The following is a 169903-nucleotide window of genomic DNA, read 5'->3' as shown; positions in this document are numbered from 1 at the left end:
GCCCGGACTTAAATCCTATAGAAAAAATGTGGTCACGAGTAAAAATGATTCGCAATAAATTTAGAGTTAAAGATATTGATAAATTGTTTAAAGATTACTGTAATGATTTATTTAGTATTTAGCTATATTTAGCCCGTTATGGTGGAGAAGAATTTGCGATTCTACTTACTGATGTACCTGTCCAGGCAGCATTTCAATCTCTGGAAAAAGTCTTAATCAAGATTCGCGAACAGCAATTTGAACATTTAAATCGCACAGATGATAAATCCTATGTCACGGTCAGTATGGGCATTTCCTGGATGGATCAAACACATCCATATCCAGATATTCATGCACTGATGAAAGCGGCAGATGTACAGTTATATGCGGCTAAGCAGGCAGGGCGAGATCAACTTAAAATGACATAAAAAAGTTTTAATTTTAAAAAGCGTATTTATATAAATGATAATTTTCTTCATTTTCCGATTGAGGATTCGGTGAGAAAAATCCATTTTTTTGATAATAACTTAAAGCCGTTTGAGTCGATTGGACTTTAATTTTATGGATATTTTTACGCACTAAGGATTTGTGCATCTGATCAAAAAGCTGGGTGCCAAAGCCGAGTCGCTGGAAACGTGCAGCCACATAGTGCATCAGGATTTCTCCAGTGTCACTGACCAGCAAAAAGCCGACAATCTGATCATTCAAAATATACACCCAACAGTCGTTATAAAGCATTTCCACAATCAACTGGGCATGATTAAACTGTTCCAGCCAGCGCTGGATCACGCTGTCTTCACGTTGATGATCCAAAATACAGGATTGAATACTGTCGTGGATGACCTGAATTATTTGAGGTATATCTTGAATCTTCCCTTCACGAATCATAATTTTATTCATTTACTCGACCATAAAGAGGGACCTTTTATTTGAAGGAAAATGCTCAAAAAAACAAATACCAATCATGTAGCTTTTTGAGTGCATTTGCTAAAGAATCCAGAGTTGATGATCGATTCTGTAGTGATTTGTCTGATTTATTTATCTTGATCAATATTGGCCTTCTGGTTTAATTCTAATTTTTAACAAGATTCTAGATTTTCATTTCAAATTAAATACTGGGAAATAAGACTCAACCGAAGAAAAAATCCGAAAAGATCTAAAAAAAACCCCTCATGTTTGCTGTACAAAAAATAGACTTGTGTTAAGTTGAAAGAAGATCGCCAAATCAAGAATTGGCAGACCGTGATAAAAATAAAATTAACCACACGAGATGATCAATGATTCTTAAATTCCTGATTTTTTCATGTCTAGCCCTGATACTTTATGCGATGTGGTTTATCGGCATGAAAATCTATAAAACCCAGCGCTATGTAAAGAGTAAACGTGTCGAAAAAAAGGGTCCGATTTCCAGCAGTACTGAAGAGAGTCAACCTGAGTCTCAGGAAACCTTGCACGTGGTCGATGCCTATGAGCTGGAACTGTTTGATGACGTGGCGCAATTATTTTTCCAGCATCAGGTTCAGATTCAGGACCGCAATGAAGCAGAGCAGTTACAGCAGGAACTGCTCCGTAAGATGCCGATGCATACCGGTACACAAATCCGTCAGATGGATTTAGGCGAATGGTCAATTTTTTGGAATTTTTATGACCAGTCACTGGAGTATTATGTCGGCCGTTATGGAGTATTTTATGCCCATGTCGACCGTTTCGGCGAGGAACACCGTCAGGAAATCCGAACCAATGTTCAACAGGCACGTTATGCTTAAGTAGCTAAATGCTTAAATACTCTAGAGACTGAGATCAAGCTGCATATTTGAGTTGATGCAATTCGCTGAACTTGGCGAGCACTTCATCCCAGAGCTGTTCTGCGCCCTGACGGAAATAGCCCATATGTCCCATATGCTTGATTCCATAATCAGCTGCCTGAATATTGATATAATGCAACGGAGCCTGACGATAATGTTGCATAAAAGCCTGTCTGGATTCAGGTAAGGCCCAGGCATCATCAAGCGCGGCTACGGCATAAATAGGTGTTTTTACCGCGGCATAATGGGTATGCAGGTCTTTCAATTCAGGATCGGCAAAGAAATAGGTCGGATTTTTACACCATTTTCGCCACTGACGATAAACATCACGTGGCAAGTCAGCGCCCATATTTAAACGGCTCCATGGCAAATAGCCTGTCACTGCCACCATCGGTGGAAAAACAATATTCCAGATTACCTGAACCTTGATTCTTTCAGTTAAAGGCATATAACCATGCCAGCCAGCACCAGTGCCAAAGCAGTACATTGCTTCAATACGATCATGATATTTGCTTAATCCCAAAGCCTGTCCGCCATAGGAATGGCCAATCATATAAATATCCAGACCGGTTTGGCTGAGATAATCAATCGCAGCGCTGAGATCATATTGTCCCCAGTCCAGATAGGACATCTTAAAATTCTTTAACCGTTTAGGTGCAGAATCAGCCACCCCGCGATAATCAAAAGTCAGTACCTGAAAACCTGCATGTGCTGCATAATCGGCAAAGCGCCGGTAAAAAGCTTGGGGAACACCTGTCGCACAGGCGATGACAATATTGGCTTTGGCATATTCACTGCGGTAAAGCTTGCCGGTTAAGGTATAGCCATCTTCTGCCAGAAACTGCACGGTTTCAACCTGAACTTTTCCTTGTTGCATACTGGATATCCTTATACGTGGATTGAATCAGGGGAGGTGAATCTATATTATTTTTAATCTGATCTAAGCCATGATGTCAAAACTCACGAGTCGTAAATGACATCTATGCTTACCTATATGGCATGTAATCGCCTCATACAAAAGGAAGGGCTGCCTCATGCTGATTGATTTTCATCAGGCACAATTACAGAAATTTATGGCTTTAGCGACTCAGGTTGAAGCTGAACCGGAACACTATTTACAGTTTGATTCCGTTTCTGATTTTTATAAGGCCAGCTGGTTAAAGAAATTTCCTGCGGGTACGGTCTGGTATGCTTCCGGCCTAGATGATGGGGCAGAAGAATTTCATGCGGTCATTGAGTATCGTGAAGTTCAGCTTTTACTCAGCTGTGGACCCTGTATATCTGCAAAAATTGCCTGGAAACATTGACCTCAATGCCAATTTTTCTCAATAAAAAAATAATGACAGCCGATGTAAAATTGACTTAAATAGCTTATCTTCTCTGTCAGATGATTCATTTGACTTAATTTGAGTCCATAACCCCTAATAAAAATAAGGAAAATAGATATGGCCCACCAGTTTACCGTAAATGCAATTATTCGCGGTGTTTCGATTGATGAGTTTAAACGTCTGGCAAATGACATCAGTTTGCATGAAGCGGTTTGTCATCGGATCCCTGCTCAAAATATGGAAATTCTGGTTTCAGAAAAGCAGGGACACCTGTATACCCTGAAACGTGCCTACAATCTGGATGTCAAAATCCCAGATATTGCCAAAAAACTGCTAAAAGATGCATTTCGCTTGCAACGTACCGATGTCAGCAATTTAGAAGAAATGACTTCTGTTGTGGAACTAGGTGCCAATCTGCCAATTGAAGCCAAATGTCAGCGTGCCGTTACAGGTGATGAACAGCAGATCCAGTTCCAGTTAAACTGGACGGTGAATGTGAAAGTGCCTTTGGTCGGTGGCATGCTGGAAAAACATGCCGAAGGTGAAATCCGTAAGTTCAGTGAAATCGAGATCAGCATCGTGGAAGATGAGCTACGCAAGAATCTGACAGCTTAAGCTCGTATTTTTACGATTAGAAAAAGAGCCTTTGAGTCAGGCTCTTTTTTATTTTAGGCTGTTTTTTCAAATTTGCTGCGGTAAAGCAGGGCAGTAAATAGCGTCACTAGACAAACGGTCCAGATATAGTACAGGGCACCAATATTGCTATATAGGCTCAACCATTGTACCAGTGGCAAGGTGATTCCACCTGCAATCGCATAGGCCAGATTATAGGAAAATGAAATTCCGCTGAAACGGATTTGTGCCGGGAACATTTTCACCATGCTATAGGACACCATGCCCACGGTTCCTGAGCTTAGACCGAGCAACATGTAAAGCATGAACACCGTTGACGCTTCAACATGACCCAGACTGTGATAAAAAATCCCGGCCATTGCCGCGACAAAAATAGAGCCAAGTAAAATGACCTTGCCTGCACCGAAACGGTCAGCCAGTACACCAGCGATAATGCAGCCGAGCATTTGCATTAGGATTGCAGCACTTTGCATCTTGAATGCATCAGCACGTTCGAAGCCAAAACTGGCCACCAGTAAATTCGGCATCGCCAGAATTAACACTACTACACAGCCGGTCAGGAACCAGGTAAATAACATCCCAATGCCTACAGCAGTTTTGTGGCTTAATAGTACCTGTTTGACTGGTAATTCTTTCGCCAGTTCTTTTTTCGCCTGCATGGCTTTAAAGACTGGAGTTTCTTTCAAATAACTGCGCAGGTACAGTGCCACAAAACCGAAAATCCCACCCAGAATGAAAGGAACGCGCCAAGCCCAGTCTTTGATTTCCGCTTCAGTGAACTGAAGTGAAATAAATAGCGACATTAGGGCACCAAGTAGAATCCCGAGCGATAGGCCGGCAGTCAGCAAACCATTGGCAATCCCAATTCGGCGTTCTGGCACATGCTCTGACACAAAGGTCCAGGCAGCCGGAATTTCACCGCCAATCGCAATACCTTGAATAACACGCATCAATAGCAGCAGTAATGGTGCAGCATAACCAATACTTTCAAAGGTTGGCATGATCCCGATCATGAGGGTCGGTAGCGCCATCAGCAAGATGGATAGACTGAATAGACGTTTACGACCGATCAGATCCCCAAAATGTGCCATCACCACACCACCGAGTGGGCGGAAGAAATAGCCTGCGGCAAAGATGCCATAGGTATTCAGCATGGCCCAAAATGGACTCAGGGTACTTGGAAAGAACAGTTCGGAAATTAGTTTGGCGTAGAACACATAAATGACAAAATCATAGAATTCCAGTGCGCCACCTAGGGACGATAGTCCGAGGGTGCGTTTATCAGCACGGCTCAGATAGGGTTGTGCATTCATGTGGTCGTTCCATTATTTAATATCCATGACTTGATTGCTGATTTTAAAGAAGGGTTATTTTCTTGAATAATCAATCTTTCTTTGTTTAATCTAAACTAAAAGTTATTAAAATTTAAATGAATAAAATTATTTGGAATGTTTTGATTAATTATTTTCCTTTCAGGTGAAGTCTTTAAGGCAACCATAAGCTGGATTTCGACATATTACTTAAAACCCAGCTTATCTTTTTTAAGGATATTTATTCATTTTAGTATGATGTTCATTCTGTAATTTTCTCTCTAAGATAGAGTTAAATGAAAAAAATACAGGATAGCGCGATGACAAATACCTTGGCGGTGGCACAGCAAGGTGAGGCCATTTTAACCCTAATTGCCAGTCCGGTCACACAGGCTGAATTTGACAGTGACTGGTTGCGGCAATTTAACAGCGCCTTGATGGAGACCATGCAACAACGTCAGGGCGTGGGGATTGCAGCACCGCAAGTTTATGTGTCTAAACGCATTATTATTGTCGCGTCACGGCCGAATTTACGTTATCCAGATGCGCCGTATATGGAAGCCGTGACTATGATCAATCCGGAGATTATCAGTGCTTCTAATACGCAAGTCTTGGGTGAGGAAGGCTGTTTAAGTGTGCCCGAGCAAAGAGGGAGGGTAGCTCGAGCAGAAGAGGTTGAGGTGCGTTATTTTACGTTAGAGGGAAATGAAATGGTTCAAGTGTTCAAAGGCTTTCCGGCACGAATTGTACAGCACGAAATTGACCACCTGAATGGAATTCTATTTGTAGAGAAGCTTGCAGAAGCATAATTACTTGGTCTGAATTGCAGTGCCATAAGCAAAGACTTCAACCATACCGCCTTGCATGCCAAGTTCAGTCGTACTGAGGCGGATTCCCATAATCTGGTCAGCGCCCATTTTTTCTGCTTCCAGTTTTAACCGTACTATAGCTTCACGTCGTGCCCGTTCAACGACACTCTCATAACTGGTTAAACGGCCACCTAACATGTTTTGCACATTGGCAATCGCATATTTAAAGTAATCATGTGAAATGACCACATTGCTGCTGATCATATGGCCGGGGAATGTAGATTCGTTAAAACGGCTATTATTGACCCGGATATAAGCTAAACGCTGTTCCTGCTCATCCAGATATTGCAGATGCTTGCGCTCGTTATAGCGACCAAAACCGAAACCCACGCTGAACAGAATGGCAAAAATGACAATCTGTATAATCAATCCGTCCATGCATTAGTTCGCCTGTGGAAATGGATCAGGTAGTTTAGGTATGACCGGATCAACGATGACTGCAGTGCCATACACAAACAGTTCAGAAGCACCTTGGGCAATATTTGAGGTAGAAAAACGAATACCCACAATCGCATTGGCACCCATACTGCGGGCTTTTTCAATCATCCGGTTCATAGCTTCCTGACGGGATTCTTCCAGTAATTCGGTATAAGCGGTCAACTCACCACCGACAATATTTTTTAGACCGGCCAGAAAATCACGTCCAACATGCTTACTGCGCACAGTACTGCCATAGACCACATCGATTTGCTGGCGAATAGTATGTCCCGGTACAGATTCCAGATTGCTGAGTAACATTCATATCCCTAAATTAGAAAAAATACTTTGATTATTATTACACTAGGACTTACGCATTGACGGATTCAAAAAAGTATTAAAATGCTTTATAAAGTATCTGTGATCAGACGAATTAAACATGCTTCTACAGCAACTTGTACATTACCCATTTATATGGGCTTTCTCATGACAGAACCGAACTCTATTAGCTGCACACAACTTGCCGAGACTTATAATATCTCGCATGATAGTGTAAATCGTTTTCTAGAGCGTGAAGACTATACACCTCACGACCTATATCAAGAATCAATTCAACATATTGATAATAATAAACTTATAGTCAGTATTGATGATACTGTTTTAGATAAACCATATAGTCAACATATGGACTTGGTTAGCTATTTTTGGTCAGGCAAACACCACCGATCCGTCAAGGGTATTAATCTCATTACCTTGTATGCGACAGATCAAAATGGTCAAAATATTCCAATTAATTTCCGAATTTATGACAAATCTGAAAGTAAAACCAAGAATGATTACTTTATGGATATGTTAAGTGAAGTACTCAATTGGGGTGCAAAGATTCAATTTATTACAGGTGATAGTTGGTATTCATCGACTGGAAATCTAAAAACCATAAGAAAATATGGTATTCGATTTATGTTTGGTATCGACTGTAACCGTAAGGTTTCCCCAGACAAAGGACAATGGTTTCAACTGCGTTTATTGCCAGATTTCCATCAGGGTCAAGTGGTCTGGCTCAAAGATTTTGGCTTTGTACAATTATTTAAGACTCAGTTAAAAGAACAGCAGAGGTTTTATATTGTGCATCAAGATGAAGATGATTTATTGTCCTTTGAAGGTTTTCATGAATTACATTCAAGTCATTGGAAAATAGAGCAATATCACCGGGTGATTAAACAGGTTTGTCATATTGAAAAGTTTCAAGTAAGACGATCTAAACTGATTTTAAATCATATTTTTTCAGCCTTGATGGCCTACGTTGAGATACAAAAGAACCAGTTTGAGCGGATCTTTGAAAATATATATCGTTGGCAGAAGAAATTATTTAGACCAATTATCAAAAACTTCATTGATAACTTTATTCTCGATAAAAATCATCTGCTACCACAGAGAATCTATAAATAATAGTGCGTAAGTCCTATACACTTAAAATAGATAGTTTAGTCATTATAAATTTCTTCAGATGACTCAGGCAGCTGGGGTAAATACTTTGTTTGGATCACCCCTTGAGCTGACCAATAGGGAAGTTCAAGTTCAGTAATACCTTCTGCATAAGAAGCCAATTCATACAATGGATAGACAAATACAATTCCATTGGCATTGAAATAGAAATTATCACTTACTTCAAATGCATTTTGCTCAATATGATGTTGTTCAAGCCACTCACGATTATGTTCGTAAAGTTCAGTTTTGAGTTTTTCTTTGCTTGCAGGTGCCAAAATATCATTCAGGCTTAAACGCTGCTTGGTATTGAGATCAAAAATAACGTAGTCACTATGATGCATACCATGTGCAGCGCCTGCTGGGTAATATTCGGAAAAGTATGTAAAGTTTGCGATATTGTAATGCTAACCGATATAACGTACAGCAGTGGTACTGTAGTTGGTTGATGGTATTTCAGGATCAAGAGTGACCTCTACAGCAGGTGATTTGTCGAAAGCTTCAGCATGGTCTTTTTGTAAACGCTCCAAAAAATATTGGTTTAACCAATTTACATTCGTTTTCACTGTTTGCAGATGATATTTAGTGCAACTGGCAAACTCATCCTCACTGGCTGGATGGCATACTTCATTTTTACTGAGCTGTACACGTTCAGTTTTAGCCTTAATCAACGGTAAGCTTTCTTTTTCAGCGACGGTTTCCGCTGTTGGTTCAGGTTTTGAATCTACTGTATTTTTTTGTTGGCATGCGGTTAAGAAAATTGAACTTACCAAGGCAGATAACAATATTTTTTTCATCGATTTACATTTTATAAAGTGTTAAGTCTCATCCAATTGAGTATACAGATTTCTTGATTCAATAAAATATATCGGCTATTGGACCAACGTATAAAAAAAGCCCACCGAAGTGAGCTTTTCTGAAAAAGAGATTAAGCTTATTTTGCCTGTTCGGCACGACGCTGTTCGGTCACAGACGGGCGATACGGTACGGTGTCTGAAGTGTTAACTTTCAAACCACCACCAAGACTCTTGTACAGCTCAACCTGGCTGTTCAGATTCGCCTGTTCAAGTAATAACAAACCTTGTTCTGCTGCATATGAAGCACGTTGTGCATCCAGTACAGTCAGATAGCTGTCAATACCGGCACGGAAACGTGCTAGAGACAGGCGGTAAGTCGTGTTGGTCGCATCAACCAGACGGCGTTGAGCAGCAATACGGTCACCAATATTCTGACGTACCGCCAGGGCATCATTCACTTCACGGAATGCAGTTTGAATGGATTTTTCATAATCTGACAGCGCAATTTGCTGATCTGTTTCAGAAATACGAATATTGGCCTGACGTGTACCCCAATCGAAAATTGGAATATCCAGACTTGGGCCTACAGACCACGCAAAACTGCCAGATTTGAACAGATCACCCAGATCCGCAGATGCAAAACCTGCAGAACCCGTCAGACTGATGGTTGGGTACAGACGTGCACGGGCAGCCCCAATATTGGCACCTGCCGCAGACAGACGGTATTCAGCTGCACGTACATCCGGACGGTTAATCAGCAGGTCACTTGGTAAGCCTGCACCTAGGGCCGCATTAGAGGTAATGCGGGTAACACGTTGTGCCGGTAACAGGTTGGCCGGTACGGGTTGACCTACAAGTAGATTTAGCAGGTTTTGTGCCTGAGCCACCTGGGTGCGATAGTTGGCAACATCATTACGTGCAGTTTCAACAGAAATCTGTGCCTGACGTACTGGAAGTTCGCTATCGATCCCCACATCAAAACGTTTCTTGTTTAGGTTATAGGATTCAAGCTGGGCTTTCAGTGTTTGCTCAGCCAGTGCCAGATTGGCATTGGCAAATGAGTAACTGAGCCATGCTTGGGCTACCTGACCGATCAGGGAAATCTGAGTCGCATCACGCGCACTTTGAGTCGCCAGATAAGTATCTAAAGCATTGTCACGCAAGCTACGCACACGACCCCAGAAATCTAGCTCAAATGCAGTTACGCCTAGACCGACATTATAAGTCGTCACAGCGCCACGGCTTTGCGGGTTGTTACTGCCAGTATCCTGACGTAACACGCTGCCGCTCGCACCAATGGTTGGCAGACGGTCATTTTCAGAAATCTGATAAGCCTGTTGGGCACGCTGAATGTTTAATGCGGCAGTACGCAAATCACGGTTATTGGTCAATGCCAAGTCCAGTACCTGTAACAGGCGCTGGTCAGCAAAGAATTCTTTATAACCCTGTTCTGCTACAGAAGTACCTGAAGCATTGGTATAACTGCTTGGGATATTTGCCTCTGCAACGGGCTCTGGGCCACGCATGCTTTGACATGCAGTCAAAGCAAGCGCGAGGGCAGATACCGCAATGCTACGACCTGTAATAGACCATATATTTTGCATTACGACTAGTACTCCTGATTTTGTTGTTTTGGTTTGTATTTAAAGATACTTCGAATCCACACGTAGAATACAGGAATAAAGAAGATACCTAAAAGCGTCGAACTGATTACACCACCGAGGACACCGTAACCGACAGAGTGCTGGCTACCCGCACCGGCACCTGAAGCAAGTGCTAGTGGAAGTACACCAAAACCGAAGGCAAGGGTGGTCATGATAATTGGACGTAAACGCATTTTTGCCGCATGCAAGGTTGCATCAAACAACTCTTCGCCTTGTTCCTGCAGCTCTTTGGCGAATTCCACAATCAAGATTGCATTTTTCGCAGAAAGACCAATTACGGCGATAATCGCTACCTGGAAGTAGATGTTATTCGACAGGTTCGGGTCTTTAAACAGAATCATACCGCCAAAGGTCAATAGTAATGCACCCACGATACCTAGTGGTACAACCAAAAGAACCGAGAATGGAATTGACCAGCTTTCATACAATGCAGCCAGACACAGGAACACGATCAACAGTGAAAGCGCGTACAAGAAGGGTGCTTGTGCGCCAGACTCACGTTCTTCCAGAGACAGACCAGTCCATTCATAGTCGAAACCTTGCATGCCCATTTCAGGAAGCTTGGCAATGATTTCTTCCATTGCGCGCATTGCATCACCTGAGCTCACACCCGGTGCTGGTGTACCCTGAATGTTCATCGCAGATACGCCGTTATAGCGTTCCAGACGAGGCGAACCATAGGTCCATTCGCCGGTTGCGAATGCCGAGAACGGAACCATTTCGCCACGGTTGTTACGAACATACCACTGGTTCAGGTCTTCCGGCATCATACGAGAGCTGGCTTCACCCTGAACGTACACTTTTTTCACACGACCACGGTCAAGGAAGTCGTTAATGTACGAACCACCCCACGCCATGCTCATGGTGCTGTTAATTTCAGAAATGCTGACACCTAAAGCACCGGCTTGTGCATGATCGACAATCACACGGTACTGCGGGTTATCTTCCTGACCATTTGGACGAACACCTGCAAGACGTTTGTCTTGTGCAGCCAGACCCAGAACAGTATTACGCGCTGCTAAAAGTTGCTCATGGCTTTGACCACTTGCTGCTTTTAACTGCATGTTAAAGCCGGCAGACACACCCAGTTCAGGCATTGCTGGCAATTGTAGCGGCATGATGTAAGACGCATCTTTCACAATCATGTTCAGTGCCATACCACGCTGGATAATTGCACCGACCTGTGATTCTGGTGTGGTACGTTCAGACCAGTCTTTTAGCTTGATAAATGCCAGACCAGCGTTTTGACCTACACCTGTGAATGAGAAACCAGCCACACTGAAGACAGATTGAACATGATCTTTCTCATTCTCCAGGAAGTAGCCAGTCATGGTGTTGATGACTTTATCGGTACGTTCCAGGGTTGCATTTGGTGGCAACTGTACTAGTGTCATCACGACACCTTGGTCTTCATCAGGTAAGAATGAAGAAGGCAGTTTCTGGAAGATCAGCACAATAATCCCGATCACCACCGCATAGATGATACCGGAGAAAATCTTGTGGTGTGTCATACGATTGACGCCGCCCTGATATTTCACAGAAACACGGTCAAAGCTATGGTTAAACCAGCGGAAGAAACGTGCAGCCGGATTGTTACTTTGCGGCTTGTTCGGATCATGCTGTTTCAGAATGGTCGCACACAGGGCAGGGGTAAAGGTTAAGGCCACCACCAGCGACAGTACCATTGCTGTGACCAGCGTGATTGAGAACTGGCGATAGATAACCCCTGTAGAACCACCAAAGAATGCCATTGGTACGAATACTGCAGACAGTACAGAGGTAATACCGATCAGCGCACCAGAGATCTGTTTCATCGACTTTTCAGTCGCCGACACAGGATCAAGATGCTCTTCAGCCATGACACGTTCAACGTTTTCAACCACAACGATCGCATCATCGACCAGCAGACCAATCGCCAGTACCATCGCAAACATGGTCAAGGTGTTGATCGAGAAGCCGAAGATATTAATGATTGCAAAAGTACCTAATACAACCACTGGAACGGCCATGGTTGGAATAATCGTTGCACGCCAGTTCTGCAAGAACAGGAACATTACGATGAAGACCAGAATGACTGCTTCAATGAGAGTATGAACCACCGATTCAATCGATAACTGAATGAATGGTGTGGTATCAAATGCCAGTGTATCCACCATCCCTTGAGGATAGTTAGGACGTAACTGTTTTAAACGTTCTTCAACTGCTTCAGCGGTATCCAGTGCATTGGCACCGGTTGCAAGTTTAATCGCAACACCGCCAGCCGGTTTACCATTAAATTTAGAATCAAACTGGTAGTTGTCTGCACCAAGTTCTACACGTGCGACATCGCCCAGACGGACTTGAGCACCTGAAGTGGTATTTTTCAGGAAGATGTTTTCGAACTGTTCAGGTGTTTGCAGCAGGCTTTGCGCATTCACTGTCGCATTCAGTACCTGCCCTTCAATTTGTGGCGCACCACCTAATTGACCGACAGCCACCTGAGCGTTCTGGGTACGGATTGCCTGAGCCACATCACTTGGAGTCACTTGCAGACTAGCCATTTTGGCTGGATCCAGCCAGATACGCATTGCATAAGAACCACCAAAGACCTGAACTTCACCAACCCCGGCCACACGGCTTAAAGGTTCAGAAATGTTTGAGTTTACATAGTCTTTAATGTCATCTGCAGTCAGGCTGCCATCAGGAGAATAGAAAGCTAATACCTGAAGGAAGCTGGCACCAGATTTGGTCACACGTACACCTTGACGTTGTACATCATCCGGTAAAAGTGCAGTCGCTGACTGTAATTTGTTTTGTACTTGAACCTGTGCAATATCAGGATCGACACCTTGTTCAAAGTTTAAGGCGATGGATGCCTGACCGTTACCGGCACTGTTCGAGGAAATATAACGCAAGCCATCCAGACCGTTCATCTGCTGCTCGATGATCTGCGTTACTGTATTTTCTACAGTCGCTGCAGATGCACCCGGATAAGTCGCAGAAATGGTGACTGTTGGTGGCGCGATCGTCGGATACTGAGCAATTGGCATTTTGCTGATGGTTAAAATACCCGCCAGCATAATTACCAATGCAATCACCCATGCAAAAATCGGGCGATGGATAAAGAATTTAGCCATGAACCATTACTCCTTATGCATTTGCAGCAGGTTTTTGTTCAGGTTGTTTCTTTGCATCATCTGCCTTTTTTGCATCTGCTGCAGGTTGTTGCGCAGCAGGAGCAGCACCTTGTGGGGCAGCTGCTTGAGGTTGATAAGGTTTAGGCACCACTTGCTGTTCAGGTTTTACCTTGGCAATACCATCAACAATCACTTTATCACCCGAATTTAGACCTTCGGTTACGATCCAGTTACTACCTTGAGTACCGACTGTCGTTACTGGACGTGGAGTTACTTTATTGTCAGCACCCACCAGCATCGCCATGGCCTGACCAGTAGGCGTACGGGTTAACGCCGCTTGTGGAATCAGGAAAGCATTTGGAATTTCGCCTTGCACGATTTGTGCTGTGGCAAACATACCTGGCAGAAGTAAATGGTTTTTGTTCGGGAATACTGCACGTAAAGTCACAGTACCTGTTTCAGGGTTCACGCTGGCATCCGAGAATGCAAGACGGCCTTCGACAGGGTAGATGCTGCCATCTTCAAGCTTTAACTTCACTTTGGTGTTGTTTGAGCTGTTGAGGTTGCCTTTGCTTAGCTGTTGACGCAGGCGTAGCAGTTCAGCACTTGACTGGTTGATATCTACATAGATTGGATCTAGACGCTGAATCGTAACCAGTGGTTCTGTCTGATTTGCAGTCACTAACGCACCCGCCGTAATCGAAGAACGGTTGGTTTGACCAGAAATCGGTGCACGTACGGTTGAATAGCCCAGGTTGATTTCAGCATTACGTAAAGTTGCACGGTTCGCATTCAAATCAGCTTCAGCCAGTTTGACCTGTGCTGCGATGTCATCGTATTCCTGTTTAGAAATGGCATTGGTACCGACCAGTTGACGGTAACGACCTTCTTTAACACGCAATACACCTAAATTCGCTTCAGCACGGGCAATCGCAGCACGAGCATTATCAACAGTAGTACGGTTAGTGCTTGAATCGATTTCATAAAGCGCCTGACCTTCACGGACATAGCTACCTTCAGTGAATAAGCGTTTAAGCACCACACCACTAGCCTGTGGACGTACTTCAGAAATCTCAAATGCTGTTGTACGACCTGAGAGCTCTACAGACTGCTCGACACTTTGTGGCTGTGCAACAAGAATACCGACTTCAGTCGGTGGCATTTGCTGCTGAGCACCAGCTTGCTGGCCCTCTTTAGGATCTTTGCTACAACCAACAAGTGCAAGACTTGTTGCTAATGCGCAAGCAGTCAGGGCGGGAGCCCAAAGCTTTGCAGACATCATTGTTCCACCTCAATTGGATTCTTATCTAAATTTTTTTATTTGTGAGCCGTGCAATATCTGATCCAGACCATATACCACAACGAAATCCAAATAAAACTTATACTCCAGCCGGATATGACATCTGAAGGAAAATGTACGCCTAGATAAACTCTTGAAACACCCATAATCAGCATCCATGCACCTGCACCCATCCAGATGATGGTATGTCGGGGATGTTGCCGATATATGAACATTGCCAGACAGCCGAGACAGGCTGCATAGACGCTATGAGCACTCGGGAAGGAGCTTCCATAGCTTTCAACCAGATGAAAAGACTCTGCTGGTCGAGGTCGGGCAATACTGAATTTTAAAAGCCAGCCTAGGAGAATTCCTCCGATAATTCCGATACATATAAAAATTACGCTTGCATACTTTTTATACCACAGTAGAAAAATACACCATAGTGTGGATAAAAATAATACAAATGGCATGCCACCTATCACTGATAAGGACTGATTAATTTGATTTAAAAATTCTGTGCGATAGCCGCTAATCCATTCTATTGCAAGCACATCTAACTGGCTTAAAGTTGCAATATCAAGAAATAACACACTGAAAATTAAAAATAAAATTCCGACAATAAGTAACAAGTAATGCATGCCAAAAATCCTTGTCCTTTTAACCGTTATTCAGCCGGTTAACTGTCTGCGCTAAAGTGTACTTGTCAGTACACTTTTTTTCAAGAGTGCGTATTTTATGCAAATTCCATTTTTTATTTATGGGATTTTGTACCTAAACGCCCAAATATTCTCGCAATTTTACAGTTTTGTGGATGTATGATTTTCGTCAATTTCAATGGTTTGCTTCGGCGGCCAGAAAAACTCACTTGGGCGAGTAAGAAAGTGGGTCATGACCAGTTTAGCGAGCGGTTTCCATTGTTCGAAACGCACCCGTCGTGCGCGTAATGCCACAATAATGGTCAGGCTGAAACTTACAAAAAGGTTAGTCAGACCAATCAGCAGAACACCCAGGAAAGAGATGATAATGAGTCCAATATCTGGACCATTAATATTGATCAGTCCTTGGATAAAGTTGGCAGATGCAAAGGCAATATGACGAATATCTAAAGGCAAGCCGAGAATGAAACCGATGGTCCCCATACTGCCCAGCATGATCCCAAAAATAAAATTACCCGCCAGTGCCCCTAAATTACGCTCAATATAGTCAGCAAATCGATGCAAACGTTCTTGTCCCATCAGTTGTGACAGGCGCACATGAGCTCTTAGACGAGGACCGACCTTCCGATACACTGCCATATTATCGAAATAACCGGCTAATAGGCCTGACAGGAATAAACATACTCCAGCCACTGCTGCATGAGGAATCGCTAAAGAAGTAAATGGATTCAGGTCATATAAGGTTTTGGCTGCTTTGGCATGTGTCATTAATGGCTCATGTAGGGCAAATTCCCACATCAGGGCAATCAGTGCTGCAACCGGAATTGCGATTGAAATATTCCCAAGAATCGCGACAAACTGGGTCCGAATGATATTCACAATCAGTGCAGCCAGTTCAGCAATCTGGGCGGTTTTTGAACCCTTACGCTGTTGTACGGTAGAAGCGAGTGCAGCTGCGGTCATGGCCGGCTGTTTGGTTGCAACGGTAAAATGCAGCACATGAATGAGCATAAAACCGAGCGAATAGTTCATGCTATAGCTAAAGGCTTGCATTAAAGGTGCCATGGTGACACGCGCCATCAAGACTTTCAGCGAGGCCATAAAGGCAATGATGATACCTGCACCGGCTGCCGATTTGTACATGGCCAAAAAGCCTTGCTTGTCGGTACTTACGTAATGTTCACCAGTCTTACTGGCATTTTCAGTTACCTGTAAAGCCAGGAGTTCACTATTGGTAGTCAGTAAGGCACGCACACTGCGTTCGCTATAAATCGCTTCGGTAATATCTGCGATAAACAGACCAATGGACTGATAACGCAGATCATCGTCATCCAGCACCATATTCAACAGGATTTCAATCCGTTCCAGACACTGTTCCAGCAAGGCCAGCATATAGGTCAGGCTGACACTGACCCCAATCCGTTTGGTAGAGCGGCGAATTTTGGCGACAACATCGTGACACTGCTCCAGCATGACCAGAGCTTGAGAAGCATCTGGCGGCGTAATCGCATCTACCAGTTCTACAGTGTTATAGCGTTTTTTATATTCCTGGATAAATTCAATAATCTCACGGTTTTGCACCAGAAAAGGTGATTCATATTCCATGAGCTCAGGCTGGGCATTAATAAATTCAGGATGCAGGCCGATCCCACTCACCCGGTAGGACAGAATCGTTAGTGCTTTAATGATCTGATCTTTGATTCGGGTTTTTTCTACCTGATTGGAATGACCCTGATTTACAACAGCAAAAAGTCGCTGCCAATCCGCTTCATCAAAATAATCCAGCCAGTATTTATCGGTACGCAAATAGAAAATCTTGCGGAACAATTCCTGAAGCTTTAAATGATCTGGAATCACCGGCAGGATATGCGCCCCGATCCGCTGATTCAGCTGGTTCCAGAAACCATCCAGAGAAAGAATCCCGGTATCGGAAAACAGACTGGCTTGTTTATAGCGGTTGATAATTCTTAAAGTGAAACTTTGTAAGGTTAAGACTGCATTGGGAGTGAGCAGTAAAGCCCGGATAAAGGCATTAAATTTTGTTTCGATTTCTTCTGTATTTCTGCTGTCTTCTGGGCGTATACGTTCTACAAGTTGGATGAGCAGATTCTCATCCAGCACCGCTTGTGGTTGTTCAAGCTGATGCTGCATGCTTTGAAAAATATCAAGAAAATTAATATGCATAGGCGAGATAAGCGGCTATTGAATCCGGTGAAGAGCCAGTTTGGCCAGATTAACGAGGGCCTGACGATACTCTGAATCGGGTAGTGCATTCAAGGCTTGAATTGCAATTTCTGTTTCTTCGGTTGCACGCTGGCGGCAATAATCCAAGGCGCCAGAATCATTTACAATCTTGATGACTTCTGCCAAATGATCTGTTCCGCCCGTTGCAATACTGCGACGGATAATTTCATGCGATTCCCCAGTTGTATTCTTCATGGCAGCAATCAATGGCAGGGTAGGTTTACCTTCCATCAGGTCATCACCGATGTTTTTACCTAGGGTTTCAGCATCAGATGTATAGTCCAGAATGTCATCAATAATCTGGAAGGCATTACCGAAGTGACCAGCGAATTTACGTAATGGTTCGCGGAATTCAGTCTTGTCGGAAAGAATAGCGGCACCTTCGGTCGCCAACTCAAACAGGCGAGAAGTCTTGCCATGAATAATACTTAAATAAGTTTCTTCTGAGGTTTCTGGCTGATGTTGCGACTGTAGTTGCAGAACTTCGCCTTCGGCAATTTCGCAGGTACCCGTAGAGAAGTCTTTGAGCAGGGTCATATTGTTAAGGTCGACCAGTAAATCAAAGGCACGCGAAATCAGGAAGTCACCCACTAGCACAGCTGTCTGATTGTTCCAGGTGGCATTGGCAGTTGGACGGCCACGACGCAAACCTGACTCATCGACGACATCATCATGAACTAGAGTTGCCGTATGCAACATTTCGATAATGGCTGCCAGTTTGCGATGCTGTTCCAGTTCCACGGCACCACAGGCTTTTGCTGCCAACAGGCACATAATTGGGCGCATACGCTTGCCGCCAGCTTCAACCACATGCTTGCTGACCGCCATCACCAGCGCTACTTTTGAGGTAATTCCTTCGTTAATGAATGTGTCCATCGCAGCAAAGTCGTTAGCAACAGGAGCGAGAATATCTTGCTTAAAGTCGATGGCCATGTGAAAGAAAACCTCTAGTTTGGTAAATCGCAGCGGGTAGTTTAACAATTTATAACATGAGTGAAAGCTAAGAAAAGCACAAACTCCACTAAAAATCAGCTTTTTATAGCACTTCTTTGAGTTTAGCCTAAATTTTGACATTTAAAAAATGAACAATATCTTTCCGCTAAAGTTTTTTTCTAAACATTCTCAGGCAGCCGGAAAACTCGGAATTGAGTATCCTTTTTTTGGCCATTATATCCAATATTAATCTTTGATTTTGAATGAATAATTTAATGATTTATAGGCTTTATAATGGAGTTCATGATTATTTCCTTAAAATGGCTTGTTGTTTCTTATAATATCCCTTAAAATCTTTGCCCTTGTATAACCCCCAGTGGCGCGCGTTTTAAGATCGATATATTCCTTTATCGGCACGTCGACACGGGCATGTTTGGAGTACATTATGTACGCAGTAATCCAAAGCGGTGGTAAACAGCACCGTGTAGTTGAGGGTGAAACCCTTAAAGTTGAATTATTGAAAGCTGAAACTGGTTCAACAATTACGTTTGATGACGTACTTATGCTTGTAAACAGTGATAGCATTCAAATCGGTGCTCCAGTTGTAGCTGGCGCTAAAGTAACTGCAGAAGTAGTTAGCCATGGTCGTCACGACAAAATCCGCATCATCAAAATGCGTCGTCGTAAGCACTACCGTAAACAACAAGGTCACCGTCAATGGTTCACTGAGTTGAAAATTACTGGTATCTCAGGCTAATTACTAGGAGTAAATAGACATGGCAACTAAAAAAGCCGGTGGTTCGACTAAGAACGGTCGTGATTCGAATCCTAAGATGTTAGGTGTTAAAGTTTACGGTGGCCAAACTGTAACTGCAGGTAACATCATCGTTCGTCAACGTGGTACTGAATTCCACGCTGGTCAAAACGTAGGTATGGGCCGTGACCATACATTATTTGCTACTGCTGATGGCGTAGTAAAATTCGAAGTGAAAGGTCAATTTGGCCGTCGCTACGTATCTGTTGAAGCATAATTTGCTGAAATAGAAAAAAAACCCACAGTTTCTGTGGGTTTTTTTATGCATGAAGATTTATCGGCTTATAAAGCTGTGACAGCGAATGTAAATATCACTATTGAATCTTCATCATGATGAATAAAAACAGGAATTCTGCATTAATAACAATACAAAACTTCTTATTTTCTATCATCTTAGTTCGAGAAATTGGTTTAAGATGAGTCATTAGATAAATAGCAATATGCAAATACAAAAAGGTGAGATTATGAGTATGCTTCGTAAAACTGTATGTGCCATAACAATCGGTACGGCGACACTGGCACCTGTCATGAGCACGACTGTATTTGCCGCAACTGCAGCGACGGAGCAGCAAGCTACTGCGAATCTGGTGAAACAGCTCAGCAATATCCGTAGCTTAACTGCAAATTTTGAACAAACGACTAAAGTCACGAATCCGAAAGCGACCCAGAAAAAAGGCTTAACCGCCCAGCACATGAACCAGACCTTTAAAGGTGTGATGAAAGTGGCGCGTCCGGGTAAATTCTACTGGGAAACTTCTAGCCCGTCGAAACAGACCATTGCTACTACAGGTAAAACCGTATGGATCTATGATCCAGACTTGCAGCAAGCAGTGCGTCAGAGTCTAGACGACCAGGTGGCAAATACACCGGCGTTATTATTGTCCGGCAATACCAGCCAGATTATGCAATCTTATCGCGTAACTCAGCCGAATAAAGCTAAAACCTATTACACGCTTTATCCGAAAAATACCGATGGGGTGTTTGAAAGCCTGACTATTAGTTTTGGTGCGAACAAAGCGCCTAGCTTGATGATTTTGCAAGATTCCTTAGGTCAGACTACGAATATTAAATTTAGTAATGTAAAACTGAATACCACGATTCCGGCATCTACGTTTAACTTTACTCCGCCAAAGGGCACAGACATTATTGATCAGTAAGCATCAATACACCCTAAATAAAAAAGCAACCTCCGGGTTGCTTTTTTTGTTCCTGATCGGGATGGATTTGGAGTCATTACAAGGTTGGCGTATATCTAGAAGTTCGGGTGTTTTAGAATAAACAAAAGTTGAGTCAATGAAATTGCAAAATTTTAGGAGCTCAGGATGAAAATCACTTTATATAAAATAGGCTGGATCGGTTGTATCTTATGTTTGAATCTGGGGTTATTTGCCTGTCAGCCTCAAACCTCTTCAGTCACTACATCCGCGCAATCAGAAGACACGGGACAAATTCAGTCCAAAACAATTCCGGTTAAAGATGCTAATCAGGTCGTGTGTGAAATCGAAGGTTGTGTGCGTTTTGATTTGCAGACTGTAGATACCAATATCAGCTGGATTGATCAGTATTTTATGGAGCGGATCCAGCGTACTGAGCCGGTCGCTTTTAGCAAAGTGACCAGTAATAAAATTAAAGCAAAGGATGAGCCGAAATTTATTGATCAGCGTTCCATTCAGGTGAGTTACCTGAATCAGCATGCTCATCTAGCTACTTTTATCTTCAAAACTACTCATCAGCCTGAACGTGCCCAGTCACAATCTCATAGTGAATATGTCAATCTAGATATAAAACAGAAGAAACGTCTAGCTCTTCATCAGGTTGTGCGCGGTAATACAGATGAAAAACTGAAACAGGCTCTATATCAAGCAAATAAAGACTGGCTAGATCGCTATCAAATCACCCAGCAGAAATTAGCATTGAGCGACAATTATTATTTTGACGGTCAGGGCTTGGTACTGGTTTATCCGGCAGGTGAGTTGAGTAAGACGATCAGTGACATGGCAGAATTAAAAGTACCTTATACAGCATTAAGCGAGATCATCCGGCCCGAATATTTATCACTTTTGCCTCAAACAAGCCTTTAAATATTGTGCTAATAAACTCCAGCCGGTAGGTCAGTCACTGTATTTTTTGACGTTAAGAGCTTACACTATAGCCAGTTTTTTTCTTATCCAAAGATTGGCTATGATCGACCCGAAATTACTTAGAAATAATATTGAGGCTGTAAATTTAGCCTTGGCAAAACGTGGTGTTCAACTGAATGTTGAGGAGTGGGCATCATTAGAAGCTCGACGTAAAGAGATTCAATCCAAAACTGAATCCTTGCAAGCTGAGCGTAATGCCGGTGCCAAGCAAGTGGGTCAGATCAAAAAAGCAGGTGGCGATGCCTCTGAAATTATGGCACGCATGTCTGCGATTGGTGATGAAATTAAGGCTGCTGAAGCTGCTCTGGCTGAACTGCAAGCTGAACTAGAAGAAAAATCACTGTCTATTCCAAACCTTCCAGATGAATCTGTACCTGAAGGTAAAGATGAAAATGACAATGTGGAAGTCCTGAAATGGGGTACACCACGCGAATTTGATTTTGAAATCAAAGACCATACTGACCTGGGCGAAATGATGGGCGGTCTGGAATTTGAAACTGCGACCAAACTGACCGGTTCACGTTTCAGCGTTCTGAAAGGTCCTTTAGCGCGTCTGCAACGTGCGATTACCCAGTTTATGCTGGATACGCATACCACTAAAAATGGCTATACCGAAGCCTATGTTCCTTATCTGGTAAATGCAGATTCTCTACGTGGTACTGGTCAATTACCAAAATTTGAAGAAGACCTGTTCAAGCTGCAAGGCGAGAAAGAATTCTACCTGATCCCTACGGCTGAAGTGCCTGTAACCAACTTCGTGCGTGATGAAATCATTGATGCTGACCGTCTGCCACTAAAATATGCAGCACATACCCCATGTTTCCGTAGTGAAGCCGGTTCTTATGGCCGTGATACCCGTGGTCTGATCCGTCAGCACCAGTTTGACAAAGTTGAGATGGTGCAGATTGTAAAACCTGAAGACTCTATGCAGGCACTGGAAGAGCTAACTGGTCATGCCGAAGGTATTTTGCAGGCATTAGGTCTGCCATACCGTAAAATCATTCTGTGTGGCGGTGATATGGGCTTTGGTGCATGCAAAACCTATGACCTTGAAGTCTGGGTGCCAAGTCAAAATACGTATCGTGAGATTTCATCTTGCTCAAATATGTGGGATTTCCAGGCACGCCGTATGAAAGCGCGTTACCGTGCTGACCAGAAAAAAACTGAATTCGTACATACGCTGAATGGTTCAGGTCTGGCTGTAGGTCGTACTTTACTGGCAGTGATGGAAAACTATCAACGTGCTGATGGTTCAATTGAGATCCCTGAAGTACTGCGTCCGTATATGGGTGGCGCAACTTACATCGACTAAATATCGGTGTATGCACCAAAATGTGCATGAAAATTGCTTAGACAGTCAGATTTAAAACTTTTTGAGGCATTTTGTGGATATCTTTCCAATCTCGTTAAAGTTGCAACAGCAACCTTGTCTGATTGTCGGTGGTGGACATATTGCATACCGTAAAGCGGTATTACTACATAAAGCAGGGGCAGTCATTTCGGTGATTGCACCTAAGATTGAAGCGAGTCTGCTTGAGATTGTTCAAGCGACCGCCGGTCAATATGTTCAGGCACCTTTCAATTCTGAAATTTCTCTACGTTCCTATCGTCTGGTGATTGCAGCGACCAATGATGCTGGAGTCAACCGTCAGGTGTTTGAAGACTGTGAAGCCGAAAATGTGCTGGTCAACAGTGTTGATGATCCGCCACATTGCCGTTTCATGGTTCCAGCAATTATCGACCGCTCACCACTGATTATTTCAGTAGCCAGTAACGGTACTTCACCGGTATTGTCTCGTCAGATCCGCACTCAGCTTGAAGCCACTATTCCGCATGGTATGGGTAAACTGGCTGAGTTCTCGGGTAAATGGCGTAGTGCAGTTAAAGCCAAGATCACTAATCCCGATGAACGCCGTATCTTCTGGGAAGATTTATACGCCAGCCCTTTGAAAGAACAGGTATTTAATGACAATCTGGCTGAAGCTGACCGTCTGATTGAACAAGCCTTAAATGAATGGCAAAAGCCAAAAGGTGAAGTTTATCTGGTCGGTGCTGGACCGGGTGATCCAGAGTTATTGACGCTAAAAGCCTTACGTTTGATGCAACAAGCCGATGTGGTGATCTATGACCGTTTGGTCTCTGCACCAATTATGGATCTCTGTCGCCGTGATGCAGAGAAGATCTATGTCGGTAAGGCGCGGTCTAATCATGCAGTGCCACAAGAAGGAATTAATGCCTTACTGGTGAAATATGCCAGCGAAGGCAAGCGCGTTTGTCGTCTAAAAGGCGGTGATCCGTTTATCTTTGGTCGTGGCGGTGAAGAGATTGAAGAGCTGTTTGCTGCTGGCGTGGCCTTTCAGGTCGTGCCTGGCATTACTGCAGCTTCAGGCTGTTCAGCTTATGCTGGTATTCCGCTCACTCATCGTGATTATGCGCAAAGCGTGCGCTTCCTGACAGGTCATTTAAAAGAAGGTTCACCAGAGCTGCCTTGGAATGAACTGGTCTATGAAAACCAGACACTGGTACTGTATATGGGACTGGTTGGACTGGAAAAAATCTGTGCACAATTGATTGAGCATGGTCAGCGTCCAGATATGCCAGTAGCCCTAGTCTCAAAAGGCACCACACCAGAGCAAAAAGTCGTGGTGGGAACGCTCCAAGATATTGCATCGAAAGTGAATGAGCACCATATTCAGGCACCAACCTTGACCATTATTGGTGAAGTGGTGCGTTTACGTGAAAAATTGAAGTGGTCCTAAACGGCCACTAAACTCCCAAAAGTAGAGAAAAGCTGTGATCCATGTTGTTTTATATGAACCTGAAATTCCTGCCAATACAGGTAATATTATTCGCCTATGCGCAAATACGGGAGCACAGTTACATTTGGTCAAGCCACTTGGCTTTGAACTGGATGATAAAAAACTAAGACGTGCCGGTCTCGATTATCATGAATATGCCAATATGCAGATTTGGGAAAATATTGATGACTGTCTGGCCGATCTGGCTGCTAAGGGCGTAGGTGTAGATGCAGTTTATCCGCTGACCACCAAAGGTTTTGAAACCCCGCATACCTCAGATCTAAATCGTTCTGTAGCCTTGTTGATGGGACCAGAAACTCGTGGCTTGCCAGAGCATGTACGTATGATGTTCCCGAAAGAGCACTGGATTCGTCTGCCAATGGCAGAGAATTCACGCAGCTTAAACTTGTCTAATGCGACTGCTGTGATTGTCTATGAAGCATGGCGTCAGCAGGGTTTTAAACCGCTTTAAGTTTATCGTACCAATTTAAAAAGCTGCCTAAGGGCAGCTTTTTTATTTTATGTAACAGATGTGGGTACATATTAGGTCTTTCAGGTAATCTTGTAGATAAGCTCTTGAGAATGTAGAAAAAAGGAACAAGATGTGAAAAAAGGATGGATTCTAGCAGGCTGTAGTACGTTGTTGCTGGCCAGCATGATGACACAGGCTCAAGAAGCGCCACAGCAATCAGTATCATTACAAGATACAGTTCAGCCCATTACTCAGGAAGAAATCCGCCAAGGGCTGGCAGCGATGCAACAGCGCTTGAATAGCCGCATTGAGCAGTGGGGTAAAACCCTTAGCCGTGATGATTTCGAGTGGACTTGGCGTGGACGTCAGATGAAACCTGCCAAACGTCAGGAAGTTTGCGATATTTTTCAGGGCGTGGTGAATGAAATGTATCAAATGGCAGTGAAAAACAAGGCTCGGCTCAGTCCGGAAGATCAGAAACTATTATCCAATCGTGATCTGTTTATTGAAAAACTGGGCTTTCAAAATAACCGGGTAAATACCCAGATGGGCTTTGACTGCCGCTTGCAGTAGACTAAGTTCATTATCCAAGAAAATAAAAAAGGCGCATAAAGCGCCTTTTTTAGGTATGAACAATATCGATTATTCAAACTCGTTATGTTGTGGAGCAGGGTGCTTAAAGCCCTTGGTTTTATAACCCAGGTACAAAATACCGAACATCGCCCACCATAAACCGTATTTCAGTGCAGTTTCTTCAATTTCCAGCCACATCGCAAAGATGCTGATAAAACCAAGCATCGGGATGACCACAAAGCTGAAAATATCTTTCGCAGTTTTAGTACGGCCATCACGCAGTGCATAACGTGAAATTACTGACAGGTTCACGAATGTAAACGCAGTCAAGGCACCGAAGCTGATCATCGAAATCACGATATCCAGATCCATGAAGCCAGCAGTTAAGGCCACTGCACCTACAATCAGAATGTTGTAGTTTGGTGTATAGCTTTTCGGACTGATATGACCAAAGATTTTCTTGTTGATCACGCCATCACGGCCCATGACATACATCAGACGAGATACACCTGCATGAGCAGAGATACCAGACGCCATTACGGTAATGATCGCAAAAGTCAGAACATAAGACTGGAACAGTGAGCCGCCTACAAGAAGCAGAATTTCTGGCTGAGTTTCAGCAATATTCTTGAAGTAAGAACCCGGTGTAGAAGGAAAGTACAGCTGCATGAAATAAGTGCTGATAATGAAAATCACACCAGCGATTAAAGCAGTCAAGAAAATCGCTTTAGGCAAGGTGTTTTCAGTATCTTTGGTTTCTTCTGCCAGAGAGCTTAAAGAGTCAAAACCGGTGAATGAGAAGCACAGTAAGGTCGCACCAGTAATCAGGGCGCCTACCGAAGTCAGTTCATTCCAGAACGGTTCAAGACTCCAAAGCTGGTAACGCTGTTCAGCTGTAATCGGACCATCAGCATTGAAACCGGCCTGCAGTTTGGTAAAGACCATCCAGGTAAAGATACCGATCACCAGTAACTGTACCAGTACGATCAAACTGTTAAAGTTTGCCACGAAGCGTGCACCGCGCAGGTTTACCCCGGTCATGAAGGCGGTCAGCACGATTACCCAGACCCAGTGGTTCACATCAGGAAACAGTGCTTCAAGATAGATCACTGCCAGGATGATGTTCACCATTGGTGATAACAGATAATCCAGCCAGGAAGACCAGCCCACCATGAAGCCAATATTCGGGTGAATCGATTTTTGGGCATAGGTATAGGCCGAACCCGAAGAAGGGTAGCGGCGAATCATGTGACCATAGCTGATCGATGTAAACAAAATTGCAATTAGGGCAATGATGTAAGAAGTAGGAACATGCAAATGACTTTCTTCAGATACCAAACCAAAAGTATCAAATAAGGTCATTGGTTGAATGTAAGCTAAACCAATAATAATGATGTGCCAGAGCCCTAGCGTTTTTTGCAGTTTAGCTGCCGATTGAGTCCCAGAGAAATTTGTCAACGGCGTTATCCTCTTAATCGTTGATCAAGGATCAGTCATATTTAATAAGGATCGTTTGAGACGAACGATCCCCCCTACAATTTTCTATAAAAGCGCGCCAATCTACTTTAAAATTACGGCTTTTACTAGCTATTTTTTGAATTTAGGCCTGCACGAAATGTGCCATTCGAAGCAAAAAACGGCGATTTCCTGCAAGATAAAAGCCCGATGTCTAAAAAAACATCAGGCTTAAATTTTTCGCTATATTGGCTTATTTTTCAGTAATTACCAAGCCTTTTTTAAGATAGATTTCAAATCTTCCAAACTGGCTTCTTTTGGGTTGTAAATGATGGAACCATCATTTAATGCTTTTTCAGCAACTTCATCCAGCTGTGCTTCAGAAATCTTACCTGTTTCACTTAATGTGCGCGGTAATTTGGTCAAGCTATAGATTCGATCACGCATGGTTAAAATTGTAGCAATGGTCTTGTCTGCACGTAAGTGTGCTGGTGTTTGTGCATAGATGTCTGCACCCGCCAATGGCAGCAGCAGCTCGGCAATCTTGTCGCCATTCACTTCCTTGTTGTATTCCAGTACATAAGGCAGGAACAGATTCATACATAGGCCATGCGGCAAATGCGCGACTGCACCTAGAGCATGTCCAAGGGAGTGCACCAGACCCACCATTGAATTGGAGAAGGCAATTCCGGCCATGGTAGAGGCCTGAGCCAGCTCCAGACGACCTTGAGCATCAGTTGGGTTGTCGAGTACGTTAAACAGGTTGGCACTGACTTTTTTCACTGCAGCTGTGGCATAGGCATCGGAAATTGGATTGGCTGCCATACAGGTATAAGCTTCTACCGCATGAGTCATCGCATCCATGGCTGTCATGGCAGTTAGATGCGGTGGCAGGGTCTGAGTCATACGTGGATCCAGAATCGCTGCATGCGGCATCAGGTAGTAGGATGCAAATGGCATTTTCACATTCTTTTCAGTATCCGATACCACAGCAACCATCGTCACTTCAGAACCAGTTCCTGAAGTCGTAGGAATTACGAAAAATGGCTTCAGCGGTTTAGGCAGGTTATGCGCACCAGAATATTTGAGTAAGTCGTCACCACCTTCAGAGACCAAAATATTGGTCGCTTTTGAAGTATCAATCACTGAGCCACCACCCACGGCAATAATGGCATCGCAATCATGATCACGATAAAGCTGTGCTGCGCTGCGCACTGTACCTAAACTGGAGTCTGGCGGGACATCATCGAAAATCGCTGCAATTTTGGCATCGGCCGATTCAAAAGCAGCTTCAATCGGTGCCAGCAGGTTATTGGCACGTACACCTTTATCGGTAATGATCAATGGACGTTTGGCACCTAAAGTGGCCAATTCAAAAGGAATGTGTTCTAACGCGGCATGACCAGCAATTACTTTGACTGGGCAGAAAAATTCATAATAAGGTTTTGCCATGTTATACACTCCGTTTCAAATAAGATTGAGCGACTTTTAAGTAGATGCTGCTCGCTTCCATGATTTTATCTTTAAGTCCCAGATTATTCGGGTATTCTTTTACTGCCAGTTGCGCCACCATTTTCGGCAAGATCAGCGCTTCCATTTTGTTCAGGCAACGTACCAGACGGATCGCATAGGAAATATCACCATCGGCAATCATGCGGTCATTGGCAAAGGCCTGAGACGTGCTTTCCTGAAAGGAAAACACCAGAAAGGCATGATGCAGATGCTTAAAGGTAATGGTCAGGTCTGGCTTGATATTGCTTTCTTTGACCAGTTCCAGCTGATGTTGTTCCGTGACCCGGGCAACGAAGGCCGGGCCATGTGGAAAAACATTCATTGAAAGCCTAAAATTGGCGGGAAACTGGGCAACTTCCTGTTTGATTTCTGGGTCTACCTGACTTGCCATGACCAGGCCACGGCCAATGATATCCATCATCAGTTTGACATAGGCAAGCTGCAAAGCGGGTTTTACGGATTTTGTCGCAATCACGTGATGATCCCTATCTTGATATTATTGGTTTAGAGTAATTACTCTAATTTATTTATTGTTAAAATGCAAAGGCTTTATCTTTGCTCGACGTTCACCTGCTTAAAGTAACCGCTGCTGCTTAAAGTTTCAATAATTTCAACACACAAGTCATTAAACTTTGGCGGGTTGCTGACGAGGTCATTAATTCGCACCATTTCCAGGCCTGCATAGCCACACGGGTTGATGGTATGGAAACCAGTCAGGTCGCAATCAATATTTAAAGATAAGCCATGATAGCTACGGCCTTTACGGATTTTAAAGCCGAGAGAACCAATTTTACGTTCATTCACATAGACGCCCGGAGCATCGGGTTTGGCATAGGCTTCAATCTCATGCTTTTTAAGTAGTTCAATCATCAGGTTTTCGGCATAAGACACCAATGTACGGACATTCCAGCCCAGACGGTTCAGGTCAAACATAAAGTATGCGACGAGCTGACCAGGACCATGCCAAGTGACTTGACCACCACGGTCGGTTTGAATGACAGGAATATCAGTTGGAATCAGGATATGTTCCGGTTTACCGGCCTGACCTTGGGTCAGTACATCATGGTGCTGCAAAATCCATAACTCATCAGGCGTATTTTCATCACGGTTTTCCGTGAAGCTTTTCATTTCCAGAAAACGGTCTTCGTAGGGAGTCAGGTTATTATATTGACGGATAATCAGGGAGGGTTTTTGAACCGCAGCTGTCACAGTGTGCGTCCTTAGAAAATTAAATCATACTGCAAATAATTATAATGATTTCAGCAATAGATAGGGGAGAGATTCGTAGTAATTGTTGGTGAGCTAGTCACACACATAAAAAACACGCCCGAAAGCGTGTTTTTTAATTTGCCAAGGTTGGAGCAGAATAATCTTAAAGTGCAGTCTTGATTAGTGGGCAAGCTGCAAGATCAGCATATACGGCATGCACCTGTTCCAGTTCAAGGAAGCGTAGCTGAGCAGTGATCGAATGATATTTACCAGTACGGGATGGAGTGATGCTTACGCTATCACCATCAAAGTCAGGGAAATGCTTGGTAAAAATCTCAACGACTGCATCCAGCAGTTCTTCACCTGCCAGGCCAATGAGTTTGATTGGGTAATCCATTGGAAAAACCCAAAGATCTTCGCGGAGTTCACGAGATGGTGTACGGTCTAACATGTAGTCCCCCTATTCGAAACGCCTGCATAGCGCAGGCGTTTGGGTGTATTGCAATACAAAATGGAGACGAGAGATGAAATTTCAAGTCTCCAAAATTGTATTAAATCTTAATCATTTTCCAGGAATGAACGCAGGTGTTCAGAACGGGAAGGGTGACGTAACTTACGCAGTGCTTTCGCTTCAATCTGACGGATACGTTCACGGGTTACGTCGAACTGTTTGCCGACTTCTTCTAAAGTATGATCCGTTGGCATGTCGATACCGAAACGCATTTTCAGGACTTTCGCTTCACGTTCAGTCAGGTTTTCCAGTACTTCGCGAGTCGCTTCTTTCAGGCCTTCTGAAGTAGCAGCATCCACTGGTGAAGTGATGTTGCTGTCTTCAATGAAGTCACCCAAATGCGAATCTTCATCATCACCGATCGGTGTTTCCATCGAAATCGGTTCTTTAGCGATTTTCAGTACTTTACGAACCTTCACTTCGTCCATTTCCAGACGTTCGCCCAGTTCTTCCGGTGTCGGTTCACGGCCCATTTCCTGAAGCAATTGACGAGATACACGATTGATCTTGTTAATCGTTTCAATCATATGCACTGGAATACGAATGGTACGTGCCTGATCCGCGATTGAACGGGTGATCGCCTGACGAATCCACCAGGTGGCATAAGTCGAGAACTTGTAACCACGACGGTATTCAAACTTGTCTACGGCTTTCATCAGACCGATGTTACCTTCCTGAATCAGATCCAGGAACTGCAAGCCGCGGTTGGTGTATTTTTTCGCAATCGAAATTACCAGACGCAAGTTTGCTTCAACCATTTCTTTCTTGGCACGACGTGCTTTCGCTTCACCTACTGCCATACGTTTGGCAATGTCTTTGATGTCACGAACTTTAAGATCAAGGTCCTTTTCGATATCTGCAATTTTTTGCTGGAAGGCCAATACGTCAGGACGTACTTTTTCCAGATAAGCTTTCTGATCAGCAGGTGCTTTCGCAATCTGCTCATCTAACCAGGCTGGATTCGATTCCTGACCCGGGAAGGTTGTACGGAACTGGGTGCGGTCCATACGGCCACGACGCACGGCATAACGCATCACTTCACGTTCTGCACCACGGATCTGGTCATGTGTACCACGAATCATTTCAGAAATGATATCGAACAGACGCGGGGTGAACTTGAACATCATGAACACAGTTGCAAGCGCTTGAAGTGCTTCTTCTGCTTCTTTGCTGTTGCGGCCGTGTTTTTCCAGTACCGCTTTGGTATTTTTCCAGGCATCGGAAAGTTCGGCAAAACGAACTTTGGCAATTTCTGGATCTGGGCCTGAGTCACCTTCAGAATCGTCATCGCTATCAGACTCTTCATCTTCCTCGTCATCATCCAGTTTTACATCTTTGGTTGACTTGGTCGTTGCTTCTTCGTCTTCTTCGATTTCAGCGACTTCTTCCAGGACTTCTGGAATTTCTTCATCTGATTCAGGGTCTAAATAACCTGACAGAATGTCAGCAAGACGGCGTTCGCCAGCTTCATAATCTTTGTATTCTTGTAGTACAACTTCTACAGCATTCGGCCAGTAAGCAATAGAGTGAAGAACGTCTCGGATACCTTCTTCAATGCGTTTTGCAATGCTAATTTCGCCTTCACGCGTTAAAAGTTCAACGGTACCCATTTCACGCATGTACATACGTACAGGGTCAGTCGTACGACCTGGTTCGTTTTCTACAGATGCAAGTACAGCCGCAGCTTCTTCTTCTGCAACTTCATCAGCAGCTTCTGCAGTATCCTCGAACATTGCATCATCAGATTCAGGCGCACGATCATGGACAGGAATACCCACATCATTCAGCATTTGAATGATATCTTCAATCTGTTCGCTTTCTGTGATGGAGTCCGGGAGATGATCGTTAACCTCAGCGAAGGTTAAGTAACCTTGTTCTTTGCCTCGGCTAATCAGAGCCGCTACTTGAGAAGTAGGGGAAGTCATATCGCTCATCTTTGCTTACTCTTCGTTGAATCTGTGGCAGTGAAAAACCGTGCATGATAGCACAATTAACCTGAAATAGTTTTGGAATTGATCAGTCAAGCATGATTTTATAAATATGTTTGAATAACAATTGAATATCGATATTGGGTCTAAGTTTATCTTTTCAAGTGTATTTCCCAATCTAATTTTAGAAACGTCCCTCATCCATGGGATAAAAAGCGTTCACTATCTAACCAGCTAATAAATACACAATTATGCTGTAGAAAAACAAGAGCTAACTAGTATAAACATACAAAATATATAAATAAAACTTGACAAGTTTTTAAAGGCAAGATAAATAGCGCCTAGACCCATTTACATTTTTCACTACGAGGTAGTTTTAGTGTCTTCGACAGATTTTGAACTAGATGATAGCTACGGTGATGATGATGTTAATTTCGATGAGGCATCGAGTAAGCTAAGTGCGAAAGAGTCGTTGGAAAAACGTCGTCTGATTGATGATCTGCTCTCGCAACGCCGTCTGGAACGCGAACTCAAAGATTTTGATTATGACTTCGACGATGATGACGACTTTGACGACGAAGATTAACGAATTCAGATTTAGCATAGCCTGAATAAATGCTATGCTAATCCTTTCGGTTTTCTAAGTTTGGATGTTAAATGAGTGCTTTAGATTTAGACCTGTTGAGTGAATATCTGGATGGCGACCAAAATGAGTATGGTCTGGATTTTGCGGCAACTCATGGTTTTTTATGTGCTATCGCAGTAGGCCCGCAATTTGACAAATGGATGGATGAACTTTTTGAAGGCAACCAGAAAAAAGTGCCTGCAGAAATCATCAATCAGGTTAAAGCATGGTTAGAGTCAATCCGTCAAAGCTTGGCCAATGAAGAAGGGATCACTTTCCCATTTGAAATTGAAGAAGCAGATACCGAATCAAGTCTAGGTGACTGGAGTGTGGGCTTTGTAGATGCCATGTTCCTGAACGAAGAAGCCTGGTTTACAGAAGAATTTGAAGAACAGTTGGTCGATTTAACGCTGCCAATTATGGTATTCAGTGGCATCGATGAAGAAGATCCGCAAATGGAATCTTTCCGTCGCAATGGTCAGTTAATGGATGAGCTTGCAGAAGAGATTCCAGAAAACTTGAATGAATTATATCTGATGTACCACACACCAGAATAAGTCATGCCCCGCCATGAAAAAGCACCGTCAGGTGCTTTTTTTAGCTCAGGTGTTTTGTACAACGTTTGGACTAGTTAATTACCTAGTCTAAGGTTTATGATCGGCACCCGTACGCTTGCTCAAGCTATAACGCGCATAGCCATTATAGGCGATATGGAACAGCAAGGCATGTAAGGCAATACTTGCAGCCACCAGAAACGAATTTGGCCCGCGTCCTGTATAAGCCATCCTTCTATAGATTTCCTCCGTCTGTGGATGCAGCCAGATCACTATAAACAAAAAGATAAATCCAAAGGTCATGGCAATAATCGTGGAACCCCAGACCAGTCTGCTTTTCTCTTCCTGGGTGGATAGTCGGAGTTCTTTTTTCACAAAGTATCGGGCGCTGAGAAAGGCGGAGGCAATCAGGGCAGGAATCAACAGAATGGCGCCCAGATTGAATACATAGATGAGTATGCCCACTATTAAGACCAGAGTCAGATAAACGGTGGCAAAATATTTAAGATAATGCGACATCGTTTTAGCCTCCTTATGCTGGGGTCTCTTCAGGATGGGCGATTTTTACGTTGATGTCTACGGTATAAAACCCAGCCCACGATGATCACGACAATTGCAATAATCACATAACTGACCTGACTGAAGATTTTGTGCATCAATTCCTGATTTTCACCAAAATAAAAACCGACATAGGCCAGGAACGTGGTCCAGATAATAGTACCTAGTCCACTATAGAACATGAATTTCCAGAAAGGCATATGGCTCATGCCGGCCGGGATACTGATGAGGGAACGTACTGCCGGAACCATCCGGCCAAAGAATACAATCCGGTGTCCATACTGCTCGAACCATTCCAGAGATTTTTTCACGTCTTCAGATTTGATAAACAAGAATTTTCCATATCGGTCTATGAATCTGAAAATACTGTCGTGGTTAAATTTGTAGCCAACCCAATAGAGCAATGCCGCTGCCAATAACGAACCAATACTGCCTGCAATAATGACTCCAACCAGCAGTAATTCTCCCTGAGAAGCGGAATAGCCGGCAGAAGGCATAATAATTTCAGAGGGGATCGGGGGAAAGACATTGTCAAGAAACATGAGCAGGGCAATGCCCCAGTAGCCCAGCTGTTCCATGACAGAAATAATCCATTCAGTCAGATTCATAAAATTGGCAAAATAAAGAATACTGCTTGTATCCTAAGCAGTATTTTTAAGAGGGTAAAGTTAAGTTATATAAATGGCCAAGTGCGGATTAACTATGGGTTAAGGTATAAATGTAAACTTTACGTAAGCTGTAAGCCAGGCAAACTGGCAGAGCACTGAGCAGTAAATAATGTGCTACTGTAGCCTCAATATGGTAGCCGATAAACAGGGCAAGAATGGCACCAATGATAGTTCCCAAGATCACAATAAACAGATGTGATTCTGCTTCCAGCTCATCTGTCATTTGGGTAATACGTTCCAGTTTTGTATTTTGTTTAGGTTGGAATCTAACAATATTATCTGGATCCCGAGCAAGTAAATTGGCCATTTTGTTTTCCTTTTCATTTAAAAAATTAATTAATAATGAAAGACTTATGGTAACAAAGTAATGTGATATAAGACTATCAAGCTTAGCTGTAAAAATATGCTGTTCTTGGTAAGGGATTGGTAAGTTTTTTATTGCAGATGTAATGCTTATGTAAATAAAAAGCCCTCCGAAGAGGGCTTGGATATTTTTGGTTACAAAACTGGAGTTAGAGACGTTTACGTTTTGCAGCCAGAATTTGCGATTGACGCATACGGAAACCTTCTTTTTGTTTCTCGGTGGTTTTATCGATGCAGTACACACAAGATACGCCGTGTTCATAACTTGGCAGCGCTGCTTCTTCAGGTGTTAATGGCCAGCCACACGCATGACATTTGGTATTTTCACCTTCTTCCACACCATGTGTAACCGCAGTACGGCCATCAAATACGAAACATTCACCTTCCCACAGACTTTCTTCAGCTGGGGTTTCTTCCAGGTATTTCAGAATACCGCCTTTCAGGTGATATACCTCTTTAAAGCCTTCCTGAAGCAATAAAGAAGTTGATTTTTCACAGCGAATACCACCGGTACAGAACATGGCAATTTTCTTGTCCTTGTGCTGTTCCAGATTCTTTTTCACGTATTCAGGGAATTCACGGAAAGTTTCAGTTTTCGGATCGATTGCGCCTTTAAAGGTACCGGCTTTATATTCGTAATCATTACGGGTATCCACCAGAATCACATCATCACGTGCAATCAGCTCATTCCATTCTTTAGGATCAAGATAATGGCCAACCAGATCACGTGGCTTAACCGGCACACCTAAAGTCACGATTTCTTTTTTCAGCTTGATCTTCATTTTACGGAATGGTTTGTCAGAGCTATGCGACTCTTTATATTCCATTTCGTTGAAGCCTTCATCCAGCAGGAACTGGTGTACTTTATCGATGGCTTCACGGTTACCCGCAACAGTCCCGTTAATGCCTTCACCTGCCACAATTAGAGTACCGCAAAGGTTGATGGTTTTTACCAAGTCTAAAAGACGTTGTTGCAGACCTTCAGGGTCTTGAACTTCTTTGAATTGATAAAGTGCGGCAACAACCCAACCAGTCGTCGCTTGCTGTTCTACAGGTGCAAGCTGTTCTACAGTAGCGTTCATGGAATACTCCAACGTAGCATGATAATTTGAAAGGCGCATATTTTAACGTGATTTGAATGAATAAGCGAGTAAAAGGCCGGGTTTTAACGGACTTCAAATCGATAGGGAGAGCGTGTATAGTCATGCCGACCCAGGATTTTGATGCAATGATGCAGATGCTGGAAGTTGCAGCACAGTTGGAGTAAGTTTTGAGTTCGGATCGTCGTATTGCATCTTTGACCCCTTGCGCAGGGCGTTGCTCAACCGTATTTGGTGATGCGGTCTGTCGTGGTTGCCGCCGTTTTAATCATGAAGTGATTCACTGGAATAGTTATAACGCAGATCAACATACTGCGGTTTGGCAGCGGCTGGATGCACAGCTAGATCAGATTTTGGTCCCGATGCTGCCGATGGCAAATCTGGCCAAAGTGGAAACATTTGTTCTGTCTAAACGGGTGCGTCTGCGTGAAGATGCGACTAAGGGCCGTAAGCTTTACCATGCCTTGAAACTCTGTGAAAAGAACCGTCATTTTACTGATGAAAGCGGTTTAGGCATTCATTACAAACAGGTACGTCCGCTTTGGGATGAATTCGAGCATCGGGTACTGGCACTCGCCAAAGCCAGTTATGACCTGGCCTTTTTACGGGCGGATGGGATGAGCCAGCACCTGATTCAGATGCAGGAAGAGGACGAATAAGTCCTCTTTTTTTATTAAAAAATCATGATAGCTGAGGAAATGGCGTGAATATCAGTGAATATGCTCTCTATTGTCTGGCCGTCGTCATCATGATTGCCACACCTGGGCCTGTTATGCTACTAGTTGCCAGTACTGGACTGAAAGGTGGCTATAAACATGCTTTACAGACCATTTTCGGGACGAATTTTGCTTCTCTGGTATTGATCACCTTATCTATTTTTAGCTTAAAAGGCTTATTAGTCATTAATGAAAACTGGCTGAATGGCATCAAGCTACTTGGCTGTTTATATATTGCCTGGCTAGGAATCCAGATTTTCCGGGAAGTCTGGCAAGAGCAGGGTCCAACCAGTTCACAAGGTTTGCAACCAGTACAGGGAAGATTTCGAACCGGTTTTCTGGTGGGGATCTCCAATCCCAAAGATATTATTTTCTTTGCTGCATTTTTCCCGCAGTTTATCGGCATTACTCCAAACTTAGATTTTAGTTTAGTAATTCTAACGATCAGCTGGATTGTTCTGGATTTTTTGACCCTATCATTAGTTTATTTAGGCTTTCAACGCTTTGCTAAATCCAAGTTGTATCCTTATTTGGTTGGTTTGTGCGGTTTGATTTTATTGGTAGTCGCAGTCTATGGAATATTATCTGTACTCATTTAAAAATATTTATATAAAATAAAAATCCCGGCTTAAGCCGGGATTTTTTATCTTTAGTCCTTAGACATTGTGCTGCTGGCGGTAATGCACCAGTTCATCAATGGTGATCACGGTCAGCTGATGTGTCTGTGCATAAGACAATACCTGAATGCCAGAAGCCATCGTGCCATCGGGGTTAGTCAGTTCACACAGTACGCCAGCAGGTTTTAAACCCGCCAGACGAGCAAGGTCAATGGTACCTTCGGTATGACCACGACGGGTCAGCACACCGCCTTCACGGGCACGTAAAGGGAAGACATGACCTGGACGATTCAGATCACTGGCGACAGCACCGTCTTTAATGGCTGCTTTAATCGTAGTGGTACGGTCTTTGGCAGATACACCAGTCTTCACACCTTCTGCAGCTTCAATCGTTACAGTAAAGGCAGTTTTAAACTGGCTAGAGTTATCCTGCACCATTGGCGGCAGTTCTAAATGGTTGGCCAGTTCATCAGTCAGGCACAGGCAGACAATACCGGAACCATCGCGAATCATGCGTGCCATGGTTTCTACAGTCAACGTCTCTGCAGCAACGATGAGGTCGGCTTCATTCTCGCGGTCAAAGTCATCCATCACCAGAACAGGTCTGCCTTGGCGGATGTCTTCGAGTGCTTGTTGGATGCGCTGTTCAGCGGGAGCTAAAGCGGAAAAGAAAATTTCGGGTTGAATCAAACTTGACATTGAAACGCTCACGTAAAGTAAAAGTACGATTGAACATTTCAGGACATAGTGAAAATAGGCTTATAGCAAAACAGTTTCATGCCAGGCATAAAACAGGATGTACTGCTTTCGTCTTCTTTCATCCGGACTATACCGTCGGCTCTGGATTTACACCAGATCTGCAGATCAATTGAAATTGACCGCTCGTGGGCTGATTCAAAAATAGAAAGATTTACTACCCTGAAATTACCACCGGTGGGGAATCTCACCCCGCCCTGAAGCGATGTGGGATCATTATAGTCCTAATTTTTAAAAGATGGGATAGTTTGGCCAGTCACGAATTTGCAGAATTTCAGATAAGCAAAACAGATTATCTGAATTACTACAGCCTTTTAGCAAAAAACTGGAAACATGTTATGTTGCTATTAAGAATAGAAATTGATCAATCATTCTGACAATGAAGAAAACCGAGCTGATCCATAATAATCCATTTTCTCCCTTGCTGTTTTGCGATGCAAAGGTTTTGCGTTATCTCAATATTTTGGGCGTTGCGCTGATTGCAGTCAGTTTGCTGTATTTAATGGCTGCGAATTGGTGGATGCTACCGAATCAGGTTCAACTTGCAATTCCAATGCTGGTTTTAGTCTGTAGTGCAATAGCCAGCATTTACTTTAATCAGCGGGAATGGATCAGACAGAGTCTGGATACCTTGTCTGGCCTGATGCTGGGCTTAAGTCTGGCTGTGATTGGGCAGATCTATCAGACTGGTGCCGATAGTTATCAGTTATTTCTGCTCTGGGCTGTATTACTCTTGCCGTGGCTATATCGATCCAATATCGGTATTTTTGCCATGCTTTGTGTGGTCACTCAGCTGGCATTGTATTTTTACTTTAAACAAAGTTTCTGGATGATACGGGCAGAAGGGTTGTATCTACTGACTTTGAATCTACTGACAGCCATTAGTTTTGCCTTTGTCATACGTTATTACCCGTTGCTGCGATATCTGTTTATTGCATTCATCATCATGATTTCGATCAGCAGTATGATGCAGTTTACCCATCATTTTCAGCTGATCTATCTGGCTTCTTCAGTTGTTCTACCAGCAGGTGCTGCATTTTATTTTTATCGTAAGCATCAGGCATTAGAAACCATTTTATTGATTGCAGGCTTGGCTGCCAGTGTGAGCCTATGGCTGTTTGAACTGTTGGACGATCGGCTTACCAATTCAGCAGCTGGTTTATTTATCTTGGCAATGCTGATCTTTGGCTGGTTTGCGCTGATCAGTTTTGCGCTCAAGAAAATATTTCCTCAAACCAAATTCTCCGTCATTCCTTTGGCACTCGGTGCCTGGATTGCTGGGATTATTCTGGCAATCCTATTGCTGACCTATTGGAAAGCGGTTTCAATTGTTTTAGGTCTCATTTTTATTGGCATCGCTTGGAAATTATTAAGTCAAAAGAATTCCATATTTCTACGTCAGTTTGCCTGTTGTCTTTGGGTTTGTGGACAGGTTGCGGTATTGATTCATACGGAACTGCTCACCGATAGTCTGCTTATAGTGTGGTTGTTGCAATTAATGATGCTGGCTCTGACTGTGATCAAACGGATGCACTGGTTCATTCTGACCTTACAGCTCTTGATAGCTCATGCTTTAGCAATTGTCGTTTTGGCATTAGAGAACTCCTTTAAGCATGATGATATCGTAATCACGCTTGCCCTAAGCTTGAACTATGTCATTTTTATCGGGCTATTCCTAACCGCTAGATATTGGCAGTCCTCAATTTATCAGAAAAGTATTCTGCTCTGGATCATCGCTATGCTGACAGGTTCAGCCGCGGTTCAATCTGTGACTGGATTAGAGCACTGGCAGGGTATCGGGCAGCTCAGCTTTGACCACGTTCTGCTGTTTTATATTCTTCCGAGCTTATTGTTACTCAGTTTACTTTGGCAAAACTGGCAGCAATTTAGGGAAAAATGGCTTTGGTTAATTCCTGTATTTGGCATCTTACTTATTCTGTTGGGCTATTTTGAGATTTTTATCATTATGCTGCTTATGGCATGGGCCATTGTTTATAAGCAGTCCTTGATTCAGGCCTTAACTATCTTGCTGTTAATCTTCTGGTTATGGATGCTGTATTACAATCTGGGTTTAAGCTTCCTGTTTAAAAGCATCAGTATCTTTGCTTCTGGGATGCTGGTCTTGTTGTTGGTATATATGTTGAAGCAGTCATCAAAACCGCAACATGATCAAGGAGAGGCAAGATGAAAAAGTTTCTTCCTTTGCATCTGGCTATTTTCAGTATTGCCTTATTTTGTGGATTGGTGGTGCAACATGAATGGCATCTTCGAGATAGCCAAAGTATTTATGTAGAACTGGCACCAGTAGATCCGCGATCAATTCTGCAAGGCGATTATATGGCGCTGAATTATGATCTGCATTTTAGTGCACTAGCAGCGGAGAATAGATCAGAACAATCAGAACCTAAAATCAGTATTCAAGATTTTGAAAACCAGTCCCGTGTACTAAGCTATGTACAGCTTGATGAGCAAAGAAGAGTGGTCAAAACCAGTTTTGATCGAAGTACGCTGGATCAGCCACGCTCAGCACAATTAATCCTGAAAAATCCGCGGAATACCTTTGAAGGCTTATATCCGGCTGCCAACAGTTTTATGTTTGCCGAAGGACTTGAGCCTTGTTATCGCGATGCCAAATTCGCTGAATTAAAGCTAAAAGAAAATGGAGAAGCTTTGTTAGCCGACCTGGTAGATCAAAATCTTAAGTCCTTAAACTGTGAGAACCGAAAAAGCTGGTGGCAGGGAAGTTAGTTTTATTTTAATCAGCCCATAAAAAAAGCCCGCAAGAAGCGAGCTTTTTAGAATCTTGTCGAACCAGCTTAGGCAACTTGTACCGGAATACAGTTTGCAGTGTGATTCACAGTGTTATCCGGATTTGCATAAACCAGACGTGGTTTATGAGCATTGGCTTCAGCTTCAGTGAAATCACCAAATGTTGCGATAATCACGATATCACCAACATCAGCTTGATGCGCAGCACCACCATTCACAGAAATAATCCCTGAATTATCTTCACCACGAATGGCATAAGTAGTAAAACGCTTACCATTGGTCACGTTCCAAACATGAATTTCTTCGTATTCACGAATGCCAGCTAGATCCATCAAAACGCCATCAATTGCACATGAACCTTCATAGTGTAATTCTGCATGTGTAACAAAAGCGCGATGAATTTTGCATTTTAATAAACGAGATAGCATGGCTAGCGTCCCCTTAGTTGACCTAAGACTTTGATCTTATGGTTGAATCAATTTCTACAACACTGGATAAGTGGGTAGGCTTGCGCATTTTGCGCCTAAATGGCCAGCAAGGCAAGCGGAATTGTCCAGCAATTTATGAATGTTTAGTTCGGTTTATAAGCATTGATTTGATTCATTGCCTGTTGTACTTCACCGTTCACCAGCATTTTGGCGCGAGCAAGTGCATGGGCAATTGCATCGTCCATTAACTCTTGTTCACTGCTTGGTGCTTTACTCAGGACATGACCAGAAACACGGTCTTTAGAACCTGGGTGACCAATACCAATGCGTAGACGATGAAAGTTCGGACCGATATGCGGCACGATATCGCGTAAACCGTTATGTCCACCATGACCACCGCCAGTCTTCAGGCGAATAATGCCTGGATTCATATCCAGTTCATCATGGGCAATCAGGATTGATTCGGGTGCGATATTGTAAAATTTGGCGAAAGGAACAACACTTTTACCGGAAAGGTTCATGAATGTTGTAGGTAGAAGGAGACGGACGTCTTGACCTTCGATATTGCCACGACCGCTGAATCCATTGAATTTAGGGTCTTTTTTAAGGCTAATGCCATATTGATCTGCAAGGCGTTCTACAAACCAGAAGCCTGCATTATGGCGGGTTTGAGCATACTCAGAACCTGGGTTGCCCAAACCTACAATCAGTGAAATATTTGACACTAATCTACACCATTAACACTTATGCGCGTTTGAAGTCAGCGTGCATTGGAGTGTTTTTAGCTGGGTGACGTTGTAACGCTTGGATTTTAACGCTTTCAACTTTACCGTTTACATCAATTTCGATTACTTCTTCGAAGAATGAGTTGCTTTCTAAGAATTTAACAAGCTGACGAAGTTCAAGAGAAACAGCTACAGGAGCAGCTTCACCACCATAGATGATAGCTGGAACTTTAGCAGCATGACGAAGGCGGCGGCTCGAACCTTTCCCTTGTTGTGCTACTTCACGTGCTTCTGCGTTTAATACGAAGTTTGCCATGATAGACATCCTATTTAAGTTTTAAATGAACCGGACCTGCGACCGATCCGGTGATAGAAAGCCCCGCCAAATGGCAGGGCTTTGGAAATTCAGCGCACTATTATAGATAAGAATCGAACATTGCGCTAATAGATTCTTCGTTGTTGATACGACGAATTGTTTCAGCAACCATGCTTGCAACTGAAACCTGGCGAATCTTGCCAAGAGCTAAAGCTTCTTCTGAAAGAGGGATGGTGTCAGTTACAACCAGTTCATCGATCACAGAATTTTTCAGATTTTCGAGTGCTTTACCAGACAATACTGGGTGAGTCGCGTAAGCAACCACTTTGCGGGCACCGAAAGTTTTCAACGCATCAGCAGCCTTACAAAGCGTACCAGCAGTATCCACCATGTCATCAACGATCACACAGTCACGATCTTTCACATCACCAATCAAATGCATCACTTGTGATTCATTCGCTTTTTGACGACGTTTATCGATGATCGCCAGGTCGATATCACCCATCTGTTTCGCAACAGCACGAGCACGAACTACACCACCTACGTCAGGAGAAACAACCATCAGGTTATGATGCTGTTGTTGGCGTAAGTCAGCAAGTAGGGCTGGCGTACCGTAGATGTTGTCTACAGGAATATCGAAGAAACCTTGGATCTGGTCAGCGTGAAGATCAATCATCACCACACGGTCAATACCTACAGTGGTCAGCATATCTGCAACAACTTTTGCAGTAATCGGCACACGGCTTGAACGGGGACGACGGTCTTGACGGGCATAACCGAAGTAAGGAATCACGGCAGTAATACGACCAGCACTTGCACGGCGTAACGCGTCAGCCATGACCAGAATTTCCATCAGGTTATCATTGGTCGGTGCACAAGTAGGTTGTACGATGAATACGTCTTTACCACGAACATTTTCAGTAATCTCAACAGCGATTTCGCCATCAGAAAACTGGCCTACAGAGGCAGCGCCTAGAGGAATATGTAAGTGACTTACGACTTTTTGAGCGAATTGTGGATGCGCGGTTCCACTAAAAACGACAAGATTGGGCATGAAGCACCCTTGGCGGTTGGTATGTATGGAAGTAGATGGCAGGGGTAGCTGGATTCGAACCAACGAATGCCGGGATCAAAACCCGGTGCCTTACCACTTGGCGATACCCCTAATGCGGCAGAACTTTAATATTTTTGCAGTATTGTGTCAAGGTAAATTAACAGTCTTACAGCAAATGATGTTCTGTCTTTTTTCGAGAAAATGGCAGGGGCGGCTGGATTCGAACCAACGGATGCCGAGATCAAAACCCGGTGCCTTACCACTTGGCGACGCCCCTAGATTTGATGAACTGTAAGATGGCAGGGGTAGCTGGATTCGAACCAACGGATGCCGGGATCAAAACCCGGTGCCTTACCACTTGGCGATACCCCTAATACAGTACATCTACAGGTGAATAATGGCAGGGGTAGCTGGATTCGAACCAACGGATGCCGGGATCAAAACCCGGTGCCTTACCACTTGGCGATACCCCTATTGAACCTTGAAATGACGTAAGGGCGATTCTTGCAGACTGTTCACCAGATAAGATTTACATGGTGCATTCTCAAGAATGTCGGTCACATTCATATCATCAGTCACTTCGATAAAAACACAAGCACCTGTACCTGTAAGCTTTGCAACACCGAATTGATCGAGATATTGCATCGCCTCATCGACTTCTGGATATAGGCTTCGTGCCACTGGCTCAAAGTTATTTCCGAAATCAGATGGCTTTATCTGATAGGCGCAAAATTTAGAGGGCTTCGTGTCTCTTGTCAACGTTTTTTGTGAAAAAAGCTGTTGAGTGCTGATAAAACAGTCAGGTTTTAACACAATGAACTGTTTTTGATCTAAGTCTATGAATGTTAAGTGTTCACCAATACCTTCAGCCCAGGCATTGCGACCATGAACAAAAATGGGCACATCCGCGCCCAGTTTGACACCGAGCTCTGCCAGTTGCTCGGAATTTAAGCCACAATACCATAACTGATTCAGCACAATCAGGGTTGTTGCGGCATTGGATGAGCCACCACCAAGACCTGCACCCATAGGAATATTTTTCTCCAGTCGAATGATCAGACCAGAAGGCGCTTTGGCATAAGGCTGCAAAATCTGCGCTGCACGATAGATGAGATTCTGTTCCAGATCGACTGAGGACAAACCTTCAATCTGGATCTGCTGATCATCTGTTTGCTCAAACTCTAGCCAGTCACACAAATCTATCAACTGAAAGATACTTTGCAGCTCGTGATAACCATTCGGACGGCGACCGGTGATATGGAGAAACAAATTCAGTTTTGCAGGTGAAGGAACACGAATCATCATAGGCTTGCATCAGACCAGTTAACGGTTTTGAATTACCATTGTAATACGGTTTTCACCCCCATTCTCAAGCGACTGCTTTAAAATCAAGCGGTTTGGAAAAGTTGCCTGCTGGTTATAACTGAGATCTACCGTCCAGCCTTGTTCAATAATCTGGCTGATACGCTGTGAGCTGTCTTTCTGGATCTGGGCAGATTGTGTCGCGGGACGTGCCTGTACCCAATCGACTAAATGGCTAATCGGAGCTTGCCAGCCGGTTGCACGTTGCAGTAATTCTTCTGCTGTTGCTGCCTTGATCAGGCCGGTTTTGGCACTATTCAAAGTTACCTGACCAGGAGTACCTGAAATCTGGGTTTTTCCGGCACCTAAAATACCAGTCAGTTCAATATCAAACTCTTCCTGCTGCTGAACCCAGGTAAAAAAGGCACTGCCGCTTTGCTGAGGTGTTCGTACCCCGATTTTACCTTGCAGCTGGAACTGGTTTTTAGCCTGTACCGATGGCGTGACAGGAGCTTTTTGCTGAACCATCTGCTGACAGCCACTCATGAGTAGGGCAGTAGAAGTAAGGAAACAGCAGCCTAAAGTACTTATGTTGCGCATAAAAGAATGGACTCGTTCAGGATTGTGGTGCTAACAATAGCGAATTAAGTTGGTTTAATTCTGGGTCATTTGGATGGTTTTGTTGTAATTGTTGTAACACTTGATGGAATTGTTGTAGATCGCCTTTCATATAAAGCGAACGTGCATAACGGACACCAATTTTCGCACTTGGATTTAGTTCATAGGCTTTAAGCAGCACCTGGGCAGCTGTGGCAAAGTCATTCTGCAGGTAACAGATGTAGCCATAGGTATCCAGAATAGAAGCCTGTTCTGGTGCGTATTCCAGTGCCTGTTCAGCATAGCGCCGTGCTTCATCCAGACGACGATTTTGACGAGCCAGCGTATAGGCATAAGCATTCAGATAGGTTGGACTATTCGGCTCGATTTTAAGCAGGGTTTTTAACAGCTGATCCAGTTGATCACGATCTTCATGTGGATCTAACAATAAGACTTGAGCATAGACCAGTTCCGGATCATCCGGCAGGTTTTTGCTGGCTTCTTCCAGAATCCGGATCGCTGCGTTCTTATTATTCATGCGTTTCAAAATATCCGCCTGAGCCAGATACAGGAAACTGGCATGTTGCGGATAATTGACCCGTTCCTGAGTCAGAAAGCGCAGCGCATCATGCAGTTTATCCTGCTCGGCAAAGATAGCAATGATATTGCGTCGTGAGACCGTATACAGGCTGCCATCCACCAGGCGGTAATAAGCCTTGGCAGTTTCATAATGTTGTTTGCGTTCTGCATTGACCGCCAGATAGTAATAGGCTTCATTCTGGTACTGAGCCGAATAACGGAGCTCAACCAGATATTTTTCGGCCCGTTCATATTGCTGCAGGTCAATACTGGTTAAGCCGGCAATAAACAACGCTTCTTCGTGTTGTGGTGATTTTTTCAGGATCGCTTCTAGTTTTTGTAAGGCCTTTTCAGCTTCATTCAGCTTGATCAGGTATTTAACCTCAGCCAGACGAATATCCATGTTGTTGCGATGTTTGCGACTGGCTTTCTCGTACCATTTTAAAGTTTCCGCATCATCACCCAATGCCGCCAACAGATTGGCTTTCATCAGGATATAGCCAGTCGACTTTGGACGTTTTTTTAAGGCGCGGTTGATGGTATTGAGAGCCTGTTCTAGCTGACCTTTTTGTGCTTCCAGACCGGCGACCAGCACCAGAATCGAAGGATTGTCTTTGGCTTTGCTAGTACTTAGAGCCTGAATTAAATATTCACGGTCATCTGGCTCATCCGGGGCAATCCCGGCCAGAATTTCTTCCAGATCGGCGTTATCATCAATTTTCAGGATCTTTTCTAGCGTTTCTGCCGCCAGTTCGTACTCATGCGCTTTTAAAGCAATATGTGCCAGATAGAATAATGCCGGAACATCTTGCGGTTCTTGGACGACCCAGTGGGTAGAAATATCCAGCGCTGCATTCAGGTCTTCATGTTCGAGGGCGATATTGAGTGCGCGCTGTTTAACCGCGGTGGAATTGCTTTTAATGGCCAGCACAGTATAGTTGTGTAAAGCGTTTGGAATATCGCGATAGGCGAGTGCGAACTCGGCTATCATACTTTGTTTTATCGCATCATAATTTTGATTTGCATGGTAAACTGCTTCTGCTGCATAAAGATGAGCAGTTGAAGCCATGCTAACCACCAGCAAGAATGTGGTAGAATATTGCTTAATGGTAGGGCCGTTTATACGGCTAGTTGTTAGACGCAATTTTTCTTTATCCAAGTAATGCTTTTTATGACACCGATGTTGCACAATAGCATAAATTTAGTGAAATGATGACCTGATATGTCTTTCTTTGCATTGGGTGTCAACCATCAAACTGCCTCTGTAGAGCTGCGCGAAAAGATTGCTTTTAACCCTGAAAAGTTAAGCATTTTACTTGCCGAGCAAAGCCAGCACCCTGTACTGAATGATATGGTGGTGGTGTCTACATGTAACCGGACCGAAGTTTACGCTATGTCGGACAATGTCGACATGGTGCTGAACTGGCTCGCCCAGACCAATAGTATTGATCCCAAGCAATTGCAGAATCACGTTTATCGCTATGAGAATGCGCAAGCCGTCACTCATCTGATGCGTGTCGCCAGTGGTCTCGACTCCCTGATGCTTGGTGAACCGCAGATTCTGGGACAGGTCAAGACTGCACTTTCCCTTGCCAAAGAATCCAAGACCGTTTCGCAAAACCTGAATCGTATCTTTGAATATGCCTTTTATGCGGCCAAGCGTGTGCGCTCGGAAACAGCGGTCGGCAGTCATGCAGTATCAATGGGTTATGCAGTCGCACAATTAGCATTGCAAGTATTTAGCCGACCTGAGCAATTGACTGTGATGGTGGTAGCCGCCGGGGAAATGAACACTCTGGTGGCCAAACATCTGGCAGAAATGGGCGTTGGAAAAATCATTATCTGTAACCGGACTCGTGCTCGTGCAGAGAATCTGGCGCAGGAAATCGCGCATCGTGCAGATGTAGAAATTATTGATTTTGATCAGCTGGCAGCAAACCTGCATCGTGCAGATGTGATTTCTAGTTGTACTGGTAGTTTGCATCAAGTCATTCACTATCCGGATGTTAAAGCCGCTTTAAAGAAGCGCCGTTACCAGCAAATGCTGTTGGTCGATCTGGCTGTCCCACGTGATATTGATCCAAAAGTTGAAAAGCTGGATGGAGTTTATCTCTACGGCGTAGACGATCTGCAAAGCGTGATCGATGAAAACCTGGCGCAGCGTCGTCAGGCAGCGGTCGAAGCGGAAGTCATGGTTAATCAACTGGCGACCGAGTTGATCACCCAGCAGAAGCTGCGTAAGGCGGGTAGTACGATTCATGCTTATCGGGATTATGGGGAAAGCCTGTGTCAGGAAGAACTGGCAACTGCTATGCAACGTATTGCCAAAGGTGAAAGTGCTGAAACAGTATTGGCCGAATTTTCGCATCGTTTGACCCGAAAACTTCTGCATCCCACCTCAATCATGCTGCGTGAAGCTGCCAAAGCTGAAGATCCAAGCTATTTTGAAATGCTACAGAACAGTTTACAGGACGTGGTACAGCATCGCCGTAAGGTTAAACATTAAGATGATCTTGAGTTAACTTCCCGATATTTAAAAGGCGTTTAAAATAAACGCCTTTTTTATTTCTTGGTTTTTAATCTTCGAGCAAGGTCATGGAACGTTTTTTATCAATTTCATAAATCCGCATCTTGAGATTTTTCATCTCCGCAATACTACTAAACTTTTTCGATTTTAATTTGTGTTGTAGACACTGATATTGCAGCTTGATCGAGAAGTCTGCCGCCAGTTTGTCTGCCTGCTCGGGAGAAGAGGTGTAATCGCTGACATTGGCGTGTTGCAAGATATGCTGTAACTCATGATGATGTGCAGCACAGGCACCGAGTACATAATAGGTCGACAGTTCCGGATCATCCGGCAATTCATCGAAAATCACATTAAATATATTCAGGATCTTGAATAGCAATTGATCTTCACTGACTAATGCGCGTAATGGTTCAAAATGGATATACAGATATGGATGATTCAACAGAATCGCAATGACATATTCTTCGGCATCAATTTTAGTACTGAAGCTTAGAGATGCATCATTATTGACTTTGGGTTGCCATTTGCGGCTAAAACCGAGTTTTTCCCGAAAGAACTGTTGCAGCAGATAACGAAATGAGCCAGCTTTGGGTAACAATTCGGTTAGCTGACGTAGTTCTCCCATCACCTGACTTTTACCTTCAGGCGTTGCAATATCGTGATTTTGGGTGAGATGGGCAAAGACAAAGTCAGAGAGCAACGGTGCCTGATCCAGCAGACGTCGGAAATTTTCAATGCCTTCACGACGGATTAGGGAGTCTGGATCATGATCATTCGGCAGGATAAAGAATTTTAACTCACGTCCATCGTTCAGTAAGGGTAGAGCAATTTCTAAAGTACGGCGTGCCGCTTTTTGTCCAGCCGCATCACCATCAAAAGCAATGGTAATCCGGTGATTCTGCTTGAATAGAATATTTAGGTGATCAGTATTACTTGCTGTTCCCAAGGTGGCCACTGCACCATGAATGCCGTATTGCTGCAAGGCAATGACATCCATATAGCCTTCCACCATCAGCCAGTCTTGAGCTTTCTGCTTGCGACCTTCATACAGGCCATACAATAACTGGTTTTTATGGAAAACTTCTGAATCGGGTGAGTTGATGTATTTCGGTTTGATCTCGTCATTCAGTGCACGACCACCAAAACCAACCACGCGACCTTTGCTATCACGAATCGGGAAGATGACCCGATCACGGAGCAGGTCAAAATCCCGGCCACTATCGCTAGTACGAATCAGGCCTAAAAGTTTGAGACCTTCAATATCCTGCGGAAAGGCTTTTTCCAGATGTTGCCAGTCTTCCGGTGCATACCCGAGTCGCCAGTAGGCAATCGTTTCTGCGGTCAGACCACGCTGTTTAAAATACTGCTGGGCACTTGGACTATTGGGTAATTGGCGCTCATAAAACTGCGCGATATTCTCCAGCAGGTCGTATAAGTTGCCATCTGCTTGTGCATCTGCTGCAGGCATTTGCTCAAAAGCAGCAAAAGGGTCATCTGTATAAAATTCAGCTTCAGGTGCCTGAATTTCAGCAAATGGATCAAAATAAGCAGACTGTTCAGGCGTCGGATTTGTAGATGTATCCGCAGTTTTTGCTGGTGGTGCTGCAACCGGTTTCGGTTTGGCTTCGCGTTTGTATTTTAAGCGGTTGGAATCTTTATTATCTTTAGGCAGTTCAATTCCGGTCTGGCTAGACAGGTCTTTCATCACTTCAATGAAATTGCGGCTGCCAATATCCATTAAAAAGCGGATAGCATTACCATTGGCCTGACAGCCAAAGCAGTGGAAATACTGCTTGTCACGATAGACGTGAAAAGAAGGCGATTTTTCCTGATGGAAAGGGCAACAACCCGAATAGGTACGGCCAGTTTTTTTTAGTTTCACGTATTGACCAATCACATCGACAATATCGGTGCGATCGAGAATCTGATCAATCGTATGCTGAGGAATGGCCATGGTTTGCTAAGCTTCTCGTGCTGCGTTATTTAGGTGTTAAATCGTTGAAAATTAAGAGTAGGATGATTCATCCAACACTATAAATGAATTAATTGGTATAACCTGTTTGCACAATTTGTTCAAGCATTGCTCAGAAAATGCAAAAGGGCAAGTATGATAACTTGCCCTTTGCAAAAATGCACCTGTAACAGTTGGCTTATTCAGCAGTCGGTTCAGGTAGCTCAGTTTCATTAGTTTTAGGACGATCGAGTAGGCCAAACGTCATACGATTGGTCAGACTGCGTTTTTCTGCCTGGGCTTCAGACGACTGGCTAGACGTATCGGTCACGGTTTTGGCTTCTTTACCGAAAATACCCAAAGTTGCACGGTTGAAGAAGCTGCCTTCACTACGTGCTGCACGCAGGTTCACAGTACCATCAGCATTCACCAGACCTGGATAGTTTAGTTTCAGTACTTCGATATATTGCTGTGCTGTGGCTTTGTCACCTAGCTTGTCATAGCCGTAAGCAACGGTTGCCAGCGCTTCTGGAATCTGTGGCGTTTGTGGATAGTGTTCAATCACCCATAAGCCACGTTCAACAGCAGCCAGATATGCTTTACGCTTAATATTGAAACGGGCTGCATTCATTTCGCTTTCTGCCAGTTCCTGACCGATAAACTTCATGCGCTGTGCAGCGTCTACAGCATAGGTACTTGATGGATAGCGGCGAATGAAATCGACAAAATTCTGGTAAGCCACTTTCAGGTAGCTGACATCACGGTGTGACTGTTTTAGTGAGGTATAACGCAGCAGGCCATTATAGTTCTGCTCCATATTCGCTACACCACGAACATAGTAGGCATAGTCGACATTTGGATGTTGTGGATTCAGACGGATAAAGCGTTCTGCCAGTGCAACTGCACCTTCATAATCTTTTTGCTGGAATTTGACATATAGCAGTTCCAGTTGCGCCTGCGGTGCATACTGGCTGGTTGGATAATAGGTTTCCAGTGCTTCGAGCTGTTTTGCTGCATCAGTATATTGTTTGCGATCTAGCGCGTTCTGTGCTTTTTGGATATAAACCTGTTCGCTAGATTCTGGACCTTTGTCCACGACTTCTTTTTTTGGATTACTGCTACAGCCTACCATTGCCGATGCAATGCCTAACGTCACAGCAAGCATTGTCATTTTATAATGTGGTAGCGACATAAAAATTCCTCTGTTAATACGGGCAATGAGCTACAATTGCACTATTAAACCACTTTTGTCTGAATGAGCAAATGAGTCAAGCACAATCTTCCAATTCTAATATCCCTGATACTGATTTCAATTTACTTGAAGATTCTGAGGATGCAGATAACCATACTTCAGACGCAACTGCAACACGTTTATCGTTGCAATTTCAATTGGATGAAAGTTATATCGGGCAACGTATCGACCAGATTGCGGCCATGGTCTGGAGCGATTTTTCTCGAGAAAAGCTCAAGCAATGGATCAAAGACGGCAATTTATTAGTGAATGGTCAACCAGTTAAGCCAAAATTTAAAAGTGACGGTTTTGAAACCCTGACTTTAAACGTTGAACTGGAGGCACAAACCCGTAGTCTGCCTGAAGATATTCCACTGGATATCGTCTATGAAGATGATGACATTATTGTCATTAACAAACCAGTGGGCATGGTGGTGCATCCGGGTGCAGGTAATATGACTGGTACACTGGTTAATGCTTTGCTGCATCATTATCCGAAATCTTCTGAACTGGCGCGTGCAGGTTTAGTGCACCGGATCGATAAAGACACCAGTGGTCTATTGGTGGTTGCAAAAAATCTGGAAGCGCAGTTTGCGCTTAGTAAGCAGCTTGAGAAAAAGACCGTTTACCGTGTGTATGACCTGATCGTCTACGGCAACATCATTGCCGGCGGTACCATTGATGAACCAATCAAACGCCATCCGGTCGATCGTGTGAAAATGGCAGTCCTGCCAGGCGGTAAGGAAGCGGTGACACACTACAATGTGAAAGAACGCTTCCAACATTTCACCCGTATTCAGGCACGTCTGGAAACCGGTCGTACGCACCAGATTCGTGTGCATTTTAGTTACCTGGGCTATGGTCTGGTGGGTGATCAGGTCTATATGCCACGTGTACGTATGCCAGCCGGTGCTTCGCAATTGCTGGATGACACCTTGCGTGGTTTTAAACGTCAAGCATTGCATGCAGCGACTCTAGGCCTGAAGCATCCACGCACCAAAGAAGAAATGACTTTCAATGCGCCGTGGCCAGAAGACTTCGCCAATCTGGTTGAAGTGCTGCGTAGCGAAAATAAGGCCTATTAATTTTCATTCTATTAGCAGTCATTAAAAGGGAAGCGACATGCAATTTGTACAAGGTTTGCCTCAAGGCGTTTATGTGGGTCAGACCCGTGTTCATCATGAACAGGTACAGCCATCAGCCCAGCCAGAGCTGGCGGGCTTTAACGTGGCTTTGCATGTCAAGGACGATCCGGTGCGAGTGCAGAAGCACCGCATCCAGCTGTTGAAAGACTTCCAGCCTTTTGGTGTGGACAAAATTACCTGGATGACACAGACGCATAGCACCATTTGTCATACCATCAATGAACAGATGCCTTTCGATGCGCTGATCGGGGATGGTCTGGTCACACAGCGCAAGGCCCACGCCCTGATGATGATGACGGCAGACTGCTTGCCAGTTGTGCTGGGTAATGCTGAAGGCACTGAAGTGGCCAATCTGCATGCGGGTTGGCGTGGGCTAGCAGGCGGTATCGTTGAAAATACCATTGCTGCGATGCAAACCAAGCCTACCTGGGCATGGCTCGGTGCGGCCATCAGCCAGCCTTGTTTTGAAATTGGCGCAGAAGTAAGAGAAGCTTTCTGTTCCAAATATCCTGAACTGGACAGTGCATTTCAGGCAGGGGAACAGGCCGGAAAATACTATGCGGATCTGTATGCGATAGCGCGTTACATCTTGCAGCAGCAGGGCGTTGAGACTGTTTTAGGTGGCGATCAGTGTTCATATCGTCAGGCGGATGAATACTTTTCTTATCGCCGTGAAGCCAAAACCGGACGCATGGCAACATTCGTGTTTATGGCATGAAAATGTTAAACTTGATTGAAATTCTTGGTTTTTGATTGTTATGTCCCTATCTTCCCAATCTGTTGCGATTGTTTATCACAGTCCTTATGGACACACGGCTAAAGTGGCAAACTTCATTGCCGAAGGCGCACAAAAAACTGGTGTCCAGGTGCATATGATGAATGTGGAACAGGTGGATTGGGAGGTGCTGGACGCTGCCGATGCGATTGTATTTGGCTGTCCAACCTATATGGGTAGTCTAACTTCTGCCATGAAGTTGTTTATGGAGCAGTCTTCCAAGCGCTGGCTGGCACGTAGCTGGCAAAGCAAGCTGGCAGCAGCCTTCACCAATGGTGGTGGCTTAAGTGGGGACAAGCTGGCTGTCTTGCAGCAGATTAATCTGTTTGCGATGCAACATGGCATGTTGTGGTCAGGTCTACCATTAATGCCGACAGGTCGTTCCACTACCGATCTGAATCGTATGTCGAGCTTTCTAGGCCTTATGACCCAGTCTGACAATGCACCTGTTGAAGTGACACCACCGGAAGGGGATTTGCAAACCGCGATCTGGTTTGGTGAATATATTGCCTTGACACTGGCCCGTCTGAATCTAAAAGCCTAATTCGATCCGTAAAAAAACCTCCATTCATTGGAGGTTTTTTATTGCTGGCATTATTTATGGAAAATACGCGCTTTATCACGTTGCCAGTCACGGTCTTTTTCAGATGCACGCTTGTCGTGTAACTGTTTACCTTTTACCAACGCAATTTCCAGCTTGGCATGCGGGCCTTTCCAGTAACAGGCCAGTGGTACACAGGAATAACCTTTCTGGTTGATTGCACCCATGAGTTTTTCAATTTCACGGCGTTTCAGCAGCAGTTTACGGGTACGTGTCGCTTCAGGGACAACATGGGTAGATGCACTCAGTAAAGGCTGAATCTGTGCGCCGAACAGGAAGGCTTCACCATTTTTAAAGGTGATATAGCTCTCCACAATACTCATACGACCGGCACGCAGGGATTTTACTTCCCAGCCTTGCAAGGAAAGTCCAGCTTCAAATTTTTCTTCAATAAAATAATCGTGACGGGCACGTTTGTTCAGAGCAATCGTTCCGCCGTTATTTTTTTTAACTACAGTTGCTTTCGCCATAATCAGATACTTCCAAAGTTACAGCTATTGTACCGTAACTTTTATTGAGTTGAAGTGTTTAAATTGATGGAGTTTCTTCACTAAAAAATGAAGATTTTGTTAAAATGGAAGCTTACACAATAAACAGAGTACAAATGGATGACTAAAACTCGTGTAATTTATCCGGGAACTTTTGATCCGATCACCAATGGCCACATTGATTTGGTGACCCGCGCAGCAAAGATGTTTGATGAAGTTGTAGTTGCGATTGCAATCGGACATCACAAAAACCCGGTATTTAGTCTTGAAGAACGAGTTGAACTGGCCCAAACGTCATTAAGCCATTTGAACAATGTTGAATTTGTAGGATTTGATGGCCTGCTGGTGAACTTCTTCCGCGAGCAGAATGCGACAGCGGTGTTGCGTGGTTTACGTGCAGTGTCCGATTTTGAGTATGAATTCCAGCTGGCCAACATGAACCGTCAACTGGATTCTCATTTTGAAGCGGTATTTTTAACCCCTTCAGAGCAATATTCTTTTATTTCATCCACATTGGTGCGTGAAATTGCTCGTTTAAGAGGTGATGTGACCAAGTTTGTTCCGCCAAACGTGGTTGAAGCCTTCGAGCGTAAACTTCAACAAGGTTGGTAGAGTGTCTTTATATATCACCGATGAATGTATCAATTGTGATGTCTGTGAACCTGTATGCCCGAATGAGGCAATTTTCATGGGCGAAGTCATCTATGAAATTAACCCGGACTTATGTACAGAGTGCGTTGGGCATCATGATAAACCACAGTGCCAGTTATTCTGCCCCGTGGACTGTATTCCGCTTGATCCGAATCATGTCGAAACGCAGGAACAGCTGCAAGCCAAGTATGAAAAACTGACTGCTCAAAAAACATCAAGCAATTAGTTGCCAGATTTGGTACTATGCGGCTCGAAGTGAGCTAGACGATCGCTGCTGTGGAGATCTCCGTGATTGAAGCAGGGGAGGAAAGTCCGGGCTTCATAGGGCAAGGTGCCAGGTAACGCCTGGGCGGCGTGAGCCGACGGAAAGTGCAGCAGAGAGTAGACCGCCTTCATTATGGTTTCGAGCAATCGGAATCGGAGGTAAGGGTGAAAGGGTGCGGTAAGAGCGCACCGCATGACTGGTAACAGTTCATGGCATGGTAAACCCCACCGGAAGCAAGACCAAATAGGGATCCTTTAGGCATGGCCCATGCTGGATCCGGGTAGGTCGCTTGAGCGTATGAGTGATTGTACGCCTAGAGGAATGATCGTTCTCGACAGAACCCGGCTTATCGGCTCACTTCACCAAATTTTGATCAATCAGCACAATATGGGCTTGACGTTCTAAACAGAAAAACCCATAATGCGCGCACAGTTTAAGGCTATGTAGCTCAGTTGGTTAGAGCACCGCACTCATAATGCGGGGGTCACAAGTTCAAGTCTCGTCATAGCCACCATATTCTGAAAAAACCCACTCCGATTGAGTGGGTTTTTTTATGCCTTTAAAAATTAAAATGATAAGATGAGTGGAAAATAAGTAACTGAATTTTAAAAATAATGAATCAAAATTTTATTAAGTGGATTAAAGAAAATATTGGAAGTTGTTTGTCATGGGCAATAACTTTTGGTTGGTTAATCTTTATCTATTTTAAAATTCATAATGGTTTGCTGCCTAAAGATCTAAATGAGTTTGGAAATTTTATAGCAGGTGCTTTTGCGCCACTTGCATTTTTTGGTTGGTAAGGGGGTTTTATCAGCAAGGCGAGGGCTTAAAGCAAAATTCTGAAGCTTTGAAGATGCAAGCGATTGAATTACAGAAAACTAGTGTTGCACTAAACTTACAGATAGAAGAAATGCAAAAAACAGTTGAACAGCAAAAATTATTAGCAGAATATCAACGTCTTGAAATTGAGGATAAACATCAGTCAATAAATCCAATTCTTACAATAACTTTTACTGTGCAAGAACAATCACATAAATACTACTTAGACTTTAGAGTTAATAATGTTACAGATAATCCAGCTAAAAATTTAACATTATTTCCTGATTTAGAAAACAATATTAATTATTCATCAATAATCAAATCTTACTTTGAAAAAAAATATATGCACATTACTGATGAATTGAGTGAGACTGAGGAGGAATTATTTGATCAAGGTGCTGTATGTGTTAGAAATATACTTCTAACCTATGAAAATATATATTCAAGAAAGTTTAGTGAAAAATTTAAAATTACTTTCCGTAAGGATGTAGACTCAAAGATATTAACAGAGGTTTGTATTGTTGAGTAAATTATTTTCTTAAACTTTATTTATGAATTTTATCAATAATTCAACATCATTCGTCTGCAATTGTTCACGCATCTTTAAAAACTGCTTTTCATCTAAGTCATAGAGCTTAAGTGAAAGCAGTTTTTCTATATCTTCTTCAGGGAAACGATATTTAATAATTTTCGCAGGTACGCCACCGACAACAGCATAAGGTGGCACATCTTTCGTTACTACAGCACCTGTTGCCACCACAGCACCTTCGCCAAGCGTTACACCTTGCATGATCATGGCACGAGAGCCAATCCAGCAACCATCACCAATAACAGTATCACCCGCAGGCACAAAACTGCGTGTATCGAATGGAAACGCAGAAATCCAGTCGGTACGGTGTAACTGGTTGCCACCCATCATAATCACGCATTCTGCACCAAAGCAGACAAAATTACCGATATAAAGCTGGTCAATCGGTTTCTCTGGTGTGGCTGGCTTGTCATGCAGATAACGCACCACACAACGCTCAAAACCTTGATCCCAATAGGCTGAGTAATAACTGTAATTGCCCTTAATATGAATATTTGGATTCTTCACCGTTTTTGATATGAACTCAAATTCACACCAGTGATTCACAGGAGAATTAATTAACTTTTCAGCCATAAGGGGGATACAAAAAATAGTGAATAAAAAATTATACCTAATCGGCGTTTAAACTTGCTGAATAATATCTAAAAGACGCTCAAGCGACTGCGAATAACGCAAATGATTAGACTGGTGTGGATGCTGTAGGAATACGAGCAATCACTTTAATTTCAAAATCAAAACCTGCTAACCACGTGACACCTACTGCTGTCCAGTTAGGATAAGGCTTCTCTGTAAATATCCGACTTTTCACTTTCATGATGCTTTCGAACTGCCGTTCCAGATCAGTATGAAAAGTTGTGACATCGACAATATCATCGAAAGTACAGCCAGCTGCAGCCAATGTAGCAGCCAAGTTTTCAAAGGCTCGTTTTACCTGTTTCTCAAAGTTAGGTTCAGGACTACCATCTTCACGGCTACCAACCTGACCGGATACAAATAATAAATCTTCTGATTTGATGGCAGCAGAATAACCATGCTGTTCATACAGGGCATGGCGATCTTGGGGAAATATTGCAGTTCTAGTCATGATAATCCTCGCTCAATTTTAATTTATACGTATTTTAGGAAGCAATTCAAATCTTCACATACGCCTCGTATGTTAAAATAATTGACATACGAGGCGTATGTCAATTAAAATTTTTCACAATGCTGGTGGAAACAACATATGTCTGTACGTGAACAAAAAATGGCGGAAACCCGCAAAAAACTCATAGAAGTCGCACGATGTGCATTTGCTGAATACGGTTATGCGGATACTTCAATGGATAAGCTCACGGCAGAAGCAGGGCTGACCCGGGGTGCGCTATACCATCATTTTGGAGATAAAAAAGGCTTGTTTGCCGCCGTGGTCGATCAGATTGATTCAGAAATGGCTGAATATGCCGGGCAACATCTGGAGCAGCCTAATGATCTATGGGAAGGATTGATGCTTGAAGGGCGTACTTATATTGAAAATGCTTTGAATGCTGAGTTTCAACAGATTGTGCTACGTGATGGTCCGGCAGTATTAGGGGATCCCGCACATTGGCCAAGTCAAAGTAAATGCCTGCAGTCGACACGTGAATGTGTAGAACAGTTACTGGCTGAAGATAAATTGAAACCAGTTGATGCACTTGCTGCGGCAGTCTTGCTAAATGGTGCAGCAATGAATGCAGCACTATGGGTCGCTTCAAGTGAGGATCCTGCACAGGTCTTATCTCAGGCTTTACAGGCATTTGAAGCCTTGGCGTCTGGCTTCTTAAAATAAAGCCGATAGAAATTTCTAGACTCAATAAAAAAACCCCTCATCTGAGGGGTCTTACAGCCTAAAATATCTATTTAAAAATTAGATATATTCAACGCTTACGATTTCGTATTCAACTTCACCTTGTGGAGTTACGATTTTCACATCGTCGCCTTCGTTTTTACCCAGCAGGCCACGCGCAATCGGAGAGTTCACAGAGATCTTGTTAATCTTAAAGTCTGCTTCGTCATCGCCCACGATTTTGTAAGTTTTGCGCTCTTCAGTGTCCAGATTCTCAATAGTCACAGTGACACCAAAAACTACACGACCATTTTGCTCCAGTTCTTTAACATCAATCACCTGGCAAGCGCCCAGTTTACCTTCGATGTCCTGAATACGGCCTTCACAGAAACCTTGCTGCTCACGCGCAGCATGATATTCCGCGTTTTCTTTTAAATCCCCATGCTCACGTGCCTCTGCAATCGCTGCAGTAATACGTGGACGATCCACAGTTTTCAGTTGGTGTAATTCTTTCTCTAAGGCAAGTTTGCCTTCGGGAGTCATAGGATAACGTTGCATAGTTGTCCCTCAGTAATAAAAATGAAAGTCTATAAATGAAAAAAAGCCCGCCACCGAGAAGGTGACGGGACTTCTCAGTAACGAATTAACCTACTGTTAAATCTTGCAAACGATATACATCCATTGGCAATTTAATTGCTAAAGCTTGGCATACAGCATCAGCACCATTCAAGGTAGTTGTGTTATACACTTTACCTTGTAGCGCTGAACGACGGATCGAGAATGAATCTTCCTGCGCTTTTTTACCTTCAGTCGTATTGATTACAAGGTGGATTTCGCCGTTTTTAATACGGTCCACAATGTTTGGACGACCTTCAGTTACTTTGTTTACGCGTTCACATTCAAGACCAGCTTCGCTAATCACTTTAAATGTACCATCAGTTGCAAGAATCTTGAAGCCTAGGTCAATCAATTGTTTCGCAATGCCTGCTGCACGAGGTTTATCTGAGTCACGTACAGAAATAAATGCGTGTTTCACTTCACCTTCTGTCGGAAGACCAGGTAGACGTTCGTTCGCACCTAGAACAGCTTTATAAAATGCTTCACCGAATGTTTTACCAACTCCCATCACTTCGCCAGTCGATTTCATCTCAGGGCCAAGGATCGGATCAACACCAGGGAATTTGTTGAATGGGAACACTGCTTCTTTTACAGAGAAGTGTTCAGGGATAATCTCTGAAGTGAATCCTTGAGATTCTAGAGATTGACCCGCCATACAACGTGCAGCCACTTTCGCTAAAGATTCGCCGATACACTTAGAAACGAACGGCACAGTACGTGATGCACGTGGGTTCACTTCCAGGATGTAAACGTCTTTGCCTTTAACTGCAAACTGAACGTTCATCAAACCGATTACGCCAAGTTCTTTTGCCATTGCAATTGTCTGACGACGCATTTCGTCCTGAATCTCTTTAGACAAAGAATAAGGAGGAATCGAACATGCTGAGTCACCTGAGTGAATACCTGCTTGTTCAATGTGCTGCATGATGCCGCCAATTACTACGTCTTTACCGTCAGATACGCAGTCTACGTCAACTTCAATTGCATCATCCAGGAAGCGGTCAAGCAGAACAGGTGCTTCGTTTGATGCTTGAACCGCATCACGTAAGTAACGTTTGAGTTCTTCGTCGTTGTACACGATTTCCATCGCACGACCACCAAGGACGTAAGAAGGACGTACAACAAGTGGATAGCCTACTTTAGATGCTTCAGCCATACCTTCTTCAGCAGATTTTACGATGCTGTTATTTGGTTGACGAAGTTGCAGACGTTGAATCATTTGCTGGAAACGTTCACGGTCTTCTGCGCGGTCAATCGCATCAGGAGATGTACCAATGATTGGCGCACCCGCTTCTTCTAAAGCACGAGCCAGTTTCAAAGGTGTTTGACCACCGTACTGTACGATAATGCCTTTTGGCTTCTCGATACGTACGATTTCAAGAACGTCTTCAAGTGTAATTGGTTCGAAGTACAAACGGTCAGATGTGTCGTAATCCGTAGAAACAGTTTCAGGGTTACAGTTCACCATGATGGTTTCATAGCCGTCTTCACGCATTGCAAGGGCAGCGTGTACACAGCAGTAATCGAATTCGATCCCTTGACCGATACGGTTAGGGCCGCCACCAATCACCATGATCTTGTCGCGGTTAGACGGATTAGATTCACACTCTTCATCATAAGTTGAGTACATATAAGCAGTATCAGATTCGAATTCTGCAGCACATGTATCCACACGTTTGTAGACTGGAGTGACGCCCAGGTTCCAACGGTGTTTACGGAATTGTTTTTGTGAAATGCCCATCAAGTCCGCAATGCGAAGATCTGATAAGCCTTTACGTTTGAATGCACGGATGTTGTCTGCGTTCAAGTCGCCAAAACCTAAAGTTTTGATCTGGTTTTCAGTTTTGATGATGTCTTCGATTTGAATCAAGAACCAGCGGTCAATGTTCGTTGCAGCGAATACTTCGTCTAAAGTAAAGCCGTGACGGAATGCGTCGCCCACGTACCAAATACGCTCAGGACCTGGCACTTTAAGCTCTTGCAAGATTTTGTCGCGCGCGCCTTCAGCACCCACTTCAATTTTTTCGTCAAAACCAGAAGCGCCCACTTCAAGACCACGAAGCGCTTTTTGCATAGACTCCTGGAAGTTACGACCAATGGCCATCACTTCACCCACAGATTTCATCTGTGTTGTCAAAGTTGCATCAGCTTGTGGGAATTTTTCAAAGTTGAAACGAGGAATTTTGGTTACAACGTAGTCGATTGCAGGTTCGAATGATGCAGGTGTTGTACCGCCAGTGATGTCGTTTTTCAACTCATCAAGCGTATAACCCACAGCCAGTTTCGCTGCGATTTTCGCAATCGGGAAACCTGTTGCTTTAGATGCAAGAGCAGATGAACGAGAAACACGCGGGTTCATCTCGATCACAACCATACGGCCGTCTTTCGGGTTAATACCGAACTGAACGTTAGAACCACCTGTTTCTACACCAATTTCACGAAGTACAGCTAGAGAAGCGTTACGTAGTAACTGGAATTCTTTATCTGTAAGCGTTTGCGCAGGCGCAACAGTGATCGAGTCACCTGTGTGCACGCCCATTGGGTCGAAGTTTTCAATGGTACATACAATGATACAGTTGTCGTTTTTGTCACGAACAACTTCCATTTCGTATTCTTTCCAGCCAATCAATGATTCATCGATCAATAACTGGTGAGTAGGAGAGAGGTCGAAACCGCGTTCACAGATTTCCAGGAATTCTTCACGGTTGTAAGCAATACCACCGCCTGAACCACCCATAGTGAATGATGGACGGATAATCACAGGGAAGCCGAAGCGCGCTTGAATCTCAAGTGCTTCTTCCATAGATTCAGCAATAGCCGCTTTTGGACACTCGAGACCAATTTTACGCATTGCTTCGTCAAACAGTTTACGGTCTTCTGCTTTTTCGATCGCTTCTTTGGTCGCGCCGATCAGCTCAACGTTGTATTTTTCAAGAATACCGTTGGCATCCAGTGCAAGGGCACAGTTCAGTGCAGTCTGGCCACCCATCGTTGGAAGGACAGCATCTGGACGTTCTTTTTCAATGATTGCTGCAACAGTCTGCCAGGTAATCGGTTCGATATACGTCGCATCTGCCATTGCAGGGTCGGTCATAATGGTGGCTGGGTTAGAGTTCACCAGAATAACGCGGTAGCCTTCTTCACGAAGCGCTTTACATGCTTGAGCACCTGAGTAGTCAAACTCACATGCTTGACCGATGACGATCGGACCAGCACCAATGATCAAGATGCTTTTAATGTCAGTACGTTTAGCCATGATGCTTCCTTAGTTACTTCTTAGATGCTTCGATAAGTTCGATGAAATGATCGAACAATGGTGCGCAGTCATGTGGACCAGGGCTTGCTTCAGGGTGACCCTGGAAGCTGAACGCAGGTTTGTCTGTACGATGGATACCTTGGTTTGTACCATCAAACAGTGAGCGATGAGTCACACGCAATACCGCAGGCAAGGTGCTTTCATCCACTGCGAAGCCGTGGTTTTGAGAAGTAATCATCACTGTACCAGTTTCGATGTTCTGTACAGGATGGTTAGCGCCATGGTGACCGTGCGGCATTTTTACCGTTTTAGCACCCGATGCAAGAGCAAGAATCTGGTGACCCAAGCAGATACCAAATACTGGAATTTCAGTTGTTTCAACAATTGTTTTTACAGCTTCAATTGCGTAGTCACATGCAGCTGGATCGCCAGGACCATTTGACAGGAATACGCCATCTGGATTTAACGCAAGTACTTTTTCAGCAGGAGTTTGTGCAGGCACCACAGTCAATTTACAGCCGCGGTCTGCGAGCATACGCAAGATGTTGGTTTTGACACCGTAGTCGTATGCAACCACATGGAATTTAAGTTCAGGTTGAGTAAAGCCTTTGCCAAGTGCCCATGAGCCTTCAGTCCATTCGAAACCGCTCGGATCACAGCATTCTTTCGCAAGGTCTAAACCACTTAAACCACCGAATGCACGTGCTTTTTCGACTGCTTCTTCTTCAGTGATGTTTTCACCCGCAAGGATACAACCGTTTTGTGCACCTTTATCACGCAAAATTCGAGTTAATCGTCGCGTGTCGATGTCAGCAATGGCAACTACATTGTGCTGTTTTAAATAATCACCAAGTGATTGATTCGCACGGAAGTTACTATGTAGTAAAGGAAGGTCGCGGATAATTAAACCGTTTGCCCATACTTTATGAATACGACCTGATTCAGCGTCTTCTTCGTTGCAACCTGTGTTACCGATATGTGGGTAAGTCAGCGTTACAAGCTGCTGTGCATAACTAGGATCAGTCAAAATTTCTTGATAGCCAGTCATGGCAGTGTTGAAAACGACTTCACCAGTCGTACAACCCGATGCGCCAATTGAAGTACCTTTAAAGATAGTTCCGTCGGCAAGGGCTAAAATTGCTGGGGTGCTCAAACCAAAGCTCCTGAAATTTAGGCTGTAAAAAAGCGAGTAGACGAAAAAAAAGGAAGGTTAATTTTTAAACCTACCCTCCTATGTCTGCTCGCTTGAACTTAACACGGCATTATACGCAGAACCACCCCCCAAGTCCAATAGCTTTGCAGCAAAAGTATGAGATAAATGGCTTGCTTTTTGCTTGAAAGTCTGTTTTACGAACAACGTAAAAAAATGTAAGCAATTAAGAATTGTCTAACAAATCAAATCTTAATTTTTATCAAAACTACTAATATGGATGAGTCGTAATATAATTATAGGAATAAGACACATGACTACAGCAGCGAAATCTTCCCAATCCAAGAAAAAGATCAATACCGTGGTTTCAGAAACGACTGAACAGCTTGAAAAAGTAGCAGCTGAGGCCAAAGAACAGGTGGTAGAAACTATCGAAGAAAGCAAAGAGAAACTTGAAGTCGAAGCGAAACAGCTGGGTGATACTGTGCAGGAACAGTTACGCCAGTTAAAACAGGATCTGTTACAACGGATCGATACTCTGAAAGAGCAGTTTTTTGGTTCGCAAAAAGAACTGACTGAATTAACCAGTTTTATCAAAACCGAATTTACCGCAGTGATTGAAGACTTATCCAATATGGGTAAAGAACTGAAAGAAGATGTCAGCCAGATCTCGACCAAACATAAAGAGCATCTGACTGGTACATTCAAGCGCTCAAAAGACAGCACCATTGAAGTCCTGAAAAAGGTCAAACCCATGGTAAAAGCTGAAAGTTCAGAAAAAAGCCTTGAGCTGAAGAGTTAAGGGAATACGCTGACTAAAATTGCATGAAAGGAGAACTAGATATGTTCTCCTTTGTCTTTTTGAGGCAAACGGACTCACAATAATAATGAAAGGGGGTCACGATGCAGCAGCATTATTTTGCAGGTGTACTTGGTTTACTGACGCTGATTATGATGCTTAATCTGGAAAGTTGGTTGATGCGTGCACTTTATCTGGGTGTGATGATGTTATGCTTGGGATTCTTTGGACTAACTTTTGGAACGATTATCCTGATCATCTTCACGTTAACTATAATTTTTTATGCCGCGGTAAAATCAGTGCAGGACAATTACCGCTTACATCACTAAAATGTCGAAAACAATTAAAACGAACTCTTAGTCTATCAGCTTAAATATCGTTTAAATTATTATTAAAGTAGCCAACCCTAAGTATAGAGAGCAGGCTAGTTGTATCAATTTAATTTTGACCTGAATCCATGTAATGAAAATACAGGTAAATATTTTCCTCAAGCTATAACAGCGAGCTTTGAACGGATGAGCCGGAAAAGCCCATAAAAAAACGTGAGACTTTAATGCTCACGTTTTTTAATATCTTTTTTATCCAGTAAATGCTTTTAATCTGCATTAAAAGACATGCAGCCAATCCCGTTTATTGTGGAAGTCTGCTTCTGGACTGCTGTGCTGCATTGCAAAGTATTGATCACCTTGTGAGGTTTTTAATACTGCTGTCAGACCAATAAACAGGTCTGCCCATTTAAGTTTGTGCTCAACCATAAACTCGGTCAGATCCAGACTGACATTAAGGCCATAATGGGTGCGTTTAAGCTGATTCAGTTCGATATCGTATGCAGCAGGTGGCGGCATATCTTCCGGATAGCGATATTCCTCAAACTGATAGGCTTGCCAGGCCTGAGAAGGGGAGAGATTGATTTCGCGATAATAATCTTCACCCTGAACCCCGATAAAGATTTCAAAGCAGGTCTGTTCCCACAAAAAATCACGACGGGGATGTGCAGTAACCATTTCTGGCCACAGCACGTACTGGTTGGGATCGCGCAACCAAAATCCGACATTCAAGCTGCATGGATTTTGCTGTTCGATGGCACCGACCAATGAGATTGCCTGAAAACGGCGATCAAATGCGCTGAGTTCGTAACTGGCCATAAATCCTGTACTTAGTTAGAAAGATGGGCAAAACGGACAAGATTGGATAACTTCTGGTTTTGCTTTGGAGCTTTCTTGTAAAGCAGCGCAATTTTACCAATAGTTTGTACCACTTCAGCACCTGTAGTTTCTGAAAGTTCAGCAATGAGTGCTGCACGTGCTTCACGGTCTTCAGCCACCACTTTTACTTTAATGAGTTCGTGATCATTAAGGGCACGATTTAGCTCTTCAACTACAGATTCAGTTAAGCCTTTGTCACCAAGCATTACAACCGGGTTTAATGCATGTCCAATTTGACGTAAACGCTTACGTTCCTGAATAGATAAAGACGCCATGAGAGATAACCTAATTTTTAAAACGGCTTAGTATAGCAAAAGCGAAAAACAAACGCTGTAAATTCTCAGGAAATAATCACTTGTAAATAATCGCAAATCACACCGGAATACTCAGATTTAGATACACATGTATACTGCAAAAAATGTGTTTTTCACGTACAATGAATCATTAGAAGTTTTTTTTATTTAGAGAGTTATGGCAACACGCATTACCAACCAAAAGTTATCTAAAAGTAGTCGTGCGTGGATGAGAGAGCATCTTGATGACTTTTATGTGAAAAAAGCACAAAAAGAAGGTTATCGTGCCCGTGCTGCGTACAAGTTGCTAGAAATTCAGGAAAAATACGGCATTATCAAACCCGGCATGACTGTAGTGGACTTAGGTGCTGCCCCAGGAAGCTGGTCCCAGATTGCCGGAAAACTGGTCGGTGATAAAGGTCTGGTGATTGCATCAGACATCTTAGAAATGGATGCGCTACCTGATGTGACTTTCTTGCAGGGCGATTTCCGTGAACAAGAAGTATTCGATAAATTGTTAAATATTTTAAACGGACGCACAGTAGACGTTGTAATTTCAGATATGGCCCCCAATACATCAGGTAATAGAGCTGTAGATCAACCACGTCAGATTTATTTATGTGAACTTGCTCTGGATTTTGCCAACAAGGTACTCGGTCCGAAAGGACAGTTTGTAGTGAAAGTATTCCAGGGTTCAGGTTTTGATGAATTTCGTAAAGAAGTCGTTAACAGTTTTGATGTATTGAAGACGATTAAACCTGCTGCATCACGTGCCCGTTCGAAAGAAGTGTTTTTGGTCGGACAGGGACGCAAGAAGGCTTTGAAATAAAGTTTACTTGCCAACACGTTAAAAATTGTGCATTTTGTAGGTTTTTACATTATTGCAAATTGATTTGCAGCTTATTGATTAAGGTCACCCTTCGAGGGCATGATCAAATTAGATTGGAATGGGAAATAAAGCTTTGAGCGATCTTTTTAAGAATGCCGTATTGTGGCTCGTGATACTGGGTGTGCTGGTGTTAATCTTCAGCAACGTCAGTGACCGCAATCAACCGACTACAATGAACTATTCGGAGTTTGTTGCCGCGGTCAATGCTGGCCAAATTAAACAAGTTACAATTGATGGCGAAAGAATTCGCGGTGAAAAATCAAACGGTTCAGAGTTTGAAAGCATTCGCCCGGCAGTTCAAGACCCAGAACTGATGCCAAGCCTGATTAAAAATAATGTAGTCGTTGAAGGTGAAGCGCCTCAACGTCAAGGCTTGCTCATGCAATTGCTGATTGCAAGTTTCCCTGTGCTTCTAATCATTTTGTTATTCATGTTCTTTATGCGCAACATGGGTGGCGGTGCAGGCGGCAAGAATGGCCCAATGAGCTTTGGTAAATCTAAAGCGAAAATGCTATCTGAAGACCAGATCAAAGTAACATTTACTGATGTGGCGGGTTGTGATGAAGCAAAACAGGAAGTGGTCGAAATCGTTGACTTCCTGAAAGATCCTGCAAAATTCAAACGTCTGGGTGCGACTATTCCTAAAGGCGTCCTGATGGTGGGTCCTCCAGGTACAGGTAAAACCCTGCTGGCTAAAGCCATTGCAGGTGAAGCAAAAGTTCCATTCTTTAGTATCTCAGGTTCTGACTTCGTTGAAATGTTTGTCGGTGTCGGTGCATCTCGTGTACGTGACATGTTCGAACAGGCAAAACGCCATGCACCATGTATCATCTTCATTGATGAGATTGATGCAGTCGGTCGTCATCGTGGTTCAGGTACAGGTGGTGGTCATGATGAACGTGAACAGACTCTGAACCAGATGCTGGTAGAGATGGACGGTTTTGAAGGCAATGAAGGCATTATCGTGATCGCTGCAACTAACCGTGCTGATGTACTGGATAAAGCTTTACTTCGTCCAGGCCGTTTCGACCGTCAAGTCATGGTAGGTCTGCCAGATATTAAAGGTCGTGAGCAAATCCTGAATGTACATTTGAAGAAATTGCCTTCTACTACGGGTGTAGATGTCAAAGTGCTTGCTCGTGGTACACCAGGCTTCTCAGGTGCCCAGTTGGCCAACCTTGTAAACGAAGCGGCATTATTTGCTGCACGTCGTAACAAGAACACCGTCGATATGCATGACTTTGAAGATGCGAAAGACAAACTGTACATGGGCCCTGAACGTAAATCGATGGTACTTCGTGAAGAAGAGCGTCGTGCTACGGCTTACCATGAAGCAGGTCATGCGATTGTGGCAGAAATGCTTCCAGGTACAGATCCTGTGCATAAAGTCACCATCATGCCGCGTGGCTGGGCATTGGGTGTCACCTGGCAGTTGCCTGAGTTTGACCAGACTAGCCATTATAAAGACAAGATGTTGAATGAACTTTCAATCCTGTTTGGTGGTCGTATCGCAGAAGAAGTATTTATTAACCAGATGTCGACTGGTGCTTCGAATGACTTTGAACGTGCAACTAAAATGGCACGTGCAATGGTGACCAAATATGGTATGTCGGACAAGTTAGGCGTCATGGTCTATGAAGATGACTCTCAACAGTCATTTATGGGTAGCATTGGTACCCGTACGATTTCTGAGGCCACCCAACAACAGGTAGATACGGAAGTTCGTCGCATCATCGATGAGCAATACAAGGTTGCACGCGATATCCTTGAAAATAACAAAGATATTGCCCATGCCATGGTGAAAGCGCTACTTGAGTGGGAAACAATTGATCGTGAACAGATTCGTGACATTATGGAAGGTCGTGAGCCAAAACCACCTAAAGTTTATGTTTCAGACAATCCAGTGATTGATGTAACACCGACTGATGGTCCAATGACTCCTCCGCCATTACCAGCGAACTAAGTTAACAATTAAAACCACCTTCGGGTGGTTTTTTTATGGCTATTATTTTGTCATATCTAGTTGAATGCTATAGTCAACTCATAAAAATCAATGAGTAAAAATAAGAATGAATTTACCTGTTCTGGAATCCGATATTTATCAGCTACGTTTGGAGCCACTGAGCTGGGAACATTTTGCAGACTTAGAAACTGCATGTGCCGAAGGGGACTTAGGGGAAGTGTTATATAACTCGGTGCCTTACCTACATAAACTTAAACACTACTTTATCCAAGCTTTTGAACAGCAGTCCAAAGGTGAAAGAATGGCTTTTGCCGTGATTGATTTGAATTCGGGCCGCGCCATTGGCACCACCAGTTATCATGATATCAAGCCAGAAATTCCACGCGTTGAAATTGGCTTTACCTGGTATGCCAAACCTTATCAACGAACCTATGTAAACCGGGTCTGTAAATATCTTTTGTTGCAGCATGCATTTGAAGAGCTGAATGCTCAAGTGGTAGGCTTTCGGACTGATCATCTGAATCTCAAAAGTCAAAAAGCTATTGAAGCTCTGGGTGCCAAACAGGATGGCAGCATTAGATGTCATATGCTGCGTAAAGATGGCGTGACACTCAGAGATAGTTATATCTATAGTATTTTAAAAAGCGAATGGGTTGATGTAAAAGCGTTACTGCAAGCCAAGCTGATGCAATATTCCAATAAGAACCACTTTGAAATCTAAGCCTTGATTAGATTGAGCTTTGCTTTATTGACCTTTCCATAAGACAATACCGGGGTTATTGTGAACTAGGAGTGAACCATGCAGCTGAAGCCATTACTACCACAGATCTGGACTTTCGGTCATTTGAAACTGGATTTGTCTCAGCCGCATGTGATGGGAATTTTAAATGTGACTCCGGATTCCTTTAGCGATGGAGGGCTACATAATCAGAAAGATCAGGCAGTAGTAAAAGCCTTGGAAATGATCGCTGATGGTGCCACTGTGATTGATATCGGGGGGGAATCTACACGTCCGGGTGCATCAGTCGTGGACGTTGAAGAAGAACTTCGTCGTGTGGTTCCAGTTGTAGAAGAACTATCTAAACATGATGTGATCATCTCGATTGATACCTCACAGCCGGAAGTCATCAAAGCAGCCGTCAAGGCTGGTGCACATATCTGGAATGATGTACGCGCGCTCACTCGTCCACAAGCGTTAGAAACGGCAGCAGAACTGAATATTCCGGTGATCATCATGCATATGCGTGGTGAGCCGACTACGATGAATAATCTGGATCAGTATGATGATGTGACTCAGGATGTGATTCGGGAACTGACACAACGGGTTCAAGATGCTTTAGATATCGGCGTTAAAGCTGAAAATATCATGATTGATCCTGGTTTTGGTTTTGCCAAAAATGCCCAGCAAAATCTTAAATTGCTTCAGGAATTTTATAAACTGACTGAAATGGGCTATCCAGTTCTTTCTGCCTTATCCCGCAAACGTTTTATTGGTGCTGCACTAGATGGTGCAGAACCTCAAGCACGTGCAGTAGGTTCGGCTGCGGCGCATTTGCTGAGCATTCAGCAAGGTGCCTGTATGGTTCGTGCACATGATGTCAAGGCAACAGCAGACGCCATAAAAATCTGGAAAGCTATGCAAAATGCCTAAATCTGGGCTGAAAGACATCTAAGGGCACAAGCTGTTTGGCTTTTAAACAGCAATGTGCTATACAGGCACGCTTAAGTTAGATTGTCATCTTTTAGAGTGCCTGTAATGTTTGCAGATTTACTTCTCCCCATGTTCGATGATGAATATTATCCCGATATTCTGGTTGCAGAAATCAAGCAACACATCGAACGCTTTGCTTCTAAAGTATCTAAATCCAGTTTATCAGATCAGGACGTGTACCAGCTAGCGCATGAGACTGTGGCAGACATCAATGCCATGAAGCCGCAGTTTGAAGATCTGGACTCTTCTCTGGATAATACTGCCGCAGACTATATTGCCGAGGCCATGATGATGGTCGTGCAAGAACAGGGTCTGTTTGATATTGAAATGGAAGAACTGGTCGTTAACCGCGAATGGTAAAAAAAGCCCTGTTAAACAGGGCTTTTTTTTAATGATCTGAAAATACGTCTTTTAAATTTTTATAATGAATTTCATCTAATAGTTTCTGTTCTTCCAGCATGCAGCTATGATGTAAATCCAGATAATACTGTTTTAAATCTTTGTGATAAGGCACTGGTTCCGGCTCTTTGCTTTGCGACTGCTGATAAGACCAGTAAGCCAGTTGACGGATTTTCTGCAAACGTACCAGAAGGGTGCTGCGAGTCGAAACTCTAAAACAAGGCTCGACTAAAACTGGTACAAGGCTACTGAAAGCAAGCAGGGCCAAGCAAGGCAAGGTAACAAATGCTGAGTGAAAATACTGATAATTTATAAATGACAGAATCGCAATCAGGGTTTGCATATACAGGCAGAGTTGCAAACGCTTGGCATAGCGGGCAGAACTGTATTTCGCCTGAAACTGGGCACGCCAGATATAAGGATAAAGCATGCCAATCATGACAATGGTACCTGCACTGAGCGCCTGATATTTTGAAGTGACAAAGTCAGGATAAAACGGCAGCGAAAAGCACAGGCAGCAAAAACCTGTGATCATGATCAGAATACCGATACGTAAATACAGATATAGATCAGTGGTCTGGTTCAAATATTTATAACGGCCATAGCTGAGGCTACAAAAGAATGCATCAGGATGGCGTAATTGCAATCTGGCTAGATCAAAAGAACGGGATGCAGACATGGGGAGGGCACATTCTATTGGTGATAATCACGCATAAAAAAACCAGCTGAATGCTGGAGATTTTTCATTGCACCATTCTAATCAGAATTAAAATGGTGCCCGAGGCCAGACTCGAACTGGCACGCTTTGTGGGCGGGGGATTTTAAATCCCCTGTGTCTACCGATTTCACCACTCGGGCATGTGCGCAATAATAGAGGACGAAATAAAGCTTGGCAAGTAAATTTCAATACGTTTGCTTTATTTTAAAGCAATTCAGTAGCTTAAATTTAAAAATTAATTCCATAGTGCTGGATAATAAGCGTGAGAAGTCATGTAATTTTCTATTTCAGGACGTGTTTAAAAAAACTTTTCACAGGTGCTCATCCAGATAAGTATCGATATCGATGTATTTAATCTTCTTGCACTGCTCATGTTCCAGTTTAAACAAACGGGTATGCAAATCCGCATAGTGCTGAAGCTGATTTTTCAATTCTTCATTTGGGGAGGTCGGCTTGGAATGAAAAAATAATTTCAGACGCAGTTTCCAGGTTTGTTGATAAGCCCAGAAACAGATGCAGCGTAACTGCTGCAGTTGATATTGTTCAGTTGTATTGGTAGTAGGGCGGAACATATTTTCTTTATAGAACCGTACAAAACCAAAACTGATCCCGAAAAAGAATAGAATCCACATGACCGTACTGCTTTGTAGAAAAACCAGATTCAGCGCTTCCAGTACAATGACTACAGTGAGTTTAATCGGTGTATGTCTTAAAAACTGATAGAGGGAATGGGAAGAGTGCCGGATCTGCTTGATCACCAGTGGAACCACCAGCATCAGAAATAACAGAATAGTCAGAATCGCATAACTTTGCGCCTGAAAGTTTTGGGCAGTTGACAGCTTAGAGGAATAAACATCTTTGAGAGCCAGGCTAATCGGTACAAAGATCATGGCAGCCAGCACCCAGGGAATCAGTTCCTTGAGATCACTTAAAATACCTTTAGTTTTGATCTGACCATAAAACAGATAATTTCTTTTAAAGGCAGCCGGATAAAGCAGTTTAAGTTGCTGCAATAAAAGATCAATCTGTTTGGTTTGCATAATAAAGAAGTAAATCAGAAACTTGCCGCCTACTATAGCCAATTTACGCCAGAATGATAGAGATGATCCGGATTTTGCAATTATTAGAGTTGAAGCTAAAGATTTTAATTTTTTAGTAAGGATTTATGCGAAAATAGTCCATTGCATATTTATTTTTTAGGGACAGTTTATGACTGATCAATCTCCTGCGACGCTAAGCGACATCGAAATTTTAGACATCCTTCAAACCATGAAGAATGATGAGCTAGATACGGAAGCAAAAGAAGTCATTCGTCAGGGTGGTAAAGCGGGTCGTCAGGAAGCGCATAAACAGGCGCTGGTTGTATTGAATCAGTCATTTGAAGAAAAATTTGTTGAAGCAGTTTCTCTGGCCCTGAATCTGAATGAAGCGCAAATCAAAAAAATCCGTTATAAGAAAGACCGTATCCGTATTTTAAAAGCCCGTGGTATTGATTACCTGGCGATTGATGGCGCGGAAACTGCCTTTGTACTGGCGCAGATTGCGCAGGCCATTCTGCGTGAAGATGCAGTCGTCACTCATGACCTGCATAATATTTTCCCATTCTGGAAAGAAGGCTGGCCAATGGTGCAATTTGATAATGCCTACAAAATCTTGCAGGAAGATATCCAGATCCATTATCAGGCAGTCCTTAAAGCACTTTTATCAAAAATCTAAATTGAATTGAATGTAAAAAAGCACCTTCGGGTGCTTTTTTAATGAGAATAAAATAGGGAAAGCAGCCAGCGTACAGGAAGGATAAACAGCCGCCACCAGGTGATGAGTGGATAATAAAAATATTCACCTATTCTTAAAGTCGAATCAAATCCTTGCCGATGCCGCTCATAAGGATAGGGAGTCAGCCAGATTGAAAGTAAAATGAGTACAATTGCTAGGATCAGAAATATAGGCTGTTGATCTTGCATAAAGAAAAAATAGATTAAATATAAGGCCGAATAAAAACTCAGACAGGCGAGTAGCGCAGCAATATTCATAAAAGTCTCATTATTATTGTTTTTGGAATTTTAAAAAAATTGAAGAAGAACCAGATTATTCTGATTCTTCTGTCGGTGGCTTTTTCACTTCTAGCATACGTGTAACCAGTAACTGGTCAATCTTGAAATGATCAACATCGACAACTTCAAACTTATAACCCGCATGTAGCACAATATCTGCTGGACGTGGAATTTTACGCAGCTTGAACATCATAAAACCAGCCAGAGTTTCATAATTCTCTTCATCCGGCATTTCATCAATTTCCAGCGCATGTTTGATGTCTTCAATAGGCGTACTGCCATCAATCAGCCATGAATTGCTGTCACGCTTAATGATCTGCTGGTCTTCTTCCAAGGGAGTAACCCAGTCGCCCATCACGGTAATCATGATGTCGGAAAGGGTAATGACACCTACGACCAAGGCATATTCATTAATAACGACTGCAAACTTTTCCTTGGTTGAACGGAAGCGATCCAGTAATTCAGATAGAGTCAGTGTATCTGGAATGGTCAGAACCGTACGGATGGTATTTTCATTCAACTGAAGTAAAGACTGATTATTCAGAATACGAACCAGAATATCTTTGGAGTCGACATATCCAATCACATCATCGATATTTTCATTACAGACCAGGAACTTGGAGTAAGGAAATTCAGCCAATTTCTGGCGAATACTGGCTTCAGATTCTTTCAAGGTAAAGAACACCACATTTTCACGAGTCGTCATACTGGAAGGAACATTACGTTCTTCAAGCTCAAACACGTTCTCAATAAAGTGATGTTCCTGTTTCTGTAACACCCCTGCCTGAGCACCCGCATCCATTACCGCAGAAATATCAGCAAAGGTAATATTGTCATCTCGAATGGTATTCACTTTAAATAAACGGAATAACAGGTTCGCAATGGCATTGATGAACCAGGCCAATGGTTTACAGATTTTGATAAATACCTGAATCGGATTAATCACCGAGACAGAAATTTTTTCTGGAGCGATCATGGCCAGACGTTTTGGCATCAAGTCCGCAAACAGAATAAATAATGAAGTAACTGCAGTGAAGGACAAGCTGAACGCAATCGTTTCAGTCCAAGGACCTTGATAAAATCTGGAAAGTAAATTGATGATATAAGGGCGGAAGGCGCCTTCACCTAAAATACCGCCTAAAATGGCAACGGCGTTTAAGCCGATTTGGGAAGCTGCAAAAAAGTCAGCAGAGTTTTCTTGTAAATCTAAAACTTTTTGAGCGCGAATATCTCCCGATTCAGCCAAAATTTTTAATTTGACCTTACGAGCACCTGCAAGCGCGATTTCTGTTAATGATAAAAAACCGGCCCCCGCGATGAGTAATAAGATAATCACGATGTTTTGAAAGAGGCTCACGAATCCACCTGTGGATTAATATGATCTAGCTAAAAATATTTTTAACACAAAAAAAGACTTGAGGTACAAATAAAGCAACTCAAGTCTCTAGAGTATAAGCTTAAAAATGAGCAATTTAGCTAATATTCAATTTAATAATGCGAAAATTGCGAATTATTCATTAAAAATTCACGATTTTCTTCTTCGATCATCTGACGCGCTACATATAGAATCAGCTGCCGTAACCAGCGATGGGCGGGATGATGATGCAATAAAGGACACCACGCCATCTTCAATTCAAACTCAGGAATATAAAATGGTGGGTCTTTAATGAGTAAGTTCTGGTTTTTGGCTTGCAGACGTGCAATACGGGTCGGTAATGTTGCTACAAGATCTACATTGGCCGCCAAAAGACCGGGCATTTGATAGTGACGGGTAAATACCGAAATCTTACGTTTTTGGCCAATACGTTCAAGAGCCTGGTCAATCCAGCCGAGACCTGCCTGTTTCTCAGGGTTTACCCCAAAGCCAACGCCCATACCAGTTTTTGATACCCAGATATGCTGTGCATCCAGATAACTTTTCAGATTCAGGTTGCCCGCAGCCGGATGCTTGTTATTTAACAGGCAAGAAAAGCTGTCACGCCAAACCAGTACCTGGTGGAAGCTTTGTGGAATTTCATTAAAACGGTTAATTGCCAGATCAACTTTACCTTGTTCCATGTCACGATAGGACACATCACTTGGCGTTAAGAAGTCGAGAACCACATTTGGTGCTTCTGAACGTAATGCTTTCACCAAGCGTGGTACCAGTGTGGCTTCAGCATAATCTGAAGTCATGATACGGAAGACACGATTTGAGGTATAAGGACGGAACTCGGTACGCGGTTCCAGAATCATGGAAAGATCCGCTAAGGCGTCGCGGATACGAGGTTGGAGTTCTAGTGCACGTTCTGTTGGAGTCATACCTTCAGAAGAGCGAATTAAGAGGGGATCATTAAATAAATTTCGTAAGCGACGTAAAATGTTACTCATCGCAGGCTGGGTTACCCCAAGTTGTTCTGCAGCACGCGTGACATTTTTTTCACGTAGAAGTACGTCAAGATAAATGAGGAGATTAAGATCGACCCGCTCCAGATTCATAAAAAAAATACCGAAAATAAAATTATGAAATTATATGGATTATGCCATAACTACTATAGCTTGTGTACGCACTTAATGAAAAAAAGCCCAGCTGATTGTACTGAAATGCCTTTTTAAAACCTCTTTCACCGCAGATTTTGCCAGCCTGAACCCTTTTCTATTTTTAAGAGCAGAAAGCAAATCTGGCTGCATCCAAAAACGAAAGAATGTATTTCTGAAAAACAGAGGGAATTAGCAAATAATGTGCCAGATTTGACTAAAAATATTTCCACAAATAAATGAAAAATAATTCCTTCGAAATAAGTGTTCCAAGTTTTAAGGCTTAGAAAATAGACAAAAATTGCTGAAATTAAGCGCTGCTAAAGTCCCGCAAGACTTAAGTCTAATGAATATTTTTTACCCATATTGCTGATGTTTTAAACAAAATCTAATTTTAAAAATTCAAAAATAAAATATTAAATACAATAACTTATAAGGAGCTGATCAATATATAATTAGACTTTCATCTACATATTTTTTAAATAAATAATGATAATTCTTGCAGAATATTGGATTAATTTTTCGAAGCCCACTAATCTTTAGCTATCCCAACGGATCGTCGAAAATCTGAACAAGTCATTGAGGGTGTGATTTGAGCGGTTCGTTGCAGAAAAATCCTAATATTAATACAGGAATATATCATGACTACATACCAAACAGCGATTGATGCAATCCGCGAATTAAAAGCGAAATTCGGTAACACTTGGGCAGACATCAGTCCTGAAGATGCTGCGCGTATGCAAATGCAAAACCGTTTCAAAACTGGTTTAGACATTGCTAAATATACAGCGGCGATTATGCGTCGTGATATGGCTGCTTATGATGCCGACTCTAGCAAATACACTCAATCACTAGGCTGCTGGCACGGTTTCATCGCTCAGCAAAAAATGATTGCGAACAAAAAATACTTCGGTACAACTGAACGTCGCTATATCTACCTTTCTGGCTGGATGGTTGCTGCACTTCGTTCAGAATTCGGTCCTCTTCCTGACCAATCTATGCACGAAAAAACTTCTGTTCCTGCATTGATCGAAGAAATCTACACATTCTTACGTCAAGCTGATGCGAAAGAACTGAACGACCTGTTCCGCGCACTTAAAAAAGCTCAAGACGCTGGTGATACAGCTAAAGCTGCTGAAATCACTTCACAAATCGACAACTTCCAAACTCACGTTGTGCCAATCATTGCGGACATCGACGCTGGTTTCGGTAACGAAGAAGCAACTTACTTACTAGCTAAGAAAATGATCGAAGCGGGTGCTTGTGCACTTCAAATCGAAAACCAGGTTTCTGACGCGAAACAATGTGGTCACCAAGCTGGTAAAGTTACAGTTCCACACGAAGACTTCATCGCGAAAATCCACGCTCTTCGCTATGCATTCCTTGAAATGGGTCTTGACGACGGTATCATCGTTGCACGTACTGACTCTGAAGGCGCTGACTTGACTCAAAAAATCCCAGTGGTTAAAGAGCCAGGCGACATCGCTTCTCAATACATCAGCTACTTAGACACTCAAGAAATTGACATCTCTGAAGCACAAGAAGATGAAATCCTGATCAAACGTGATGGTAAACTTCACCGTCCTAAACGTCTTGCTTCTGGCTTGTACCAGTTCCGTGAAGGTACTCAGATCGACCGCGTTGTACTTGACTGTATCACTAGCTTACAAAACGGTGCTGACCTTCTTTGGATCGAAACTGCGACTCCAAACGTTGCTGAAATCGCTCACATGGTTAACCGTGTACGTGAAGTTGTGCCAAATGCGAAACTTGTTTACAACAACTCTCCATCATTCAACTGGACACTGAACTTCCGTCAACAAGCGTACGACCGTTGGGTTGCTGAAGGTAAAGACGTATCTGCATACGACCGCGCTAAATTAATGAGCGCTGAGTACGACGATTCTGAATTGGCTGCTGAAGCTGACGAAAAAGTACGTACATTCCAATCAGACGCTTCTCGTGAAGCAGGCGTGTTCCACCACTTGATCACTCTGCCTACTTACCACACAGCTGCTCTTTCTACTCACGAGCTTGCTCAAGGTTACTTCGGTTCTGAAGGTATGTTGGCTTATGTTGCTGGCGTACAACGTAAAGAAATCCGCGGTGGTATCGCTTGTGTGAAACACCAAGCAATGGCTGGTTCTGACATCGGTGACGACCACAAAGAAATCTTCGCTGGTGACAACGCGCTTAAAGCGGGTGACGATGCGAAAAACACAATGAACCAATTCTCTGCTTAATCAGCTCTGAATAGATTCTAAAAAACCCTGCGCAAGCAGGGTTTTTTTATGCCTAAAATAAAATGAATAACTCTATAAATTGTTGAAACAGCTAGATGAAAGGCAAAATCTTCATATTTTCTTCATGATTCAATTTTATACATATTTTTCTGTGATCAAGCCTTGCATTCTCCAAGCCCCTGCCTGAATATCCTTAAGCTGACTCAATAATGCAACGTCTTCCATAATTCCTTAAATTCAAAGTGATTCAGACTTATGCTGTCTAAGTTTTTCATTCATCGTCCTATTTTTGCAGGTGTACTGGCCATTGTGGTCATGGCCATTGGACTTTTTGCGGTGATGAATTTACCTGTTGAACGTTATCCGGATATTGCACCGCCTCGCATTACCGTGGCAACAACCTATACCGGGGCATCGGCAGAAACAGTAGAAGAGAGCGTGACCCAGGTGCTGGAACAGCAAATTAAAGGTATCGACCGCTTGCTGTATTTCAGCTCCAGCAGTGATTCTTCAGGTCGAAGCCGGATCAGCATCAGTTTTGAAAATGGCACCGATCCAGATACAGCACAAGTACAGGTTCAAAATGCGATTAACGGGGTTCTCAATCGTTTGCCTGACGATGTCCAGCGACAGGGCGTGAATGTCTTCAAATCTCTTGGCGATACCCATATGGTCATCGGGCTGTATGATGAATCACGGCGTAGTAGCAATATTGAACTATCTGATTATTTGACCACGCATCTGGAACAGGATATTTCCCGAATTGATGGCATTGGGGAAGTGGATGTTTTTGGTTCACAGTTCGCGATGCGCATCTGGCTGAATCCAGCAAAATTAAAACAATATAACCTGATGCCAAGTGATGTGCGGGCAGCGATTGAATCACAGAATACTCAGGTGGCAGCCGGCGCAATTGGGGACTTGCCGACAGTCGATGATCAGTATCTGAATGCCAAAGTCACATCAGGCAGCCGTTTAAAAACAGTCGAAGAATTTGAAAATATTATTGTGAAGTCTGCCCGGGACGGGAGCTTTATCTATTTAAAAGATGTTGCACGGGTAGAATTGGGTGCGGAAAATTATCAGTCATATAGCACTACCAATGGCTATCCTTCTGCCGGTCTGGGCATTTCACTAGCCTCCGGTGCCAATGCAATTGCGACGTCGAGTCTGATCAAGGCTGAAATCGAGCGACTTTCCCAGCAGTTGCCGGAAGGCTATAAAATTGCTTATCCGCGTGACAATACCCCGTTTGTCAAAGAATCGATTAAAGAAGTCGTTAAAACTTTATTCGAGGCGGTCATTCTGGTCGTCATCGTGATGTTTATCTTCCTGCAAAACTGGCGTGCGACCTTAATTCCGACTGTAACTGTGCCTGTAGTTTTACTCGGAACCATGGCGGTACTTTATATTTTGGGACTGAGTATTAATACGCTGACTTTGTTTGCCTTAGTACTGGCGATTGGCTTGCTAGTCGATGATGCTATTGTGGTGGTAGAGAACGTTGAACGTCTGATGCATGAGCAGCAACTTACAGCCAAAGAAGCAGCACTGGAATCCATGCAGGAAATCAGCGGGGCACTGATCGGGATTACCCTGGTTTTAACCGCGGTCTTTATTCCCATGGCGTTCTTTGGTGGCTCAACCGGGGTGATCTATCGTCAGTTCTCGATTACGCTCGTGGCAGCGATGTCTCTGTCGCTGATGGTCGCACTGATTCTGACACCTGCACTTTGTGCGCTGATTTTGAAACCGAATCCAAAACCTGCCAAGTGGGCGAGTTGGTTTAACCAGAAACTGGATGGTTTGAAGCATCGTTATCTGAAAGTTTCTAATGTCACTCTACAACATAAGGCCATTAGCCTGGTGCTTTTTGCCGGGTTGATCTGTGTATTTGCTTTATTCTACCGCGCCTTACCTACCAGCTTCTTGCCGAGCGAAGATCAGGGTATTCTGAATCTGCAGATCCGGTTACAGGAAGGTGCTCCAATGAAAAACACCATTCAGGTCGGTGAACAGATTCGTCAGTATTTTCTGGAAGAAGAAAAGGACAATATCGACTTGGTGATGTTACGTTATGGCCGTAACTTTTCAGGTACCGGTCAGAACCTGGCGACCGGTTTTGTAGCCTTAAAGCATTGGGATGACCGTTCAGGAGAAGAAAATACTGCGCAGGCGATTCGTGAACGTGCCATGAAGCATTTCCGTAGTAACCGCGATGCCCAAGTCAATATCAGTATGCCGGCTTCAGTGAATGGTTTAGGTCAAACCGACGGCCTGGATTTCTGGATTCGTGATATTAACGGTAATGGCCGTGAGTATCTCGAAGAACAGTTCCAGAATATGCAGGCTGGCGCAGCTCAATATAGTAGCTTTGAAAATCTGGATAAGCGCTCTAATCCGGAAAAAGCTGAACTGAAAGTCAATATTGACCAGAAACAGGCCATGGCCAATGGTCTGAGTCAATCCGCAATTAATAGTACGCTTTCAGCGGCTTGGGGCGGTAATTATATTAATGACTTTATTGATCGTGGCCGGATTAAACGGGTGATTATGCAGGGTGATGCAGAATTCCGTTCCAAACCTGAAGATCTGACACAATGGCATGTACGTAATGACCTGAACGAGATGGTGCCTTTTAGTAATTTCGCTCAGGTAGACTGGAGTGGTGGTCCCGAGGTAGTCAACCGTTTTATGGGTTATACCTCGCTACAAATGCAAGCGGATATGGTCAAAGGTTCCAGTTCTGGTGAAGCGATGCAAGATGTTGAAAATCTGGTGGCAGAACAGGATGGCATTGACGTGGTCTGGAGCGGTTTATCCTTTGAGGAAAAACAATCCAGTAATCAGGCAATCTGGCTTTATCTGGTGTCGATCGGTTTTATTTTCCTGTGTTTGGCTGCTTTATATGAAAGCTGGACGATTCCGACTGCGGTCATGTCCGCTATTCCTCTAGGGATTGGTGGGAATATCATTTTTAGTTTTCTGGCAGATTTTCCGAATGATATTTACTTCCAGATTGCTTTGCTGACCACGATTGGCCTGTCCTGTAAGAATGCAATTTTAATTGTAGAGTTTGCGGCATTGGCTCAGGAAAAAGGTAAATCGGTAGTTGAAGCTGCACTTGAGGGTGCGTCATTACGCTTGCGTCCAATCTTAATGACCTCTCTGGCCTTTGGTGCTGGTATTTTGCCACTGGTCTTTGCTTTCGGTGCTGGTGCAGCCAGTCGTCGTGAGATTGGAATTAGTGTTTTTGGTGGAGTGATCTTCGGAACAATACTGGTACTGATTTTTATTCCATTTATGTACGTTTTAATTCGCCAAATGACGATGAAGAAATCACATACTTAATATCAATGCAAAATATTGAGCTCAAAAATCCCCGTTATGACGGGGATTTTTTTATCAGAAATAAAGAGTTAAAGATTGGCTTAAATTTAAGCATGGTGTGAAAATTGCTATAGAAATCATCTATTCATGGCGTGTGCATTCTAAAGATGCATTTGATGGGGATTTCTAATTTATGTTGTCGCGCTTTTTTATTTATCGTCCCAAGTTTGCAGCAGTCATTGCAATTTTAATGATGGCCCTTGGGGTATTTGCACTTCAAAAAATTCCCATTGAACATATGCCAAATATGGATACGCCAGCTTTAGGTGTTTCCGCAGGTTATCGTGGTGCATCGGCTGAAACTGTTGAGCAATCGGTAACCCAGATTCTGGAACAGGCGGTAAAAGGCATTGAAGGTCTGGAAACTTTTCACTCCAGCAGTTCGGTTGGACGGGCTCAACTTACGCTGCAATTTGGGCAAGGAGTCGATCTTGATCAAGCCCAGTTACAGGTTCAAAACGCCGTCAATGGTGTATTGAGCCGCTTACCTGAAGAGACGCAGCAGGGCGGAGTCAATGTTTATAAGTCAGGGTATGACCAGTTTGCACTGTTAAGTTTATATGATGAGAGTGGACAGAGTAGCGTTACCGAACTTTCAGATTATTTGATGGTCCATGTCGAACCGCGTTTGTCACGTATTGAAGGTGTAGGGGAAATTGATCTATACGGTGCAGGTTATGCCATGCGGATCTGGCTAAATCCGCATAAGTTGCATCAGTTTAACCTGATGCCAAGCGATATTCGCAATGCCATTGAAACCCAGAACGCACCATTGGCTTCAGGCGCAATTGGCGGTTTGCCGACGATGCAGGATCAATATCTCAATGCCAAGGTCAGTGCGGGTTCACGTTTAAGCAGTGTGAAAGAATTTGAAAATATCATCGTTAAAACCACAGATTCCGGTTCATTGCTGTATTTAAAAGATGTGGCACGGGTAGAACTAGGTGCAGAAAGTTATAACCACATTAACTATACCAACGGACAGCTCTCTTCAGCTTTATCGATTACTTTGGCACCGCGGAGTAATGCCATTGCCGTGTCCGAGCAGATTCAAGACGTATTAAAAAATGCTCAGGCCAATTTGCCACCGCACTACCAGTTGCAAATGACCATGGATAAAACCCCATTTATTACCAGCTCTATTGAACAGGTAGCTAAAACTCTGGTTGAGGCCATTATTCTGGTCATTGTGGTAATGTTTATCTTCCTGCAAAACTGGCGTGCCACGATTATTCCGGCCGTTACGATTCCGATTGTGGTTTTGGCGACCTTTGCAGTGCTGTATGTCTTGGGTATGACCTTGAATAGCTTTACCTTGTTTGCCCTGATCTTAGCCATCGGCCTGCTAGTCGATGATGCCATTGTAGTGGTGGAAAATATTGAACGCCTGATGCAGGATGAACATCTGGATGCCAAAGCGGCTGCCTTAAAGTCAATGCAGGAAATGAGCGGAGCACTGGTCGGTATTACGCTGGTACTTACCGCAGTATTTATCCCGATGGCTTTCTTTGGCAGTATCACTGGGGTGATTTATCGTCAATTTTCTATCACTTTGGTGGTAGCGATGTTGCTGTCTTTATTTGTGGCCTTGGTGATTACCCCAACATTTGCGGCACAACTCCTCAAACGCAAACATCATCAGGCTCGCTGGGCGCAGCGCTTTAACCATGGCATGGATCAGCTCAATGCCGGTTACCAAAAAGTTTCAGCTCAAAGCATGCGTCTGAAATTCACGATGTTGGCACTGTTTAGTGTGTGCATAATGGGCTTCGGTTGGGTATATAAGCATTTGCCGGAAGGATTGGTGCCCACTGAAGATATGGGCTTTGTTATGGGGCAGATTGTCATGCCGGGCAATGCACCGCGTACAGAAGTCGAAAAAGTCGGGCGTGAAGTACAAGATTATTTGATGAAACACGAATCGGAACACATTCAGAGTGTAGGTGTCTGGTATAGCGGCAACAACGTCGGTGTAGGCCCGTATCGTGGGCAGCTCTTTGTGGTATTAAAAGACTGGGCTGAGCGCAAAAATCCTGAAGATTCAGTCTTTGCTATTGTCGATCGAGCACAGAAACACTTTGCCAATCATGCTAATGCCCAAATTCTCTTTATGGCGCCTTCCATGTCGAGTAATGGTCGTGTAGTCGATTTCTGGTTGCAAGACCTGGATTATAAAGGGGCTAAATTTTTACAGGAGGCATTTGGCCAGATTGAAGCGCGTGCCCAAGGCAAATCATCGATTGAATTTTTACAGCTGGATCAACCTAAAGAAAGTGCTGAGCTGAATATCAAACTTGATGCAGAACGTGTGTTAAAGCATTCCATTCCTCAGCAAAATGTAAACAGTACTTTGGCTGCAGCGTGGGGTGGAACTTATATCAATGACTTTATTGATCGTGGGCAGATTAAGCGTGTGATTATGCAGGGTGAAGCAGAATACCGTTCTAAACCTGAAGATCTGGCCTTCTGGCATGTACGCAATCAAAAAGGTGAAATGCTGTCGTTTAACCAGTTCAGCAGTCTGAATTGGCAGGGCGGGCCGAACAGTATTAACCGCTATATGGGTTATAACGCTGTTCCAGTCTATGCCGGGATTCCAAAGGACAAGTTTTCCAGTCAAACCATGCAGGATGTTGAAGCATTGGTAGATGCCCCAGAAGGCGTAAATCTGGCCTGGAGCGGAGCCGCACTGGAAGAAAAGCGCAGCAGCGGTCAGGCGATTTTTCTTTATGTGATTTCGATTGCCTTTATTTTCCTGTGCTTAACCGCTTTATATGAAAGTTGGACCATTCCTGCGGCCGTGATCAGTGCCATTCCATTGGGGGTAGGCGGCAGTATCTTATTTTGCTGGGTCTTTGGTTTCGCCAATGATATCTTTTTTCATATTGCCTTGCTGACGACGATTGGTCTGTCCTGTAAAAATGCCATTCTGATTGTGGAGTTTGCTGCACGGGCAGAGAAAGCAGGAAAAACAGCTATAGCTGCAGCTTTAGAGGGAGCAAGTTTACGCTTGCGGCCTATTCTCATGACTTCTATTGCTTTTGCTGCGGGAGTAATCCCTTTGATTTTCGCTTCTGGGGTCAGTGCGATCAGTCGTCAGGAAATTGGTGCCAGCGTTTTGGGCGGGGTCATTTTTGCGACTATTCTGGTGTTATTCTTTATCCCGTTTATGTATGTGTTAATCCGAAACCTGTTTCGTGTCAAAGCAACAAATAAAGTTATACAAATCAATCAGGAAAATGAGGAATACTCACTCTAGGGCGGGTATGTTTCATACCTGCATGGAATGACGGTAGGGAAATGCAGCACCAAGAAAAAATACAGCAACTACATGAGACTCTGCTGACAGGGGAAAATAATATTCATCAGCTTCTGCAAAAGCTGAATATTGCCGATCAGGCCAGAATTTTGTCTGAGCTTGGACCAGCAGAACGCTGTCACTATTTCAAGCAGCTGGAACGTCAGGCAGAAGTACTGGAGTACTTGCCACTGGCCATGCAAATCCAGCTGGCCTATCAATTTCCTCTGGAGCAACTGGCCAGTCTGATGGATGCCATGCATTCCGATGACTTCATTGATTTATACAAGCAGATGCCCTGTGAAGTGCAGCAGCAGTTACTTGGCAAATTATCCACCCAGTCGCTACAAACCCTGCGAGAGTTGCATGCTTATCCGGAAGAAACAGCCGGCGCATTAATGAGTTCGGACTTCGTTACACTTGCTCCCGAGCTTAGCATGACTGAGGCGATTGAAACGCTACGTGATATTGCGGGGAATCATGACACTTTATATCTGATCTATATCGTGGATGAGAAACAGCATCTGCTCGGTGTGATTTCCTTGCGACAAATTATTCAGGCACGGCCGGATGCCACTATTAATGAGGTCATGACCACAGATGTAGTCTATGCCACGGTAGATGAGGATCAGGAGCAGGTCGCCCGTACCTTGGCCTATTATGATTTTATCGCCTTGCCTGTGGTCGACGCGACCCAGAAGCTGGTCGGGATTATTACCTATGATGATGCCATGGATATTGCTGAGGCAGAAAGCACCGAGGATATTTTAAAATCCGGTGCAGTGACGCCTTTGAATGAACTGAGCCTGAAAACTGCACCGATTCTCAGACTGTATCAGAAACGGGTATTCTGGCTGGTCATCCTGGTGTTTGGCAGTCTGCTCTCCGGAATCGGGATTGCCCATTTTGAAGATATTATTTCTACCCATATTGTGCTGGTATTTTTCTTGCCATTATTGGTGGGAAGTGGGGGGAATGCTGGCTCACAATCTGCCACCCTAATGGTGCGTGCCTTGGCAACAGGCGATGTGCAGTTTAAGGACTGGTTCAGCCTGCTTGGTCGTGAATCTCTGGTTGCCTTATGTCTGGGTGGAACGATGGCCATTGCAGTATCAATTCTGGGTTATATTCGAGGCGACTGGATGGTCGCCGTTGTACTCGCTTTAAGTATGTTAGGTATTGTGCTGATGGGATGTCTAGTCGGCATGAGTTTACCCTTTATTCTCAATAAATTGAAAATGGACCCAGCCAGTGCATCAGCACCTCTGGTGACTTCAATTTGTGATGCCACCGGGGTGATTATTTACTTGTTTATTGCCTCTCAATTATTGTTTTAAATACTTAGCAATTACAACTTAAATAGAAAAAATACTTTATGCTCAATTACATTAGTCTCATTTCTGGAAGAACCTATGCCTGATCTTGGACAAAAAAATAAACTGAGCCAACACGATGTCATTCGGTTGGAGCGGGATCTGGCCAAGTTCGCCAATATGATGGATTCGGTGGTACGTATTCCGTTTACCAAACAGGGCGTTGGGGCAGATGCCGCCTTAAGTACCATTCCAGTGGCGGGAGATATCGCAGGTTTTGTATTGACTAGTTATGCAATTTATAAAGCCCATCAGATTGGTGTGCCGAATGAAAAATTAAAGCCAGTCCTAAAAATGGCCGTCATGGATGCTGTGGTCGGCTTTATTCCTGTAGCGGGAACAATATTTGATATTTTTATTCGTCCTAGCCGTAAGGCACTGGATATTGTGCATCAGCATATCCGGGACGAATACCAGATTCGTACCGATCATCATGTGGTGCATCCATTTCTGCATGAAAGTCTGGAACGCAGACAACAGCAATCCGCTTTCTGGCGTAATCCTGTGGTGGCCTGGATCTGGATTCATCTGCCAGATCTTTTAGGAACTTTCTTTTTGATTCTGTTAATTATGGCTATTGGCTGGGGCACAATGCAGCTCTTTCAATGGTTTAAAGCCTGAAGGTTTATCAATATAAACTTAATAAAAAAGCCTGCATTCGCAGGCTTTTTTCTATCAAGCAATTAATATATTGTTTAAGGGCAATCGAGTTGTTGCAAAGCAGCAACACGTTGTTCAATCGTTGGGTGAGTCTGGAACAGAGCCGCCAGACTAAAACCTTGTTCCTGACCAGCCGAAATCGCAAAGGCTTTCATTTCTTTCGGCATAGCATCCGGCATTTCTGATTCAGCCTGTAAACGTAATAACGCTGAAATCATGGCCTGTTTGCCTGCCAAACGTGCACCTGCCTCATCAGCACGGTATTCACGGTAGCGTGAGAACCACATCACGATCGCTGAAGCCATAATACCAAATACGATATCCAGCACAATGGTAATCACAAAATAGCCAATACCCGGTGCTTCACCTTCTTCACGGCCGAAGATTGTACGGTCTACGAAATCACCAACTACACGGGCAAAGAACATGACAAATGCGTTGACCACACCTTGAATCAAAGCCAGTGTCACCATATCGCCATTGGCAACGTGACCGATCTCATGCGCCAGTACCGCGCGAAGTTCATCTTTATTCATGCGTTCAAGCAGACCCGTGGACACAGAAACGAGCGCATCGTTCTTGTTCCAGCCTGTTGCAAAAGCATTTGACTGATAAGATGGGAAAATACCCACTTCCGGCATTTTAATGCCAGCGCGCTGAGAAAGTTGCGCAACTTCTTGTAATAACCATGCTTCTGCCTGGTTACGAGGGGCATTTGGGTCAATCAGTTCAGTACCGGTTGTTTTTTTCGCCATCCATTTAGACATGAACAGGGAAATCAGTGATCCCACCATACCGAACACAAAACAGATCACCAACAGGTTGCCTAGATTCAAGCCACCCGCGCCATGGTAACTACCGACACCGAAGAGTGACAGGATAATGCCAGCTACAACCAGTACCGCGAGGTTGGTTAGCAAGAACAAACCAATCCGCATCATTGAGAAATCCTCTTATTATAAAAAAATAATCTGATTAGAAAATGAAAATCATTGAAATCAATATGGGGTGAAATGACTAAAAATTCAAGAAAAAAATGGCCCTAGATCACAAAACACAGCTTTATTTTTTGCTGCATTTTCGCTAAGGCCATTCAGAATCAAATAATTTTGATTTATTTATTCACTTAAATAAATTTTAGCTGCTGCTGTTGCATTCGCCGTTGCATAAGAGCCCATCGGTGCATCGGTATAACTACCATCAGCATTCATAATAATCTGACGCTGATACTTGGCTGCCTGAATGTGCGAAGTGCTGCTGCTATCATTGGAGTAATTTGCTGAACTGGCAATGATGCGGCCTTCACTGGATGGTGTGTTAGACGTGGTCGTACTTGCACTCAGGCCATGAGTATACAGGTTTTGAAAACGGCTGGTCACACGGCGCACATAATCCTGGGTTTCCCGGAAAGGCGGGATTCCACCGTATTTACTGACATTGCCTTCACCGGCATTATAGCCCGCCAGTGCCAGGCTGGTATTGCCATTAAAACGCTTCAATAACCAGGCCAGATATTTAGCACCCGCCATAATATTCTGATGCGGATCATAAGCATTACTAACATTAAAGCGACGTGCTGTGGCTGGCATCAGCTGCATCAAACCTTGTGCACCCACAGGGGAGCGGGCATGGGTATTAAAACCGGATTCAGTATGCATGACTGCTTTAATTAAACCTTCAGACACACCATAAGTCTGTGCGGCCTGACGAATGATCGAATCAAAAGCATTCTTATTCTTGCTATAGCTAGGCAAAACCGACGACTCGCTGCTGCCCCAGTTACTATAGCTATGAATATTGCTATCCGGATAATAAGTCTTCTTTTCGACCTGAAGATGATTATAACGGCTCTTCTTATTGGTCAATAAGGTACTGCCGTTTTTATCACGCAACTGATAGATGGTTTCACCGGCATACACCAAATGACTACAGCTCAGCATAACCAAGCTACCGATCAGTTGACACCCCAAGAAATACGTCTTTATTTTCATTGTTTATATTTGATAAATAATAAGCTAGAAAAATTCATGGATGAGTTTAACAAAAAATTACGTAATGCACAGCCTTATACGCTGCATTTATAAACGAGTATGTAAACAGGAACGCCTGTCAATATTTTGAACACTAAAATATTTTTTTTATTTAATTTAAAACCTTAGGGTTGACAGGTTTAAGTTATTGATTTTAATAATAAAATAAATTGATCAAAAAATAATCAATTTAAAGAAAAGCCTTAAATTTTGAGGTGAACAAGTTGTCAAGTCCATTTCAATCCACAAAGTTATCCACAGCTTTTGTGGACAACTGTGGAAAAGTCCAAAAGATAAGCATCTCGCCTAAAAATTGAACTAAATCGTTCAATATATCAATCAAAATAAAACATGAAAATGAAACTAATATGGCATTTGTATGAAAATAAATTCTTTTGATGCGATACGGAACCGAATCAGCTAAAATTGCGCGGTATTTTTATTTATGGGTTATTCTCGTCTATGTACTCGCCAGTTGAATCCGAGCAAGGATTTAATTTCAAACCTGAACTGCCAACAAGCTCTGCCTACTACCGTTTGTTGAAGAAGCTTCGCCGCCAGGTCGGACATGCCATTCGCGACTTCAAGATGATTGAAGACGGCGACAAGGTCATGGTGTGTATTTCTGGTGGTAAAGACAGTTATACCTTGCTTGATATCCTGCTTCAATTTAAACGCATTGCACCGATCAATTTTGATGTAGTGGCAGTTAACCTGGACCAGAAACAGCCCGGTTTCCCGGAAGATGTATTACCGCGTTATTTAGAAGAAAATAACATTCCGTATTACATCTTGGAAAAAGATACCTACAGCATTACTAAAAAACTGACACCAGAAGGTAAGACTTACTGTGCAGTATGTTCACGTCTGCGCCGTGGTTCTTTGTACGGTTTTGCTCAGGAAATTGGGGCGACTAAAGTGGCACTGGGTCATCACCGTGATGATATTCTGGCAACATTCTTTCTGAACCTATTCCATGGGGGCAGCCTGAAAGCCATGCCGCCAAAACTGCTGTCTTCTGACAAAAAGAACATTCTGATTCGTCCATTGGCCTATGTGGAAGAAAAAGACATCATCAAATATGCACAGATGCGTCAATTTCCAATTATTCCATGTAATCTATGTGGCTCTCAGGAAAATCTTCAACGTGCTATTATCAATGACATGTTACGTGAATGGGACAATGCGCATCCAAAACGTCTGCACAGCATCTTTGGTGCCTTGCAAAATGTTTCACCATCTCAGTTAGTTGACCGCGAATTATTTGACTTTGAAATTCTGGATAGCCAGCGCGAATTCGATTTCAAAGGCAGCTGTTCAACTGAAGAGGCGGTAGAAGGCGAGAACCGCCGTATCAATATGGTCAATCTGGGCTTTGCAGCAGACTAATTGACCTATATAAAGTTAAGCCGATACAGGCATGGGCTACGGCCGATGCCTGAATCAAAAATAACGCATGATAAGAACTACAAAAATTGAACGGTGCGTACAAAATTCGTTAGCCTTTGCCATAATGATCATGTTATAACAAGTCACAAGCATAATAGCTTCAACCTGATGTCGTCTGGATAGTCGACACAAATGAATAAATAAATTGAGGAAAGATCATGCCTGCTTTTTTAACTGATGATTGGTTTTCGACTGTAGACACGCTCACTGCACAAGCTGGTGATTTGGATTTGCCACCTGCTTTGGCAAATCTAGCAATTAATTTGGTCGTTGCAGACACTACAGGTAATACAGAATTATCTTTGGAAGGTGGCGCGATTAAAAAAGGTTTGTCTCCAAATGCAAAAACAACATTGAACATGGATGGCGAAACCTTACGTAAAGTTTTCCTTGAGTTTGATATGGCGGCTGCAATGCAAGCTTTCATGACAGGTAAGATCAAGGTGCAAGGTGATATGTCTCAATTGATGGCATTGCAAACAGCGAAGCCAAGCCAAGCTCAAAAAGACCTATTCAAGAAAGTTCTTGAAAATACCACAGCTTAATAGTTTTAATCTAAAAAGCTGTAGTAACAAAAAAGCTTACCCTGAGGTAAGCTTTTTTTATGGCTGAATAACTAGATTTAAATTGATCAGGCTTAAATATTCACCAGCTGTGGAGTAGTCTTGATGTGTTCCAGATAGGCACGGATACGGGTCACGTATTGAAGTGCCTGACGATAACGACCATTGTTAGCTTTATTCTGTTCTAGATAAGCATACAGGTTTACCCAGTTGTTCGGATTCTTGCCTTGGGCCTGAATACGTTTTTGCAGCTGATTCACAGCACCTGGACCCATGTTATAAGCAACCAGAGCAAACCAGTTACGATCCGGATAAGGGATATGTTCATAACGGCTCAGCATCTGGTCATAGTATTTGGCACCCCCATCAATACTTTCGCCTGGATCTGTCCGGTTACTAACCCCCATCGCTTTTGCGGTAGAGCTTGTGAGCATCATCAGACCGCGGACACCGGTGGGAGATACGGAGTTTGGCTTTAGATAGGATTCCTGGTAACCGATCGCGGCGAGCAGGTGCCAGTCCAGATCGTACTGCTGAGCAGATTTCTGAAAGCTCGCCTTGTATGTGGGGAGGCGCTGGTTAAGGTCCTGTTGAATTTCATCCCAAGAATGCTCTTCTACTACATTCTGATTGTAGAAGGAAGCAAGTTGCTTGATCGCACCGCTTTGTTTGCCTTGACAAACAAAAGCACTGGCGGTTTGACTCAAGGGATCACTAGCTGATTTAAATACCAGATTCAGATTGACATTCAGTCCATTACTGGCCAGTGAAGACTCATCACCACAAGTGGCAGAAAAAGCCGTTAAACGCTGTTGTTCAATCGTACCCAGATCAGTGGTGGTCATGGCCAGATTGGCTTTGCCCTGCGCTACCCATTTCAGGGCCGTGGCATTATCTGGAACAGTTTTAAAATCCAGCTTAACATTCAGGCTGTTGGCATAGTTGCGAACCAGGTCGTAACCAAAACCATGCTGATGTTGTCCATCCTGAAACACAGTCGTTGGACTTTGAACTGCGACGACGGTGAGTTTGTTGCTATTGACCACATGATCATATTGAAGTGTGGTTTTAGTGGCATTGATACTATGAAAGGGGATAAGTGCCGTACTCAGTACCAGTGCTTTTACAGGGAGAGAAGAGATAAAAGAGCTAAGGCAAAGCCTCGACCCAGTGGTTGAACTACTGTGCATGTTGTCTCCGCTACAAGTAATTTATGCCCTAAAAATCACAGCCAATACTAGCCAGAAACTTTTAAAAGTTTGATAAATTCAATAAGGGTTGGGCAGTCATGACGTCATTCAAAAATGACTAAATTGATCGGGAAATATGTAGAAAAACTACATAGATTAAAAAATAAGCGATTTCAAAAGTAGGGTGCATATTAAAGATCAAAAAATTAATTGTCAAATTTTGTATATAATTTATTTTTTAAATGTAATTTAAGTTGTTAAATTTATTGAAGAAAAAATTGCATATTCTGGCTTGTCGTAAAACTCCGAATAAAATAAGCTCTTAATGTCTAAAAACTGGTTCAAAATTGGCAATTAAAACACATGAAATCTAACCTGATTACCCGTGGTGGACACGACAAATTGGTGGCAGAACTTAAAAATCTCTGGCATGAAGAACGTCCTGAAATTACCAAAAAAGTGAACTGGGCAGCCAGTCTAGGCGACCGTTCGGAAAACGCAGATTACCAGTATAACAAACAGCTTTTACGTAAAATTGATCGTCGGGTTCGTTATCTGGGCAAGCGGCTGGAAGAGCTGAGAATTGTTGATTTTTCTCCTGAACAGGAAGGTAAAGTTTATTTTGGTGCCTGGGTTGAAATTGAAAATGAACAGGGTGAGCAGAAGAGCCTTCGGATCGTAGGCGTCGATGAAATTTATGATCATTATCTGCAGCATATTTCGATTGATTCCCCAATGGCGCGTGCCCTGTTAGGCAAGTCAGTGGATGATGAAGCTGAGGTGATAACACCATCCGGCAAGAAACTCTGGTTTATCAATTCAATTCGCTATGAAAAGCCAGAAAATTCAGAAGATTAATGAAATTGATTTTATTTTGTGCAGTTGATGTAGAGAAATTGGAAAAATATTTGCCAAGCGCAATTTTTATTTATATGATGGCGGCCATGGAAGCGTGGCAGAGCGGTTTAATGCACCGGTCTTGAAAACCGACGAGGGCTTATACCCCTCCGTGAGTTCGAATCTCACCGCTTCCGCCAGATACGAAAACCCTGATCATTGATCGGGGTTTTTATTTTTAAATTATTAAAATGATTTTAAATTTTCATTGTTCAAAATGGTGTGAATATTAAGGCTAAACTTCATTCTGAAAATAAAAATATCAGTATCGAAAGCCTGTGTATAAAATTTTATCTACTCTAAAATTTTCGTCTGATTTTTGACTGAATGGACTGATTTTTACAGAAGTTTTGCGAAAATTTATTGCCAAGAAACAGAAATATTTATATGATGGCGGCCATGGAAGCGTGGCAGAGCGGTTTAATGCACCGGTCTTGAAAACCGACGAGGGCTTATACCCCTCCGTGAGTTCGAATCTCACCGCTTCCGCCAGATACGAAAAACCCCGATCATTGATCGGGGTTTTTTATTGTCTATTCATTGAGGTTTATAGCGCAGACTCAGATGGAAGGCTACCTTGAATTTCCTGTTGTATCCAGGCAACAAATTTTTCAATCAGCGGTGAGCTTTCCTGACTGGAATGAACCAGATAATAGCCTCGTTTCCTTTCTAAGGTCTTGCTGGACACCAGTACCAATTCCTGTCGCTTTAATTCTTTTTCAATCAGCATTTGTGGGATCAAGGCCATTCCCATGCCATGACTAGCCACTACAGCGAGCATGAAAAAAAGTTCATGTCGTTGCCCCTGAAAAGGATTCGGATGCTGGATCTGATGCAGCTTGAACCAGTCTTCCCAGATGTGCGGCCGGGTAGTTTGCTGTAATAAAGGGAGTTGAACCAGTTGTTCAGCACTTAAGTCATAGCTGTAGTCATTAATCTTCTGTGCATCGGGAAAATACTGTTGAATCAGGTTAGGCGCACAGACAGCAACTACATCTTCATGCATTAGAAAATGGCTATGCGTACCAGGCCATTGTTCGACCTGTTGAGGTGTTCCTGCATAAATAGCAGCATCGAAAATCTGTTCCTGAAACAGAAAAGGGCGGGTGCTGGTTTCCAGATGTACCGTAATTTCAGGATAGAGTCGATTAAAGCTCTGGAGTTTAGGTAATAGCCAGCGAGTCGCAAACGTAGGCACTACGCCCAGTTTTAAAGTACCGCCGCGCCCTTGATGCGTAATGACGTCTAGGGTTGACTGTTCCAGTCCTTTGAGATGCGGAGTGATACTCTTTAAATATTGTTGTCCAGCATGATTGAGTTCTACACCATACCGCGTACGAGTAAATAAAGCTGTACCTAAATACTCTTCCAGTTGCTGGATCTGACGTGAAACTGCACTTTGGGTTAAAAACAGTTCCTGCGCAGCATAGGTGTAACTGGCATGACGTGCAGCAGATTCGAAACAGATCAGCGCTTGCAGGGAGGGTATTTTTCTACGCACCTGTTCATCCTTGAACTTAAAATGGTCAGATATCAATAAATGGTATATCACTCTTATACTACTATACAACTTTGGTATAAAAAACAGGCAAATTAGCTAAGAAGATAATTTATAAAAATACCAACTTATATAAGGTATGCGTAAATTGCATAGCTGCATGCAAATTTATTGTTTGAACAAGTCATGATTCATGCCTAGAGTCAATCTGAAGGATAAAACAACATCTAATAGAAAAAGGATTGGCAGGGAATACTATGAATCAAATGGTCGATACGAAAAAAACCAGCAAAGTCTATTTTAACTGGCAGGATCCGTTCTTACTGGAGCAACAGCTGACTGAAGAAGAACGCATGATCATGGAATCTGCGCGTGTATATTGTCAGGAGCAATTACAGCCGCGTGTATTAGAGCAGTTCCGTCATGAGAAAACAGATCCAACCATTTTCCGTGAAATGGGTGAACTCGGTCTGCTGGGTCCAACCATTCCTGAGCAATACGGCGGTGCCGGCTTAAATTATGTCAGCTATGGTCTGATTGCCCGTGAAGTAGAACGTGTGGATTCAGGTTATCGTTCTATGGCCAGTGTGCAAAGCTCGCTGGTGATGGTGCCAATCAATGAATTTGGTTCTGAAGAACAGAAACAGAAATATTTGCCAAAACTGGCGACCGGTGAATACATCGGTTGTTTCGGTCTGACTGAACCAGATCATGGTTCAGATCCAGGCAGCATGATTACCCGTGCCAAAAAAGTCGATGGTGGTTACCGTTTGACTGGCGCCAAAATGTGGATTACCAACAGTCCGATTGCTGATGTCTTTGTGGTTTGGGCAAAAGAAGTGTCTCCTGAAGGCAATGTGGGTGACATTCGCGGCTTTATCTTAGAAAAAGGCTGGGAAGGGCTTTCTGCACCAGCGATTCACGGTAAAGTTGGCCTGCGTGCTTCGATCACTGGTGAAATCGTGATGGACAATGTTTTTGTTCCAGAAGAAAACGCATTCCCGGAAATTCGTGGTCTAAAAGGTCCGTTTACGTGTCTGAACAGTGCCCGCTATGGCATTGCCTGGGGTGCAATGGGTGCAGCTGAATTCTGCTGGCACACGGCTCATCAGTACACCATGGACCGTAAACAGTTCGGTCGTCCATTGGCTGCCAATCAGTTAATTCAGAAAAAACTGGCAGACATGCAAACTGAAATTGCGCTGGGTCTGCAAGTGGCATTACGTTTTGGCCGTATGAAAGATGAAGGCATTGCTTCAGTAGAAGGTACTTCACTGATCAAACGTAATAACTGTGGTAAAGCTCTAGACATTGCCCGCTTAGCGCGTGACATGATGGGCGGAAACGGGATCTCTGATGAATTCGGTGTAGCACGTCATCTGGTGAACCTAGAAGTGGTGAACACTTATGAAGGTACGCACGATGTACATGCCTTGATTCTAGGTCGTGCTCAAACGGGTATTGCTGCATTCTCTAATTAAAAGAGGAAACTTTTTAGTGCAGGGTATGGCTTTCAATAGCCTAACCCTGCGTCATTTTCTTACTCCAATTACACTCCTTTGCCGAAGTGATGTTTGACTTCGGCATTTTTTATATCTCTATGTTTGCAAGAATTCATCTAAAGCTTGAGTGAAAATAGTCACATCCCGGTTGACGCGGTATGATAGACAGATTCAGTCATTGGAACAGATTATGAAAATTGTCGCAGATGAAAATCTGGCATTTACCGATTATTTCTTTGCAGAATTTGGCGATATTCAGCATCGTGCAGGAAGAACTCTCACTGCGGAAGATGTAAAAGATGCAGAGGCTTTATTGGTCCGTTCCGTGACCAAAGTCAATGCAGCACTTGTACAGGGCAGTCAGATTAAATTTGTCGGCAGTGCTACCATTGGTACAGATCATTTGGACATTGCTGCACTAGAACAACAGAACATCCGCTGGAGCAATGCACCTGGCTGTAATGCACAGGCGGTGGCTGAATATGTGATTACAGCTTTATTATATTTACAACCCCAATTGATCAATGCAAATAAAGAATTCACCTTGGGTATTGTGGGTTTAGGAAATGTCGGTTCACGTTTGGCAACAATGGCCAAATTGCTGGGTTGGAATGTGATTGTCTACGATCCCTTTGTGCAGCGTGATCAAGTTCATCAGGTTGAATTTGAAGAACTGCTAAAAGCAGCAGATGCCATTTCCATTCATGTGCCTTTAACCAAAACAGATCAGCATCCGACTTATCATTTAATTAATGCTAATGCTCTTGGACAAATGAAACCAGAAGCCATTTTAATTAATTCAGCGCGTGGGCCAGTTATTGAAGAAGCGGCACTAATTGCCGATATTCAGGTAACTCAACGTCAGGTTGTACTGGATGTCTTTGAGCATGAACCGGAAATTTCTGAACAGCTGCTGAATCTGATTACTTTGGTGACGCCGCATATTGCAGGTTATAGTCTGGAAGGTAAGGCACGCGGTACTCAAATGATTTACGAGGCATTTTGCCAGACTTTTGGCTTTGAGATTAATAAGCTGTTTGAAAGCCAATTGCCTGTCTGTGAGCAGCTTTTCCAGAATCAGGATTTAAAACTGGCGCTACAACAGCATTTAAACCAGATCTATGATATCGCCCGTGATGATGCCAATCTGCGTGCTTGTTTAAAAGATGGCAAAGTCGATCAGAAAGCATTTGATCATTTACGCAAGACTTATCCTTTACGCCGTGAATGGGCCGCTCATGGAGGGCCAAAGGCATGAGTCAAACAGTATCTTATCAACCGACCTGCGACTTAAAAGCCATTAAAGCACGTGCCCACATGTATGCCCAGCTCCGTCAATTTTTTGCTGAACGTGACGTGCTGGAAGTGGAAACCCCGATTTTATCTCAGGCTGGTGTGACCGATGTGCATCTGGCTTCGATTCAGGCCCAGCGTCATGTCATGGGTAAGCTCAGCACACATTATCTACAGACCTCACCTGAATTTGCCATGAAACGTTTATTGGCCAGTGGCAGTGGGCCGATTTACCAGATATGTAAAGTATTTCGGGATGATGAACACGGCCGCAAGCACAATAGTGAATTCAGCATGCTGGAATGGTATCGACCAGGCTTTAGTCTGAAAGATCTGATGTTTGAAGTGACGGATCTGTTAAATGTGACACTTAAGGCCCGTTTTGGGGAAATCCGTCCCACTGTGCTCAGCTATAAACATGCCTTTATGGATCGCCTGGATCTCAATCCTTTACAGGCCACTTTGCAGCAACTCAAAGATTGCTGTCGCCGGGTAGGTCTCAATCTGGACTTGGGTGATGACCGTTTAGGGTATATCGACCTGTTATTTTCGCATATGGTCGAGCCAAGCCTGGGGTTCGATACGGCTGTATTTCTGACAGATTTTCCACCGGAACTGGCATCATTGGCTAAAACCAGAATCGATGAAGATGGGGAGCTGGTTGCAGCCCGTTTTGAGCTGTATATCGAAGGGCTGGAACTGGCCAATGCTTATGATGAGCTGATTGATGCAGAAGTTTTACGTTCCCGCTTTGAAGCAGATAATGCAGAACGGGCAGCGCTTGGCTTGCATGTCATGCCGATTGATGAGTATTTGCTGGCGGCATTGCCACAAATGCCGGAATGTTCAGGTATTGCCCTAGGTCTTGATCGCTTGCTGATGATTGCAACCAATCAGATGAAATTGGAAAAAGTGATTACTTTCCCTGCTGAAATTTCATAAATTAAATCCACGATTGATCAGCTGGTCACATGACTGGCTGATCCAGATGCTTACGAAATCCAATACTATAACTGTCAAATCCCAGTCCTTGATAAAAGGCATGCGCAGGATGGCGTTCTTCGCGTTTTCCGCTGTTGAGCTGAATCATCTTGAAGCCTTGCTCTTTTGCAATCTGTTCAATAGCAGCCATCAGTTGCTTGCCAATACCTTTTCCACGATGGGCCTGATCAATTACAAAAGCCTGAATCCTTAAATATCCACCGTCAAATTCCCAAGTGTATTCCTGAATAAAATCGGCATAGCCGATCACATGTGAATTCTGTTCTACAACCAGTGTCTGATAATGGCTGTCTTGATGGAGATACTCCCAACGCTGTTTGATTTTTTCCAGCGTAGAGGGATAGCCAAGCTGAATCGTGAGTTGATGAACGTCATGCAGGTCTTTTTCAAGATCCAGTTGACCAATGTGATAAGTCATTAGAGATGTTCTTAGCTAAGAATAATATCAATCATAATCAATATTTACTTTGCTTAAATGTTGAAAATACAGGGTAACTTCAAAGAATTATTGCTATCTATATAGAAAATCGAGATGAGTGCGATTCGAGATATTAAAAGGCTCCCGAAGGAGCCTGATGTTTAAAGTATGGCACTATGCTGTTCTTTCAGTTCTGCCAGAGCGGCAATCCGTCGTTCAATTAGCATCTCACCAATATCCGGACCTTGAATTTCTGGTGGCAAATCTTGAGCTTTAATACTGCGAACCACCTGCATGGCATCCAGCACGTATTGAGCCTGAGGATAAGCACGATTTTCCAACCCCAAGCGGCCGCGAGAGTCACATTCACAGGCCTGTACAAAATCTTCAACACGTTCAGGACGACGCAATACATCTAGACGCTGTAATAAACGCCATAAAGTGCCAGGTTTTAAGTTAAAAGCCTGATGGCATTTTAAGTGTTCTTTACAAACTGCCAATGCCAGTTGTTTGGTATGAGTCGGAACTCTTAAACGTTCACACAGCTCATTTACCGGTTTAATCCCACGTTCTTCATGCATGATATGGCGTGGCAATTCTTCCACAGGGGTTAATGCCTTACCCAGGTCATGAACCAGAACCGCAAAACGCACCTCTAAGCTATAATTTTGACGACAGGCTTGCTGTAAAGACATCATGGTATGAATACCACAGTCAATTTCCGGATGATATTCAGGACGTTGCGGAATGCCGTATAAGGCATCCAGTTCCGGGAACAGTACTTTTAAAGCACCACAACTACGTAATACTTCAAAATACACATCTGCATCTTGTTCCATCAGTGCGCGTGTGGTTTCTTTCCAGACCCGCTCAGGTGTCAATGCATTAAGCTCGCCCGATTCCGCCAGCTGCTTCATCAGCACCAACGTTTCTTCTGCAATGCTAAAACCCTGATGTTGATAACGCGCAGCAAAGCGGGCAATCCTTAAAACACGTAAAGGATCTTCGACAAAAGCTTCTGATACATGACGCAGTACACGATCAGCCAGATCTTTTTGACCGCCATAAGGATCATAAATCTTGCCTGAATCATCCATGGCCATGGCGTTGATGGTCAGGTCACGGCGGATCAGATCCTCTTCCAAGGTAACATTAATATCGGTATAAAATTCGAAACCATGATAACCATAGCCAGACTTGCGTTCGGTACGTGCCAGAGCATATTCGTCTTTGGTTTCAGGGTGAAGAAAAACAGGGAAGTCCTTGCCAACAGGTTGAAAACCTTCAGCAAGCAATTGTTCCGGCGTCGCGCCGACAACCACATAATCTTTTTCGTGATAGGGGTGTCCAAGTAAATGATCCCGAACTGCACCGCCTACTAAATAAACTTGCATGAAAAAACCTCTATTCTTACAAGCATCATGCTACAGAATAGAGGTTTTCTCAAGTCAAGAAGTTACGCTAATGCGTACATTCCTTAGAGCGCGTTTTTTTCTGCTTCCTGAATTTCAGCGACAGTTAACGCAGTCATATTCACTACGCGACGAGTCGTTGCAGTTGGTGTCAAGATATGAACAGGTTTCGCAGCACCAAGCAGGATAGGACCAATGGTCACGTTGTTACCTGAAGTTGCTTTTAACAGGTTAAACGAAATATTGGCTGCATCCAGATTTGGCATGATCAGCAAGTTTGCAGAACCTTTGAAACGAGAGTTCGGGAATGCAAACTGACGGATATTTTCGTCCAGTGCTGCATCACCATGCATTTCACCTTCAACTTCAAGCTCAGGTGCAGTTTCAGAAAGGATTTCATATACACGGCGCATTTTTTGTGCGCTGGCATCGTGCTGGTCTGAACCGAAGCTAGAGTGAGAAAGTAGGGCAACACGCGGTGTAATACCGAAACGACGTACTTCTTCAGCAGCCAGAATCGTCATCTCAGCAAGCTGTTCAGCCGTTGGATTACGGTTGATGTAGGTATCCGCGATGAACAGGTTACGCTCTTCCAGCATTAATGCGTTTAAGGTGAAGAAGGTATTATGGCCATCCTGTTTGCCGATGACATTGCTGACAAAGTCCAGATGGATGTCGTAGCTTGAGTACGTACCACATAACATACCGTCCGCCATGCCATGACGTACCAGCATCGCAGCGATCAGGGTAGAACGGCGACGCGCTTCACGGTGTGCATATTCAGGCGTTACACCTTTACGTTGCATCAGGTTATAATAGTCGTCTGCAAATTTTTCGTAATCCGGGTTCTTTTCCTGATCCACGATGGTGATGTTGACACCATCTTCAAGACGTAAGCCCAATTTCTTGATATTGGCTTCGATGACTGCTGGACGACCCACCAGAATCGGTTTTGCCAAGCCTTCATCCACTGCAATTTGTGCAGCACGAAGTACGCGCAGGTCTTCACCTTCTGCATAAGCGATACGTTTAGGATCTGTTTTAGCTTGTGCAAAGATTGGTTTCATCATGAAGGCTGAGTTATACACAAACTCAGACAAACGTTGACGATATGCCGAGAAATCCTGAATCGGACGAGTCGCCACGCCAGAATCCATTGCAGCTTGTGCAACTGCAGGCGCAATTTCCAGAATCAGGCGTTGATCCAGTGGACCAGGAATCAGGTAATCACGGCCGAAAGAAGCTGATTTTTCACCATAAGATGCAGCATCTGCTTCTACGTGTGCCATACGTGCAATCGCGTGTACGCAGGCAATTTTCATCTCTTCATTAATGGTGGTTGCACCAACGTCTAATGCACCACGGAAGATATAAGGGAAGCACAGTGCATTGTTTACCTGGTTTGGATAGTCAGAACGGCCAGTTGCCATGATCACGTCATCACGAACTTCGTGTGCATGTTCAGGCAGAATTTCTGGATCTGGGTTCGCCAAGGCAAAGATAATTGGATCTTTGGCCATCAGTTTCACCATTTCTTTGGTGAGAATACCGGCTGCAGAAAGACCCAGGAACATATCTGCACCTGCAATCACGTCACCGATCTGAGAGGCATCAATGTCTTGTACATATGCTTTTTTAGATTCGTCCAGACCTTCACGTTTAGTTGTCAATAAACCACGTGAGTCAGCAACGATGATATTTTCTTTTTTCACGCCAAGGGCACAAAGCAAGTTCAAGCAAGACAGGGCAGCAGCACCGGCACCTGAAGCAATGATCTTGATTTCATTAATTTTTTTGCCGTTTAATTGCAAAGCATTAAGAAGAGCAGAACCTACAATGATTGAAGTACCATGTTGGTCATCGTGGAACACAGGAATTTTCATGCGTTCACGAAGTTTCTGTTCAATGTAGAAACATTCTGGAGCCTTGATATCTTCCAGGTTGATCCCGCCAAAAGTGGGTTCTAGAGAAGCGACAATATCAACAATCTTGTCTGGATCATTTTCAGCAATTTCGATATCGAATACATCAACACCCGCAAATTTTTTGAACAGTACGCCTTTACCTTCCATGACCGGTTTAGACGCCAGTGGGCCAATATTACCCAAACCAAGAACTGCTGTACCGTTACTGACCACTGCAACCAGATTACCGCGTGCGGTATACAGTGCAGCTGTTGAAGGATCGCGTTCAATCTCAAGACATGGTGCGGCAACGCCAGGCGAGTAAGCAAGGGCTAAGTCACGTTGGTTGACCAATTGTTTGCTTGGTGTAACGCTGATTTTTCCTGGAGTAGGGAATTCGTGATAGTAAAGAGCCTGCTGCTTTAAAGATTGTTCGTCCATCTGTATCTCTATCGTTGTAAAGATTACCCAGAAAGCGGGTAAAAAATTGCATTTATACCTCTGAATATAACATTTGTTAAGCACTTAGCCCAGTCAAAGTCGACCATTTTTGCGACAATCTTATTCGAGGTAGATATAGACTTAGACTTGATATATATAAGTTTCAGCGACGCGATTCTGTTCTAAATATGCAGTTGCTTCCAGTTCAGGCAATGGTTTGGAGAAGAAGTAACCTTGGGCAATATCACAATCTAAATCACGTAGATATTGCAGCTGTTCTTCAGTTTCAATACCTTCAGCGACGACAGTCATGCCCATAGCTTTACCCATCGCGACCATGGCACTGACAATCGCTTCCTGTTTATGTTCGCCAATTTTAGAGACAAAACTGCGGTCAATTTTGAGAATGTCAATAGGAAAATCGGCAAGATAGGATAAAGAAGAATAACCAGTTCCGAAGTCATCTAGCGAGATATTAATCTGGCGCTGCTTGATCTGGTTCAGCAGATTTTTGACAGATTCAGAGTTTTCAATCAGTGAAGATTCAGTAATTTCCAGTTCCAGACTGGTGCCAGAAATCTGGTTTTCGGTAATGGCCTGATCCAGATCATCAAGTAACTGACCACGACGCAGTTGCTGCGCCACGATATTCACAGAGACACAGATATTATGAAAGCCAAGATCATTCCATTCACGAATCTGTTTAGCAGTTTGCTGAATCACCAAACGACCGATCTCGGAAATCAGGCTGGTCTGTTCCGCTAAAGGAATAAACAGGTCAGGTGGGATAATACCTTTCTCTGGATGTTTCCAGCGCACTAAAGCTTCAAAGCCATAAATGTGCTGGTCATTGAAATTAATTTTTGGTTGATAGTAGACTACCAGTTCACCATTCTGGATGGCTTTACGCAGATCGCGTTCAATGAAAATTCCTTGCTCTAGCAAAGCTGTATTTTCATTGGAGTAGAAATGGATAGTATTCCCGCCGAGATTTTTGGCTTCACTCAGCGCCTGTTCAGCACAGTTATTCAAATAATCTAGCTGACGGCCATGATCCGGATAGAAAGCCACGCCCATCGATAGGGTAATCACATAATCTTGTCCAAAAATATGGAAAGGAGCTTGGAAGGCTTCAGCAATTCGTTGACAGTGTTCCTGTACAGACGTGCGAATATGCGAGATTTCATACAGAATCGCAAAATCGTCACCATTTAGATGGGCCACAAACAGGGCTTCAGCATTGGTCAGACGTAAGCGTTGTGCCACCTGACGCAACAGCTCATCACCACCATTATTAGACAGGTATTCATTCAATGGACGGAAACGGTCGATATTGAGTCGGATCACCGCCATTTTCTTGATGGAATCTTTTTGTGTCATCAGATACTGATGCAACTGGTAGTTATAGTAAAAACGGTTTGGCAAATCAGTTAGCGTGTCATAATTTTCCAGATAAGACAGGCGCTGTTCCTGTAATTTACGCTCAGTCAGATCAGAAACAATGCCGATATAGTGGGTGATACGACCTTCATCATCAGTAATCGCATTGATATGTAACCAGAGTGGCATCTCTTTGCCAGACAGGAATTTTTCACTCAGTTCGCCATCAAAGGAACCGATTTTCACGACTTGCTTGATGATGTTGGAATGAATGCTGCGCTGCTGTGATTTATGACTCGCGGTGATATCAAATAGATATTTACCCAAGATGTCATTACGTTCAAAACCGGACAAATTTTCGAAATAAGGATTTACTTCGATATAACGTAATTCATCATTTAGGATGAAGATTCCTTCAGCCGCCTGCTCGATCACACTGGCTGCCAGTTTCAGGCGTTCTTGAGAACTACGTTCCTGCTGAATATCACGCAAAATTCCGACCATGCGTAAAGGGCGGTGAGTTTCAGGATCGCGACTGATCACCCGGCCTACATCATGTACCCAGCTCCAGACTCCCGGTGCTTGCTGAATCCGGTAAGTTACTTCATAGCGCTCAGTTTTCCCACGCAAATGCTGTTTCATATTGCTTTTGAACGCAGCCAGATCATCAGGATGAATCATATGCTGTAACTGTAAATGATGTTCGCTGGATTTCCGTTGTACTTTCTCATCTTTATGATTGGTCAGCAAAATACTGCGGTCTTTGATATTCCAGTCCCATGGACGAATGCCGGCAATTTCATGAGTCAGCTCAAGGTTTTGTTGCTGGTTTTTCAGATCAATATTAATCTGTTCAATATCATAGGTACGTTCACGAACTTTCTGTTCCAGTAGCTGGTTGCTGAGTTGTAGCTCCAGTTTAATATCTTTGGATTTATTGACTTCAGTTTGTAGCTGTTTGCATAGCTCATCAGTCCAGGCGACCTGCTGTTCGGCATTACTCACCAGCAATTCATTTTCTGCATAAAGGCGGGAAGTACGGGTATGAATACGATAGGTACTATTGGCACAGAGCAGGATCACAATGACTGCAAAATTTAGTGCCAGACCAAAGACCGGATTGGCACCCGAGATATGAAAAAACTGAAAGAGTAAAAAGGGTACCAATGAAGGTAAAAATACCAGTGAAAAGTAACTGAGCTTCTGGGTTAAATAAGTCAGACCAAAAGCTTGAGTCACGATTAATAGCAAAGCCGAAAGGGTGAGTGCTTCTATTTCATCAAAATTGATATTGGCCTGTGGTAGGTAATAATAAGTCAGAGAAATACCGGAAGCGATACAGCAACCTACCGCAAGGCTCTGAATCTGTAACCAGTAATGTGCATTTTTCAGTTGATATTGTTCAGGCTTAAAATACAAGGTATTGATGAGCCAGCACATACTAACGGTAATTTCAGTCAGGATAAACCAGAGATTAAAGTAACTATTCGATGAGCTATATTGAATGTGATAAACACAGAAAATATAGAGGCAAATAATCATGATACTTAACAGAAAATATCGGCTATGTCGAAGCGTGTTCGCAATCTGAGCACGATGCAAGTGCTCTTTGATATAAGCCTCTTGATTATCAATCATATAATTAAGTGCCTTGTATTCGTCCTGAACGGTTTTTATCCTAGATTTTAATTTTTATTCAAGCCTGAATGATTCTTAAATCCATCAATATATGTTTCATTATTATTGACTCAAGAGTAGAGTGCTTATAAATAAAAATCAATAAAATTAATAACCAAATTTTACAATTTTGATCGCTTAAATAGTGTAATTCAAAATTGCGAGAGCAACGACAGGAGCAGTTTCGGTACGCAGGACACGTTCACCAATACACCAATTGACAAAGCCTTGAGCATTCGCCGCTAGGATTTCTGCTTCACTCAAGCCGCCTTCAGGGCCAATCAGCAAAGTAATATCCGGCGTGGCATTCGCCAGTACATCAATTTCTTCTTTATTTGGCGCTAGCACTAGTTTGGTAGTAGGAAGATCGGTTTCCAGCCATTTTTCAAGTGACATTGGCGCTAAAATTTTAGGAACAATATTCATTCCACACTGTTCACAGGCGGCAATGGCTACACCTTGCCAGTGATCCAGTTTCTTTTGATCACGATCGTATTTCAGTCGCATCTCACAGCGTTCAGAGGTTAAAAGCTGAATTTCAGATACACCCAGTTCGACCGCTTTTTGAATCGCATAATCCATGCGGTCACCTTTACTCATGACTTGGCCAAGCAAGGCTTTAAATTTTGGTGTGCGATCAGTAGGGTTATAGCTATTGACCTGTACAGCAGCCGATTTTTTGGAAACTTCGACCAGTTCAACTTCATATTCACCACCTTGTCCATTAAACAGGGTGGCTTTTTCGCTGACTTGAGCACGTAAAACTTTAACCCAATGATGAAACACTGTTTCAGTCAGTTCTACAGTGGTATCTACTGCTAAATCAGCTTCAATAAAAAAACGCGGCATTAAAGTTTTACTCTCAAATCAGGTATTTTACTTATGCAAGACCGAGGTCTTTAACAAGTTGACGGGTTGGATCAGTGGTATTCATGGTATAGAAGTGCAAGCTTGGTGCACCGCCAGCAATCAGGCGTTCGCAGAATTTCACCACGACTTCATGACCAAAGGCTTTAATGCTTGCAGTGTCATCCCCATAAGTTGCCAGTTGCTTGCGAATCCAGCGTGGAATTTCTGCGCCTGTACCATCTGCGAAGCGAATCAGGTTGCTGGCATTGGTAATCGGCATAATACCCGGCGCAACCGGAATATCGATTCCAGCTTTTTGGATACGGTCTACAAAGTAGAAGTATGCATCTGGATTAAAGAAGAACTGGGTCAATGCAGCATTAGCGCCAGCATTTACTTTATCCGCAAAGTGCTGAATGTCTTTATCAAAGCTGTCTGCTTGTGGATGCATTTCAGGATAAGCGGCAACTTCAATATGGAAATGGTCACCTGAATGTTCACGGATAAAGCGAACCAGATCCTGTGCATAAGGCAATTCACCTAGGCCCACCTGACCAGATGGCAAGTCACCACGCAGCGCGACAATACGATCAATCCCTTGAGATTTATACAAATCAAGCAATTCAGCAATACGCGCTTTATCATCGCCGATACAAGACAGGTGAGGAGCAACAGGTGTGCCTTTACCGTTAAAATCATTGATCGTAGATAAAGTGCGTTCGCGTGTTGAACCACCCGCGCCATACGTCACAGAAAAGAATTCTGGATTCAGCAGTTGTAGTTCTTGATGTACGGTTTTAAGTTTTTCTGCACCCGCATCGGTTTTGGTCGGGAAAAACTCAAAAGAAATTGGAATCTGTTTAAACATGTTCAAATCCTTTTTATAAATACTTATATTTTATAGATTACCCTCATCCTAACCTTCTCCCAGAGGGAGAAGGGACTACCATTGTGATAGTTAAAGTCTTTAAGATTTACCCTATAACAATTTTCACAATGGAAATCTCCCTCTCCTTATAGGAGAGGGCCGGGGTGAGGTGGAAATCAAAAATTAGTATTTATAAGCATCAGACTTGAATGGACCTTCAACAGGTACGCCTAGGTAATCTGCCTGTTCTGGAGTCAATTGAGTCAGCACACCACCGAAACCGGCAACCATTGCAGCAGCAACTTCTTCGTCCAATTTCTTAGGAAGTAGTTCTACACGAATCGCTGCTTGTTTTTGGTCTTCTGGAAGATCCGCAAATTTTTCAGCGAACAGGTGCATTTGACCTAGAACCTGGTTTGCAAAAGAACCGTCCATCACACGTGATGGGTGACCAGTTGCGTTACCCAGGTTCACCAGACGACCTTCAGAAAGCAGGATCAGGTAATCGTTTTCATTTTCTGAACGATATACTTGGTGTACTTGAGGTTTCACTTCAACCCATTTGTAACCACGTAAGTAGTTAGTATCGATTTCAGTGTCGAAGTGACCAATGTTACAAACCACTGCGCCAGCTTTCAGTGTATCTAGCATCGCAGCGTCACATACGTGGTAGTTACCAGTTGTAGTCACGATCAGGTCGGTATTTTGAAGAAGATCAACATTTATATCTTCTTTTTTGCCAGTTTGAACGCCGTTTTTGTATGGAGAAACCACTTCATAACCGTCCATGCATGCTTGCATCGCACAGATTGGATCGATTTCAGATACACGTACGATCATACCCTCTTGACGAAGAGACTGAGCAGAACCTTTACCTACGTCACCATAGCCGATCACTAATGCACGACGGCCAGAAAGCAGCATGTCAGTTGCACGTTTGATCGCATCATTTAGAGAGTGACGGCAACCGTATTTATTGTCGTTTTTAGACTTGGTTACTGAATCGTTGACGTTGATCGCAGGAACTTTCAGAGAGCCGTCTTTCCACATTTCTAGAAGACGTGCTACACCTGTAGTTGTTTCTTCAGTAATACCGTGGATTTTTGCAATCAGTTCAGGATATTTTTCGTGAACAACAGCAGTTAAGTCACCACCATCATCCAGAATCATGTTGGCATCCCAAGGTTTGCCGTTCACATTGATCTGTTGCTCAAGACACCACATGTATTCTTCTTCTGTTTCGCCTTTCCATGCAAATACAGGAATACCACGAGCAGCGATTGCAGCAGCAGCGTGGTCTTGAGTAGAGAAAATGTTACAAGAAGTCCAACGAACTTCAGCGCCTAATTCAACTAGAGTTTCAATTAAAACCGCAGTTTGAATAGTCATGTGGATACAGCCAAGAATTTTGGCACCAGCAAGTGGTTTAGCAGCTGAGTAGCGTTTACGCAGACCCATTAGGGCTGGCATTTCAGCTTCTGCAAGTTTGATTTCTTTACGACCGTAGTCAGCTAGGGAAATATCAGCAACTTTATAATCTGTAAATGAAGCATTAACCGCGTTCATCACGATCTCCTTATAAAAAACAATAATTGATCATTCAGTTCGCGGATGCCGTTGTTGGTCTGTCTAGAAAAAGTTGGACCGATCGTCGAGCCTGGCGCTTTTACATTTCGTACCTGTAAAACGTCGCAGCATCCCTCGACTAGCGGGGTATTGTACTTGGAAATTAATTTGGTTCCAATCCGAAATTGTTTAATATCTGACTAATAAGAAAATTTTGAAAATATTTTGAGAAATAACCTGGTATTTGAAAACTGAAATAAAGTTTTATTCTCGTAAAAAAGCCCATCATCTAATGGGCTTGTTATTTATTCTATGTCCTGCTCAATTTCATCTGCTTTCTTAGTCCAGTAATCTGCCTGTATGTCATCAACGACCACACCAAGACCATTGGCATAAATAAAGGCAAGATCACGCATGGCTTGAACTTCGCCCCATTCAGCTGCTTGCTTTACAAGAGCAATGGATTTTTCGATATCTTTTTCGACCACATCACCACGTCGGTAAAAGCCAGCCAGCTCCAAAGTTGCTGCAGAGTGTTTTTCGAAATTGGCTTTGCTCAACCAGTAATAGGCTAACTCAAAGTGAGCTTTAGAATCTTCTAGGTCTTCCTCAGCAATCTCTTTGGCATAAACCGTATAACCCTCACCGAGCCAGTACATGGCTTCAACCCAGCCACCATTGGCTGCTTTCAATGCCCACTCTTCGGCCAGCATGATGTCTTCGTCATGCTCGCTCTGCATATATAGTTCGGCAAGCTCAAATTGGGCTTCAGCATTGCCTGCCAGTGCGCGGTTTGCCAGCGTGGCAGGGGGAGAAACACGCTCAGTCATGTCAGTATCTCAAATATCTTTGTATCTAGATTAAAAGGTTCAAAATAAAAAAGCCAATCTGAAAACTGGCTTTTGTATAAAAGTCGACTGATAGCGCTTAAAACACACAAACTAAGCTATTTGTTTAGAGGAATAACAATAAAATGAATAGAAAAAGAACAAGAATAAATTTAAATAATTTTCAATGATTCAGAAAGCAAAACAGCGGCCTGAAAGCCGCTGTTGATATACGATTAATGAGATAAAAACTTAGTCTTGCTGGATTCCTGCAACCACCCAATCTTGCTGAGAGCCGGCAGGCTTGACAAAGTGCCAGATTTCAGCAAACGGTTGAGGTTGGCTATTCAGGTCTTCACTTACAGTACCAGTGAAGCGTACGCTTACTACGTATTGACCATTCTCAGTTGATGAATCCACAACCATTGCATTCAGGTTAGAGAACTCAGCTACGTCCTGATCCTGATTTGCCATAATATCGTTATACATTGACTGGTAAAGATCAGGGGTCAGGTAACGTTTAATTTCTGAAATGTTGCTCGCCGTATTCATTGACTGAATGTGGTTGAAACGTTGACGTGCCACACGTAAGAAAGTCGCAGGTTCTGTACCATCTGGAAGCTGGTTGCCGCTATTGGTATAGGCTGCACCAAATGGCGCGTTATTTACCGGAGCTGAACCAAACGGAGCATTTGTGCTTGGCGTGCTACCACCTACGTTCTGACCAAAAATATTGGTGTTGTCACCACCGCGAGGAGGTGTCTGACCAAATGGTGCTGAATGACCAGCACCACTATTTGGAGCGTATGGATTAGAAGCTACTTTTTTTTTTGCGCCCATCTTACGGAAAATGAAGAAGGCAACAGCGGCAGCAAGTAAAATCCAGATCCAGCCAGGAATACCACCTTTTTCCTCTTGTTGCTGTTGAGCTGCTTGAGCTTCAGAAGCCGCTTGTACTTCTTTGTCATCAGCCAGCGCATTGGCAGCAACTGCACCCACGGCAGCACCGGCTACACCGGCAGCAACCATACTACCTACGCCTGGGCCAGATCTTTGCTGAGTTGCAGCACCAGCGGCTGGAGCCTGTTGTGCTGGCGCAGCTTGACGAGGTTGTTGATAAGATTGAGTAGGCGCAGCAGAACGTTGCATACCATGGCTTTTACCGCCACCGGCACGTTTTGCTTCAGCAGTTAAAGGAGCAACCAGTAATGCTGCTGTTAAAAGACCTGCAATCAAACCACGCTGTCGAACTTCCATTCAATTTTCCTATGTGAAAAAAACTTATTTGAATACTCTATTTATATAGGCTTTATAGGGGATTTCAATCAAAAATGTGTATTTTTTTAGGCTTTTCGCAAGATTTATCGATTAAAACTAATTGAGTTCGTCACTTAGGCTCATGGCTTCACTCAAAGCCTCATGCAATCGGGCTACAGCAATGACCTGCACGCCGGGAATTGGTTTTTGCGGTGCATTGGCACGCGGCAAAATAATATATTTAAAACCGTGTTTTACTGCCTCTTTCAGACGTTCCTGACCATTCGGGACCGGACGAATTTCGCCAGAAAGACCAACTTCACCAAAAACAGCCAGTTGCTGAGGCAGCGCTTTGGTCCGGATACTGGAGGCACAGGCTAAAAGTACAGCCAGGTCAGAACCGGTCTCAGTAATCTTTAAGCCACCGACGATATTGACATAGACATCCTGACCAGAAGTTTGTACGCCACCATGACGATGCATTACGGCCAGCAGCATATTCAGACGGTTTTGTTCTAGACCCAAAGCTACACGGCGTGGCTGGCCGTGGGCATCATCGACCAACGCCTGAACTTCAACCAGGAGTGGACGAGTCCCTTCGCGGCTAATCATGACGATGGAGCCTGGAATCGCTTCATCATAACGACTGAGGAAAATAGCAGATGGATTGGCCACTTCACGCAGACCTTTATCGGTCATGCCAAAGACGCCAAGTTCATTGACTGCACCGAAACGGTTTTTGACTGCGCGGATCATACGATAACGTGAATCCGACTGGCCTTCAAAATACAGCACACAGTCCACCATATGTTCCAGTACACGTGGACCTGCTAAGGCACCTTCTTTAGTCACATGACCGACAATAAACAGAGCAGTGCCGCTATTTTTGGCGAAACGGGTCAATAGGGCGGCAGACTCACGGATCTGTGATACACCACCTGGCGCAGACTGCAAGGTTTCGGTATATAAAGTCTGAATCGAGTCCAGAATCGCAACAGCAGGACGTTCCTGTGCAAGCACCTCGCAAATGCGTTCCACACAGGTTTCTGCCATGACTTTCAGCTGGTCGGTTGGCAAGTCCAGACGCTGGGCGCGTAATGCCACCTGAGACAGAGATTCTTCACCTGTGACATACAGGGCTGAGCTATTACCCGCTGCCATGTGAGTTGCGGTTTGCAATAAGATAGTTGACTTACCAATCCCCGGGTCACCACCAATCAGCACCACAGAACCTGTGACCAGACCACCGCCTAAGACTCGGTCAAACTCACCAATCCCTGTTTGCAACCGGGTTTCATGTGAAACGGAGACTTTATTTAAAGTGGTAATCGCAGCTGCCTGGCCGGCATAGCCCCCAATTTTTGGCTGAGCACGATGTGTCGTTGCTGGCATAATACTGACTTCTACCAGACTGTTCCATTCTCCACATTCAGAACACTGACCCGCCCATTTGGGATGGTCTGCTCCACATTGTTCACAACGGTACACACTTTTTACTTTAGCCATAATTTCCGAAAATAAATATTGGGAATGGGGGCTACAGCATAGCGGTGAATGAGACTGAAAACCAAGACCTTTAGCTGAAAAAGTCAGTGATTTACGTCAGCATATGACGCATATGAATTTACCTTTCTACATGAAAGTGAAATACCTTCTATAATGAGAAAATTCATCGCGGGTACAGGAAACCTGACATGCCACAACTTTTAAAACATATCGATGCGATTGCACGTGAAAAAGACCGTGATGTATTATTTGTACATTTTGAAAATTACGATCATGAAAATGCAGATGCCGAGTCCTATCATTTACGTCAGAACCTGATGGAATGGCTGAAGCAACGCCAAATTAACTTTGCACCCTGTATGGGCATAGAACAGCCTGGTGTGATTGAAAGTTATTCAGGTGATCTTTATATCGATGTACCATTTGATGAAGCTCATCCGATTTACCAAATGGTCAGTGAGCATCTGGAAGATGCCGAAGAGGAAATGAAGATTCCGGGAGTGCTGTTCTTTGTATTGTCTTTAGAAACAGCGCTTGAGATTGAAGCAGACCGTGAGGAATTTCTGAGTCTAAATCATGATGAGGATGAATTTTCTGGACGTTTAAACTGATTCTGTCTAGAAGTTTAAGGCCATAAAAAAGCCACTTTTACAGTGGCTTTTTTCTTTAGGGCTTTAGATTAAATTAATAAAGCTCACCAGACTTGCGTCGGGCAATAAAGTCTTTCGATTCTTTGGCAATCACACCTGAAAGCAATAACAAGCCGATCAAGTTTGGAATCGCCATCAAACCGTTGAAGGTATCGGCAAACAGCCAGACCAGATCCAGTGTCGCGACACAGCCAATAAATACTGACAGGATATAGATGATGCGATAAGGGAATACAAATTTCTCACCGAGCAAATAGGTTGCACATTTTTCGCCGTAGTAGCTCCAGCCCAGAATAGTGGAGTAGGCAAAGAAGATAATACCGAAAGTCACGACCCATCCACCAACACCTGGTAGCAATTTGTCGAATACCCCGATAGTCAATACTGCACCAGTCTGACCACCAAAGTCATTGCCGGCCATGATGAAGCCCATTACCAGGACAATACCGGTAATCGAACAAACAATAATCGTGTCAATAAAAGTACCGGTCATAGACACCAGACCCTGACGAGCAGGGTGATCTGTTTTAGCCGCAGCAGCGGCAATCGGTGCAGAGCCCATACCAGCTTCATTTGAGAATACACCACGTGCCACACCGTAACGGATCGCGGCACCAATTGCACCACCAACCGCTGCTTCACCAGTAAAGGCATAGGTGAAGATCATTTTCAGTGCAGGACCCACTAAATCCAGATGGGTGAAAATAATGATCAGACCGCCCGCTACATAGCCAATCGCCATGATCGGTACGATGAAAGAGGCAGCCCTAGAAATCCACTTAATCCCGCCCAGAATTACTAGTGCAGAAAACGCAGTAATCACGATACCTGTAACCCAGGTTTCTAGACCAAAACCATTTTCTACCGCGAGTGCAACGGTGTTGGACTGAACTGAACTACCAATTCCGAAAGACGCCACAGCACCAAAGAACGCAAAGATTAGTGCCAGCCATTTCCATTTCAGGCCACGCTCAATGTAATACATTGGACCGCCAGACATTTCACCGCGTTCATTTTTAACCCGGTATTTGACGGCCAGTACACCTTCGCCATATTTGGTTGCCATTCCGAACAGGGCAGTCATCCACATCCAGAACACGGCCCCTGGGCCGCCCAGTACACAAGCGGTTGCCACACCGGCAATATTACCGGTACCGATGGTAGCTGACAGTGCGGTCATGAGTGAGCCAAATTGGGAAATATCGCCTTCATGCGAAGGGTGTTTGCCAAAAACCTGTTTAAAGGCCAGTGGTAACATGCGGAACTGCCAGAACAGCAGGCGGAAGGTCAGGAATATACCGGTCCCGACAATGAGGACCAGCATATAAGGGCCCCAGACCCAGCCACTGACGGTTTCCATGATACTTTGTAAATTTTGCATAAATTTCTTCTTATTTATCCGTGTCAGCTTTATTTGAGATGTTGATTGAAAAGCAATTGCTATGCCATGCGCGCTCATCCTAAACGCGAATATTGGCGGATTTGTATTCTATTTTTTACATAGTTTCAGCGCTTTGACAAGAAAAATCCTGTATTCATTGCGCCTTAAAACCAAGACTAAAGATAAATGAATATTGATATAAGAAAAATAAATTAACTTGCAAGATTAGTTGGAAAATACAAATGATGCGAATTTTCTTTTTGTATTCCAGGTTTTTTACGTTAATTTGTCGCGATTAAAACTCAAAGTTGAAATGAAATAATGTCAGAAAAATATAGTCACTCATCATCGGAAGATGGTGAGCTACAGCGTAGTTTGTCCAACCGGCACCTGCAGTTAATTGCCATTGGGGGTGCGATTGGCACCGGCCTGTTTATGGGTTCAGGGAAAACCATTAGCCTGGCAGGACCATCTATTCTGGTGATTTATTTGATCATCGGTTTTATGGTGTTTCTGGTCATGCGCGCGTTGGGTGAATTATTATTATCCAATCTGCAATATAAATCTTTTATCGATTTTGCCACCGATCTGATCGGGCCATGGGCAGGTTATTTTGTCGGCTGGACGTACTGGTTATGCTGGATCACGATTGGTATCGCGGATTTGTCTGCCATTATCTATTACTTGCAATTCTTCAATAACGGCCTGCCATTTACTCCGGGCGAAGGCGTACTGATCAGTATTGCCTCTATTGTCTTCATTATGGGCTTGAACCTGGCAACCGTGAAACTGTTTGGTGAAATGGAATTCTGGTTTGCTTTGATCAAGATTATCGCCATTATTGTACTGATCGCTGTAGGTTTATGGATGATCTTTACTGGTTTTACTAGTGATGCAGGTACGGTCGCTTCATTTGCCCATATCTGGGATCATGGCGGTTTGTTCCCGACTGGGACTATGGGCTTCCTAGCCGGTTTCCAAATTGCGATTTTTGCCTTTGTGGGTGTAGAGCTGGTTGGTACTACGGCTGCTGAAACCAAAGATCCAGAGCGTAACCTGCCTAAAGCGGTGAACTCGATTCCGATCCGTATCATTATTTTCTATGTGCTGGCTTTGATCATTGTGATGTCAGTGACACCATGGGATCAGATCAATCCAAATGTTTCTCCGTTCGTGAATCTGTTTAGTCAGGCAGGTATTGCGGCGGCTGCAATCATCATGAACCTGGTGGTGCTGTCATCAGTAATGTCATCAATGAACAGTGGGGTGTTCTCGACCAGTCGTATGCTGTTCGGTTTATCTCGTGAAGAACAGGCACCTAAAGCCTTTGGTCGTTTGAATTCGCGCGCCGTTCCAGCGAATGCTTTGTATTTCTCTGCGATTTGTTTATTGCTCGGTGCAGCATTACAATACTTCGTGCCGAATACGGTTGAAGCATTTACCTTAGCAACGACTCTATCGACCATTCTGTTTATCTGTGTATGGCTGATCATTATCTGGAGCTACATGATCTATTACCGTACTCGTCCAGAATTGCATGCTAAATCCATATTCAAGCTGCCTGGTGGATTGGTGACTTGCTGGATCGTGATTATTTTCTTTGTCGGCATGATTGGTGTGTTATCGTTGGAAGATGATACCCGTCGTGCCTTGATGGTCAGCCCGGTCTGGTTCATTTTACTGATTATTGGATATTTAGGCTTCTATAAACAGAAACATAAATAATCCATATCAATAAAAACGTCAGCGATCTGCTGGCGTTTTTTTATGTCTGAATATACTCTCTAGCGTTTAGCGCTTTGGTCATGCGGATGATCGCGTTATACTTCATCGAAAATACTCATATAGGTGGTCAGATGCGTCAGGTCATTTGCTACATCAGTTTAATTACAGTCGGTTTTGCCTTGGTCGGTTGTGGTCAGTCGGGAGCTTTACATCTTCCAAATGATCCAAACTACGATAAACGTGCCAAGTATTTACTCTATAAAAATACTGAATCTGCACCGCAAGTATCAGATGAACAACAGGATGCGCCGGTCAAACAGCAGTTTGAAGCACCCGCTGAATCCGATTCAACACCATCTCCTTAAGACTTTCAGAGAAAGGATACATTCATGAGTTTCACCCGCATTAATGGGGTATTGCATGCTGAGCAATGTTCACTGCAACAGCTCGCAGAGCAATTTGGCACACCACTTTATGTTTATTCAAAAGCAACTTTTGAAAAGCATTATCTGGATATGGACCGTGCTTTTAGCTTTATCGATCATCAAATCTGTTTTGCGGTAAAGTCAAACTCTAATCTTGCGGTATTGAATGTATTGGCCAAGCAGGGTGCTGGTTTCGATATCGTGACTGGCGGTGAACTGGCTCGTGTATTGAAAGCCGGTGGTGAACCTTCAAAAATCGTATTCTCAGGTCTGGGTAAATCAGAAGCAGATATTAAAAAGGCATTGGAAGTAGGCATCGCCTGTTTTAATGTCGAGTCATATGCCGAACTGGACCGTATTCAGAAAGTAGCGGCTGAACTTAATGTTAAAGCGCCAATTTCACTACGTGTGAATCCGGATGTCGATGCCAAAACCCATCCATATATTTCAACAGGCTTAAAAGAAAACAAATTTGGTATTCCATCAGATAGCGTATTTGAAACTTATCAATATGCAGCGTCATTGCCAAATCTTGAAGTTGTAGGTATTGACTGCCATATTGGTTCACAGTTGACTGAAACCCAGCCTTTTGTTGATGCGCTGGAGCGTGTCATTGTCATGATCGATAAGCTGAAAGACATGGGAATTAACTTGAAACACATCGATATCGGTGGTGGTCTGGGTGTGACATATAAAGATGAAACACCGCCATCGGTTGAAGAATATGCCAATGCCATGCGTCCTGCTTTAGAAAAACTGGGTCTGAAAGTTTATATGGAGCCGGGTCGTAGTATCTCTGCCAATGCAGGCGTGTTACTGACCAAAGTGGATTTACTGAAACCAACCAATCACCGTAACTTTGCCATCATTGATGCCGCGATGAATGACCTGATTCGTCCAGCTTTATATGAAGCATGGATGGATATTCAATCCGTGACACCGCGTACGGATATGGAAACAAAAGAATGGGATGTGGTGGGCGCAATCTGTGAAACTGGCGATTTTCTGGGTAAGGAACGTGAGCTTGCCATTAAAGAAAATGATGTGCTGGCAGTACTGGGAGCTGGTGCATATGGTTTCGTAATGAGTTCAAACTATAACAGTCGTGGCCGTGCTGCTGAAGTGATGGTCAATGGTGATCAGGCGCATCTGATTCGTGAGCGTGAAACGGTTGAATCACTTTGGGAACGTGAGCGTTTATTGCCTTAAGGAGACTGAGTAATGTTGCTTGAATTTACCAAGATGCATGGCCTGGGCAATGATTTTATGGTGGTAGACCTGATTAGCCAGCGTGCTTATCTGGATACTCTCACTATTCAGCGCTTGGCAAATCGTAACTTTGGTGTGGGTTTTGACCAGCTCTTGATTGTTGAACCGCCTGATATTCCAAGTGCAGATTTTAAATACCGTATTTTTAATGCGGATGGTTCTGAGGTTGAGCAGTGCGGCAATGGTGTACGCTGTTTTGCCCGTTTCGTGCATGAGCGTCAATTGACCACTAAAACCAAAATCAAGGTACAGACCAAAGCTGGAATCGTGGAACCTGAACTCGGTGCCAATGGCTGGGTGCGAGTGAATATGGGTTATCCAAAATTCCTGCCTCAGGAAATTCCATTTGTGGCAGAAGAACCGGAAAATCTGTATGACATCGATCTGGCGGGTGGAGAAAAGCTGACAATTGATGTGGTCAATATGGGTAATCCACATGCAGTGACGATTGTTCCGGATGTATTGACTGCCGATGTGGCTAAGATTGGTCCACAGGTGGAATCCCATGTGCGTTTCCCGGCACGCGTTAATGCTGGATTTATGCAGATCATTGATGAAAAGCATGCCCGTTTGCGTGTTTATGAGCGTGGTGTAGGCGAAACACTAGCTTGTGGTACAGGTGCCTGTGCTGCAGCAGTGTCTGGTATGCGCCGTGGTTTGTTATCTAGCAAGGTCGAAATTGAACTTGCGGGTGGTAAATTGCAGATTGAATGGAAAGAAGGTGATGTGGTCTGGATGACAGGTCCAACCGCCAATGTTTATGAAGGTCGACTGGACTTGCGCTACTTCCAAGGTTAATCCCAACATTTATTTCTCTAAAAAGCACCGCACATAGTACGGTGCTTTTTTTATGATAGGATAAATTCCATATTTAATTAATATCACAACAGCCTTATGAATCAGCTTGTGTTTTTACCGGGTGCATCAGGCAGCCAAGGCTTTTGGCAGCCCTTGTTGGCTCATTTAAAAACAGATCAATCTACAAAAATATTGGCATATCCGGGCTTCGATGGGGTAGAACCAGATTCGACTATTCAAAATCTTCATGATCTGCAGGAATTCATCACAAGGCAGATTGAAGATGATTCAATTCTGGTTGCTCAATCTATGGGGGGAGTATTGGCAGTTGCAATTGCACTGCATCATCCACAGAAAGTCAAAGGACTGGTTTTATTGGCAACTTCAGGTGGTCTGGATCTATCCCAGTTCGGTTGTGGTGACTGGCGGATAGATTATCGCGAGCAGTTTAAAGATGTTCCTGACTGGTTTTTACAAGATCAAACCATATTTAGCCTGAAACAGTTAAGCAATCTTGAGATTCCTGTTCTACTGATCTGGGGTGATCAAGACACTTTAAGCACCGTTCAGGTGGGGCAATGCTTAAAGCAAAATTTTAAACATGCAAACCTGCATGTAATTCAAGGCGGGGATCATTTCTTTGCGGCGACTCATCCAGTACAGACCGCAGAACTGATTGAAGCCTGGCTGGAGCCAATTGAATGGAGCAAGTAATAAACCTTTCTGCAAAAGACTTGCTCGAAATCTGGCTCAAAGAACGTGAGATCCAGAACCAGTCTAAACATACCTTACAGGCCTATGAACGTGATGTGGCTGATTTTCTGGAATTCTGCACCATACAACAATTGGCGCTCAATGATGTGGAAGCCACAGATTTACGTCAATTTCTGGCTGAAAAAGTCGAGCAGCACGGATTAAGTTCGAGTAGCTTGCAGCGGATGCTTTCTTCGATTCGCCAGTTCATGAAATGGGCAGAGCAGGCGCAGTATCTGGCATTTAATCCGGCTGATGATTTTCAGTTGAAACGTCAGTCACGTCCTTTACCGGGTATGGTCGATATTGAAACTGTGAACCAGATTCTGGACCAGCCTGCTCCAGAAACCGAAGCGCAGCAACAAATGTGGTTGAGAGATAAAGCAATTCTGGAATTACTCTATTCCAGTGGTTTACGTTTGGCAGAAATTCAGAGCTTAAGAATCAAGGATGTTGATTTTAATCGTCAGCTCCTCCGTATTACCGGTAAAGGCAATAAAACCCGGGTGGTGCCTTTTGGTTCAAAAGCCAAAGATAGTCTGATGGAATGGCTAAAAATTTATCCGCTCTGGAATGGTGATTTTGTACCTGACGCGAATGTATTTATCACCCAAAAAGGCAATCCGCTCGGTGCACGGCAAATTGAAAACCGGGTCAAGTTTCAGGCACAGCGTGCAGGGGTTAATGTTGACCTGCATCCGCATTTGTTACGGCATTGTTTTGCCAGCCATATGCTGTCGAATAGTGGTGATCTTCGTGCCGTTCAGGAAATGTTGGGGCATAGCAATTTGAGTACTACACAAATTTATACTCATATTGATTTTGATCGACTTGCGCAGATTTATGATCAGGCGCATCCGCGGGCACAGCATAAAGAATAGAAAAAATTTAAAGTTTTCTTCCGCTTGTCGGATGATTAGGATTCATGGCATAAAACTTTCATGTATCATGCTTAAAATATGACCTGAACAGAATGTTTGAAAGATATTTCACTATTGTCTTATTTTTCAAATGGCTGTTTTTGGATATAAGTATAAATAGTAATCAATTTTTAAAAGAAAATCAGCGATCTCGATACTGGAATTTTTATGGACACAGCAATTATCCCGGATATACAACAAAAGCATGCGCAGTTAAGCCCAGCCCAAAAAGATATGTTTGCGGGTTATGGTTTACGCCAGATTAAACATTTTGTTGAGATTAGCTTGCCCACTATTGAAGCCGTTCTCCCTAAAGGAGCAATCGTGCAAGGGATTAATGCAGAAGGGAAAATGCAGGCTTATAATCCTGAAACAGGCCAGTATTATCTATGGATTTCTGATCTGCAATGGCAGACCACGCAGCGTGCCAGTCAAGCTGTTGACCTGAAAGAAGATGCGCTCGAAATCTGGAATATTTTCGATCTGAAGTCTTATGAACTGATTGAACTGAGTCATGTGCATCGTGACTTTCTGCAAGTTTAATGAACATGAAGGATGACCAAGGTCATCCTTTTTTATTGCTAAAATATTTTATAAGTCATCCAGCGGTAACTGAAAACTTTGCTTGATGATCTGGCTGGGTAAATCTGTTTTGACACTGGTAATGCCATTTTTCTTGGTCAAATGTGTGGACTGGAATTTACGGTAACTTTCCAGATCAGGTACCACAACTTTTAACATCGCATCACATTCACCCAGAATGATATAGCACTCCATCACCTGAGGCAGTTCTTTCATTGCCTCGATAAAAGTATCAATGGTTTCTGCATCCTGACCGACCAGCCAGATCCGTGAAAACAGAATCAACTGAAAACCGATTTTCTGTGAATCGACAATGGTGGTGTAATTCTGGATCACACCCGCATCTTCGAGCAACTTTACCCGACGCAGACAGGAAGAAGGGGATAGTCCAATTTCCCGCGCCAGATCATTATTCTGAATACGGCCATTGGCTTGCAATTGATGAATGATATTTTTATCAATTCGATCAAGTTTTACTCGCACAGATTTAGAAGATATTTTCATATATTAGAATATAATTTGAAAAATAATGCTTATTATAAAATAAATTGAAAGCCTATTTTGTAAAAATTCATAGATACTAATTCCACTTTTCGAAGATTTAAAGGAAAAGGAAATGTCTGTATTTGCACTTTTTGCACTAACCGTGCTTCCCCTGATTTTTACACCTGGACCAGATATGCTGTTTATCCTGTCTCAAGTGATGGGTAAAGATGCAAAAGCAGGCATGATGGCAACCATCGGGATCTGTTCAGGTTATCTGGTACATTCCATTTTGGTAGCAATAGGAATCGCAGCGATTATCGTGTCTTTTCCGGTATTGTTTGAGGTGATTCGCTGGCTGGGTATTGCTTATTTGCTCTATCTGGCTTGTAGCCTGTTGAAATCAGTATTTAGTAAAAACTCAATGAAAATTGAGAAAAAATCTGCTGCTAATCCAGTGAAAAAAGGCTTCTTTACGGCCTTACTCAATCCTAAAGGCATGCTGATCTATTTTGCGATCTTGCCGCAGTTTATTGATAAAAGCGGAAATACAGTGAGCCAAGGCTTAATTCTCTCTTTTATTTTTATCGGCATGATTTTCATTGTTTATTGTGCTCTCAGCATTCTGTTCAGCAGAATTACCCGCAATACACAAATTGATGAACGTAAACAGAAATGGGTTGATGGCACCTCAGGTGGTTTACTTGCCCTTGCTGCAAGCTGGTTAATTATTAATTAAGCAATGGCGTGTTTTAAAAAAGCATACTGCTCCCAGTATGCTTTTTTTATATTTATAGATTGATGACAACCCAATTTTTAGACCTGCCCAGCAAAGTAAAGCGGAGTAAATTGAGCAGATATGCAGAATAAATCCTGATTAATTTCGCTTTATGTCCAAACTGACCAAAGCGGTCATTTTTAAATATAAGTCATTTTTCACAAATCTAAGGACAGATTTGTACATTTAATAAGCAGAAATCAAAAGTTCTGATGTGTTTCATCAAATAAAAACATAATAAAAATCAAAGGTTAAATTTTATTAAATATTAATAAAATTCATTGTAATAAATCGATACGGATTAATTGTGAACGCATCGTTCAAGGAAAATTACGCATTTTTACAGCTCTTTGTTGAATTGTGACTTGACCGAAATGCCGTGCACATTGCAAGATAGGGCACCTAAAAAATTTAAGTGAAGAGTTATTATAACTTTTCTCAACATTTACATTTGCTAAAACAGCCGAGGATTACATGAAGGCTCTTGTTGCTGTAAAACGTGTGGTTGATGCCAACGTTAAGGTTCGCGTTAAGCCGGACAACAGTGGTGTTGACTTAACAAACGTTAAAATGTCAATTAACCCATTCTGTGAAATCGCGGTGGAAGAAGCGGTTCGTTTAAAAGAAAAAGGAACTGTTTCAGAAATCGTTGTTGTTTCTATTGGTCCTAAAGAAGCTCAAGAACAAATCCGTTCTGCAATGGCGCTTGGTGCTGACCGCGGTATTCTGGTTGAAGCTGATGACAGCCAATTAGGTGCGCTAGAAGTTGCTAAAATTCTAAAAGGTGTTGTTGAAGCTGAACAACCACAATTGATCCTTCTTGGTAAACAAGCAATTGATGACGACTCTAACCAGGTTGGCCAGATGCTTGGTGCACTTCTAGGTGCAGGTCAAGGTACATTCGCTTCAGAAGTTAAAGTTGAAGGCGACAAAGTACAAGTGACTCGTGAAGTCGACGGTGGTCTACAAACTGTTGAATTATCACTTCCAGCGATCGTAACTACTGACTTACGTTTGAACGAGCCACGTTATGCAGCTCTTCCAAACATCATGAAAGCGCGTAAAAAACCGCTTGATACTAAGTCACCTGCAGATTTCGGTGTAACTACTACAACTAAACTGAAAACAGTAAAAGTTGAATCTCCTGCAGAGCGTAAAGCTGGCGTACAAGTGAAGTCTGTAGACGAACTTGTAGAAAAATTGAAAAACGAAGCGAAAGTGATCTAATACAGAAGGATAAAAATCATGAGTATTTTAGTAATCGCTGAGCACGACAACAAAGCACTTAACGCTGCTACTTTAAACGTTGTTGCTGCGGCGCAAAAAATCGGTGGTGATATCACTGTATTGGTTGCTGGTTCTGGCGCTCAAGCAGTTGCTGATCAGGCAGCTAAAGTTGCGGGTGTAAGCAAAGTTTTACTTGCTGACGACGCTGCTTATGCAAACCAACTGGCTGAAAACGTAGCAAAACTGGTTGCAGAATTAGGTAAAGGCTACAACCATATCCTTGCTGCTTCTACTACAACTGGCAAAAACATTCTGCCACGCGCTGCTGCACTTCTTGATGTCAGCATGATCACAGACATCATCGCTGTTGATTCTGCAAATACATTCAAGCGTCCGATCTATGCAGGTAACGCGATTGCAACTGTTGAGTCTTCTGAATCAGTAATCGTTGCAACTGTTCGTGGTACTGCATTTGATGCGGTTGCTGCTGAAGGTGGTTCTGCTGCGGTTGAAGCTGCTGCTTCTACTGGTGATGCTGGTATTTCTAAGTTCATTAATGAAGAAATCGTTAAATCTGAACGTCCTGAATTGACAGCTGCTCGTATCGTGGTTTCTGGTGGTCGTGGTGTAGGTTCTGGTGAGAACTACCACAAAATCCTTGATCCACTAGCTGACAAACTTGGCGCTGCTCAAGGTGCTTCACGTGCTGCAGTTGATGCTGGTTTCGTTCCTAACGATATGCAGGTTGGTCAAACTGGTAAGATCGTTGCACCTGACCTGTACATCGCTGTAGGTATCTCTGGTGCGATCCAGCACTTGGCAGGTATGAAAGAATCTAAAGTGATCGTTGCGATCAACAAAGATGAAGAAGCTCCAATTAATGCAGTAGCAGACTACTGGTTAGTAGGTGACCTGAACACTGTAATTCCTGAATTGGTTTCTAAAATCTAATTTCTGAATCAGTTTCAAAAAAACGCTCCTTTAGGAGCGTTTTTCTTTTTTTAATCTAGATAATTAATCTAACTAACAAGTTGTCCATTTCTGACTCGAAATTTTGGCTATTGTATATTTTGTGTTAATATTAAGGTTTTATTAAGCTTGCCATTTGGCGGAGTGTTCGTGAAATTTGATTTTCAGTTACCAGTCAGTATTTTGGTAATGATGATCTGCTGTTTGATTTTCCCTTTTCTCCCGAGTCTGCACCTTCCTTTGTTAGGAGGTATGACGGTTACAGCAGTTGAGTCAATTCAAGCATTAATGTTGTTTGGTTTTGCCGTATTTAGTTTTTTCTATATCCGTCCATTTGAATTAAGTAAAGGTCAAAAACAATTTTGGCTCTGGTCAGTTGCATGGTGGATTATGCTGTTTGGTAGAAGTACCAGCTGGGGACGTGACTATTTCCCGGAAGTGCCAAAAATCTATTTCCGTGGTATTTCGGTTCTTGTGATTGCACCCGTGGTGTTTATGCTGTTTTTAGCACCTTTGCGTCAAGAAATTGCTTATAAGTTTAAGCATGTATCACTTCCAATTTGGGCACTCCTATTAGCTTTCATTGGCTTGCTGATGTCTGATGGCATTGAACATAATCGGTTTTTTACTCATTTTATTTTTACAGATTTTATCTATAAAGATTTGATGGAAGAACTATACGAATTTCCGCTTATTATCGGTTTATTCCTGGTCGCTTATCCATTAATGAAGCAAGATTGTGTTGTGACAAAATCAACTAGTCAGGTCATAGCTGAAGATGATTTTTCCGATATAGAGTCTAAACTTCATATTTAAGTGACTTGCTTTTTTAAAGAAAAAAATGAACCTCTGCAAGCAGAGGTTTTTTAATATCAAAATATTGTGAAGTGATTAAAATTTCTACTAAAAATCCTGTGGGTAGTTGGGGATGAAACAGATAAATTTAGCCTAGATTATGCTATACTGTACGACTAAATTTTAATATTGGTTCAGCTTTTTTTTGAGCCGATTTATAGCTGGATTTACGACATATAAATGCAAGCCAAATCTGGCTTGTAGAATAAGGAGTATGCATGAGCGTATCGGAAATTAGACCGATTGCCATTGAGGATGAACTCAAGCACTCGTATTTAGACTATGCAATGAGCGTGATTGTTTCACGTGCCTTGCCGGATGTACGAGATGGTCTAAAACCTGTTCATCGTCGTGTGCTTTTCGCAATGCACGAATTGGGCAATGACTACAACAAAGCTTACAAGAAGTCTGCCCGTGTTGTAGGTGATGTCATCGGTAAATATCACCCACATGGTGATTTTGCTGTTTATGAAACCATTGTCCGTATGGCTCAGGACTTTAGTCTGCGCTACCAATTGGTTGATGGTCAAGGGAACTTTGGTTCGATCGATGGCGATAGCGCTGCGGCAATGCGTTATACCGAAGTTCGTATGCGTAAGCTGACCCATGAATTACTGGCTGATCTGGAAAAAGATACAGTTGACTGGGAAGATAACTACGACGGTTCTGAGCGTATTCCGCAAGTCATGCCAACCCGTATTCCGAACCTGCTGGTGAATGGTGCGGCTGGTATTGCAGTCGGTATGGCGACCAATATGGCGCCACACAACATGACTGAAGTAGTGAATGCATGTCTGGCTTATGCAGATAATCCGAATATCAGCATCGAAGGTTTGATGGAATATATTTCCGGTCCAGACTTCCCGACAGGTGGTATTATCTACGGTAAATCAGGTATCGTGGATGCTTACCGCACCGGTAAAGGCCGTTTGCATATTCGTGGTAAATATCACTTTGAAGAAGATGCCAAATCTGGCCGTACTACGATTGTCTTCACGGAAATTCCTTATCAGGTTAACAAAGCGAAAACGATTGAACGTATCGCCGAGCTGGTCAAAGAGAAAAAACTTGAAGGCATTTCTGAACTTCGTGATGAATCGGACAAGGAAGGGATGCGTATTGCGATTGACCTGAAGCGTGGTGAAAATGCTGAAGTCATCGTCAATAACCTGTTCCAGAATACGCAGTTAGAAAATTCTTTCAGCATCAATATGGTTTGCCTGGACAACGGCCAGCCGAAGTTGATGAACCTGAAAGACATCATTGCGGCATTCATCCGTCACCGTCAAGAAGTCGTGACACGTCGTACCATGTACGAACTGCGCAAAGCACGTGAACGTGGTCATATTTTAGAAGGTTTAACCGTTGCTCTGGCAAATATTGATGCCATCATCGAAACCATCAAAACTTCTGCCAACCCAGCTGAAGCGCGTGAGCGTTTACAAGCAGGTGAGTGGGCAGCAGGCGGTGTGGCAGCCTTGCTCGAAAAAGTAGGTGCTGTTTCTGTACGTCCGGACGAAATTGAAGGCGAAGATCCAGAGCGTCCATTTGGTATTGATGGTGAGGTGTATCGCTTATCTCCTACTCAAGTCAACGCGATTATGGAACTGCGTTTGCACCGTTTGACCGGTCTTGAGCAGGATAAACTTCAAGCTGAATATTCTGAAATCTTAGGTCAAATTGCTGAATATACAGCCATCTTAAATGACTTCAACTTATTGATGAACGTCATTAAAGAAGAGCTGGCATTGATTCTTCAGCAATATGGCGATGCACGTAAAACAGATATTGTTGAATCTCGTATCGACTTCTCTCGTGAAGATTTGATTCCTGAAGAGCAAATGGTTCTGACCGTTTCAAAAACAGGCTATGCGAAAACTCAACCATTATCTGACTATGCTGCTCAGCGTCGTGGTGGTCGTGGTAAGTCTGCAACCAGCATGAAAGAAGATGATTACATCCAGCACATGGTGGTGACGTCGAATCATGCCACTGTGCTTTGCTTCACCAATGTCGGTAAGGTTTATCGTCTGAAAGTTTATGAAGTACCACAAGCTTCGCGTGGTGCCAAAGGTCGCCCAATGGTGAACTTGTTGCCACTGGATGACAATGAAACCATTACTGCTATCTTGCCAGTAATTGATGCACCGAAGAAATTTAAAGAACGTCTGGTTGACTTTAAAGCATTTGTGAAAACCAATGCTGCACAGCTGCAAACCAATGAAGTGATCAATAGTCACTTTGCGGCACTAGAAGCTGCACTTGCTGAATCGGAAGATGGTGCAGATGATATTTCTGATGCACTGCGTGTTCAGTTGAAAGAACTCGGCTTAGCACTTTCTACGACTGATCTTGATGATGACATCATCAATGACTTTGCTCAGCAGGCTGAAGCTGTTCGTAAGAACTTCTATGTGTTTATGGCGACTGAGTACGGCACGATTAAACGTGTAGAACTGGAACAATTCTCGAATGTTCGTTCCAACGGTTTACGTGCGATTGAACTGAATGGCGATGACACCTTAATTGGTGTTGCGATTACCGACGGTGAACAGCAAATTATGTTGTTCTCGAACGAAGGTAAAGCAATTCGTTTCGCAGAGACTGACGTACGTTCAATGGGTCGTTCAGCCAAAGGTGTACGCGGTATGCGCGTGACCATCGGTGCTTCTCAAGTTGAAGATGGAGAAGATGTAGATGTTGAATCTGATGATGAAGATGCAACTGAAGCTAACTTCATTAGCCGTATCGTATCTCTAGTGGTTGTACCTGAAACCGGTGAAGTGCTGTGTGCTTCTGCAAATGGTTATGGTAAACGTACCCCGGTAGATGACTTCCCAACCAAGAAACGTGGCGGTAAGGGTGTAATTGCAATCAAGACCTCAGAACGTAACGGTGAGCTGGTCGGTGCGGTTGCGATTGACGCATCTAAAGAACTGATGTTGATTTCTGATGGCGGTACACTGGTTCGTACCCGTGCTTCTGAAGTGGCACAGACTGGTCGTAATGCACAAGGTGTTCGTCTGATCCGTCTGGCTGAAGATGAAAAACTGGTCGGTGTAGAAGCGATTGAAGCAGTTGAAGATGAGTTGGAAATATTGGAAGATATTGAAAATACTGAATCTGCAGCTGATGATGTAACTGATGCACAAGCAGCTGAAAAAGATGATGACAATACAGTAGAGGAATAAGTTCTGCTACTGATGAAAAAGGGCGCTTCGGCGTCCTTTTTTACACATCGACTAAATGAGAGATAAATAATGAAGACCAGATTGATGCTTTTGACCGCAGCTATTGCACTTAGCGGCTGTAATAATGCAATGGACAGTATGCCCGATCCGAGCCCTGAGCAGGAAAAGGCTGCGCAAGTAGCTTATGAAGACCTGCGTGATGGAAAATATGACGAATTTTTAGCTCAGCTTGAGCCGAAGTTGCAGACAGAATTTCAAAACAATGAAAAAATCATGAAGCGTTTTTCACGCTCAATTCCACAAGGTGAATATAAGTCCAAGACTATCATGAGAAAGAGCTTCGAGGAAAATAACGGCAAACCGAGTGAATACAAGGTCAGCTATGAAATTGCCTATCCAAAAAACCTGGTTCAGTATGATGTGAGTTTTGACCAGCCGAATGGCAGTACTAAAATCCGCAACTTTAATATTCAGGTATTTGGTGAATAATTTTCAATGCGAATAGCCTGAGTAAATCTGGATTTAAGAACGTGGGCGTAGCCGATAATAGCCTAAGCTCATACAGATGATGCCGATCACCAATAGATAAGCAAGCTTTCCTAGAACCATATAAGTAGGCACCCCCATCTGATTGAGTTGAATAAACATCTGCACGATTTGGGTCGAAGGTAAGGCTTGCCCAATGAGTTGCACCCAGACTGGCATGGCAGCATGCGGCCAGGCGACTCCTGAAAGCATAAAGAGCGGAATTGAAGTAAAAACAATGATATGACCGGCGCGTTCTGGCATGTCCAGAAAACTGGCAAACAAGGTAGTAATCCCAATCATGCAGAATACAAAGATGGGTACAGCGAGCAGCATGCCCCAAAAATTTCCGCCACGGGGATAATCAAAATACCAGAAAGTAAAACCAAACAGGTAATAACAGCCCAAACATCCAATGGTCAGAATCGCCAAACTGATTCCGAATAAGGTGGTTAAATTAATCCTCTGTCTACTTTCCCGATACAGCGCAATCAGCATACTGAGGCCAAGAAAGATCGTCTGATGAATAATCAACGGTGCAACAGCGGGAAACACATAGCTACCATAGCCAGAGAGTGTATTAAATAATGGAATCTGGTGAATGGATAGTGCAGGAGAGAAGTGTGAAATCTCGCTAAAGCGTTCTGCATATTCGCTTAAGGTATTTTCTACTGAAGAGACCAAGCCCAAACCAATCTGTTTGGTAATTAAAAAGTTAGCAGTACTTAAGTACAGCCCAATCCCGCCATTTTCACCGTGCCTGATAGATTGTGAAAGATTATCTGGTAATAATAAAATCCCGTCGGCTTTTTGAGTTTCCACCCAGTGTTTAGCTTCAGCAAAATTTCCAGTCACCGCCTTGATTTGTACATTGGGGCTTTGGCTGACATGACTGATAATGGTATTGGTTAAAGCACTTTGCTCTTCGTCAACAATAATAATCGGCAAGGCTTCTGCGTGTTCTGCCTTATATGCGGTCGGATAGAAAAAGCTGTAAAACAGAACTGATAAAATCAGCGTGGTAAAAATACTGGTATTGCTAATAATGTCTTTAAAAGTTTGGCAATAAGCTTTCCAGAGTGATTTCATGCTGACACTCCTTTGGCTGTTTTTTTGAGAAAGACATAGGCCAGTACAGCATAAAGCACGACATAAATGACGAGCACGAACATCGGTTGCAGTGAAATATAGAGCGGACTGCCAATCACCCATTGCTCCGTCTGTAATTTGGCATAGGGTGTATAAGGAATAATATTGGACCAGAACTGGGTGAATAGTGGAGCATTATTAAGAGGTAAAGTTACCCCAGCAAAACTGAGCGATGAACCACCATAAACTGCTAGTAGACCAAAAGATTTGGTTAGGTCCTGAGTAGCCAGAACCACAGCACTACTGATAAAGGCATAGGCACTATAGAACAGTATTTGAGCCAATAGAATCAGCCATAATGACCCGGCAATAAACCAGCCGCGAATTTCGACCAGCCAAAACATCCAAGCCCAAGTCCATAAACAAAAGATTGCTACATAAACCAGATTTTTAGACAGCAGTGCCGACCACAAGTTTTGTTGGGCAATCCAATGACTAACAGTATGCCGTTTAATTTCCTGACCCACAGCAAAAGCCACACAGCAACATAACAACAAGTGCAAAATTGCCGGAACCATATAAGGTTCCAGATAAAATTCATAATTCAGCTGTGGGTTATACAATGGGGAAATTTTAATATTCGGTGTAGGTGCATCCAGATAGGGGAGCGTGTTGCCTAGATACTGCTTACCGGTAAACTCAGCCAGAGCCTGCAAGGTGCTAAGTAGCATAGCCGAAGAAATGGTATTACCGATACTAAAATAACTCTGATTAAAAGCAATACTAATTTCAGCATCCTGAGCTTTGACCAATCGTTGCTCGGCTCCGGTAGGAATATGAATATAGCCCCAGATTTTATTTTCGTTTAATAACTTTTCGATTTCGACCGTTTGATCAGAAACGGTATGCACGTGTAGGGTATGATTCAAAGATAAATGATCATAAATCTTGCTGCTCAGGCTACTTTGATCCTGATCAATAATGGCGATTGGTAGATGATCCGGTTTGCCTTTGGCAAACATGCTACCAAGTAAAATCAGAATACAGGCAGGGGCGAGCAGGACTAGAGCCAGATCCCATTTCTCTCTGCATAAATAGCGTATTTCACGCTGAATACCCGCCCAGAATCCAGAAGCCATTTATTTTGGCTCTTTCAATTTAAACAGCACGCTCATGCCGACTTTTAACTCAGGCATTTCAGTGACTGGCACAAGATGAACTTTAAAACTGCGGACATCATAACCGCCGGTTTGGCGCGTGGTTTTAATGGTGGCAAATTCACCTTCAGCACTAATATTTTTTACTTTAAAAGTGGCTGATTGATTCAGTGCCGGAATAAAACCTGCAAGCTGTTGCTGTTTACCTAAAGCGGCATATTGGTCTTCACGAATATTCAGGCTAATCCAGCGTTCTGCCGAGATCAGGCTGACCACTGGCACTGCGGTTGCCACCAGTTCAGTGGCATTGCCATAGGTTTTGGAGACGGTACCATCAATCGGTGCTAATAATTCAGTTTCTGCTTCTAGTGCATTGGCTTCAGCGACTGCTGCACGGGCTATATCAACCTGAGCATCTGCAGAACTTTTCTGTTCTGGTGTACTGCCGCGTTTAGCCCGGGCATATTGTTGATACGCAGCTTCTGTCATTTGCGACGCAGATTGTGAAGCTGCAAACAGTTCATCTCGGCGCTGGCGGGAAATAACGCCTTCCTTAAATAGATTGGCTCCACGTTGATAGGAAGTCTTAGCGAGTTGCTCCTGTGCTTTTAGTGACTGCCAGTTGGCATACAGAGAAGCGATATTTTCTTCCTGAGAACCACGTTCTGCGGTGGACTGAAGTGCTAATGCAGACTGTAAAGTAGCTAAAGCCTGCTGCTTTTTCGCCTCAATTTCAGGACTATGCAATTTCACCAGCGCCTGGCCTTTCTTGACGTCATCGCCTTCCTGCACATAAATCTTTTCAATCCGGCTTGGAACTTTAGTGGCCACTTGAACCGTCTCTGCCTCAACCCGGCCTTGTAGCTCGATTTCTATGGGTTGATAGGTTTTCCATAGGCCAAACCCAATCAAAGCAAGAATGACTGGAATCAGCCCTAAAAGCAGATATTTTTTGCGCGATTTTTTTTCTGTGCTTGCATGATTATCTGGCTCTGATTCACTGTAATTGATTTCTGAAGCCGCTTCATCAACAGGATGTTCTGGCTTTTGCTCATCTGTCATGTCTGGCTCCATTAACGAATATAGTGGGTGTTGGCATGTTGCATATAGTTTGGAAATTCAACAATTGAGCCATGGCTCTGTAATAAGGTCGCGAGAGATATTACATATTTATAAGCGTTTAATGCCATTTCTGCCTTTAAACTGCTGAGCATGTTTTGGGCATCGATGACCTGGGTGGCTGTCCCCACATCTTCCTTAAAGGATAATTCCTGAATACGCAGATTTTCCTGAGCTGCTTTCAGATTCTGCTGAAGTAGAGCATCACTTTGCTGGGCGCTGACTGCTTCACTAAATGATTTATAAATCAGGTTTTCAATCTCCTGCTGGGTACGCGCCGTCATGAGTTCAGCGGCATAGCGTTTTAGTTCAGCAGCCTGAATATTCTTGTTTTTATCAATACCTGAGAACAGATTATAACGTGCTGCAACCCCTACAATCCAGTTTTGATGTTGATCCAGACTATATTCACCAAACGCAAAAACATTTGGCCTTTTAGCGGCCTGCTGGGCTTTGACATTGGCTTTGGCCAGCTCGGTATCCATCTGCATTTTTTTGATCAGTGGGGAGTTCTGGCTAAAACTGCTGAGCAGAATATTCACATTTTGTGGTTCAGCACGATTCACAAATAAAGGTGTGCTTAGCTCGGTGATATTGCTATCCAGCAACAGGTTATTCAGCTGAAATAGGGCAGCATTCAGATTGGCTTGGGCATTTTGTTGTGCGCGTTCAGCATTATTGCGTGCTACTTCAAACTGCATGCGCTGGCCTTTGCTAATAAAACCCTGCTGTTGCAGTTTTAGGGCATTACGATAATGTTGTTGCATGGCATTTGAATTAAAAAGTGCCGAATCCAGTAACTGTTTTTGTAGTTGAACATTAAAGTAAGACTGAATCAGCTCAAAACGCTGCGTATCCTGTTGCTGCTGATTGCTAAGTTTGCTACGTCCTGACTGAATATTGGCAATTTCTTTGGCACTACGGGTGAGGCCTCCGGTATATAGTGGCATCATCACGGAAACAGTGGGACGAATCACCTGATCTTCAAGAACGACATTAGACGTATCCGGAATCAGACCTACTCCGCTATGAATAGTATTGTTGAGTCCTTCCCGCAGTGGATCGATAATACCTGCGGGTAGATCCACACCATTAATGGCTTCCCACTCATTAAGCCGGCCATTTACACCTTGAGAGAGTGAATTTTCCAGATTATTTTTAAACTGCTTTAATGGAATATCGACTTCACTGTGAAAGGCATAGGCACGAACATTCAGGTCAACACGAGGCAGACCAATGCCTTTCACAGCTTCGGCCTCAAGTTTAGAAGCTTGCTCCAGACTTTGAAAAGCCTGGCTACTATAGGAACGTTGCAACAATTGTTGTTCTGCATCCTGAAAGCTGATGCTTTGTGCATAAGCAAAACTGCCATACATCATGGATGCAAGCACAGTCAGACCCCAGCAGACACATTGTTTATTTTTCTTCATATTCATAAAGTGGTAATGTAAAAGTCACATTAATTCAGTCTAAGCTGCATTATAAATCAAGTGCTTGCAGGGCAGGGATGGGTTAAGTTGTAGTATTGTTGTAATTCGAAGCGATTCATTTCTCAAGTTTCAAGTTGATAGTTCTAAGCATTGAATGAGACTGAATATTTTTACCTACGCAATTTCTCATAAATGAAATCACAAGGTTAGGGTAAAAAATCAAAGGTATTTAAATTATCCTCCGAATCTAGATTGGTTTTTTGACTCTATCTTCATTCTTGGATAGAAATAATTTTGTGCAAGCGGCGTCCAGATATGGTTAAATGCCATCATTTTATTGTGTTTCACTCTGAAAGGAAAAATCATGCGCGCGTACAACTTCTGTGCTGGTCCTGCTGCATTACCTACTGCCGTACTTGAAAAGGCTCAAGCTGAAATGCTTGACTGGCAGGGCAAAGGTCTTTCGATCATGGAAATGAGCCACCGTAGTGCAGACTATGTTGCAGTTGCGGAAAAGGCAGAAGCAGACCTTCGCAAGCTCATGAATATTCCTGAGAACTATAAAGTACTGTTCTTGCAGGGTGGCGCATCTTTGCAATTCTCGGCAATTCCATTGAACCTGCTGGGTAAAAACAACAAAGCTGACTATATCCGTACCGGTATCTGGTCTGAAAAAGCATTGAAAGAAGCTAAACGCTATGGCGACATCAATGTGGTTGAAGCAGGCATTAAAACTGAAGATGGTAAATTGGCGATTGCTGATCAAAGCACCTGGAATCTTTCTGATGATGCCGCTTATGTGCATTATGCAGATAATGAAACCATTGGCGGTCTGCAATTTGCCCATGTGCCAGAAACTGATAAGCCACTCGTATGTGATTTCTCTTCAAGCATTTTGTCTGCACCGATTGATGTTTCTAAATTCGGTCTGATCTATGCAGGTGCACAAAAGAATATTGGCCCTGCAGGTTTGACACTGGTCATTATTCGTGAAGATTTGCTTGATCAGGCAAAACCTGAAATTCCAAGCATCCTGAAATATGCAGATCAAGCGAAAAACGGTTCGATGGTCAACACACCATCAACTTATGCGTGGTATTTATCTGGTTTGGTATTCGAATGGTTACTGGAACAGGGCGGTGTAGAAGCGATTCACAAAGTGAACCTGCAAAAAGCTGAATTGCTCTATGGCTATATCGATTCTAGCGACTTCTATGCAAATCCGATTGCCAAAGAAAACCGTTCAATCATGAATGTTCCATTTACTCTGGCAAATCCTGAACTTGAAAAACAGTTCCTGCAAGAAGCAAAAGAAAACCATTTACTTAACCTTGCCGGCCACCGTTCAGTAGGTGGTATGCGTGCCAGCATTTACAATGCCGTACCGTTAGAAGGTGTACAGGCATTGGTAAACTTCATGGATGACTTTGCTAAACGCAATGCTTAATCCTTGAGAATCAAAAAACCCGGCAATTGGCCGGGTTTTTTTATCATTTAATTCGGGTTAAAAAACAAAGTTATGTAAGATATAGCCGCAAATGAGCATACCCAATACGAAAAATAGGCATGACATCATATCAAGCTGATAACGCGAGCCAAGATGATGCTCAACCTGCTGTAAATTTTCTTCTTGAACGATTTTCATAGATATTTATTATCCGATCTATTTATCGTAAATGATTATTTGTTGATCGTATTTTTACCATAAAAAATTGATTAAATAAAGTACATTCTTAACTAAACTTCATAAAGTATTAATTTTATTTAAATAACTGGCCTCAATATATTCATAAAAATAGAACTGTTATATTAAGTCATTATTTTTATGATGTTTTTAATATGATTATTCAGTTTAAGATAACATTGAAAATGAATTTGTTTGAATTTAAATCTGTGGATAAATCTATTTTCAATGAATTCAAAATCCATTAATTCTGATTTTAATTGTGGATAAAAAATAATCAGAATTGAGAGAATATCGCACTAAAATAAATAAAAAACAGGAGACACATATAAAAATATGAGCCTCCGATCTGGATATTCAGCTTAAGCTGCTTTTCGATAGATATTGGCCTGAATCCACAGATTGCCCCGAATATATTGACCAATCTGGAAATCTTTATGCTTGTCATTGCGGGTGGCTACACGGATCAAAGTAGCCGGCTGGCCTTCATCATGAATCAGGGTAACATCATAGAGCATGTAATCCTGATCCATAAATTGCATTGAAGTTTTACCGACAATATTGCCCTGGAACCAGGCTTCATCTTCCTGACCCATGGTCTCACCATACAGATAAGCGACCATTTTGGAGAAATCGACCGTTACCGGTTCTTTGTCTTCTTCAGACTTTGGCTCCCAGGCATCAATCTGTTCCTGTAAGTTATCTGGTGCAACACCATTATTTTCCGCAAGAATTGCATTCAGGGCACGGTGATGTTTGATAGAGGCAGGATCATCCACGACTAAATGTTCATGATCAGTCACCACTTCCAGTTCATAAGCCCAGGCATTTAAGTTGACGATATAAGACTGGTCTTTTTCATAATGCGACCGGTTGACACTGTACAGCGTATCAAAGGCATAGATGATATTGTTGGCACCCAGATTGAGACGCAACACAGCTTGGGTATCGGATTTACAAGAAATAATCCGGTCAATCGTGGCTTTTACCTGGTAGGGACTGTCAAAGCCTGGGAATGCGGTTTTCACAGCCTGTGGCTTGTTATTTTCTACGGCAATCACTTGGCTTAATTGTACCGCAGCTTTACTCGGTCCCTGAATCAGCCAGGTGGTTTCATCCATATCGCATTCTTGTGTACACAAGCCCATCGGCATTACAGGTGCATCAAGGGCTTTGCCTAACCATTGAGGAACATCTGTGCCTGGGTTTTCAGTAAGCAAGGTCCAATGTTCGACATGACTACCGAAATTTTGATCATCAATAGTGATGATCTCTGGGCTATTCTGTTTTTTCATATGCACAATTGATCTTGGATGACTTATTTATAGTTAATCGAGGGTAATTGCGATTTTTCAAGTCACTCGAATGAATTTAAAAATTAAAATGCAAATCATGTGAAGTCAAATTTTTTTAGATTGTGGATAGCTGACTCATTTAATACGGCTGAGTTGAGTATTTAAAGACCAAGATATTCAGAGAAAGAGCAGTTTTAAGCATCAACCTGCATCCTCTGATTTGCTACACTAGTCCAAATTTCTCCCTTATGGAAAGCTGTGTGTTGCCATTCAAACTTTGGGTCGATGCAGATGCATTACCTCGTATTCTGAAAGATGTGATTATTCGTGCCTCCGATCGTTATCAGCTTGAAGTCACTTTTGTGGCTAATCAACCGGTAGGAATTACCCCGTCGATTCGCATCAATTCTATTCAGGTCATGAGCGGGGCAGATGCGGCAGATCAGGAAATTATCGATCGTATGAAAGAGCATGACATTGTGGTGACGCAGGATATTCCTTTGGCTGCTCAAGTCATCGAGAAAGGCGGCATCGCGATTCACCCGCGTGGTGAAATCTATACAGTGGCCAATGTCAAAGCACGTCTGCATTTACGTGATTTTATGGATACCTTGCGTGGTGCTGGTGTACAAACCGGGGGTCCACCGCCGATTTCTGAACGTGATAAGCGTGAGTTTTCCAGCTCTCTAGATCAAACCATTCAAAAACAGAAACGTAAAACTGCGATTAAATAAAAAACGAGATCAAGTATGCCCCCAAAAAGTAACCTGATGTTGACCTATGCCTTGCTGGTTTTCATCTGGTCCACCACACCACTGGCGATTGTCTGGAGTGTGGAAGATTTGCATCCGATGTGGGCATTGGCGATCCGGTTTTTTCTAGCACTTCCTTTAGCCTTAGTATTACTGTGGTTATTTAAAACCAGATTACCGCTTGATCGTGTTTCCCTACATAGTTACTTGGCGGGTGCATGCAGTTTTATCGGCTCGCAAATTTTTACTTACTGGTCTACGGATTATTTAAGTTCTGGCATCATTGCCTTAATGTTCGGCTTGGCACCCCTCATTTCAGGCCTGATTGGGCGTTTTGTTTTTCAGATGCAGCTTTCGCTGAATCAATGGCTGGGGATGGGAATCGCTTTAACTGGACTTTCAGTGATCTGTCTAGGCGATGCAGATCAGCATATACAGCCAATTGGAATCGTAATCGCTCTGGTGGGGGTATTAGTTTATTGCGTATCCATGTTCTGGGTGAAGAAAATCAATGCACCTATTGATCCTATGGCACAGGCGGCCGGTTCGATTGGTTTGTCAGTCGTTTTCTCTATTGGTATGTTGCCATTTATCTGGCAATACGCACCCACTGCTATGCCGCATGCCAAGTCCTTATTTGGTCTGGTGTATGCGGTGATTATGGCGTCACTGATTGCGATGTTCTGTTATTTCAAGCTGGTACAGAAAATTAAGCCAACCACCTTATCTTTAACTACAGTCCTGACACCGATGCTGGCCTTGCTGGTAGGCGTATTATTGAATAATGAAAAATTGCCGCTCATTGCTTTGGTGGGTGTAGTAATTTTATTGTTCGGCTTAGTGGTATATTTCGCTAAAGAAATTAAGGCGAGCTATAAAGCCCGCCTTTAATAAAAAGATAGATGCCAGTCTTAAGCAAAGCTGGCTTTCACACATTCGCCCAGTTTGACGCGATCCTGAGGGTGCAGGGTAATAAAATAAGCGCCCGTACGATATTTTCCGTTTTCTTCTGCACGACTGTAGGCCACCTGAGCGGTTGCCGCGATGTGGAAGAAGTTTTCTGGGTGACTTAAAGTCACATGCAGATAGGTTCCTTCACTAATCGGCTGATCACTCAAGAAGCTAAAACCAGTCTCTGAAAAGTTCACATGTTCCGGTACAGGTAACATGCTTTGTACAATTGCGTCATACAAAGAACCGGTAATAAGGTTTAATTTTTGGTTGAATAAGGATAAGATTCGAGTAATTTGTTGATCTTTTTCAGATAATTGTTCTAATTCGTAGTTAACAGCATGATCAAATTGATCTAGCTCTGCAAGTAGTAGAAAATAGCGGGGCAATACGAAATTAGCATCGTAAGGATCATTCAAGGCAACATCATCGGAAATAATCTGATAATTGATTCGTAAAGCAGCATCGATTCGAGACATGACTCGTCTTTCAGTGAATCCGTTTGGATGCTGTACATTTTCCATAATTTATTACCTCGGACTAGATGGTTATGTTCAAACCAATCTCGCTGTATATAGGGTTGAAATATACTCGCGCACGGCGTAGTAACCACTTCATTTCTTTTATCGCATTGGTCTCAATGATCGGTCTCACGCTCGGTGTAGCAGTCCTCATTACAGTTTTGTCTGTCATGAATGGTTTTGACCGAGAGTTGAAAAATCGCGTCTTGGGGATGGTTCCTCAAGCCACTGTTTCTTCGACGCAAATTCTAACAAATTGGCCTGAACTTGCAAAGCAGATTGAGCGGCATGAACACGTTCAAGGTGTGGCTCCGTTTACCCAGTTACAAGGGATGCTCACGGCTCAAGGGCAAGTTGCCGGAATTATGGTCAGCGGGATTGAACCAAAGTATGAGAAGAAAGTTTCGATCATCCAGAACCATATGGTCGAGGGTAGTATTGATAACCTGAAAAAAGGTGAATTTGGGATTGTTTTAGGCAAGCAAATGGCAGATGCCATGGGCGTAGGCTTGAATGATAACATTACCTTGGTTCTGCCTGAAGCGACGCCTTCACCAGCGGGTGTCGTACCCCGTTTTAAACGTTTTAAAGTGGTCGGGATCTTCAGTATTGGTGCAGAAGTTGATTCGATGATGGGCTATATTGCTCTGAATGATGCTTCAACCTTGTTACGTCTGCCAGATGGTGCACAAGGCGTACGTATGAAGCTGGATGATATTTTCGCAGCACCTCAGGTTTCTCAGGAAATTGTGCGTGATTTACCGGGTAACTTCTATGCCTCTGACTGGACTTATACCCACGGTAATCTGTTCAGTGCAATCCAGATGGAAAAAGCGATGGTGAGCTTATTATTATTCCTGATTGTTCTGGTCGCAGCATTTAATATCGTGTCTTCACTGGTAATGGTGGTCACAGATAAAAAATCGGATATCGCAATTTTACGTACTTTGGGTGCTTCACCTGCCACGATTACCCGAATCTTTATGGTTCAAGGTACTGTGATTGGTGTGATCGGTACCTGTGCGGGCGCCATCCTCGGGATTATTGCCGCCACTAGCATCAGTAGTTTTATTGGCTGGTTAAACAATTCACTTGGCCTGAATATGTTTGATGCTTACTTCATCAACTACCTACCTTCTTATCTGCGCTGGCAGGATGTGGTCGTGATTGTAGGTCTGTCACTTGCTTTAAGTTTCTTAGCCACTATTTATCCAGCATTCCGTGCTGCTAAAATTCAACCGGCGGAGGCATTGCGTTATGAGTAATCTGGTTTTAGATGCCCAAAATATCGAGAAATCTTTTACAGATGGAAAATCTACGGTTGATGTGATCAAAGGGATTTCATTACAGGTAACGGCCGGGGAATTTGTTTCTATTGTCGGTTCAAGTGGTTCCGGTAAAAGTACCTTATTGCATATTCTCGGAGGATTGGATCGTCCTTCTGCCGGACAGGTGATGGTCAATGGTCGCCGTTTTGATAATCTGTCTGAAGCAGAACGCGGCTATGTCCGTAACGAGAATCTGGGCTTTGTATATCAATTCCACCATTTATTGCCAGAGTTTACTGCGCTGGAAAATGTCGCGATGCCATTGATGCTGCGTAAAAACGTCAAGTTTAAAGAAGCGAAACAGCAGGCAGAATACTTGCTGGAACGTGTTGGGTTAACCCATCGTTTAACCCATCAACCCGGTGAACTCTCCGGTGGTGAGCGTCAGCGTGTAGCGCTTGCACGTGCTGTAGTCACCAAGCCGAAGTTAATGATGGCAGATGAGCCAACAGGTAACTTGGACCGTAAAACAGCCGATAAAATCTTTGAGTTGCTGACGGAATTACGTAGCGAATTCAATATGGCCATGTTAATTGTGACCCATGATGAACAATTGGCACATTCGGCAGACCGGATTCTACATATGCGTGATGGTCTATGGATGAATGACTAATTGTAGGAATAGTCCTCTTTAATTGAAGCTCACCTCGGTGGGCTTTATTATTGCCTGCACATAATAATAAAAAAGAAAATTTTCATGTTGCAATGGCTGTGTCTGGGCTGGATTTTAGGTCTGGCCTGTATGGGAAAAAATTTCCTCAATATTCATTTAAATCCAATAACAGTCATATTTCTCACAGTACTTTGCTATCTGTGTGGTTTTAAATGTAATGCGATTCTGAAAAAGCCCTTACATAAAGGATTGCTGGTAGGCACCTGCATTCTAATCGGGATATTTCTGGGACATGGTTATGCCAATCAACAGCTCAGCCAACGGCTATTAAATGTCGAGCATGAAGTACAGCAAAAAGACATTATCGTTTATGTCAAACGCTTGAATAAACTCGGTGATCAATCTATACAGCAGCCTTTGGAAGTATTAAACCATGATGGACGCACGGTAACCTGGATGGGTTTTCTATCTGTAAAACATCCGAATACTTCACAACTATCAGCGAATCATGAAAATTTAAATACGCTTGAACTGGGTCAGTATTACCGGCTGCAAGGTCAGGTACGTCCTAATCACAGTTATGCAACGCCCGATGCTTTTGATGCTGAAAAATGGGCACTGCAACAGAATGTGATGGCCGGTTTCCGGATCAAGCAGATAGAGCAACTTGATTCAGCTACTGTTTCTACACTGGGGCATAGTCAGTATATTCGAGAGCAAAGAGCTTTAACTCAGCAATTTCTACTTTGGGTAGAACAAAAACGGCTGCAATTAAGAGAGTTCATAGCAAAGCAACCTGTACAAAATAAAGGTCTGCTTCTGGCTTTGCTCACCGGAGATGAAAGCCTTTTAAATCCTGCAACTGAGCAGCAATTTCGACGTATGGGGATGAGTCACTTGCTCGCGATTTCTGGCCCACATGTGCTGATCTTTGCCCTGATGGTCTGCTCCGTACTTCGATTATTCATTGCTCGAAGTATGCCTCAGCTTTATCTAAGATGGCCACGCCAGTATTTTCTGGCTTTGCCGTTTCTGTTTTGTGTGGTGCTGTACTGTGCCTTTGTGGGTTTTGAAATCCCGGCAATCCGCACTCTGCTGATCTGTATGATTGGCGTTCTTCTCATGCTGCTCCGACAAAATCTGCAGGCTTTAAAACTTCTGATTCTGAGCGCTGCCTTACTGTTATTCATTGATCCCTTTAGTATCTTGTCCGCGGCTTTCTGGCTGTCCTATGGGGCCTGTTTTGTATTGCTCAGAATTTATCAGACCATTCAACAGCGACCATCCGAGCAAAATCAGACAGCAATACAAAAACTGTATTTTGCAGCTAAAGTGCTGGTGGAATCACAGTGGAAAATCTTTCTCGCTTTATTTCCTTTAATGATGCTGTTTTTTAAGCAGATTGCTTGGATCACGCCGTTCAGCAATCTGGTCGCAATCCCTTGGATCGGTCTGCTGATTGTACCGATCGATATTCTGGCAGCGATGATATTTTTTATCGCTGAACCGGTGTCAAGCATGCTATTTCAGCTTAATGATCTGTTGCTGAATATCCTGTTGGGATTCTTAAACCTGCTAGATCACTGGTTTAAACCGCAGTTAATTCCAGTTGCGATGAATCTCTGGATGATTGGACTATCTATCCTGTCTTTGCTGATTTTATTCTTACCACATGGAGTATTGCCAAAATCCTGGATGGCTGTGGCGGTAGTACCAATTTGTATTCCTCAATTCTATCATCCACCATTTCAGCTTTCGGTGCTGGACGTTGGGCAAGGGCAGGCGATATTCCTCCGTCATGGAGCCTATAACATGATGATCGATATGGGCGGTTATTATGATGAGGAAAAATTTAGTATTGGAAAGCAGGTAATCATGCCATTTCTGTCGGTACAGGGTGTTTCTCAACTGGATCAACTGATTTTAACGCATCTGGATCAGGACCATAGTGGTGCTTATCACAGCATTAAAGACCAGCTCAAGATTCAGAATATCTATGTCAATGAAGTGACCGAAACTGCAGCCTCTTCAAACTTTCAATTATGTTATCAGGGACAGCAGTGGCAATGGCAGAATGATCTGCAGATTAAGGTCATTGCACCAAAACTAGAACAATTAAATGCCACTAATTTCAATAAAAATGACCTGTCTTGCGTGGTGTATTTGCAGCTCAAAAATGTCTGGCCGTATCAGAATTTTCTGCTGATGGGAGATGCAGGTTGGCAGACTGAATATCAGTTACTCAAAGATTATCCTGATTTAAAAGTGGATGTCTTGGTCTTAGGCCATCATGGCAGTCAGCACAGTTCAGCTTATCAATTCTTGCAGCATTATCGTCCTAAACTGGCGATTGCGTCTGCAGGAAGATTTAACCGTTACGGGCATCCAAGTCAGTTGACCCAGCAGCGGCTCAAAGAATTGGAAATTCCTTTATTGACTACAGCAGAGCATGGCAGCCTGCATTTCTCTCAGCAAGGAACTCAAATCATTCTAGAAACTGAAAGAAGTCGCTGGAAGTGGTTACAAAAAAAATCTAAATGACTGATTCTAAAGATGGTTCAATAGGAGCCGGGTTAGAAGTTCTTAACTGGTTCACTTTGGACAAAGCTTGGTCATGATCAAGTTTATAAATATTTCCCAAATCTTCGTGAGCTCTAAAGCGTTTATAGCTCCAGTGATAATGTTCAGGATGACGCTGAATCAGGTTTTCAATCGTGTTGATGATGATACCTGTACCCTGATTGACATCTCCCTGATAAATTTTTTCATCTATGGCCTCGATATGAATATCAAAGCCAGCATCCTCATTACGCAGGGCATAAAGGAACAGGGCACGAGCTTTAGTTTTCTGGATTAGCTTGGCGCTCAGATTACTGGTAGCTAGAGGAACACCAAAGTAAGGAATATATTCACCGCCAACGTTGGGTGTATGATCCGGCAGAATGACAGTAGTGCCACCTTGCTTCAATGCCCTGAAAATCTGTCGTACACCAGACTCATCTGTCGGCACCAGATTGGCCTGTTCGCGGCTACGAGCTGCACGTACAAACTGATCCGCTGCCTGATTTTTTACAGGCTTATACATGATGGTCATTGAAGTGAATTGTGCAATATAGGCATTCATGATTTCCCAAGTGCCAAAGTGCGGCACAATCAATACCAGACCTTTATTTTGTGCCAAGGCATCATGCAGTAAATCTTCGCCTATAACTTTATGCACTCTCTCAATATTTTTCTGATTAGTAGAGCCCCAAATACTAAAAAATTCAAAATAAGACATCAGTTCATTGCGAATCGCAGCACGGGTAATCCGTTCTCTTTCCTGTGTCGACAGTTCAGACAAACTGATCTCAAGGTTCAGGCGAATTACATCAGAAGTTTTAGAAACTTTAAAAATATTAATGATTAAGGCAAGAATACGCGCAATCCATCGGGAAACTGAAAGCGGTTGGCGGCTAATATATTTGAGTAAACCGTAAGCTGAATTCTTTGAGCTGCGTTCAGTCATTGAGTTGTAATATTGATAAAATAAAAAAGAATAGCATTTATTATAGGCGAAAACGGTTTCTTTAGACAGAATTACCCTTTTCGGTGTATATAATGGGTTCAATATAAATTAATTTATTGGATTATTTATGTCCGATTGGCCACCAAAACCTGAAAATCAAATACAAAATACGCAACAACCAGTTCAACCGACTGGCCCAGAATGGAAACTGCTGGAAAAAGCAGTTTTAGCTTCAGTAGAAGAGCAACGACGGGCACGTCGCTGGGGGATCTTCTTTAAATTTCTAACCTTTGCTTATCTGCTGGTTATCATTCTTGCGCTGGGTAAAGGCTGTAGCATGAGTGCTTCTGATCCGAGTGCAGGCGCAGGTGCACACATTGCTGTGGTTGATATTATTGGTACGATTGCCGCAGACAAGCAAAGCGTAAACAGTAGCAATACCATCAAATCACTCAAAAAAGCCTTTGAAAACAAGCAAAGTAAGGCTGTTGTTTTAAATATTAATTCACCGGGTGGTTCACCAGTCCAGTCAGATGAAATCTGGCAGGAAATCCAGTATCTGAAAAAACAGCATCCTGAGAAAAAACTCTATGCCGTGATTGGTGATACCGGGGCTTCTGGTGCTTACTATATTGCATCTGCTGCAGATGAAATCATTGTCAATCCATCGAGTCTGGTCGGTTCAATCGGTGTGATCATGCCGAACTATGGTGTGAATAACCTGCTGCAAAAACTTGGAGTTGAAGACCGCACCATGACTTCAGGTGAAAATAAAGCTTTGCTGTCAATGACACAGCCAGTTGATCCTGTGCAAAAAGCGCATGTACAAGGTGTGCTGGATAATGTGCATGATCACTTTATTAATGCTGTAAAGCAGGGGCGTGGAGCAAAATTGAAATCGACTGATCCTGCTATTTTCTCAGGTCTGTTCTGGACTGGTGAACAGGCGGTAAAATTGGGTATTGCAGACCGTATTGGCAGTTTAAATACTTTGAAACGTGAACTAAAAACTGAAAAAGCACTTAATTACACCATTGAATATAGTCCATTTGAGTCAGTACTAGGTCGTATGGGTTCATCGATTGGTGAAGGAATTGCAACTTCAGTGGCACAGAAACTTCAGTCAGAAAATAAAACGACATTACAATGAAACCATTGATTCATTTTGCGCACGCCAATGGCGTGCCATCTAAAGTCTATCAAAAGCTGTTTGAAGGACTGCAAGATGATTACGATATTATCTATGTGCCGCTATTAGGGCCTGATAAGCGTTATCCAATTGATAATCATTGGAAAAGTCTGACTCAGCAGGTGATTGACAGTATCGTGCGCCAGTCTCATGGACGTCCAGTGATTGGTTTGGGGCATTCATTAGGTTCAGTCCTGAGCTTTCAGGCCTCCTTACAGCGTCCGGAACTTTTTTCGCAAATGATTATGCTTGATCCACCGATGATCATGGGCAAAGAAGCCTTGGCGTTGTATATTGCAAAAACTTTCCGCTTAAAAGCACTGGACCAGATGTCACCTGCAGGTTTGTCGAAACGCCGTCGTGATCATTGGGAGTCTCGGGAACAGGCAGCTGAACTGTTACGTCCAAAAGGCTTTTATCAGGATTTTGATGCAGATTGCTTCCAGGCTTATATTGACTATGCCTTAAAGGATGATCCGGTTCGAGGTGGAGTTGAACTCACCATTCCTAAAATGGATGAAGTAAATATCTTTAGAACTAATCCATCGCTATGGTGGTTACCTCAGGCAAAACCAAAAGTACCAGTGCATCTGGTGGTTGCCAAGAAAGGTCCATTTTTGGCGCGCAGATTTCCGCAGCAAGTGCAAAAGAAATTTGGCATTCCATTTACAGTGGTAGATGGTGGGCATATGTTCCCATTAGAGCAGCCTGAGCAAGTCGCAAGTCTGGTCAAACAACTGATTCAGCAACAGTCTGCTTAAAGTTCATCTCATCTAAAGAAATAAAAAAACGCATCCGAGGATGCGTTTTTTATATTTGGACTTTTAGAATTTGCAGAATTGAACGGGTTCCTGCATTTTTGCATTACGGTACAACACACCTTGTTCAGTATGCTGAATTGTCCCATTACAGATCCATTCTACCACTTGTGGGTAAATCAGATGTTCCAGTACATGTACACGCTGAGCTAAAGTGTAAGTCGTATCTTGATGCGATATTTTTAACACACCCTGTGCTAAGGCTTGCCCAGCATCCAGTTCGGGAGTGACATAATGCACTGTACAACCATGCAGAACATCACCGGTATTCAGGACGCGCTGATGGGTATGCATGCCTTTGTAATATGGCAAAAGGGAAGGGTGAATATTCAGCATTTTTCCTTCCCAGGCTTTCACAAATTTTTCACCTAAAATTCGCATAAAGCCCGCAAGTACCACTAGATCAACATCCCAGTCCAGAAGCTGCTGATGCATGACATCATCAAAAGCTTCCCGGCTTGGATACTGCTTATGTTCAATGACTGCAGTCGGAATTCCTGCTTTATGAGCGCGCTCTAAAGCAAATGCTTCAGGCTTGTTGGAAAGCACCCCGACAATTTCTCCTGACAGATTGGCATCAATGAGGGCTTGCAGGTTCGATCCACTGCCTGAAACAAGTACAGCAATTTTAATCATGCGAAATTACGCGAAGATCACACGGATTTTTTCGTCAGCGCCTTCTACAGACTCGGCATTATCTGCAATGTGACCCATTGCCCATGCTTTCTCGCCCAAACCGTTGAGTAACTCTACAGTTTTGTCTGCTTCTGCTGCATCAACAACAAGAACCATACCTACGCCACAGTTAAAGGTACGATACATTTCGAACTGCTCTACACCGCCTTCACGTTGAAGAAGTTTGAACAGCTCAGGCCACTCCCAAGAAGATTCATTTACGACTGCTTGAGCACCGTTTGGTAATACGCGAGGCAGGTTGCCTGGTAAACCGCCACCAGTGATGTGTGCCATTGCATGTACGTCAACCTGTTTTAGCAATTCAAGAATCGATTTCACATAAATGCGTGTTGGCTCCATTGCAACGTCAGCAAGTGGACGACCATCAACGATTTGATTCAGGTCAACATTTTTAACTTCAAGAATTTTACGAAGCAAAGAATAACCGTTTGAATGTGCACCCGAAGATGCAACACCAATAAGTACATCACCCGCTTTTACTTTAGAGCCATCAATAATTTTGCTTTGCTCAACTACACCGACACAGAAGCCTGCAAGATCGTAATCTTCACCTTCATACATGCCTGGCATTTCAGCAGTTTCACCACCAACCAGTGCACAGCCTGCAAGTTCACAGCCAGCACCGATTCCTGTTACGACATTTGCAGCCACGTCCACATTTAGGTGACCAGTCGCATAATAGTCCAGGAAGAAGAGTGGTTCAGCACCACAAACGAGAAGGTCGTTCACACACATTGCAACCAGATCTTGACCAATGGTGTCATGACGGTTCAAATTCAGTGCCAGACGTAATTTTGTACCAACACCATCTGTGCCTGATACGAGAACAGGTTCTTCATAACCTTTAGGGATTTTACAAAGGGCGCCGAAACCGCCTAATCCGCCCATTACTTCAGGACGTTTAGTACGCTTAGCGACGGACTTGATTCGGTCGACTAACGCGTCTCCCGCTTCAATATCGACACCTGCATCTTTGTAGCTTAAAGCAGTGTTTGGGGTAGAAGTTGAGTTGCTCATAATGAAGTCTCCGCATTCGCGCGGGGGATTATAACCTGAATATGCAAAACTCTTATGGTATTTATGCCCTAAAATGCTATCTTTATTAAAATATTTTACTTTTTATAAAGATTAATAGAGAGAAGGCGAAACTTTATGGTAGATCGCACATTGCGTCGCGTGTTTATCCTAGCTGGGATAGCTTTGTTGTTGTGGATTCTATATTTACTAAAACCCGTTGTAATTCCATTTGTTGCAGCGTTTTTAATGGCTTATCTGTTCAGCCCGCTGGTAGATAAACTGCACGATATCGGTCTGCCACGTTGGCTCTCTATTAGTATCGTTTTTACTGGAATCGGGATCGTTATGATTCTGGCGATCTGGTATCTGGTGCCGCTGATCTGGCAGCAGCTGATTTATGCGCGTGACAATATACCTGCGGTCATTAGCTGGATTAATTCAACCTTTTTGCCGTGGCTGTCGAATACTTTCAATGTCGTTGAAATGGAAATTGATACCACACAGATTTCTGATGTGGTCATGGACTATGTGCAAACCAATTATAGTGCCGACAGCATTCAGGCCTTCCTGCTACGCCTTGCACAATCTGGAATTAACTTTCTGCAGATTGGCGGTACGATTGTCCTGATTCCAATTATTGCATTCTATTTCCTGCTGGATTGGGATCGTATGCTGGAAAGCTTACGTCGCCTGATTCCACGTCCTTATGAACAAAGTACATTAAGAATCGTCGGTGAATGTCACAGTGTACTTGGGGCCTTTGTGAAAGGACAATTTCTGGTGATGATTCTGCTGGGGATCGTTTATGCGATTGGTTTGCAATTGATTGGTCTTGAAGTTGGTCTGATTATTGGCATGGTGGCAGGTCTGGCCAGTATTATTCCTTATCTGGGATTTGCGGTCGGGATTATTGCAGCTGTCATTGCGACCTTTCTGCAATTCGGGATTGACTGGTGGCAACTGGTTCTGGTGGGTGTCGTATTTATGGTCGGCCAGGCAGTAGAAGGCTATGTATTACAGCCATTCCTGCTCGGCGATAAAATAGGTTTATCTCCAGTTGCTGTGGTTTTTGCGGTATTGGCGGGCGCACAATTGGCTGGCTTCCTGGGAATGCTGATTGCTCTACCAGTTGCAGCGGTAATTGTGGTTCTGCTGAGACATGCACGTGAATATTATGAATGCACATCATTTTATGGAAATCAGGCAGTCGTCATGAATGATCCGGCTACAGGTTCCATAAGCGTAGAAACTTCAGACTTAGATGTTGATATTGAAATGAAAAAGTCAGAAGCAAAACCACTGCAAGAGGAAGAGAAATCAAGTAAGATGGATGTACCTCTTCATAAAGACTCATAAGGCCATCAGAATCATATGCGTCAATTGCAGCTAGATATAGAACCTCAACTCGATGCTCGAATTAGTGATTTTTCGGGCCCGGGATGGGGTCATGTAATTGACGCAGTCCGACAGCTGCATGCAGGCCTAATCAGCCGCTTTTATGTGTACGGCGGAGCTGGAACAGGGAAAAGTCACTTACTCTCTGCCATTTGTGATTCTTATCTGGAAATCGGCAAGACCGCTATACAGGTGTCTTTGCTGGAACTTCTGGATGCACCTACTGAAGCCATTACTTCGCTGGACCGGTTTGACCTGATCGCACTGGATGATATTGAAGCCATTAGCGGGGTTGCGCATTGGCAACGCGCCGTTTTTCACTTGATTAATTATAATGATGAAGGCGGTGGTCAGCTGGTATTTTCTTCCCGTTTTGCGCCCATTGAATTAAAACTTGAATTGCCTGATTTGCAGTCCCGACTCACGCAGGCAGTCAGTGTTCGTGTCCCAAATGGCAGTCTTTATGCTGACCGATTTGCCTTGGTATCCTCGGTATTGGACCGACGTGGTATTCATCTTGATCCACAGATTTTTGATTATTTGCTGCATCACGGACCACATCAAACTTCCGTACTTTTGCAAACATTAGAACAGATTATTCAATTACTTAAAGGCGAAAAGCTGAAAGTCAGCAATGCTAACCTGCGGCAGATTTATGCATTAATTGATGAATATCGTTAAATTATAAAACATCTTGAGTAATTACTCAGTCTATGCGAAAGTAAGGCAAAATAATTCGCTGTTGCAAGGAAGATGCAACTTTAGAAGAAAAAGAAAGAAAAAAAAATTAAGGAGAAGGGTATGCTCAAGAAGAGCATAGGCATGGCTTTGCTATGTATGGCGGGGCAGGCATATAGTGCAGAAATTATTGTAACTACCACAGAAGATATTGAAAAAGATGACAAGGAATGTTCACTTCGAGAAGCTGTTGAATATGTGAATCGTGGCCTGGCTAAAGAAGGTTATATGGGCTGTGGTGGCGAAAATGCTATTGGCACCATTATCTTAAAAGAAAAAACGACCTATGTACTGAATAAGCATATCCCGATCAAGAAATCAGTAACGATTAAATCTATCGCAGAAGTAGATGGTGAATTTAGTAGTACCGATAAGGTAATGGGGTTATATAACGCTCATATTCAAATGAAAGGGACAGATAATCTCTTCCGTATTAGCAATGATGAAGAGTTGATTCAAGTCAATTTAAAAGAACTCGACCTTGAAGGTTGTGGTAAAAGTAGCTGTGCCGAACAAGGTGGCCTAATTCATAATAAAGGAAAATTGATAATTGATTACAGCCGCTTATATAAGGGGGCTGCGAGTCAAGGTGGTGCCATTTATAATGTGGGGAAATTTGGCCAGAATCTGATTGCTTTTGTCGAAATAAAAACCAGCCTGATTGAAAATAATCAGGCGCAACAGGGTGGCATACTCTATAGCCAGCTTCCATACTTTCTGGTTTATCAAAGCGTTTTAAAGAATAACCAGACGCTGAATAATAATGCTACCAATATTTATACAGTGGGCCAAGTCGATAATCCTGCCGATATTCAATCCATTAATGCTGAAGTCCTAAGCAGTACCCTGTTAAAAAATAAGGGAGCACTGATCAATGTGATTGATGGGGTGGGAATCAATAACCTGACAATAGTGGATAATACGGGTACGGCACTACGTATGAATGCCCCAAATGGTAAAGCCTATGTGGCGAACAGTATTATTTTAAGAAATGGTGCGCAGGATTGTCAGATTGAAACTACGGATAAAAGTACGATTCACAATAATCTAGTGACAGCATCTTGTGGTACAGGTGATGCTGCGTATCCAAACCAGATCTGGACAGGTACTCGCTTGTTTGCAGAGGCTTCAGATCAAAGTGAAGGTGTCTGTCTAAATTTAAAACAAAATAATGATGCTATTCTATGTCCTTATAGCGTTCCTAAAGATCAGTTCTTGGGCTATCTACGTCCTCGTATCCTGTTGAATTATAATCAGGTCAGTGATTCACCGATTGTAAATAGAGGGACTAGCTACAATAGCAGCAATCCTTCAGTAAGCTGTGAGGCGGCAGACCAACGCGGTGTAGACCGTTTACTGGATAACTTATTTTGTGATCGTGGTGCGATTGAAATTACAGTTCCAACATCTACCAGTCTGGTTGGGCAGGATCTTCTAAAAGGAGAGACTGCAAAGTTTTCAATTGAATCTGCTTTAGGAGATAGTGATTTAATCCCTAAAGAACAATGCAATAATATTATTGGAGAGAATCCAAAGGGTGAGCCTTGGCAAGATGGCTGCTTACAGGTTATCCAAACCAAAACTGTTTCCAAGGGCAAAACAGTCATTGATATTGATGGGAATGTGGTTTATACCCCAGATTCACAATGGCATGGTGCTGACATTTTTGAAATTCAGGTAGTTACTTCATCTACACGATTTAATAAGTCCAAACCGTATCTGGTTTTAAGTACCCAGATTGTACAGGAACCTAAAAATGAAATGAAAGACAAGTCTGTGAAGACCTCTGGTGGGGCATGGGGGATCGCTGGCTTAATGGGCTTGATAGGGTTGATCGGCCTACGTCGCAGATTAAAAGATTAAGGAAAAATCATGAAAAATTATAAAAAAGGACTGCTTGCAGCCATGATTTTATCTGCCATGAGTTTAATGGCAGCCGAAGATAAAACCATATATGTCACTACATTTGCTGACGAGGATGGGGAAAATACCAGTGCCTGTTCCCTGCGTGAAGCCATTAAGACAGCCAAGCTGGATAAATCCTATGGAGGGTGTAATGTTGGCCGTACATTGCGTAATGACGGTTCCGCTCCAGATGTCATCCAACTCGAAGCTGGGGAATACAAAGTCAATAGTGAAATTATTGTTGAATCCCATGTCAATATTTTGGGAAAATCACCCTTCAATTATACTCAAAGAAGTCCTATTACCTTTTTATATCCAATACGTGAGGCTTTAACAACCACCATTTCAGGCCAAGGGAAAACCCGCTTATTTAATACGGTCGCTAGCCAAGCCAGCATGGTGGTAAATGGTATCATCCTCAAAAATGGTTATGCTGCAAAAACTAGTCTGGATAAAGGTAATGGTGGAACATTTTATGTCGCCGGTCCTCTAAGCCTCGTGAATAGTGAAATTGTAAATTCACGAGCGGCTGCAGAAGGGGGAGCAATTTATGCAGTGGCAATGAATAATGAAAAAATTATCAGGATTCAGGATTCCTTAATTCATCAGAATAAAGCAGCTACATATGGCAGTGTTTTGGCCATGGATTGTGTGGGGAATTTGGGCAGTACAGAGACCAAGCTAGAAATTAGTGCAAGCAGCATTGTCAAAAATGGTTCTACTGATACGGCCAGTATTCTGGACTTTTGTGGTTATGCTAAAGCTGATATTAGTAACTCTACAATTGCAAAAAATACGACCAGTGTCACAGGTCATATTTTCCGAATGGCCAATGAAATCAGCCGTCCATTAAGTTCTTTCTTCACTTTTAGTGCCATTAATAACACGATTGTCGAAAATACTGCTCGCTCTATCATCTTTTATGACAATACTGGTAATTCGAGTCTGGCTTATAACGTGTTGGCCTTTAACCAGGGCTTGTCTTGTGAATATGCCTTGAATGGTGGAAACCCAAGTAAAGAACAGGATGCAGATTTATTTACTGCTTATAATGCGATCCATACAAGTGGTTCCTCGCGCTGTGTGTTGCCTGAACTGGCTGAAAACAGTGTTTCAACGAATATTGATGTATCTACTAATAAGATCACAGATCTATTAACTGCTTATATCGAACCTTCTATAAACAACCGTTATTTAGGCATGTATTATCCAATTGATCGACAATCGAATACGGATCTGGTCAATATTGGTACAGAAAGTTGTGAAGAAACTGATCAGCGTGGAATTGAGCGGTTGACTAAGGCAACATTGTTATTTAATCCGGACGCAAAAAATTCCTGTGAAATTGGGTCGGTCGAAATCCGGCGCTTAACTGCAGCGGATATTTCTGGTCTAAAAAATAGTTCTTTAACTGAGTTGCTGGATTATTATCAGGATAATATTGATGATATTAATTCTATTCTGGCAGATAAGAATACAAAACCTGAAGAAATACAGGGCTTAAAGGAAGAGCTAAAAGAATATGAGGATCTTTTAAAATATACCAAGCAATACCAGAAATATCGTGCCATATACGTTAATCCATTTAGTTTGGTCATGCCTCAAGAAACTTTAAATACTACTCAAGTACAAGCTAAAGCATTAAATTCACAAAATTATGAAATTACAGTGCAATCTTTAGGTGTAGGGTCTTTATCTGGATTAGGCAGTTCATTAATTGTTCAAGGTGCGCCTAATGACCCAAATTTAAAATGTGAATGGAAGCCTGATTTAAACCGTATCATGATGTATCGTACTGATGGCAAAGTAACCAGTCTCTCGGATACGGAGTATTGCCGTTATACAATTAAAGACAAGCAGACAGGTGCCAGCAGTACAGGTATTTTGCAGGGCGCATTTGTAAATATTAAACCGATTGTAAAAAATGACGAATATAGAATTAGCGCAGAAAACAATCTGACCGTAACTGTGAATCCCTTAGAGAATGACAGTGATGATGGCGATGGTCCACGGATGAATGGCAAGGCTGCTTTCTATCGTGATAAAGATGGTCGTGAGATTCCAATTCGTATTGTCAAGCTTCCTGCTGGAGTAAGCCTTTCTGCAGAGCGAGAAGGACCATGTCCAGGGAATTTTGCAGGTGAAACCTGTTATGGTGGAAAATTGACCTTTAGTGTGAAAAATACTTTTAGTCAGTCAGATTATGATATGCAGTATCATGTTTTTGATGCAGATGAATTGATGTCAGATACAGCTAGAATTAACTTAAAAAATACGGCTAAAAATACCAATACATCATCAAGTGGTGGTGGTTCATTTGGAATTTGGGGAATGTTCGGATTATTAGGTCTGGCAGGATATCGCCGAGTTAGAAAATAATTGCAGTATGAAAAAAAGCCTCCAGATGGAGGCTTTTTTATTTAACTAAAATCAATGAGTTTTAGGTTGAGTGAGTTGCTGGTATTTCTGGATATATTCTTCACGGATCGCCAGTCGTTCTTCTGGCGATGCTTTTTGCATCCGCGCACCTAACTCCTTACGTTCCTGACTGCTCATCATTTGCCAGGTTTCACGCATACGCTGCTTTTCAGCTTCAGGAAGCTGAGTGAACCAGTCCATGCGTTGCTGTAAATTAATACGTTGCTGTTCAGGTATTTCTTTTAAGGACTGATAACGTTTGATTAATGCCAGTTGTTCGGAATCAGAAAGAGTATCCCAGGTTTCATTGACCTGCGTATTGGCATCTTTGGAAAAAATCCAAAAACGTTCAAATCCCGCAAAGCTGGTTTGCAGGAAGCTGAATGCACAAAATGCAATTGCTAATCTTTTAGCTGCCATGTGGAACTTTGTCCTCACCTAAAACCATTAACATTTCCAGATCTTCAAGCATCTGTGGGGAGAGTTTGGGGGTAGATACTACCTGAGTCTGAGGTTCGTTATGGCTGACAATATTCGGTAGCACTACCACGCCAGCAATCGCAGCAGCCAAAGCAAAGCCAGACATTTTTAGAAATGCAAAGCGTGAATGTTGTGCGTCATGAATATGCTCCAGCACATGATTCATCACCACCGGTTTATCTTTGTGGTGCTGTGCCAGTCCATCAAGTTTGGAAGTTACTTGCTTTAAGAAATCATCTTGCTTCATTCGGATGATCCTCCCAGATATGGATTTAAGTGTGCTAGAGAGGCACGTAGACCTTGAATAGCACGGTGATAATGGGTTTTCACACTGCCTTCTGTACAGTTCATAATTTGCGCTGTAGTTTGAGTATCAAAGCCTTCCCAGGCTCTGAGCATAAATGCTTGCTGCTGACGCACAGGTAATTTGGCAACCGCCTCCTGAATTTCTTCAGCAGTTACTGCCTGATCCAGAAATTCTAAAGGTGAGGGCGTAGATTCATCTACCAGATTGTCAAATTCGACTTCGTCGTCATCGAAGCTGACTTTTTTGAAAAAGGAAAATGGCTGGTTGCGACGTGCTTCTTTACGACGCCAATCCTGTAATTTGTTATTCAGAATCGTATAGAACAGGGGATACCACTCTTCAGTGCTTTTCTCTGCATAAGATTTATGCAAAGAAATAAAAGCTTCCTGAACCAGATCCATTGCGATTCCATGTTGTCCTTGAGTCGCACTTTCCATCATCACCAAAGCACGCCCAGTCACGTCCTGCATGAAATTTTTCAGGCGAGACTCTGCCGTACTCTTTAGAATACTCGCATCTTCTGACTGCAACGGTTTCGGTGCTAAATCCATAGAGATGGAAAATCCTGTCATTGGATACCCACCATTATTCCCAAGTTCATGTGCATATAACGTTGGGAATAACGATTTGGTTGACAATAAAACTTATTATTTTTGTAGTGTAATCTATTTTATAAATACACTGACTGGAATTAAAACAATGTAACCTAAATACCGTATTAGATACGTTGACGTACCATCTCAAAGAAACAGATAGAGCCTGCAATCGCAACATTCAGGGATTCCTGTCCACCTGGCTGTGGAATAGTCACCGCTTCGGCATGTTGCAGGGCATAGTCAGATACACCTTGGCCTTCATTGCCCAGAATCCAGACGCAGGCTTTATGCAAGTCCTTGCTATACAGGCTGCTAGAACGATGTGAGCTGGTGACATATACCGGAATCTTGAATTGCGGTAAAAGGTCTTCTAGTGCAATATTTTCAAAAGTTTGCAAAGAAAAATGTGCGCCCATACCTGCACGTAATACCCGTGGTGACCAAAGAGATGCTGAACCCTTGGTACAAATGACCTGATCAATACCGGCAGCTGCTGCTGAACGTAGCAGGGTACCGACATTGCCGGGATCCTGCACATTTTCAAGGATCAGGGTGTCAGCCGTAAAATCAAGTGCCTGGTTTGAGCTTGGAATATCCACAATCGCCATACAGGCAATTGAAGTGCCTAAGGTACTCAGGTCTTTATAAAGCGATTCACCAATGACAAAGACCACACCAGTATATTTGTTTAAAATAATGTCGAAATCAGGATGCTCTAAAGCATGTTCAGTCGTGAAGATCGAATTGATTTTCTTGTTTTCATGTAACCATGCAAGACACAGGTGCGTGCCTTCAAGCACAGTCTGTCCTTGTTTTTTTCGATAAGAATTCTGTTCAATTAAACCGCGTAAGTTTTTGATTTTAGGATTGTCTTTGGATTCAAGGAAGATGGTTGGCATAAGAAGAAAGTCCACGGCAGTCAATCAAGGATCAACTGCCGTTTAAAAATTAGTGGTGGTAGCTGGTCACAAGCTCAACTTCATTTTTTGAGCCAATGATGACAGGAACACGTTGATGCAGATTTGTAGGTTCGATTTCAAGAATGCGGACACGACCAGTCGTTGATGCACCGCCAGCCTGTTCAATTAGCATACTCATTGGATTGGCTTCATACATTAAACGTAAACGACCTGCTTTAGTTGGGTCTTTTAAGTCGTATGGGTACATGAAGATCCCGCTACGGCACAGAATACGGTGAATATCGCCGACCATACAAGCAACCCAGCGCATATTGAAATCTTTGGCGCGAGGACCTGTTTTACCTGCCAGCAATTCATCGATATAACGCTGTACAGGCGCTTCCCAGTGACGCTGATTCGATGCATTGATTGCATATTCTTTAGTATCAGCAGCCACCTGAATCGCTTCAGAAGTCAGCAGAAACTCTTGAGTTTCAGGATCGAAAGTGAAGAATACCACACCAGCACCCACAGTAAGTGCCATCATGGTTGATGGGCCATACAGGACATAACCAGCAGCAACCTGATTGACACCAGCCTGCATGAAGTCTTCTGCCTGGGTTACACTATTTTTTGCAGGAAGAATCGAAAAAATGGTACCCACACACATGTTGATATCAATATTGCTTGAACCATCAAGTGGATCGAACAATACTAGATATTGACCATTTTCCTGAGCTGAAGTGAATTCATCCAGTTCTTCAGAAGCTAAACCGCCTACATGTGGATGTACTTTTAATGCATCAATCAGATAATCATTGGAAATCACATCCAGTTTCTTTTGCTCTTCGCCTTGAACATTTTCATGCTGAGCACTACCTAATACACCCGCTAGAGCACCTTTTTGCAGGAGTTGGTCAATACGCTTGCAGGTATTTCCAATTGTTTCAATTACTTGTGCAAGTTCAGGTGTGAGGTTCCCGTTTTGTTGTTGTAGAAATTGGGATAAGGTGCGGTATGACATAAGGGAAAAACTCCAAGACTTATAATCGGGGAAAAAGATCAAAACGATATACGGCTATATTTTAGATGAGAACGTTCGAAAAGGACAATTAAACTGAATTATTTGTTGTGATTTTGCCCTTGCAACTCCTGTGGAAAGTGCTATGTTGAATCAAAGGAAAAAATGATCATAGGAGCACAGAGATGACAACATTAAAGTTTGATGCGACTCCAACGCCGAGCGAAGCGATTAATCTCGATGAAATTTCTGAAGACAAAATGAAAGAAGCGTGGAAGGATTACGAAGCAAAACCTGAATATAAAAAATTCAATAAACACGACATGATTGAATCCATGCAAACTGCCGAAGAAGTTGAAGGCAAAGAGTAATTTTATTCTTTGATCTTTCAAATATCTTCCTAATAAAAAAGCACTCAATTGAGTGCTTTTTTATTAATGATGCATTATTTAAATGATCACTTATTTTAGTAGTGGTGGAACAGCTTCGTAGTTGATTTCTACACGGCGGTTTTCTTTCCATGCACTTTCATCATGACCAGGATTAACTGGCATTTCTTTACCATAGCTCACTGCTTCAAGTTGGCCTGCATTTACACCAGAGGTGATCAGGAAACTTTCTACTGCTTTGGCACGACGTTCACCAAGCGCCATGTTGTATTCACGTGTACCACGTTCATCTGTATGGCCTGTCAGAGCTACACGAGAGTTTGCATTTGCCATCAGGAACTGGGCATGTGCTTGCAGAGTGCGGATATCGTCATTGCTCAGTTCACTGCTGTCATAGTCAAAGTGAACTACACGTTTAGCTAAATAAGCCTTATTTTCCGCAGTTACACCTTTAGCAGATGCACCAGCCATATTTTGAGCGCTTAAAGCTGCATCTTCACTTAGACCTTCAGTGCTTACAGTGGTGGTGCCACTCGTATCTAGGTTGCCAGTTTGAACTTCAGCTGCTGGTTTACGGCTGGCACAACCAGTCATTACGATTGCGGCTGCAAGTAAAGGAAGTGCAAATAATTTTACTTTGTTCATTCTTCATCTCCATGAAGGTTGATTATGGGGTAAAGCATTTGTAAATATTGAACTATTATTTTGGTGCCCAAGCAGGTTCGCGGACTTCACCTGTTTCACTTGGTAAATTCATGCGGAACCGACCATCAAGAGACATGATGGATAACAATCCACGGTTACCTTCGCGAGTGGCATAGACCACCATCTGACCATTTGGCGAGAAGCTAGGTGATTCGTCCAGGCTGGTTGGCGTCAGGATATTGGTCACACCTGAGCTAATATCCTGTACAGCCACTTTATAGTTACTGCCACTTGGACGATGAACCAATGCAAGTTTCTTACCATCTGCACTTAAGGTTGCACGGGCATTAAATGTGCCACGGAAAGTCAGACGTTTGGTACTTTCATTATTAAAATCATAGCGGTAAATCTGCGGAGAACCACCACGATCTGAAGTAAAGATAAATGATTTTCCATCCGGCGCATAACGTGCTTCTGTATCAATTGCGCTATCGTTGGTCATGCGTTTTAACTGGCGTGTTTCCAGATTCATCTGATAGATTTCCGGGTTACCATGCATAGACGCCGTAAATAGCATGCTCTTGCCATCTGGAGAGAAGCTTGGTGCACCGTTTAATCCACGGAAGCTGGCCAGCTTTTCACGTTGACCAGTCGCCAGATCCTGTACATAAATGGCCGGACGTTTGGTTTCAAAAGATACATATGCAATTTTTTTCGCGTCCGGTGTCCAGGCAGGTGACAGGATTGGATCACGTGAAGTCAAAATGGTCTTTGGCTGTTCACCATCCGTATCGGCAATCTGCAAGGTATAACGCTGATCAGGCGTTGCCGGGTTACGCAAGACATAAGCAATACGGCCAGTGAAATCTCCCGGAATACCAGTTAATGCCTGATAGATGGCATCACTGATCATATGGGCTGCCTGACGGGTACGTGATGCAGGAACAGTCAGCAACTCATTCAATAAGTATTGACGTTTTTCGACATCATACAATTGATACTGAATGCTATAAGAACCATCCGGATTGGTTTTGGATGAACCGGTCACCACATAAGGTACGCCTGCAGCTGCCCATGCTTCAGCATTTGGCGAATTCAGTTGTGCTGTAGCAGGTAAATTCTTCGAGGCACTGGCAAATTTTCCAGAACGATTCAGGTCATTTTCCACCACCGGATAAATACTCTGATCCTGGCTAAAAGGCACAATGGCAATTTTAGGGGCAGCTTCAGGAGCTTTGGTAATTTCCAGATGCAGTTGGGCCTGAGACTGGGTCGCAGTGACGGCACCCAAAGTGGTCATGATTGCAAGGCAGAGTAGGTGTTTGCGTGTCTTTTCCATCATTCGTTATTTACTCAAATCAACGGAGTTATTTATAAGTGATTGGGCTACATCATTGCATGGATTTATGCGAAATAGACCACGAATTTATCATCAAACTGTTATATCACTATGGAGAGTGATTATTATTTAATCTGTTTCAATTGAAGTTTAACTCAAAAAAAACAGCCATAACACTTTTTCTTTATTATGGCTGTTTCTTATTAATGAGCTGTAAAGGTTGAAGTAAAACTTCGTGCTTCACGGCGTGCATCCGGATCTGAAGGCATTGGATAAGGTGCAGCAGCACGTACTGCCGCTTCTACACTGGCTTTCATATCTGGATCACTGGCACTCACCACCACAGAAACCACAGAACCACTATCGCTTAAAGTGACCCGAGCAGTCGCTTTCTGGCCTGAAGAGCCCACTGGGGTATCCCATGCACGTCTGATTTTATTTTCGAAATCACGTTTTGCAGTAGAGGCAATTCGTTTAGATTCCGCTTTTTTCTGTGCAGCTTCTTCAGCAGCCTGTTTGGCTGCAGAGGCTTTGGCATCAGCTTCTGCCTTGGCTTTCGCATCTGCATCTGCTTTAGCCTTTGCCGCAGCGTCAGCTTTATGTTTAGCATCCGCCTCTGCTTTAGCTTTTGCAGCGGCATCAGCTTTATGCTTGGCATCAGCATCCGCTTTGGCCTTCGCAGCCGCATCAGCTTTACGTTTAGCTTCGGCATCTGCTTTAGCCTTCGCAGCCGCATCAGCTTTACGTTTAGCTTCAGCCTCTGCTTTGGCTTTTGCCGCAGCGTCAGCTTTATGCTTGGCATCAGCATCCGCTTTGGCCTTCGCAGCCGCATCAGCTTTACGTTTAGCTTCAGCCTCTGCTTTAGCTTTTGCAGCGGCATCAGCTTTACGTTTAGCTTCGGCATCTGCTTTAGCCTTCGCTGCCGCTTCAGCTTTACGTTTAGCTTCGGTATCTGCCTTGGCTTTTGCCTCGGCTTTTTGCTTGGCGGCTAAATCAGCCTTTTTCTGCGCTTCAAGTTTGGCTTTTTGCGCAGCATCGGCTTTACGCTGTGCTTCTACTTCGGCCTTACGCGCTGCCTCAGCTTCAGCCTTAGATTTTTGTGCAGCCTCTGCTTTGGCTTTGGCAGCAGCCTGTTTTGCCTGTTCGGCGGCTTCAGCACGTTTTGCAGCTTCGGCTGCTTGTTGGGCAGCCTTGGCTTGAGCAAGCTCTGCTGCTTTTGCTTCTTGCTGAGCTTTTTGAATATCGATCTGTGGGGGTGCTGGTGCAGGCTGCGGTGCCGGAGGTGCCGGTGCAGCTGCCGTTGGAACCACAGGCGCGGGCTCTACACTCGGTTCAGCAGTTTGGGTAATTTCTTCTGCAATATTTTCATGTGCAGTTTCTTCAAACTCGGTTTCTTCACGAGTCACTGGCTTGAGGTCTTCAGGTTTAATTAAGACCGTTTTAATCTGTTTTGGCGGTTCAGGTGGCTTACTCATGCCCAGAAAAAGCAGGCCCACCAAAGCAACTGCATGGATTCCTAGCGTAAACCCAATTGCAATTGCTTTCTTCTGAAACGGTGGTTTCTGATAATTTTTCATACTTTATTCTAATGGCTTGGTTAGTAAGCCCACTTGGGATAAACCGGCATCCTGCAGGCTTGACATCAAGGCCATCACATCGCCATAAGGGCGAGTAGTATGACCATTGATCACGACATTTAGGATCTTGTTTTCACTTTCAGCAGTGCTTTGCGCTTCTATCAAAGTCTGCGTCAAAGCCTCTAGGGTGACAGGACCTGTGGTCTGATTTTTATATTCCAGAAAATAAGTACCATCTTCTTTTAAAGTGACAATAGTAGGCGCATCTTTGGATTCGATTGGCAAGCCATTGGCCTGCGGCAAATCGACCTTGATGCCACTGGTAATCATTGGGGCAGTCACCATGAAAATGACCAGAAGTACCAGCATTACATCGATGTAAGGCACTACATTCATGTCACTTTTCAGTGGTTTTTTAATACGCTCGAAGCGTCCTGAACGTTGAATGGCCATTAGTCATTGTCCTGCGTAGCGCCCACAGATTGACGTTGCAGTAGTGCCACCATTTCTTCAGCGAACAGAGCACGGTCAGAGTACAGTGCTTCACCTTTAGATGTGAAATGGTTAAAGGCTAAAACCGCAGGAATTGCAGCAAATAAACCAATCGCCGTTGCAATCAGGGCCTCTGCAATACCAGGTGCGACAGTGGCCAAAGTAACCTGATCGACATCTGCCAGACCAATAAAGGCATTCATGATGCCCCAGACGGTACCAAACAGACCGACATAAGGAGCGACTGAACCAATACTGGCCAGCGCACCCAAGCCTTGTTCCAAATGTCCCTGATCACGACTTAAACCCACACGCAGAATACGTTCAGTTCCTTCAATTGACTGGGCAGTTGGAGCATGGCGTTTTTTGAGTTTAAGGAACTCGCCCAGACCCTGATAGAAGATATCTTCCAGACCAGTACGTTTGGAATTGAGCTGGGCATTGTTATAAAGCGTCTTGAGTTCGGCACCTGACCAGAAAATTTTCTGGAAACGATCGTCGTCAGCCTGAGCCTTTTTATAGCTCATGGTTAACTTGGCAATCAGATACCAGCTGTACAACGAGGCTAACAGGAGAGAAAGCATCACCAGTTGTACGACAGGGCTTGCTTGTAAAATAAGATCTGAGACTTGAAGAGATGATTCTAACTGAGTTGCCATAGCTGTTACGTGTGCCAATAAATTTTTTTAGTCTTGTTCCAATTCTTTTTGAATTAGTTCGCGGATTTCATCCGGGAGTCGACGTGGTCGCATCTCTGCACTGATACATGCCAACTCAACCTCACCTGATGCAAGCATGATTTCACCACGATAAATATTTTGTTGCAATACAAATGATGAAGCTTTACATGAAATGACACGTGCAGTCACGGTAATCAGGTCATCCATGAGGATTGGGCGCATATATTTGACGTTAATTTTGTGCACAACAAAGTTGTAGTCGGACTGATGCCAGTAGTGACTCACTCCGGAAGCACGTAACCATTCAGTACGGGTACGTTCCATATAGCGAATATGGTTAGCGTGGTAGACAATGCCACCCGCATCAGTATCTTCAATATAGACGCGGATATTGAATTCAAAGTGATTCGCCATAGTTTTGTTCCATGCAGATTTTACGAAATTATTGCTTGTTTTTAGAGGCTGGAGCAGGCTTAGAATTTGCCTTATTCATTCCAAAAGTCAAGCAATTTAGCGCGTCAAAGTTTAGCACTGTGAGCTTTGAGACCAATGGCACAAGATGTCAAATCTGGATGGAGTAGGGGCTAAGCCAGTACGGAACGGCCAATTGCTTATTAATACGGCGAAGTAAAAGCATGAATGAGACCAGTCACTCATGCTTGAGGAACTAAGAATCAGCTTTTGTTATTTTGTTTCCAGCTTGCTTGTACCTGATCAGCCACTTTCGGATAATCCAGAATAAAGCGGATATGACTTTCTACGCCGGTTTTTAAAGTCGCATCATCGACTATAAAATTCGGGTTATGGTTCGGTGCTGCTTTGGCTGGATCCTGATCTGCTGGCGTTGCACCTACGAACACAAAGAGCGATGGCATCAGCTTGCCATAATACGCGAAGTCTTCACTGGCACTGGCATTGTTATCAAGTAGATGCAGTTTATTTTCACCGTTCACTTTAGCCAGAGTCGGGCGCATCAACTCGGTCAAGGTTTTATCATTGGTGGTAACAGGTGCATAAGGTGCAATTTCTACTTTGACTTTGACATCATTGGCTGCGGCATTGTGTTCCAGCATTTTCGGCAAGTCTTTTAAAATACCTTGACGGACATCTTCACTATTAGAACGAATCGTACCGACCATATTCACCTGATTAGGAATTACGTTTCCTGTGGTACCCCCCTGAATACTTCCAATACTGACCACGCCCATGCCTTTGGTTAAATCAGCTTTACGACTTACCAGACTTTGTAAATTATTAATCATTTGTGCAGAAGCATAGATGGGATCACGACCTGCCCAAGGCATTGAACCATGTACCTGATGGCCATCTACCTGAATACGTAAATGATCCGCGCTATTGAGAATCGCACCATCTTTATAGAAAATATTGCCGCTTGGCATACCAGCCATCACATGCATTCCAAAAATGACTTCAGGCTGGGGATTCTTGAGTGCACCATCGGCAAGCATTTTACGTGAGCCGATCTGATCGCCTTGGCTAAAGTTATCAATATCTGCACCGCCTTCTTCAGCAGGCTGGAATACAAATACCACGGTTCCGGCAATCTTATCTTTATTGGCAGCGAGCACTTTGGCGGCACCTAGTAGCATTGCAGTATGCGCATCATGACCGCAGGCATGCATCACATAAGTTTCCTTACCTTGATAAATGCCTTTCTGCTTGCTGGCAAAAGGTACGGCTGCCATTTCCTGGATCGGCAAGGCATCCATATCTGCACGTAATGCCATGACTGGGCCAGGTTTTGAACCTTTTAAAACGCCGATCACACCTGTTTTGGCATAACCTTTACGTACTTCAATGCCATAAGACTTTAATTCTTTTTGTATTAATTCCGAGGTTTTAAATTCCATATTGCCCAGTTCAGGATATTGGTGAATATGCTGGCGTAGTTTGATGGTATGCGCTTCGGCTGCTTTAACTGATTCATCTACCCAATCTGCTAAAGCTAGTTGACTACAAAATAGAAGAGGGAGACAAAGTGAAAGCGTCTTATGCATGTTCATATCAGGGAGAACCTTAAAAATCTGAATAGAGTTAAAGTGATGCCTGAGGATTACATAATGCACTACATTTGACCAAAACCCTCTGAGTATGGGTTTCATACCTTTTTGGTACATTTATTTTTAGTACTTGCTGATAAAGGGAATTTTACAGAGGTAGATATTGTAAAATTATGTAATTATAAAAATCTAATGGTCTATTTTATTTAAAAAAATTCAAATGAATAGGGAATTGTTGAAGGAAATTTATATCTGATTTAAAAAATCTCTTATTATATAATTTTTAACTATTCCTCTAAGTTAAATACTATTTTGGCATTAAAGTTGCTTTGGTTATTTCATAATTATTATTGATAGAATTTTTAAAAGAAATAGCCTAAGTATTTGTTTGAAGGGCAATAATTATATAGCTAAATAAACTACTTAATAATAAAGATTTGAGTTTGTGCTTTTGGAGCTAATTGATTGCAGTAGTCAATTAGCTCTTTTTCTTTGCGATAAAAAATGGCTAAGCCAAAAGAATTTTATCTTTACTTTGGCTCAGGGGGCGTCATGCCAAATTGTAAATAAGCCATATTGGTCGCAATACGACCGCGCGCAGTACGCATCACATAACCTTGCTGAATCAGATAAGGCTCAATCACATCTTCCAGAGTACCTGAATCTTCTGCCATTGCTGCTGCCAAAGCTTCTACACCCGCCGGGCCACCATCAAAGCGTTCCAATAACATCGACAGGTAACGACGGTCAAGCGTATCCAGGCCATCTTTATCCACGTTCAACATATCTAATGCACGTTGAGCCATTTCCTGAGTGACTTCACCTGTGCCTTTGACTTGAGCATAGTCACGTACACGACGTAATAAACGATTGGCAATACGCGGTGTACCACGTGAACGACGTGCAATTTCTTTTGCGCCATCTTCGGTCATTGGCACATCCATCAAACTCGCAGAACGTTTCACGATATGGGTCAGATCATCAACCGAATAGAATTCCAGACGCTGCACAATCCCGAAACGGTCGCGTAGTGGAGAGGTGAGTAGACCAGCACGTGTGGTTGCAGCGACCAAAGTAAATGGTGGTAAGTCCAATTTAATCGAACGGGCAGCAGGGCCTTCACCAATCATGATATCCAGCTGGTAGTCTTCCATGGCTGGATAAAGGATTTCTTCAATCACGGGTGACAGGCGGTGAATCTCGTCAATAAATAGAACATCACCTTCCTCAAGGTTGGTCAGCATTGCCGCCAGATCGCCCGCACGTTCTAGTACTGGGCCAGAAGTCGATTTCAGGTTACCCCCCATTTCACGGGCAATAATATTCGCTAATGTCGTTTTACCCAGACCCGGAGGTCCAAAGATCAGGGTATGATCGAGAGCTTCAGCACGGCCACGGGCTGCACCAATAAAGATTTCCATTTGCTCACGTACCACAGGTTGACCGATATAGTCATCGAGGGAAGTTGGGCGGATGGCACGATCAAAATGATCTTCGGGTTTTTCAGAACCACTGATGAGACGGTCTTGCATATCTTTTGAGTCAATCTCTATGGTTTATTTGAGGTGAATAAAGTCATAGCCTCAAAATGCATTAAAAATTCAGATGCCATTGTGTAGGCGTTGTCTTACTTTTGAAAGATCAAAAGTAACAAAAATCTTTTTGTTGAGTTGAAGGTACGTCCTGTACCCTAACTCAACTGGCGACATCCATGTCGCGAGTAATTTATATAAATAGGAGAATAAACAGTCTTATTTAAAGTAAAGTCATTTTCCTATTATCTATTCATCGACTTTAATGCAGCACGGATGATGTCGCTGGCTTCGGTAAATTCACCTTTAGCTGCATTCACCAGTTTTTGCGCTTCAGCCGGTTTATAACCGAGAGACTGTAATGCAGCTTCCGCTTCAGCCATGGCTGAATTGCCCATAAACTGAATTTGTGGAGCTGTCGAATTGCTTGGAGCAGTGCCCGCAGACATGGCTTTAAAGCGGTCGCGCAGTTCAATCATCAAACGTTCAGCCGTTTTTTTGCCGACTCCAGGCACTTTGACCAAGGTATTTACATCTTCATTTTCAACAGTATGGATCAGCATCTCAACACTTAAAGTTGAAAGAATGCCAAGTGCCATTTTCGGGCCAACGCCGTTCACTTTTAATAAAGTGCGGAAAATGGTTTTTTCCTGAGCATTTAAAAAACCATACAGTAATTGTGCATCTTCACGTACGGCCAGATGTGTCCACAGGGTAATTTTCTGGCCTTTTTGCAACTGGCAAAAAGTGGTAAGCGGCGTATCAATTTCATAACCTACACCATTCACATTTAATAATACAGTCGGTGCTTCCAGCGCCAGCACTTCACCAATCAGGCATCCAATCATCTTTTGTCATTACTCAATTCAGTTTTGCAGCATAGTAGTCAGCATTTTCAGGAAAGGCAAAATCTCCTTCTGCAAAACAGGTGATTTTGCTGCAATAAGCATCTAATCTAGCCAGATGTTTTATAACAATCCGGCTTTATTGCCTTGCAATTCCTGTGACAGGTTATAAGCCTGATGATCCGAAAATTTCGAGATAATATCCAGCACCTGCATGATATTGTCATAATGGCTGTCTTTAAAATTCGCCCCTGAACGTTGCAGAATCGACATTAAACGCTGTTCTTTAAAACTCAGGTTTTTATGCGGTGTGGTCAGAGGAATAAAAGCATCCAGAATATTTTGCAGACTTTGATGGGCAATGATTTCTAAGCCTGCTTTCTGTGGATGTTCAAAAATCTTGTCACGTGCCAGTTCTTTGGCGCGATTAATACCGCTTTCAATATCTGATGAACAATACTGCAATAAAGTGCCTTGTAACTGGCCAGATAGAATCTGGTCATGGTGACGTGCAAAAGCAGTGGTCACTTCATTCACCAGACGTTTCATCACACGGCCACGCAGTGCAGCAATTTTCTGTTGCCAGGTCGTGTCAGGCATGCCGATTTCAGAAGGCGTGCCATAATCTCCGAGCAGATTTAAAAATACCGGTTCCACTTCAGCATAGCTGAGTATGTTCAAGCTGATGCCATCTTCTAGGTCAATCAGGGCATAGCAGATATCATCGGCTGCTTCGAGTAGATAGGTCAGTGGATGACGACAATATCGATACTCGCCGAGCTGGATTAGTCCAAGCTCTTCCGCAATTTGCTTTAAAATCTCTTTTTCTGCCTGATAGCAGCCAAACTTGGCGCGGCTACTGGCAGGCAAATCTACTTGTGATGCCATGGTTTTTGACAGCCACGGATATTTTAAATAAGCACCTAAAGTGGCATAGGTCAGGCGCATGCCACCATCATTTGGATGATAGTCAATTTTGGTAAGCAGGCGCAGGCCTTGGGCGTTACCTTCAAACTGACGTACATCTGCTTCCTGTTCAGGACTTAAATCTTTTAAGAAGTCAGTATGTGATACATCATCAAACCATTCCCGGATCGCATATTCACCGGCATGGCCAAAAGGCGGGTTACCAATATCATGCGCCAAACAGGCAGCTTGAATGATGGCACCTACATCAGCGGGTGACACCCAAGGGGGAAGCTGATCTTTAATTTTCTCTGCGGCCAGCATCCCTAGCGAGCGGCCAATACAGGAGACTTCCAGTGAATGCGTCAGGCGAGTATGAATACCATCGTGCTGGGTTAAGGGATGCACCTGGGTTTTACGGTTGAGCTGCCGGAAGCTCTGGGAAAAAATAATACGGTCATAATCTTTGTGGAACGGGCTACGTGCCAGTTCAGTGCTCTGCTTTTTACTACCAATCCGAACTGTCGAAAGCAGTTCCAACCAACGCATTTGAGTCATTTATCATTATTCAGTTCTCTACTTTCTGCATCATGCCAAAAAAGAGCGTAAAGCACTAGGGCAGTGCGACATGAAATGTTATTTTGAATTAGCTTAGCTGAAATACAGCGAAAGATTGTCAATTTGGTGACAGGATTGAGCCAGCAATTTCAGGCAAATTACCACCATAATAAAATCAATTTGCAGACCAAATATGACCACAGCACAAACTACTCAACCAAATATTTTACTCATCGTCGCTGATGATCTGGGCTTTTCTGATCTGGGTGCATTTGGTGGAGAGATCCAGACACCACATTTAGATGCGATTGCCCTGGAAGGATTACGTTTAACTAATTTCCATACTGCATCGACCTGTTCAGCCATCCGTTCCATGCTGCTTTCCGGCACAGACCATCATCTGGCAGGATTGGGTTCCATGGCCGAAGCCATACGACCTGAACAGAAAGGTCAACCGGGTTATGAGGGGTATTTAAATGATCAGGTTGCGGCTCTACCGGAACTGTTACATGATGCAGGCTATTACACCATCATGTCTGGAAAATGGCATCTGGGCTTAACTCCACCGTTTTCCGACACGCCGTGGTTTTGAAAAGTCATTTACCTTGCTCCCGGGTGCAGCCAATCACTATGCGTTTGAACCGGATATTCCAGAAGAAGAAACCCCGGAATTGTTGAAAGTGATTCGTGGGCTCTATGCAGAAAATGATGAATACATTACTGCATTGCCGGAAGATTTTTATAGTTCAGACTATTTTACAGATCGCTTGCTGAGTTATCTGCAAGATGATGAGAGTCGTGCAGAACACCCATTCTTTGCCTATTTACCATTTTCAGCACCACACTGGCCTTTGCAAGCCTACCCAGAAGATATTGCCAAATATAAAGGTACGTAT

The 169903-nt window shown here is 43.2% G+C and carries 161 protein-coding genes, 8 tRNA genes, 1 other RNA gene, 2 pseudogenes and 1 riboswitch (1 of these 173 running past the window's edge); of the genes and pseudogenes, 81 read left to right on the top strand and 91 right to left on the bottom strand.

Going from position 1 to position 169903, the window contains the following annotated elements:
• Positions 1 to 125: 125 nt before the first annotated feature.
• Positions 126 to 407: pseudogene (locus ACEWB7_RS01405) on the top strand (diguanylate cyclase domain-containing protein); the annotation flags it as partial.
• Positions 408 to 420: 13 nt separating this feature from the next.
• Here the strand turns inward: ACEWB7_RS01405 and ACEWB7_RS01400 are convergent.
• On the bottom strand, positions 421 to 867 hold the full coding sequence (locus ACEWB7_RS01400; RefSeq protein WP_180002160.1) for a GNAT family N-acetyltransferase: 447 nt from the start codon (positions 865 to 867) through the stop codon (positions 421 to 423).
• Between the two features lie 392 nt (positions 868 to 1259).
• On the opposite strand from ACEWB7_RS01400, the gene ACEWB7_RS01395 reads away from it, so the two are divergent.
• The gene (locus ACEWB7_RS01395) at positions 1260 to 1745 is read left to right on the top strand and encodes a hypothetical protein (RefSeq protein ID WP_312309927.1); all 486 of its coding nucleotides are present in this window, start codon (positions 1260 to 1262) and stop codon (positions 1743 to 1745) included.
• Between the two features lie 34 nt (positions 1746 to 1779).
• Here the strand turns inward: ACEWB7_RS01395 and ACEWB7_RS01390 are convergent, their stop codons facing one another.
• Entirely contained in the window at positions 1780 to 2661 is an 882-nt protein-coding gene (locus ACEWB7_RS01390) for an alpha/beta fold hydrolase (protein ID WP_312309923.1), read from the bottom strand.
• 157 nt (positions 2662 to 2818) lie between these two features.
• Between ACEWB7_RS01390 and ACEWB7_RS01385 the strand changes: the two genes are divergently transcribed.
• Together ACEWB7_RS01385 and ACEWB7_RS01380 are read left to right on the top strand one after the other, a co-directional pair.
• On the top strand, positions 2819 to 3091 hold the full coding sequence (locus ACEWB7_RS01385) for a hypothetical protein (protein ID WP_004784921.1): 273 nt from the start codon (positions 2819 to 2821) through the stop codon (positions 3089 to 3091).
• A gap of 138 nt (positions 3092 to 3229) precedes the next feature.
• On the top strand, positions 3230 to 3727 hold the full coding sequence (locus tag ACEWB7_RS01380; protein ID WP_159123396.1) for a DUF2505 family protein: 498 nt from the start codon (positions 3230 to 3232) through the stop codon (positions 3725 to 3727).
• Between the two features lie 53 nt (positions 3728 to 3780).
• On the opposite strand, the gene ACEWB7_RS01375 is transcribed toward ACEWB7_RS01380, so the two are convergent.
• Entirely contained in the window at positions 3781 to 5058 is a 1278-nt protein-coding gene (locus ACEWB7_RS01375; protein ID WP_179992624.1) for an MFS transporter, read from the bottom strand.
• Between the two features lie 317 nt (positions 5059 to 5375).
• Between ACEWB7_RS01375 and def the strand changes: the two genes are divergently transcribed.
• Positions 5376 to 5864 (top strand): peptide deformylase, encoded by a 489-nt coding sequence (gene def / locus ACEWB7_RS01370; protein ID WP_312309920.1) that lies wholly within the window; start codon positions 5376 to 5378, stop codon positions 5862 to 5864.
• Here def and ACEWB7_RS01365 read toward each other — a convergent pair whose 3' ends face one another.
• Positions 5865 to 6302 (bottom strand): YbjQ family protein, encoded by a 438-nt coding sequence (locus ACEWB7_RS01365; RefSeq protein WP_159123399.1) that lies wholly within the window; start codon positions 6300 to 6302, stop codon positions 5865 to 5867.
• Between the two features lie 3 nt (positions 6303 to 6305).
• A complete protein-coding gene (locus ACEWB7_RS01360) occupies positions 6306 to 6662 on the bottom strand; it encodes a YbjQ family protein (protein ID WP_175968006.1) in 357 nt (118 codons plus the stop codon).
• Between the two features lie 99 nt (positions 6663 to 6761).
• Between ACEWB7_RS01360 and ACEWB7_RS01355 the strand changes: the two genes are divergently transcribed.
• Positions 6762 to 7790: a transposase gene (locus ACEWB7_RS01355; RefSeq protein ID WP_411580357.1), complete on the top strand. Its 1029-nt coding sequence runs from the start codon at positions 6762 to 6764 to the stop codon at positions 7788 to 7790.
• Between the two features lie 35 nt (positions 7791 to 7825).
• On the opposite strand, the gene ACEWB7_RS01350 is transcribed toward ACEWB7_RS01355, so the two are convergent.
• The 8 genes from ACEWB7_RS01350 to sdsA all read right to left on the bottom strand — a co-directional run bounded on the left by ACEWB7_RS01350 (position 7826) and on the right by sdsA (position 18518).
• Positions 7826 to 8170 (bottom strand): RsiV family protein, encoded by a 345-nt coding sequence (locus tag ACEWB7_RS01350; RefSeq protein WP_312309919.1) that lies wholly within the window; start codon positions 8168 to 8170, stop codon positions 7826 to 7828.
• A 63-nt stretch (positions 8171 to 8233) separates the two neighbouring features.
• Positions 8234 to 8623 carry a hypothetical protein gene (locus ACEWB7_RS01345; protein ID WP_312317606.1) on the bottom strand — a complete coding sequence of 130 codons (390 nt, stop codon included), beginning with the start codon at positions 8621 to 8623 and terminating at the stop codon, positions 8234 to 8236.
• Positions 8624 to 8760: 137 nt separating this feature from the next.
• Positions 8761 to 10227, bottom strand: coding sequence for a multidrug efflux RND transporter AdeIJK outer membrane channel subunit AdeK (adeK, locus tag ACEWB7_RS01340; RefSeq protein ID WP_005236902.1), 1467 nt, complete (start codon positions 10225 to 10227; stop codon positions 8761 to 8763).
• Between the two features lie 5 nt (positions 10228 to 10232).
• Positions 10233 to 13403 (bottom strand): efflux RND transporter permease subunit, encoded by a 3171-nt coding sequence (locus ACEWB7_RS01335; RefSeq protein WP_411580348.1) that lies wholly within the window; start codon positions 13401 to 13403, stop codon positions 10233 to 10235.
• Positions 13404 to 13416: 13 nt separating this feature from the next.
• Positions 13417 to 14685: an efflux RND transporter periplasmic adaptor subunit gene (locus ACEWB7_RS01330; RefSeq protein WP_214001997.1), complete on the bottom strand. Its 1269-nt coding sequence runs from the start codon at positions 14683 to 14685 to the stop codon at positions 13417 to 13419.
• A 35-nt stretch (positions 14686 to 14720) separates the two neighbouring features.
• A complete protein-coding gene (locus ACEWB7_RS01325) occupies positions 14721 to 15323 on the bottom strand; it encodes a phosphatase PAP2 family protein (protein ID WP_411580347.1) in 603 nt (200 codons plus the stop codon).
• Between the two features lie 159 nt (positions 15324 to 15482).
• Positions 15483 to 17525 carry a site-specific recombinase gene (locus tag ACEWB7_RS01320; protein ID WP_214001999.1) on the bottom strand — a complete coding sequence of 681 codons (2043 nt, stop codon included), beginning with the start codon at positions 17523 to 17525 and terminating at the stop codon, positions 15483 to 15485.
• A gap of 15 nt (positions 17526 to 17540) precedes the next feature.
• Positions 17541 to 18518, bottom strand: coding sequence for an All-trans-nonaprenyl-diphosphate synthase (gene sdsA, locus ACEWB7_RS01315; RefSeq protein ID WP_004784900.1), 978 nt, complete (start codon positions 18516 to 18518; stop codon positions 17541 to 17543).
• A 445-nt stretch (positions 18519 to 18963) separates the two neighbouring features.
• Here sdsA and rplU point away from each other — a divergent pair, with 445 nt between their 5' ends.
• The 8 genes from rplU (at position 18964) to ACEWB7_RS01275 (ending at position 25316) form a co-directional block, all read left to right on the top strand.
• A complete protein-coding gene (rplU, locus tag ACEWB7_RS01310; protein ID WP_214002000.1) occupies positions 18964 to 19275 on the top strand; it encodes a 50S ribosomal protein L21 in 312 nt (103 codons plus the stop codon).
• A gap of 19 nt (positions 19276 to 19294) precedes the next feature.
• Positions 19295 to 19549 carry a 50S ribosomal protein L27 gene (rpmA, locus tag ACEWB7_RS01305; protein WP_004784896.1) on the top strand — a complete coding sequence of 85 codons (255 nt, stop codon included), beginning with the start codon at positions 19295 to 19297 and terminating at the stop codon, positions 19547 to 19549.
• Positions 19550 to 19796: 247 nt separating this feature from the next.
• A complete protein-coding gene (lolA, locus tag ACEWB7_RS01300; RefSeq protein ID WP_004784895.1) occupies positions 19797 to 20489 on the top strand; it encodes an outer membrane lipoprotein chaperone LolA in 693 nt (230 codons plus the stop codon).
• A 165-nt stretch (positions 20490 to 20654) separates the two neighbouring features.
• Entirely contained in the window at positions 20655 to 21413 is a 759-nt protein-coding gene (locus tag ACEWB7_RS01295) for a DUF3298 domain-containing protein (protein WP_312310211.1), read from the top strand.
• 100 nt (positions 21414 to 21513) lie between these two features.
• Entirely contained in the window at positions 21514 to 22785 is a 1272-nt protein-coding gene (serS, locus tag ACEWB7_RS01290) for a serine--tRNA ligase (RefSeq protein WP_005236894.1), read from the top strand.
• Positions 22786 to 22858: 73 nt separating this feature from the next.
• Positions 22859 to 24232 carry a siroheme synthase CysG gene (gene cysG, locus ACEWB7_RS01285; RefSeq protein ID WP_312310212.1) on the top strand — a complete coding sequence of 458 codons (1374 nt, stop codon included), beginning with the start codon at positions 22859 to 22861 and terminating at the stop codon, positions 24230 to 24232.
• A gap of 34 nt (positions 24233 to 24266) precedes the next feature.
• Positions 24267 to 24743 (top strand): tRNA (cytidine(34)-2'-O)-methyltransferase, encoded by a 477-nt coding sequence (locus ACEWB7_RS01280; protein WP_180104386.1) that lies wholly within the window; start codon positions 24267 to 24269, stop codon positions 24741 to 24743.
• Between the two features lie 183 nt (positions 24744 to 24926).
• Positions 24927 to 25316, top strand: a complete 390-nt coding sequence (locus ACEWB7_RS01275; protein WP_312310214.1) for a hypothetical protein — start codon at positions 24927 to 24929, stop codon at positions 25314 to 25316.
• A 69-nt stretch (positions 25317 to 25385) separates the two neighbouring features.
• Here the strand turns inward: ACEWB7_RS01275 and ACEWB7_RS01270 are convergent, their stop codons facing one another.
• The 6 genes from ACEWB7_RS01270 to rpoD all read right to left on the bottom strand — a co-directional run bounded on the left by ACEWB7_RS01270 (position 25386) and on the right by rpoD (position 31937).
• Positions 25386 to 26774, bottom strand: a complete 1389-nt coding sequence (locus tag ACEWB7_RS01270) for an APC family permease (protein ID WP_004784881.1) — start codon at positions 26772 to 26774, stop codon at positions 25386 to 25388.
• 264 nt (positions 26775 to 27038) lie between these two features.
• A complete protein-coding gene (locus ACEWB7_RS01265; RefSeq protein ID WP_411580346.1) occupies positions 27039 to 28223 on the bottom strand; it encodes an iron-containing alcohol dehydrogenase in 1185 nt (394 codons plus the stop codon).
• 1 nt (position 28224) lies between these two features.
• Complete coding sequence (locus ACEWB7_RS01260; RefSeq protein ID WP_159123447.1) at positions 28225 to 28758, bottom strand: hypothetical protein; 534 nt, start codon at positions 28756 to 28758, stop codon at positions 28225 to 28227.
• A gap of 74 nt (positions 28759 to 28832) precedes the next feature.
• Positions 28833 to 29492 (bottom strand): lipoyl(octanoyl) transferase LipB, encoded by a 660-nt coding sequence (gene lipB, locus ACEWB7_RS01255; protein ID WP_159123448.1) that lies wholly within the window; start codon positions 29490 to 29492, stop codon positions 28833 to 28835.
• Between the two features lie 163 nt (positions 29493 to 29655).
• The gene (locus tag ACEWB7_RS01250; protein WP_159123449.1) at positions 29656 to 29943 is read right to left on the bottom strand and encodes a YbeD family protein; all 288 of its coding nucleotides are present in this window, start codon (positions 29941 to 29943) and stop codon (positions 29656 to 29658) included.
• A 107-nt stretch (positions 29944 to 30050) separates the two neighbouring features.
• A complete protein-coding gene (gene rpoD, locus ACEWB7_RS01245) occupies positions 30051 to 31937 on the bottom strand; it encodes an RNA polymerase sigma factor RpoD (protein ID WP_180002122.1) in 1887 nt (628 codons plus the stop codon).
• Between the two features lie 373 nt (positions 31938 to 32310).
• Here rpoD and ACEWB7_RS01240 point away from each other — a divergent pair, with 373 nt between their 5' ends.
• Together ACEWB7_RS01240 and ACEWB7_RS01235 are read left to right on the top strand one after the other, a co-directional pair.
• Positions 32311 to 32517, top strand: coding sequence for a PA3496 family putative envelope integrity protein (locus ACEWB7_RS01240; protein ID WP_004784869.1), 207 nt, complete (start codon positions 32311 to 32313; stop codon positions 32515 to 32517).
• Between the two features lie 71 nt (positions 32518 to 32588).
• A complete protein-coding gene (locus ACEWB7_RS01235) occupies positions 32589 to 33113 on the top strand; it encodes a YecA family protein (protein ID WP_004784868.1) in 525 nt (174 codons plus the stop codon).
• Between the two features lie 87 nt (positions 33114 to 33200).
• Here the strand turns inward: ACEWB7_RS01235 and ACEWB7_RS01230 are convergent, their stop codons facing one another.
• From ACEWB7_RS01230 to ACEWB7_RS01215, 4 genes are all read right to left on the bottom strand, one after another.
• The gene (locus ACEWB7_RS01230) at positions 33201 to 33629 is read right to left on the bottom strand and encodes an ABZJ_00895 family protein (protein WP_262738263.1); all 429 of its coding nucleotides are present in this window, start codon (positions 33627 to 33629) and stop codon (positions 33201 to 33203) included.
• A 29-nt stretch (positions 33630 to 33658) separates the two neighbouring features.
• Positions 33659 to 34276, bottom strand: a complete 618-nt coding sequence (locus ACEWB7_RS01225) for a DedA family protein (RefSeq protein WP_262738262.1) — start codon at positions 34274 to 34276, stop codon at positions 33659 to 33661.
• Positions 34277 to 34364: 88 nt separating this feature from the next.
• Complete coding sequence (locus ACEWB7_RS01220; protein WP_262738261.1) at positions 34365 to 34643, bottom strand: FUSC family protein; 279 nt, start codon at positions 34641 to 34643, stop codon at positions 34365 to 34367.
• 205 nt (positions 34644 to 34848) lie between these two features.
• On the bottom strand, positions 34849 to 35781 hold the full coding sequence (locus ACEWB7_RS01215; RefSeq protein WP_262738259.1) for a rhodanese-related sulfurtransferase: 933 nt from the start codon (positions 35779 to 35781) through the stop codon (positions 34849 to 34851).
• 56 nt (positions 35782 to 35837) lie between these two features.
• On the opposite strand from ACEWB7_RS01215, the gene ACEWB7_RS01210 reads away from it, so the two are divergent.
• From ACEWB7_RS01210 to ACEWB7_RS01200, 3 genes are read left to right on the top strand one after another with little or no spacing between them, the layout of a single operon-like run.
• Positions 35838 to 35966 carry a hypothetical protein gene (locus ACEWB7_RS01210; protein ID WP_257218376.1) on the top strand — a complete coding sequence of 43 codons (129 nt, stop codon included), beginning with the start codon at positions 35838 to 35840 and terminating at the stop codon, positions 35964 to 35966.
• Positions 35967 to 35969: 3 nt separating this feature from the next.
• Positions 35970 to 36458, top strand: a complete 489-nt coding sequence (locus ACEWB7_RS01205; protein ID WP_034170159.1) for a DUF1289 domain-containing protein — start codon at positions 35970 to 35972, stop codon at positions 36456 to 36458.
• Positions 36459 to 36502: 44 nt separating this feature from the next.
• A complete protein-coding gene (locus ACEWB7_RS01200; RefSeq protein ID WP_262738258.1) occupies positions 36503 to 37114 on the top strand; it encodes a LysE family translocator in 612 nt (203 codons plus the stop codon).
• Positions 37115 to 37171: 57 nt separating this feature from the next.
• Here the strand turns inward: ACEWB7_RS01200 and ribB are convergent, their stop codons facing one another.
• Entirely contained in the window at positions 37172 to 37831 is a 660-nt protein-coding gene (ribB, locus tag ACEWB7_RS01195) for a 3,4-dihydroxy-2-butanone-4-phosphate synthase (protein ID WP_262738257.1), read from the bottom strand.
• A 106-nt stretch (positions 37832 to 37937) separates the two neighbouring features.
• Positions 37938 to 38096: riboswitch (FMN riboswitch) on the bottom strand.
• A 171-nt stretch (positions 38097 to 38267) separates the two neighbouring features.
• Between ribB and ACEWB7_RS01190 the strand changes: the two genes are divergently transcribed.
• Both ACEWB7_RS01190 and ACEWB7_RS01185 read left to right on the top strand, forming a co-directional pair.
• Positions 38268 to 40076, top strand: coding sequence for a DUF2157 domain-containing protein (locus ACEWB7_RS01190; RefSeq protein ID WP_262738256.1), 1809 nt, complete (start codon positions 38268 to 38270; stop codon positions 40074 to 40076).
• Positions 40073 to 40636: a GDYXXLXY domain-containing protein gene (locus tag ACEWB7_RS01185; RefSeq protein ID WP_034170162.1), complete on the top strand. Its 564-nt coding sequence runs from the start codon at positions 40073 to 40075 to the stop codon at positions 40634 to 40636. The genes ACEWB7_RS01190 and ACEWB7_RS01185 overlap by 4 nt, the downstream gene beginning before the upstream one ends.
• A gap of 68 nt (positions 40637 to 40704) precedes the next feature.
• Here ACEWB7_RS01185 and panD read toward each other — a convergent pair whose 3' ends face one another.
• The 11 genes from panD to ACEWB7_RS01130 form a co-directional block, all read right to left on the bottom strand.
• Entirely contained in the window at positions 40705 to 41085 is a 381-nt protein-coding gene (panD, locus tag ACEWB7_RS01180) for an aspartate 1-decarboxylase (RefSeq protein WP_004784844.1), read from the bottom strand.
• Between the two features lie 143 nt (positions 41086 to 41228).
• The gene (pth, locus tag ACEWB7_RS01175) at positions 41229 to 41810 is read right to left on the bottom strand and encodes an aminoacyl-tRNA hydrolase (protein ID WP_005236857.1); all 582 of its coding nucleotides are present in this window, start codon (positions 41808 to 41810) and stop codon (positions 41229 to 41231) included.
• A 19-nt stretch (positions 41811 to 41829) separates the two neighbouring features.
• Positions 41830 to 42126, bottom strand: coding sequence for a 50S ribosomal protein L25 (gene rplY / locus ACEWB7_RS01170; protein WP_004784841.1), 297 nt, complete (start codon positions 42124 to 42126; stop codon positions 41830 to 41832).
• A 100-nt stretch (positions 42127 to 42226) separates the two neighbouring features.
• The gene (locus ACEWB7_RS01165; protein WP_004784839.1) at positions 42227 to 43180 is read right to left on the bottom strand and encodes a ribose-phosphate pyrophosphokinase; all 954 of its coding nucleotides are present in this window, start codon (positions 43178 to 43180) and stop codon (positions 42227 to 42229) included.
• 36 nt (positions 43181 to 43216) lie between these two features.
• A tRNA-Gln gene (locus ACEWB7_RS01160) sits at positions 43217 to 43291 on the bottom strand.
• A gap of 91 nt (positions 43292 to 43382) precedes the next feature.
• A tRNA-Gln gene (locus ACEWB7_RS01155) sits at positions 43383 to 43457 on the bottom strand.
• A gap of 20 nt (positions 43458 to 43477) precedes the next feature.
• Positions 43478 to 43552 (bottom strand) — tRNA-Gln (locus tag ACEWB7_RS01150).
• 26 nt (positions 43553 to 43578) lie between these two features.
• Positions 43579 to 43653: transfer RNA gene (locus tag ACEWB7_RS01145), tRNA-Gln, on the bottom strand.
• Entirely contained in the window at positions 43652 to 44482 is an 831-nt protein-coding gene (ispE, locus tag ACEWB7_RS01140) for a 4-(cytidine 5'-diphospho)-2-C-methyl-D-erythritol kinase (protein ID WP_034170163.1), read from the bottom strand. Before ispE ends, ACEWB7_RS01145 begins: the two co-directional genes overlap by 2 nt.
• 21 nt (positions 44483 to 44503) lie before the next feature.
• Positions 44504 to 45082 (bottom strand): lipoprotein insertase outer membrane protein LolB, encoded by a 579-nt coding sequence (gene lolB / locus ACEWB7_RS01135; protein ID WP_034170164.1) that lies wholly within the window; start codon positions 45080 to 45082, stop codon positions 44504 to 44506.
• Positions 45083 to 45098: 16 nt separating this feature from the next.
• Entirely contained in the window at positions 45099 to 46802 is a 1704-nt protein-coding gene (locus ACEWB7_RS01130) for a tetratricopeptide repeat protein (protein WP_034170204.1), read from the bottom strand.
• A 78-nt stretch (positions 46803 to 46880) separates the two neighbouring features.
• On the opposite strand from ACEWB7_RS01130, the gene hemA reads away from it, so the two are divergent.
• Positions 46881 to 48164 (top strand): glutamyl-tRNA reductase, encoded by a 1284-nt coding sequence (gene hemA / locus ACEWB7_RS01125; protein ID WP_034701660.1) that lies wholly within the window; start codon positions 46881 to 46883, stop codon positions 48162 to 48164.
• 70 nt (positions 48165 to 48234) lie between these two features.
• On the opposite strand, the gene ACEWB7_RS01120 is transcribed toward hemA, so the two are convergent.
• Together ACEWB7_RS01120 and ACEWB7_RS01115 are read right to left on the bottom strand one after the other, a co-directional pair.
• Complete coding sequence (locus ACEWB7_RS01120; protein ID WP_034701656.1) at positions 48235 to 50139, bottom strand: DNA primase; 1905 nt, start codon at positions 50137 to 50139, stop codon at positions 48235 to 48237.
• A 196-nt stretch (positions 50140 to 50335) separates the two neighbouring features.
• Complete coding sequence (locus ACEWB7_RS01115) at positions 50336 to 51328, bottom strand: outer membrane protein assembly factor BamD (RefSeq protein ID WP_034170167.1); 993 nt, start codon at positions 51326 to 51328, stop codon at positions 50336 to 50338.
• Positions 51329 to 51399: 71 nt separating this feature from the next.
• Here ACEWB7_RS01115 and rluD point away from each other — a divergent pair, with 71 nt between their 5' ends.
• From rluD to ACEWB7_RS01100, 3 genes are read left to right on the top strand one after another with little or no spacing between them, the layout of a single operon-like run.
• The gene (gene rluD / locus ACEWB7_RS01110; RefSeq protein WP_004784827.1) at positions 51400 to 52452 is read left to right on the top strand and encodes a 23S rRNA pseudouridine(1911/1915/1917) synthase RluD; all 1053 of its coding nucleotides are present in this window, start codon (positions 51400 to 51402) and stop codon (positions 52450 to 52452) included.
• 37 nt (positions 52453 to 52489) lie between these two features.
• Positions 52490 to 53230, top strand: coding sequence for a peptidoglycan editing factor PgeF (gene pgeF / locus ACEWB7_RS01105; protein WP_034170168.1), 741 nt, complete (start codon positions 52490 to 52492; stop codon positions 53228 to 53230).
• A 40-nt stretch (positions 53231 to 53270) separates the two neighbouring features.
• Positions 53271 to 53831 carry a flavodoxin family protein gene (locus ACEWB7_RS01100; protein WP_034170169.1) on the top strand — a complete coding sequence of 187 codons (561 nt, stop codon included), beginning with the start codon at positions 53271 to 53273 and terminating at the stop codon, positions 53829 to 53831.
• 50 nt (positions 53832 to 53881) lie between these two features.
• On the opposite strand, the gene smpB is transcribed toward ACEWB7_RS01100, so the two are convergent.
• A complete protein-coding gene (gene smpB, locus ACEWB7_RS01095; RefSeq protein ID WP_004784822.1) occupies positions 53882 to 54358 on the bottom strand; it encodes an SsrA-binding protein SmpB in 477 nt (158 codons plus the stop codon).
• Between the two features lie 138 nt (positions 54359 to 54496).
• On the opposite strand from smpB, the gene coaD reads away from it, so the two are divergent.
• The 6 genes from coaD to ACEWB7_RS01065 all read left to right on the top strand — a co-directional run bounded on the left by coaD (position 54497) and on the right by ACEWB7_RS01065 (position 56640).
• Positions 54497 to 54988: a pantetheine-phosphate adenylyltransferase gene (gene coaD / locus ACEWB7_RS01090; RefSeq protein WP_004784820.1), complete on the top strand. Its 492-nt coding sequence runs from the start codon at positions 54497 to 54499 to the stop codon at positions 54986 to 54988.
• Position 54989: 1 nt separating this feature from the next.
• Positions 54990 to 55253 carry a YfhL family 4Fe-4S dicluster ferredoxin gene (locus ACEWB7_RS01085; protein WP_034170170.1) on the top strand — a complete coding sequence of 88 codons (264 nt, stop codon included), beginning with the start codon at positions 54990 to 54992 and terminating at the stop codon, positions 55251 to 55253.
• Between the two features lie 26 nt (positions 55254 to 55279).
• Positions 55280 to 55657: RNase P RNA component class A (gene rnpB / locus ACEWB7_RS01080), an RNA gene on the top strand.
• A gap of 72 nt (positions 55658 to 55729) precedes the next feature.
• A tRNA-Met gene (locus ACEWB7_RS01075) sits at positions 55730 to 55806 on the top strand.
• Between the two features lie 100 nt (positions 55807 to 55906).
• Positions 55907 to 56092 (top strand): hypothetical protein, encoded by a 186-nt coding sequence (locus tag ACEWB7_RS01070; protein WP_227504403.1) that lies wholly within the window; start codon positions 55907 to 55909, stop codon positions 56090 to 56092.
• A gap of 53 nt (positions 56093 to 56145) precedes the next feature.
• Positions 56146 to 56640: a hypothetical protein gene (locus ACEWB7_RS01065; RefSeq protein WP_227504404.1), complete on the top strand. Its 495-nt coding sequence runs from the start codon at positions 56146 to 56148 to the stop codon at positions 56638 to 56640.
• A 9-nt stretch (positions 56641 to 56649) separates the two neighbouring features.
• On the opposite strand, the gene ACEWB7_RS01060 is transcribed toward ACEWB7_RS01065, so the two are convergent.
• Both ACEWB7_RS01060 and ACEWB7_RS01055 read right to left on the bottom strand, forming a co-directional pair.
• Positions 56650 to 57273 (bottom strand): CatB-related O-acetyltransferase, encoded by a 624-nt coding sequence (locus ACEWB7_RS01060; RefSeq protein WP_034170171.1) that lies wholly within the window; start codon positions 57271 to 57273, stop codon positions 56650 to 56652.
• A gap of 106 nt (positions 57274 to 57379) precedes the next feature.
• Positions 57380 to 57784, bottom strand: coding sequence for a RidA family protein (locus tag ACEWB7_RS01055; protein ID WP_034701376.1), 405 nt, complete (start codon positions 57782 to 57784; stop codon positions 57380 to 57382).
• 138 nt (positions 57785 to 57922) lie between these two features.
• Between ACEWB7_RS01055 and ACEWB7_RS01050 the strand changes: the two genes are divergently transcribed.
• Complete coding sequence (locus tag ACEWB7_RS01050) at positions 57923 to 58504, top strand: TetR/AcrR family transcriptional regulator (protein WP_262738624.1); 582 nt, start codon at positions 57923 to 57925, stop codon at positions 58502 to 58504.
• A 78-nt stretch (positions 58505 to 58582) separates the two neighbouring features.
• Here the strand turns inward: ACEWB7_RS01050 and greA are convergent, their stop codons facing one another.
• The 3 genes from greA to carA all read right to left on the bottom strand — a co-directional run bounded on the left by greA (position 58583) and on the right by carA (position 63528).
• Positions 58583 to 59059, bottom strand: coding sequence for a transcription elongation factor GreA (greA, locus tag ACEWB7_RS01045; protein ID WP_005236827.1), 477 nt, complete (start codon positions 59057 to 59059; stop codon positions 58583 to 58585).
• 85 nt (positions 59060 to 59144) lie between these two features.
• A complete protein-coding gene (gene carB / locus ACEWB7_RS01040) occupies positions 59145 to 62375 on the bottom strand; it encodes a carbamoyl-phosphate synthase large subunit (protein ID WP_034170174.1) in 3231 nt (1076 codons plus the stop codon).
• 13 nt (positions 62376 to 62388) lie between these two features.
• Positions 62389 to 63528: a glutamine-hydrolyzing carbamoyl-phosphate synthase small subunit gene (gene carA, locus ACEWB7_RS01035; protein WP_034170175.1), complete on the bottom strand. Its 1140-nt coding sequence runs from the start codon at positions 63526 to 63528 to the stop codon at positions 62389 to 62391.
• 310 nt (positions 63529 to 63838) lie between these two features.
• Here carA and ACEWB7_RS01030 point away from each other — a divergent pair, with 310 nt between their 5' ends.
• The gene (locus ACEWB7_RS01030; RefSeq protein WP_034170176.1) at positions 63839 to 64327 is read left to right on the top strand and encodes a hypothetical protein; all 489 of its coding nucleotides are present in this window, start codon (positions 63839 to 63841) and stop codon (positions 64325 to 64327) included.
• Between the two features lie 101 nt (positions 64328 to 64428).
• The gene (locus tag ACEWB7_RS01025; protein ID WP_004784802.1) at positions 64429 to 64653 is read left to right on the top strand and encodes a hypothetical protein; all 225 of its coding nucleotides are present in this window, start codon (positions 64429 to 64431) and stop codon (positions 64651 to 64653) included.
• Positions 64654 to 64929: 276 nt separating this feature from the next.
• Here ACEWB7_RS01025 and ACEWB7_RS01020 read toward each other — a convergent pair whose 3' ends face one another.
• Both ACEWB7_RS01020 and yhbY read right to left on the bottom strand, forming a co-directional pair.
• Positions 64930 to 65469 carry a DOMON-like domain-containing protein gene (locus tag ACEWB7_RS01020; RefSeq protein WP_034170177.1) on the bottom strand — a complete coding sequence of 180 codons (540 nt, stop codon included), beginning with the start codon at positions 65467 to 65469 and terminating at the stop codon, positions 64930 to 64932.
• A gap of 11 nt (positions 65470 to 65480) precedes the next feature.
• Complete coding sequence (gene yhbY / locus ACEWB7_RS01015; RefSeq protein ID WP_004784797.1) at positions 65481 to 65804, bottom strand: ribosome assembly RNA-binding protein YhbY; 324 nt, start codon at positions 65802 to 65804, stop codon at positions 65481 to 65483.
• A gap of 196 nt (positions 65805 to 66000) precedes the next feature.
• Here yhbY and rlmE point away from each other — a divergent pair, with 196 nt between their 5' ends.
• The 5 genes from rlmE to ACEWB7_RS00990 all read left to right on the top strand — a co-directional run bounded on the left by rlmE (position 66001) and on the right by ACEWB7_RS00990 (position 70745).
• Positions 66001 to 66651 (top strand): 23S rRNA (uridine(2552)-2'-O)-methyltransferase RlmE, encoded by a 651-nt coding sequence (gene rlmE / locus ACEWB7_RS01010; RefSeq protein ID WP_004784794.1) that lies wholly within the window; start codon positions 66001 to 66003, stop codon positions 66649 to 66651.
• Between the two features lie 133 nt (positions 66652 to 66784).
• Positions 66785 to 68674: an ATP-dependent zinc metalloprotease FtsH gene (ftsH, locus tag ACEWB7_RS01005; RefSeq protein ID WP_262738623.1), complete on the top strand. Its 1890-nt coding sequence runs from the start codon at positions 66785 to 66787 to the stop codon at positions 68672 to 68674.
• Positions 68675 to 68780: 106 nt separating this feature from the next.
• The gene (locus ACEWB7_RS01000) at positions 68781 to 69395 is read left to right on the top strand and encodes a GNAT family N-acetyltransferase (RefSeq protein WP_034701369.1); all 615 of its coding nucleotides are present in this window, start codon (positions 68781 to 68783) and stop codon (positions 69393 to 69395) included.
• A 78-nt stretch (positions 69396 to 69473) separates the two neighbouring features.
• A complete protein-coding gene (gene folP / locus ACEWB7_RS00995; protein WP_034170180.1) occupies positions 69474 to 70325 on the top strand; it encodes a dihydropteroate synthase in 852 nt (283 codons plus the stop codon).
• 105 nt (positions 70326 to 70430) lie between these two features.
• The gene (locus ACEWB7_RS00990) at positions 70431 to 70745 is read left to right on the top strand and encodes a DUF5713 family protein (protein WP_034170181.1); all 315 of its coding nucleotides are present in this window, start codon (positions 70431 to 70433) and stop codon (positions 70743 to 70745) included.
• A gap of 28 nt (positions 70746 to 70773) precedes the next feature.
• Here ACEWB7_RS00990 and ACEWB7_RS00985 read toward each other — a convergent pair whose 3' ends face one another.
• The 3 genes from ACEWB7_RS00985 to ACEWB7_RS00975 form a co-directional block, all read right to left on the bottom strand.
• Complete coding sequence (locus tag ACEWB7_RS00985; RefSeq protein ID WP_034170182.1) at positions 70774 to 71463, bottom strand: hypothetical protein; 690 nt, start codon at positions 71461 to 71463, stop codon at positions 70774 to 70776.
• 93 nt (positions 71464 to 71556) lie between these two features.
• Positions 71557 to 71642 (bottom strand) — tRNA-Leu (locus tag ACEWB7_RS00980).
• 171 nt (positions 71643 to 71813) lie between these two features.
• On the bottom strand, positions 71814 to 72542 hold the full coding sequence (locus ACEWB7_RS00975) for a hypothetical protein (protein ID WP_375725667.1): 729 nt from the start codon (positions 72540 to 72542) through the stop codon (positions 71814 to 71816).
• 169 nt (positions 72543 to 72711) lie between these two features.
• Between ACEWB7_RS00975 and ACEWB7_RS00970 the strand changes: the two genes are divergently transcribed.
• Positions 72712 to 73218: a hypothetical protein gene (locus ACEWB7_RS00970; RefSeq protein ID WP_034170184.1), complete on the top strand. Its 507-nt coding sequence runs from the start codon at positions 72712 to 72714 to the stop codon at positions 73216 to 73218.
• 38 nt (positions 73219 to 73256) lie between these two features.
• Here the strand turns inward: ACEWB7_RS00970 and ACEWB7_RS00965 are convergent, their stop codons facing one another.
• The 3 genes from ACEWB7_RS00965 to ACEWB7_RS00955 form a co-directional block, all read right to left on the bottom strand.
• On the bottom strand, positions 73257 to 73535 hold the full coding sequence (locus tag ACEWB7_RS00965; RefSeq protein WP_004784779.1) for a hypothetical protein: 279 nt from the start codon (positions 73533 to 73535) through the stop codon (positions 73257 to 73259).
• A 55-nt stretch (positions 73536 to 73590) separates the two neighbouring features.
• Positions 73591 to 74913 carry a hemolysin family protein gene (locus ACEWB7_RS00960; RefSeq protein ID WP_004784777.1) on the bottom strand — a complete coding sequence of 441 codons (1323 nt, stop codon included), beginning with the start codon at positions 74911 to 74913 and terminating at the stop codon, positions 73591 to 73593.
• A 131-nt stretch (positions 74914 to 75044) separates the two neighbouring features.
• Positions 75045 to 76034, bottom strand: coding sequence for a LysR family transcriptional regulator (locus ACEWB7_RS00955; RefSeq protein WP_004784775.1), 990 nt, complete (start codon positions 76032 to 76034; stop codon positions 75045 to 75047).
• 680 nt (positions 76035 to 76714) lie between these two features.
• On the opposite strand from ACEWB7_RS00955, the gene ACEWB7_RS00950 reads away from it, so the two are divergent.
• From ACEWB7_RS00950 to ACEWB7_RS00930, 5 genes are all read left to right on the top strand, one after another.
• Positions 76715 to 78316, top strand: a complete 1602-nt coding sequence (locus ACEWB7_RS00950) for an isocitrate lyase (RefSeq protein WP_262738622.1) — start codon at positions 76715 to 76717, stop codon at positions 78314 to 78316.
• 255 nt (positions 78317 to 78571) lie between these two features.
• Positions 78572 to 81667 (top strand): multidrug efflux RND transporter permease subunit, encoded by a 3096-nt coding sequence (locus ACEWB7_RS00945; RefSeq protein WP_262738621.1) that lies wholly within the window; start codon positions 78572 to 78574, stop codon positions 81665 to 81667.
• A gap of 172 nt (positions 81668 to 81839) precedes the next feature.
• Entirely contained in the window at positions 81840 to 84965 is a 3126-nt protein-coding gene (locus ACEWB7_RS00940) for an efflux RND transporter permease subunit (protein WP_262738620.1), read from the top strand.
• 41 nt (positions 84966 to 85006) lie between these two features.
• Positions 85007 to 86341 (top strand): magnesium transporter, encoded by a 1335-nt coding sequence (mgtE, locus tag ACEWB7_RS00935; RefSeq protein WP_411580342.1) that lies wholly within the window; start codon positions 85007 to 85009, stop codon positions 86339 to 86341.
• A 75-nt stretch (positions 86342 to 86416) separates the two neighbouring features.
• Positions 86417 to 86998, top strand: a complete 582-nt coding sequence (locus ACEWB7_RS00930) for a DUF4112 domain-containing protein (RefSeq protein WP_034170189.1) — start codon at positions 86417 to 86419, stop codon at positions 86996 to 86998.
• 74 nt (positions 86999 to 87072) lie between these two features.
• On the opposite strand, the gene htpX is transcribed toward ACEWB7_RS00930, so the two are convergent.
• Positions 87073 to 87978: a protease HtpX gene (htpX, locus tag ACEWB7_RS00925; protein ID WP_034170190.1), complete on the bottom strand. Its 906-nt coding sequence runs from the start codon at positions 87976 to 87978 to the stop codon at positions 87073 to 87075.
• A 177-nt stretch (positions 87979 to 88155) separates the two neighbouring features.
• Complete coding sequence (locus ACEWB7_RS00920) at positions 88156 to 89028, bottom strand: lytic transglycosylase domain-containing protein (RefSeq protein WP_262738618.1); 873 nt, start codon at positions 89026 to 89028, stop codon at positions 88156 to 88158.
• A 501-nt stretch (positions 89029 to 89529) separates the two neighbouring features.
• On the opposite strand from ACEWB7_RS00920, the gene ttcA reads away from it, so the two are divergent.
• The gene (ttcA, locus tag ACEWB7_RS00915; protein WP_005236792.1) at positions 89530 to 90456 is read left to right on the top strand and encodes a tRNA 2-thiocytidine(32) synthetase TtcA; all 927 of its coding nucleotides are present in this window, start codon (positions 89530 to 89532) and stop codon (positions 90454 to 90456) included.
• 218 nt (positions 90457 to 90674) lie between these two features.
• A complete protein-coding gene (locus tag ACEWB7_RS00910; RefSeq protein ID WP_004784757.1) occupies positions 90675 to 91061 on the top strand; it encodes an SCP2 sterol-binding domain-containing protein in 387 nt (128 codons plus the stop codon).
• 92 nt (positions 91062 to 91153) lie between these two features.
• On the opposite strand, the gene ACEWB7_RS00905 is transcribed toward ACEWB7_RS00910, so the two are convergent.
• Positions 91154 to 92269, bottom strand: coding sequence for a transglycosylase SLT domain-containing protein (locus tag ACEWB7_RS00905; RefSeq protein ID WP_175967987.1), 1116 nt, complete (start codon positions 92267 to 92269; stop codon positions 91154 to 91156).
• A 363-nt stretch (positions 92270 to 92632) separates the two neighbouring features.
• Here ACEWB7_RS00905 and greB point away from each other — a divergent pair, with 363 nt between their 5' ends.
• From greB to ACEWB7_RS00890, 3 genes are all read left to right on the top strand, one after another.
• Positions 92633 to 93127, top strand: a complete 495-nt coding sequence (greB, locus tag ACEWB7_RS00900; RefSeq protein ID WP_175967986.1) for a transcription elongation factor GreB — start codon at positions 92633 to 92635, stop codon at positions 93125 to 93127.
• 88 nt (positions 93128 to 93215) lie between these two features.
• Positions 93216 to 93306: transfer RNA gene (locus tag ACEWB7_RS00895), tRNA-Ser, on the top strand.
• 261 nt (positions 93307 to 93567) lie between these two features.
• Positions 93568 to 93658: transfer RNA gene (locus ACEWB7_RS00890), tRNA-Ser, on the top strand.
• A 55-nt stretch (positions 93659 to 93713) separates the two neighbouring features.
• Here the strand turns inward: ACEWB7_RS00890 and ACEWB7_RS00885 are convergent.
• Positions 93714 to 94667: a LysR substrate-binding domain-containing protein gene (locus ACEWB7_RS00885; RefSeq protein WP_175967985.1), complete on the bottom strand. Its 954-nt coding sequence runs from the start codon at positions 94665 to 94667 to the stop codon at positions 93714 to 93716.
• Positions 94668 to 94921: 254 nt separating this feature from the next.
• Here ACEWB7_RS00885 and ACEWB7_RS00880 point away from each other — a divergent pair, with 254 nt between their 5' ends.
• The 3 genes from ACEWB7_RS00880 to epmA all read left to right on the top strand — a co-directional run bounded on the left by ACEWB7_RS00880 (position 94922) and on the right by epmA (position 98401).
• Entirely contained in the window at positions 94922 to 96145 is a 1224-nt protein-coding gene (locus ACEWB7_RS00880) for an acyl-CoA dehydrogenase (RefSeq protein WP_411580341.1), read from the top strand.
• 211 nt (positions 96146 to 96356) lie between these two features.
• Complete coding sequence (locus tag ACEWB7_RS00875; protein WP_411580340.1) at positions 96357 to 97424, top strand: 4-phosphoerythronate dehydrogenase; 1068 nt, start codon at positions 96357 to 96359, stop codon at positions 97422 to 97424.
• Entirely contained in the window at positions 97421 to 98401 is a 981-nt protein-coding gene (gene epmA, locus ACEWB7_RS00870) for an EF-P lysine aminoacylase EpmA (RefSeq protein ID WP_175967982.1), read from the top strand. Before ACEWB7_RS00875 ends, epmA begins: the two co-directional genes overlap by 4 nt.
• A 25-nt stretch (positions 98402 to 98426) precedes the next feature.
• Here the strand turns inward: epmA and ACEWB7_RS00865 are convergent, their stop codons facing one another.
• From ACEWB7_RS00865 to radA, 10 genes are all read right to left on the bottom strand, one after another.
• Positions 98427 to 98879 (bottom strand): GNAT family N-acetyltransferase, encoded by a 453-nt coding sequence (locus tag ACEWB7_RS00865; RefSeq protein WP_175967980.1) that lies wholly within the window; start codon positions 98877 to 98879, stop codon positions 98427 to 98429.
• A gap of 161 nt (positions 98880 to 99040) precedes the next feature.
• Positions 99041 to 100273 carry a multifunctional CCA addition/repair protein gene (locus ACEWB7_RS00860; protein ID WP_175967979.1) on the bottom strand — a complete coding sequence of 411 codons (1233 nt, stop codon included), beginning with the start codon at positions 100271 to 100273 and terminating at the stop codon, positions 99041 to 99043.
• Positions 100274 to 100356: 83 nt separating this feature from the next.
• Positions 100357 to 102636 (bottom strand): NADP-dependent malic enzyme, encoded by a 2280-nt coding sequence (locus ACEWB7_RS00855; RefSeq protein ID WP_175967977.1) that lies wholly within the window; start codon positions 102634 to 102636, stop codon positions 100357 to 100359.
• Between the two features lie 141 nt (positions 102637 to 102777).
• Positions 102778 to 105654, bottom strand: coding sequence for a putative bifunctional diguanylate cyclase/phosphodiesterase (locus tag ACEWB7_RS00850; RefSeq protein WP_175967976.1), 2877 nt, complete (start codon positions 105652 to 105654; stop codon positions 102778 to 102780).
• Positions 105655 to 105831: 177 nt separating this feature from the next.
• On the bottom strand, positions 105832 to 106542 hold the full coding sequence (locus tag ACEWB7_RS00845; protein ID WP_175967975.1) for a 16S rRNA (uracil(1498)-N(3))-methyltransferase: 711 nt from the start codon (positions 106540 to 106542) through the stop codon (positions 105832 to 105834).
• A gap of 31 nt (positions 106543 to 106573) precedes the next feature.
• Positions 106574 to 107410: a methylenetetrahydrofolate reductase [NAD(P)H] gene (metF, locus tag ACEWB7_RS00840; RefSeq protein ID WP_175967974.1), complete on the bottom strand. Its 837-nt coding sequence runs from the start codon at positions 107408 to 107410 to the stop codon at positions 106574 to 106576.
• A gap of 183 nt (positions 107411 to 107593) precedes the next feature.
• A complete protein-coding gene (gene ahcY / locus ACEWB7_RS00835) occupies positions 107594 to 108976 on the bottom strand; it encodes an adenosylhomocysteinase (RefSeq protein WP_208462074.1) in 1383 nt (460 codons plus the stop codon).
• A 305-nt stretch (positions 108977 to 109281) separates the two neighbouring features.
• Positions 109282 to 109806, bottom strand: coding sequence for a tetratricopeptide repeat protein (locus tag ACEWB7_RS00830; RefSeq protein ID WP_175967972.1), 525 nt, complete (start codon positions 109804 to 109806; stop codon positions 109282 to 109284).
• 249 nt (positions 109807 to 110055) lie between these two features.
• The gene (locus tag ACEWB7_RS00825) at positions 110056 to 111060 is read right to left on the bottom strand and encodes a Tim44 domain-containing protein (RefSeq protein WP_125278459.1); all 1005 of its coding nucleotides are present in this window, start codon (positions 111058 to 111060) and stop codon (positions 110056 to 110058) included.
• A gap of 117 nt (positions 111061 to 111177) precedes the next feature.
• Complete coding sequence (gene radA / locus ACEWB7_RS00820) at positions 111178 to 112566, bottom strand: DNA repair protein RadA (protein WP_175967970.1); 1389 nt, start codon at positions 112564 to 112566, stop codon at positions 111178 to 111180.
• A gap of 188 nt (positions 112567 to 112754) precedes the next feature.
• On the opposite strand from radA, the gene ACEWB7_RS00815 reads away from it, so the two are divergent.
• Positions 112755 to 113177, top strand: a complete 423-nt coding sequence (locus tag ACEWB7_RS00815; RefSeq protein ID WP_411580339.1) for a hypothetical protein — start codon at positions 112755 to 112757, stop codon at positions 113175 to 113177.
• Between the two features lie 73 nt (positions 113178 to 113250).
• Here the strand turns inward: ACEWB7_RS00815 and ACEWB7_RS00810 are convergent, their stop codons facing one another.
• On the bottom strand, positions 113251 to 114597 hold the full coding sequence (locus tag ACEWB7_RS00810) for an alanine/glycine:cation symporter family protein (protein ID WP_175967968.1): 1347 nt from the start codon (positions 114595 to 114597) through the stop codon (positions 113251 to 113253).
• Positions 114598 to 114918: 321 nt separating this feature from the next.
• On the opposite strand from ACEWB7_RS00810, the gene ACEWB7_RS00805 reads away from it, so the two are divergent.
• From ACEWB7_RS00805 to ACEWB7_RS00775, 7 genes are all read left to right on the top strand, one after another.
• The gene (locus ACEWB7_RS00805; protein ID WP_411580338.1) at positions 114919 to 116322 is read left to right on the top strand and encodes an amino acid permease; all 1404 of its coding nucleotides are present in this window, start codon (positions 114919 to 114921) and stop codon (positions 116320 to 116322) included.
• 131 nt (positions 116323 to 116453) lie between these two features.
• Positions 116454 to 116687: an LPS translocon maturation chaperone LptM gene (gene lptM / locus ACEWB7_RS00800; protein WP_005236736.1), complete on the top strand. Its 234-nt coding sequence runs from the start codon at positions 116454 to 116456 to the stop codon at positions 116685 to 116687.
• A gap of 24 nt (positions 116688 to 116711) precedes the next feature.
• Complete coding sequence (gene lysA, locus ACEWB7_RS00795) at positions 116712 to 117956, top strand: diaminopimelate decarboxylase (RefSeq protein WP_175967966.1); 1245 nt, start codon at positions 116712 to 116714, stop codon at positions 117954 to 117956.
• Between the two features lie 12 nt (positions 117957 to 117968).
• Entirely contained in the window at positions 117969 to 118814 is an 846-nt protein-coding gene (gene dapF / locus ACEWB7_RS00790; RefSeq protein WP_004784684.1) for a diaminopimelate epimerase, read from the top strand.
• Between the two features lie 96 nt (positions 118815 to 118910).
• Positions 118911 to 119528, top strand: coding sequence for an alpha/beta fold hydrolase (locus ACEWB7_RS00785; RefSeq protein ID WP_175967964.1), 618 nt, complete (start codon positions 118911 to 118913; stop codon positions 119526 to 119528).
• 29 nt (positions 119529 to 119557) lie between these two features.
• A complete protein-coding gene (gene xerA / locus ACEWB7_RS00780) occupies positions 119558 to 120448 on the top strand; it encodes a site-specific tyrosine recombinase/integron integrase (protein ID WP_262738081.1) in 891 nt (296 codons plus the stop codon).
• A gap of 207 nt (positions 120449 to 120655) precedes the next feature.
• Positions 120656 to 121030: a hypothetical protein gene (locus ACEWB7_RS00775; protein ID WP_034170955.1), complete on the top strand. Its 375-nt coding sequence runs from the start codon at positions 120656 to 120658 to the stop codon at positions 121028 to 121030.
• 48 nt (positions 121031 to 121078) lie between these two features.
• Here the strand turns inward: ACEWB7_RS00775 and ACEWB7_RS00770 are convergent, their stop codons facing one another.
• Positions 121079 to 121573 carry an Lrp/AsnC family transcriptional regulator gene (locus tag ACEWB7_RS00770; RefSeq protein WP_312087509.1) on the bottom strand — a complete coding sequence of 165 codons (495 nt, stop codon included), beginning with the start codon at positions 121571 to 121573 and terminating at the stop codon, positions 121079 to 121081.
• Between the two features lie 112 nt (positions 121574 to 121685).
• On the opposite strand from ACEWB7_RS00770, the gene ACEWB7_RS00765 reads away from it, so the two are divergent.
• From ACEWB7_RS00765 to ACEWB7_RS00740, 6 genes are all read left to right on the top strand, one after another.
• Positions 121686 to 122291, top strand: a complete 606-nt coding sequence (locus tag ACEWB7_RS00765; protein ID WP_034170953.1) for a LysE family translocator — start codon at positions 121686 to 121688, stop codon at positions 122289 to 122291.
• Positions 122292 to 122804: 513 nt separating this feature from the next.
• Positions 122805 to 123557: an electron transfer flavoprotein subunit beta/FixA family protein gene (locus ACEWB7_RS00760; protein ID WP_004784673.1), complete on the top strand. Its 753-nt coding sequence runs from the start codon at positions 122805 to 122807 to the stop codon at positions 123555 to 123557.
• Between the two features lie 18 nt (positions 123558 to 123575).
• A complete protein-coding gene (locus ACEWB7_RS00755) occupies positions 123576 to 124508 on the top strand; it encodes an electron transfer flavoprotein subunit alpha/FixB family protein (RefSeq protein ID WP_004784671.1) in 933 nt (310 codons plus the stop codon).
• A 168-nt stretch (positions 124509 to 124676) separates the two neighbouring features.
• On the top strand, positions 124677 to 125342 hold the full coding sequence (locus tag ACEWB7_RS00750; protein ID WP_262738057.1) for a hypothetical protein: 666 nt from the start codon (positions 124677 to 124679) through the stop codon (positions 125340 to 125342).
• A gap of 257 nt (positions 125343 to 125599) precedes the next feature.
• Positions 125600 to 128572 (top strand): DNA gyrase subunit A, encoded by a 2973-nt coding sequence (gyrA, locus tag ACEWB7_RS00745; protein ID WP_411580337.1) that lies wholly within the window; start codon positions 125600 to 125602, stop codon positions 128570 to 128572.
• 69 nt (positions 128573 to 128641) lie between these two features.
• On the top strand, positions 128642 to 129061 hold the full coding sequence (locus tag ACEWB7_RS00740; RefSeq protein WP_034701297.1) for a hypothetical protein: 420 nt from the start codon (positions 128642 to 128644) through the stop codon (positions 129059 to 129061).
• Between the two features lie 33 nt (positions 129062 to 129094).
• Here ACEWB7_RS00740 and ACEWB7_RS00735 read toward each other — a convergent pair whose 3' ends face one another.
• From ACEWB7_RS00735 to ACEWB7_RS00720, 4 genes are read right to left on the bottom strand one after another with little or no spacing between them, the layout of a single operon-like run.
• A complete protein-coding gene (locus ACEWB7_RS00735) occupies positions 129095 to 130186 on the bottom strand; it encodes an ABC transporter permease (RefSeq protein WP_286966015.1) in 1092 nt (363 codons plus the stop codon).
• Positions 130183 to 131325 carry an ABC transporter permease gene (locus ACEWB7_RS00730; protein ID WP_034701292.1) on the bottom strand — a complete coding sequence of 381 codons (1143 nt, stop codon included), beginning with the start codon at positions 131323 to 131325 and terminating at the stop codon, positions 130183 to 130185. Before ACEWB7_RS00730 ends, ACEWB7_RS00735 begins: the two co-directional genes overlap by 4 nt.
• On the bottom strand, positions 131326 to 132405 hold the full coding sequence (locus tag ACEWB7_RS00725) for an HlyD family secretion protein (RefSeq protein ID WP_411580336.1): 1080 nt from the start codon (positions 132403 to 132405) through the stop codon (positions 131326 to 131328).
• Positions 132406 to 132416: 11 nt separating this feature from the next.
• Complete coding sequence (locus ACEWB7_RS00720; RefSeq protein WP_411580335.1) at positions 132417 to 133898, bottom strand: TolC family protein; 1482 nt, start codon at positions 133896 to 133898, stop codon at positions 132417 to 132419.
• Between the two features lie 358 nt (positions 133899 to 134256).
• Between ACEWB7_RS00720 and serC the strand changes: the two genes are divergently transcribed.
• Positions 134257 to 135339, top strand: a complete 1083-nt coding sequence (gene serC / locus ACEWB7_RS00715) for a 3-phosphoserine/phosphohydroxythreonine transaminase (RefSeq protein ID WP_313583662.1) — start codon at positions 134257 to 134259, stop codon at positions 135337 to 135339.
• 599 nt (positions 135340 to 135938) lie between these two features.
• Here serC and ACEWB7_RS00710 read toward each other — a convergent pair.
• Positions 135939 to 136871 carry a hypothetical protein gene (locus ACEWB7_RS00710; RefSeq protein ID WP_159124053.1) on the bottom strand — a complete coding sequence of 311 codons (933 nt, stop codon included), beginning with the start codon at positions 136869 to 136871 and terminating at the stop codon, positions 135939 to 135941.
• A 248-nt stretch (positions 136872 to 137119) separates the two neighbouring features.
• On the opposite strand from ACEWB7_RS00710, the gene ACEWB7_RS00705 reads away from it, so the two are divergent.
• Positions 137120 to 137605, top strand: coding sequence for a YaiI/YqxD family protein (locus tag ACEWB7_RS00705; RefSeq protein ID WP_005236716.1), 486 nt, complete (start codon positions 137120 to 137122; stop codon positions 137603 to 137605).
• 15 nt (positions 137606 to 137620) lie between these two features.
• On the top strand, positions 137621 to 138514 hold the full coding sequence (locus ACEWB7_RS00700; RefSeq protein WP_004784646.1) for a DMT family transporter: 894 nt from the start codon (positions 137621 to 137623) through the stop codon (positions 138512 to 138514).
• A 20-nt stretch (positions 138515 to 138534) separates the two neighbouring features.
• On the opposite strand, the gene ACEWB7_RS00695 is transcribed toward ACEWB7_RS00700, so the two are convergent.
• Positions 138535 to 139098: a PilZ domain-containing protein gene (locus tag ACEWB7_RS00695; protein WP_214002028.1), complete on the bottom strand. Its 564-nt coding sequence runs from the start codon at positions 139096 to 139098 to the stop codon at positions 138535 to 138537.
• 26 nt (positions 139099 to 139124) lie between these two features.
• On the opposite strand from ACEWB7_RS00695, the gene ACEWB7_RS00690 reads away from it, so the two are divergent.
• The 3 genes from ACEWB7_RS00690 (at position 139125) to ACEWB7_RS00680 (ending at position 143577) form a co-directional block, all read left to right on the top strand.
• Positions 139125 to 140360, top strand: coding sequence for a lipoprotein-releasing ABC transporter permease subunit (locus ACEWB7_RS00690; RefSeq protein ID WP_034170943.1), 1236 nt, complete (start codon positions 139125 to 139127; stop codon positions 140358 to 140360).
• The gene (gene lolD, locus ACEWB7_RS00685) at positions 140353 to 141036 is read left to right on the top strand and encodes a lipoprotein-releasing ABC transporter ATP-binding protein LolD (protein ID WP_214002029.1); all 684 of its coding nucleotides are present in this window, start codon (positions 140353 to 140355) and stop codon (positions 141034 to 141036) included. The genes ACEWB7_RS00690 and lolD overlap by 8 nt, the downstream gene beginning before the upstream one ends.
• 84 nt (positions 141037 to 141120) lie before the next feature.
• The gene (locus ACEWB7_RS00680) at positions 141121 to 143577 is read left to right on the top strand and encodes a DNA internalization-related competence protein ComEC/Rec2 (RefSeq protein ID WP_411580333.1); all 2457 of its coding nucleotides are present in this window, start codon (positions 141121 to 141123) and stop codon (positions 143575 to 143577) included.
• Here ACEWB7_RS00680 and ACEWB7_RS00675 read toward each other — a convergent pair.
• Positions 143570 to 144544 carry a lysophospholipid acyltransferase family protein gene (locus ACEWB7_RS00675; RefSeq protein ID WP_214002031.1) on the bottom strand — a complete coding sequence of 325 codons (975 nt, stop codon included), beginning with the start codon at positions 144542 to 144544 and terminating at the stop codon, positions 143570 to 143572. The two genes, ACEWB7_RS00680 and ACEWB7_RS00675, sit on opposite strands and share 8 nt — an antisense overlap.
• A gap of 127 nt (positions 144545 to 144671) precedes the next feature.
• Here ACEWB7_RS00675 and sppA point away from each other — a divergent pair, with 127 nt between their 5' ends.
• Together sppA and ACEWB7_RS00665 are read left to right on the top strand one after the other, a co-directional pair.
• Positions 144672 to 145694, top strand: a complete 1023-nt coding sequence (gene sppA / locus ACEWB7_RS00670) for a signal peptide peptidase SppA (RefSeq protein WP_034702824.1) — start codon at positions 144672 to 144674, stop codon at positions 145692 to 145694.
• Complete coding sequence (locus ACEWB7_RS00665; protein WP_034702822.1) at positions 145691 to 146494, top strand: alpha/beta fold hydrolase; 804 nt, start codon at positions 145691 to 145693, stop codon at positions 146492 to 146494. The genes sppA and ACEWB7_RS00665 overlap by 4 nt, the downstream gene beginning before the upstream one ends.
• Before the next feature lie 63 nt (positions 146495 to 146557).
• On the opposite strand, the gene purN is transcribed toward ACEWB7_RS00665, so the two are convergent.
• Both purN and purM read right to left on the bottom strand, forming a co-directional pair.
• Complete coding sequence (gene purN, locus ACEWB7_RS00660) at positions 146558 to 147187, bottom strand: phosphoribosylglycinamide formyltransferase (protein ID WP_411580331.1); 630 nt, start codon at positions 147185 to 147187, stop codon at positions 146558 to 146560.
• A 6-nt stretch (positions 147188 to 147193) separates the two neighbouring features.
• Entirely contained in the window at positions 147194 to 148264 is a 1071-nt protein-coding gene (gene purM / locus ACEWB7_RS00655) for a phosphoribosylformylglycinamidine cyclo-ligase (RefSeq protein WP_034702818.1), read from the bottom strand.
• A 135-nt stretch (positions 148265 to 148399) separates the two neighbouring features.
• Between purM and cxpE the strand changes: the two genes are divergently transcribed.
• The 4 genes from cxpE to ACEWB7_RS00635 all read left to right on the top strand — a co-directional run bounded on the left by cxpE (position 148400) and on the right by ACEWB7_RS00635 (position 154681).
• Complete coding sequence (gene cxpE, locus ACEWB7_RS00650) at positions 148400 to 149620, top strand: chloramphenicol efflux transporter CxpE (protein ID WP_034702815.1); 1221 nt, start codon at positions 148400 to 148402, stop codon at positions 149618 to 149620.
• Between the two features lie 15 nt (positions 149621 to 149635).
• Entirely contained in the window at positions 149636 to 150340 is a 705-nt protein-coding gene (hda, locus tag ACEWB7_RS00645; RefSeq protein WP_034702811.1) for a DnaA regulatory inactivator Hda, read from the top strand.
• A gap of 120 nt (positions 150341 to 150460) precedes the next feature.
• The gene (gene rbtA / locus ACEWB7_RS00640; protein WP_034702809.1) at positions 150461 to 152260 is read left to right on the top strand and encodes a rhombotarget A; all 1800 of its coding nucleotides are present in this window, start codon (positions 150461 to 150463) and stop codon (positions 152258 to 152260) included.
• A 9-nt stretch (positions 152261 to 152269) separates the two neighbouring features.
• On the top strand, positions 152270 to 154681 hold the full coding sequence (locus ACEWB7_RS00635) for a CSLREA domain-containing protein (RefSeq protein ID WP_175967943.1): 2412 nt from the start codon (positions 152270 to 152272) through the stop codon (positions 154679 to 154681).
• A 51-nt stretch (positions 154682 to 154732) separates the two neighbouring features.
• Here ACEWB7_RS00635 and ACEWB7_RS00630 read toward each other — a convergent pair whose 3' ends face one another.
• From ACEWB7_RS00630 to ACEWB7_RS00610, 5 genes are all read right to left on the bottom strand, one after another.
• The gene (locus tag ACEWB7_RS00630) at positions 154733 to 155140 is read right to left on the bottom strand and encodes a DUF3106 domain-containing protein (protein ID WP_175967941.1); all 408 of its coding nucleotides are present in this window, start codon (positions 155138 to 155140) and stop codon (positions 154733 to 154735) included.
• Positions 155130 to 155447, bottom strand: a complete 318-nt coding sequence (locus tag ACEWB7_RS00625) for a hypothetical protein (RefSeq protein WP_034702803.1) — start codon at positions 155445 to 155447, stop codon at positions 155130 to 155132. Before ACEWB7_RS00625 ends, ACEWB7_RS00630 begins: the two co-directional genes overlap by 11 nt.
• Positions 155444 to 156058 (bottom strand): RNA polymerase sigma factor, encoded by a 615-nt coding sequence (locus tag ACEWB7_RS00620; protein WP_411580356.1) that lies wholly within the window; start codon positions 156056 to 156058, stop codon positions 155444 to 155446. Before ACEWB7_RS00620 ends, ACEWB7_RS00625 begins: the two co-directional genes overlap by 4 nt.
• 167 nt (positions 156059 to 156225) lie before the next feature.
• Entirely contained in the window at positions 156226 to 157002 is a 777-nt protein-coding gene (locus ACEWB7_RS00615; protein ID WP_034170929.1) for a TrmH family RNA methyltransferase, read from the bottom strand.
• Between the two features lie 49 nt (positions 157003 to 157051).
• Positions 157052 to 158026, bottom strand: a complete 975-nt coding sequence (locus ACEWB7_RS00610) for a class 1 fructose-bisphosphatase (RefSeq protein WP_175967939.1) — start codon at positions 158024 to 158026, stop codon at positions 157052 to 157054.
• Between the two features lie 182 nt (positions 158027 to 158208).
• Between ACEWB7_RS00610 and ACEWB7_RS00605 the strand changes: the two genes are divergently transcribed.
• Positions 158209 to 158394, top strand: a complete 186-nt coding sequence (locus ACEWB7_RS00605) for an NF038105 family protein (protein ID WP_004784609.1) — start codon at positions 158209 to 158211, stop codon at positions 158392 to 158394.
• Positions 158395 to 158484: 90 nt separating this feature from the next.
• Here the strand turns inward: ACEWB7_RS00605 and pal are convergent, their stop codons facing one another.
• From pal to ACEWB7_RS00555, 10 genes are all read right to left on the bottom strand, one after another.
• Positions 158485 to 159057, bottom strand: coding sequence for a peptidoglycan-associated lipoprotein Pal (gene pal, locus ACEWB7_RS00600; RefSeq protein WP_034702801.1), 573 nt, complete (start codon positions 159055 to 159057; stop codon positions 158485 to 158487).
• A gap of 55 nt (positions 159058 to 159112) precedes the next feature.
• Positions 159113 to 160396 carry a Tol-Pal system beta propeller repeat protein TolB gene (tolB, locus tag ACEWB7_RS00595; protein WP_411580355.1) on the bottom strand — a complete coding sequence of 428 codons (1284 nt, stop codon included), beginning with the start codon at positions 160394 to 160396 and terminating at the stop codon, positions 159113 to 159115.
• A 203-nt stretch (positions 160397 to 160599) separates the two neighbouring features.
• Positions 160600 to 161973 carry a cell envelope integrity protein TolA gene (gene tolA / locus ACEWB7_RS00590; protein WP_175967937.1) on the bottom strand — a complete coding sequence of 458 codons (1374 nt, stop codon included), beginning with the start codon at positions 161971 to 161973 and terminating at the stop codon, positions 160600 to 160602.
• Between the two features lie 3 nt (positions 161974 to 161976).
• Positions 161977 to 162426: a protein TolR gene (tolR, locus tag ACEWB7_RS00585; RefSeq protein ID WP_034170925.1), complete on the bottom strand. Its 450-nt coding sequence runs from the start codon at positions 162424 to 162426 to the stop codon at positions 161977 to 161979.
• Positions 162426 to 163124, bottom strand: a complete 699-nt coding sequence (gene tolQ, locus ACEWB7_RS00580) for a protein TolQ (protein ID WP_034170924.1) — start codon at positions 163122 to 163124, stop codon at positions 162426 to 162428. Before tolQ ends, tolR begins: the two co-directional genes overlap by 1 nt.
• A 27-nt stretch (positions 163125 to 163151) precedes the next feature.
• Positions 163152 to 163559, bottom strand: a complete 408-nt coding sequence (gene ybgC, locus ACEWB7_RS00575) for a tol-pal system-associated acyl-CoA thioesterase (RefSeq protein WP_034702794.1) — start codon at positions 163557 to 163559, stop codon at positions 163152 to 163154.
• A 260-nt stretch (positions 163560 to 163819) separates the two neighbouring features.
• Positions 163820 to 165169 (bottom strand): amidohydrolase, encoded by a 1350-nt coding sequence (locus ACEWB7_RS00570; RefSeq protein ID WP_411580330.1) that lies wholly within the window; start codon positions 165167 to 165169, stop codon positions 163820 to 163822.
• Between the two features lie 527 nt (positions 165170 to 165696).
• Complete coding sequence (ruvB, locus tag ACEWB7_RS00565) at positions 165697 to 166698, bottom strand: Holliday junction branch migration DNA helicase RuvB (protein WP_034170977.1); 1002 nt, start codon at positions 166696 to 166698, stop codon at positions 165697 to 165699.
• 245 nt (positions 166699 to 166943) lie between these two features.
• Positions 166944 to 167546 carry a Holliday junction branch migration protein RuvA gene (gene ruvA, locus ACEWB7_RS00560; RefSeq protein ID WP_175967936.1) on the bottom strand — a complete coding sequence of 201 codons (603 nt, stop codon included), beginning with the start codon at positions 167544 to 167546 and terminating at the stop codon, positions 166944 to 166946.
• Positions 167547 to 167666: 120 nt separating this feature from the next.
• Complete coding sequence (locus tag ACEWB7_RS00555) at positions 167667 to 169007, bottom strand: deoxyguanosinetriphosphate triphosphohydrolase (protein WP_034702787.1); 1341 nt, start codon at positions 169005 to 169007, stop codon at positions 167667 to 167669.
• Between the two features lie 193 nt (positions 169008 to 169200).
• Between ACEWB7_RS00555 and ACEWB7_RS00550 the strand changes: the two are divergent.
• Positions 169201 to 169903: pseudogene (locus ACEWB7_RS00550) on the top strand (arylsulfatase) (it continues 938 nt past the right edge of the window).

Source organism: Acinetobacter sp. NIOH-H-8 (assembly GCF_046635365.1).
Lineage (GTDB): Bacteria > Pseudomonadota > Gammaproteobacteria > Pseudomonadales > Moraxellaceae > Acinetobacter.
Note: the sequence above shows the minus strand (reverse complement) of the source record. Positions and strands in the feature narration are given on the sequence as shown.

Bases quoted from the DNA above. Each gene is read 5' to 3' on its own strand.
- ACEWB7_RS01400 (WP_180002160.1), bottom strand. From the start codon at position 867: ATGATTCGTGAAGGGAAGATTCAAGATATACCTCAAATAATTCAGGTC.
- ACEWB7_RS01390 (WP_312309923.1), bottom strand. From the start codon at position 2,661: ATGCAACAAGGAAAAGTTCAGGTTGAAACCGTGCAGTTTCTGGCAGAA.
- ACEWB7_RS01385 (WP_004784921.1), top strand. From the start codon at position 2,819: ATGCTGATTGATTTTCATCAGGCACAATTACAGAAATTTATGGCTTTA.
- ACEWB7_RS01380 (WP_159123396.1), top strand. From the start codon at position 3,230: ATGGCCCACCAGTTTACCGTAAATGCAATTATTCGCGGTGTTTCGATT.
- ACEWB7_RS01375 (WP_179992624.1), bottom strand. From the start codon at position 5,058: ATGAATGCACAACCCTATCTGAGCCGTGCTGATAAACGCACCCTCGGA.
- def (WP_312309920.1), top strand. From the start codon at position 5,376: ATGACAAATACCTTGGCGGTGGCACAGCAAGGTGAGGCCATTTTAACC.
- ACEWB7_RS01365 (WP_159123399.1), bottom strand. From the start codon at position 6,302: ATGGACGGATTGATTATACAGATTGTCATTTTTGCCATTCTGTTCAGC.
- ACEWB7_RS01360 (WP_175968006.1), bottom strand. From the start codon at position 6,662: ATGTTACTCAGCAATCTGGAATCTGTACCGGGACATACTATTCGCCAG.
- ACEWB7_RS01350 (WP_312309919.1), bottom strand. From the start codon at position 8,170: ATGCATCATAGTGACTACGTTATTTTTGATCTCAATACCAAGCAGCGT.
- ACEWB7_RS01345 (WP_312317606.1), bottom strand. From the start codon at position 8,623: ATGAAAAAAATATTGTTATCTGCCTTGGTAAGTTCAATTTTCTTAACC.
- adeK (WP_005236902.1), bottom strand. From the start codon at position 10,227: ATGCAAAATATATGGTCTATTACAGGTCGTAGCATTGCGGTATCTGCC.
- ACEWB7_RS01335 (WP_411580348.1), bottom strand. From the start codon at position 13,403: ATGGCTAAATTCTTTATCCATCGCCCGATTTTTGCATGGGTGATTGCA.
- ACEWB7_RS01330 (WP_214001997.1), bottom strand. From the start codon at position 14,685: ATGATGTCTGCAAAGCTTTGGGCTCCCGCCCTGACTGCTTGCGCATTA.
- ACEWB7_RS01325 (WP_411580347.1), bottom strand. From the start codon at position 15,323: ATGCATTACTTGTTACTTATTGTCGGAATTTTATTTTTAATTTTCAGT.
- ACEWB7_RS01320 (WP_214001999.1), bottom strand. From the start codon at position 17,525: ATGCATATTAATTTTCTTGATATTTTTCAAAGCATGCAGCATCAGCTT.
- sdsA (WP_004784900.1), bottom strand. From the start codon at position 18,518: ATGGCCATCGACTTTAAGCAAGATATTCTCGCTCCTGTTGCTAACGAC.
- rplU (WP_214002000.1), top strand. From the start codon at position 18,964: ATGTACGCAGTAATCCAAAGCGGTGGTAAACAGCACCGTGTAGTTGAG.
- rpmA (WP_004784896.1), top strand. From the start codon at position 19,295: ATGGCAACTAAAAAAGCCGGTGGTTCGACTAAGAACGGTCGTGATTCG.
- lolA (WP_004784895.1), top strand. From the start codon at position 19,797: ATGAGTATGCTTCGTAAAACTGTATGTGCCATAACAATCGGTACGGCG.
- ACEWB7_RS01295 (WP_312310211.1), top strand. From the start codon at position 20,655: ATGAAAATCACTTTATATAAAATAGGCTGGATCGGTTGTATCTTATGT.
- serS (WP_005236894.1), top strand. From the start codon at position 21,514: ATGATCGACCCGAAATTACTTAGAAATAATATTGAGGCTGTAAATTTA.
- ACEWB7_RS01275 (WP_312310214.1), top strand. From the start codon at position 24,927: ATGATGACACAGGCTCAAGAAGCGCCACAGCAATCAGTATCATTACAA.
- ACEWB7_RS01265 (WP_411580346.1), bottom strand. From the start codon at position 28,223: ATGGCAAAACCTTATTATGAATTTTTCTGCCCAGTCAAAGTAATTGCT.
- ACEWB7_RS01250 (WP_159123449.1), bottom strand. From the start codon at position 29,943: ATGTTAGACCGTACACCATCTCGTGAACTCCGCGAAGATCTTTGGGTT.
- rpoD (WP_180002122.1), bottom strand. From the start codon at position 31,937: ATGAGCGATATGACTTCCCCTACTTCTCAAGTAGCGGCTCTGATTAGC.
- ACEWB7_RS01235 (WP_004784868.1), top strand. From the start codon at position 32,589: ATGAGTGCTTTAGATTTAGACCTGTTGAGTGAATATCTGGATGGCGAC.
- ACEWB7_RS01230 (WP_262738263.1), bottom strand. From the start codon at position 33,629: ATGTCGCATTATCTTAAATATTTTGCCACCGTTTATCTGACTCTGGTC.
- ACEWB7_RS01225 (WP_262738262.1), bottom strand. From the start codon at position 34,276: ATGAATCTGACTGAATGGATTATTTCTGTCATGGAACAGCTGGGCTAC.
- ACEWB7_RS01220 (WP_262738261.1), bottom strand. From the start codon at position 34,643: ATGGCCAATTTACTTGCTCGGGATCCAGATAATATTGTTAGATTCCAA.
- ACEWB7_RS01215 (WP_262738259.1), bottom strand. From the start codon at position 35,781: ATGAACGCTACTGTAGAACAGCTTGCACCTGTAGAACAGCAAGCGACG.
- ACEWB7_RS01210 (WP_257218376.1), top strand. From the start codon at position 35,838: ATGAATAAGCGAGTAAAAGGCCGGGTTTTAACGGACTTCAAATCGATA.
- ribB (WP_262738257.1), bottom strand. From the start codon at position 37,831: ATGTCAAGTTTGATTCAACCCGAAATTTTCTTTTCCGCTTTAGCTCCC.
- ACEWB7_RS01190 (WP_262738256.1), top strand. From the start codon at position 38,268: ATGAAGAAAACCGAGCTGATCCATAATAATCCATTTTCTCCCTTGCTG.
- ACEWB7_RS01185 (WP_034170162.1), top strand. From the start codon at position 40,073: ATGAAAAAGTTTCTTCCTTTGCATCTGGCTATTTTCAGTATTGCCTTA.
- panD (WP_004784844.1), bottom strand. From the start codon at position 41,085: ATGCTATCTCGTTTATTAAAATGCAAAATTCATCGCGCTTTTGTTACA.
- rplY (WP_004784841.1), bottom strand. From the start codon at position 42,126: ATGGCAAACTTCGTATTAAACGCAGAAGCACGTGAAGTAGCACAACAA.
- ACEWB7_RS01165 (WP_004784839.1), bottom strand. From the start codon at position 43,180: ATGCCCAATCTTGTCGTTTTTAGTGGAACCGCGCATCCACAATTCGCT.
- ispE (WP_034170163.1), bottom strand. From the start codon at position 44,482: ATGATTCGTGTTCCTTCACCTGCAAAACTGAATTTGTTTCTCCATATC.
- lolB (WP_034170164.1), bottom strand. From the start codon at position 45,082: ATGCGCAACATAAGTACTTTAGGCTGCTGTTTCCTTACTTCTACTGCC.
- hemA (WP_034701660.1), top strand. From the start codon at position 46,881: ATGTCTTTCTTTGCATTGGGTGTCAACCATCAAACTGCCTCTGTAGAG.
- ACEWB7_RS01120 (WP_034701656.1), bottom strand. From the start codon at position 50,139: ATGGCCATTCCTCAGCATACGATTGATCAGATTCTCGATCGCACCGAT.
- ACEWB7_RS01115 (WP_034170167.1), bottom strand. From the start codon at position 51,328: ATGTCGCTACCACATTATAAAATGACAATGCTTGCTGTGACGTTAGGC.
- rluD (WP_004784827.1), top strand. From the start codon at position 51,400: ATGAGTCAAGCACAATCTTCCAATTCTAATATCCCTGATACTGATTTC.
- pgeF (WP_034170168.1), top strand. From the start codon at position 52,490: ATGCAATTTGTACAAGGTTTGCCTCAAGGCGTTTATGTGGGTCAGACC.
- ACEWB7_RS01100 (WP_034170169.1), top strand. From the start codon at position 53,271: ATGTCCCTATCTTCCCAATCTGTTGCGATTGTTTATCACAGTCCTTAT.
- smpB (WP_004784822.1), bottom strand. From the start codon at position 54,358: ATGGCGAAAGCAACTGTAGTTAAAAAAAATAACGGCGGAACGATTGCT.
- coaD (WP_004784820.1), top strand. From the start codon at position 54,497: ATGACTAAAACTCGTGTAATTTATCCGGGAACTTTTGATCCGATCACC.
- ACEWB7_RS01070 (WP_227504403.1), top strand. From the start codon at position 55,907: ATGAATCAAAATTTTATTAAGTGGATTAAAGAAAATATTGGAAGTTGT.
- ACEWB7_RS01065 (WP_227504404.1), top strand. From the start codon at position 56,146: ATGCAAGCGATTGAATTACAGAAAACTAGTGTTGCACTAAACTTACAG.
- ACEWB7_RS01060 (WP_034170171.1), bottom strand. From the start codon at position 57,273: ATGGCTGAAAAGTTAATTAATTCTCCTGTGAATCACTGGTGTGAATTT.
- ACEWB7_RS01055 (WP_034701376.1), bottom strand. From the start codon at position 57,784: ATGACTAGAACTGCAATATTTCCCCAAGATCGCCATGCCCTGTATGAA.
- ACEWB7_RS01050 (WP_262738624.1), top strand. From the start codon at position 57,923: ATGTCTGTACGTGAACAAAAAATGGCGGAAACCCGCAAAAAACTCATA.
- greA (WP_005236827.1), bottom strand. From the start codon at position 59,059: ATGCAACGTTATCCTATGACTCCCGAAGGCAAACTTGCCTTAGAGAAA.
- carB (WP_034170174.1), bottom strand. From the start codon at position 62,375: ATGGCTAAACGTACTGACATTAAAAGCATCTTGATCATTGGTGCTGGT.
- ACEWB7_RS01030 (WP_034170176.1), top strand. From the start codon at position 63,839: ATGACTACAGCAGCGAAATCTTCCCAATCCAAGAAAAAGATCAATACC.
- ACEWB7_RS01025 (WP_004784802.1), top strand. From the start codon at position 64,429: ATGCAGCAGCATTATTTTGCAGGTGTACTTGGTTTACTGACGCTGATT.
- ACEWB7_RS01020 (WP_034170177.1), bottom strand. From the start codon at position 65,469: ATGGCCAGTTACGAACTCAGCGCATTTGATCGCCGTTTTCAGGCAATC.
- yhbY (WP_004784797.1), bottom strand. From the start codon at position 65,804: ATGGCGTCTTTATCTATTCAGGAACGTAAGCGTTTACGTCAAATTGGA.
- rlmE (WP_004784794.1), top strand. From the start codon at position 66,001: ATGGCAACACGCATTACCAACCAAAAGTTATCTAAAAGTAGTCGTGCG.
- ACEWB7_RS01000 (WP_034701369.1), top strand. From the start codon at position 68,781: ATGAATTTACCTGTTCTGGAATCCGATATTTATCAGCTACGTTTGGAG.
- folP (WP_034170180.1), top strand. From the start codon at position 69,474: ATGCAGCTGAAGCCATTACTACCACAGATCTGGACTTTCGGTCATTTG.
- ACEWB7_RS00990 (WP_034170181.1), top strand. From the start codon at position 70,431: ATGTTTGCAGATTTACTTCTCCCCATGTTCGATGATGAATATTATCCC.
- ACEWB7_RS00985 (WP_034170182.1), bottom strand. From the start codon at position 71,463: ATGTCTGCATCCCGTTCTTTTGATCTAGCCAGATTGCAATTACGCCAT.
- ACEWB7_RS00975 (WP_375725667.1), bottom strand. From the start codon at position 72,542: ATGCAAACCAAACAGATTGATCTTTTATTGCAGCAACTTAAACTGCTT.
- ACEWB7_RS00970 (WP_034170184.1), top strand. From the start codon at position 72,712: ATGACTGATCAATCTCCTGCGACGCTAAGCGACATCGAAATTTTAGAC.
- ACEWB7_RS00965 (WP_004784779.1), bottom strand. From the start codon at position 73,535: ATGAATATTGCTGCGCTACTCGCCTGTCTGAGTTTTTATTCGGCCTTA.
- ACEWB7_RS00955 (WP_004784775.1), bottom strand. From the start codon at position 76,034: ATGAATCTGGAGCGGGTCGATCTTAATCTCCTCATTTATCTTGACGTA.
- ACEWB7_RS00950 (WP_262738622.1), top strand. From the start codon at position 76,715: ATGACTACATACCAAACAGCGATTGATGCAATCCGCGAATTAAAAGCG.
- ACEWB7_RS00945 (WP_262738621.1), top strand. From the start codon at position 78,572: ATGCTGTCTAAGTTTTTCATTCATCGTCCTATTTTTGCAGGTGTACTG.
- ACEWB7_RS00940 (WP_262738620.1), top strand. From the start codon at position 81,840: ATGTTGTCGCGCTTTTTTATTTATCGTCCCAAGTTTGCAGCAGTCATT.
- mgtE (WP_411580342.1), top strand. From the start codon at position 85,007: ATGCAGCACCAAGAAAAAATACAGCAACTACATGAGACTCTGCTGACA.
- ACEWB7_RS00930 (WP_034170189.1), top strand. From the start codon at position 86,417: ATGCCTGATCTTGGACAAAAAAATAAACTGAGCCAACACGATGTCATT.
- htpX (WP_034170190.1), bottom strand. From the start codon at position 87,978: ATGATGCGGATTGGTTTGTTCTTGCTAACCAACCTCGCGGTACTGGTT.
- ACEWB7_RS00920 (WP_262738618.1), bottom strand. From the start codon at position 89,028: ATGAAAATAAAGACGTATTTCTTGGGGTGTCAACTGATCGGTAGCTTG.
- ttcA (WP_005236792.1), top strand. From the start codon at position 89,530: ATGTACTCGCCAGTTGAATCCGAGCAAGGATTTAATTTCAAACCTGAA.
- ACEWB7_RS00910 (WP_004784757.1), top strand. From the start codon at position 90,675: ATGCCTGCTTTTTTAACTGATGATTGGTTTTCGACTGTAGACACGCTC.
- ACEWB7_RS00905 (WP_175967987.1), bottom strand. From the start codon at position 92,269: ATGCACAGTAGTTCAACCACTGGGTCGAGGCTTTGCCTTAGCTCTTTT.
- greB (WP_175967986.1), top strand. From the start codon at position 92,633: ATGAAATCTAACCTGATTACCCGTGGTGGACACGACAAATTGGTGGCA.
- ACEWB7_RS00880 (WP_411580341.1), top strand. From the start codon at position 94,922: ATGAATCAAATGGTCGATACGAAAAAAACCAGCAAAGTCTATTTTAAC.
- ACEWB7_RS00875 (WP_411580340.1), top strand. From the start codon at position 96,357: ATGAAAATTGTCGCAGATGAAAATCTGGCATTTACCGATTATTTCTTT.
- epmA (WP_175967982.1), top strand. From the start codon at position 97,421: ATGAGTCAAACAGTATCTTATCAACCGACCTGCGACTTAAAAGCCATT.
- ACEWB7_RS00865 (WP_175967980.1), bottom strand. From the start codon at position 98,879: ATGACTTATCACATTGGTCAACTGGATCTTGAAAAAGACCTGCATGAC.
- ACEWB7_RS00860 (WP_175967979.1), bottom strand. From the start codon at position 100,273: ATGCAAGTTTATTTAGTAGGCGGTGCAGTTCGGGATCATTTACTTGGA.
- ACEWB7_RS00855 (WP_175967977.1), bottom strand. From the start codon at position 102,636: ATGGACGAACAATCTTTAAAGCAGCAGGCTCTTTACTATCACGAATTC.
- ACEWB7_RS00850 (WP_175967976.1), bottom strand. From the start codon at position 105,654: ATGATTGATAATCAAGAGGCTTATATCAAAGAGCACTTGCATCGTGCT.
- ACEWB7_RS00845 (WP_175967975.1), bottom strand. From the start codon at position 106,542: ATGCCGCGTTTTTTTATTGAAGCTGATTTAGCAGTAGATACCACTGTA.
- metF (WP_175967974.1), bottom strand. From the start codon at position 107,410: ATGTTTAAACAGATTCCAATTTCTTTTGAGTTTTTCCCGACCAAAACC.
- ahcY (WP_208462074.1), bottom strand. From the start codon at position 108,976: ATGAACGCGGTTAATGCTTCATTTACAGATTATAAAGTTGCTGATATT.
- ACEWB7_RS00830 (WP_175967972.1), bottom strand. From the start codon at position 109,806: ATGACTGAGCGTGTTTCTCCCCCTGCCACGCTGGCAAACCGCGCACTG.
- ACEWB7_RS00825 (WP_125278459.1), bottom strand. From the start codon at position 111,060: ATGGAAGTTCGACAGCGTGGTTTGATTGCAGGTCTTTTAACAGCAGCA.
- radA (WP_175967970.1), bottom strand. From the start codon at position 112,566: ATGGCTAAAGTAAAAAGTGTGTACCGTTGTGAACAATGTGGAGCAGAC.
- ACEWB7_RS00815 (WP_411580339.1), top strand. From the start codon at position 112,755: ATGCCACAACTTTTAAAACATATCGATGCGATTGCACGTGAAAAAGAC.
- ACEWB7_RS00810 (WP_175967968.1), bottom strand. From the start codon at position 114,597: ATGCAAAATTTACAAAGTATCATGGAAACCGTCAGTGGCTGGGTCTGG.
- ACEWB7_RS00805 (WP_411580338.1), top strand. From the start codon at position 114,919: ATGTCAGAAAAATATAGTCACTCATCATCGGAAGATGGTGAGCTACAG.
- lptM (WP_005236736.1), top strand. From the start codon at position 116,454: ATGCGTCAGGTCATTTGCTACATCAGTTTAATTACAGTCGGTTTTGCC.
- lysA (WP_175967966.1), top strand. From the start codon at position 116,712: ATGAGTTTCACCCGCATTAATGGGGTATTGCATGCTGAGCAATGTTCA.
- dapF (WP_004784684.1), top strand. From the start codon at position 117,969: ATGTTGCTTGAATTTACCAAGATGCATGGCCTGGGCAATGATTTTATG.
- ACEWB7_RS00785 (WP_175967964.1), top strand. From the start codon at position 118,911: ATGAATCAGCTTGTGTTTTTACCGGGTGCATCAGGCAGCCAAGGCTTT.
- ACEWB7_RS00775 (WP_034170955.1), top strand. From the start codon at position 120,656: ATGGACACAGCAATTATCCCGGATATACAACAAAAGCATGCGCAGTTA.
- ACEWB7_RS00770 (WP_312087509.1), bottom strand. From the start codon at position 121,573: ATGAAAATATCTTCTAAATCTGTGCGAGTAAAACTTGATCGAATTGAT.
- ACEWB7_RS00765 (WP_034170953.1), top strand. From the start codon at position 121,686: ATGTCTGTATTTGCACTTTTTGCACTAACCGTGCTTCCCCTGATTTTT.
- ACEWB7_RS00760 (WP_004784673.1), top strand. From the start codon at position 122,805: ATGAAGGCTCTTGTTGCTGTAAAACGTGTGGTTGATGCCAACGTTAAG.
- ACEWB7_RS00755 (WP_004784671.1), top strand. From the start codon at position 123,576: ATGAGTATTTTAGTAATCGCTGAGCACGACAACAAAGCACTTAACGCT.
- gyrA (WP_411580337.1), top strand. From the start codon at position 125,600: ATGAGCGTATCGGAAATTAGACCGATTGCCATTGAGGATGAACTCAAG.
- ACEWB7_RS00740 (WP_034701297.1), top strand. From the start codon at position 128,642: ATGAAGACCAGATTGATGCTTTTGACCGCAGCTATTGCACTTAGCGGC.
- ACEWB7_RS00735 (WP_286966015.1), bottom strand. From the start codon at position 130,186: ATGAAATCACTCTGGAAAGCTTATTGCCAAACTTTTAAAGACATTATT.
- ACEWB7_RS00730 (WP_034701292.1), bottom strand. From the start codon at position 131,325: ATGGCTTCTGGATTCTGGGCGGGTATTCAGCGTGAAATACGCTATTTA.
- ACEWB7_RS00725 (WP_411580336.1), bottom strand. From the start codon at position 132,405: ATGACAGATGAGCAAAAGCCAGAACATCCTGTTGATGAAGCGGCTTCA.
- ACEWB7_RS00720 (WP_411580335.1), bottom strand. From the start codon at position 133,898: ATGAATATGAAGAAAAATAAACAATGTGTCTGCTGGGGTCTGACTGTG.
- serC (WP_313583662.1), top strand. From the start codon at position 134,257: ATGCGCGCGTACAACTTCTGTGCTGGTCCTGCTGCATTACCTACTGCC.
- ACEWB7_RS00710 (WP_159124053.1), bottom strand. From the start codon at position 136,871: ATGAAAAAACAGAATAGCCCAGAGATCATCACTATTGATGATCAAAAT.
- ACEWB7_RS00705 (WP_005236716.1), top strand. From the start codon at position 137,120: ATGGAAAGCTGTGTGTTGCCATTCAAACTTTGGGTCGATGCAGATGCA.
- ACEWB7_RS00700 (WP_004784646.1), top strand. From the start codon at position 137,621: ATGCCCCCAAAAAGTAACCTGATGTTGACCTATGCCTTGCTGGTTTTC.
- ACEWB7_RS00695 (WP_214002028.1), bottom strand. From the start codon at position 139,098: ATGGAAAATGTACAGCATCCAAACGGATTCACTGAAAGACGAGTCATG.
- ACEWB7_RS00690 (WP_034170943.1), top strand. From the start codon at position 139,125: ATGTTCAAACCAATCTCGCTGTATATAGGGTTGAAATATACTCGCGCA.
- lolD (WP_214002029.1), top strand. From the start codon at position 140,353: ATGAGTAATCTGGTTTTAGATGCCCAAAATATCGAGAAATCTTTTACA.
- ACEWB7_RS00680 (WP_411580333.1), top strand. From the start codon at position 141,121: ATGTTGCAATGGCTGTGTCTGGGCTGGATTTTAGGTCTGGCCTGTATG.
- ACEWB7_RS00675 (WP_214002031.1), bottom strand. From the start codon at position 144,544: ATGACTGAACGCAGCTCAAAGAATTCAGCTTACGGTTTACTCAAATAT.
- sppA (WP_034702824.1), top strand. From the start codon at position 144,672: ATGTCCGATTGGCCACCAAAACCTGAAAATCAAATACAAAATACGCAA.
- ACEWB7_RS00665 (WP_034702822.1), top strand. From the start codon at position 145,691: ATGAAACCATTGATTCATTTTGCGCACGCCAATGGCGTGCCATCTAAA.
- purN (WP_411580331.1), bottom strand. From the start codon at position 147,187: ATGATTAAAATTGCTGTACTTGTTTCAGGCAGTGGATCGAACCTGCAA.
- purM (WP_034702818.1), bottom strand. From the start codon at position 148,264: ATGAGCAACTCAACTTCTACCCCAAACACTGCTTTAAGCTACAAAGAT.
- cxpE (WP_034702815.1), top strand. From the start codon at position 148,400: ATGGTAGATCGCACATTGCGTCGCGTGTTTATCCTAGCTGGGATAGCT.
- hda (WP_034702811.1), top strand. From the start codon at position 149,636: ATGCGTCAATTGCAGCTAGATATAGAACCTCAACTCGATGCTCGAATT.
- rbtA (WP_034702809.1), top strand. From the start codon at position 150,461: ATGCTCAAGAAGAGCATAGGCATGGCTTTGCTATGTATGGCGGGGCAG.
- ACEWB7_RS00635 (WP_175967943.1), top strand. From the start codon at position 152,270: ATGAAAAATTATAAAAAAGGACTGCTTGCAGCCATGATTTTATCTGCC.
- ACEWB7_RS00630 (WP_175967941.1), bottom strand. From the start codon at position 155,140: ATGGCAGCTAAAAGATTAGCAATTGCATTTTGTGCATTCAGCTTCCTG.
- ACEWB7_RS00625 (WP_034702803.1), bottom strand. From the start codon at position 155,447: ATGAAGCAAGATGATTTCTTAAAGCAAGTAACTTCCAAACTTGATGGA.
- ACEWB7_RS00620 (WP_411580356.1), bottom strand. From the start codon at position 156,058: ATGGATTTAGCACCGAAACCGTTGCAGTCAGAAGATGCGAGTATTCTA.
- ACEWB7_RS00615 (WP_034170929.1), bottom strand. From the start codon at position 157,002: ATGCCAACCATCTTCCTTGAATCCAAAGACAATCCTAAAATCAAAAAC.
- ACEWB7_RS00610 (WP_175967939.1), bottom strand. From the start codon at position 158,026: ATGTCATACCGCACCTTATCCCAATTTCTACAACAACAAAACGGGAAC.
- ACEWB7_RS00605 (WP_004784609.1), top strand. From the start codon at position 158,209: ATGACAACATTAAAGTTTGATGCGACTCCAACGCCGAGCGAAGCGATT.
- pal (WP_034702801.1), bottom strand. From the start codon at position 159,057: ATGAACAAAGTAAAATTATTTGCACTTCCTTTACTTGCAGCCGCAATC.
- tolB (WP_411580355.1), bottom strand. From the start codon at position 160,396: ATGGAAAAGACACGCAAACACCTACTCTGCCTTGCAATCATGACCACT.
- tolA (WP_175967937.1), bottom strand. From the start codon at position 161,973: ATGAAAAATTATCAGAAACCACCGTTTCAGAAGAAAGCAATTGCAATT.
- tolR (WP_034170925.1), bottom strand. From the start codon at position 162,426: ATGGCCATTCAACGTTCAGGACGCTTCGAGCGTATTAAAAAACCACTG.
- tolQ (WP_034170924.1), bottom strand. From the start codon at position 163,124: ATGGCAACTCAGTTAGAATCATCTCTTCAAGTCTCAGATCTTATTTTA.
- ybgC (WP_034702794.1), bottom strand. From the start codon at position 163,559: ATGGCGAATCACTTTGAATTCAATATCCGCGTCTATATTGAAGATACT.
- ACEWB7_RS00570 (WP_411580330.1), bottom strand. From the start codon at position 165,169: ATGAACATGCATAAGACGCTTTCACTTTGTCTCCCTCTTCTATTTTGT.
- ruvB (WP_034170977.1), bottom strand. From the start codon at position 166,698: ATGCAAGACCGTCTCATCAGTGGTTCTGAAAAACCCGAAGATCATTTT.
- ruvA (WP_175967936.1), bottom strand. From the start codon at position 167,546: ATGATTGGATGCCTGATTGGTGAAGTGCTGGCGCTGGAAGCACCGACT.
- ACEWB7_RS00555 (WP_034702787.1), bottom strand. From the start codon at position 169,007: ATGACTCAAATGCGTTGGTTGGAACTGCTTTCGACAGTTCGGATTGGT.